Origin of the sequence: Caedibacter taeniospiralis (assembly GCF_002803295.2) — a bacterium.
In the GTDB taxonomy this organism is placed as follows: domain Bacteria; phylum Pseudomonadota; class Gammaproteobacteria; order Francisellales; family Francisellaceae; genus Caedibacter; species Caedibacter taeniospiralis.
Genome location: NZ_PGGB02000001.1, coordinates 1 through 189,643 on the forward strand (window position 1 = coordinate 1; position 189,643 = coordinate 189,643).

The following is a 189,643-nucleotide window of genomic DNA, read 5'->3' on the forward strand; positions in this document are numbered from 1 at the left end:
TCGCTGAGAATGTTCGGTGCAGGTGCCCAGGTAGTGGGTTTTTGAAGATGTTTAAAGAGATATAAGATGTAGATACTTGAATACTTTGAGCGAAGAATATTGCGGATTGTAGTCACTGTGTTAGTTTTGAATTTTAAATGTTTAATTGTGTGTTGAGTTATTTTAAATTTAACATTCATAATTAAACATTCAAAATTGATATAAGTGGTTATGATCTAAGGATTTAAACTGAAGAGTTTGATCCTGGCTCAGATTGAACGCTGGTGGTATGCTTAACACATGCAAGTCGAGCGGTCTAGGAACTAGATACTAGAAACTAGAAACTAGGGGTTGAATCGCTGCGCGATGATTTATTCTAAAGAATCACCTTGCTTGGTAAGGTTCGACTTCCACTTTCTAGTTTCTAGTCTCTAGTTTCTAGATAGCGGCGGACGGGTGAGTAACGCGTAGGAATCTGCCGTACAGAGGGGAACAACAGATGGAAACGTCTGCTAATACCGCATGAAGCCTGAGGGTGAAAGGTCGCGCAAGCGGTCGCTGTATGATGAGCCTGCGTTGGATTAGCTGGTTGGTGAGGTAAAGGCTCACCAAGGCGATGATCCATAGCTGTTCTGAGAGGAAGATCAGCCACACTGGGACTGAGACACGGCCCAGACTCCTACGGGAGGCAGCAGTGGGGAATATTGGACAATGGGGGCAACCCTGATCCAGCAATACCACGTGTGTGAAGAAGGCCTTAGGGTTGTAAAGCACTTTAGTTCGTGAGGAAGGCTATCAGGTTAAGAGCTGGATAGTTTGACGTTAGCGAAAGAATAAGCACCGGCAAACTCCGTGCCAGCAGCCGCGGTAATACGGAGGGTGCGAGCGTTAATCGGAATGACTGGGCGTAAAGGGTTCGTAGGTGGTCAGATAAGTCAGATGTGAAATACCTGGGCTCAACCTGGGAGGGTCATTTGAAACTGTTTGACTAGAGTTTACTAGAGGATTGGGGAATTTCCGGTGTAGCGGTGAAATGCGTAGAGATCGGAAGGAACATCAATGGCGAAGGCAACAATCTGGGGTTGAACTGACACTGAGGGACGAAAGCGTGGGGATCAAACAGGATTAGATACCCTGGTAGTCCACGCTGTAAACGATGAGTACTAGCTGTTGGTCCTGGTGTAAAAGGATTAGTGGCGCAGCAAACGCGATAAGTACTCCGCCTGGGGACTACGGCCGCAAGGTTAAAACTCAAAGGAATTGACGGGGACCCGCACAAGCGGTGGAGCATGTGGTTTAATTCGATGCAACGCGAAGAACCTTACCTGCCCTTGACATCCATAGAAGACGAGAGAGATTTTGTTGTGCCTTCGGGAACTATGAGACAGGTGCTGCATGGCTGTCGTCAGCTCGTGTTGTGAAATGTTGGGTTAAGTCCCGCAACGAGCGCAACCCTTATTTTTAGTTGCCATCATTAAGTTGGGCACTCTAGAGAGACTGCCGCTGATAAGGCGGAGGAAGGTGGGGACGACGTCAAGTCATCATGGCCCTTACGGGCAGGGCTACACACGTGCTACAATGGGCATTACAGAGGGAGGCGAAGGTGCGAGCTGAAGCGAAACTCAGAAAGGTGTTCGTAGTCCGGATTGCGCTCTGCAACTCGAGCGCATGAAGTCGGAATCGCTAGTAATCGCGGATCAGCATGCCGCGGTGAATACGTTCCCGGGTCTTGTACACACCGCCCGTCACACCATGGGAGTGGGTTGCAAAAGAAGTAGATAGTCTAACCGTAAGGGGGACGTTTACCACTTTGTGATTCATGACTGGGGTGAAGTCGTAACAAGGTAGCCGTAGGGGAACCTGCGGCTGGATCACCTCCTTAAAGGTACGAGTATGATGTTGAATTTTTAATGTTGAATGTTGAATTTTTGATGTTTGAAGTACGAAAGAAATTAAGAAAGAGCGAGAAGTATTTGAGTGTTTACAAATGATGTTTTTTCTAGAGACTAGAAACTAGAGACTAGAAACTAGAAACTAGAAACTAGAGACTAGAGACTAGAGACTAGAAACTAGAATACTTCTAGAAACTAGTCTCTAGTCTCTAGTATCTAGTGGGTCTGTAGCTCAGCTGGTTAGAGCGCACCCCTGATAAGGGTGAGGTCGGTAGTTCAAGTCTACTCAGACCCACCATCTAGAGACTAGTGTCAAGAGACTAGAAACTAGGGATTGAATCTTGCTGTGCGAGATGATTTTTTAAATGAATCATCGCGAAGCGATTCGAGTCTGGTTTCTAGTTTCTAGAGTAAGCGCAGCGAGCGTTCTAGTATCTAGAGGGGCCATAGCTCAGCTGGGAGAGCGCCTGCTTTGCACGCAGGAGGTCAGGAGTTCGATCCTCCTTGGCTCCACCATCTAGAGACTAGTGTCAAGAGACTAGAAACTAGGGATTGAATCTTGCTGTGCGAGATGATTTTTTAAATGAATCATCGCGAAGCGATTCGAGTCTGGTTTCTAGTTTCTAGAGTAAGCGCAGCGAGCGTTCTAGTATCTAGAGCCGAGATCTTTAACAATTTATTATAGAGTAATGACCAAGAGAATAAGCGCAAACGGCGGATGCCTTGGCAGTCAGAGGCGAGGAAAGACGTGATAGCCTGCGAAAAGCTTCGGGGAGCTGGCAAATAAGCATTGATCCGAAGATATCTGAATGGGGGAACCCACCTCACTCATAAAGTGCTCAGCACTTTATTCATTTCGAGAAACTAGAGATTGGAAACTAGAAACTAGAGTGAGTAGAGGGTGTAATTTGTGCATGAATGAGTATTTTAAGAGTGGGGTATCACTGACGTAAGTTAAGTGAGGCGAACGTGGGGAACTGAAACATCTAAGTACCCATAGGAAAAGAAATCAACCGAGATTCCCTAAGTAGCGGCGAGCGAAGGGGGAAGAGCCTGGTATACTTTAGCATGTGAGTTAGTCGAACATTCTGGGAAGGATGACCATAGCAGGTGATAGTCCTGTAGACGAAAGCTTGGATGTGGAACTAGGTATACGAATAAGTAGGGCGGGACACGAGAAATCCTGTTTGAAGAAGGGGGGACCATCCTCCAAGGCTAAATACTACTGACTGACCGATAGTGAACCAGTACCGTGAGGGAAAGGCGAAAAGAACCCCGATGAGGGGAGTGAAATAGAACCTGAAACCGTTTGCGTACAAGCAGTCAGAGCTAGAAACTAGAGACTAGAAACTAGAGACTAGAGATTAGGGGTTGAAGCGCTTCGCGATGATTAATTTACAAAAATAAATCATCTTGCAAAGCAAGATACGACTCCTGGTTTCTAGTCTCTAGTTTCTAGTTTCTAGGAGACTAGTGATGGCGTACCTTTTGTATAATGGGTCAGCGAGTTACTTTTAGTGGCGAGGATAACTGAATAAGGGATCCGTAGCGAAAGCGAGTTTTAATAGAGCGGACAGTCGCTAGGAGTAGACCCGAAACCGACGCGATCTATCCATGACCAGGTTGAAGGTTGGGTAACACCAACTGGAGGACCGAACCCGGTAATGTTGCAAAATTATGGGATGAGTTGTGGATCGGAGTGAAAGGCTAATCAAGCGCGGAGATAGCTGGTTCTCCCCGAAAACTATTTAGGTAGTGCCTTGTGAATGACTCGTTGGGGTAAAGCACTGTTTCGACTAGGGGGATTTTGCGATCTTACCGACTCGATGCAAACTTAGAATACGACGAAGTTGAATCACGGGAGACACACGGCGGGTGCTAAGGTCCGTCGTGGAGAGGGAAAGAGCCCAGACCGCCAGCTAAGGTCCCTAAGTTATCGCTAAGTGGGAAACGATGTGGGAAGGCATAGACAGCCAGGAGGTTGGCTTAGAAGCAGCCATCCTTTAAAGAAAGCGTAATAGCTCACTGGTCGAGTCGGCCTGCGCGAAAGATTTAACGGGGCTAAGCGATACACCGAAGCTGCGGGACTAGAGACTAGAGACTAGAAACTGGAGACTAGAGGAGATAAGATGCCGTATCACAATTTATCAGTATATCAGAAGGCATATCAGTTAGCGCTGGAGCTACACGTGGAGAGTATGAAGTGGCCGCGGATAGAACAGTGTGAGATTGGGAGTCAATTAAGGCGAGCGAGCAAATCCATATGTGCGAACATAGCGGAAGGGATGGGCAAGCAAGCGAGTGAAAAGGAAGTAAGAAGGTTTGTTCAGATAGCGATAGGCTCTTGCGATGAATGCCGGGTGTGGCTGGATTTTGCAAGGGACTTAGGGTATATCGATCAGGAGAGTCATAGGGGCTACGATGAGAGGTATTGCGAAGTTGGGCGAATGTTAAGAGGTATACAGAGAAGATATAGCTGATGTCTATTCTAGTATCTAGTTTCTAGTATCTAGTTTCTAGTCGGTAGGGGAGCGTTCTGTAAGCTTATGAAGGTGCATTGAGAAGTGTGCTGGAGGTATCAGAAGTGCGAATGCTGACATGAGTAACGATAAATAAGTGAGATTCTTATTGGCCGAAAACCCAAGGTTTCCTACGCAATGTTAATCAACGTAGGGTAAGTCGGCGCCTAAGGCGAATCCGAAGGGAGTAGTCGATGGGAAACAGGTTAATATTCCTGTACCGATGGTAGTTGCGATGGAGAGACGGAGAAAGCTAGGTCTGCCTGGCGGATGGTAGTCCAGGTGAAAGCGTGTAGGTAGTGCACTTAGGCAAATCCGGGTGTATGATGATCTGAGGCGTGAGAGGGAACAGGGCTCTACGGGGTTCTGCCAAGAGATTGATGCTCGGCTTCCAGGAAAAGCTTCTAAGCATAAATTACCATTGACCGTACTGTAAACCGACACTGGTGGGTGGGTAGAGAATACCAAGGCGATGAGAGAACCCAGGTGAAGGAACTAGGCAAAATGACACCGTAACTTCGGGAGAAGGTGTGCCTCATTAGGGTGAAGGACTTGCCTGACCACTAAATTCTATGATGGATGAAAGCTGTTGAGAGTTGTAGAGATAGACAATTTGTTGATAGCCTGTTGTAGGACGTGGAATTTAGTGGTCAGGTGAACGTCTGGAGCGTGAAGAGGTTGCAAATACCAGGTGGCTGCGACTGTTTACTAAAAACACAGCACTCTGCGAACTCGGAAGAGGAAGTATAGGGTGTGACGCCTGCCCGGTGCTGGAAGGTTAATTGAAGGGGTTATCCTACCACTTAATTATTTTGGAGTTTGATATGTATTGTGTATACGTGATTTATTCGAAAGAATTAGATAGTTTTTACTTGTGGGTTATAGTGAAAACCTAAGGAAAAGGATTGATTCGCATAAGTCGGGTAGAAGTAGATATACAAGCCGAACGAGAGATTGGATTCTTGTCTACTACGAAGCTTACGCAAGTGAAAAGCTTGCTAGGTTAAGAGAAGCTAAATTAAAGCGAGCGAATCGAATGAGGAGTTTGTTGTATAAAGGCTTAAGAGAAGAAATATCAGAGTAATTAAGTGGTAGGAGAAGCTCTGGATCGAAGCCCCAGTAAACGGCGGCCGTAACTATAACGGTCCTAAGGTAGCGAAATCCCTTGTCGGGTAAGTTCCGACCTGCACGAATGGCGTAACGATGGCCACACTGTCTCCAACTGCGACTCAGTGAAATTGAAATTGCTGTGAAGATGCAGCTTTCCCGCGGCTAGACGGAAAGACCCCATGAACCTTTACTGTAGCTTTGCACTGGACTTTGAGAATATTTGTGTAGGATAGGTGGGAGACTAAGAGATTCGTACGCTAGTATGGAAGGAGTCGACGTTGAAATACCACCCTGATATTTTTGGAGTTCTAACTCAGACGAGAGTCGAGGACAGTGTATGGTGGGTAGTTTGACTGGGGCGGTCTCCTCCTAAAGAGTAACGGAGGAGTACGAAGGTGCACTCGGCGCGGTCGGAAATCGCGCCAAGAGTATAAAGGCAAAAGTGCGCTTAACTGAGAGAGTGACGGCTCGATCAGGTACGAAAGCATGCTATAATGATCCGGTGTTTTTTTTTGAATAAGACATCGCTCAACGAATAAAAGGTACGCTAGGGATAACAGGCTTATAAATTCTGAGAGTTCCTATTAAAGAATTTGTTTGGCACCTCGATGTCGGCTCATCACATCCTGGTGGTGCAGAATCTGCCAAGGGTTTGGCTGTTCGCCAATTAAAGTGGTACGTGAGCTGGGTTTAAAACGTTGTGAGACAGTTTGGTCCCTATCTGTTGTAGAATTAAGAAACGAGGCTGAGATCGACGCCAGTACGAGAGGACCGACTAGAACTAGCCTCTGGTTCGGCATCTATTTCAACAAAGGCATAGCCCAGTAGCTACGTTCGGAATGGATAACCGCTGAAAGCATCTAAGCGGGAAGCCAGCCTCAAGATGAGATCTCCCGTCTAGAGACTAGAAACTAGAGACTAGAAACTAGGAGTTGAGTCTTGCTTTGCAAGATGGGTTGTTTTTTATAAATCAATTCATCGCGAAGCGATTCAAGCTCTAGTTTCTAGTCTCTAGTTTCTAGTCTCTAGCTTAAGGGTTGTTGAAGACTACGACGTTGATAGGCTGGCTGTAGAAGTGCAGTAATGTATGAAGCTAACCAGTACTAATTGCCCGAGAGACTTGGTTATTACTCTATGATAGATTGTTAGAGCTTTCTGCTCGCAGGTTACCTGATGAAAATAGCGACTGTGAACCACCTGATTCCATTCCGAACTCAGAAGTGAAAACAGTTAGCGTCGATGATAGTGTGGCATTCGCCATGTGAAAGTAGAACATCATCAGGTATTTTATTTGAAAGGCACCTCAGGGTGCCTTTTTTCGTTTCTGTAGGAATAGTGAATATTTTCGCTTTAACTCATTTGTATTTGTATCCTGGCACCTATCCCATATATGATGTTGTCGAGTAAAATACTAAGGAGGTGTGTGATGTCACAGTATATTTTAACTTTGGATCAAGGAACGACAAGTTCAAGAGCTATTATTTTTGATCGGAAAGGACAAATTGTTGAAATGGCTCAACAGGAATTCAGACAAATATATCCAAAGCCTGGCTGGGTGGAGCACGATCCTAAGGATATATGGAGCTCGCAGGCAGCAGTGGCGACAACAGCGATCACTAAAGCAGGGGTCAATGGTAAAAATATTGCGGCTATTGGCATTACTAACCAGCGTGAAACAACTATTGTATGGGAGAGGGACACAGGGAGACCCCTGTATAATGCGATCGTCTGGCAAGATCGACGCACGGCTGAGTTTTGTAATATGCTGAAATCTCAGGGGCATGCGCACATGATCCAAGAAAAAACTGGACTTGTAATTGATGCGTATTTTAGCGCATCAAAAATCAAGTGGATTTTAGATCATGTTGAAGGTGCGCGTGAAAAGGCTAAGCAAGGGAAGTTATGTTTTGGTACGGTGGATACCTGGCTTATGGCTAAATTTACAAACTTACGTTTGCATGCAACAGACGTAAGTAACGCGAGCCGCACGATGCTTTATAACATCCATACCCATCAATGGGATGATGATTTGCTCGCATTATTTGATATTCCCAAAGCGATGATGCCAGAAGTGAAGTCTTCAAGCGAGATTTATTCGCAGACAGCAACGACCCTTTTTGCCACAAAAATTCCCATTGCAGGTGTTGCAGGAGATCAGCAAGCAGCTTTATTTGGGCAGATGTGTACGAAACCTGGGATGTTAAAAACAACCTATGGTACAGGATGCTTTATGATGATGAATACAGGAGGTACGCCCGCTATTTCAAAAAACAACCTTTTAACAACCATTGCCTGGCAGCTAGATGGTAAAACAACTTATGCACTTGAAGGTAGTGTGTTTATGGGAGGAGCTGTCATTCAATGGCTGCGTGATGAACTTGGCATGCTAAATAATGCCGCTGAGAGTGAAAAACTAGCACTTTCTGTGTCAGATAATGGTGGGGTTTATCTTGTTCCTGCGATGGCAGGCTTAGGGGCTCCGCATTGGGATCAATCGGCGCGCGGTTCAATCTTTGGCTTAACGCGTGGCAGCTCCAAAGCACATATTGCTCGAGCAGCACTAGAGAGTATTGTTTATCAGGTCGGTGACCTTGTTGCGGCACAAGTCTCCGATACAGGGATTAAATTAACTGAAATGCGTGTTGACGGAGGGGCTGTAGCTAATAATTTTCTGATGCAGTTTCAGGCAGATATGCTTGGTGCTAAGGTGATTCGCCCCAAGATATTAGAGACAACCGCCTTGGGCGCTGCGTATTTAGCAGGGCTTGCTATAGGTTATTGGTCTGATATTGATGAGTTAAAAGGCTTATGGTCTGTAGAAAGAGAATTTGTTAGTAAAATGGACAGTGCTATCCGCGAAGATAATACACGCTATTGGCATAAAGCAGTTAAGCGAGCAAAAGGATGGAGCGCATAAATGGTGATCACTAAGCATCAACAAGGCATTTTAAAAAACTTACCTGATTCAGCGATCTATTTGTTTTTCACATTGGAAAATGAAAATGAAAAAGAATTAGCAATGACAATGCAAAGCTTGCGCCAACTGGTCGATGGACAATCCATCGTGCTTGGTCTGGGTGAAAAAATGATGGCAAGGACTGACATGAATCTCGCATATCACCCGTATCAACCAACGCCAAGACAGAAAAAGCTTGCAGTAAAAACAGTTTGTGATTTGGTGCTTTGGTTAAGAGATCACGATCAAGGGGTGCTTATGCACAAAGCAAGACAACTGATTGCGGTTATAAAAGATGCTTTCATTTGCCGTGATATCGTCAGAGCCTGTACCTATTTGACCCAGGAGCAAGATGGAAAAGTGGTCGATCATGATTTATCAGGGTTTGAGGATGGCACAGAAAATCCAAAGGGTGAAGACCAATTCAATACGGCGATTATTCGTTCGGGGGATAAATATCTCAATGGTTCAAGCTTTTGGGTTATTCAGAAGTGGCAGCACAACTTGGAGTGGTTAGATAAATCCAGCCAGCAGGCGAAAGAAGAGTTGATTGGTAGAAGTCTTGATGATAATAGAGAGCTCGAGGATAGTCAGGCTTTTGCGCATGTTAAACGTACAGCCCAAGAGAGTTTTGCGCCTGAAGCCTTTATGTGGCGCCGTTCAATGCCGTGGATCAATGATCAACTGGAAGGAGGTCTCATGTTTTCATGCTTTGCCACGAGCTTCTATCCATTTGAGGTGCAGTTTGCACGCATGACTGGAGAAGAAGATGGGATTGTTGATGGGCTGTTTAAGTTTTCCAAGATTTTATCAACGCAGTTTTTATGGTGCCCACCCTTTGTTAAAGGGCAATTATTGCTGCCTGAGTTTACGTAAGCAGTTTTAGCATGGGACACAATAGCTTTTTCGCCGATAATGACGATTGCGTAGGGGCGTATTGCATACGCCCTTCTAAAAGTGGGCGGTGACTTTGTCAAGACCTAACTTCTTCATGCGATAGGCGTTTTCACCATTTAGATAGTAGTTATGTAGGATCTTATAAATACTAAACCCAAGTTTCTGGTAAAGATGAATCGCGCCAATATTGCTGGTGTTGACCTCAAGTGTGAGCATGGCAATGGTGTTTGGTAACTCGTTGATAGCGTATTGGATTAAGTTGTGTGCGATTCCTTTTCCTTGATATGCTGGTAAGACTGCCAGCGAGTAAATGCGTGCACTTTTCTGGCGAACAAACAAGAGTATATAGCCAATTACCTGATGGTTATCATGCGCTAGATATAGCAGATTCCGCGGTGAGCGAATGTGATAATAAAATTGTGATTTACTGATCTGATCGGTGTTAAAAAGCGTGTATTCTAGCTCAGTTAGTGCGACCACATCACTTTTTTGAGCAACACGTACGCTAATCGTCATAATGCACTCGTTTATGCTCCATGCGATTGACAAATTCCAGCATGATACGGCTATACAGCTCATCGCCAAGATAAGCATCCTCCCAAGGGTGATCAATCGAAGGATTGTCATTGATTTCAATAATTACGGGTTTATCGTCAATCATTTTAATGTCTACCCCATATAAATCCCGACCGATTAAACGGCATGCCTTGATCGCGATTTTAATGACCTCCTTGGGCACCTGATGGATGCCGAAGGCTTCTGCAGGACCAGCGGTCACGCTTTTTTTGCCGTGATTGACGATTTGCCAGTGATTGGGTGCCATATAATATTTACAGGCATAAAGCGGCTTATTGTTCAAAATACCGATTCGCCAATCATAATCGGTATAGTGGTATTTCTGGGCAATAATGATTGAGGACTGGGTCAAAAGCGTACTAAGGAGTGTCGACAATTCTTCCTTGCTTTTGGCTTTTTTAACCCCCTGAGAAAATGAACCATCGGGTATTTTCAACACCATAGGGAGTCCAAGTTTTTCGATAAGCATGTCACAATCTGGGGCTGAATCATCACGAAAAACAAAATAAGATTCAGGCATGGCTATGTGGTTTTTTTCCAAAAGATTATGCAGATAGACTTTGTTGGTGCAGCGCATAATGGTTTGTGTGCTATCCATCACAACCAGGCTGTTTTGTTCTGACTTTTTGGCAAACGCATAGCTGTAATGACTGATTTGCGTGGTTGTACGAATGAATAAACCATCATATTCAGGCAGGCGAGCATAATCATCTTTGGTGATCAAATCGACATCTACGCCAAGCGCGCGCCCCGCTTTTATAAACTTTTTAATTGCCTGATTATTGCTTGGTGGCAGAGACTCATTGGGGTCGACTAAAATAGCCATTTCATACCGATATTGCTTTTGTAATCGAGGTTTACGCCAGACTTTGGTACTAAAATCGCTTAGTGATTGCGCAAAAAGACTTTCTTCTCTATCGTTTAAACTTTGCAATGAAACGGTGTGCAGACTTTGTATTTGCCAGCTATTGAGTGTTTTGGCAAAATTAATCTGAAGAATGGGTGCGTTATAGGCATCAAAAATTTTACGCGCAAGCTTAGAAAAACCTGAATACTCTGATGTCCCAAAATAAATTTTAATCTCAGAATGATCATCCACACAAAGGCGATCAAGAATTTCAACGCTTTGATTATTAAGACGCATGTTGAGCAAGCTAAACGATAGATCTTCCAAGTGTTGAAGATTATTAAGTGTGCTCACACTTGGAATAACTCTGTCACCATTGGCTTCAGCAAGCAAAGAAGCGTAGTATCCTTGACCAAGATAGCTAAGATCCTCAGAGAGGTTAATAAGGTAAGTATTGTGATTATGTTTAGTGGTGAGGTATTCTTTGGTCGTTATCAGGTTATCCGTTGGAAAGTAGGGGGCCCATAGATCCAAATGGTCGATTAGTATTTTAAGATCCTTCATTGATGCTTCCTTCGCGTGGTGGTGATTATCTGGTTACATCTGCTCTAGGGTTGCAATCTTAGTGACAACGGCAAGCACCTCAGTCGCTTTTTTAAGATCAGAAACACCAGGTAATGATGGCGCAATACGAATGTTACAGTCATAGGGGTCTTTTCCATAGGGAAAAGTCGCACCCGCGCTGGTGAGTTTGACGCCTGCATCTTGCGCCATTTTCACAATTTTTTTGGCTAAATTTGGCTGGCTGTTGAAGCTGATAAAATAACCGCCTTTTGGTTTTTCCCAGTTTGCAAACTTTCCATTGGCGCCAAGTTCAGCGGTAAGCACCGCATCAACGGTATTAAATTTGGGTTTCAAAATGGCAGCATGTTTTGCCATGTGACTCATGAAGGTGTTTTTGTTTGGTAAAAGCTTTAAATGATGCAATTGATTAATCTTGTCATAACCAATCGTCTGCACTTTAAGATGCTTGATAAGCCAGTCATGATTAGCTTTATTTGCAGCGATAACAGCTACTCCAGCGCCTGCGTAGGTGATTTTGGAGGTGGAAGCAAATACAAACGCTCGATCAGGGGTCCCTGCTATTTCACACTCGGTTAAAATATTGAGAATGTCGATTTGTTGATTCATATCCAAGTGGTGTAGCGCATAGGCGTTGTCCCAGAAAATCCTAAAATCGCTTGCAGCGGTTGGCATTTGCGCTAAACGCCTGGTTGTTTCGTCGCTATAGCATTCGCCTGTTGGATTACTGTATTTTGGCACGCACCACATCCCTTTGATGCTGCTGTCTTCTGCCACCAGTTTTTCCACTTGATTCATATCGGGACCATGCCCAGTCAGCGGAATGTTGATCATTTCGATACCAAATGACTCGCAGATGGCAAAATGTCTGTCATAGCCAGGAGTGGGGCACAAAAATTTAATTTTTCCCCGTTCAGACCAGCTTTTTGTTTGCCCTGGCAGTTTGTGTACCAGCGCTTTAATAATGATATCATACATCAAGTTAAGCGACGAGTTGCCACCAATGATAATTTGCTGTGGCTCGACAGCAAATACGTCTGCAAATAACTTTTTAAGTTCGGGTAAGCCCGTGAGTAACTCAGGGGGGCTGTAGTTGCGATAATCTGGTGGCAATACAACCTCGTTGTGATCGAGGTTATGCAATAGCGCATCGGATAAATCAAGTTGTTCGGCACAAGGCTTGCCGCGAGTCATATCAAGGCTTAATCCTTGATTAACAAAAGCTTGGTAGCGTAATTTTAGTGCATCTAATTCATGGCTGTTGGATACGGCAAGCATCATTTATTTTCCCCAAGCGATGACAAGATAAATATATATGCCTATGTACAACAAGAAAAATACAAAAGGCATATAGGTTTCAATGCGTTTTAGTGGCGTGAAAGAGCCTTTTTGCAGTGCAGTAACGCGTTCTGCCGAGAAAATTGGACTTGACGGCAAGCGTTTTTCCAGGGCTCCAATGACTTGCTCCTTGATGTTGACCGTATGGCGATAAAAGCGTACCACGCGCCACCAGCAGTAGCAAATGGCTAATAATCCCAATAAGGGTAGAACAAGCAAGCTCAGGGATAGTTCAGTGCTTGAGCGGCTAATGCCAAGCGCCATAATGCCGACAATGGCAATATTGGTAATTAAAAAAAACAAGTTGATGGAAACGCGGCGAAAGCTGGCGCGATCAGCCATTTCAACGTAAATTTTATATTGCTCAATTAGTAATGAATAATATTGCTCATTGCTGAAATGATCTTGCTCTTCATTCCATAAATTATCCATGTTGATGTTATCATAACGACTCATGAATGATTGACTCCAATTGGTTGACAATTTAACGCTAGCCAGAGTAGCAGATTTGAAGGCATTGGACTATGGCAAAATGGCGTATTCTGTTATAAATCTATCTGGATTGCAGCACACCTCCTGCGGGCTTTTTGATTTTTAGATTAGCCACAGCGTCAAACAACTGTAATCTTTCGCTCTTCTTTAAATCAAAAAAAATTGCCAACTCGACCTAAGCTAACACCAAATGTAGCAACATCACACATTTGTCTCGGAGCCTTTTGTGAGCACTACGCTTCGTGCCTTTAAAGCGAGCTTTTGAATGATGGTGGGATATAACTCATGCTCTAATGCTTTAACGGTTTGCTCAAGGGTTGCAGCAGTATCAAAGGGTAAAACCTTCATGCGCTTTTGGGCGATGATTTTTCCACCATCCAGACTTTCATCAACATAGTGGATGGTTGTTCCATGTTCTCGATCTTTGGCATCAATGACGCGCTGATGGGTATTTAAGCCCTTATGTTTTGGCAGTAATGAAGGATGAATGTTAATGACTTTGTGTTCATATTGATGAATGAATGTGGAAGATAAAATACGCATAAATCCGGAAAGTACAATGAGATCTGGTTGAAATGGTGCGATAAGCTCAGTAAGTCTTTGATCGTAGTTTTCGCGAGACTGTTTTTTGTGCTTCGGTAAAAACAGGCAAGGAATATTTGCCCTTAAGGCACGCTGAACGGATTCGGAAGGGGTGTCTGACACAACCGCTCTGACTTCAATGTTATGCTGCAAATGAAGTTTATCAATAATAGCCTGCAGGTTCGAGCCAAAGCCTGATGATAAAATAACGAGTTTAAATGGATTATCCGTGGACATAGTTGACAAAAGCTTGTTGTTGTTTACTCTGACTTAGGTAACCGATTTCCCACGCGCTTTCGCCCATGGCTGTTAGCGCGTTGAGCACAGCATCTTTATCTTCTTTAGCAACAGCCATCACCATCCCCGCCCCGCAGTTAAAGGTTCTTAGCATCTCATGCTGGACAATACTTCCTTTTTGCTGAAGCCATTGGAAGATTGCAGGCAATTGCCAGCTGTTTAGATTGATATTCGCACAGGTATAATCAGGAAGCACTCGGGGAATATTTTCAGTAAATCCACCACCTGTAATATGTGAGATGGCATGAATGTCAAACTTTTCAAGAAGGGTTAAAATCGTTTTAACATAAATTCTCGTTGGTGTTAATAAAGTTTTGCCCAAGGTGCTCTCGCCAAACGGCATGCTCAAATCTGCTTTAACGTGCGAGATGACCTTGCGCACCAGCGAATAGCCATTGGAGTGAACGCCCGATGAAGCGATGGCAATAAGTATATCATTAGCTTTAACTTTGCTGCTTGAGATGATTTTATCTTTTTCAACAATCCCGACACAAAAGCCTGCCAGGTCATATTCTTCAGCCTGATACATGCCTGGCATTTCAGCGGTTTCGCCACCAACCAGCGCGCAACCTGATTGTCTACACCCATCAGCAATGCCAGAGATGACCTTGGCAGTCTGATCAGCATTGAGTTTTCCTGTGGCATAATAGTCAAGAAAAAACAAAGGTTCAGCACCACCAACGATTAAATCATTGACACACATCGCCACAAGGTCTATGCCAATACTGCTGTGATCATTTAAATCAAAAGCAAGCTTTAGCTTGGTGCCGACACCATCTGTACCAGAAACAAGCACGGGTTTTTTGTAGCGATCAAGCGGGATTTCAAACAGCGCACCAAAACCGCCTAATCCCCCAAGCACCTCTTTGCGCATCGTAGATTTTGCTAAGGGTTTTATTTTTTCAACAAGCAGGTTCCCTTCATCGATGCTCACACCAGCGTCCTGATAGCTTAATGATTGATTTGCCATGATTTTACGCCACTTGACACGTTTGCAATGGGGAAAATTATAAGATACATAGAGCTAAAAGTCGCCTGGTTATCATCTATTTTTTGCGGCGCTAAATTTTTATTTTCATTTGCCATAATATTTTTTCTGTCAAGCTGTGCTACGACAGAACTAACAAAAGGTGGAAGGCTAGTTAGAGAAATAAATATTGATTGGCAAAATGAATGTAAATTTCTAGGTTACGAGACAGTTTATGAAAGCCCCTTTTCAGCCAGAGGAACTGGAAATATTAAAATGAGAAACAAGGTTTATGAGTTAGGTGGGAACGCATATATCAAAAAATCATGGATTCCAATATTTGGGAAATGGGAGCTTAATTTTGAAGCGTACAAATGCAAGGAGTATGAGGTCATTTAATAGTCATCGTTAAATCGTCTGGTGACGGTTTAGATATGCTTTTTTCTAAGCCTTTCTCTTTTCGACCATCCTGCCTCAAAGCGTAAGCAGCCATTTGCAAGTCCGTAGCAAATAGCGCTCATCCGTGCGCTACTTCGTAGCAAATTAACTTAACCGTTTTCGCCCTGTGCGGCAGTGAACGCTTCAATATTTATCTTATTAATTTCATTATTTTTCTAAGCTGCCTGTACGGCAGTGGACTAAAGAAGATATAGCTGCTAAAAAAATAGCAATTTCTAAGCTGCCTGTACGGCAGTGGACAACAACCTTCATATGTGGGGCTTCCGCAATCTTTTCTAAGCTGCCTGTACGGCAGTGGACTGCAAAATTTTAGATTAAAGCGCAGATAAAATAAAGGGTTGCTGACGCGTTGCCAATAAAAACCCTTATTTTTTAGTCATACTCTAAAGGCTTGATTTTTAAAGAACTTCCAGCAGCCCCCCAAAAAAAGGGTTCAGCCTCAATCGTTATTTTTGTGTCACCATGCGTCCTAGCTCTGTCAAACGATATTTTTGTAAACGACTGTTTGGTCGTTCTGGAATCGTCATCTCAATTACGCCTGCTCTCATGGCAGGGTCAAGATAATGTAAACGAAACGATTTTCGATCTTTTAAATTTAATTTACCTTGAATTTCTAATGCTGCCATTTCCTCTTGTGCAACCTCCAATAATTTTTTGACTTGAGGGGTGACACGTGTCAGTGACTCCATCACACGATGTAACATAAATTCAATAAATGGCGCTGAATCCGCTTTGTCTGTGCTAAGTTTAATCAATGGGTGAGTCTCTGTGTTTTTTAACCACTGGAACAGACTTCGCATCAATACTGGAACTCGTTTTGCCGAAGGTGCCATATGCACAACTCTCTTTCCTGACATCACGCCAACGCTGTGATGGCGATAGCGCCCTGGATTATCGATCAAACCTGACATCAACATGCCATGAGTCTGTAAAAGGTCCTTATCTTTTTCAGAATTCCAGTTTTGCAGGCGATCATACACGGCAATATCCGAGGCAATGTTTCAATCCATGCACCAATACGGGGTGCGACCCAAAATAGTAAATCCCAGCTTAGGATGCTGCGTGTTTCAATCCACGCACCCACACGGGGTGCGACGAACATCCTAAATCTGATTGCATACGGTATGACGCCTTCAATCCACGCACCCACACGGGGTGCGACGTGATAGCAGGTATTTTTGCAACGGGTGATTGATCCTTCAATCCACGCACCCACACGGGGTGCGACCTAAGCTTTGCCTTTGAATATGATAACACAATGTTTCCTTCAATCCACGCACCCACACGGGGTGCGACGTCATGCGAAGTGGATAATGATAACACAATGTTTCCTTCAATCCACGCACCCACACGGGGTGCGACAGCATAGAAAATGGTACTTGATTTTACATACGTTCTGTACGTAAATTCGCTAACCTACGCTTCCATTGCATCTATGCAGGTGACAAAATATCATATTGACACATAAACACAAGTAGAAATATACCCGCCAACCCCATTGGCAAGTAATGAGGACAAGTGGTTAGCGCACAAGTAGTTATACTTTTGAACTGTTAAACATCGAGCTTGCAGAATTCACGGGGAAATTTATAACAACAGCACCGACTTAAACACATCTGCAACTGCCTTAGCGCCATAGTGTTCTATTTTATTGCGACCATTTTTGCCCAATTTGTAAAAACGCAGGCTATCCATTTCTGGATCATAACTATCCAAAAGTTTCATTTTCAACACACACCATTGATCGGGGCTTATGTCACATTCAAATACTGAGTTTTGCACCCTAACCCCATAATCCTGACAGGTCTCTGCAATTTTTCTTAAACGCCGAACGCCAGTTTCTTCCTTCAGTGATACATCATAAGTGATTAAAATAAGCATCTGCTTCTCCCGAATAGCCTGTGTTTTTATTCACTTTAAAACTCACGTAAACGCACAGGCTGTTTTAACAAGACCATTAGAACCCTCTATTTAGGCATAAATGGTGGGTAAGCATCCAAGTCACCTCTTAAATGCCGCGCCAATAAAAGTGCCTGAACATGTGGCAATAACCCGATTTGCACCTCTTCACCCAAAAATGGGTGTTGGATCGTTTCCTGCTTACGGTCGCTGCGAGCCATGGAGAGCGGAACGCGAGGGCGAGTAGACCCGGGTAGCCTTGCGCTGTTGATCAGCAAGCGACGTGCCGAAGGCGCCAGAGCGAAGTCTGTGAAACAGCTTTTACCCAAGGCGTAGAGTAGAATCCCGGGCAAAATTTATACCGCCGAGGATAGCCGATTCGATTTTGTGTATGGATATACAAAATCTATCATGAGGCCCGAGGCACCCTATTTGTAAAGTTACAAGCAATAGTTTTCTGGTATCATCCTTGAGTTTTACAGAACCACCCACTTCAATTTCAAAGTCCTGAGGTTTCACTTGACGTCGATTAATTAAACTCAACACCATACGATCAACAAACCAGGCACGAAACTCCTCCAAAATATCTTGTGCCAAACTATCTCTACCGGGGCGCACTTGATGAAGAAATCCCATCTGTGGATCAAGCCCAACCCCCTGCAAAGCAGCACTGATGTCATTACCGACGACGCTATACAAAAATGATAGCATTGCATTTACAGGATCTAATGGTGGACGACGACTACGAGTATTAAATTGAAAATCTGTCCGAGCCACAGGTAGGATTAATTCATTAAAAACACCAAAGTAAGCAGATGCCGCCTCGCCTTCTAAACCTAAAATAAGCTCTAGACTTTGTGCTTTTTGCAAGCGGCGAAGTGCATAGCTTATTTTCTCAATGGCATTTTCGACTTCGCTATTTTGGTCATGATTTCGCACCCTACGATAAAGTACCGCACGAGATGAATTAAGCTTGGCAGCAATAACATTTCTGGCAATAGCCACGGGATTGAGCTCGGCTATTTTATACTGTGTTTTACGCAATATAACATTACCATTTTGTCTACCATGCAATCGTCCAAGAAAACGTCCATACTCGGTAAAGAAAGCAAGGTGAACATTGTTTTCACCGCAAAATCCCAGTAAGAAGGGGGATAGCATTACATTGCCAAAACAGTAAATTGCCTGAATAGCATGAATAGGTAACTGCATTACTTTCTGCTTTGCGACTTCAATAACAAGCGTTTCACGTTCTTTGTGCAAATAAGCGCCCTGCCTAGTAATGTAAAGGGTGTTTTGTAATTTCTTCAATCCAAATCCTCCCTGAAAAGAGCATTAACATACAGCTGACTTTTATCTTTGAACGTCAACTTTGGATTACATAAATCATATAAGGAACAGGCATTACACTTTTTTTCATATTTAACTTTCGGTGTAACACCAGCCTGCAACAAAAGACGCGTTTCATCAACAATCTGTAAAGTCTCATCACGTAAAGCCTTCGTTAATTCAACATCAATTCGGTGACGACTTTGCCAATACCACATTGCTGCGCGAGGAATGACTGTATTAAGCATCTCTTCCAGACACAACGCCTGCGCGCACAACTGCACAAGATCAATATGATCTTCCTTAGGTTTCCCACGTTTATACTCAACAGGAAAACATGAACCTGTTTTAGTATCAAGTTCAACAAGGTCAAGCTTGCCAATCAACCCAATCTTAGGCGCTGATACATGCACACCACGTTCATAACGTATACCTTTACGCGTCTCAGGCACCCCGCTATCCACTCGCTGATGCAACTGCTGTCCTTGTGCGGTCAACCAATTCTCAGCCCATGCCTGCTCATTGTGAATAAGAGCGCATTGCCTGGGGCAGAAAGCATAGTGTTGCAAAGCAGAGAGGGGGATCAGGAGAGAATCGTCCAATTTAAAATCCATCAATTATTTCAGGCTTAAGACCTTCAAGATCAGCAAGTGAGAAACTTCCATCAGGATTCACCGTTAACGATCGATGTACTTTTGCTGATGAGTGTTGCCCCGATCTGGAATTATGCAGCCACCAGATCAGTTTTTCCACCGCCATGGAGCCTTCTGGTCTTGCAGAAGAAGCATCACCCTCAAACAACTTTGGGAATATAGATTTTATGGTCTCTGCATCCGCATCGCTAAAACCAGTTTTTTCGGCTAGCTGCGGCGACATCGCGCCATAGGCAACGTAAACAGCAGTATCGACTCTGTGTTTCATACCCATGGTATCGGAACTTTTTTTACTGCCATCGCCATCACCACTAACACTTTTGGTAATTTGCGTACTGGTAATGCTTACTGGCTCAATACTGAAAGCCGTAGGGTGCCTCGGGCCTCATGATAGATTTTGTATATCCATACACAAAATCGAATCGGCTATCCTCGGCGGTTTGGATAAAGCTGTTTCACAGACTTCGCTCTGGCGCCTTCGGCACGTCGCTTGCTGATCAACAGCGCAAGGCTACCCGGGTCTACTCGCCCTCGCGTTCCGCTCTCCATGGCTCGCAGCGAATGAATACTCACCGGACCACGGATAGGAATTGATACCCCATCCTTTTCTTCACTTTTAAAAGCAAATAGTTGTCCAAAAGCACGCACATCGAACCAAGTTTCACAAGCTTTTTTTGCAGCAGTTTCTGGCTTGATTTTTTTAGCGTTTAAAACATCTTTACCTAGCACACCTTCAGCCCTGGCTCGAAGACTGTGATATTCATCCGTCTTCTTTTCATCTGACTGAACAAAAATAGCCTGGCCCGCATCTTGGAGGCGATCTCTTGCTTTTCGCTTCAAACATACATCTGTAACTTCGCCAAAACCATCATAATCTGTACGTGGCCGGTTACCATTTAAAGGATCACCGTTCGGATTAGCGTTTTTTACGGAAAAAATAATGGCGAAATCGATTTTTTTGCTCAGTGAATTCATTGTTGCTCTCCTTCATTGGTAGTTAATTCTATTTCGGATTTGGTTACCCACACACCCTTTTCCAACTTATGCTCCCTTAACCATTTTCGTTGGCAATGAAAGCCCAATAGGTACTCCCCGCTTAACTTATCTTTTGAGGAAGCGAGTAAAAGCATCACAAATATCGTCCAACAATCTGTTGTAAGCAGCCTCTAAAGGTGGCAACTTAACACGTAACCGCTGTTGATATGGAGTCAAAGCTTCGCGAATACTCTGCCAAGTTGATACCGGATGATGAGCAAAACGCTGCATTAAACGACTAGCATGTGTAGTGCGATTTTTTTCTCCCGCAATAGATATTGCCATTTCCTCAATCATTTCAGCTACTGCCAGCAGCCGCCCAAATAGATAATCCCGCCCTGTATATTTCATATCAAGTGACATAGCATATTCTCTCCTTTTATTTAAATTGGGTTGGCGTTCTGGGTGGTGAAAACCGCGATAGAGCGCACAGGCGACACCAAGGTTTCTCTCCCATTCCCAAAGTTCACTGTTGTTTCTGTTGCTGGCTCGACTGACAGCCAGGTTGACAATATCCATAGGTAAAGCTCTGCCTTCCAAAATACAGGGCATCATCCTTTCATAAAGGCTCTTTTTAAGCGCTTCATTGCTTTTCACCATATCACCATAGGTAGCTTGCAATATATTCCAAGGTGAAGGAGCACTGACAGACCAAAACACTGTTGTTTTTGGCTTTTTATTATTACCTGACTCGACTTCCTTGCTAATCCGCTGCGGCCAAGCCAAATGGCTGTGCCATTTTTCGATAGTTTGCACGTAATCCTTAGCCATAAAATCGCGATAATAAATAATCGCCATACGTCCAGGAGTGGCAGAGTCCAGCCCCATAATAACGATGCTTTCCTGATCCTTGAGTCTGGCGATGCGACCATCGAAATAACCTGCCATGTATCGATTTAACGCTTTGACAAAGTTTTGTCCAAGGTCGCTCGTTACATTAATTTCAGTAGCCAATGAATCTTTTCCATCATCAGTAACTTCCTCGAAATTGTCCAGCTCCAGACTTGGCACCAATGGAGCAGGGATAGGTTTGCCTGATACTGCCCATGCCACCACCACCTGATCTCCATTCTTGCTAGCCTGATTAGCAATCAGCCAACGCAATGTATTATGAGCTTTTTGGGTAATATCAAAACCGACGTTCGCAACCTGCTCTCCATCTGTAAATCGACCACGGAAAGTAAAGCCGGATGTATCATTGGCTGATACCAGCTTTGCTTTATCACCTGTATGTCTAAGCTTTGCGGGATGATTTGAGGCTGAGGGTTGCAATAGTCCAGATACATAACAAAGCTCATCCTTCCCTGAACCTTCGGCATCAAAAGCTATCCATGACTGTTGTATTGATTTATCTTTCCAAGTATCTGGAAATAGGTCGCCTGGAGTAATAACACTCCAGCAAACCATTGCGTTACCCTGATCCAGTTCGCCTTTTTCCTTCGGTAGGGTTTTGAATATTAAAGGCAAAGGATTTTCATCTGTTACCTCAAATGGCCAAGAGGTTAAAAGCCGATTATTTTCATCCATATAACAAACTTTAGCGTTTATTAGATCTTCTATCACAGTCTGCTTAATGATGTAATTGCATACCGCTTGAACCTTTGGATGACTCACGCCAGAGTTACACCATTCTCTGATTTGTGACCGATATCCATCGAAATAAGGTTTTTTCTTCCCACCGAACTTTTCATAGTCGGCTGCAACATATTGCAGCTTGTCCGCTAAAGGGTGTGGTGCTTCGCCACTACTTCTTCCTGCAGACTTTTCTGTAGATGGCAAAATGATCTGCGTCTTTTCTAAAACTTTTGCACCTATAAAATTTCCATCAAGATCTATTTGAATATTTATATGGGCATTCTGCATAGTATGGCTTGTCGGCATTAGCTGCTTTTCTTCCGGCAAATCCAGCGTCATAGCTTTTTCATAGGTCTCGTAAAGCTTTGCCATCCAGCTCATAACGATGCCTCCTCTGTATCCACATCCAGCAAGTTATCTCCGATAACAAATTCTTTAGCTTTCATCTCACGAATAAAACGACGAATTTCGCAACTCCCTGGTCTTGGAAATTCCACAACACCATTTTTCATAACGGCATGCCAAAAACGGCTATGAAATTCATCTTTTCCCGTCTCGTCCGGGTAATCGAAACCATGAAACATCAAACCAAACGATAGCTCATCAATGTTGTCATAGGCTCCAAGACCTTCTCCAAATTCGCAAGGCTCTACATAACCCTGGCAATCTCTTACACCAAGAAAAATATCTTGCCGCCCACCCTTTTCCAGCATGCGCTTTGCGATAGCAAAATGTTTTCCATCAATTTGATCCGCTGCCAATTCAGGACGATACTTGTTCATTTCAAAGTGTGCCTCTACCTGATACTCAACTTCGTGCAGAAAGGTATATATAGCCAAGCTATTTCCACCACCCCAAACCAGAGGTTTAGTGCCTTTGGTTTGAGTTCGAATGGACTTTATTACCCGAACCCTATCCACATGCCAAACGATAGTTGGTTTCTAATAGATTGACTTGAGAACACCCTTAATCGCCTCATAAGTAGGCACATGGTAAGAGCATTTTTCCCCACCAATCCTGGTAATTGGGTCGGTAAATAAAGCGTAACGTCCCCAAAGTCTGAAACTAATAATGTTTTTCACGTTACCTCCTATAAAATCTGAGTTGTCATCATACCTACGCACTCGGTTCCAAGACCAAAACTTTTGCTGTAATACATCTCATCCAGGTAGTAAATGCCATGCCCAGGCTGAATTTCGTGCACTGCTTTCTCCTTTTTTAGTTTGTCCCAAACGTTAGGAAAGACATTCACGCTATATTTTTGCGCTTGTCGTAACAATTGATAGTAGCGACGAGCATTAAACTCCTTTGCTACAGAGCAAAGCTCAGCTACCAGCTTTTGCCCCTTCTTACCATATTGTACAATGACTGCCTGGGTTGGAGCGTCGATAGCCTTAAACTGTTTACCCGCCTCCATAAAAGCCTGTCGCAAGAGGGGGACTTTCCCTTCACGATCAGAAAAATTTGAATTACATCCGATGCGAGAACTTAACAGGTTGAGCAAACTATCGTTCCTGTGATCTTTTCCTTTCAAGGGGTAGCTCATATCATCTGCTCGATCAAAAAAATAATAGCGAAAATACTGCTTGATCGCTGCCGGTGACAATACATCTTCCGCTGCGAGCCATGGATAGCGGAACGCGAGGGCGAGTAGACCCGGGTAGCCTTGCGCTGTTGATCAGCAAGCGACGTGCCGAAGGCGCCAGAGCGAAGTCTGTGACGTTGAGGCGGACGGCCCGGGCAAAATTTATACCGCCGAGGATAGCCGATTCGATTTTGTGTATGGATATACAAAATCTATCATGAGGCCCGAGGCACCCTTGTACCCTTCAGAAAGAACCCTCTTCGCCTTCTCTTTGCCTATTTCAATTTCCTTCAGCATTCCTGTACTTTCACTGTCCGGGTTCACAATAAAAACCTGCCCTTTGATCAAATTTCCTTGCTCATCTTTCAGATTGCCATTCCTATTACAGCGTCCTGCAGCCTGAGCAATAGAGTCCAAACCTGCCAAGAAGCGTATCACAGATGCAAAGTCCACATCAACGCCTGCTTCAATCAGTTGCGTTGAGATACAAAGCACGGGCTTTCGATGCTTCAGGTGCTTCTTAATTAGATATAGGAAAATCCTGCGATGACGCGGACATTGATTTGTACTTAAATGGAATAAAGACGATGCATTCACCTGCTCGACACAACGTTGATACAACTCCTGCGCCCATGTTTTGGTGTTGACAATTACCAAGCAACTCCCGTGTATCTGGAGCTGCTCTACCGCCAGTGTAGATATCTCTGCGACATTCCAACCACCAGGCTTTATTTGGTTATAAATACGTACCCGCCGAAGCTCAATAAAATGCCTATCAAAGTCGCCTGCCAGTTCATTTTCTTGGGGAATGACTAACTGCCCTTTATCAGGTTTTTTTAATTCGTTCAGTAAAGGCTGAGTCGCTGTACAAAGCACTACCGTAGTATCGCAACGCTGCACGAAAAAATTCATTGCGTTACAAAAAATATGCACACAATTAATTGGCAATGTCTGAATCTCATCAAAAACAAGCACACTTTTAGCTAACTGATGCAAACGCCTAACACCTTTGGTTCCACCACTAAACAAGGTTTCCAGTAACTGCACCATAGTGGTCAGAACAATGGGAGCGTCCCAGTTTTCCGATACCAGTTTGGCGTGCCAGGTTTGCTGTTCAGACTCCAAATTAGAGTGATGTTCCAATACCCACGACCTAGCATCATCTCGATGCTCTACCACTTCGCGTATCACCTTAGCATTTTGCTCAATGATAGACGTGTATGGGATAACATAGATAATACGCTCCAATCCGTGATGCTGAGCATGATGTAAAGCGTAACGTAAACTGGCGTAAGTTTTACCTCCACCTGTTGGTACAGTTAGCGTATAAAGCCCTTGGGACTTATACGCGTTACTCTTACAGTTATCGGAAATTTCCCGACGCAATTCATCTACATAGTTTCGCACTGACAGCCCCGAAAGATAATTTTCCAAGCGACCAATAGCAACGTCCCAATTAATTGATCCTGACTTTCCTAGGCGCTCTTTTAATCTGACAGGATCTTCAAACTCAGCGCTATTGAGTCTGTCAGCATCAATTAGGCAACTGAACAAAAAGCGGGTGAAAAATCCCAGGTTAAAGTAATCGATCATCGATGGCTTTTCAAAATTGACAAACTCTTTCAGTTTATCAAACAGACCTTTTACCAACTCAACATTTGCAATTTGCTCAATTTTATCAAGTATCTCTTTCTCTGCGACCTGCCGACACTCGTCAAGGTTTACTTTCTCATCAGCCTTACTCATACGATCAGAAAATACAGGCTTATCATCAATTCCAAAACAATCGATTAAACCACTGTGATGAGAGGCAATACATAAAGCCAGCATTTGACCACACAGCTCTCCTTGCCCAGCACCACCAATACGTTTCAGCTTCTGCCAAACCAAGTGAGCACCTGCTGTTGAGTGATCGACTTTCCCTTTCATCCCTTTAGCATCAACATAATCATCCTCATCAGGGTTAATTTCACCTGTAGCTGACTTTATATAGCGTTGAAACTCTTGGCTGTACTTTCCGAAATCATGCAACAAACCAAGCAACCTGCCAGCATTTTCCGCACCCATTTTACTGGAAAAGGTACTAGCAATCTCTCCAACCTCATACAAATGAGTATGAAGAAACTGACATTCTCCATCAATTTTTCTTTTGTGTGCAATAAATTTAGGCTTACTCATTGCTCCACTTTCCTTCTCAATTCCCTATAAAACCAAAGCATACCTTGCAAAATAAAGCGTCGTCAACCAGTTCCCTCAAAAACCTCAGATTTATACCTGTTCCAAATTTTGTTCATACACACCTCCGTATCGACATCTATTTTACCCTGGCACAGGTATCGCCGATTTATTCCTAATCCGCTTTCTATTTCCCTAAAACCTCTTTATTCTATAGCCTGATTTTTTAACACCGCTAACCTATGGGGGATTTATGCCCGATGGAGAGAACACCTAATCACAAAAAACCGTTGATCAGTATTCGTAATTTAGTCAAACGCTTTGACGATGGACATACTGCGGTTGATGGCATTTCTTTAGATATTTATCCAAATGAATTTTTCGCTTTGCTTGGCAGCTCCGGCAGCGGCAAGAGTACTTTACTCAGGCTTTTAGCGGGGTTTGAACAGCCAACCGATGGCAAAATTCTGATTGATGGTGTCGATATGACAAGCATCCCTCCTTACAACCGCCCCATCAATATGATGTTTCAGTCATATGCCTTGTTTCCTCATATGACGATTGAACAGAATATCATGTTCGGGCTAAAGCAGGACAAACTCCCCAAAGCTGAAATTATCACACGCACAGCGTCTGCCCTTAAAATCATCAAAATGGAACACCTGGCAAAACGCAAGCCCCATCAGTTATCTGGCGGGCAGCGCCAGCGAGCCGCACTTGCTCGCTGTCTTGCAAAACGCCCTAAGCTTATTCTTCTGGATGAGCCATTATCTGCCCTGGATAAAAATTTACGCGATCAGATGAAATTTGAACTGGTTGACATTCAGGAACAAACGGGCAGTACCTTCATTATGGTGACACATGACCAGGAAGAAGCAATGACGATGGCAACCCGCATTGGCATTATGTCTGAAGGATGGCTAGAACAGGTGAGTCCGCCCCAGGAAGTCTATGAGTTTCCAAAAACCCGCTTTGTCGCTAACTTTATCGGTAAAAGCGCCATTTTTGAGGGGGCAATCAGTCAGATCAATGATGATTCAAGCGTTATTGATTCCGATGAAGTAAAATGCGCTTTTAAACTGGATCGTCGCATCGATGGCGTCGAAGCTCAGCAGATATGGATAGGGCTAAGACCTGAGAAAATATCGATCTCAAAAACTCCACCCAGAGACTACGATTCCAGGCGCCCTGTGAATACTATTGTTGGCAGAGTTAAGGATATTGCCTACATGGGAGGGCTTTCCACTTATCACGTTGAGAGCACCAGCGGCAAGAGAGTTATAGCCACGGACTTTAATGTTGAAAGAAATGCCGATCACCCGACCTGGGAGGATATGGTTTACTTAACGTGGGAGCCTGAAAATATCATGGTGCTGTACTCATGAAGTGGCTTGTCAACCTTAATCCCAATCTTGTGCACAAATGGCAGAATCGTTTTGTCATTCTGGTACCTATGCTATGGTTTATGCTGTTTTTGCTTGTCCCTTTTCTATTTGTCCTGACCATAAGCTTTACTTTGCCTGCGGATGGCACCCCTCCATTTACTGCCATTCTGGAATATGCTGAGCATACACTGCATATTATTTTACATCTTGATAATTATCTGCAAACGCTAAGCTCTAATCTCGTTTTTATCGCGCTTTTTGATTCCCTCAGTGTGGCATTTACCACCACGCTTCTGTGCATTTTAATCGGATATCCCATGGCATTGGCACTTGCGCATATCAAACGCAAAAATGTACAACTTATTTTTCTGATCATGATTATCATCCCTTACTGGACGTCTTTTCTTTTGCGCACCTACGCCTGGGTAACACTGCTGGGAAATCATCAGTTGAATGTTTTTCTGATGGGACTGGGTTTACCAAGCATGGCTTTACTGTATAACAATTTTTCCATGTACCTTGGCATGGTCTATTGCTACTTACCTTTCTTAGTACTCCCGCTTTATGCGACTTTGATTAAGCTTGACCCCATTTTAAATGACGCTGCCGCCGATTTGGGCGCCACACCCATGCAAACTTTCTTCAAAATCACGCTACCTCTTTCCATGCCAGGGCTTATTGCAGGGAGTCTTCTTGTATTTATTCCAGCGGTTGGCGAGGTCGTTGTGCCACAAATCATGGGAGGATTAAACAGCGTTATGATTGGCAGTATCATCTGGGAGCAATTTTTTACTGCCAATAACTGGGGAATGTCGGCTGCCATGTCAGTTATTCTGCTGATCATTCTGGTGATTCCTGTGATCTGGATGCAAAAAATTCAACAGCGGCAGGCAAAAGCCTCGGGGAGTGTATAATGCGCATTTTTTCCTATAGCAAGATAATGCTCATCCTTGGACTTACTTTCTTATATATCCCACTGGTCATCTTGATTCTTTTTTCATTTAGCGAATCACAAATCATCAACTTATGGGGAGGGTTTACCCTGTATTGGTATAAGGTGCTGTTTCAGGACAGTGACATCATCGGTGCAGCGTTAATCAGCTTGCAAGTTGCCCTTATCGCCTCACTGTCCGCCACGATTTTAGGCACCATGGTCGCTTATATAATGACAAGATTTCACTACTTTAGAAGCAAAAACTTTCTTTACGGCATGGTCATTACCCCCTTAGTCCTACCTGATATTGTGCTTGGGGTATCGCTGCTTTTAATGTTTACATCACTGCAAAACCTGATCGGCTTGCCCCATGGCAGAGGAATGATGACCATTATTATCGCTCACATTACCTTTTGTACCGCCTATGTCACGATTGTGATGCAAGCGCGTATCGCCAGTGTCGATCGCTCGATCGAAGAAGCCGCCATGGATTTGGGCGCTAAACCCGCTAGAATCTTCTTCCAAATTACCCTGCCACAAATCATCCCATCCTTACTCGCCTCATTTTTACTGGCATTTACGCTATCAATGGATGACCTGGTTATCACCGAGTTTGTTGCAGGTAGCAGTGATCCAACCTTGCCTATGTATATTTATTCAACCGTTAAAAATGGTCCAACACCAGAAATCAACGCTCTGGCAACACTCATGATTGCTATTATTTCAACCTGTATCATCATTGGAGCCTATATTGCATTTAAGATGGAAGGTAACCGTAAGCGACGGAAACGAAAATAGCGTATGGCTATGTGTGTCAACCCGATAAAGCGATGCGCTCTTTAAACCTTATTTTATGTTCCTCCTTATCCTTTAAGTACAAAAATCATCCTTGACTTCTGATGAATGATCGCCAAAATAGCGGCATAATTTTTGCCAGAAAAAACTTTTAACCATGAGAAAACCGCTAAAAATCTTAATGCTATTAACCGCGCTTTTGCCCTTAAGTGTCTTCTCTAGCACAAGCATTAGTTTTGAACCTGTCAATTATCAAGCATTACCTGATTGGGATTGTGGCGATCAAATGTACGCTTATCAGGCTTTACAAATTTCATGCAAAGTAATTTTAAAAAACACTAACTACAACCGCGACTGGATTAACAGCTGTCAAAATATTCTAAGCACACCTGCGCACACAGATCGCCGCGCCAGAGAAATGCTCGAGAAAAACTTCACCCCTTATCTTGTGCGCTATGACGATAAAGCTGAGGGACTCTTTACCGGTTATTATGCCCCTGCTATCGCGGGGAGTTTATATCGCAGTGCTGAATTTTCTGTGCCTATTTACCGAACTCCTAAAGATTTAATTCAGAAAAAAACAGGTTCAGGCACACAGTTTGGTCGCATGGTTGATGGGAAGCTCATCCCCTACTACACGCGCGAAGAAATTGCCAAGAATAATTACTTGAGCAAGAAAGACGTCATCGTCTGGGTCAGATCACGCATTGAAAGAACATTTTTGCAAATCCAGGGCTCAGGGCGAATTGAGTTAGAGAATGGCGACAGCATATTGGTTGGTTATGACAGCCAGAATGGGCATCCTTACCGACCCATCGGTCGTTACTTAATAGAAAATGGACTCATGCCGCGAAATGAAATCACGATGCAGTCGATTAAAACATGGCTTTACGACCATCCTGAAGAGGCGGATAAAGTCTTAAATTATGATCCTTCCTTCGTATTTTTCCGTACGTTGAGCCACGGCAATCCAATAGGTGCACAAGGGGTACCATTGACTCCTGGATACTCCATTGCGATCGACAGTAAATTTTACCAGTATGGAACCCCTGTCTGGTTAAGCTCATCCTACCATAAGCCCAATCAAAAAATACATAAGCTTGACCGACTCTTAATCGCACAAGATACGGGGGGAGCTATCCGTGGCGCTATTCGCGGGGATGTATTTTGGGGAAGCGGTTCAGATGCCGAATTTTATGCAGGACACATGAAAAATCTTGGGAAAATGTTTGTGCTTTTACCTAAGTCCAATGCTTTGAATTTTGTTAGCAATGACTAATGCAACACTACCCACTTTCGACTCAGGATATTGTATTTATTAAGCTCTTGCTCATGAAATTTGGTTAGGAACTCACGATTATTTACTTCCATCGCAAATTCTTTTTGTGCCAGGCTTATCCCATAGCGGCGACACCAGCGCTTAACGGTCCACACCTCGTAGCCCATTAGTTCCGAGGCCTCAAGATAAGAAACACCTTGATCGTGCAAATCATTTAAAACCTTCTCGGCAGGTTTTCCATATTTCTTCAAAACATTTAATTCAAAATTATTGCTATATTGATTTGGCATTATCTGCTCCTATTGCAACTATTATTCCGTCAACGAGGTCAATTCTCACATAGAACAACTAAGCAAGCCAATAAAATAAAATAATCAACTACATAACAAAAAGCTATTGCTAAGGGGGTTTCAACTTAGATAACACTCAGTGCAGAATGGATGGGCAAACAGGTTGAGTATTGGTGGATGCGCCTTTGGCTTATCCACCCTACTACCTACCGTCAGAACGAATGGGTATCTTATGAAACTTTAGATCCCTGACCTGCTTCACTACTGTTCTGAAGCTCCTCTAGTGTTTTGGATAAGTTGGCTTTAAGCTTCTCCAGTGTCAGCATAAGGGATTTTTTTTCCTCTTGACTGACATCACTTAAAATTTCGGCATAATGCGCAGCAACCGACTTATCAAGCTCCTCTAAGACAGCTAAGCCTCGCTTGGTTACCTGAACGCATTTAGCACGCCGATCACTCTCATGTGCTACGCGTTCGATTAACCCTTGCTCGGCAAGGCGATCCAAAACTCGAATTAAATTTTGTGCCTCGATTTCCAGATGTCCTGCCAGCTCTATTTGAGTGAGTTTTGGACGAAATCTGGCATGCACTAACGCACGACGATCCAATACATTTAAACCGAGTTCTTTGGCGTGTACATTATAAATCTTACGAATCAGAAGTCCTGTGTCACAAATAGCAAACTCCAGCAACTGCGTTGTCGCATCATCTATGCTCACCTATTCACCTTTTGTCTTTGTGTCTGGAGCCTGATTATAACAATGGCGCTAGCGATTGTCAGCAGGATTCCCAACATCGTTAGACCATCATGAGACTCCGCAAAAAACAGCATCCCAATAGCAGCTGCAAAAATGACATTAGCATAGTAAAGCACAGAAAAACTTTGCGCTTGAATATGCGCTAATGCGACTACCAATAGATATTGGACAAAGAAAAAAAGAATGCCTATTAAGCACAAAACCAATAAAGCTTTAATGGAAACGACTTGCCAAAATGGGATGCTAATAACCCCCGCAATCAAGCTTGAAAACAGAAAGTAATAAAAAACTGTTGTGACACCGCTATCATGTGCTGAAATTTTTCGCACCATAATAATGGAAAGCGCCATGGATAAGCCTGCCCCCAGTGCCACAATCGCATAGGGACTCATAATGTTTGCATCTGGTTTTAAAATCATTACTACGCCTAAAAAGCCAAAACCAAGAGGTAGCCACAACGCATGCTGAAACTTTTGTCTGGCAAAAATAAATAAGATGAAGGGCACAAAAAAAGGTGACGTATTTGCCAGCAGCACACCATCCACTAGCGAGACATGTGTAATCGAAATAAACAAAAAATAACTAATGCCTAAGCTAAATACTGCTCGCGCCAGATGCTGGAGTAGCACCTGTGTTTTAAACAGGTTTCTCTGCCAGTTTCGCCGTTGATAAAACATCAACGGTAGCAATATAAGCAGAGCCACCAAACTTTGACTAAATACGATCATAGGAATACTAAGATTTAGGCTAAATACCTTAATTAACGCAGCTTGAACAGCATAAATTAACGCACTTAGCAACGTAAAACTTATCCCCAAATAACTGTTTTTCATTAAACACACCCGCCAATATTATAATTCTTGATTATAATAATTAAGAATTCTAAAAAAATCAAGATTTATTAGCAACTTTATAATCCAGAAACTCATCCTTTATGTGTCTAATGACAGCGCTAATCAAAAACGCTATGCTAGCTCACACTGAAAATAATGTTTCCTTTCTCATGTTAGCACTTATCCAACGCGTTTCTTCAGCTTCAGTTGCCATTGAACAAGAGACTGTAGCCAGCATTGCTACAGGCATTCTGGCTTTGGTTTGTGTTGAGGAGCGCGATCAAAAAAAGCACTACGAAAAGATGGCACACAAACTGCTTAACCAGCGCATATTCGAAGATGAATGTGGCAAAATGAATAATAGTCTCCTGGATATCAAGGGTGAACTGCTACTTATCCCACAATTTACCTTAGCAGCCAATACTGAACGGGGACTTAGACCCAGTTTTTCGAGCGTCTGTCCACCAATAATTGCCAAGGAGAAATTCACTGAGTTTTGCCACTATTTATCCACCTGTTACCAAAGGATTGCACAAGGATGCTTTGGGGCGAATATGCAAGTCTCATTGATAAATGATGGTCCTGTCACCTTGTGGCTTAAGGTATAAAAATTAAGAAAATTTTTACTTCTCTATTATTCCGTTTTAGTTATACTTTTGCGGCGTATGGTTGGTTTTAGTGAGATTTTTATGTATATAAGGGAGTTAAACTTATCCCTAACTCCAGGGCAAAGTGCCTTTTTAGTGATATTAAAGGACTCAAGGTGTTTAAAGATGAACATCCTGATGCTAGGACCTATGCGGTGAGTCTTGATCAAGAGGTAAGGGAATTAACTGATGGGATTTTGATTCTCCCTTGGCAAATATTTTTACAGCGACTGTGGGATCACAAGTTATAAAAACATAAAAGGGGGCTTTGCGTATGAAAAAGACAATAGCAGTTCTAGCAGGAGATGGCATTGGTTCTAAGGTAATGGCTTGTGACATCGATGTATTAAATGCAGTATATTTTTATGTATCACGTTAATTTCTGTGCGGGACCCGCACAATTGTCAGGACAGGTTTACTCATCACTAAGCCAGATGATTCAAAATTACCAGGGTACGGGAGTATCATTACTGTCAATTTCTCATCGAGACCTTTTGTTTGCCAAGGTAAATGAAAATATTAACTCCTATCTAAGGGTGCTTTTGGCGCTTAATGAGGAGTATGAAATTTTACTGATGCCAGCAGGGGCGAGTGCGCAATTTGCTGCGGTACCGATGAACCTTAAGAGCAAAGGGCACGCGCTGTATTTCAATAGTGGTTACTGGGCAAACGCCGCTATTAATGAAGCTAAAAAATTTATTGAAGTCGAGGTGAAAACGGGGATTGATCTTGAGGTTGGTACTTTAAATGATGAATATGACTATATTCACTATACCGAGAATGAAACCATCGACGGTGTGCAGTGGTCTTTTGTACCAGCGGCGCATCTACCTGTGGTGTGTGATATGTCATCAAGTTTTTTATCGAAACTAATTGATGTTAGTAAATATGATCTGATTTATGCGGGAGCGCAGAAAAATATCGGCTTGCCTGGGGTGACGGTAGTCATTATCAGAAAAACCATGCTAAATGCGATGAATGCTGGGAATATTCCAGCAATATTAAGTTATCAAACGATGCAAAAAGCAGAGTCTTTATATAACACCCCTGATGTGATTGCCTGGGTCGCCATGGAGCTTGTGTTAAAGGATTTGATACGACAGGGTGGATTGTCAGTCATTCAAGAGAAGAATAAAACCAAAGCAGAATTGCTTTATCAAGCGATTGATGAATCGAGGCTGTTTAGTAATAAAGTGGAAGCAAAAAATCGTTCACTGATGAACGTTGTATTTCAGCTGCCAAGTGTTGAACTCACCACCGCGTTTTTAGATTTTGCAGATAAGCGTGGTGTCTATGGTATTGCAGGGCACAGAAGTCTCGGCGGTATGCGTGTGAGCTTATATAACGCAATTAAGCAGCAAGAAGTTGAGTACTTGATATCGGTAATGCGGGAGTTTGAAGCTGACAGTTTTGTCGCTTAAACAAAGACAAATTGATAACTGCCAGTTCCCTGCGCAATTTCCATCTTTGTCAAATGCCTAAAGTTCAGTTATAGGTGTATTCCAATTATTTGTTAAACCTTGCCGTCGTTGGCATTCTGCGCCCAATACCAAATGGGCGGCGCTGGATAAATAAAATTTGTGGCGCCTGTTTTCTCTTAAATTCAGCCAACTCAACCATGCGATAAATCCTTTTTTGCTCACTCACCTCCACTTGATCAACGATTGTTTGCAAACCTTTAATTTCACTTTCTGCCAATAAATCTCGCTCTAGATAAAGCTTAAGCATCGCGTCTAAATAAAAGTAATCAGGCAAGCTGTCAGCGTCTTTCTGTCCCTCTGCTAACTCAGCCGATGGCGCTTTATCAATGACGCTTTGGGGGATTAACTCACCATATTTTTCATTGATATAATTTGATAGCGCGTAAACGTCATTCTTGTATAAATCCCCAATGCAATTTAAAGCTCCGCACATATCGCCATAAAGCGTTGCATATCCTACTGCCAACTCACTTTTGTTACCGGTTGTCAGCATCAATAAGCCACTATCGTTAGCATATTCCATCACAATCCGCCCACGAATACGCGCCTGCATATTCTCCTGGGTGAGTTTTTTAGGCTCGCGTCCAAAGGCTTTTGTAAAGTTCTCACACGTTAGTAAGAACTCGTCATTGATGTCACGCGTAAATAACTCTATCCCAAGATTCTGGCAAAGTACCACTGAATCATCGATTGAACCTTTGGAAGAATAAATCGATGGCATAGTGATCGCTTTAACGTTACATTTACCCAGACTCAAGGTTGCAATGGCTAACGTCAACGCACTATCAATCCCACCAGACGAACCTACGACGGCACCCCTAAACCCACATTTATGTACATAGTCTCTTAAGCCGCAGATAAGCTGCTGCAAAATAAGCTCCTGCGGTTTATTTTCATAAGGAGGACTGATCATGGTTTCGGATAAATTGTTTAAATCACTGCTTAGACTACCTTCCTTAAAGCTTTGCGCCAGGGCAATCAGCGCTCCTTCAGTATTACAGACAAAACTTGCGCCATCATAAACAAGCTCATCATATCCCCCCACTTGTGAGCTATAAATTATTGGTGCCTGGATTTGTTTGGCAATCCTTGAAACTATATCCAAACGCTGCTGAAACTTACCTAATATTGAGGGCGAGGCATTAAGTACAATCAAAGCATCAAGACTATCTGGCAGACCATCGACGGGATTTTTTAAATAACCTTGATGGTTGTTATACCAAATATCTTCACAAATCAAAATAGCCAATTTTTTACCTTTTAATACAAAGCTTAACTGAGCATTTTCACCGCTAATAAAATGTCTTGTTTCATCAAACACCCCATAGCCTGGAATCAATTGCTTATGATAGGTGTAAACAACTGCACCATGAGCAATCACCAGCGCGCTATTATAAAACTTTTTAAGCCCTGGTATGGGTGTAGCAACACCAATGACTACTGCTGTATTAAGCTCTGCGCTTAGCGCTTTGATCCTCTCAACAATCTCATGTTGTTTTTCAATGATTTCGGGATAAGTGAGTAGATCATAAGGGTAATAACCGATAATGCACAACTCGGAAAACACGATCAAATCAGCCTCTTGATGCGTTTTTATCGCCTGACTTATTTGTGTAAAGTTGTAGTCAAAATCAGCAACGATATAATTTAATTGAACAGCAGCAATTTTCATAAGGATCTCAAGACTTCAAACGTATGCCCCACGATAATAAATACCATGCCAAACCATATAAAACAATAATAAAGGCAACAATTGTGACAAAGGCAATGGTCGGATTAATCGATGAATGTCCAATAAAAGCAAATCGCACAAAATCGACGATATAAAACAGCGGATTATATTGGGCAATGTGCTGCCAAAAGGGTGGCAAGGAATTTAAACTATAAAACACGCCACCTAAATAAATAAGTGGGGTTAGCACAAAAGTTGGGAAGATTGTTGTATCATCAAACTTTTGTGAAAAAATACCATTTAATAACCCTCCTAACGAAAATAATGCACCACACAGAATAAAGGATAATATGATGAGTAATAAGGCATTTAAATGCAGCGAAATCCCACCAAATAACACTGCGACGATGCTTACCAATACGCCAACAGCTATACCGCGCACAATGCCACCTGAAATATATCCCAAGATAATCAGATGATTAGTTGCAGGTGATACCAGAATCTCTTCAATCGCACGGCTAAAGCGCGCACCATAAAAGGAGCCCACCACATTGGCATAGGCATTATTAATCACCGCCATGATCACGAGCCCCGGGGTGATAAATCGCATATAGTCAAAACCATCCATGGTGCCTATATGAGATCCCACTACCTTACCAAAAATTAAAAAATACAAACTAATCGTAATCACTGAAGGCAATAAAGTCTGTGGCCAAATACGCAAGATGCGCACAATTTCCTTTCTTAAAATGGTGTAATAAATAACCCAGTATTCTCTTAATGTCATGTTTGTTACCTATGCTTTGTTTCTTGCCACATCAATAAATAATTTCTCAAGCTTGTTGGTCTTGGTTTTTACACTCAAGACTTCAATATTCTGTTTGGTTAGTTCGACAAACAGTTGGTTAAGCGTAATCGTTTTATCGACTTCAATTTCAAGTGTTGTCGCATCCACTAACGCACAATTGCCAAACTCACACTGTATTTGCTCGTGATTTATGGCATTTTTTAAATCAAAAACATAGGTTTCTTTCTCGACAGAGCGCAAAAGTGATTTCATATCTGAGCTGGTATGCAATTGCCCCTGGTGAATCAAGGCAATGCGATTGCACATACTCTCAGCTTCTTCCAGATAATGTGTTGTCAAAATAATCGTTAAACCCGCTTCATTTAATGCACGCATTTGCGTCCATAAGGATTGACGTAGTTCAACATCCACGCCCGCCGTTGGCTCATCAAGAATCAACACTTTGGGTTTATGAATAAGTGCACGCGCAACCATGAGTCTTCGCTTCATCCCCCCCGATAAGAATCTCACTTGCGTATCTCTTTTATCCCATAACGCCATGTCTTTCAGCAATTTTTCAGCATAGGGTTTTGTGGTTGCACGATCTATGCCAAAAAAACCCGCTTGCGCGAGCAATATCTGCATGGGCGTTTCAAAGATATTCAGGTTAATCTCTTGCGGCATGACACCCAGGTGCTTGCGTGCCATAAATGGCTCTTTGACGGTGTCAAACCCACATACTTTAATGCTCCCACTGGTTTTATTCACCAAAGCAGAAATCATGCCTAAGGTCGTCGATTTCCCTGCGCCATTAGGTCCCAAAAGCGCAAAAAAATCTCCCACATAAACATCAAAGCTCACATCTTTAACGGCATGCAAGCCCCCTTTATAGATTTTATTGACATTGACCAATGACAATGCTTTTTCCATACTCATCGCTAATAACCAATCGTTATTCTTAAAGATTAAAAATGTATTGTAACAAAGTATTGGGTCGTTACCAGCCTGCACGAGCTTATTTAACGTGAGTTCGATGTATTTTCTTTTTCCTCAATCAACTGCTGCTCTAGTGCATTTTCTGTGGCAACTGAAGTCTCGGCAGATACACTTTGAAAGGCCACCTTCTCATCTTGTTTGGCAGCTTGATGCACACGTAATCGCCACAACGTATATACACCCAATAAAAAGGATACAAAACCAATAAATGTAAAAAATCCAAAAGGTCCAAAGATCGACATAAACCAGGTGGTGATGAGCGGTCCAAACATGGAGCCGACCCCATAAGATAACGCTAAAATCCCAACAACACCAACCAGCTGATCAGCCTCTAAATAGTCGCTTGAGTAACTGATCGACAAGGGATAAAAAGTAAACGTAATCCCACCTAAAATAAACGAAAGAATCGCTAATTGCCAAAAACTATTGTGTAAAATGCAAATCAATACTGCAACCAATACCGAACTTGCCAGCATGACCAATAACACAAGTCTTCTATCAGTCAAATCAGAAATTTTACCGATAGGCAATTGTAATAACATACCACCTAAAATAATCGCAAACATAAGATAAGATATGGTGTGGACTGGCATATCCACCTGTCTTAGAAATAAAGGGTAGATAGTGTAAATGCTGCCTAAGATCATTCCCGCTGCCATTGCTGTCAAGATCCCATTAAATAAAATAATCGGTGAAAGTAGCGCCGTATGTTCTTGCTTTAGTGTTGCAAAACACGTTAAACACACGGGAATAATAGAAAGCGATGCCAAAATTGAGATAACAGCAAATGCCAACAACACGCTTTCAAATGGAATATTAAGTAAAAATTGCCCTGACGCCTGTACAAAGTAATAAATAAACAAATAGATCGACAAAAAAAGCCCTTTATGTTTACTTCCCGCCCCTTCTAAACACCATGCTTCGACAACGATAAAAAGCCCAGCCAACGCGTAGCCACACATAAAACGCGCTATCGCCCAGATGTTAACATCGTAGAAGATTCCTTGCGCCATTGCCCCTGCTGCCATTAAAGTAGCAAATAGTGCATAAGCACGAATAAACCCTATGCGCAAAATAAGTCGCTGACTAAAATAAGAGCCTAATACCATCCCTGTAAAGTAAGCCGTTGAGATTAAGCCTACGATGAAATTACTCTGCCCCATCCGCGCAAGCTCAATCCTCGTATACGTTGTATAAAACGTGTTACCAATGGTTAAAATACACATGCTGAGAATGGGCGCAAATAGCATCGCAAATCTCGCAGGTCTATATTCTGACATTTTATACTTTTCTTAGCTTGCTTCTCTGGAAGAAGAGAGCTTAAAGCAGATCAAGCTTACACTCAATAAAATTCACGCTTTCTTTATCGCTATTTGTTGTACCCTTTTCATTAAAAATGGAATTCTCAGCTATGCAAAGATAATCAGTAACTCTTATAAGCCTGAAATGGATTTAACGAAATATTATGCTACTGTCTACCTAAAGAACACAATACGCTCGCAAATTAAAATTGGAGGTTTTTGCCATGGATAGTAGCGATTTAATCATTTTACGACACCTGCTGATAGAAAAGAATGTCAGCACCACTGCCAGATTGATGAATGTTTCTCAACCTGCCATCACTATGCGCTTGGGTAGACTAAGGACGATGTTTAAGGATGTTATCCTCGTACGTGATGGCAACAAAATGAAGCTAACACCAAAAGCCCGCGATATGGTCAACCCAATCATACGCATTACGGATGAAATGCTCGCTTTGATTCCAGAGCATGATTTTGATCCTCACACCACACCCACTGTGATCACAATCCAAATGACAGAAGCATTCTATGAAGCTTGTGCAAAGATGCTCATTGATGAATTGTTAAGTTATCATTCACAACATAAAATCAATATGACGATGCTTTCATGTACAACCTTGCCAAAGCATGGGCACCCCACACAAAACATAGATGTGGTTATTGGTATTCCAACACATATCGAAGGCTTTTGTGATGAAATTTACGGCAATGAAACTGGAGTGCTCATATACGATCGCTATTTTGATGAGCACAAGCAATCCATTAGCTATGAAGAATATCTGCAAGCACCTCATATTATCCTCTTAGAACAATCAGGCATCCATCAGCTGCCAAACATGTTAGGAATACCCGACCCACGCAATATAATGCTTCAAATCAGCAGCTTAAAAATGGCGACTGAGCTGTTGCAGGATCATTACGTCATGACCGCCTCAACAATCACTGCGCGAATATTTAATAAAAATTACCTTCCACTACCTTTTTCACCCGCAGAGACTCCCCTTAAGCTCTCTTACCCTCAGCATTTAAAGCATGACAAAAAAAATCGTTGGATACGCAAGGTATGCAATAAGGTCATGCAAGAACTGTTAAAAAGATATTGCTCTTGATCTCCCAACAATCCTCAATTTAAAACACCAAAAACCACCCGATCACTCATATTTTTGAGCACATTTAAGCCATTTGCATGATTTGCATTTGACATTGATGGCGAACTTTACCAATATTTATCACACTAAAATCCCAGCTACTTTAAATTGTGGATATTTTTTAAGGAACCTCCATCAATGAACGCAAAAATTGCGAACTTAGACATGCTTATTCACTGCTATCAGAAAATGTATAGCATCCGTCAAATTGATAATACTGAAGCCGAAATGGTTAATAGTGGCAAAGCCAACTTTCTAGCCTCATCCAAAGGACACGAAGGTGCCGCTATATTTGCTGAATATCTTAAACCTCAGGATTGGCTACATTGCCATTACCGTGACAAGCCTCTTATGCACGCCCGCGGCATGGAAGCTAAAACGTTTTTTTACAGCTCATTATGCAAAGCCGAAGGGGTTTCTAATGGACGCCAAATGGTTATTGGCGTAAGTGAACGTAAACTCAATATTGTCAGCATCATTACGCCCGTTGGCAATCAGGCATTGCCCGCAGTGGGGATCGCCCAAAGTATCAAAAACCAGGCTGACCATCCTGTTGTCTACTGTGGCATGGGTGACGGTACGACGCAACAGGGTGAAGTTCTAGAAGCTTTTGCTGAAGCAAAGCGCCGCCAGTTACCTGTTCTGTTTGTAGTCCAGGATAACGACTATGCTATTTCCACAAAAACGCGAGGTAAAACTTTCTTTTCACTACCTGATCAATCACAACCTGATCGGTTTTATGATATTCCAATTAGCCATATCGATGGTACTAAGCCTTTTGCAGAACATGAGAAAATTGGGAGCATCATTAGCACTATGCGCAAAGATCGCGCGCCGCACATCATCATATTTAAAGTTGAACGTTTAAATAGCCATAGCAACGCGGATGATCATCGCATTTATCGCCATCATGACGAACTGAAGTCTATCTTACAACGAGATCCTGTCACTTTAAGTCGCGAATTTTTACTGGCACATGGCGTCAAAGAAAATTTCTTACAGGAAATGGAGGCAAAAACTTTACAATGCGTTAAAGAAGCGATGGAGCTGGCGTTAAAAGGCTCCACCCCACAACCTTGCTTTGATGCTGAATCGCCACTTCCAGCACATCTCTTACCCCATGCGCACGAGTATCGTGGTGACTTTTCTCAGCTAACACGCCTTGGAATGGGGGCCGCCATGCGTGAGGTATTTCGCCAGCGCTTACTTCGTGATGATCGCGTTTGCCTTTTGGGAGAAGATATTGAAGATGAGAAAGGAGATGTCTTTGGCGTCACCAAAGGTTTATCGACACAATTTCCAGGACGCGTTGTTAATAGTCCATTAGCAGAGGCGACCATCATGGGGGTCACCATTGGAATGGCGCTTACTGGCAAACGTCCTGTTGCGTTTATCCAGTTTGCTGATTTTATGCCTCCCGCGTACAACCTGCTTTTTACAGAATTAGCCACCATGTACTGGCGCTCTAATGGTGATTGGGAATGCCCCGTAATCATCTTTGCCGCGTGTGGTGGCTACCGCCCAGGTTTAGGACCATTTCATGCACAAACCAATGAGGGGACCTTTGCGCACATTCCTGGCATTGATGTCTACATGCCTTCAAATGCCGCAGATGCTGCTGGCATGTTGAATGCTGCCTTTGAATCTAATCGCCCTAGCGTATTTTTGTACCCTAAAAAGTTACTTAACAATGCCAGCGTTGAAGACACAACTTCTACCGATGTCGATAAACAACTCGTGCCTGTGGGTAAGGCGCGAATTGTTAAAGCGGGGTCAGATTTAACTCTTATTGGCTGGGGAAATACGGTATCCTTGTGCCAAGAAGTTGCTGAAACCCTCGAAACCGTGGGCATTGACAGTGAAATCATCGATCTGCGCACGATTAAGCCTTATGATTTGCAAACGGTCTTAGCATCAGCTGAAAAAACCAGACATTTAATCGTCACGCATGAAGATAATCTTACTTGTGGCGTTGGTGGTGATTTGATTGCTTCTGTGGCTGAAAACGCCAAGCATCCGATTAAAGTCAAACGCGTTACACGTGCCGATACTTATGTACCGTGCAACTTTGACAATCAAATGGAAGTTTTGCCTTCCTATGAACGCATCCTAACTGCGGCGGCAGGGCTTTTAGACCTTTCTCTTGAATGGGAGGTGAAAAATCGCAATGATGCAGGCTTTTACAATGTTGAGGTAATTGGTGCGAGCCCATCTGATGAGAGCGTGTTAATCACTGAGCTACACGTTAAAGTAGGGGATAAGATCAAAGTTGGTGATAAATTGGTTGATCTGGAGGCAAGTAAATCAGCAGGGGAAATTTTATCTCCAAGTAATGGCACCATTGAAGAGATTTATGTGACACAATCAGAGCGTGCCAGCGTTGGTGATAACTTATTAAAACTGCGCCTACCCGAGGGCTCCCATGATGAGCAAAAAACTCAAAAGCGCCCAATATTAACGCGCAAGATTCAAGAAGAAATCGCAAGACAAAATAAGCAGCACAGCATCTACCCTGTAGGGATAAGCACACCAAGCTTTAAAACAGGATCAAGATTAGTCACTAATGATGAGCTATTAAAGCATTTCCCTGAACACAACTCCCATGACATCATTGATCGCACGGGAATTGAATCACGGTTTTGGCTTAAGGATGATGAGAATATCGTTGAGCTTGCAGCAGAAGTTGCCACAGAGGCTTTGACAAAGGGCAACTTAGGTCTTGCTGATATTGATATGGTGATTTGCGCAACGACAACCCCTGATCAATACATATCACCATCCATGGTCTGCTTGATTTTAGAAAGACTCTACCAAGCTTATGGTGAACACCATATCCCCGCCTATGATATCAATGCAGCGTGCAGCGGTTACTTGTATGCGCTGCAAAATGCACGCGATTATTTGCAAACAAGACCTAATAAGCGGGTGCTTTTAATCACTGCTGAATACATGACAAAACGCATGGATCCGACGGATTTTGATACGGCATTTTTATTTGGTGATGCTGCCACTGCTACCATTATTAACGGTGATCAGTATCAAAAAGATTCCAGAGCAGTTATTGAGGAAATCTCATTGACCGCAATTGCTGAAAGTGGAGAAGTGCTTAACATTCCAACGGCTGAATCGAAGTACACCCAATTGCAAGGCAAAAAACTGTTCACCTTTGCGGTTAAAACCATGTCGATGATCATGCACAAATGTTGTCAGCAAGCCAATATCGCGCTAAACAGTGTCGATCTAGTGATTCCTCATCAAGCCAATCAGCGTATCTCAAATGCGGTAGAAAAGCGCTTAAAAATGCACCCTGGAACTTTGTATAGCAACATCGCTCGCTTTGGAAACACCTCATCGTGTACGATTCCTATTGCACTAAGTGAAACACTCGATAAGCAATCGGCAGACAAAACAGTTGCTCTTTGTGCTTTTGGTTCAGGTTTCACTGCAGCTGCTGCACTTTTACGCACAAAGTAGTTGGCAGCGCACGGAAAACTGGTTAGATTAATTTTTGATAAATAAAGTTAAGAAAAATATTATGGCGAAAAACCTTGTTATTGTGGAATCTCCTGCAAAATCCAAGACAATACAAAAATATTTAGGTAATGATTTTGAAATTCTTGCATCTTACGGTCATGTTCGTGATCTGGAGCCCAAGGAGACATCGGTGGATGTCGATGATCATTTTAAAATGAAATATCAGCTGATTGAACGCAACAAGCGTCATATTGATGCTATCAAAAAATCAGCAAAATCGGCTCAGGAAATTTATCTGGCAACAGATCCAGATCGCGAAGGGGAGGCGATTTCCTGGCATATTTATGAGCTTTTAAACGAGGCAAACCTCCTTAAGGATAAAACGGTTCATCGCATTGCTTTTAATGAAATCACCAAGTCAGCAGTTAATGCCGCAGTAGCTAATCCACGCGAACTTGCGATGGACCTAGTCAACGCCCAACAAGCAAGGCGAGCACTCGATTTTCTTGTGGGCTTTAAGCTTTCGCCACTTTTATGGAAAAAAGTGCGCCGCGGACTTTCAGCCGGGCGTGTGCAAAGTCCTGCTCTTAGAATGATCGTTGAACGTGAGCTTGAGATAGAGGCATTTGAATCCAAAGAATATTGGAGTGTCACGGCAGAGCTTAAAAAACACAAGAAATTTATGGCTAAGCTTGTGCAGTTTAATCAGCAAAAGTGCGAACAATTTAGCTTCACCAATGAAGTGGATGCCCAAAATGCCTTGAGTCTTATTAAGAAAGATGCCAATGGCGAGCTCATCGTCAATGCCATTGAAAAGAAGCAAAAGAAACGCAATCCACTGCCTCCTTTTATCACATCAACGTTACAGCAAGATGCTGTGCGAAAGCTTGGATTTACCACCAAAAAAGCCATGATGTTAGCTCAACAGCTGTATGAAGGTATTGAGTTAGGAAGTGAGGGTGCCGTGGGTTTAATTACTTACATGCGTACTGATTCAACTAATCTATCGCAGGAAGCGCTTACTGAACTTCGCACTTTCATTGTCAAAGAATATGGTCAGGACCATCTGCCAAGCAGCGCACGCATTTATAAAACCAAAAACCAAAATGCCCAGGAAGCACACGAAGCCATTCGCCCTACCTCAGCTTGGCGCAAACCTGAAGATGTCCGGGCTTTTTTATCTAATGAGCAATTTAAGCTCTATGATCTGATCTGGAAGCGTACGATTGCCTGCCAGATGATTCACGCCTTAATGGACACCGTTGCCATTGATTTTGTCACTCAGAATGAGGCGCATATCTTCAAGGCCACAGGATCGGTTATCGCAAGTCCCGGATTTTTAGCCGTCTATCAAGAAGCAAAGGACGAAGATGATGCTGGTGATGATAGTGAAGGGCTTATTTTACCCGAGTTTAACCAGGGTGAGAGAGTGCCTGTGGTTGATATTATTGGTAAGCAGCATTTTACCGAACCCCCACCGCGTTACACCGAAGCTTCACTGGTTAAGGCACTGGAAGAATACGGCATTGGGCGTCCATCAACTTATGCCACGATTATCTCCACGCTACAGCAACGTGATTATGCGATTTTAGAGAAAAAACGCTTTAGTCCAACCGATGTTGGACGTATCGTTAATAGCTTTCTCACCGATTATTTTCACCGTTATGTTGAATATACTTTTACGGCAAAACTCGAAGATGAACTCGATAACATTGCTGAGGGTAAAATCGAATGGATCCCCGTGCTTGAAAAATTCTGGCAGCCATTTATCCAGCAGGTCACAGAGATTGATGCTACGGTGAAAAAGAGTGATGTCACGCATGAAGAAATGAATGAGGACTGCCCTGAATGCGGGCATAAGCTTTCCATTCGCCTTGGTCGCACAGGACGCTTTATCGGTTGTACCAATTACCCTGCGTGCACTTACACGCGTGCAATCGTCAAGGATAATGAGGAACCCGTTGAAAAAGAAGCACCTGAAATTGTACCAGATCGCAAATGCCCTGAGTGCGCGTCAGATCTACTCATTAAACAGGGAAGATATGGCAAGTTTATTGGTTGTTCAAGTTATCCCAAATGCAAGCATATGGAACCACTGGAGAAGCCAAAGGATTTAGGAATTCAATGTCCTAAATGCAAAAAGAATAATTTTGTCGAAAAGAAATCACGCAAAGGCAAAGTGTTCTACACCTGCGCAGGCTTCCCCAAATGCAAAAACTCATTTTGGTATCCTCCCATTGAAGAACAATGCCCTAAGTGCCACTCCCCCATTCTATTGCACAAAACAACTAAAAAAGATGGTGAACAAAAGGTCTGCCCGAATGAAGCGTGTGACTATTCTGTCAGTCTCTCACTCCCTGGCTGATGTAAAACCGTAGATTTTCCCCTCGTGACTTGCCATTCAATCCAGGGTGAATTATGCGCTAATGGCACTAAGTTAAGCAATAACTACCGCGCCTCGCAGAGGCTCGGCACCCCTTCACAAGTGAAGGGGAATTTTCTGAAAGCGCACCGCCTAATTCCCCTTCGTTAGCGAAGGGGGCGAAGCCCGTCTTGGAGAGCATAAACTGCTTTATGCTCTCAAGGCTGAGCGCTGTAAGCTCTGCGCGCAGCTGGAGGACAATGCGAAGCGGACGGGCTAGTCCTAAAAACAGCTTAACTTAGTGCCATTAAGTTATGCGCGCTTCTCTAAGAATTCCCCTTTTAAAAAGCTTGACACATCCTCAACAAAATAATCGATTTCTGGGTGAGCAATAAAGCGTGCGTGTGCGGTGTCATCGGCATTTACCAACACAGTTGTCATGCCCATTTGTTTTGCGGGGATAAGATTATGCGATGAGTCTTCAAAGAACACCGCCTGCCTTGGATCTATGCTCAAACGATCAAAACAATACTGGTAGGCTTCTGGATTGGGTTTTGGTACCAACCCAGTGCACTCTAGTGTGACGACATCGTGGATGATTTTATCCAGCGTAAGCTTAGACATGACTCGATTTGCATGATAAAGCGAGCCATTGGTAAAAATCGACAAATGCTTGCCTTTAAGCTTAAGCTCACTGAGCAAACCCAGAAGCTCATCATTAAGCTGCAAACGTTCCAAGGGCACATTATCAACCACCGCCAAAAATTCATACGGATCGACCCCATGATGATGCATTAAACCGTGCATGGTCGTGCCAAAGCTGTGATAATATTCTTCGCGTAAAAATTCCGCTTCTTTTCTTGTCACCTTGAGTTTTTCAACGATAAAGTCAGACATATTACTTAATTGCAGGTCAAAAAACGTGGAACTCGCCGAATAAAGCGTATTATCCAAATCAAAAACAAAGTGTTTAAAGTTCAAGTTCATAAAATAGCATCTTATTTGATTATGCCCCTAGATTAGAGGGTTTAGCCATTATTTAAAAGCGCTTTTATCTGTACATGCAGAAAAAATTTGCAGGATGTGCTGTTTGAAGCATCACTTTTCTTGAGATCTTGGCACGGGCTTGCTGGCTGGTGAAAGCACATTAAGACCTTATTTCAATTGTTTAAGCTCGCCCACACTTAAGCCAGTTGCTGCGGATATTTGCTCATCCGTAAGACCCAATTGTTTTAAATTCTTCGCTACCTCAAATTTGCCCTTGACAATTCCTTCCGCTCTAGCCTCTGCTTTGGCAATCTCCATATTATTCACATAAGCATAATGCTCATCCTCGATTTTCTCATATGCCAAAAGTTCTTCTTCTGTCCAGTTAAATGACTTCATTTCATCTAAGGCTTCGTGAATCGTTACCTCTTGCATAAGGTGACTGGGGAAATGCTCGCCTTCTTCGGCATGTTTGAAAAAGTAAATCCATTTATCCAGAATGCTGGTGAGCTCATCCGCGGACTTATGGAATTTGTCCAGCTCGATAAAGGTATAACTAAAATCTTTAAGATAATTCTTATGGGTGGTTTGCTCAAGCATCACATGATAGGAAATATAGTGATTATGTTCTGGCAGAATGGTTTTGTTACAGATCGCGAGGAAAACCACTTCTTTCAAATCTTTATACTCGAGCTTTTTGACACGCTGCCCAATATAGGCACGTGAGGCATAGTACTGTGCGCGCTTGAGATACTCCAGAGTCGAAACCACCTGCATTTCGATGATAAATTTGTTGCCATTTTGATCCTGGCACATCACATCGACGATGCTTATGCGCTGTTCATGCACCTCAGGCAAGTAAATGGTGGGCAGAAACTCTACGCTTTCAATGCGGCTCGCGCGAGCCAGCACGTCATTTAAAAAATGAATCAGGATGCCCTTGTTTTTCTCGGTGCCAAATAAGCGCCTAAAGGCAATATCGTTCTTAGGATCTAAATATTTCTGGATGGGCATGATCAACTACCTTGGTTAAAACTGTGCGGATTATAACATTACCCGATTGCCATGCAATTCCCCATCTTTAAGATACCTTTAGGCTGGTGGCTCTTCATAACTGTCAAACCACTCATCAAGATCAGAGTCTTTCTGTGACATGGTTTTATATTCAGCTGCAAAATCAATACTCCAAACTCAGCAAGAGCTTCCCGCAACCGTTATTGCGCTGCTTTTGCAAAGCCTGGCAGTTGTCAAACTATCAATAGTTTCGATATGCCCGCGATAAATTACTTTCGGCAGTTTCTTTTTTCCCGAAAAAAGAAACCAAAAAGCTTGTCCTACAAGCTTTTTAACGCCAGTAAAATGGAATTTTTGCAAACTCGTGCATATCACTCAAACATACAAAAATCTACTCCATTTTCCTTGGCTAAAAACTTTAATGGGCAAGTAAGCTACCCATCCCTCAGAACCTGGTGTAACCATAAGCCTCAGATGCTCTGTGCGCATGGAAAGTTTTAGGCGCTTTGGGTGCAAGAAGGTTTTTAACTGTTTGAGTGAAACGAGTTTTAACCTGACCACTTTCAAGTGGTCAGGTTAAAAACCGCGCCCAAATCACCGTTTAAAAACTTTCTGCGCTGGATTTCTCACCCCTCTGCCATACGCAGAGGTTATAGCATTAAATACCAGGCTAGGCTGCTGCAATGTCGGTATTACTTAAGGATAGCTGGACAACACAAAACGCCTTTGAGAGGCTTGAGTCGTGTGACGGGAAACTCTCGTGCACGGTTCTTAGGAAAGTGATCGCCAGCAATGACCATTGCTTATCATTTTCCAAGCACATCTCGCCCTCTTCTAGACGGCTAAAACAACCCATAAACAGGGACAATAAGAGCTACCAACAGTGTAGGGAATAGACCAAGAAGTAGAATAAGACCTGCGTTAATGCTCAGACCAAACAGCGTCACTTTGTTGGCATAGACTGGGGTTTGGTTTTTGGGCGGATCAAAGTACATCGATTTGATTACGCGCAAATAGTAGTAACAGGCAATCGCGGACATGACCAAAGCATAAATCGCCAGACCAATATTGTCTGTATCAACTAAGCCCATAATAACAAATAGTTTGGCGGTAAACCCTGATAATGGCGGGATTCCTGCCATCGAAAACATCACGATCAACATCAGAAAAGCAACCCATGGGTTGCGACGATTAAGACCTGCAAAATCCGCCAAATGTTCAACCTCATTACCCTTGACGCTTAACACGATCAGCACACCAAAAGCCGCAGCCGAGGTAAGCACATAGATCACGATGTAGAATAATGCGGTAGAAACAGCAAAAGCATCTGGCTTCAGCACCAGTGCCAATAGTACAAAACCAATATGGGAAATCGTTGAATAGCCCAGCATCCGTTTGACATTTTTCTGCGCTAACGCCAGTAAATTACCTAAGAAAATCGAAAGAACTGCCAGCACCGTCAATACTTTCGTCCACGCAAACACTTGAGCTGGCATGCCAATCATTAAAATATTTACCAACATTGCAAAGGCTGCCACTTTGGGTACTGAGGCTAAAAATGCCGTCACTGCATTTGGTGATCCCTCATACACATCAGGCACCCACATATGAAATGGTACAGCTCCTAGTTTAAAGGTGGCGGTGGCAATCATCAGCACCATTGCAATAAGCACAATTTTTGAATGCACTTCATCAGGTGTTGCTAAAAATTTACCAATCTCTGAAAGATCCAGACTGCCTGTCACCCCATAAATAAACGACATGCCATAAAGAAGGAGACCTGACGCAATCGCCCCTAATACAAAGTACTTGATCGCAGCTTCCGCACCTATGGCAAAGCCTCGACGAATTGCCAAAAGCGCATATAGAGGCAAAGATAAAAGCTCTAAGCCAATGTAGATGGTGAGTAGACTATGTGCTGAAGTCAATACTATCGCGCCTAAGATAGACAACAGGGCTAACACATAAAACTCACCTTGCGGCAACTGCCTATCCTCGATGTATTCCTTACAATATATAAAGACAAAAAATGCCACAAGAACGATAACTTCCTGCAAAACAAAGGTTAATTCATTCGATAAGGTTTGCCCTTCAAAACCGACATGGACGTGCGTGAGCAGCGATTTCAATAAGATCCAGGCAGCAATGATCAAAGAAATCTGCGTCAAGATATAGGCGATATTCTTAATTTTCTTACCCAGGAATAAATCTGCAAGCATTACAACCAATGCTGCAGCACCCAAAGTGATTTCAGGAAATATCGTTGAAATATTCATTAATATCATTTGTCGTTACCCTATTGCCACGGCATGTGCCGCCTGTATGATGTGTGTTGAGGCCGCTGAAGATAATTGTAAAATTAGTTCTGGATAAACCCCAAACCAGATCGTTGGAATCGCCAATAACACTAACACAAAAACTTCCAGTCCTGCAATGTCCTTTAAATTGGCAACCTGAGTTGTCACAATTTTACCGAAAAATACACGCTTATACATCCAAAGGGTATAGGCTGGAGCAATAATCATTGTCAGCCCGGCAATTAAGGCTACCCAAATCGAATATTTAAACACGGCTAAAATAATCAGGAACTCCCCGACAAAACCACTGGTTCCTGGTAAGCCTACATTTGCCAAGCAGAACAACATGAAAAAGCTTGCAAAGACTGGCATGGATCGTGCCACTCCTTGAAAATCCGCGATATTGCGTGTGTGCATTCTCAGATATAAATAGCCACAACCGATAAACATACCACCCGCTGAAAACGCATGAGCTATCATCTGAAACATTGCACCCTGAATCGCAAGCTGTGCATCTGCCATTCCCAACACAGGATCTGGATTATGCTCTACCAATAAAAAAATCGAAAACATTGCCAAGGTTACCAATCCCATATGTGAGATGGATGAGTAGGCAATCAGACGTTTAAAGTCAGTTTGGGCGATAGCAACAATGCCAACATAGACGATGGCAATAAGCGATATACCGATTAAAAACCAGTCTAACAACGCGGTAATGCTTGGAATCAATGGCAATACAAAGCGCAGGAAACCATAAGCACCAAGTTTAAGCATCAATGCCGCAAGAACCACCGAACCCCCAGCAGGCGCTTCAGAGTGCGCATCTGGCAACCAGGAATGCAATGGCCACATCGGGATTTTCACCGCAAAGGCTAAGAAAAATGCGCCAAATAAAAGCCACTGAGCCGTTAAGGTAACATTCACTAACTGCCCCATATTGTTGACTTGTGTCGCCCAGAAAATAAAGTTCTGAATTGAGAAAGTCCCGCTGTCAACCAAACTGCTACCAGGCAATGCCGCGACTTGCTGTTGAATATACAAAAAAGCGAGAAGCAGAAAAATTGAGCCTGAAAAAGTGTACAGGAAATATTTAATCGCCGCATAGGCTTTTTGCTTGCCTCCCCAGATACCGATACCTAAGGTTGTCGGAATCAGTAACGCTTCCCAGAAAATATAAAAGAGCATTGTATCCTGTGCCATAAATACCGCATTGGTGAGTCCTGTGGTAATCAGGAAGATCGCCATATATTGTCTTAATCTCACTGTGATACTACGCCATGCAGCAAGGATGATCACGATGTTGGTAAAACTTGTTAAGATAATGAATAAAACGGAAAAACCATCCACACCTAAGTAATAATATACGGCATCATTATTAGCAAACAAGCTAAACCAGCGCACACGTTCGACAAACTGCATGCTGGCACTGGTTGGGTCAAACCCAAGGTATAAAGGTATGCAAAGGAGCAGAGTTAAAACGGCAACGGCTAATGCGCTCCAGCGCGCAGCTTCCTTTTTGCCATCAGGAGACTTGGCAGCCAACACGATAAGACCACCAATAATCGGCACCCATATTAACAAACTCAATAAGTAGTTGGTTATAAACATAATATTAATCTTCCTTTAAACCCGCCTCAATTCACCCAAAAGATGAGCCATGTGATCAGCGCCACCACACCAATAAGCATTACCAATGCGTAATCAAATAAATAACCGCGTTGCATGCGCGTCATCTTTCTTCCTGCAAAATAAATCAAGTCCGCACTACCTTGAACTGCGGTCTTATCAATCATAAAGATATCAACCACAATCCATAAGAACTTACTCAACAAAATGACACCCTTGACAAAAATCAAATTATAAAGCCCATCGATGAAATATTTTTTCACTAGGATGTAGTGCAGAATTCCAACGCCTGAACGCACATTAGCCAACGTTTTGGGGATGCTTGGGATAAGCACATAAAAAATATAAGCCAGAATCAATGCGCCAATTGCCAACCAAAACGGCACGGTCTGTACCGAATGCGCAATGTAATCCCATGGCGTTTTTGTTGCAGCTTCTTGTGCCAGGCTTGCAACAATCGTCATATTGCCTAAAGCAGGTTGGGAATATTGCGCAATTGTGTTACCAAAGAAACCGTTAGCATTAGCCAAATTTGGCGTTAATGCTGATTCAAAAAATAACATTCCCGCAAATATTGATGGAATCGCCAATAGAATCAGCGGCAGCAAAATAGTCCATGGAGATTCTTTAGTATGCGTTTTCGTATGCGTATCCATTCTTGGTTGACCGTGAAAGGTCATAAAAATCATTCTAAAGATGTAGAATGAGGTCACAAAAGCACAGGCCAATACAAGATAATAGGCAAATTCATGCCCGGGCAGGGTAGTTTCTGCAACGGCTTCAATGATTAAATCCTTGGAGAAAAAACCTGAAAATGGGGGTATTGCCGCCAGTGCCCAACCACCAATAATCATACAGATATAGGTAATCGGCATGTATTTTCTTAAGCCACCCATCTTGCGCATATCCTGTTCATGGTGGAGGGCTACGATGACTGAGCCTGCCGCCAGAAATAGAAGCGCCTTAAACATCGCGTGCGTCATTAAATGGAACATGCCAATTGAGAATCCTGACGCCCCTTGTGCCACCATCATATAACCCAATTGCGATAGGGTACAATAAGCGATCACACGTTTAATATCCATCTGGACAATCGCGACAAGCCCCATAAACAAACAGGTGATCGCCCCAATAATCATCACAAAACTAAGTGCTGCTGCTGAATGCACAAACATCGGAGATAAGCGCGCCACCATAAACACCCCAGCAGTTACCATGGTCGCCGCGTGAATCAAGGCGGATATGGGAGTTGGACCTTCCATTGAACCTTCTAGCCAGGTATGTAATGGAAACTGTGCCGATTTACCCATCGCCCCAATAAACAATAAGACACACATCAAGGTAATCGGACTAAACTCCATACCTAAAAAGGAGATCATCCGAGTGTTATCCAGATTAGTCACCTCTGTAAATACAGTACTGTAATCCATCGAATTGCAATAATAAATTACCGCGGCAATACCCAACAAAAATCCAAGATCACCAACGCGATTCACAATAAAAGCACGTAAACTCGCCTCATTGGCAGAATCTTTGTCAAAGTAAAACCCGATCAATAAATAGGAAAAAAGTCCAACGCCCTCCCAGCCAAAGAATAACAATAGGAAGTTATTGCCCATAATGAGGCATAGCATCGCAAAAGTAAAGCCAGAAATATAGGCAAAAAAGCGCGCATAACCTGCCTCACCCTTCATGTATCCAATGGAATAGATATGCACAAGAGCCGATACAAAGGTCACGATCAACATCATAAATACAGACAACTTATCAACGGTGAAGCTCACTTTCATACCTAAGCTTGGGAATAATGCCCAGTTAAAGTAAGTCGCCGTATAAACTTCATTATTCAGATATACGCCTAGTGCCAATACCAGACTTAATACGAAGGATAAAATGACAAGACCTGTGGTAATACAACTAACACCTGTCAATTGCACTTTTTTCGAGAAAAATCCCGCTACAATCGAGCCAAGGGCAGGAGCTAGGATAAGCATCGCAATAATAAAATCAATTCCCATCGTCTTAGCCTTTTAGTGTATTAAGTTGACTGACATCGATTGTTTTACGTGTCCTAAAAAGTACGACAACAATCGCAAGCCCTATTGCCGCTTCAGCCGCAGCTACTGTTAAAATAAAGAACACAAATACATCGCCTGTGCTTTGCGCAAGCATACTCGAAAAGGCGATAAAGTTAGTATTAACTGCAAGTAGCATGAGTTCAATGGACATCAGTAAAATCAGCAAGTTACGACGATTAATGATAATACCAGCAATGCTCAATGAAAAAATAATCGCACTGAAAATTAAATAATGAGTAACAGGTATGGGAATACTAGTCATTTAGGCTCTCCCTGATCAGATTTCTGTTGTGCTTCTTTTGCGCTTTTTTCTACTTTCATTTTAACCATGCTCAAGCGATCTTTGGCTTGCGTTTTAATCTGTACGCTTGGATTAATCGATTTATTGCCTGGCTTTTTACCACGAAAGGTCAGCGTGATTGCTGCCACCATTGCTGCCAACAGAATCATGCCCGCAAGCTCAAAGGCATAAAGATATTTATTTGAAAACATCTCAGCTCCCAGACTCTCAACTGTGCCTAAGCCTCCTGTCATCGTTTTATCTGCAAACGTATGACTCACAACGATTGAAATCAATAATGCAAGGCAAGCACACAGTAAAATGACGATCGGCCAGTAAAGCACCCATTTTTTCTGTTTGATGACAATATTGATATCCAGCATCATCACCACAAACAGGAACATCACCAATACCGCACCGACATAAACCACGATCAAAAGTAGTGCCAGGTACTCCTGTTGCATCGTCAGCCATACGCCCGCGGCTGCAAAGAAAGTAAAAACTTTCGCGATAACGGCGCGCACTGGATTTTTGGCACTGATGACCAACAGCGCCCCTAAAACAGTCAGCCCTGCAAATACATAAAAGATAATATTAACACTCATCTGTTCCTACCTAAATGCCTTATCTGCTTCACGATCCTGGGCAATTTCTTTTTCATATTTATCCCCTATTGCCAGGAGTTTTGCCTTGGTCAAAATATTTTCACCACGATTTTCAAAATGATATTCAAACACGCGTGTCTCAACGATCGAATCCACAGGACATGACTCCTCACAAAAGCCACAAAAGATGCACTTAAACAAATCAATTTCATATTTTGTTGTGCGCCTTGAGCCATCTTCGCGTGGTTCAGCTTCAATGGTAATTGCGAGCGCGGGGCACACCACCTCACACAATTTGCAGGCAATGCAGCGCTCCTCACCATTTTCATAGCGTCTTAAAGCATGCAGACCGCGAAACCTGCCTGATTGCGGGGTCTTCTCATCTGGATATTGTACCGTTACTTTACGGGTAAAAAAGTGCTTCCCCGTAATCTTAAGACCCTTTAGCAGCTCCCATAGCAAAAAGGTCTGACAATAGCGTTTGATCGCTTTAAACATTAATAAATCTCCTACCACCAAGGACCTAAGCCAAGTTTAACCATGAAAGCCACAAAAATAACCCATACTAATGTCACTGGAATAAATATTTTCCAGCCCAAACGCATTAACTGATCGTAACGGTATCTTGGGAAAGTAGCGCGAATCCACAAATACATAAACATGAAGATACCCGTCTTTAAAAACAGCCAAATCATTCCAGGGACAAAACTAAAGAATTGATCTAATACGGGGATGCCATCAAATGGAGACATCCAGCCACCTAAGAAAAACACGGCTGTTAATAGACTGATCAAGATCATATTGGCATATTCCGCCAAAAAGAATAAAGCAAAGCGCGCACCTGAATACTCAACATGGTGTCCTGCGATAATCTCAGACTCGCCTTCAATCACATCAAAGGGCGCGCGTCCAGTTTCTGCAACACCCGCGATAAAATAAATAATAAACAGAGGGAATAATGGGATAAAGTACCAGTGCCAGATACCGCCTTGTTGCGTTTCAATAATTGTACTGAGATTAAGTGAGCCTGCGGCAATCAACACCCCAATAATCGCAAACCCCATCGCTAACTCATATGACACCACCTGAGCTGCTGCGCGCAACGCGCCAAACATTGCATACTTAGAGTTTGACGCCCAACCGGCAATAATCACCCCGTAAACAGCAATGGACGTCATAGCCAAAATATACAAAACACCTGCGTTTATATCAGCAAGTGCCAGTCCCTTTCCAAATGGGACTACTGCCCAGGCGGCATAAGCAGGCGCAAATGCCAGCATTGGTGCAATAAAAAATAAGTAACGGTTTGACTTCGTAGGGACGATGATTTCTTTTAGGAGCAGTTTCACCGCATCAACAATCGGTTGCAAAAGACCAAACGAGCCCACGCGATTCGGACCCACTCTATCCTGCATATAGCCAATGACTTTACGCTCCGCATAGGTATAGTACGCTACGACTAGAATCAAAGGAACGACAATCAACAAGACCTTAAGGACAATCCATATAATATCTAAAATCATGCGCTCACCACCTCTGTTTTAACTGGCGTGATTGTAACATTTGCCCACTTAGTGCGACAAGGAGACATAAGTTGAAATGGCACAATAATCGTATTTGCCGCTAAACCTTCCTCAATGAGGACACCAAGCTCAACCGATTCACCATCTATCGACACTATGGCTCTCGTCGATGATTGCAGTGACTTTTGCTGTGCAAACTTCGTTGAGATCCGCAAAGCTCGATAATAAGCAGCATCTTTGGTTGTTTGTAACGGCTTCCCACGCCTTAAGGTATCAAAGGTGCTATACATAGAAATGGCAGGTAGCACCGTATAGCCCTCCTGAAGCTCTGGCAAAGCATTGCTTAGTAAGTTATCAGGGTTAATTTGGGGCATGACTTTTTCAATTGCGGCATATTCCTGATAAATCTCATCAAGCGATTGATAGCTAAAGCCATCAAGTGCCAGCAAGTTTGCTAATACACGCAATACTTTCCATAATGGCTTACTTGCTTCATAGGGTGGAATAACCGCCTTAAAGCGTTGTGTTTGTCCCACAATATTAATAAATGAGCCATCTTCTTCAAAGTGTGTGCAAATGGGCAATATGATATCGGCATATTCGCGCATCGCATCGGTTGCGTAAGCAGAAAATACCGCAACAATGTCAATCGCCTTGAGTGCTTCCAGCGTTTTCCGTCCATCGATATAATCCAACTCGGGTTCAATCCCGAAAGTTAATAGCAGTTTTGTGTTGGCACTTAAAATTGACGAAGCAGACATTCCTGATTGCAGATTTTCAAGACCTCCAGGCAAATACTCTGAAGCTGCTCCAGTCAGTAGAGCACCCCTGGCATTGGCACCAAAGCTAAGCACCCCACCTTTTGCATGAAGCAGTTGTTTTAATTCGCTAAATAACGCACAAATTCCGGCAAAATCTTTATTCAAAATCGCATCAAATCCCAAAATAAGTACAGGATTTTCTCTGGAAATCAACTCTGCTGCCAACGCCTCAATCTCAGGCAAGCTTTCCACGCTATCGATCACTTTCTTAACTTGTGTCGATTGAATAGGCGTGGCAATTTTTTGAGATACCGCCTTTACCAGGTTTGCCAGCGCATAAATAAGCTCATTCGCTTCGATTTGCATCGTTTCAACATCATAGTTGAAATCATAGTACTGACTATTTAACGCAAATACCCTGGAACCCTTTTTGAACGCCGTATGAACGCGATGATTAATCAAGGGAATCTCTTTACGCAGGTAGCTGCCAACGAGTAAGACCGCATCAGCATTTTCAATTTCATCCAGGAGGCAATCAAAACCAACTCCAGTATGCAGTGAAGTTTTATGCGCCCCTTGTTTTAAGCGCGTATCAATATTATTTGAACCAATTTGGCGTATCAGTTTTTGCAGTAAGTAAAGCGATTCTGTCGTTGCCGACTCAGAGGCAAGGGCTGCAATGCTATTTACCCCATCCTGTGCCTTGGTCTCTTCAATCGCGACTTTAATAAAATCTAGGGCTTCTTCCCAAGACACTTCAACCCAACGATCATTCTTCTTGATCATGGGCTCAGTTAGGCGATCCTCACTATAAACGCCGGTATAATAAAAACGGTCTTTATCGGCAAGCCATGTCTCATTAACTGCTTCATTTTCTTTGGGCACAACGCGCATCAGCTGGTTACGTCTGACATGCGCATAGATATTTGCCCCCACCGCATCAGCCGCTGAAATCGTTGGATATTGCTGCAACTCCCAGGCACGAGCCTGGAATCTAAAGGGCTTCGAGGTCAGAGCCCCAACGGGACACAGATCAATAATATTACCTGAAAGCTCTGAATTAACGGTTTTTGCCACATAGGTGCTAATTTGGGTGTGGTCTCCGCGCCCCATGGCGCCAAGCTCCTTATCGCCACTGATTTCTTCACCAAAGCGGACACAACGCGTGCACTGAATACAGCGCGTCATGTCAGTGGCAATCAATGAACCTAAACTTGGATCATCAAATACGCGCTTTGTTTCGTGGTACTTGGAAACGTCATCTCCATAACCTATTGCAATATCTTGCAACTCGCACTCGCCACCTTGATCGCAAATAGGACAATCCAGTGGGTGATTAATGAGTAAGAATTCCATAACTTTCTTTTGATAAGAAATAGTTGTTGGTGATTTGGTAAAGACCTTCATGCCATCCATAATGGGGGTGGCACACGCAGGAGACGGTTTTCTTGCCCCTTCGACTTCAACCAGGCACATTCTGCAATTGGCTGCCACTGAGAGTTTTTTATGATAACAAAAGCGGGGAATATAAATGCCATGCCTATCCGCCACCTCAATGATCATCTCACCAGGACTCACCGCATATGACTGCCCATTGATTTCAATACTCAATTGTTTCGTTACTTGTTTTTCTGACACGGGAGTCACCCTTTATCAATTATGTTTGTTCAATTTACCTGCGGTGACCATATTTCCGCCCACTCTATGGTGCTGAGCACCGATGCGCTTTAAAAAACACCCCGCCTTGCAAGCCTGACCACTTTAGAGTGGTCAGGCAAGCTCGGCACCCCTCTTGAAAAGAGGGGAATATCCACCGAAGCTACCGCCTAATTCCCCTCTTTTCAAGAGGGGTGGCAGCCGCAGGCTGACGGGGTGTTTAAAATTACTAGAACTCTACTATCTTAAACACCAACGGTATGCTTATCTGCAATCATACGTTCAAACTCATGTCTGAACTTTTTAATATAACTTTGCACAGGCCATGCCGCGGCATCCCCCAAACCACAAATCGTATTTCCTTCAATATTCGAGGCGACACGCGTGAGATTATCGATATCCTTGAGATTACCTTCACCATGCAAAATACGATCCAGAGTTCTTGCCAACCATCCAGTACCCTCTCTGCAAGGTGTGCACTGTCCACAGGATTCTTCATAATAAAATTCAGCCAGGCGTGCCAACAGTTCAACCATGCACGTGTCTTCGTCTAAGACAACAACCGCACCTGAACCAAGCATTGATCCTGCCTGCCCAATCGCTTCATAGTCCATGGTGAGATTCATCATCTCATCTCCCGTGAGAATTTTACATGAACTGCCACCTGGAATCACCGCCTTGATTTTTTTGCCACCACGCACGCCTCCTGCCATCGCTAGTAAATCCTTAAACGGCGTGCCTAAACCAATTTCAAACACCCCAGGAGAATTCACATGTCCTGAGACGCAGAACAATTTAGTTCCACCACTTTTCTCGGTACCCAGTTTCTGAAACCACTCACCGCCACGCTCTAAAATCGGCGGCACAGAAGCGTAAGTTTCAGTGTTATTAATATTGGTGGGGCAATCATATAAGCCCTTACTTGCAGGAAAAGGGGGTTTAAATCTTGGCAATCCTTTTTTCCCTTCCAATGAGTTGAGTAATGCTGTTTCCTCACCACAAATATAAGCACCAGCTCCAATCGAGCAGTATAAGTTGAAATCAACCCCTGAACTACGCAAATTAAAACCAATGAGTCCCATGGCGCGCGCCTCATTGAGTGCTGCTTCAAAGCGTGCTATCGGCTCATAAAACTCGCCGCGAATATAGTTGTAACCTACTGTTGAGCCCGTCACATAGCCCGCAATCGCCATGCCTTCAATGAGTTGATGTGGGTTGTTACGTAGAATCTCACGATCCTTGCAAGTCCCTGGCTCCCCCTCATCGGAATTACACACGACATATTTTTGTCCAGGAACATTTCGTGGCATAAAGCTCCACTTAAGCCCTGTCGGAAATCCCGCTCCCCCGCGCCCACGAAGACCCGATTTTTTTAGTTCCGCAATAATGACTTCAGGCGGAATTTTCTCATCTAAAATTTTTTTCCAATACGAGTATCCACCAACAGATTCATAGGACTTTAGCGACCATGGTCGTTCAAGATGCAAGGTTCTAAAACAAACTTCATTCGCCATCTATTACTCCAAAGAATCAATAATTTGGTCAACTTTTGCAATGCTTAGATTTTCATAAAAAACCTTATCCACTTCGAGCATCGGCGCGCCACAACACGCTCCTTGGCATTCAACCGATCTTAAGGTAATGCGACCATCAGCCGTTGTTTCGCCCGCTTTAATCCGAAGTCGATTCTCGATGTGAGTCATGATTTTCTTAGCACCGTTTAACATACACGATAAATTTGTACACACGTTAAGCTTATGCCTGCCAACCTCATGCAAATCATACATGCTATAAAAAGTTGCCACCTCATAAACCGAAGCTTGCGGCACTTCTAAATACTGCGCGAGCTTTTCCATCAACTCTTCGCTCAAATACCCATTATTATAATCTTGCAATACATGCAAGCCTGGAATAATAACTGACCTCTTCTGGTTGACTGGGTAGCGCTTTTCCCAGTTCTCCAGGAGTTCTGTGATATGCGCGGGGAAAATTTCTTTTTTATTTAACATAGACAAACCCTAAACTTATCTATCTACATCGCCAAACACGATGTCTTGTGTGGCAATAATCGCTGGCACATCTGATAACATATGACCGCTTAACATTTCATTCATCGAGCTTAAATGCGTAAACCCAGGCGCTCTGATTTTCAGGCGATAGGGTTTATTGGCGCCATCTGACACCAAATAAATGCCAAACTCACCTTTTGGATGTTCAGTCCCTACATAAACCTCGCCTTCTGGGACGCAATAGCCCTCAGAAAACAGTTTAAAATGGTGGATTAACGCCTCCATGCTATTCTTCATCTCATCACGCCTGGGAGGTGTGACTTTATGATTTGGCGCCATAATCGGACCTTCATTGCTGCGTAACCACTCAACACATTGGCGAATAATCTTATTCGACTCGCGCATTTCAGCCATTCGCACCAGGTAGCGATCATAGCAATCACCCTTGCTACCCACAGGAATATCAAACTCCACCTCATCATAAACATCATAAGGCTGTTTTTTGCGCAGATCCCAGGCAACGCCCGAGGCTCTTAACATGGGACCACCAAAGCCCAGCGCCTTGGCACGCTCTTTCGTAACCACGCCAATACCGACTGTGCGCTGTTTCCAGATTCTGTTATTTGTCAATAAGTTCTCATATTCATCAATGCACTTTGGAAAGCGCTCGGTGAAATCCCATATAAAGTCCAAGAGCGAACCTTGACGGTTTTTATTAATTGCTTTTAACTTGCTTTTGGAAGTAAAACGCGATTTCTCATATTTTGGCATCTGCAAAGGCAGATCACGCGCAACACCACCTGGACGGAAATAGGTCGCGTGCATTCTAGCACCCGACACGGCTTCATAGCAGTCAAATAGATCTTCACGCTCACGAAATGCGTATAAGAACATCGTCATCGCGCCCAAATCCAGGCTATTTGCCGCGGTCCATAACAGATGATTGAGAATGCGGGTAATTTCAGCGAACATTACCCTGATATATTGCGCACGCTTTGGCACTTCAACTTGCAAAAGTTTTTCAATCGCAAGTACATACGCGTGCTCATTACACATCATCGACACATAATCCAAACGATCCATATAGCCGATGCTTTGATTAAATGGCTTAGATTCCGCAAGCTTTTCCGTACCTCTATGTAAGAGCCCAACATGCGGATCAGCGCGAACAACTACCTCACCATCTAACTCCAATACCAGACGCAATACCCCATGAGCTGCCGGGTGCACAGGTCCAAAGTTCATCGTATAGTTTTTAAATTCAGCCATAGTATTCTCAATTACTCTTCATCTAAGTAACGGTTATCTTGACGAATAACCTTTGGAGTAGTCACCCGTGGATCAATTTCTACTGGTTCGTAAACCACGCGCTTTTGTGCTTCATCATAACGCATCTCAACATATCCACTTTGCGGGAAATCTTTTCTAAACGGATGCCCCACAAAACCATAATCCGTGAGAATTCGGCGCAAATCAGGGTGACCCACAAAAATAAAGCCAAACATATCAAAGGCTTCACGCTCATTCCAATTGGCTGAAGGCCAGATATCGACAACACTTGGCAGCATTAAATCATATTCATCTAAAAAGACTTTGACGCGTAGACGAATATTAAGCGCCACACTCAGTAAGTGATAAACTACAGCAAAACGCTTCTTACCCTTGTTTGGCTCTTTATGTAACAGTTCGCCATTGACAACACCACGCGAAAACCCCGTGCTCGTCGCACTTTGTGTTTTCCACTCATCTTCGCCGTAACTCAAATAATCTATACCAGAAACATCAACAAGCTGCTCAAACTTAAATACACCTTTCAATCGAGTCATCACCCTGACTAAGTTTTGCTTATCAAGCTCAACCGTGAATTCACCGTAGGCAAAGGTAGCCGATAAGAAATAGTCCTTAAGATCATTCGTTAAATCATCAATAAATTCTTGCGTTAAGGACATCGCTATTTCCTCGCAATCGTATTAGTACGCTTGATTTTGTTTTGTAGCTGAATAATTCCATAGATAAGTGCCTCAGCCGTGGGCGGACAACCTGGAACATAGACATCCACAGGCAGAATGCGATCACACCCCCTAACCACTGAATAGGAGTAATGATAATAACCGCCACCATTGGCACAGGAGCCCATAGAGATAACCCATTTAGGATCGGGCATTTGATCATAAACTTTACGTAGTGCTGGTGCCATTTTATTGCACAAGGTTCCTGCCACAATCAATACATCTGATTGACGCGGACTGGGGCGAAAAACGATCCCAAAGCGATCCAGATCATAGCGCGCAGCGCCCGCGTGCATCATCTCAACCGCACAACATGCCAAACCGAAAGTTACTGGCCACAAAGAACCCGTGCGTACCCAGTTTACCAGGGAGTCGGCACTGGCAGTAATAAAGCCTTTATGGTTATTAATGCCTTCTTCTACTCCCATTCCAGTGCTCCCTTTTTCCACTCATAGATAAATCCAATCAAGAGAATAAATAAGAAGATCATCATTGCAACAAATGCTGCCCACGAAATACCGCTGCCGCCACTATCGCGCACGAGCACGCCCCAGGGGATCATAAAAGCCACCTCAAGATCAAAGACTAAAAACAAAATGGCGACTAGATAAAAACGCACATCAAACTTGATGCGCGCATCTTCAAACTCCGCAAAACCACATTCAAATGGCGCATTTTTCTCAGGATTCGGTTTGTTCACTCCGACGATAATCGAAAGGATTTTGCCCCCAACCGCCATGGCTAATGCGATTACAACTGCGACGATTAAAAAAACGAGAATCGGCAGAAACTGATGATACACACTATATTGCAACATGCTTAGATCCTTTATTTTTGGTGCCAAAGGCGGGACTCGAACCCGCACGAGTGATACTCACCACCCCCTCAAGATGGCGTGTCTACCAATTCCACCACTTTGGCAAAATAAACTTTTTTATTTTGTTGACGCAGGCGCCACTTCACCTTTATCAACCGCTGGCTTCTTCGTTTTATCTGCAGTAGCAGATTCTTTACCAGTTCGCTCTTTAGCCGCAGGTGCTTGCAGTAGCTGGCTCATTGGCAATGTGCTTGTGCCACTTTCTGCTTTTTTATCTGTGGCTTTTGCTTGATCAATTAAAGCTTGTTGTGCTGCTTGCTGCTTTTGATAGTCGGCTTGTGATACACCGCTTGATGCTTGAGTCCCTGCGCCCTTGTTTGCATTTTGCTTGCCAATATAGCTCAAACTTATGCTTGTAACAAAGAAAACAGCGACCAAAAAAGCGGTAAATTTAAACATAAATGGCGCAGCTCCGCGGCTGCCAAAAACCGTCTGAGAAGCCCCTGATCCAAAAGATGCGCCCATCGTCGCGCCCTTGCCCTGTTGCAATAGAACTAATCCCACGATTAGTATTGCCACAACAATATGTACAGTTATCACTAACGCTAGCATTTTACTTGTTTTGCCTATTTTACCTGTTTAACACTTTCAGAGGTACTCACTGAAAGAGAAGCACCTCTTTAACCCCCATCCACATCAGCCAGGTTTAACAGCTTATTGGCATTGGACGGTTCAAGGCTGCCACCATATATAATTTTGACGTCTTTAGCAAGTGGTTCATGGAGGTTTAACAGTAAAAAAACGCACCTTGAACTCTGCTCAGACTGCTTCATAGAAGGTTTCTTGCAAAGGAGGAATGCTCCATAGTTAGCTTCAATATAAACCAATGAAGACCAAGAGATGATTTGAGGCGTTATAAGATGATTATTTGGTGCGGACGGGGAGACTCGAACTCCCACGGTTACCCGCTGGAACCTAAATCCAGTGCGTCTACCAATTTCGCCACGTCCGCAAAGACTGGGGTGAACGATGGGACTTGAACCCACGACAACCGGAATCACAATCCGGGGCTCTACCAACTGAGCTACGCCCACCATAAATTGTAATAAACAGCTCAGTTGCCAGAGCTGCTTTTTCTAAACTCGGCTCCTGCCTCGCTAAGAAAACCGGTGCTGCGCTATCCGTGCTCCGCCCGTTCGGTCCAAAACTGTTTCACAGTTTTTAAACGACCTCACCCAACTGAGCTACGCCCACCATAAACTTAATGGTACGCCCGGCAGGATTCGAACCTGCTACCCTCGGCTTAGAAGGCCGATGCTCTATCCAGATGAGCTACGGGCGCATTTTTTCTATCCGCCATTGATGGTAACCATGGTCGGAGCAGAGGGATTCGAACCCCCGACCCTCTGGTCCCAAACCAGATGCGCTACCAAACTGCGCTATGCTCCGAATATTCCACGATGGTGGCCAGAGGCAGAATCGAACTGCCGACACGAGGATTTTCAGTCCTCTGCTCTACCGACTGAGCTATCTGGCCAATGCCGCATATTAAATCGGATTTAGCAAACTCGGTCAAGCACTTTTTCAAAGAATTTGCCGCCACCCATAAACAGGTTGCAAACTAGACAGCGCAAGGTTTTGATTGCCTACCTAAGCACCAAATTTTTACCCCTTGGCTGCAAATTTTCGCTACAATAAACACCACCCAATTCCCTCACGTGAGAAGGCAGATTTTATGTTATCCATTATTGTTGCTTATGATCAGAATCAAGGCATCGGTATTAAAAACAGCTTACCGTGGAAACTCTCCGACGATTTAAAAAATTTCAAAAAGCTTACCGAAAACAACTACATCGTAATGGGTCGCAAAACCTTTGATTCAATTGGTCGAGCACTACCTAATCGCAAAAACATTATCCTCACTCGACAAAAAAACTACAGGCAAGATCGATGTGCCATCGTGCACGATATAGATCATATTCTTACTCTGGCAAAGGACAAGCCACACTATGAAATTTTTATTATCGGTGGAGCCGAAATTTATCAGGCATTTCTGCCATTTATAGACCGTTTGTATATTACCAGAGTAAATACCACCAAAGCAGCAGATGCGTTCTTCCCAGACTGGGATAAGTGTCAATTTAAGCGCATTGGCAATCGTCACTATACTAAAGATGAAAACAACGAATGTGATTTTGATTTTGAGATTTGGGAAAAGTCTAAGCTTTAAGGTACTTTAAAAATCTATGTTCCAAAAGCTGCATCCTGCTCTGTTTGATGATGGCCTCATCGTTGTTATCTGTAATGTAGAAAGTATCTTCAACTGATGGACCTGATGTGTGTATGCGTGCACGGATGATATTCAGCTGGTTGAGTTCAAGAAAATAGCAAAGAGCCGCTAGCAATCCTGGGCGATCAGGGCATTTAACAATGATTTGAGTATAGTTTTTGTGGCGCGGGCTTAGCAGTTGAACACTATTTTTCATACGTTTAGGCATCATTTTATGATGAGCTGGCGTGGTGAATTTATGTTCCGCATCGGCTGTTTTACCCTGCATAAGTTCAGTTTGAAGATGCAGCTTTACCCAGTTCAACTTTTGCTCTGACTGCAACGCATTATGATTCACATCGGTGATGCTAAACTGATAGAGCATGATTCTTTGTGGCAAAATAAAGAAACTTGCATCGGTGATATTAATATCTGCCTTATACAAAACATAGCAAACTGATGACAGTTTGACTGTCGCTAGTGGGGCGAAAATCAAAAGCTGCGATTGCTGTAAAATGTTATCAAAATAGACATAAATCTCGGGAGAGCGGATTTTTGATAGTGAAAGCTCCTGAAGTATAGCGCTTTGCCACGCCAAAGTAGAAAACGGCTGCTCACTAAAATAGCGCGCAGGCAGAGTCTGCCATAGGCTTAGGATTTCCGCGTGATCGGCATTGTCTAAAGTATCAAGGAGTCTTGTTTGTGTTTGCATCACTTGTTCCTTGATCGTAAGCTTATGCGATTGCACTAGGTAGCCTGACGTGTGCTTGTATAAATTCTCAAACATCGTTTGTTGCCAAGGCGTCCAAAGTTTTGGATTAGTTCCTTTAATATCCGCGATCGTCAATAAAAACAAACTATCTAAATAGTACTGGCTTTGACAAAATTCGGTCAATTGGCGAACGACAGTCACATCGTAGATGTCTTCTTTTTTGATAGTACGTGAGAAAGCAAGATGATGTTTTACCAGCCAGGTTAATAGATGTATTTCATCCTGTTTTAGGCTCCAGATTTCAGCATATTTCTGCACGACACGCGCACCAAACTTACAATGATCAACACCAGAACCTTTGCCAATGTCATGGAAGAAGGCGGCAATATACAGCAATTTTTTAGCAGGATGAGCCTGCATGATAGATGCAGCAAGCGAAAATTCTGATTTAAAGGCTTCAGACTGCATGTAATAGAGGGTGTCGATGACCTTAATTGTGTGACGATCAACAGTATATTGATGATACAGGTCAAATTGCATTTGACCTTTGCTACGCGTAAATTCAGGAATGATCTTCTCAATTAATCCAAGATCCATCATGATACTAAGAGCACCCCTTATATTGTAAGCCTGGGAAAAGAGGGATAAAAACTGCAACTGTATTTCATTGTGTAACAAGAAGTTTTTTTTCCCCAGATTGCTAAGCAGTGCCGTGCTATTGCGTAGAATATTGGCACTTAAGGTGTTGGCTTTATCAGATTGGCAGAAACGGATAAATGGAGTAACCAGTTGATTAAGTTTTTGTGGATAGTTAGCTAAGCGATGATTAAGAACTCCACTGCAGATACTGAAATCAGAATCAATGCTTAGGGTGGGTTTTAGAGCGTATCGCGAGAGCAACTCATGAAAAATAATGCGGTTTATTAATTTAACGTGGCGGATGCTGTTATAGTAATTTTGCATAAACAACTCGATACTCTTATTATTTTTTTTGTGCCAAAAACCAAAAAAATGGGCAAGTGTCAGTTGTTTATCAACTAACAGGGCATTTTGTTCGCGTTGATAAAGAATATGCAGGTAAAAACGGATCGCTGATAATAGACGATGAGCTTTACCCAAACTCTCAAACTCATGTTGTGTAATATATTGGTGCTTCACGAGGTAGCTTGGGTGAACGTTGGGGTGCAGGTAAATCAAAAGCCAATGGATGCTTTGTAAGTAGCGCAGGTTACCGACGGTATTTTTTAGATCAGGCTGCTGATTGATGGGGAATCTCTCATCGCGACCTAGCTGTTCCGAATATTTAGCCAATATGAAGGTTTCAATGCTAGGCAGGGTGGTTTTGTTCTTAACAAGCTCCTTAAACTCCTCAAATAAGCTGATATTGCCACAGACTAAACGCGCATCTAAAATTGCAGTTAATAGATTTAAATCGCTTTGCGCATGCTCAAAGATGCTCAAAAGCGTGTGCGCCACGTAACCCACTTTAAGCGGTAAAGTTTGTAGTTCCTGAATGAATTTGGATAACTCTGGGTGTGTAAGCTCGCGCTCAGATCGCGCTAAAAATACCAGATCAAGATCGGAGTACAACGCGCGATCCTGGCGTCCGTACCCGCCAACGGCAACAAGGCTTATGTTCACAAGCGTTTTAGGAAAATACTGGCATAGCAGACGATCTATATATTTGCTATACATCAATAAGATCTTGTAAATAGAATGTTTCCTTTTCAGGAAAAGCGTTGAGACTTCTTCCATGATTTGTTGACATTGTTGCTTTAGCATCGCCCCCCCTAACAGATATGTCCCGCTTATGTTCTAGGTAACGTCACCCCTGTCTGCCCTTGATATTTGCCTCCACGATCTTTGTAAGAAGTCTCGCAAATCTCATCAGACTGGTAGAACAGCATTTGCGCAACACCTTCATTGGCATAAATCTTGGCTGGTAACGGCGTAGTGTTGGAAAATTCAAGCGTCACATGCCCCTCCCATTCAGGCTCAAGTGGAGTCACGTTCACAATAATGCCACAACGTGCGTAAGTTGATTTGCCTAAACACACCACTAAAGTATCTCGTGGAATCTTAAAATATTCCACCGTACGTGCCAGGGCAAAGGAGTTCGGCGGGATAATGCAAACGTCTCCGACAAAATCAACAAAGTTATTGTGATCAAAGTCCTTAGGATCAACAATCGTTGAATTAATATTGGTAAAAATTTTAAATTCATTGGCACAACGCACATCATAACCATAACTAGAAGTTCCAAATGAGACGATCTTGCCATGCTCATTACACCGTGCTTGCCCCGCCTCAAATGGTGAAATCATCTCATGTTCTTTTGCCATTCTACGAATCCACTTATCTGATTTTATTGACACGTTTTTCTCCTTAATTCTACGTTTAACTACTATTTATCGGCTTTGACCATATTTCCAGCCACAAGGGCGTATGCAATACGCCCCTACATTTATTCAAATGAAAATTGTCAGAAATTCGGTCAAATTCTATGTTGCCTTGAAGTTACGGAGGCTGACAATTTACAGCTATTCATACAATTTAACGCCTGAGAGTGTGGAGAGTTTCTTGGTATAATCCAGTAGTTTTGCAGGGATGCTCACTGAATCGCCAATAATGGTTAAATTACGTAAAATGGGGAAAACCATAATATCATCCCAAGAAAACTTGTCACTACTTGCAAACTCAAAGGTCATGAGTCGATTAAGCTCAAACAAAACGAGCTCTGTTTTTTCGATAGCCGCCTCAGGGAAACGCAGATTCGCTTTAAAGCAACCGATATATTTTTCCTTTTTATGCTCAAAGTAATCTTTGGCACTTTGAGTAGGAAAATCCTGGTGATTTTGTGGATGATCAAGAAATCGTGGATAGACCAGCGATTTGCTGGCACCACTTAGGTCATTAGCCAGAGTCAGCAGTGCTTTCGTGGTGGTTATCTCAGTACTTAGGGCTGGCTTTTGATCGAAAGTATTTAGATATTGGCAGATATCCAGGCTTTCAAGTAAGAAACTACCATCCTTTTTCTGTAAAAATGGCACTTGTTTCTTACCGATTAAATCTAAATGGGATTTCTCATCGTCATTGGCAAGGTATACAAGTTCCAGCGGGATTTTTTTTATCCCTGCAATGATCCGTGGACGAATACAAAACGGGCAGTGTTCATAGATATAGAGTTTCATTGAGGTTTTTTGTCATCGCTTAAACGGGGGTGATTTATTGTCTATAAATTTCCTTTAAATCGCAACGCTGAGCATAAGCTAAATTTTCTCTTGCCTGTTTTCGGACATGCTGCCGGTGATGATGAAACTGCCGATAAACAATCAAGAACGTTTCTTAGCAAGTGCGTTATTTGATTTTTCAAGTTGATTGCGATAATACTCCAGACTTTGTTCAGATTCACGCTTAAGCTGGCGAATTTGTCCGTTTAAGAAGGCGATCTGACCTTCAAGCGAATCGCGTAGGTCTGAAATGCGCTGCGTGGTCTGCTCTTTTAGTGTATCAGCGTAAATACGTGCTTCTTTGGCAACTTGTTCTGCTGATTCGCGGCGCGTCTGCTCTTTCACTAAAGCAGCATACAACTTACGAACCTTGAGCTCTGGATTACTCTCATTAAGGATCATGCTCCACTCGTCAGACATGCTATTTAAAATATCACTGCTTAAAGCATGTGAGCTGGCAATAAGTGCTTGAATCATTGGGTCCGCTGCCTTTACGCCAGGTTTTACTGATGCCAGCGTTTCATTTCTTGATGTTTTTGGGTCTGAATTACTGGGAGTGGATATCACTTCTATTTCTACTGTTTGAATTTGTTTTGCTGTGTCACTCGCCTTTGATGGAGGTTCATCACTGTTTTGTTCATCTCGCCATTGCTTTAGAAATCTGCTAATGGTAGTCGGACTACCCCGTCCAATGGTGTCGCGAACATTGTTAATACCCGGGGTATGTCCCTGAGATTCAAGTATAGCGATTGCGTTGATTATATCTTCGTAGCAGATGCCTGGGCGAGCCATGGTTTGTGTGTCCTTTGAGTAATTGATTTAACAGAGGTTAAAGCGGTGGATTTAAAATCCGTGGGAATTATAACAAGATATTCAATAGCGTCAAACATAGATATGCGTCAAGCACATATTTTGTTATGATGAGGCGCAAATTTACTAGCATCTATACCCATCGTAAATCATTTTGCGGTATTTATGGGAAAGCAGTTTGTGAGGATTTTGAGTGACTGGATTGCAGGTAATAGCAAGCTCTATTATCAAAATCCAGTCACTCAAAATCAGCCAAAATGCAATGTCAGAAAGTCTGTAAAATGGTTTGCGATGGGTATATCGGTTCAATTGATAATGAAGAGGACAACAAAATGAGCTCAGCCAAGCTAATTTATACCCATACAGATGAGGCGCCGATGTTGGCAACCTATTCTCTTTTACCGATCATTGAGGCGTTTACAAAAACAGGTGGCATTGAGGTTGAGACAAAAGATATTTCACTCGCGGCGCGTATTTTGGCGCAATTCCCAGAAAGCCTGTCAGAGACTCAGCGCTGCGAAGATGATCTGACCATTTTAGGCGAGCTAGCAAAAACTCCAAATGCGAATATTATTAAGCTTCCAAATATCAGCGCTTCTATTCCTCAGTTGCAAGCAGCGATTCTTGAGTTACAAAGCCAGGGCTACGCCATTCCCGATTACCCGCTAGAGGTTAAAACGAGTGCAGAAAAAGAGGTTAAATCCCGCTATGCCAAGGTGTTAGGCAGCGCGGTTAATCCTGTGCTGCGTGAAGGAAATTCTGATCGACGCGTTGCTAAAGCGGTTAAGGCTTACGCCCAAAAACATCCCCATTCAATGGGTGCGTGGAGCAAATACTCACGCTCGCATGTAGCCCATATGGAAGAGGGTGATTTTTATGGCAGTGAAAAATCGATGATAGTGCCCAAAGAGACAAAAATTAAAATCATCTTTACCTCCAAAAATGGTCATAGCGAAACCTTAAAGGCGGAATTTACACTCTTAAAAAATGAAATCATTGATACTTCTGTCATGTCAGTCAAGGTCTTACGTGCCTTCTTCAAGAGAGAAATCGCTCAAGCAAAAAATGACAATCTATTGTTATCATTACACTTGAAGGCGACGATGATGAAAGTGTCTGATCCAGTTATTTTTGGTCATGCCGTGAGCATTTACTACCAGGACGTTTTTGCTAAATACGCAGATGTATTTGCCAAGCTGAATATCAATCCCAACAATGGTATCGGGGATGTGTATGCCAAAATCCAAAAGCTGTCAATAGCACAACAGGATCAGATCAAAGAAGACTTGACTGCAGTATACGAGACGCATGCGGAGCTTGCGATGGTTGATTCAGCCAAAGGGATTACCAATCTGCATGTACCAAACGATGTGATTGTTGATGCGTCTATGCCAGCGATGATTCGCTCGTCAGGTAAAATGTGGGGCAGGGATGGCAAATTGCACGATACTAAGGCAATGATCCCAGATCGAGCATATGCGGGAATCTATCAAGAGACGATTGCTTTTTGTAAAGAACATGGTGCTTTTGATCCTAGCACTATGGGCAGTGTTGCCAACGTGGGACTCATGGCACAAAAGGCAGAAGAATATGGTTCACATGATAAGACTTTTGAAATGGCAGAAGATGGTCGCGTCGAGGTGATTGATGAACACGGGCATGTTTTATTATCACATGAAGTTGGAAAAGGTGACATCTGGCGCATGTGCCAAACCAAGGATATTGCCATTAAAGACTGGGTCAAACTTGCCGTGTCGCGAGCGCGCATTACCAATACCCCCACGGTGTTCTGGCTAGATAAAAATCGTGCTCATGATGTGAATTTGATCACCAAGGTAAACACTTATCTTAAAGACCATAATACCAGTGGGCTTGAGATTCATATTATGCCTCCAGTGGAAGCAACACGTTTTTCACTGGAAGCGATTAAAGAAGGTAAAGATGTTATCTCAGTAACAGGTAATGTGCTGCGTGATTATTTGACTGATCTATTTCCAATTTTAGAACTAGGCACGAGTGCAAAGATGTTGTCAATTGTTCCTCTTTTGGCTGGGGGTGGTTTATACGAAACGGGTGCTGGTGGCTCTGCCCCTAAACACGTACAACAGCTGATTGAGGAAAACCATTTGCGTTGGGATTCTCTAGGTGAGTTTTTGGCACTGGCTGCTTCTTTAGATGATTTGGCAAATAAAACCAAAGATGCCAGAGTGCGTGTGTTAGCGGATTGCTTAGATCAGGCAAATTCGCAATTTTTGGATAACAACAAATCCCCATCACGCAAAGTGGGTGAGCTTGATAATCGTGGCAGCCACTTTTATTTAGCCATGTATTGGGCAGAAAGTCTGGCAGGTCAAACGAAAGACGCGCAATTAGCTGAAACTTTTAAGCCTGCTGCTAAAGCATTGCATGACAGTGAAGCCAAGATCATTGCAGAGTTAAGTAATGCCCAGGGAACTACGGTGGATCTTGGTGGTTATTACCACCCAAATACACAGAAAGTTAAAAAAGTAATGCGTCCAAGCGCAACACTTAATCATGTGATCAATACCCTAGCTAAGGAAAGCGCAAACGCCTGATAGCACAAGCTATAAGTTGCAAGAAAATCACGAAATAGGCTTGTGATTTTCTTTAAACGAATTATAATCCCCGCTCGTTGGTCGCTTAGCTCAGTCTGGTTAGAGTACTACCTTGACATGGTAGGGGTCACTGGTTCGAGTCCAGTAGCGACCACCACCCTTCTTATTTTCATTGAATCTTTCCTCCGACTGTCATCAACGATAAACGCAGTTATTCTTGAGTTGCGAACATTTGCCACTAACTGTCTGGTTTGTGACGAAGATATTAGATAATATCATCACTGATGACAACACAGCGAAAAATTATGACAAACATCCTAGTAGTAGACGATGAACCTCCGATACGACAGTTATTGCGCTTGGTGTTGACGAGGCAGGGTTATCAAGTTGAAATTGCAGATTGCAGTGCTCAAGCATTCAGAATATTACAGAACAATTCATCTATTGATCTTGTGCTTCTGGATTGGATGCTGCCTGATACTAGCGGCATTAAGCTATTGACTCAATTGCGAAGTTCTGAAGAGTTTGCTGAGTTACCTGTCATTATGCTCACCGCTAAAGCAGAGGAAAGTAATGTGCTTCGGGGCTTTGGCATGGGAGCTGATGACTATATAACCAAACCTTTTTCGCCCAAAGAGCTGGTTATGCGTGTTCAGTCATTACTTAAACGTGTCAAACCCAAAGGCAAAGCAGAGAAAAAGCTGTGTTTTTATGAGCTATGTGTGAATTTAGAAAGTCATGAGCTCTGTATTAAAGACCAAGTAATTAAGTGTGGCAGACTCGAGTTTAAGCTTTTGGCATATTTGATCCAAAACATAGGAAAAACACTTTCAAGAGACCATATTTTAATGCAGGTATGGCAAGCGGATAAGGATATTACAGCACGTACCGTTGATGTTCATATCACCAGAATCAGGAAGCTGCTTGCTCCTTTTGCTTACGATCAATGTATCCGATCAGTCAGGGGGGAGGGCTATCAGTTGGTTGATAGGGAGCCAGTATGTTAGCGCCAGAAGAGCCCAATAAAATTGGTTTGTTCTGGGCGAAAACTTTTGCTGAAGGGATTACTGATGCCGTCGTTCGCTGCGAGCCATGGATAGCGGAACGCGAGGGCGAGTAGACCCGGGTAGCCTTGCGCGTTGANGGCGGCAATTTATACCGCCGAGGATAGCCGATTCGATTTTGTGTATGGATATACAAAATCTATCATGAGGCCCGAGGCACCCTGATTGTTGATCAACAAGGATTGCTGCAGTGGTTTAATCAGGCAGCGAGGAATTTTTTCAAGTTATCTCCCGCGCACATATCACAGGATATTTCCGAAGTATTTGAATTTCCGACCTTGACCGTTTACTTGCAGCAAAAGAACATGAGCGCATTTGAGCTGCCACTGCCTAAGCGACCAGATCAGATACTGTCAGTGGTTTTAATTCCGTATGATCAACATTTTCTCTTAATTACCCAGGATGCAGGTTATCGACACCATATTGAGCGTATGCGCCAGGATTTTGTTGCCAATGTCTCCCATGAAATGCGTACGCCCTTAACTGTAGTTTTTAATAGTTTGCTTAAGTATAAATTTGATTACATTATAACCTATGTAAAATTTACACGCTTAGATTAACAGACCATTTAAAGTTTAAATTTTTCTAAAACTAATATCGAGGATTAATTTGTAGCCGTTCGATTAGTCTTACTACATCTTCAATCGCTGCGAGCCATGGATAGCGGAACGCGAGGGCGAGTAGACCCGGGTAGCCTTGCGCTGTTGATCAGCAAGCGACGTGCCGAAGGCGCCAGAGCGAAGTCTGTGAAAAAGCTTTTACCCAAGGCGTAGAGTAGAATCGGAAACGTGTTGTCTGTTCGGAATGAGCGTAGCGAATTTGTGAGGACAAGCACCGTTGAGGCGGGCGGCCCGGGCAAAATTTATACCGCCGAGGATAGCCGATTCGATTTTGTGTATGGATATACAAAATCTATCATGAGGCCCGAGGCACCCTGTTTATTTTTCAGTTGTTCTACTGTAAGACTTTTTGAATTAGTAATTTCTTTAAGACGAATTTCTAATGTGGAACCGACAGTTTTATAGTGCTCAACTATATCTGCTTCTCGTTATGTAAAAAGTATTTTAGAAACAAATAAATTGCTCTTTTAGCAATCTGATTATGAATGCAGTGCGTTATTCACCTCATGGTGGCGCAATTAAAGTAGTCTGGTATCAGGACAGGCATGGCAAACATTTCTATGTTAAAGACGAAGGCGTGGGAATTGATCAACAACACATTCCTCGCCTGACCGAGCGCTTTTATCGTGTTGACAAGGGGCGATCTCCTGAAACTGGGGGGACAGGGCTTGGGCTGGCAATCGTGAAGCATGTGTTGATTGGGCACAAGGCTTCTCTGAGTATACAGAGCGAGTTGGGTAAAGGCAGTGTGTTTCGCTGCGATTTTCCAAATTAAACCCATTCAGTTGATTAATCAAAGTCAGTCTGTTAGCTATGCGCTTAGACGCTCAATTTATGGAATACTTCGTTGGCTTTGCCTGTTTAACAATTTCACCAAAGTCCTTTGCTGAAAGAGAAGCTCCCCCTATTAACCCTCCGTCCACATCAGCCAGGCTTAACAGCTCGTTGGCATTGGATGGCTTAAGACTGCCGCCATATATAATCTTGATGTCTTGAGCAAGTTCGACATGAAAGTTTGTAACGATTGAACGCAAATAGGCATGAACCTCTTGAACCTGTGACGCGGTTGCCGCAAGTCCAGTACCAATTGCCCACACAGGTTCATAGGCAATGATCGTTTTTCTCAATTGATTCAAGGTCAATTTATCCAGCACTATTTGTAATTGATGTTTTAGCACTTCCCGTAATGTGCCAGAAGTTCTCTCACTGAGCGTTTCACCAACGCATACGATAGCACTAAGTCCTGCTTCAGTTACCTTTTTTGCTTTAAGTGCGACATCTTGATTTGTTTCTGCAAACAGTGCTCGTCGCTCTGAATGCCCAACAATAACATATTCACCATTGAAGTCCTTTAACATGCTCACACTTACTTCACCCGTATAGGCACCGTTATCATATTGACTGATATTTTGCACCCCAAGACCTATGCCTTTGATATTTTCCGCAACATAGGGCAAATAGACATGGGGCACGCATACCGCCATATCTGCATGTTGATGTGCTCTTGCCACTTGATTAAGTAACTCGCACAGACTTTTAATTGATAACAAAGAGCCATTCATTTTCCAATTGCCAATAATAATTTGTTTTCTCATATTTCCTTCCTGCTTTCACCTCTAGTTACTGAGCTTCTCTTTGATTTTTTCAACTAAATAATCAACCCACTCTTTGGTTAAACTTTCTGTTTTTGCTTCCACCATCACGCGTAAAACGAGCTCCGTACCTGAAGGTCTAAGCACTACACGTCCTTCATCAGCTAAGCTTTTTTCAACAAAGCTCACATCTTCAATCAAAAGACTCATGTCATTTGCATCGAGTTTTTTATTCAATGGCACATTAACCATAAGTTGTGGCATTTTTTCAATATCTAATAACGCTGACAATGGCTTCTTGGCTTTACTTAAAATCGATAGCACTTGAAGTGCCGCCATTAGCCCATCACCCGTGGTGTTATAGCGTAGATCAATGATATGCCCTGAAGACTCGCCACCAAGCATCCAGTCATTTTCCAATAAAAGCTCCATCACATAACGATCGCCCACTTTCGCACGCTTAAAAGGCAAACCCCGTTGTACAAGTGCCTGCTCTATCGCAAGATTGGTCATCACTGTGCCAACAACACCAGAGCTGTAATCACCATGCGTTGCCAGAAGCAATAAGATATCATCACCGTCAACGATGCACCCTGTTTCATCGATAAGCATAATGCGATCACCATCCCCATCAAAAGCAATGCCTAAATCCGCTTGTCCATCTACCACCGCAGTTTTTAGGCGATTCAAATGCACTGCCCCACAATCTTTATTGATATTTAACCCATCAGGTGATGAGGCAATTTCAACAATATCAAGACCCAAACGCGATAATAACGCATTTGCGACTCTAAATAGTGCGCCATTAGCACAATCCACAATAATCTTCCTGCCATGTAAGTCAATTTTATCGGCAAAATGAGATAAACACTGCTCGATATAGGACTCAACCTGATTAATCTGGTTAAAAATCTCGCCAAATTTACCTTCTGGCTGATAATAAAACTCCTGATCGATACACCGTTCAATTTGATACTCAACCTCATCAGGTAACTTATGTCCTTCATGTGAAAAAAGCTTTATACCGTTATCGTAATAGGGGTTATGTGATGCACTTAAGACAACCCCAGCCCCTGCTTTTAACCTCTTCACCATAAAGGCAACTACTGGCGTTGGAATGATGCCCAGGTTAATGACATTGACTCCTGTAGCGGTGATCCCCGCAACAAAAGCAGATTTCAGCATATCAGAAGATCGTCTGGTATCCTGCCCAATGACAACCGTTAATGGTAAACCCTGGTCACGCAATGTACATCCCACAGCATTTCCCAGTTTCATTGCAAACTCAGGCGTAATGGGATTTACCCCGACCTTGCCACGCACCCCATCCGTGCCAAAATATTTTCTTGCCATGTTCTCTCATTATTTTAAATTTCAAACGCCTGACATTATGCACACCTTAAGAAAAATGGTTAAGTGGTTTTTAGTGAAAAACGCATACCCATTTCATATCACACTTGTTACAATACTGGCGATTTTCAACAAGCACTGAATGCTTTGCAATCGTTTTAAAAGTGTATAGACAAACTAAGGGATAGAATAATGGATCGCAATTTAGCACTAGAAACTGTTCGTGTCACCGAAGCTGCCGCTTTATCTGCCTGGCGCCAAATGGGTCGAGGCGATGAAAAAGCTGCCGACCAGGTTGCCGTCGACGCAATGCGCCGCGCCTTAAATGGTCTTAATATCGATGGCACCGTTGTTATTGGCGAAGGCGAGCGTGATGAGGCTCCCATGCTTTATATCGGTGAAAAAGTTGGCAAAGGCGGACCCAAGGTTGATATTGCCCTGGACCCACTAGAAGGCACAACCATCACTGCCAAAGGCGGACCCAATGCACTTGCTGTGATCGCCATGGCAGAGGATGGTGGATTCTTAAACGCTCCTGATGTCTACATGGAAAAAATTGCGGTTGGTGGGCATGGCATTCCTTATGATCTTATCGATATTAACGCAACTCCTCATGAGAATTTAAAGCGATTAGCTCAGTTTAAAGGAGTCCCGCTTGAGGCACTTGTGGTTTGCATTTTAGATCGCCCGCGCCACGAGGAGATTATTCGTAAAGTTCGCGAAGCGGGTGCGCGCATCGCCCTTATTGGTGATGGCGATGTCTCAGCCGTCATCGCAACGGCACACGAAGATAGCGGTATTGATATGTACATGGGGACAGGGGGGGCACCTGAGGGGGTGCTTGCTGCCGCCGCACTACGGTGTTTAGGGGGGCAAATGCAGGGGCGCCTTATTTTTAGGAATGATGACGAAAAATCACGCGCCAAGAAATGGGGAATTACCAATTTAAATAAAGTATATCATTTAACCGATTTAGCCTCGGGGAATGTGCTTTTTACCGCAACTGGTGTCACTGACGGACAAATGCTTAAAGGAGTTAAGCGCAAGGGTCTGTTTGCTAAAACACACAGCTTAGTTATGCGCTCAGTTTCAGGAACGATCCGTCACATCGAAGCCGAACATAATTTCAACTTCAAGAAAGGATTTGAATATCTAGGCTAAGGGCTAAGGTAAAGCATGCTCTCACACAAACAACTGACTGTTTTTACTGCCATTGCTGAGCATGGCAGCATCACCAAAGCATCAGAAAGCCTCAATTTGACACAACCTGCTTTAAGCTCGGCACTTTCTAGCCTTGAGAGTGAACTTGGCGTCAGGCTCTTTGATAGAATTGACCGCAAAATTGTGCTCAACCATAATGGTGAACTTCTTTATCCCAAGGTTATGCAGCTACTTGAAGACACTGCCAAAATCCAAAACTTCTTCAATCACGAGCAAACGCTAACGGGCAGCATTCACATTGCCGCAAGTAACACCATTGGTAATTATATTTTGCCGCCATTGATGGCAAGCTTCAAAGAAAAGCATCCTGACACACAGCTTGCATTATCTATCGGTAACAGCGAGCAAGTCATTGAGTCCGTTGTTGGACACCAGGCTGATATTGGCTTTATTGAGACTCCCTGCTTAAATAACCAGATCAATAGTTTTGCTTTTGCCAAAGATCAATTAGTATTATTTGTTCGTCACGGACATCCTCTGGCTAAACAAAAAATCGTCAGTGTTGGCGAGCTGAAACAGCACCCCTTTATTCTGCGTGAAAAAGGCTCTGGCAGCCGAACTGTTGTCGAACAAATACTGCTTCCGTTATTGAACTATCAATTAAATCTATTTTTAGAGCTTGGTAGTAGCGGCGCAATATGCCTTGCAACTGAGCGCAGTGACGCCATAGGCTGCGTCTTGGCTTCAGCCTTGCAAAATCAGAAAACCATTCATGTTTTGAATTGCCCAGAGATAAGACTGGAAAGGGATTTTTTCGTTGTCCAAAACAGACGCGCGCACATCTCCGAGCTTACTGAGGAATGGCTGGACTGGGTGATCAATAAATAATTTCAATCCATGACATAAATTCTACGTACTTTTATTTATTTATAAAACCCTGTAAATTATCCGAAAATAAAGCGGCAACTGAGTCTATATCAAGTTCCTTTTAGCTTAAATCAATCATTGAAGTCAGGTGTACTGTATTATGAAACAAAGATTACACGCAATACTCGAAAAAGTGCCAACGCCAATGGCAGGTTTAGCACTTGGCATTTCAGGTCTGGGTTGGTCTGCTGACAATGCGTTGCCTACAAATAACACACTACAAATAACCTCCGCTGCAATAGCTTTTGTATTACTTCTACTGGTTACCGCAAAATTCATCATTTGGCCACAAAAACTACGCGATGACCTGGCTCATCCAGTTGTTGGCAGTGTTGTCCCAACCTTTGCTATGGCGCTAATGATCATCTCAAACAGCATCAACTACTTTAATCACCTGGCAGCGGAACTTATCTGGTTATTTGCCGTTAGCATCCATCTGCTGTTTTTGGCAACTTTTATTTATCACCGCATGAAAGAATTTAAACTCCATCACATGGTGCCATCGTGGTTCGTTCCCCCTGTTGGAATTATTGTTGCTGATGTCGCCTTTCCAGGCGGTGCCCTGCAGCCACTTGCGATTGCTTTACTTTATTTCGGATTAATCAGTTATGCAATTTTACTGCCTTTAATGCTCTATCGAATCATGTTCACTCATGAGATCCCTGATGCGGCGAAACCGACTATCGCTATTTTTGCTGCTCCCGCGAGCTTGTCGCTAGCGGGCTACCTAAATGTTGTACGCGATCCATCCCCTCTTATTGTGATGCTCTTATTGGGTATTGCTATCTTAATGACTGTAATGATTTATCTTAGCTTTATTAAACTGATGAGCCTTCCTTTTAGTCCAGGATTTGCAGCATTCACCTTCCCTCTGGCGATTGGCTCCACAGCACTATTTAAGACAGCTCACTGGGCGGAAAACGCTTTACAACTTGCACCACAGACCAGCAGCCAAATTCACTACCTGGCGATTTTTGAGTTAATGATTGCTGCTTCGGTTATTGGTTATGTTGCCTGGAAATACTTTTATCACTTGGTGCTTGAGAATATTTTGCCAGATAAATGCCTACAAATTGAGAAACCCATATTCCCATTGTAAAGCTGGGGGTTGTCGATGGGTGCATTCCAAAGTCTTCACGTTTTTTGATTTACCTTACGAAATCGAAACACCTTTTTCAAAAGTCGCTTTACTTTGCATAAAAAGAGAAAGGCTGTCATCGCGACCTGTGGAAACGTCTGTTTTTGCCGACGCCTCGTCAAAAGCATTATTAAATGCTTTTGCTGTATATGCGTTTTGAGCTAAAAAGACTTTGAGATTTTGAGAGCCACTGTCAACTAAATAATGATCCCTTAAGCCTTGCATGGTCGTTGAAAATTCTTTTGGATTCGACTCCAGTGTGTCCACAAAGGCTTTAAACTGCTCAAATGTTTTGTTGCTTGCTGCCATAGGGGATAATGTAAACCACGCCACAAAAGCATCATCTTTTTGAATGCCTTTATCCACCAGGGTTTGTACAAATCCTGACTCTTTAGTTAAAAGAAATTGCTCCATGTTTTCAATTCTACTTGCAGTATTCAGCTTTTCTTTTCTTAATTCTTGTAATTTTGACTCTACTTTTTCAATATTAACGCTCATTCTTGTTATCCCTTAAATTAATTTGGCTATGTTAGCGTTATTTCGTGGAAATCTACTCTCATTTTTACAACCTGTATGGTTAGCTGCGACTATATTTCCCACCCACTCTACGCTAACAGGGTCATTAAGTTTTAATTGTTACTGTTTTTGCAAAGCATCTGTACTGATGCCTGGCACTAAAGTTACTCTTATTTACTTAGAGTTACAATATTTGGCAATTCTATCGGACAATTTGATTGGTTTAGACTACGCTACAGCGTTTTATTAGATCTCAAAACATTGTGTCATGACTTTTAACACTTCATCGCCTTCGTGTACGGTTGCCGATGAGGTGCGAGTCAATAATAAAGCTTCTTGTGCCAAGGTCAAAACTTGTGGTTCAGCTAAAGCTAAAATACTGCTTTTATCATATACAGTCGCAAGTGGAGTATTGGGCTTTTGCAAGCCACCTAACAGGTGATCGGCATAAGCCACCATCCCTCCCATCGGCGCTCTAATACGAAAAAAGTCGCGCTCAAGGCAGGCATACTGCGGCATATGAGGTTTCGCTATGTCAGTATTTTTAATATAGGCGATGATGCCTTTAAGCAAGGTTTCAGCATTTCCTAAGTCAAAACTCTCTTTATTCCCCATCTCATAGGTGAACGCATGTTTTGGTGGTACTTTGTTTTCGCCTGTGAGATTATTCCAACACTCGGTCAGCTGCCACCAGGGATAAAAAATAGCCTGGTTAAAACAGCCACTTGGCTCATTGGGGGTCAAAATAAACGCATTGCTGTTAAAATGTCTTAAGCGTTCATCTTGCAAATAGTTAGGGGCATAGATATATGGCACTGAAATGGAATCACAGTGCAAATCAAAGCTAAAATCAGCATTTAGCGCCAGATGGTGCAGGATATTGGCAAGCTTCTCATACGGTGCATTATCGTGCTGAAAGCAGGTGTTCAAACGCTCTCTTAACAAAGCTAAAAACCGCTCACACAGCACCACAAACCCCTGTTTTTGATGCGCTTTAACAAAGGCATCTAAATCAATTGCAGGCAACTTGCCATAGGGCATCAGCAGATTTTTAAATCCGCGATTCCAATTCTCACCCGTTTTGGCATCAAAGCGCCCATAGGTGTACTCACCAATTTTGATATCCATCGCAAACGGATTAGCAAACGGCACTAAGGTCACATTGTAGGGAAAATCATGCGTCTCTAAATATTGCCGCAGTAGATAAATCAAGGCAATGCCATTGCTTTCAGCAGCATGCAATGCCGCTTGCATGTAAATATTCGCCTTGGCCTTAGGGTGTCTATATTCCATGACACTGAGGCTATGGGTTAATCCTGAAATAGTTGTTCTAAAAGGAATTTCTCTAATTTGTATCATCATATTTCCCCTATATTTCCACTAAAAATCGTTTTGATTGCACCGGTTAATAAAACCTCTTCTGCCATACACTCAACAATGAGCTGGCTAACTGCATTTTCCACCGTCACCTTGGGTTTTAATCGCCCAAGATAAACTCCTGAAAAAACACAGGCAATGCTGCCACTGCCACACGATGGCGTGATTCCCGTACCACGCTCCCAATGCTCAACATAGATTCGATCGTATGCCAACTGTTTTACTGCATGAACATTTATACCACCTTGATATCTTTGCTGCAGCGACATCCCAAGTTCATCAAAGGAGCCTGCCTCATTAAGATTACGCCATAACACCAGATGGGGATTCCCCACATCCACTTCCACAGCGGCATCAAACTCCGAATCATCTGTGATGATATATTGCCCAGGCTTAATACTGGGCAATGGAAAAGCGACCTGAATCCAATCATGTGCGATCATCTGGCAACGATGCACAAAGCCTCCTACTTCAATTTCAACATGCTGAGTGTTCTTTTCCGCCAATAGCAAACTTGCCACGGCGCGTAAACCATTGCCACATTGCTTTGCCTTAGAGCCATCTTGATTATAGATGTGCATGCTGGCATCCGCTTTGCCTGATTTTCTAATCAAAAGCAGCTGATCGGCGCCCACGCCAAAGCGCCGATCACAGATTTGTTTAACTTGCTGGGGCTGCCAATTGCGTGGACGCTCTCGTTCATCGATTACGACGAAGTCATTGCCCAGCGCGCACATCTTGGTAAATATAAGTGGCTTATTCACTGAGGTAATCCTTAAAAATCAATGAGGTATTAATTCCGCCAAAGGCGAAATTATTGCTCATGACAATATTCGTTTTAATCGCTTGTGCGCTACCCATAATATAATTAAGTCCTGCACAGGCTGCATCGACTTCGACAAGATTTGCCGTGGGCATAAACAAACCATCTTTCATCATCATGATGCTAAGCCAGGATTCCAGCGCACCACAAGCTCCCAGAGTATGACCGAAATTGCCCTTCAATGAACTGATCGGAACCTGGTTACCAAAGATTGCAAAAGTTGCCTCACTTTCGGCAATATCCCCTCTATCAGTCGCGGTACCGTGCGCTGAAATATAGCCGATATCTTGAGCCTCAAGCTTTGCATCACTTAAAGCAAGTTTTAATGCTTCAACCATTTTCTCGGCGGTGGGCTGGGTGATATGCCTTGCATCACAATTGGTACCAAAACCCGCGACTTCGGCATAAATCTTAGCTCCTCGCGCCTTGGCATGCTCATATTCCTCCAGAATCAATGTACAAGCCCCTTCACCAAGCACGAGCCCATCTCTGTTTTTATCAAATGGTCTTGGCGTTAAGTGTGGGGAGTCGTTCTTTTGACTCGTTGCAAACAAAGTATCAAAAATCGTCACCTGGCTTGGACATAACTCTTCAGCACCTCCTGCTAACATGATCTTTTGATAGCCGTGCTTAATCGCTTCATACGCATAACCAATCGCCTGTGAGCTTGAGGTACATGCGCTGGATGTTGGAATTACGCGTCCTGTTAGACCAAAAATCAGTGCTATATTAACTGCACAGGTGTGACTCATTGATTTCAAATAAGTTGTTGCACTGACATTTTTCACCGTGCATTCTGTTCTTATTTTTATCAGATCACACAAGGCTTCAGTACTCCCAGAGCAAGAGCCATAGGCAATCCCAACCTGTCCACTTTCCAGTAACTCAAACTCTTCCAACAACCCTGCATCCATCAACGCATTTTCACTTGCTACGGTCGCAAGATGGGCTACACGCCCCATTGATCTTAGCTGCTTACGCGTATAGTGTTCAGGCATTTTAAAATCAAGAATTGGCGCGCCAAGATTGGTATGTAACCCTTGAATCTGTGACCACTTACTCATTCTTTTTATGGCTGTTTTACCACTAAGCAACGCCTCTTTAATAGTTTCCCAATCACTTCCTAGAGCGCTGACTCCAGCCATTCCTGTAATCACAACACGCTCTGTCATATGAGTCCACCATTGACTGAAATCACTTGGCGCGTGATGTAACTTGCAGCATCTGAGCATAGAAAGTTAATGACAGCGGCGACCTCTTCCACTGTACCCGCGCGACGCATGGGGATACGTTTTTCAATTTCGTTTTTGTACTCTAAATCCTTGGTCATATCAGTTTCTATCAAGCCAGGAGCAACGCAATTGACGGTAATTTTACGTTTAGCAAGTTCCAATGCCAGGGCTTTAGTCGCACCAATAATGCCTGATTTTGCCGCACTATAATTGACCTGTCCTTTATTGCCAGCCATTCCTGAGACTGATGCCAGCGTCACGATTCTGCCACCTGTACGCTGCTGAATCATCGGCATCACACAGGGCTTTAGCACATTGTAGAAGCCATCGAGGTTGGTATGAATGACACGATCCGACATATCTTCTTCCATTGCAGGAAACGGCACATCCAGACAAATGCCCGCATTATTAACAACCGCATAAAATGCGCCATTTTGCGCAATTTCTGCCATCAGCCTCTCTTTACAGGCTGCTCTATCTTGTATATCAAACTGGATTAAACAAGCCTTTCTGCCATTTTCCTCAATGAGGCGAGCGGTTTCTTTTGCCCCCTTATCATCACGATGGTAATGCACGACCACTTCAAACCCTGATTGTGCGAGCATAATCGCCACACTTTGACCAATGCCTTTACTGGCCCCCGTTACTAACGCTCTTCTAGTCAAAATTTTTCCCTTGAATAATTTGTTTAAACTCTATCTCACTAGGCTGATACGCACTAAATTTAGCCGATGCCACACATTTTCCCTCCTGGTGAATTTCACATAAAAAAACTCCCAAAGGATCGCTAATCATCTCTTTTTTGGCAATGACGGTCAAAGTATCCCCTTCATTAAAGCTCACTTGCTCTGTTTTAAAATTTCTCACACTAATCATAAACCCACGCCTTGGAGCATGTTGCTCTTTATCACCCTGAAAATAGGCAAGGGCAGCGGATGCCTGCGCCATCATCTCAATGCCAACCCAAGCATAAACCCCCTTGATTTCTTTGTCATAGAAAATATGCTCTGGGGTAATTTTAACCCCGCAAACAGCCTGATCTTCATTAACCTGCTCGAAGGTGTCAATCAACCGCATCGGCGGTGATTGTGGGATTATTTCACTTAAATCATACTGCATACTCAGTCCATCACATAAAACAATGACTATTGCCAATAATTAAACTGACGTTATTACCACCGAAATACTCATAAAGCAGGGCTTTTCCCAAACGCTTTTATCATTCGTTAATTGGATTGCCGATAATTTTGGGTCAAAATGATCATTGTTTACTTGTGCAGGTAACTTTCTCTCAGGGTTATATGCTTTCAAGAGTAAAAGCGCACATAATGCCATCTCCGTCGCACTTGCAGCACCCAAAGTGTGACCTGTTAGAGGCTTAGTTGAGCTGCAGCATACGCGATCCGCAAAGACTTCATAAATTGCGCAACTTTCCATCGCATCATTTTTGGGCGTTGCCGTCCCATGCGTGTTGATATAGGCAATATCCATGGGCTTAATATTGGCGTCCATGAGTGCATTAAGCATCGCTTGTTTTGCCCCTTTGCCTTCTGGGTCTGGGGAGGTGATATGATAGGCATCAGAAGTCTCACCGCCGCCTAATAACTCAAGTTCGCTTGAATGCTTACTTAAAATAAATAATGCCACACCTTCTCCAATATTAATGCCATCCCGATTTTGCTGAAACGGCTGGCAAATACCACTTGAGATAGAATCTAGCGCATCAAAGCCATTTAGTGGCAATTGCGATAAGCTATCGGCTCCACCAACAATACACAAATCACACAGTCCTGCCTTGATTAGGTGTTTTGCGGACATAAATGCTTTGCCACTGGAAGAACAGGCAGTTGAGATCACATAGGCAGGACCTCGGGCAGCTGCAAGTTTTGCAACAAACTCCGCCATTGTGCCAAATTCCTGCTGATGATAATGAAAACTCCTTGGCATTTGCCCTGTCCTGGCATAATGCTGATAAGCCATCTCTCCTTCTAAAATGCCTGAGGTACTTGTGCCTAAGATCACGCCTATTCTTTCTGGATTCATCTTGTGTGATAAATCTTCATAGGCGGACTTTATTTCCTGAAATGCTTTAAATAGCAATCGATTATTATGACAGTCAACCTGCTGATATTGCTCTGGCAAACTCGTTAGCTGAGCTGTCACTTTTCCCACATAGGTTTTCCTGCCACTAAAGAGCGCATCATATGGAATCAGCACTGCGCGATTCGCCAGTAACGCCCTGGCAACTTCTTCTTTACCATCACCTAGCGCATTGATCACAGCAAAATCATTAATATAGACATTATTTTTCATATTCAATAGTCATTTGTTTGCCCAAAGGAAGTCATGGACAAAAAGGTTGAAATTTGCCTAAAGCTCACCTCAATATCGCTATACGCGTGACCTTGCCCCGTCTTAATATCGATATTCGCACCTGCAAATACCTGTTTAGCAAATTGTATGGGTGTTGTCATATCATCCTCCTGCAGCAATACCAGGTAATTTTTCAAATCTTTCAACGTTTTTGGCATTGCATTAACCAGCATCATCGCCTCTTCATACACATGCTGATAGGCAGGAGTTTCCGCGATCAAATCAAGGCGTACGGCGGGATTAATTAAAACCACCTTATCAACATCATCACGAAGCTGCTTTTGCAAATGCGCCATATAGCCGCCCAGGGAGCTGCCGATAATTACTTTGTGCCTGGCGTTCGTTCTTGTCAGCAAGCGATCAATTAAGTCGAATGCTTCTTTGGTCGTCGCTGGCAATTGTGGTGCTTCTATGATCGCGTGAGGATACTGTTGCTTTAACCATACTTTAAGTTTTTGCGCTTTTGGGGAATCAGGGGAGCCCTGAAATCCATGTAAATATAAAAAATAAAGGCTGCTATTATCCATTTTTCCTCACAACATGTACTGCCAACAATTAATCAAATGATAGCCCGTGGTCGATTTTATCAAGTTAAAACCAGGATTACCTGAATAATCGACGTACTCAACAGGTAAATCATGATCGATAAAGGTCGCACTGAATGTATCAAACACTGAGGCTAAAGACGCAGATTGTCCGCTCATTGCCAAGTAACGCATATACTCCAGCATCGGCCAAATGCGATATGGCGAGGTTTGTTCATTTTCATGCAGATTGGGTCTCACGTATCCCTTCGCACTCAAGCCTTGCTTTAAAGTCTGCTCAAAGAGGGTTTTATCATCATCCATCACACTGATATCAACACCTAAACTCTTCGCTTCGGTCATTAAAGAGCACCACTCAAAGCTGTGTCCTGGCTCAAATATTTCAGGTTGCTCTTCAATAGAGTACTCACGTATCAGTTTTTTTTGTGGATCAAAAAACAATACCATGATCTTGCGATACAAGTCTTCGGCTTGCGCTTTAAATAAAGTTTCACGGGTATGCCGAAAAGCCATCAAATAGCCTTCAAACAAGTGCATCAGTGCATTTTGACCAATCACCCCTGTTTCACTTCTTAAGCGACTAAATTCGTTTTCGATAAATTTTTGGTGAATGCGTGTGTGAACATTTAAAATGTCCTCCAACAACGCTTCCTCCTTAAAATTGCCATACAGCTCACTTAGCGAAAACAACAAAAAGGCGTATTCATACGGATCGTTGTCATTTTTGCAGAGCTTGTCTTTGTACCAACCCTGGCTAACTGAATCAAAATATTCATTTTTGATCATCTGATATAGCTGATAGGCTTTATTAAGTCCCTCTGTTGTATTGGTTAAGCGTGCATATGTTAGTAAATAAAACATGCCGCGCGTTTGGCACAATAGTCTCGTGCAATCTGCGTCAATTTCATGGGGTTTATCCAAAAACTCTGGCACATAACCCAAGTGCTCAATATTTTTAATAAGAAGCTGGTAATAACACTCCATCCAGAGCTGAATTGCCTTTTGCCTGTTTTTCAATTCAATTGCCGATAAGATTTTATCGAATACCTCTCTGATGCCCAAGTGACCTGTATCGATAATCCACGCATCTTCTGCAGGTCTTAATGGTGCCACGACCCTATTTCTATCTTGCCTGTCCCGCGCCTCTAACTGCGCCAAAATCTCGTCATAGTCTGCCTTTTCACCTTTTACTGCAAGCTCGTCAAAACGTCTCTTTGCACGTATTCTGCTATTTGCTTCAAGAAAAAATTTATGCTTGGCATGAGGAAATACTACCGTTCCCATATCTCTGCCATCTGCCACAAGTCCATTCACACCTTCTGCAAAGTCCTTTTGACACTGCATTAGCGCATCTCTTACCACAGATATTTTTGCAATCTTAGAAGCCATCATTCCTGTTTGCTCTTCGCGAATGCGGCTACTAACATCAACTTCATCCAAATAGGCTTTTGTCTTATCTGCCTCAACCGAGAAACGAATATTCAGCTGCGCTAGCTTTTTTGCCAACATACGCTCATCATCCAATGGCAACTGGTGATCTAACACATAAAGTGCCGCCAGTCGATAAATTGCACCACTGTCTAGCAGGGCATAATTGAACTTTTGTGCCAATAATCGTGACAATGTGCCCTTACCCACACCACTGGGTCCATCAATCGTAATAATTTCTACTTTATTTGGCATATTTCTAACCTTAAACTCAAATGCCAAGGGCATTCAACAATATATCTATGAAGAATTTTGCGCCCAATTCTACTATCTATTGTTGAAGAAACCAAACTATACCCATCGCAAATCATGGTCGCCTCATTAAAATTTTGCCCATGGCACTACCTTGTAGAATCTCGTCAACTATACTTTTTGACATATGGATTATCAGGATCTGCTGAACATGAATAAAACGGGACATCGTGAACAAGGCAGTGTACTACTGATAGCACTCATCATTGTTGCTGTAGTATCAATATTATCAGGTGTTATTTTGTATATGCTGAAAGTCAGTATGGTGCAAAATCAGGCGATTGAAAACTACAATAATGCGCGCAATGCTGCGTTTTTATCTTTAAAAAATACGATGGAAACAAATGATTACCCCTACACCAATACACCTTTAAGTCCTGTTGTAAAAAATTATACTTCAAACGCTGAAAACATTACCGTGACTAGTACGGTACCTGTGGATTTAAATGATGCTATCTTTCCCGATCATGCGGCGCTTAATAACGCCTCCGCCGTGTTGCAATATGGTGTAAATATACGGGTTACTGCACAGGCACAACACCAGATCGAATACGTAGCTATTGTCAATGCGCCCAGCCAATACAGGCAATTAAATGATTTAACATCGCAAGCAATACAAAATGTGAATATCCCTGCAGTAATTTTGACTAACTTGAATGCTTTACAAAAAAACGCTAACAATACGATAGATGACGGGCAGGCAGGATTTCTAGGGACTATCAGTGTGGATAACACAGGAACCGTTGGGGCAGCTGGTTCTGGTAAACAGCTGAACTATAGTCCAACCACGGGAGGGAGCCATAGTTTAGAATTTGCAGATAATGGGAATTACAAGCTCGAACAAGGCTGGTATTTAAATGCTGGAGCTTGGCATTGGCGTTTGATCATCTATGAGGGGGCGTATGCTTACTATACGGAGATAGCTTTATCTACACTGAAAGCTCAGTCAGGGAGTTTTGCTAATTTAGCCTGGACGCGCCTTCTTGTGCAAGACATGCTAAGCTCCCCCAATCAATATGACTCAAGTAAAGAATATCCAGCAGGCAGTTATGTGAACTATGCTGGGCAGATTTTTGTGGCGTTAAGTGAGGTCAACACAGGTCAGAATAAAGACCCTTACAGTAATTGGAGCCAATGGCGATTAATCATCCCATTTGGTACCTATCCAGCATGGAATGCGGATGTCCAATACTACAAAGGTGATATTATTACGTACAATGGTGTCAAATATGTTGGTACCATGAACAATGGGGTCGGGAAGGGGGATCCTCCCAGTAATGGCTGGGCAGTGGCGCAGTTTAATCCTGCGCCTTGGCAGAATCAAGTTTATGATCCTGGTGAGTTCGTAACTTATGAGGGCTATACTTTTGTCAACGTCCATAAAAGTGTCGCGAGCAAAACACCATTTGAAGAGAGTGACCGCTGGAGGGTTGTTTTACCAGAGAATAGTCAGCCACTGGCTTATGATCCCCATATTTATTACACAGAAGGTTTTAAAATCAGCTATAAGAATAATATTTTTGTAAACACCCAAGGGACAATGGAAAGCCCTGATTCCTCTCAGGCTAATCGGTGGCTTAAGATTACGACACCGATATATACAATAAAATGGATCAATATCTTTAATCTCATTTATGGTTTTACCCTCATTCAAACTACCGATGGTACTATTAAAGGGTTCATTTTTGATAATGTGGGGAATCAGGCGAGTGCGGCAGTGGAGTTAGTGACACTCTCAGATGTGACTCATGCCTATATTTTACCTATAGATATCAGAGCGAATCAGAATGTAACCAGGTTACTGTTGTTTCTATCCGTGGCTTCGGGACTTAAGCATATTGTTGACATCACGTTAAATTCACAAGCTCAGATCACAGCAAGCACGATTATTTACACAAAAGATGATCCAGAGGAACAACTTAGCTATGTTCCACAGGTTTTGTTTAGAGATGAAAGTAGCCATTTTTTGGTCGTGCCATACCAAAGCTACATCGAGATTTATGTCTATCCCTCTTCATCAACTACACCTTCGGCTGTTTTAAATCGATCAGTTAGTTTTCCAGGGGAAACGCTGAAACAAGTCATTCCTTTTCAGGGTTTTGTAATGGTGATTACCGAGAGTAATAGCAATCCTCCTAATGGTTTTGCCCATTTTATTGCCTTGAGAGTTAATAAGGAATTTGCCACTGTCAATCTAAGCTCAACGACTGGCGTTTATATAACTTACAATCCAGTAACGCAACAAACGCGACTTAACACTTCAACAGACTCAATCGGGATCGAAATTCAAGATGCGCCTATGCCTTATGGCGTGATTGGAGTGCGGGCATTGCAATAACAGCTTAGTACCATACCCCATAAATAACACCAAAAGTACTCCTGTGTTTGCGATGGGTATATACATTCAACTTCTTATCTTTTACTATGACTGCTATTTGTTGTATCTATTTCAAAAATAATGAAAAAAATCCTCTTGTGCGTTACTGGCAGTGTGGCAGCCTACAAGGCTCTGGAATTGACCAGGCTTTTAACCAAGGAAAATTATGAGGTGAAAGTCATATTAACCAAGGCAGCCCAAGAATTTGTGACGCGTTTAAGTTTTGAAGCGCTTTGTCAGCACAGAGTTTATGATGATTTATTCCGCTATACCGACAACCCGATTGAGCATATTGAACTCGCTCGCTGGGCGGATCAGATTGTGATAGCACCAGCTTCGGCAAACACCATTGGCAAACTTGCAGCTGGACTTGCAGGTGATTTACTCGGGAATGTCGTATTGGCAACCGATAAACCTGTTTATATTGCGCCAGCCATGAATAAACTGATGTGGCAAAATAGCATTGTGCGGGAAAATTTAGCCAAACTTAAAGATAGAGGATGTGTGGTGCTTCCCCCAGACTCAGGCGAGCAAGCCTGTGGCGATGTTGGCGAAGGTCGCTTAATGGAGCCCGAAGCAATTGTAAAAAATATTTTCCATGCAATAGCAGAAATTGATAAAACAGTGCTTATAACTGCAGGACCAACGGTCGAGCGACTCGATCCTGTGCGCTATATTTCCAATCACAGCTCAGGGAAAATGGGTTATGCTTTAGCACAAAGTTTTGTACATTTGGGCTGGAGAGTGATCTTGATTTCTGGACCAACTCAGCTTCAGGCTCCCAAAGGAATAACCTTGATCAGGGTGAAAAGTGCCGATGATATGTATAAAGCGGTGCACCAATATATTGTGGATGCCGATATATTTATTGCCGCAGCGGCGGTGGCTGATTATCGCCCTGAAACTTATGTTGAGAAGAAGATTAAGAAAAAAGAGGGCGAGGAGCTTCTATCGATCAAGCTTGTCAGGAATGAAGATATTTTAAAGAGCGTATCATCGTTAACGCATCATCGTCCGTTGTGTGTTGGATTTGCCGCTGAAACCCACAATGCCAAGGAGAATGCGCTGAGTAAAATCAGTAGTAAAGCCCTTGACTTTTTGGTGCTCAATCAAATCGATAATGAAACTGGTTTTCCCTTTTATAGTGAGCAAAATCAGGTACAGGTCTATGATCACCTGCATCAGCTTGTATTGGATTTGGCGCGGATGTCAAAAAAAGAAATCGCTCAAGAGATTGCAAAACTATTGAATAGGCAAATACTGAAAAAAGAAATTCAGACGGAATTAAGCTATGAATAGACGGATAAAAATATTACCGACAGAGCTCGCCAATCAAATCGCTGCAGGTGAGGTGGTGGAGCGACCGTCGTCAATTGTCAAAGAGTTATTTGAAAATGCGCTTGATGCAGGAGCCACTGAAATCACTCTTGAACTTGAGCATGGAGGCAAAGAAAAGATTTTAATTCGCGACAATGGGATGGGCATAGCCAAAGAGGATCTGCCATTAACCCTTATGCCACATGCAACAAGTAAAATTTATTGCCTGGATGAATTAGAAGCGATTGCAAGTATGGGCTTTAGGGGAGAGGCGCTTGCCAGTATTGGCTCAATTGCTAAAGTAAAAATTACCTCAAAAACGCAAAGCGACTCGCATGCCTGGTGCTTGGACAACCAATTGGGCGATGATTTAATTCCTGCCTCTCATCCTGTTGGCACCACGATTGAAGTGTCAGAGGTTTTTTATAATACGCCAGCACGGCGTAAATTTTTAAAAGCTGAGCGCACCGAGTATGTGCACATTGATGAGTTACTGAAGAAATTCATGCTGTGTCATTTTCATATGGCTCTCACCATTTTGCATAATGGCAAAGAGGTGAAGTCCTATCCAATTGCGGATACGCCGCAAAAGCAGCAGCAACGGATTGCCGAGATTTGTGGCGAGGAGTTTATTGAAAATGCGCTGATGATCCAAGAAGAGTCTATGGGTCTACAATTGCATGGTTGGGTGGCGAAACCACAGTTTTCAAAGTCGCGTGCGGAGTTGCAGTATTTCTATGTCAATGGTCGGATCATCAAAGATAAACTCGTTGCGCACGCAATAAAGCAGGCCTATAAAGATGTACTACATCACCAGCTTTATCCAGCGTTTATTTTGTTTTTTAGTATAGAGCCCTCGGCTGTGGATGTGAATGTTCATCCAACAAAGCATGAAGTACGTTTTCGCGAGTCGCGTTTGGTACACGATTTTTTATTTGCCAAAATTCATCACGCATTGGCGCAAACTACGCCGAAAAATGTTGAAGAAAGCGGATTGGCAGATGACTCCAAGGACGTTTCAACACTTTATGAGCAAGCTTCTAAGGAGAAAAAGGAATTGACACCAGCTTTTCAAACAGCTGGTTTTACGATAAAACCGCAGCAAAATCATACAAAGAGCATGTCGTTGTATGAGCAGCTTATCGCTAAATCCAATGGCGATACAGGGAAAAACCAGGTCTTTACAGCCACCACAGGCTTATCAGGTGCTTTAAAAGAGGTAGATCAATGGCAAACGGCGACTCAGCTGGCTATGCCATTAGAAATTGACCCAGCAGATCAGCTGACTAGAGATGGCGAAAGTGCGGCTAAAGTACTTAATGAAGCACAACCCGTGACAGAGGTAAAAACTTACCCTTTAGGCTTCGCCATTGCACAGGTTCATGGAATTTTTATTCTCGCACAAACCGAAGATGGGTTGATTGTGGTTGACATGCACGCCGCTCATGAGCGCGTGTTGTATGAGAAAGTTAAACGGTTGTGGGCAAACAAAACCCCTTTCTCGCAAACGCTATTGTTGCCATTGACATTTGAATTAAGCCCACTGCTATTGGATGTGTTACTAGAGCATGAAGTGCTGTTGAATCAATTAGGGTTTGATTATTCAGCCTTGGGGGAAAAGACCTTGGTTGTGCGTGAAATCCCAGTGTATTTGAAGAATAATGATATTCAGACCCTGCTTTTAGACATTGCAAAAAGCCTTGAGCTAGGCGGCAAAACCAAACCGATGGAAGATTACTTGCATCAAATCCTTGCGACGATGTCTTGTCATAAAGCAGTGCGCGCCCATGATCAAATCACGCTTCAAGAGATGAATCAGCTATTGCGTGACATGGAAGGGACGGAACGCGCAGACCAATGTAACCATGGCAGACCCACATGGGTCAAGCTGACGATAGTGGACTTGGATAAGCTCTTTATGCGTGGAAAGTAGGGGCGAAAAATCTTTCACCCCTTAGTGTGCCATTAGGTTATACAATACGCCCCTAAACATAGGTCAGAGCATCTGATGCAACGATACCTTGAGTAATTTCGGCAAAACATTTTTTGATATGTTTCGTTACTTCACCCGTTTCACCATGCCCTGCGATCTTTTGATCATCAACACTGCGGATTGGGGTGATCTCAGCCGCAGTACCACTGAAAAATGCCTCGTCTGCCTGGAGAATATCTGCAACTTTAAAGTAGATTTCATGGACTTTATAGCCTTGCTCTTTAGCAATCTGAATGACTACTCTACGCGTGATGCCATCCAAAATAGTGCCCAGCGGGGTGGTGAAAATTTCATTAGCTTTAACATAGAAAATATTTTGTGCCGCACCCTCAGCGACATTACCATCAGCATCTAGCAGTAATGCCTCATGGTAATGCGTACCACGAATTTGCATACTAGCCAGCATACTATTGACATAATGTCCTGAGATCTTTGCATCACATACGGTCGATTTTGGATGAATTCGAATATATTGACTGACCATCACATCAACGCTTTCAGCCCCCAAATAACGTCCCATTGGCAAACACCAGATAATAACCTCAATCGGGTGTTCTGGTTTGGGTAACACCCCAACGCTTTCGGTGTTACCATAAAAAGCCAATGGTCTTATATAGCAAGAATCAAGCCCGCTTTTTTTAACAGTATCAATCACCGCTTGACACATCTCATCAACCGTATATGGAGGTTTCATCCCCAATGCTTTCATTGAGTAGTCAAAGCGCTGCATATGCTCTTTAAGCTTAAAAATGGCAGTGCCCTTAGACGTTTTATAGGCGCGAATCCCCTCAAAAACAGCTGAACCATAATGTAGCGCATGCGTCATGACACTGATTACCGCTTTTTCTTTTTCAAAAAATTGACCATTCTGCCAAATATATGTCTGTTCGCTCACTTGCGTTTATCCTCCAAAAAAATGCTACAAAACTCACTAAATGTGATCACTAAAACTTGATTGTAAATTACCAAAGAAAAAACAAATTGCCGCCTACCAGCGAGGCAGTCGCAGAGACAGAGTAAGAGGGGAAAGCGCCAAAGGCAACGAGTGCTTTTTTGCTGTTTTCGACATCACAAGCCTCCTGCGCTTTTTAATGACAACCGAAACAAGCTACCATCATCGCCAGCGAAGCGCAACCGTAAGATAAATGTTTTTACTTTTTAATGTCTTGAGAAAGATGGTTATTTACGTTTCGGCATTGACCGTATTGCTGCCCGCAAAGGCGCATTTAATACGCCCCTACGTTTATTCATAAAAATTTCAGGCATAAAAAAAGCGACTCAAGGTCGCTTTTCGCAAGAAGGCATTGTATTGCAACAATGCTCAATTTAGTCTCAGTTTAAGCTGATCTGTACATCAACCCCCGCAGCCAGATCAAGTTTCATTAGGGCATCTACTGTTTTTTCAGTTGGCTCAACGATATCGATCAAACGCTTGTGAGTTCTGATTTCATACTGGTCACGAGCATCCTTATTAACGTGTGGAGAAATCAGTATCGTGAAACGCTCTTTACGTACGGGAAGAGGGATAGGACCTCTTACCTGCGCGCCTGTTCTTTTTGCTGTTTCAACAATCTCTTTAGTTGATAGATCAATTAATTTATGGTCAAACGCTTTCAAGCGAATGCGAATGCGCTGGTTACTTATATTTGTTGCCATTTTATTTCAACCTTCTAGTTATGAGTTACGCTTTTTAATGATGTCTTCTGCAATATTATTTGGCACTTCTGCATACTTTTCAAACTCCATAGAGAATGACGCACGCCCTTGAGAGATTGAGCGTACATTCGTTGCATAACCAAACATCTCCGCCAATGGCACCAAAGCATTGACCACCTTACCACTTGGATTTTCATCCATGCCAGAGATCATGCCGCGACGACGGTTTAAGTCACCAATCACATCACCCATATACTCTTCAGGCATAACCACTTCAACTTTCATCAAAGGCTCCAGAATCACAGGCGACGCTTTTTGTGCACCCGCTTTGACAGCCATTGAACCCGCGATTTTAAATGCCATCTCAGATGAGTCCACATCGTGATATGAACCATCATAAAGCGTTGCTTTCACATCAATCATAGGATATCCCGCAATGACGCCGTTCTTCAATTGCTCTTCAATCCCCTTACCGACGGCACCGATATATTCTCTAGGCACTGTACCACCAACGATCTGGTCGACAAACTCAAAGCCTTTACCCATTTCTTGCGGTTCCAACTTGATCCATACATGACCGTATTGACCACGACCACCAGACTGGCGAACAAACTTACCTTCCGCCTCAACTTTTTGCTTAATTGTTTCGCGGTAAGCTACTTGTGGGTTACCTACATTCGCTTCTACTTTGAACTCACGCCTCATACGATCAACAATAATCTCCAGGTGAAGTTCACCCATTCCAGAGATAATCGTTTGACCTGATTCCTCGTCCGTATGTACGCGGAAAGATGGATCTTCTGCTGCTAGACGACCCAATGCTAAAGACATTTTTTCCTGGTCTGCTTTTGATTTTGGCTCAACCGCCACTGAAATTACTGGCTCTGGGAAGTCCATACGCTCCAGTGTGATAATTTTATTCTCATCACACAACGTATCCCCTGTTGTCACCTGTTTCAATCCAATACATGCCGCAATATCACCCGCACGGACTTCTTTGATTTCATCGCGCTTATTGGCGTGCATTTGAACGATACGACCGATACGCTCTTTCTTACCTTTTACTGGGTTATAAACAGAGTCACCTGATTGCAGTACACCCGAGTAAACACGGATAAACGTCAGGTTACCAATAAATGGATCTGCTGCTAATTTAAATGCAAGCGCTGCAAATGGCTCATCATCGGAAGATTTACGTGATGCTTCTGTACCATCTTCTAACTCGCCACGAATCGCAGGGACTTCATTTGGCGCAGGAAGATAACGCACCACACCATCAAGAACTGCCTGAACGCCTTTATTTTTAAACGCTGAACCACAGAATGCCAATACGATTTCGTTATTAATCACACGCTGACGTAATCCCGCATGAATCTCATCATCGGTTAGCTCTTCACCTTCAAGGTATTTATTCATCAATACTTCATTAGCCTCAGCAGCTGCTTCAACAACCCCCTGGCGAAGCTCTGCAGCGTGCTTATGAAGCCCAGCTGGAATTTCTTCTAATGTATAGGTTAAGCCTTTATCTTCCTCGTTCCACATGATTGCTTTCATGCGCACAAGGTCAATAACTCCTTTGAATTCTTCTTCAGCGCCAATATTTAGCTGCATAGGCACAACAGTCGCTTTCAAGCGCGTTCTGATTTGACCCAACACGCGCTCAAAGTTGGCTCCCGCTCTATCCATTTTGTTCACAAATACGATGCGCGGAACGCCATATTTATTTGCCTGGCGCCACACCGTTTCTGATTGTGGCTCAACACCAGAAGAACCACAGAAAACAACAACTGCACCATCTAATACGCGCAAAGAACGCTCTACTTCGATCGTGAAGTCCACGTGTCCTGGGGTGTCGATAATGTTAATGCGATGCTTGTCAAACTGTTTATCCATACCTTGCCAGAAAACAGTGGTCGCAGCAGAGGTAATCGTGATTCCACGCTCCTGTTCCTGCTCCATCCAGTCCATTGTTGCGGTACCATCATGCACCTCACCAATTTTGTGAGAAACACCTGTATAAAACAACACCCGCTCGGTGGTGGTTGTTTTTCCCGCATCAACGTGGGCACAGATGCCAATATTCCTGTATTTACTAAGTTCTGTCGCTCGTGACATGAGTTTTCTCCAATCTTACCAACGGAAATGAGCAAAAGCTTTATTCGCTTCTGCCATTTTGTGTGTCTCTTCACGCTTCTTAACAGCGGAACCACGACCTTCTACGGCTTCCATTAACTCAGCTGCAACACGATAAGCCATGCTTTTTTCTTTACGCTTACGCGAAGCATCAATAATCCAACGCATTGCCACCGTCATTTGACGCTCTGGGCGAACTTCAACAGGAACTTGATAAGTAGCACCACCGACACGGCGTGATTTTACTTCAACCATGGGAGCGACCGCTTCTAAAGCTTTCTCAAAAACTTCAGGTGCTTTTTCACCAGCTCTTTTGGCTTCGATTTGATCAAAGGCTCCGTAGACGATTCTCTCAGCTACAGATTTTTTGCCTGATAACATGATATGATTGATAAATTTTGCAACGATCTCGCTTTTAAACTTCGGATCTGGCAACACTTCGCGCTTTGGTGCTCGATTTCTTCTAGACATTTTATTTTCCTTTAAATAAAAAATTAAACTTATGCTTTAGGACGTTTGGTACCATACTTGGAACGCCCCTGCTTACGGTCTTTAACGCCTGAAGTATCAAGCGCACCGCGAATTGTGTGATAACGCACCCCTGGTAAGTCTTTTACACGACCACCGCGGATTAAGATAACGCTATGCTCTTGCAAGTTGTGACCCTCACCACCGATGTAGGTGGTTACTTCAAAACCGCTTGTCAATCTCACCCGCGCTACTTTTCTTAACGCTGAGTTTGGTTTTTTGGGGGTTGTTGTATAAACACGCGTACACACTCCACGTCTTTGAGGACATGCTTTAAGTGCTGGTACTTTGGTTTTTACAACCCTTTTTTTGCGCGGATTGCGCACCAACTGGTTAATAGTTGCCATTATTTACTCCGTAGTTTTTTAAACATCTGATCTTTGCTAAATATAAAAAGACGCGGCATTATATACAAAAGGCATGCCAATTTGCAAGAAGTGGATTTGGGTTTATTCTGATTTAACAGAGTTTCTTGCAAAATTATCTAAATTTTAATCAATTCAAACTGGAACCAATGTAATAATATTGAGGTGATGATACGAATGTTGATGCGAGTAAATTCATGGATGACTTGTTAGGTGGTGAGCTGACTATTGGTGAGGCGATTTATACCATAAGGGTAACAGAATATGCTGATTTAAAACAATCTGAGTTTGCGGACAAAATCGGAGTTTCAAAAAGCTACTTATGTGACTTAGAACACAACAGAAAGAGCATAAGCATTGCAAAGGCTATTGATGTAGCCAATAAACTAGGACAAAGCAAAAGGTTTTTTGTAACTTTAGCAGTGCAAGACTCGTTAAGAAGGAATAGCTTAAAGTATAAGGTTAATCTGGCTTAGTGGGGCTGCTGAATAGTTATCACTAAGCTGTTGATTAAAATCCGATTTTTCGATTTTTAAAGAATCAAATCCCCCTTTGCTCTTTCAATATCAGGCTTAAAAAGCCGCTTTCACCCACTGAATTTCACCCCCAGTAATACCAATAACATCAAAGCGGCATTCAGCATTCTGATATCGTGTATAACGCTGAAGGAAAATCTCCGCAGTTTTGCGAATCTTTATTTGTTTGGTTTTGCTCACCATGTCAAGTGCTGTGCCAAACTCAGCACTTCTTCTTGCCTTCACCTCAACAAATAGCACTATACCATCAAGGACGCCAATGAGATCAATCTCACCCAGGGGGGTTGAAAAATTCTGACAAATGAGGCTAAAGCCATTTTGCTGTAAAAACTGACATGCCTGCTCTTCTGCATTTTGCCCTATTTGGCGACTCATCTACATAATTCCATTGTGGCGCAATAGTGCATCGATTGTTGGTTTTTGCCCTCTAAAGGATTCAAATAATTTAGCCGCAGGCTCGGAGCCTCCCTTTTCCAGAACTTCACGCATAAACTTCAGCCCTATTGATCTGTTCAACACCGAGCTTTGAGATTCAAACACCGAAAAAGCATCACTTGACAACACTTCTGCCCACTTGTAACTGTAGTACCCTGCGGAATACCCCCCTGCAAAAATATGTGAAAAGCTATTTTCAAAACGATTATATACAGGGGGATTTATCAATGCCGTGGAATTTCTCACCTCTTCTAGTACTTGGTGAATATCCAAATGCTCAACCTCTGCCTGATGCAGTTTCATATCAAATAATGCAAACTCCAATTGCCGCAACATTGCAAGCCCTGATTGATATCGTCTTGATTGAATCAGTTTTTCAAACAAGGATCTCGGCAAAGACGCTCCCGTTTCAATGTGACAAGACAATAAACCCAAGCCCTCCTCACACCAGCAAAAGTTTTCCATAAACTGACTTGGTAACTCCACGGCATCCCATTCCACACCATTGATTCCGGATACAGGAAGATGTTCTACTTGCGTCAAAATATGGTGTAGCGCATGACCGAACTCATGAAATAACGTCAATACATCATTATGTGTTAATAGTGCCCCTTTATCCGCTTTTGGCGGCATAAAGTTGCAGGTTACATAAGCAACTGGAATCTGTATGCTTTGATCCAGACGCCTGTACCGCGTGCGACATTCATCCATCCAGGCACCATCACGCTTATGCTCTCTGGCAAATAAATCAACGATGATCGCTCCTCTTAAAGCATGACTTTCATCATAAAATTCATATAAAGCTGTCTCAGCCTGGTAACGATCCCAGCTCGCCACCTCACTTGCCCTAATTCCATAAAGTGATTCAATGACTTTTAGCAAACCGTGGGTAACATGAGCTAGCGGGAAATAAGGGCGCAACTCTTCAGCCGTAAAGCTATATTTAGCCTTCTTCATTTTTTCACTATAGTAGCTAACATCCCAGGACTTAAGCTCTTTGCCATACCCTTCACTCTCAACAAATGCTTGAAGTTCCCTAAGTTCTTTTTGCGCTTGCGGCTTTGCTTTCTCACACAGATCCTTTAAAAAATGTATGACCTCATCCACTGAACTCGCCATTTTGCTTGCCAAAGAGACTTCAGCATAGTTTCTGAATCCTAAAAGCTCAGCCTCTTTTGCCCTTAACTGCATAATTTCCTGCATGATTGGTGCATTATCGAAACGTTTATTTTCTGCCTGATCTGATGCACGTGTCACATACGCATGATAAAAGGCTTCACGCAATTGACGATTGTCAGCTTGCTGCATGACCGAAATATACGTTGGCGCATCAAGTCCCAGACAAAACCCATCCTTCCCTTGCGCCTTGGCTTTTTCTCTAGCCTGTGCTTTAGTGTTGACCGACAACCCATTAAGCTCTTTTTCATCTTCGGTCCAGTAATGCCAAGCCATCGTTGCATCAAGCACGTTGTTCTCAAAATCACTTTGGATTTTCGCAAGCCTTGTGGCAACCTCCTCAAATTGACTGCGCTTATCGTCATCAAGATCAACGCCAGAGAGCTTAAAAGCACGAATGGCATCTCCAATGGCCTTAATCTGTGCTAAATCCAGCGTTTTATCTTCCTTTAAGATGCGCTGATATGCTTCCAGCATGCGCCTATCTTGTGCGGTTTGAGTTGAATATTCTGAAATTTTCTCTACACACGCTTGAAAAACCTCGCGCAATTTGGGGGTGTTTTTGACTGCATTTAAATGCGCCAAAGGACCAAACGTCTTAGAAAGCCTGTCTTCTTCTTCCTCCATCGGATAAATGAAGTTATTCCAGGTTAATGCTTTTTGTTGCAGTAAATTTTCTTTTAATTCTCTACAGCGCCGTATACAAGTCTCTACCTCAGCTTGTGCCTGATTAATATCCAGTGTAGAGAAAACAGGCAGGTCTAAATTAATAACATTTCTCATCGTATTTTTATTCCTTTGGCATAACTTCTTCATTCTGGTTGTGCTTTATAATACACTGATTCCACTGTGAAGAAATACGAAAAAGTATCAATCAATAATGCCCGCTGACCTCACTACTTACCTTAATGCCTTTGTAATGTTTATCATCCCTATGCTATTTGCCATCACACTGCATGAGGCAGCGCATGGGTTTATTGCCAAACTTCGAGGCGACCAAACGGCTTATCTTATGGGGCGCGTGACACTTAACCCCATTAAGCACATCGATATTTTGGGAACGATTATTCTACCCACTGCCATGTTTCTATTAGGAACAGGCTTTCTTTTTGGCTGGGCAAAACCTGTTCCTGTTAATTTCAGCCATCTTAAAAAGCCGCGCCAAGACATGATTTTAGTGGCAATCGCAGGACCACTTGCCAACTTTGCTATGGCGATTATGTGGTTTTTATTATGGAAATTTGTCCCTAACTTTGGCTTCCACCAAATGGCACAATTTGGTGTTGTACTGAACTTAATGCTGATGGTGTTTAATCTACTGCCCATCCCACCTCTAGATGGCAGTCGCGTCGTTAGCGCCCTACTGCCCTATAAAGCCACTTTGCAATACAATCGCCTTGAGCGCTGGGGATTTCTAATCGTGCTGCTCTTATTGTTTATCCCCTTTGGTCAGTCAAATTTACTTGCAAGCATACTGATCCCAATCATCAACAAACTCTATCAGCTCGTTCAGTTTATCTTTTGAGGTTAAGAATGCAATTAGCACATGAAAAACCAGACACCGTGATTTACGTAAAACATTACCAGCATGGACAACTGACGCTACCACAAAAAATCCTTCATAACAGCGTTATTATTACCCCTGAAATGATCCTTCAGGAAAATTGGGGTGTGCGAGATATTGATAAGCTTGACGTTCATGAGCTTTCAGGCTTTATTGGATTTGACGCTAATATTTATCTCCTTGGCACAGGGAGGACGATCCAAATCCCCAAAGATGAGATAATAATCGCATTCGCGCGCTTAGGGAAGTCGCTGGATTTTATGGACTCAGCCGCGGCATGCCGCACATTCAACATTCTTGCCAATGAAGGACGCAATGTGGTTGCTGCAATTATTGTATAGCCTGAATTTACTCACGGTGATCCCTGCAAAAAGTCAACTTCCTTTCATTCTCCATTAATTTTTAGATAACCTAACTTGATATCCCTTTACTACCTGCCCTGATTAGGATTATAGTAATCAGGGATTTTTATATGTTCAACACAATAGAAGGAAGAAAAAATGAAAAAACTCAATCTGCTTAGCATCATTTCAGGTACCGTTTTACTATCAGCGTGCGCAACTCCGCCTAACACGTCAGCGCCTGCTTTAGCCAACGAAAAGAGTGAGGCTGGCGCTCATGCGATGATGGGAGCATCAGAATTATTTGATAGCGCAGAAGCAACAGAAACGACTCATGACACTACATTACCCACCTCAACAGTTAAACTAAGTGCTAAAGACGGTCGCTTAACTGCTAAAGTGTATACGGATTGGAATGGAGCAAAACAAGGCACTTTAAGACTTCACTGGATTGCACCAAGCGAGTCACATTGCATGAGCACTACTTTCCCAATTATGAAATACAAAGAAGCAAGCGACTACTCGTGGGCTTATAGAACACTGCAACATGAAAGTGCCGATGGTTCTATCGCTTGTCCTGGTGTGTGGAAAGCAGAAGTGCTTTACACTCCAACCAAAGTCGTTGTGGGCAAGACCGAGCTTAATGTCTCTGCTGAAAGCACACTGACGCCAACTAAAGCGGCAACTAAATAGTTTTTTGACAAGTCCTTGGTATTCTTTGCCTATCCAGAAAAATGGGCTTAGGCAAATTTTCCGCCCAAACAAAAGTCACGGTCATTCCCGCGAAGGCGGGAATCCAGCTTTTAAATGACTCCTGCAACCTCGCATAGGGTGACAGTGGGCGGGAAGATGGTCGGAGCCGAAAAATGACTGATCCAGTAAAAATTTAAGAGCGCAAGCAACCTCGCAAGGATCAGTTATGCACGCACTCAACAAAAACACAATAGACGCCTTAATAGACATCCACAGTTACTCACCACCTGAACTTGATGTCAAGAAACATTACAACTCGAGCTACCAACATGTCTTACTCACTGGTGCCAACGGCTATTTAGGCGTTCATCTAATTGATGAGCTGCTTAAACACACAGACGCTTTGGTTTATTGTGCAATTCGAGCAGAGTCAATATCAGAAGCCCAGAAGAAACTCGATCTTAACCTACATCGCTATGGCTTCTTTGAGCATACAGCCAACCCGAGGCTTTATATTGTTTTAGTTGACCTGGCTAAACCGCAACTTGGATTAGAGGGTCTAAAATGGCAGGCAATGTGTGAAACCATTGACGCCATTTATCACAACGGTGCGTACGTCCACCACCTGCAAACCTACGAGCGCATGGCTCCCACTAATGTCGGCAGCACAACGGCAATCATTGAACTGGCAAGCCAAATAAAACTTAAACGCATTCATTTCATCTCAACTAAATATGCTGCGGTTAATTGCGTGTCAACCATCGCCAAAGAAGGCATGCCTACTATTGCGCCTATTCATCCTGATATTAGCTTCGGCTATACCACCACTAAATGGACAGCTGAATGGCTATTGTGGAAAGCACAAGAAAATGGCATCCCTGTTGATATTTATCGCTTGGGTCAAATCACAGGACAATCGACAAGTGGCAAGAGTAATTATGAAAAAAACAATTTAACTCATTTTATCTTGGGCTGTATCGACATGGGTTATGCACCTGATTTACAAGCACAGCACGAGATGATTCCAGTTGACCAGGCTGCCAAGAGCATCATATCTCTGTCTTTGCTGACATACCAAAAAGCCAATGGCTGGAACCTCGTTAATAATTTACAAATTACGCATGGTGATATCTTTACGATTATCAATGAACTCGGTTATTCTATCAAAAAATTGCCACCTATCATTTGGCGCGAAAAACTCCAAAAAATTGATCAAAGTAACCCGCTTTTTCCCTTAATTTCTTACTATAACAATGACGAAACGATGCCTTTTATCACAACAGAAAATCACAAAACCATGGTCGCATTAAAAAAGCTGGGCATCAATATTACTGAAGATTATCACGCGCTTTTTAAACGCTATCTTCACTATTGGCAGAGATAGGTTTGGATTGTAGAGACGGGTTTGAAACCCATGAAACCCTGGAAAGTATCTATCAGTGCAAGATAGCAAGCTAGGGGTCAGGTCTGAAACCTGACATTTTCGAATGCGCGCCTGAGCGTAAACCCACTTCACTTGCACCAAAAAAAGTTACCTACTTCGGCTAGTGTCAAATTTCAGGTCTGACCCCCTCATTCGCTAAATTCAACTTTAACTCCGGGCATATTAATCATCATCGCCTTCGGCAACTGGGCAATATCAACTGCCAGTTTTAATGCGATGTCAGCATAGGCTTTAGCAATCCTTGAATCACTATTTATTGCACTGGGTTGACCACGATCAGCATCTTCTCTTATGGCAATGTCTAAAGGTAACGCACCCAGTACTGGAATGCTAAACTGCTGGCACAGCTTATCTGCTGCCTGTTCTCCAAAAATATGCGACTCATGCCCGCAGTTTTGGCAGGTGTGTGTACTCATATTTTCAACAACACCCGCAACATAAATATCAAGTTTATTAAACATAGCTACCGCTCTTTTGGCATCAATAAGCGATAAATCCTGTGGGGTTGTAACGATGATTGCTGCGGTCAATGGAATTTTTTTAGTCATCGTCAGCTGAATATCACCCGTGCCTGGAGGCAAATCAATAAAAAGATAATCAAGCTCACCCCAATGGGTGTCATTGAGCAATTGCATTAAGGCACCCGAAACCATGGGACCGCGCCAAATAATTGCTGAATTCTGATCGACAAGATTGCCCACAGAAATCATTTTGACCCCGTGACATACAAGCGGCTCAATTTTTTTCTTATCATTCGTCACTGGATTGTTAATATTCCCCATAATAAGCGGCTGGCTTGGACCATAAATATCGGCATCCAAAATCCCAATTTTCGCCCCCATCCGCGCAAGAGAAATGGCTAAATTAGCCGTTATCGTTGACTTACCAACGCCACCTTTTCCTGAAGCCACGGCAATAATATTCTTAATTCCTTTTATTGGCTTGATACCTTGCTGCACCTTGTGCGTTAAAATCTCATTATGAATCACAAATTCAAAGGCTTGATTCATATTTTGAGCATATAAATAATCGCTTAGCTCTGAGGTAAGCTGCTCAATCTGCACAGTAGTTAATGGAACCCCCGGTTTTATATGGACATAAGCAGCTCCATCTTTCTCAATGACTTGTATCGAGTCTAAAAACACCGATGGAGATAAGCCAAAAATAAGCTGCTGATAAGCTTGTAAACACTGCTGTAGCATAAGAAACAAATAATAATTTAATTTAGATTTGCCGTAGTCTAACGCCAAGGCGCTTATTTTGCCAGGTTAAATTCGATATGCCAGGCTTGTCATGACTTTTGATTGCGCTTTCATTACCAGCTTTGCCCATAGTGGAAATTCAGCCCCCCCAGCAAGTTTAGCTTTGTCAGCGTGCTCTTTTTCATCTTTATACATCTGCGTTAAAATAACTCGTGATTTTTCATCTTGCACTGGAAGTTCGCTTAAATGCGCCTCCAAATGTCGCATGACTTGCTTTTCAGTTTCAATCACAAAGCCATAGCTGATCTTATCACTAATAAGCCCAGCTGTAGCGCCAATGGCAAACGATCCGATATACCATAATGGATTTAATAAACTCTTCCTGGCGTCAAGATCCTCTAGTCTGCCTTCACACCAGGATAAGTGGTTATATTCTTCCTCCGCAGCATGATGTAAACGCGCTTTAGTTTCGATCGATTTAGCTACAAAAGCCTGACCACGGTACAGCGCTTGCGCGCATATCTCACCGGTATGATCGACGCGCATAAGCCCTGCAACATGCTTTGACTCTTTGGCACTCAACGTTGATTCGTCAACTTCATGAGCAGGTGTTTCCATTATTGGGTTTTTAGCAGTCAGCACAACAGATTTCACAAAATGCTGCAGCTCCCCCAAACATTGATCTAGAAAAGAATAACGGCGTAATGGCATAATTTACTTCTTATCGGATCTTCCTCAGATACCTTTCATTCAACTAAAAAAAGCTCAGGCTTTTTACCCTTGCCGTCATCCTCCGTTTTACGAAATGGCAGGGTAAAAGAGAAGTAGCGACCTTCAAATAAATGTTCATTAAGATCTTCCCCGCCACAGAGTACGTCTGCATAGTGCATGGCTAAGGATACATCATACGCAAAATCATGCTTATCAAAGGCAACACGCGTTTGCGATTTATACACCATGTGTTCCGCACGGATCTCGTCCTCCTCCACTTCTACAAAGGGCAGGGGACCTTTAAAGTCAAAGGTCACGTAAAGTATATCATGATAGCCGTCTTCAGCGGTGATGCTTAAATGAATATCGTCTTTGCGTCTTTTTTTATCAATACCTTTGGTGTAGTTAGCAAATAAAGTCCTCAAAATATGCTGGAGTTTTCTATAGTCAACATCGAGCTTTTGTTTTGACTTTTCATCCATCTCATATGACACTTTCACATCAAATTCAGCACTGATGCAGGACTCGGCAAGACCCACTTCAGTTTTAATCAGATTTTCCATGCGCAGTGGAATCTCATGTTTCTGATCAAAATACTTGATATTTTCTTCTGCACCAATAACGGTGCTATATAGCTTGTGATACATGGTGTACAGCTCAGACAGGCTTTCGTTCAGGATATAGAACTGATCATTGAGATCGTACTCAAGCTTGGCTGCAATATCGAGCCGCTTGAGTCGATGCTCAATCTCCGCGACTGCATTTGAAACTGCTTTAATAGAATCTACCCATTCGTAGCCTGCAGACTTCAGATAGCTGTGCTGAAATTGCAGTTTTTTCTCCAGCTGGTTTTTCTGGCGAATGGTTTCTTCCTGAAGTTTTTTGCGTTCGGTGATGTCAGTTGAAATACCACAAACACCAAAAATATTCTTATTTTCATCGTATAAAGGAGAAAGCACAACATCAAAGAAAACAGTTTCGCCAGTTTTTGGATTGACAACACTTTCTTCGCAGTGTATTTGCTTTCCAGTTTGAATCACGCTTTTATGGTGAGCAATAATTTCCTCTGCCATTTCCTTGGGATGATTTTCCAATGGAGTTTTTCCTAAAACATTTTCAAGTTTCACGCCTGCACTTTTGAGTATAAACGTATTTGCTCCTATCAGTTTATGATTTAAGTCGCACCAATAAAAACCGCCTGGAATCTTTTCAGCAAACTCTTCGAATAAATGTTGTTGAAAGGCCAGTTGTTTTTCCAATTGCCCTTTTTGTCTTTTACGTTCGGTAATGTCAACAGAGATTCCACACGTACCGATAATGTTTTTATTTTCATCATATAATGGTGCAATAGCTGCATCGAACACTTTGGTTTCCCCTGTTGTTCTATCCACAATTGACTCCTMTCAATTGATTTTAATYTGCCCAGTAAATGGGCTCTGGTAAAATATCAGCAAACTCTTCAAAAGGCGGCATTTTTTTGCTATTACTCATTTGTACATATCTCCATGTTATCAATGTATTTAAAATATGGATTATTTAACCATAAAACCAGTGCTTTTTGCCATGTGAACTTCAGGCTCTGTAAAATCTTCGCTGTTTTATCCTGCAATATCAATAAGTCAAACTTACGCGTAAGCTCCTGATTTTCTTGCCAGCCCATGCGTAGCAAAAAACGCCGAATTAAATCACAATCACCATTGTGTTGTAAATAACAAATTAACCGATCAATAAAATTTTCAAAGCTGACGGTCGCAATAGAATTACCTTCTGCWTCAAGCATCTGAGATAATTGCACCAGGTGCGGATTAAATACGTGATGGGTGCGATTACTTAAATCCTGTTTATCAAACATTTTAACAATAGCTGTTGCGGTTATATCAGCAGGTGAAATCTCGACCTCATTCATATTATCAGCAAGGCAGCCTAATTTGCGGATAAAGGTAATATAGGTAGCAAATGCGTTATCTTTAACATCTTCCTGTACCTTGCCATTTTGCTGCATAAACGCTAGGTTCCCAACGCGATAGATATTGCTGTTGATCCCTTTTTCACGCCACTTAATCGCATTGATCTCACCCAGGTATTTCGTTTTGGTGTAAGGTGAGTTCCACTCGCCATCTATCGTTAATTCATCATCTTCAGTAAGGATAGTTTCACTATCGTTGGTAATGCCTGTCATCACAGAGTAAGTCGAAATATAATGAAAGTCTTTTAGGTTGGTCAGCTCACAAAGCTTAAGTAAATGAATCGTTGATTTTACATTAGCATTATAAAATACCTGTTCAATACCATAGTGTTTTGCTAATGCAGCACAATGGATAATGCTATCGATATTCTGGCTTAGTTGATAATATTGATCATCTGATACGCCTATTTGTTTTTTTTCTAAATCACAGGGAATATAAACGATACGATCACCAAAATTATCTTCCAGAGATAGATCAAAATAAAACTGATATTTATGTGCCATACGCTCTAGAGCGTGTTGTTTATCTTTAGCTCTAATACAAAGATAAATCCGATAAGGTGTTGAAATTAGTAATTGGTTTAATAAATTGCAACCCAAAAATCCCGTCGCCCCTGTGAGCAATACATTGTGAATTGGTTTTGTTGTGTAAGGTATATTTGGCATGCTGGCGACCTCTGCCAGATATCGTTCCTTTTTAGCTAAAGATGCTTTATCCAATGGTTTATTAGCGTAGTTAGCATAATTGTGTTTAATTTGCTTGAGCTTATCAATCAGTAAATCATGGCTAATCTCACGATTTTCTGCCAATTTTCGCGGGGTGCGTAACTCAAATAGCTCAGATACCTGAATATTAAAGTTTGCCTGTAAAATCATCGCTAATTGAATGGCTTTAATCGAGTTACCACCGAGCTTAAAGAAGTCATCATCTATGCCTATTTTTTCAATCAACAAAACATTTGAAAAAGCCTGACAGACGATTCTCTCCTGTTCCGTCCTTGGCTCAATATAAACTTGAGCGCTTTGAAATGAAATCAAAGGCAAAGCATTAATATCTATTTTGCCGTTAAGGGTTAAAGGAATATTATCAATCTGTACAGCAGCAGCTGGCAGCATATAATGCGGCAGCTTTTGAGTAAGCTCCTCTATTACAAGCTCAGGACTTATCTGCTGGTGAGCAGTGTAATAAGCAAAAAGATACTGCTCATCATTAATCGCTCGATTAATCACAACTGCTTGTTCAATTCCTTTGACCTGGGTTAAAGCATTTTCAATTTCAGAGAGTTCAATTCTAAAGCCTCTGATTTTAACCTGAGTATCCTTGCGCCCAATATATTCTAAATTGCCATCAGGCAGCCATCTGACCAGATCACCTGTTTTATAAAGCCTATCATAGCCATTGTCTTTGTCAGTTTCAGTGGCAAAAGGATTGGTAATAAACTTTTCAGCGGTAAGTTCAGGTTGGTTTAGATAACCACGTGCGAGTCCCGCGCCACCAATATGCAATTCACCAATAACCCCAACGGGAACTGGATTATTGTGCTTGTCGATAACATAACATTTAGTGTTATTAATGGGTCTGCCAATATTTTTAGCCAAACGGTTCGAGTGATAATGGTGCATAGTAGCACATACCGTCGTTTCTGTTGGACCATAAGCATTGATAAAATTTCTCTCTTTCCCCATTCGTGTAATATTTTTATGTTTAAACTTTCTCCTGCWGAACATAAGTATTTAGGTAGATATGTTCTAGTTAAATTTTCTATAATTTTTGGTGGTAATGTARTATGAGAAATATTGTTCTTCAAAATATATTTGTGCAAACACTGAGAATCTGATCTTTTAAAATCAGGGATAATGTAGAGTCCAGCTCCACAACTTAAAGTACTAAAAATTTCCCATACCGAAGCATCAAATGAAATAGATGAAAATTGAAGGATTTTCGATTTGTAGTCGATAACCAGTTTTTCCTGTTCCGTGATGACCAAATTGATTATGCTATGGTTCTCGATACATACTCCTTTAGGCTGTCCTGTGGTCCCAGAAGTATAAATCACATAAGCCAGATGATTTGCTGTAATTTGAGGTAGTAGATTATCAGTGGGCAAGTCCTGATAACAGTTATCATTCAATGCAATCAGTTGAGCATTAGTAAGCATCTGCAGCTTTGATATATAGTGCGACTGCGTCAGTAAACACGCAGCTTTGGTATCCTCAAGGATATATTTGATTCTTTCATCAGGATAACCTGGATCAATCGGCACATAAGCCGCTCCTGATTTGAGAATCCCTAAAATACCAATAATCATCTCGAGACTCTTATCCAGGCATAAGGCAATGAAGCTATCGGGTTTACTATGAGTAAGTAACGGTTCAGAGTTAAATTGAGCTTCCTGGATTGCCGCCTTCGCGGCAATGACAAGTCTGTCACTCCCGCGAAGGCGGGAGTCTAGTTTAAAGGTGCAATTTAATCCTGATGTCTCACCAAGTGATTGTAAGTACCTTGCTAACTGGTTGGCTTTGGCATTTAATTCAGCATAGGTAAGTTGATCTTTTTCAAAAACAACAGCGACATTATCTGGTGTCTTGGCAACCTGCTCTTCAAATAACTGATGAATCGTTTTGTCTTTGGGATAAGGTTTGTCGGTGTTGTTCCAGTCGCAGAGTAGTTTTTTTTTTGATCAATAGACATTAACTCATATTCAGATAATTTTTTATTTGTATTTGTTATAACTTCATTGATCAGAAACTTAAAATATTCAATAAAATAACTCGGAATATAATTTGTGTTATAGGCGATTTCATAAATCATTTTAACTTTGTCATAGACAAGAGATAACTCCACTGCTATGCCGCCATAAAAGAAACGGTTGCTTTCTGATTTAACATTAACCAGTTGCATATCTGGAGATACCAGGTGGGTTTCTACAACGGAAGCGTTTGGCATAAAATCGACCTCTAAAGAGGATTTAAGGTGCTCAAATGGGATGCTTTGATACGGTTTGCTTGATTGATATTGATCTCTTGTGTGATCAAGCAGTTGAGTAAAGGTCATATTTGCTGATAACTTAACCCGCAGCGGAAACATACTGACAAAATAACCGACGATGTTACTAAATTCACTCGGGCGTATGTTTTTTGGATAAGACAACATAATGTCTGTCAGGTGAAAGCATCTATAGACAAAGGTACTGATTAAGGCATTAAAAAAAATAAACGGCGTTGTTTTGTGTGCCTTTAAAAACCTGCTTAAGGCTTTGGGATCAATATCAATACGTTGGCGTTCAACTTTAGCCGCAGCATCCTCAGTATATTTAGCCAAATCATTTTGCTGAGCGCCTTGAAGATAGATCTTCCAGTAATCGATGGTTTCCTGCTTTTTTTCAGCGATGATTTTTTCTTCATACTGTAAATAGTCTGCTAATGGATACGTTTTAAATTGTTGTATTGCTTCTAGACCTTCGTTATAAAGCTTTTCAAAAACCCTACTGAAAATGTCCGTGGTGAGTCCATCTGTAACAATATGATGCCAGACAAACTGAAAATAATGCGTCTGATCGTCTACGGTGATGAGCATGGCTCGAAATAGACAATCTTTTTCCAGATCAAATGGTTTGGCTCTTAGCTTCTCAAGTATTTTAAGAACTTGTTCTTTTGTTGTGTTATTAAGTACTTGCTCAATAAACTCACCGTCAAAATCATCCAGGATGATTTGACTTGCATCCCCTTCTGTTTCAACAAGCTGTGTTCTAAAAGCTTCGAAATGATTACCAATCGTTTGATATATTAATCTGAATTTTTCTTTATCGAGGTTGCCATGGGCTTGATATGACACTGCAACATTATAGTTATCGCCTTTTGGATTGAGCTGATAGGCATACCATAACTCTTGCTGCTGTTTTGTTAATCTAAAGTGCGTCATTTTTACCCCATAAAATACTATCACTGCTACGCATTCAAGCGCAACGACCCCAAGTTCGGAGAAATAGTAAAGCAAAAGAGTCGTTAAACCTAGTAAATAAAGGTTTATTGAGAACGCATTACAAAGTCATTTTTTGGATAGTGGTTAGTTCTGACAGCATGAAGTTGCTGATTGATCACGTGAAAATAAACATCCTGCGTCGCAAGCTTTACTTGTGCAAGCTTAACCGTGATGCTGTCATCAAGTTCAATAGACGCTACCAGGGTGAGCTTTTTGATCAATGACAAAGCAGGGATGAAGACGGTTACGCGATTATTCTGCTGCTTTTCAATCACGATGGCATTTCCTTGCCATTCTGGGTTCTGCAGCAGATAGACACATTTCCAGTGGTTGTTACTAAAGCTTTCTGCTTGTCGTGCGGCTTTGATACCTGATTCGCTTTCGCCAATACGTGTTAGAATTTCCTCTCCTGAGAGTAAGACCTCGTTTTTTAGGAATCTGCGAAGCTGCTGATGCACAACCAGGTCCAGATAACGTCTTAATGGGCTTGTTGCCTGCACATAAGCCGTTAAACCCATGCCTGCATGTTTATCTGATTGACTCTTATATTGTCCTTTTTGCAGACGTCTTCTTATGCCAAACATCTCCGAGAGTAAGGTTGGGGAAAGCTCATCCTCCGTTAAATCATGATCGGGCTGAGTTGAGAAGGGTAAAGGGATGTTGTGCTTATCGGCAAAGGTTGCCACGGCAACTCCCGCCATGAGCATCGCATCGCGCACAAGGTGACGGCTGCGTAAAGTTTCCAGTGCAATAAGTTCAACTTTTTTATCTTTTAATTTGATTTTTACCTCTGGAAATTGCAGCTCCACGGCGCCCTGTTGTTTGCGATAAGCACTAAACTCATCCGCAAGTCTCGCAAAATAACTAAATGGTTGTTCATTCAGTCTATTTTCAGCTTCCTTGTAGCTTAAACGTGTCACTTTAATGGTTGATAACGCAATTTCCACGTCTTCTACTTGCCCCTCAATCAACCTAAAACCAATAGAAAGTGCGGGGGAGCTTTCGTGTAGTCCCAAGGCTAAATCATGGGTTATTTGATGCGGCAGCATGGGAGAAACCCCTTCGGGTAAGTACAAGTTACTCCCTCTAACCCTGGCTTCTTTATCCATCTCGCTTTCAGGGGTAACCACGCAGGCGGGATCCGCAACATGTACCCATAGCTTTTGTGTCTGTTCATCAAAACTCAAGGCATCATCAGGATCGTGACTGTCTTCATCATCAATGGCGAAGCTTGCTAAATGAGTTAAATCAAGTCGCGTTTCTTTGGGCGTTTCAGGCACAGCAAATTGAGGTGCATGAAGGCTTACTCCCAAACGCTGTGGGTATGGATTTCTAAACTCATCCCAAAATCCTATGTCCAATAACAGCATATGGGCGTTAGGAAGGTTTTCTTCTTTATCTAAGAATTTAAAAAATCGACAGCTGGAAGACTGACCAAGCGCATAAGACTCAAGCTCTTTGATAAACGGTTCATCCGCTTGTGCATAGGTTTTTTGCCTGACACGTTGAATAAAGTCTTCTAAGGCTTGTGCTTTTTGTTGTTTCTCTCGTGCTTGAGCTTCAATGTCTTCTACTGTTTTAGGATCATTCACGCCAATGTTGCCATCTTCGGCATAAAAATGCAGCGCTTTTTGTACATGTTGCCATGTGGCATAAGCAGTGACACAGTTATATTCCCCATAAATAAGCTCGCTTAGCTCGTCATAATCTGTTTTTGTGCCCTGCAATAAATTCCATGCTTCGAGAAACTCACCCTCACCTAAATTGGATGAAAGCATCTTAAAATTTTTAAAGCCACCTTCATGGAGTAGCAACAAGTTTTTCTCTGGCAATTTAACCGTTTTTTCATCTTCTAACTCTATTTCAACTTTCTTATCAACAAAGCCAATCACCCTCGCGGGGCGACCTTTAAAAATCACTAAACTATCTACTTGCATTCTTGCCGTTAAAATACTACTTGCTCGTTGTCGCTATGGTACCAAAAAAGCGCATCAACAGGGATGATTGTTACCACTTTTTTTCGTACACTCTTGAATCTGTCATTTTCAGGATGCCTAATCATGTTACCTTTACAACACAAACCCGTCGTGCTTATCACTGGCGCAAGCTCAGGCTTTGGTGCGGAAATGGCAAAAAAATACAATGCCAACGGTCACCCTGTGATCCTCACCGCGCGCAGAGCTGAAAAACTCACGACACTTTCGCAAATGCTTAACTCTCACTTTCCAATCCATATTGCTCAATTAGATGTCACAAACAAAACTGCCATTGATCAGTTCATCACCCAGCTGCCAGAGGAGATGAAAAAAATCGCTATTTTAGTCAATAATGCGGGTCTTGCTCTAGGTTTAGCAAGCTTTCAGGATGCCGATGAGCATGATTTTGAAACGATGATCAATACCAATATTAATGGCTTGATCTATATGACTAAGCGCATACTGCCACTGATGCTTGAAAATCAAGCGGGTCATATCGTGAACATTGGCTCGGTTGCTGCCAACTGGCCTTATCCTGGAGGGCATGTTTATTGCGCAAGTAAAGCCTTTGTGCAACAGTTTTCGCGCGCGCTACGTTCTGATTTACATGGCAAAAATATTCGCGTGACTGAGATTGAGCCAGGACTCGCGCAAACGGAGTTTTCCGTGGTGCGTTTTAAAGGGGACGCACAAAAAGCCGATCAAGTTTATCAAGGAACATCGCCACTGTTAGCCCATGATATTGCCGAAATTGTGTATTTTACAACAGCACTTCCGCCACACATCAACATTAATACTTTAGAGGTTATGCCAACTTGCCAAAGTTGGGCAGCGCTTAATATTGCAAGAACACAATAGTGCCAAATTACTGGAGAGAAACTTATGTGGAGGGTTTTATCACTCATCGTTGCACAAATGGTGACAGGCATTAATATCACAGGCTCTAAATTTTTAGTGACCCAAATGCCGATTATCGCCCTACTGGAAATACGTTTTATCGTTGGCAGCCTGGTTCTCTTTGTGTGCATTCCCTTTATGCAGGGTAAAAATTCTAATGAGGTGAAAATATCATCGCTCAAGCGCCGTGATTGGTTAATTCTGGGTGTACAAGCCTTGTGTGCAGGCATGTTTTTCAATCTCTTAATGCTCTCAGGAATTCAGCTCACCAGCGCCAGCATGGCGGGGCTCATCGCAAGTACTCTGCCTGCGATCATTATTATTTTATCGTTCTTTATCTTCAAACAGCGTATTACTCGTTTTAAGGCATTGTGTATCATATTTGCCACCATTGGGCTGATTGCGATTAATGGTGCCAGCATCTCTGGCACAGGCTTCTCAGCCTTATCTATCATTGGAGATGCCATTATTCTCTTAGCAATGATCCCTGAAGCGCTTTATTATGTGATTAGCAAATTCAAAAACAGCCAGTTATCTGCGGTAAAATCAGCATTTCTGATGAACTTTATCAATGCGATCGCGATGACGCCACTGCTGTTTTTTGCCAACTGGCATGCGTTATTCACCTTAACTACTCATGCCTATTTTATCCTATTCTTAGTATCCATTTCTTCAGCACTATTTTATCTTTTCTGGTTCTTGGGTTGCAACCAGGTTAGCGCTGGTACCGCAGGGTTAGTAACGGCTGCCATGCCGATCTCAACCTTACTTCTTTCGTTTCTCTTCTTAGGTGAGCACATTACTCCAGTTCAAGGCATTGGCACTTTGCTTATATTACTTTCGATTGCTTTTGGGGCAAGGAAATCGTAATTAAACACAAATATACAAGCCATTACCAGTATTAAAACAACTAACTTTCGCAGTTCTGCTACTACTCTCGTTCCCACGCGGGAGCGTGGGAAGCAGCTGCCGCCTTCGTAAAAATGGGCGGAAAGTAGCCCTGACCCCGTCACCCCTTCTTCCAATCACATACCACGAAAAATTATAAGGCGTGTAAATACTCTGGTAATTCCCACTCAGGATCGCTACCATGTCCCAAAGTTTCTATTTTGCATAAAATCAGCCATGGCTAAGAAAATTTATATCGGTTCCTCTAATTTTGAGAAAATCATTACAGGCAATGGCTTATTTGTCGATAAGAGTCTGTTTATTAAAGAAATCATTGAGGATACTAGTGATGTGATCCTGATCACGCGCCCCAGACGCTTTGGCAAGACCCTAAACATGTCCATGCTGCATCACTTCTTTGCCGCTAAAATTGGTTTTATTGAAACCCAGGGCTTGTTTGATCATCTCGCTATTGCCAGGGAAGATAATGGTTTTTACCTTAAGGAGTATCAGGGCAAATATCCCGTGATCTTTGTGAGCTTTAAAGATATTAAGGCACGTGATTATCAGACGGTACTTGGGCAGCTAACTTATCTTGCTCGCGATGCTTTTAATGTGCATGACTATTTGCTGGAATCACACGCATTAAGTGTGACGGATAAAAAAATCTTTGAAAGCTATCTGGAGATGGAAACTTTCAACACCTACAAAATCGATGTTAGTTTACGGTTTTTAAGCCAATTGTTGTATAAACACCACCGCCAAAAAGTAGTCATTTTAATCGACGAATATGACACCCCTTTAAATGCTGCTTATGTTGAGAACTATATTGAAGACTTAACCCCTTTGATGCGTAATCTAATGAGCAATACCTTTAAGGACAATGACGCACTTCACAAAGGTGTTATGACAGGCATTTTACGCGTCTCCAAAGACAGTATGCTCTCAGGCTTAAATAACCTTGAAGTCTATACAATTTTGGATAAAGAATATCGCGAATATTTTGGCTTTAGCAACAAAGAGCTTGATGAATTATATCAGGATCAGGGTTTGATTGCGGATAGAGAAAATGCCAAAAAATGGTATAACGGTTATAACTTTGCAGGACTTCAGATTTACAACCCCTGGTCGATTTTAAATTGTCTGCATAAAGATGGAAAATTTGATGACTATTGGGTGCATACTTCCAATAACAAAATGATTGAAACCCTGCTGCTGAAATTCCGTGAAGATGTGCATCCTGCGGTGACGCAATTGATGGAATATAAGACGGCAGAAGTCATTATCGATCGCCATGTGACCTATGACACGCTGGATATTCAATCGAGCAGTTTATGGAGTTTGTTGCTGTTTGCAGGCTATCTCACTACCGAAAGCTGTGAAGCAACCGGTAAACTCCTGTATGGTTGCCAGGTTAAGCTCCCAAATATCGAAATTGTTCATTTACTTAATTATTACTTCGATATGTGGTTTAGCACACGTTTAGGCGTACAGTATCAATCGTTTTTAAATAATCTGGTTGAAGGCAAGGTGGAGAAGTTCAGTGAGCAATTAAATACTTATCTCACTGAAGCCTTAAGTGTCAGAGACACAGGCTATACCGCCGAGAAGTTTTATCATGGATTGGTGTTGGGTTTAATCGCGTCATTAAGAGCGACTCATCTTATCCACTCCAATCGTGAATCAGGGGATGGTTATCCTGATGTGCTGATTTATCCTTTGGCAAATAATCAAAAGCACGATTTAGGCATTGTGATGGAATTTAAGCATGCCAGGGAAGATGGCAGCGAAAATCAGGAAATACTGGCAGAGAAAGCSCTAAGCCAGATTGATGCAAAAAATTATGTGGCTGAACTTAAAGCCCAATCTCAGGTAAAGCGCATTTTAAAACTGGGTTTGGCGTTTAATCATAAGCAAGTTATTGTTAAACACCATTTTCAAATGAGATGAAGGCTAATGTAACTTTAAAGCTAGATGATAAGATCTTGAAACTTATCAACCATTAAGGTTGGTTTTTATTTACCATAAACTTCCTTAACATAAAACACAACGCTGAGCCTACTATAGTCAACGCGATAAACAACAATAACCCTGATGACATGCTTGCTTTTGCTAACTGCATATTGCTACTGGATATCGGTACCCATTGTGCAATCATTCCTGCAAACTTGCCACCAATCCCAAGTGTCACGAGCCAAATCCCCATATACAGCGAAACATAACCAGGAGGTGCCAGTTTGGTAACCATCGATAAACCGATGGCAGATAGTGATAAATCACTCACCGACATGACTAAGAAAGCAATAATTAAATAAATCGCCGCAACACCAGACTCAGGCTGAGTAGCCTTAATGCCTAACCACATAATGAGAAAAACGATGGTAAGCAGAATAAATCCCAGATTAAACTTGTCAATATCAGGCACTTGTTTGCCTTTTCTCTCAAAATAAAGCCACAACCTGCCCATGAAAAAGCCAAGTATTAAGACGCCAGCGGACTCAAAGCTCAAAAACTGTGAATCAAGGATCTGCCATCCTAGAAAATTTTTATTAACACCATTGGCAATAAACAACAGCACCGAAATAAATATCTGAAAATACAGTGCCCAGTATAAAATGGACAATACAAAAAAGATAAATGCCACAATCACATTACGCCAGTATTTTTTCTGGGCAGATGAAAGCATCACCATCAGACAACCAATCGCTGCTACTGCAATGGTTGCATTTGCAATAATGGGATTTTTTAGCACCAGGAAAACCACAACAAAATACACGAGCAATATGCTCAAAGTTTTAGCGATAATACCGAAATTTATTTTGACTTCTTTGATGTGTTTTGCCAAAAGGAAAAAACCAATGATTAAATTAATAAGTACAATCAGTGAGACAATCAAATTCGAATAAAAGGGTACGGCAAAGCCATAATTCTCACTCAAATAAGAGGCAATAAATAACGCCGCAAAAGCACCCAGGTTAATCCCCACATAGAAAATATTAAAGCCAAAATCACGCTGCCCTTCCGTGGCTGCTGTCTTATCATAGAAGCGACCGATGAATGAGCTGATATTCGACTTGATCAAACCCGTACTGATTGAGATAAAAGAGAGCCCTATATACAGCAGGTTTTCGGAGCTTGCCAGTGCTAAAATAGAGCTGCCTATAATCATAAATACCGCCCCTAGCATGGCTGCGCGATAGTAGTTAATCAACTTATCTGCAATGATACCGCCAACCAGGGCGGAGATGTACACCATACCTAAAACCGTACCCACCAGGGAAGCGCTTTGCGCCTGTGAAAGGTTAAATTCCTGGATCAAAAAGAAAATGAGTAAGGATTGAATAACGTAATAGCTGTAGCGTTCGCCAAACTCCGTCAGACTGGAAATGGTTAACACGCCTGCTTGTCCTTTGAGTGCTTTCATAATTTATCCTTTAAATTTATTTAACAAGGCTGACAATTCGATAACAAAATTAAGCAAAAATCAATAAATTCCGTAAACCCGACTACTCTGGAGAGTCAGCTAAAATGATTGACGAGTGCTATAGTTAATAGCAAACCCACTCTCTAAATAATTTCTCCCTTATACAACTTATCTAAAAACACCTTCCATGGCAGAATGTCAATTTCAACAGGATCAAGTATTTTGCGTGGCATTTCATCTTGTGAAACAACAATTGCTCGAGCTTCTTGATGTTCTTCGCAAAATGCAATTAAACCTTTCAGATCCGATTTTTTTACACATGAAGATATTTTAACTTCTATTGCAACTTGAGCATTTCCCAAAACAAAATCTACTTCTAAACCTGACTTGGTTCGCCAGTAGCTAATGGTAAACTGCTTTTGCACTAATCCCTTATAAGCCATAAGCTCCATCATAATGTAATGCTCGAAACTTCTTCCAGCTTGAGCACCTTTTAATGCCTGTATGCTTATGCCAGCTAAATAATTAGCAATTGCCACATCAAAGAAATAAAACTTTGGTGTTGCGGTAATAAGGTCTCGTTTTATTTTTGTTCTAAATGGATAAATAAAATACCCTAAGAGTGTGTCGATAAGTATCTGGTAAAAGTTCTGAACCGTTGAGCGATCAATACCGCAATCTCTTGCGATATTACTCATATTAATAAGCTCACCATTAGTCATACCCGCAACATCCAAAAAACGTGCAAACCCAGGTAAATTGCGCACTAAACCTTCATTTCTAATTTCATCGGTCAAATAGACGTCAATATAAGCCTGCAAATGTTGTTGTATATACTCAGGTCTAGATAAATAATGATCAGGAATCAATCCTTGCTGGAGTGCTTTAAGTAAATCAAATTGCGGAATTTCTGCAAAAGTTAATGGATAAAAATGATACACCCACGCACGTCCACCCAGCAGGTTTGTTGATTGTGTCTTTAAAGCTCTGGCACTTGAACCACATAGAATAAATTGCGTCTTTGCATTCTCAATCAACCAGTGCACCTCGTTCATCAAACCAGGAATCTTCTGCACTTCGTCTATAATGACAGGCTTTTTGCTTGATAAGGGATCAAATGCCAAAACCTCTTCCCTCAATATATGTGGTGATTTTGATAATTTTATTAAAAGATCGGTATTGAGCAAATCATAGAACTTTGCATCAGGAAATACATGCTTTAGATAAGATGACTTACCAATACGTCTTGCTCCCCATAAGAAGGTTGATTGCCGCTCTGGCAAATTTAATTTTAAAATGCGCTTGAACATAATTTTAAACCATTAGCTGATATATGCAGCAAATAGTATTGCTAATTGATGAGAAAGACAACAAAAAGAAATGCCATAAGGAATCTCCCGCTTAATAACGTGTACCTCAGTGTAGGGTGGATGCGCCTTCGGCTTATCCACCCTGCTACCGTCAAAATAAACGAGTATCTTATTAAACTTTATATCCATAAACGCTACAAAATTATTTACGATGGGTATGGATTTTATTCCCAGTTCAAAATCACCTTGCCGCATTGCCCTGACTTCATAAGCTCAAATCCCTGTAAAAAATCATCGACATGAAACTGATGCGTGATCACAGGACTCACATCCAGACCTGAGCCTACCATGCTTGCCATTTTGTACCAGGTTTCGTAGATTTCACGCCCATAAATCCCTTTTAAGTGTAAGCCTTTAAAGACAATATCATTCCATGGGACAGTCATCTGGTTACCGCCAATCCCAAGAAGGGCAATATTGCCACCATTATTCATCGTGTGGATCATGGCGTTAATTGCACTATGATGCCCTGACATCTCAAGCCCAACATCAAAGCCCTCGGTCATGCCAAGCTTGTTCATGGTTTTCTTTAACAGCTGTGTCTGTCCATCTGCCGTTTTATGCGCGCTCACATTGAGTGCCACGTCAGCTCCCATTTTCTTAGCAAGCTCCAAACGATAATCGTTAATATCGGTAATGACAATGTGTTTGGCGCCCACATGACGCGCAATCGCCGCTGCCATAATGCCAATGGGACCTGCACCGGTGATCAACACATCCTCACCGATAAGTCCAAATGAAAGTGCGGTATGCACCGCATTGCCAAATGGATCAAACATACTGGCAATATCATCGCTGACATAGTCTGGCACTTTAAAGGTGTTCTCCGCTGGAATGGCTAAATATTCCGCAAAAGCGCCTTGGCGATTCACTCCGACCCCCACGGTATTGCGACATAAATGACGTTTGCCCGCACGACAGTTGCGGCAAAAACCACAGGTAATATGTCCCTCACCTGATACGCGATCCCCAATTTTAAAACCTTTGACCTCACAACCTAAGGCGACAATCTCACCAACAAATTCATGCCCCACAGCCATGGGCACGGGAATGGTTTTTTGCGACCACTCATCCCATAGATAAATATGTAAATCGGTGCCACAAATCGCCGTTTTTTTAATCCTGATTAGAACGTCATTGTGACCTATTTCAGGAATCGGCAACTCAGCCATCCAAATGCCAGGTTCTGCTTTAAGCTTGGATAACGCTTTCATTGTTTTTTTCATCATTTTCGTCTCTTGGATTTCTTGCATTTAGATCACACCCATTTCTTTGCCAACTTCAATAAAGGCGGTTACGGTCTTGTCAATCTGCTCAGGTGTGTGTGCCGCTGACATCTGCGTGCGAATGCGCGCTAAACCTTTTGGTACCACAGGATATGAAAATGCAACAACATAAATACCTTTGTGCAAAAGCTTTTCTGCCATTTCAGCCGCCTTTTTTTCTTCATACAGCATCACTGGGATAATCGGATGCTGACCAGGAATCAAATCAAAACCCGCAGCCATCATTTTTTGTCTGAAGTGTTTCTGGTTACGTTGCAGCGTGTCGCGCCTTTCATCTGAGTTCATCGCAAGGTTTATCGCTGCTATTGACGTCGCGGCGATCATGGGTGCCAGCGAATTTGAAAACAAATAAGGTCGTGCTTTTTGTTTCAGCATTTCAGCAACTGGAGCGCGCGCGGCAATAAAACCGCCTGATGCCCCACCTAAGGCTTTGCCTAAAGTGCTGCTTATGATGTCAATGCGACCCTCAACACCGCAGAAACTCGGCGTGCCACGACCCTTCTCACCGATAAAACCTGTCGCATGTGAGTCATCGACCATGACAACCGCATTATACTTATCCGCTAAATCACATACGCCCTTTAAGTTAGCAATAATGCCATCCATAGAAAAAACGCCATCAGTAACAATAAGCTTAAATCTCGCACCCTTTTCATCTGCGGCTTTTAGCTGATCTTCCAAGTCTGCCATGTCATTATTTTTATAGCGAAAGCGCATTGCTTTGCACAAACGCACGCCATCAATAATGCTCGCATGATTGAGCTGATCACTGATGATCGCATCTTCAGCGCCCAGGATAGACTCGAACACACCACCATTAGCATCAAAACAAGAGGGGAAAACAATGGTTTCTTCCATTTTTAAATACTGGCTAATCAGCTCTTCAAGTTCTCTGTGTGGGGTTTGCGTGCCACAGATAAAGCGCACGGATGCCGCCCCATAGCCATATTGATTCAAGGCTTTTTTAGCCGCATCAATTAACTCTTGATTATCTGCCAACCCTAAATAGTTATTGGCGCAGAAGTTAATAACCTGCTCACCGTTTTTAAGTGTAATATTTGACGATTGTGGTGAGTTAATAATGCGCTCACCTTTGTAAGTCCCTGCGCCTTTAATATCATTAATCTCTTGGCGCAAATGATCATAAAATGCCTTATTCACATCGTTTCCTTTTGTCTGATTGTCGTTACTGACTGGAGTTACTGAAAAACCTCGCCACATTCTACCTGAGAATGTGTGCTGACAACAAGTCGTTCAGTAGGTTTATAAAAAAGCTGGCAGTAGTGCTATTGGTGCATGCAGTTGTCTAGCGAAGGGCGTTTGGGATTTCACAGGCAACCAGGTTACCACGCAGGAATTGCCGCATCGTCAGGGTAAAGTTTTTCAGTCAGTTTAGCTACCTGTGGCGATTGGTAGGCTTTCACAAATTTAATAAGAAGTGGGTTATTTTTATCCTTCTCCCTCGCAGCAATGATATTGGCAAAAGGCGAATCTTTGGGTTCAACAAATAACGCTTGCTTTAAGGTCAAATGCGCTTTAGGCAGGAAACTATTGTTGATGATAGCAAGTGTCACACTGCCCAGGTTGTTGGGAATTTGATCCGCCTGTAAGGGGATGATCTGCAATTTCAGTGGGTTATCAATAATATCCTCTAAGGTTGCTTTCCAGCTCACTCCTGGTTTCAGTTTAATAAGACCTGCGTCAGCTAAAATCATCAATGCGCGCCCTCGATTCGTTGGATCGTTCGGGATGGCTATTTTGGCGCCGAGAGGGATTTCGTTTAGTGAATTTAATTTGCTTGAAAAAACCCCCATAGGATAAATAAAGGTTTTGCCAATTTCCGTGATTTTGTAACCAAACTCTTTGACCTGATTCTCTAAAAACGGGATATGCTGGAAGACATTGGCATCGACATCCCCATCGTTTAAGGCCCGATTGGGAAGGTTATAATCACCAAAGGACACAAGTTTTACATCAAGTCCATATTCATCTTTGGCGACTTGTTGTGCCATTTGCATGACTTTTTGCTCTTCAGGCGATGATTGCACATAGCCAACGGTTACGATGTTGATGTTTTGGCTTGTTTGATAGACATTATAGGCAACCTGGGCAATGGAGCCTGCCACCAGAACCGCCATAAGCGCCCACACGCTGGTGAGCTTTTTGTTACTACTGAGATATTTACCATAGGATTGGCATAGTTGAACAAGAATAATGAGTAAAATCACGCCGCCATAGAGTAGGAAATAGTTACCGTTGTTATAACCCTGGAAGTAGGTCAGATCCCCTAAGCCCCCGCCGCCAACGATACCTGCCATTGCCGAGTAACCAATAAGACCAATCGTTGTTAAGGTGGCTGCATCAACCAGGAGTGTTTTGGCTTCAGGCAGTAGCACTTTAAAGATAATCTGCAGTTTGCTCGCTCCCATGGCATTAGCGGCTTCTATTAATCCTTTATCGACTTCTGAGATAGCAGATTCGGCAAGGCGCGCATAGAAAGGTAATGCAGCAATCGCCAGTGGCACAATCGATGCGGTTGTGCCAATAGTGGTGCCCACAAGGAGTTTGGTCACAGGATAAAGCAAAATCAGCAGGATAATATAAGGAATAGAGCGCGTGACGTTGACAATAAAACCCACGATTTGATTGAATAATTGTACAGCCAGATTTTTCCTGTTGTGTGACAGGTGCAACAAAACACCCAGTATCAGTCCGCCAACGATGGCAATGAGTGTTGCGATAAAAACCATGTAAATTGTTTGCCAGGTGGCAAGAGCCAAACTAGAAAGCATCGATTGCAGCATATCCGATTACCTCAATTTTAATGTGTTGTTGATGTAAGAAACTAAGGGCTTTTTCCCATTGCTCTTTTTCCCCGAGCATATGGCAAATAGTGACGCCCACAGACTGCGCCTGAATACGTTCAATATTGCCTTGGATAAGGTTGCACGCTACTTTGAATTTACTATTGAGTTCGGCAATGACTGGAGTGCTTATACTGTCACCTAAAAAGGTCATTTTAACAACAGGTGTCAGATGTGCCTCCGCATAAGGATCTTTATGTAGTTTACGTTCAATCTCATCAGGAAGCTTTAAGTGCATGCTTTTTTCGGTAAAGCTTTTGGCAATCGCCGTCTTGGGATTTAAGAATAGCTCAGTTACCGAACCTGTTTCCTGAATCAACCCATCTTCAATAATCGCCACCTGATCGCATATTTTACGAATGACATCCATTTCATGTGTGATTAAGACAATCGTAAGATGAAGCTGTTCATTGAGTTTTTTCAAAAGCTGCAAAATCTGATCGGTTGTTTCAGGATCCAAAGAGGAGGTTGCTTCATCGCATAAAAGAGCAACGGGGTCACAAGCAAGTGCTCGGGCAATGGCTACACGCTGCTTTTGTCCGCCACTTAACTCATCAGGATAAGCGTGGGCTTTTTGATCCAGACCTACAAGACTAAGTAGCTCGTTGACTTTAGCATTGATTTTAGCGCGACTGGCGTGTTGCAGCTCAAGCGGGAAGGCGACATTGTCAAATACTGTGCGTGAGGATAAGAGATTGAAATGTTGAAAAATCATGCCAATCTTTTGCCGTGCTTTTCTGAGCTTTTCCGCAGAAAGCTTGGTTATATCCTGGTTATTAATGAGGACATGACCTTCAGTTGGCTGCTCAAGCAAGTTGATACAGCGGATCAGCGTGCTTTTCCCTGCGCCACTCTTACCAATAATGCCAAAAATTTCACCGCTTTTAACGCTAAGGTTAATTCCCCTTAAGGCAATATGGTGACTGTGTTTGCTTAGATATTCTTTTTTGAGGTTCTGAATCTCGATCATTTTTTGTTTCCACTCCTTTTGCACAGCGCATCAGAAGAATCATATTAGCAATATTCTAAAGCATGAGGAATCACAAGGTATAAAAAAAATAGATGTCATTGAAAAGTCTGATTATCCCATTTGATTTTACAAGATTTATGCTAAGCTGTTTCCTCCTAATAACTTCACCAACAAAGAGATATGGGCTGGCGTATAAAATGTTAATAGCTGCATTGTTAAGTTTATTGTTGCTGCAAATGCTGGGACTCATGTTACCAGGTCCTGATTTTTTTATGGTCCTTAGAGCATCCATTCGATATGGACGAAACCCCGCGGCACTTGTGGCTCTTGGCATTGCCAGTGGCGTTCTGGTTTATGCAACCCTTGTTGTACTTCTCCTGGATTATTTGAGTGACAACTTTTTAGTGGTGGTGCACTGGATTGCGCTGTTTGGTGGTTGCTATCTGCTTTATATTGCCTATCACTGCTTTCGTGCATCAAAGGGGAAACATTCGTTAGAGGAAGCTCAAGGTGGCGAAGTAAAGATTTCAAAGCGTCATCTGTGGAGCTTGGGTCTTTTTTGTAATTTATCCAATCCCAAAGTCATCGTCTTCTTTGTCAGTCTGTTGCCACTATTTGTGTTAAAGTCATCGGCACTTTGGTATCACCTGACCATTTTAGCTGTGATGTTTTTAAGCACGCTTATATGGTTTAGTTTCGTAGCTTATGTAATGGGTTCAGGGCGTGTGCGTGCTGTTTTTGTTAAGCATATGGCACAACTTGAGATCGTTTTTGCCGTAATTTTGACTRTCTTAGCATTGTTTCCAATTTATGCCTTGGTTGAGTTAGCCCTAATTTAACGTGAGTTCGACATAAAAAACCTTGTCAAAGCGTCGTCTTTTCAAGCATTTCTGCGTTAGTATGCACTTAAAAATGCTCGAATTAGCGCAGCTAGTCCTGTGCTTTTTAAGTGCAAAAGCCTTGAACTGCTTAAAAATACTTGCTTTGAGCATGTGATTCAATGTTTCTTACGTCGAACTCACGTTATATTGAGAAACAGAATGGAAAGCACACTTCTAGAATTTTCAAGCTATCTTGGGGRGTAATATCYTCATGTTCCCCAAGAGTGGTTAGACCATTGTCTTTTAAGCTATTGATGATGGTAGCAAACTTGTCACGACTTAATTGATAGGCGCTTATTTTGGTGGGGTTGCCCATGGTTTCAAAAAATGCGCGGGTTTTATCGATAGCAAGTTTGATTTTTACATCATCACTTACGTTTTTATCCACCTGCCAGACACGTTCAGCGTACTGAATAAGTTTGGCTTTTTTCTTGTCTTTTTTGTATTCCATAATGCTTGGCAGGATAATGGCTAGTGTTTGTGCGTGATCTAAACCGTAAAATGCCGTAAGCTCATGTCCAATCATGTGTGTCGCCCAATCACTTTGAACACCTTGGCTAATGAGTGTATTCAATGCCAGGGTTGCTGCCCACATAATATTGGCGCGGACATCATAATTATTCGGATCAGTCAGGACTTTTTGTCCTTCTTCGATTAGTGTGCTCAAAATCCCTTCAGCAAAGCGATCTTGCAAAGGTGCATTTTGTGGGAAGGTCAAGTATTTTTCCATTACATGGACAAACGCGTCAACGATGCCATTTGCCACTTGTCTAGCTGGAAGCGTATAAGTGGTTTCAGGGTCAAGTACTGAAAAAACGGGGTAAACCTTCTCATGCAAGAAGGCAAGTTTCTTATTTAAAGCGCGGCGAGATATTACCGAACCTGAATTCATTTCAGAACCTGTGGCAGGGAGCGTGAGTACACAACCAAAGGGTAAAGCTTCGGTAATGTCGGCACGTTTTGCCAAAATATCCCAGGGATCGCCCTTAAATTTTGCTGCAGCGACAATAAATTTAGTGGCGTCAATAACTGAGCCGCCACCCACCGCTAACACAAAGTCAATTTTTTCTTGTTGAATCAGTTTTGCCGCTTTAAGGCAAGTCTCATATTCAGGGTTAGGTTCAATCCCCGAAAATTCGATAATCTGATGTTGAGACAAAGCTTTTGTAACCTGAGCATAAACCCCGTTTTGCTTGATGCTGCCACCACCATAAATTAATAACACCTTTCGATTTTTGGCAATCGCATCGCTTAATTGTGTAATTTGACCCTTGCCAAAATAAATACGCGTTGGGTTATGATAAATAAAATTTTCCATGAAGTACTCCATTTTTAGATCAATGTCATCAGAGACGAAAGAGATGTTTGATGACGATAGCAAGGCGGGATTTTAACATATGTAGACATGGTTTTGTATTGGTTTATTCAATTATTGGTTGTCGTTGACTTGCTGAGTTTGCCTGATTTTTAACAAGCGTAAACTATTAAAGACAACCAAAAGAGACGCCCCCATATCGGCAGCAATTGCCATCCAGATATTGGCAAGCTCTAGAATGGCCAGTGTCATAAATACGATCTTAAGTCCCAGTGCAAAAGTAATGTTTTGTTGGATAATGGCTTTAACTCGCTTAGCGTGTTGAATAAGCCATGGTAATTTTGCCAAATCATCAGACATTAAAGCAATATCGGCTGTTTCAATAGCAACATCACTGCCTGCATCTCCCATCGCAAGACTCAAATCCGCAGTGGCCAAGGCTGGCGCATCATTAATACCGTCACCTACCATGGCAACGGTGTGGTATTGCTGTTTTAAAGCGTTGATTTTTTCTACTTTATGCTCAGGTAATAGCTCAGAGTAAACCTCATCAAGCCCCGCTTGATCGGCAATAAATCGTGCCGCGCCCTTGTTATCTCCCGTTAATAACACAGTTTTTATCCCAAGAGCCTTTAATTGTGTCAAGGTTTCTTTGGCATTTTCCTTGATGCTGTCAGCAACCGCGAATAACCCTAAAATATGATTGCTATTAGCGAAAATAAGCAATGAATGCCAGGTTTTTTCTAACGCCAGAATCTGATCATGAAAATCGCTTAAGTCATCGGTAATTTTCGTTTTTTCATGCAGATACTGGTGGCTTCCAATCCAGTAACCATGTTCGTCAATATCGCCTGTAATTGCTTTGCCTTTAATAACCTGGATGTTGTTTGCGACAAACGCTCTAGCCAATTTCAATTCAGCCATTTTAGCAAAGATAGCCTTGGCTAAAGGATGATTATTTCCTGTTTCTAATGCCGCAGCTAATTGAAGCAATTGTTCATTACTGTATTCCTTGGAGATATTGATAATAGATTGGATAACGGGTTTCCCCTTAGTGATAGTGCCTGTTTTGTCAAAAGCAATGGCTTTAAGTTTGGCGGGTATTTCTAAAAAGCTCCCGCCTTTGATTAATATGCCATGATTTGCGGCGGCACTTAAACCTGAGACGATACTCACAGGGGTGGAAATCACAAGTGCACAAGGGCAAGCAATGACAAGAATAACCAGTGCTTCATAAATCCAGTTATGCCAGCTGCCACCAAATAAAAGCGGGGGCATGAGGGCGATTAAAAGTGCCAACAGCATCATCAATGGAGTGTAGTATTTGGCAAATTGCTCAACCCACATCTCCGATTTGGCTTTGTTTGCCTGTGCCATTTCAACCTGACGAATAATGTTGGATAAAGTTGAGTCTGTGGCAAGTTTAGTGACGCAAACATACAAAAGACCATCTTCATTTAAACTGCCAGCAAATACCACATCCCCTTCTTTTTTCTCGATAGGGAGCGACTCCCCTGTAATGGGGGATTGATTAATAAAACTCGTACCCTCCTTCACCACACCATCCAAAGGGATACGTTCACCAGGTTTGATGATAATCGTAGCACCAATGTTTACCTCTTCGACTTTTTTAACATCGATATCTTTATGATGTGCGCAGTACACATTGGCAGTTTCGGGGGTAATTTCCAACAGGGCTTGAATGGCTTTGCGCGCTTTACCTACGCTCCAGGATTCAAGCAATATCGCAATTGAAAATAAAAATACAATCATTGCCGCCTCTAACCACTGCCCTAATAACATGGCGCCGATGACTGCAATTGTCATTAAGAGATTGATATCAGGACGTAAGCGCTTTAATGCACTCCAGGCTTTGGGATAAATATAAATGCCACCAACAAGAAGTGACAAGGCATAGAAGATAAGCGAACTAACTGGCTGACTGCTCAGAGAGCTGTGTTCCCCAATAAGAGCATGCAAAAAACCATGATAGCTGCCATGAATGGCGTAGCCGATCAATAAAAATACTGCGCAGATAAGTGTTAAAATGCCGCGTATATGCTTGCGCCAAAAACCATCGTTATTCGTCTTCTGTTTTAGTTCATATTGCTGCCAGGTAACAAATCGATAACCTGTTGCCTTTAACCTTTTCTCAATCTCAGATGAATTAAACACTTTTTCTCGATCATGGACTATCAGCTTGCCTTTGAGGAGGTTAAATTGTAAAAATGCCTCATCTTTGACATAAGGCAAAAGCTCGCGCTTAACTACGGAGACCTCATCTAAGCAATCCATGCCATAAATTTTATATTCAAACATTTAATTCACCTCTTGTTGATTTAATGATTTAATGGCACTCCCTTAAGCGCTCACTACCCCGCCTCGCAAGCTCGGCACCCCTTCACGAGTGAAGGGGAATTGTGGTGCATGTGTTAATTCCCCTTCGTTAGCGAAGGGGGTGAAAAGCGCCCGAAAGAAGCAAACAGTTTTGCTTCTTTAGCTTTGAACGCCACAAGCTCTGCGCGTGAGGCTGACGGGGTAGTTTTTTATAAAACTGCTTAAGGTAGTGTCATTAATTTAATGATTTTCATCGACCCAATGCTGGTACATATCCTGCAACATATGACGCACGTGCTCATCATATAGTGCATAGAATATCTGCTTGCCTTGGCGTTCGCCTTTTATTAGGCGTTGCTGCCTCATAAGCTTTAAGTGGTGACTCACTAAAGGTTGTGATAGCTCTAGTGACTCCACAAAACAATTGACTGGGGTGGGTGACTGACTGCACATAAACAGGATGCGCATGCGATTAGCATCTCCCATGACATGACAGACATCCGCCATTTTCTTTAAGACTGGTTCATTGATATCTAACATATATAAAAATAAATTCATATAAAATTATTTTTATGCAATATAAGCTAGAAGATGGAAAATGTAAAGCGTTAAAGATTTGGGCGATGACAATATTTTTTCCCATGATGGCGCATTACGTAGGGGTGTATTGCATACGCCTTTGTAAAAATGGGTGAAAATTCTGTCAAGCCCGAAATTTGATATATACCCATCGTAACTCATTTTATTTTACGATGGGTAATACTAAAACAAAAAATTACAGGGCTTTTAACTTTACCAAGTTGGGTTAATACGATTTGAGGGGCTTGTCTTTTCAAGGGAGGACTCAAAATTATTTTAGATTTCCTTATGGCTCCATAGCTTAACATGAAATCATGGAAAATTTAAGGGATGTACCATTAGGTTCTGTGGACCAAAAAAACTACATGATTAGATTAGATTAGATTAATTTAACGCCATGTTCAACTTTTTTAGGTCGAAGCTGTGTGGTAGATATTGCATAGCATAAGGAAAAGCTTTAGTTTTTAATTTGCACAAAAAAACAGGAAGCCGCGCCTTATGCTATTAGAAGACTTTATCATTTCTGTGTATTGTTTGGTAGATGATGAATTAAAAAATCTGATAAAAAAGCGACCCTTAAGAGCTCGAGGCTTTGCACCAAAGCTTTCAGATGCAGAAGTGATTACAATGGATATTGTAGGAGAATTTATGGGCAAAGACACAGACAAGGGTATATGGCAATACTTTAGAACGCACTGGCAACTCTGGTTTCCTGAGCTTGGTAGTCGTAGTAACTATGTGAAGCAATCTGCAAATTTATGGCAGGTTCATCAACAAATACAACGTGTTCTGGCAAGCAAGCTAAGTGCTTTTGCAGATTCTATCCATTTGGCAGATGGCTTTCCAATCCCCGTGTGTCATTTTAAGCGGGCACGTTCAAGTAAAGTTTTTAGGGGGACAGCCACTTATGGGTATTGTGCTTCAAAGGAGGAAACATATTACGGCTTCAAGGGTAATATATGTGTCAGCTCAGAAGGCATTATTACCGGGATTACGGTGACACCTGCACATATTGACGAAAGGGAATCGCTCTATGAAGTTGTGTCTGACATTCAAGGCTTATTACTTGCTGATAAAGGTTTGATTGGTCAGGATTATCAAAAAGACTTCATGCTGGAGACTGGCATTGATTTGCAGACCCCTGCGAGGAGAAATATGACAGATAGCCGAGGAAAAGATGCCAATCGCTGGATTATATCTACTCGTAGGCTGGTGGAAACTGTTATTGGTCAATTCACTGAACGTTTTAATATGGAGAAAGTTCGTGCTCGTGATTGCTGGCATTTAACAAAGCGAATTGCCAGAAAGGTACTTGCGCATACTGTTGGTGCTGTCATATGCAAGAGTCAAGGTTATTCAGCCATACAGTTTGAGAAGTTGGGAATTTAAAAAGTTGAACATGGCGTTTCAGTAACTAATTCGCATTTTTAAAACTTAATGACCCGTGTTACGACTGCAGAAGACCACTGAATTAGTCACCGTGTTTAGTCTGGTAATTAAATCCCAAAAAAATCACAGTACAGCAAATCAAATCACCTATTTTCATAGGCAAAACGAGTAAAAAAAGTAAAAAAAGTAAAACGAGGTAAAACATCATGATGTCAATTGGTTCTGATCGCAGTAATGCAAAGTACTTTCTGGCAACGGGTCTATTTATTTCTGGCGTTATCAATTTGGCTTTTCCTACCTTCTTAGGGGCAGGGGTGGCGATTATGTTTGTCCTCATGTTCATCAACGGTTGGGTGCAGGGCATGGGGTGGCCTGCTTGTGCACGCATTATGACTCACTGGTTTAGTGACAAGGAACGTGGAACTAAAATGGGGATTTGGAATACTGCCCATAATGTTGGTGCAGGATGCTTAGCTATTGCCGTTGTCCCTTTGGGAATTTTTTTATTTGGAAATAACTGGCATGGTCTATTTTACCTTGCAGGGATGCTTTGTATTTTAGTGAGCGTCTTGATTATTTTGTTGGGCGCGGATACCCCACAGTCTGTGGGGCTTCCTCCCATTGAGGAATACAGTCATTGTACGCCTCCTTCTGAAACAAGCGAAATGGCCAAAAATCGTGAGAAAGAGTTAGGAGCCAGAGAGATTTTCTTCCACTATGTGCTTAATAACCCATGGATATGGACGATCGCCATTGCCAATGCCTTTGTTTATTGCGCACGTTACGGACTTCTTAGCTGGTCAGGCTATTATCTTGTGCAGGTGAAGCATATGTCTTTGACGACCGGGCTTCTTGGCTTTGCCTTATTTGAGCTTCCTGCCATTCCAGGAACCATCCTGATTGGTTGGTTGACAGACCGTGTGTTTGGTGGCAGAAGGGCGCCGATGAATGTCATTTGTATGATTTTGTTTATTGCGGTGCTGTTTGTTTATTGGCAAAGCAACACAGCATGGGTATTGCTTACTTCGCTATCGCTAATGGGCGTACTCATTTATGGTCCTGTTGCCCTTATTGGTATTATGGCTTTGGATCTTGCGCCCAAAAAAGCGGCAGGCACTGCAGCTGGGTTCACTGGACTCTTCGGATATTTTGTCGGTACCGTTGGTGCTCAAGCGGTGATTGGATTTATCGCTGCCTGCTATGGCTGGAACCAGGTGTTTATTTTCTTAATTAGCGCCAGTGTTATTGCCCTTATCCTGCTTGCAGCTTGTTGGAATGTACATGAACGAAATCATGGCCATCATGGACATTTAAGGAGGACTCGGTCATGAAAGGGATTCTAAGCACATTATCCTTTAAGTTCTGCACGCTCTTACAGCTACTGGGAGGTGCGCACAGTACAACTTAGACATTCTTCTGGAAATTTGATTCACTCAGTATTCATTGCCACAGGATGGGTATTATGATTCAAGCTGAGAAAGTACCTCCCATAGCTTATATTTTTGTTCAAGCTGAAGTTTTAGGCTTTCAAGGGTTTGCTGCATTTTTTGCATCGACTCTTTAGCCTGTTGGTAAAATGTAGGCTCCGCCATTTGCTGTTGCAATTGCTCAATGTCAACTTCCAGGCGTTCAATTTCATTAGGGAGTTCGACCAATTGCTTTTTTTCGGCAAAGCTAAGTTTCTGTTTTTTCGTTTTTGCTTTCTCGCTGGTGATTTTACTAGCTTTCTCGCTGGGCTGTTTCCCATAAGATACCTGCTTTTGGCGCAACCAGTCATCATAGCCACCAACATATTCGCAAAGCTTAGCATCCTCTTCAAAAACTATTGTGCTCGTGGCGACATTGTTAATAAAACTTCGATCATGACTGACAATCAACACAGTGCCTTGATAATCTAAGATAAGCTCTTCCAAGACTTCTAAGGTTTCGACATCCAGATCATTGGTTGGCTCATCAAGAATCAATAGATTGCTGGGCTTGGCAAAAAGCTTAGCCAATAACAATCGATTACGTTCACCACCCGAGAGCGATGAAGCAGGGCTTTGCATGCGTTTTGGATCGAATAAAAAGTTCTGTAAGTAACCAATAACATGGACCTTTTGACCGTTGATATCCAAATAATCAGAACCTTCAGTGACATTTTCAACCAGTGAAGCTTCTGGATTAATTTGATCTCTTAGCTGATCAAAATACGCAATGTGCAAATTCTCACCATGCTCAATCGAACCCTCTTTTGGTTGAAGCTGCTTTAACAATACCTGAAGCAAAGTACTTTTGCCTGAGCCGTTTTTACCCAAAATGGCAATCTTATCACCGCGCTGAATTTCACAGGAAAAGTGGGTAAAAACGGCGTGTTTATCGTAGTTAAAACTGATGTTTTTTGCTTTGATCACCACCTTGCTTGATTTGCTGCCTTGGGAGACGTTTAGCAGGACAGTGCCTTGTTTCTCGCGGCGCTCTTTACGCTCTTCACGCAGGGCTTTTAATGCACGTACCCGACCTTCATTTCGCGTACGTCTGGCTTTGATGCCCTGGCGAATCCAAGCCTCCTCCTGCTCAAGCTTTTTATCAAAGTGTGCATTTTGAGTTTCCTCTGCCTGCAAATAAGCTTCTTTTTGTTTAAGAAATTTCTCATAATTTCCAGGAAAACTGAGCACCTTCCCGCGATCTAGCTCCATAATGTCTGTGGCAATATTCTGCAAAAACGTGCGATCATGAGTAATAAATAAGATGCTTCCTCTAAATTGTGGTAAAAGGCGCTCTAAAAATTCAATCGATTCAATATCCAGGTGGTTAGTCGGCTCGTCAAGCAAGAGCAGATCAGGAGATTTCGCCAGTGCCTTAGCGAGTAACACACGGCGCTTAAGTCCCCCAGATAACTCGTCAAATAAGGTGCTGCCATCCAGCGATAATTGAGATAACACCTTATCTACCTGTGCTTGAAGATCCCAGGCATGCAGATCGTCAATCTGCCTTTGCAATTGATCCAGCTTGTGTAGATTTTCCTCATTGGCAAGATCGCTTAAGAGCAGTTTTTGATAGTCGATTAACAAAAAGCCCGCGGTGTCAAATCCGGATAAGACAATCTCAAAAACAGAGCCTTTGGTATTTTGCGGCACTTCCTGCTCAAGCCAGGCGATTTTGGCGTTGTCATGCACAATACGCTCGCCATGATCAGGCAATATTTGACCTTGAAGCACTTTAAAAAGGGAAGATTTCCCAGCACCATTGCGACCGATTAAGCAAATACGTTTATTGGCCTCGATATCTAAAGAGACGTTATCAAGCAGCTTATGATGCCCAAAGGCAAGATCAGCATTACGTAAAGAAATGATAGGCATAATAGAGGGGTACTTAACAGGTTACATAATTTTGTTGAGCTCGGCTAAATTGCGCGAGCCTAAGTCGTGTCCAATTTGTGCACCAAGGCGTTTCGCGATAAAGCTTGCTGAAATAATACCGCGTATCATGACTTGCCCTTGTTTGTCGTGCTCCTGCACCAGTAAATGATCAATGTATTTATCGTGCATCAAACGCGCAAGGTGCCCAACCAGAGTATCTTTTAGTACGACATAATCAATGACGGGAAGGTCATTAATTTTGGTCATTAGCATGCCTGAGGTAACCTCTTTAGGATGAACGCCTTCCTTTTGCGCAACTTGCGTGCGATGGATGCCTTGCAGTCTCTTCGCACTAATCAGTCCAGCCACTTCATCATCATTATTGACAACCAACAGCGACCTTACTTCAACCTTTTTCATGAGCTGTAAAGCATCATCTGCCAATGCTTTAAGGTGAACGATATAAGGTTTTGCTGTATGAAAGTCGGTGAAGACATGTAAGGCGGGCGTTTCTAGTGAAATTACATCGATAGTTTCAGGATGATAATAGGGAATACTTGTTTGTGTGCGATGGGTAACGGTTTCAAGCAATTTATATTCTTTAAATGGCATAAATCAGTCCTTGTTGAGTTTGCTGTTGCCAAGTCTAATCGTACTTGTGCCGCTTTGCAAACCGAATAAAGGGATGAGTTTAATAATCCTGGGGCGTATGCAATACATCCCTACGCAATCGGTCACTATGGGCGGGTAGCTGGTGTCTACATACTAACATTGCTTTCTAAGCAGCGCTTCCAATACCACAGGGTGCACATATTCAGAAACTCTCAATGGATCAATTTTAGCAACCTGACGGATCATCGTTGAAGAAAGGCAGGTATATTTTTCATCTGGGGTTAAAAATATGGTTTCAAAGTCTTTATTCAGATGGCGATTGATATTTGCCATCTGGAACTCATAATCAAAATCGGATACAGCACGCAGACCACGAATCACAGCCTGTGCTCCAACTTGTGTAATAAAATCGGCAATCAATCCATCTAAACGTACTACGCTGACATTGTCCATATCCGCTAATACTTCACGCGTAATCTGCACGCGCTCATCTTCACTAAGCAGGGTTGATTTACCACTGGCTGTTGAAATGGCAACGATCACTTCTGAAAACATCCGTCTGGCACGCTTAATCAAATCAATATGACCAAAACTAATGGGATCAAACGTCCCTGGATATACCACCTTGATCACTATATCTCCTTAAAACAGACCTAGTTCCAACTTTGCTTCTTCTGTCATCATGTCAGAATTCCATGGCGGATCAAACACCAACACCACATCTGCTTTATCAACATTAGCAAACTGCTTTAACTTATCTTCAACGTCCTGGACAAGCACGGGACCCATGCCACAGCCTGGAGCTGTCAAGGTCATTTGCACGCCGATGTGATAATTGCCATTCTCTAAACGTGTGGTTGAAATGTCGTAGATTAATCCTAAATCGACGATATTCACAGGAATTTCAGGATCATATACCGTGCGTAGCTGATCCCATACAAGATCAAGATTAACCTCATCCCCTGCTTTTATCCCACTTTTATCACTGGGTAACAAGATGACTTCACGATTGATTGCATCAGCATCCTTGCCATCCAGATATACCAGGTTCCCCATAACATTTAAGGTAAAGCTTGCTCCCATGGCTTGAGTCACCAAGACCTCTTGACCAGGCATTAACGTCATTTTCTCGCCATAAGGGACAGTGGTCACCTCAACCTCACGGCGCAAAATGGCAACATCAGATAGCTTCATTCTTCTAGCCCTTCTTTTTGCACCGTGAAGCTTTCACCGCAACCGCAACGTGCGGACTCATTCGGGTTAGTATAAATAAGTTGAGACAGTCCAAGCTCTTTCCTGACATGGTCGATTTGTAATCCATTGACATACTGGAGAGCCTTAGGATCCACATAAAATAGCAAACCATTCTCATCGATTTTAATAAACCCTTGTGGAATTTCATGCACGGGTTCAACGACATAAGCCAGGCCTGAGCATCCTGTTGTCTTAACACCGATTTTAATCGCAACCCCGCCTGTTTTTTGCAAATGATGTTTAAAGTGTGTGAGAGCCGCTTCGGTAAAAGTCACAGGCTGCTCTGACCATGGATCAAATTTTTCTATCATTTCTATATCCCATTAACCAATAAAACAGCACCAATATAGTATCATTTAAGTCTGCTTTTTTCTAAACTTTCTTAATTCATCAGTACTGATTGGAGCTACCGAGAAAAATCCACTCCCATGACTTCAAGCACTGCCACATGGATAACCCGCAATTGCTTTGGTGTTAATTGAGCCAAAGGCCCATCAATTAGTCGTTTATTGTCAATTGCTCTGATTTGATCAATCAATAAATCTGAGTCTCTTTCTAGCCTATCTTGCTTCTGTAGTCTGATACGTAACGGGTTTGCATCATCAATTAGATTGGTGGTTAAGGGGATAATTAAAGTTGAAGGGTGTTGGACATTCAGCAGTATCTGGCTTTGCAAAATAAGTACTGGTCTTGTTTTAGCTGCTTCTGTCCCTTCAGATGTAGATGGATTTAAATTTGCTAACCAGATTTCACCTGTTTTCATTGTATCATTCAGGGTCACGTTCAATCTCACCAAACTCTGCATTAATTTTCATGCTTTCTCGTCTAACCTTCAGACTTGCTTTTTTTAGTTTTGCTTCATTGATTTGACGCTGCATCTCAACATTCATATATTCTATCGCCTTACGGATATATTCCGTTTGCGATACGTGCAGAAAGTTTGCATTTGACTTAACTGCTTGTAAAAGATGTTCATTCAATCGAACAGATACAACTGATCTCATTATAACCTCCGCAAATGAAGTATATTTTGTAATACGCAACTGAAGTATATAGGTTTATTCAGGTCTGTCAATATACCCATCACAAACCATTTTACACATCAATATTCACAACATTCAGCGCATTGCTTTCAATAAATTCACGCCTTGGTTCAACGTCATCTCCCATCAAGGTCGAAAATAATTCATCTGCTGCAACCGCATCGGCAATGGTTACCTGTAACATCCTGCGTTCCTGTTGATCCATCGTGGTTTCCCACAACTGCTCGGGGTTCATTTCACCCAGACCTTTGTAACGCTGTACATTCTGCCCGCGTTTGGCTTCGGCAATTAACCACTCCATTGCAGGCTCAAAAGCATCGACATATTCTTTTTTGTTTCCGCGCTCAACATACGCATCTTTTGTCAGTAATCCGTTTAACTGTGTGCCAAGCGCAACAAGACCCTGATAATCTTTGCTTTCAAAGAAGCTAAGGTTAAATGTATAGTCGGTGCTAACACCATGCAATAGCCTTGACAGCTTAAGTTTTACCACTTTTTCATCCTCATGAATCGCCGTATGAACTGCAGTCGTATAAAACTCATAACCTGCTGTTTTTTTGTTAAGGTGCTCGGCAAAGCTTTGCCACCACGGCGTAAGTGCTTCTTCACCTGTGGCAACAGGATAAGGAGTGTAGCTGACCAGTGCCTTTAGCGCATTGACAGGATAACGGCGAGAAAGGCTGATCATCTTGGCATTGGTTTTTTGGTATTGCTGATATAAGTTTTCCAATCCCACGCCTGAGATGGGCGGAATGCTCTCACCAGGGTAAAGTGATGCCCCTTCAATACCAATACTTCCAAGATATTCAGCTAAAGCCGCATCATCTTTTAAATACGTCTCCTGTTTACCGCGCTTTACCTTATATAAGGGCGGTTGAGCGATATAGATATAACCACGCTCAATAAGCTCAGGCATCTGGCGATAAAAAAATGTCAAAAGCAAAGTACGAATATGTGAGCCGTCAACATCGGCATCCGTCATAATGATGATATGATGATACCTTGTTTTATTGGGATCATATTCATCGCGACCAATACCGCAACCTAGTGCCTTAATCAAGGTCCCGACTTCCTGGGAGCTTAACATTTTATCAAAGCGCGCCTTTTCCACGTTTAAAATCTTACCCTTTAATGGCAAAATCGCCTGAGTTCTACGATCACGCGCCTGTTTGGCTGAACCACCTGCGGAGTCTCCCTCAACGATGTAGAGCTCTGATAGCGCTGGATCTTTTTCCTGACAATCGGCAAGCTTCCCAGGTAGCCCCGCAATATCCAATGCCCCCTTTCTTCTGGTCATCTCACGGGCCTTTCTTGCGGCCTCTCTGGCACGTGCTGAATCAATGATTTTGCCTGCGATTAACTTTGCTTCATTGGGGTTTTCAAGCAAAAACTCCTGTAACTTCTCGTTCACCAAAGCCTCAACCGCTGCTTTGACTTCAGAAGATACCAGCTTGTCCTTGGTCTGTGATGAAAATTTAGGATCGGGGACTTTAACCGACAGTACTGCAGTCAAGCCCTCACGCGCATCATCGCCTGAGGTGCTGATTTTATGTTTTTTAGCCAGTCCTTCTGATTCTATATAACCGTTTACCGTACGCGTTAATGCTGCTCTAAATCCTGATAAATGCGTACCGCCATCACGCTGTGGAATATTATTGGTAAAACAATAAATGCTTTCCTGATAAGATTCATTCCACTGCATCGCAAGCTCAACGACAACACCATTACGTTCACCGTAAATGTTAATGATATTCTGGTTGAGTGGTGTTTTACTCTTATTCAGATGCTCAACGAAGGCGCTAATCCCGCCTTGATACTGAAAGGTAGCATGCTGATCGTTAATTTTATCAATCAGTTGAATTTTGACCCCGGAATTTAAAAACGACAGCTCACGAATACGCTTTGCTAAAATATCGTAGCTAAACTCAAGAGTGGTAAAAGTTTTAGGTGATGGCTTAAAGCGAATCGTGGTGCCTTGCTTCGCGGTATTACCAACCTCTTTTAACGGTGCTAATGGATCGCCATGTGCGTAAAACTGCTCATATTCCTTACCGTCTTTGTATACGCGCAGCTCCAGGCTTTCGGATAAGGCATTAACCACAGACACCCCAACGCCATGTAAGCCACCTGATACTTTATAGGAATTATCATCAAATTTACCCCCAGCGTGTAACACTGTCATGATTACCTCAGCAGCCGAACGACCTTCCTCAGGGTGAATGTCTACGGGAATCCCTCGCCCATTATCACTGACTGAAACGGAGCCATCGGTGTGCATGGTGACAATAATATCGTCACAATAACCTGCTAACGCCTCATCGATTGAGTTATCAACCACCTCAAACACCATGTGGTGAAGACCTGAGCCATCATCGGTATCCCCAATATACATCCCAGGGCGCTTACGTACCGCCTCAAGCCCTTTTAATACCTTAATATTTGATGAGTCGTAGGTTTTGCTATCGGACATTCAGTCCCTCCACTTTTATTCAAAATAAATCGCCAGGGAGTATAACAAAATTTAGTGCCAAACACCTTAACTTATTGCCAGGTTCCTCGATGAATCATATGTGTCGAAAGAGGTAGCCGTCATGTCCCGATATCATTTAAGAAGTTTATGACTGCAGCCTTAGAACATACCTGGCAATTCGCTGCCCAAATAATTCAGCTGTTCTCTTATCACCAACAGGAGGGGTTACCTCAGGGGAGTCATTTTCCGATTGCGTCATCAACCCTAAAGAGCCACCCATGCGATTTAACGCCTCTAAATGTCCACTGCTATGCTCATGCTGTCCTGAGGTGTTGTCGATACCTAATGACAACCACAGCATTCCATGCTGACAGGCAAATGTACATAACTGCATTAAGACGTTAAATTTATCGCCACTTAATGCCCCTGAATTGGTAAACCCCGCAGCTAATTTATCTTTCCAGCCTTTTTTAAGCCAGACCTTTGAAGCATCATCCATAAATTTTTTAAATTGGTATGGCACAGATCCCATATAAGTTGGGGCACCAAAAACAAGCGCCTCATAATCACTTAGTGCATCCACGTCCTGCAACTCATCCACACTGATTAAACTTGCATACACCTCCGATGATTGATCTATACCCAGTTTGATATGCTCAGCGATTTTTTTCGTATGTCCATAACCGCTGTAATAAACAATTGCCACATTCTTCATGCCTGAAATGAGACTCATTACTTAAGTAAAGTTTCGCCATTGTAGCATGGTGCAAGTCCGATTCAATCACATAAGTCTTAAGATGCCAGGAATACTAAATCTGTTTGCTTTTTCGTGTGGATGCGCCTTTGGCTTAGCCATCCTCTGCTTTGCAGGGTTTACGCTAGATTTTCTTGAAGTATTTGCGACTTAAATCCACACCAAACCATTTTTCCAGCTTCATTTTAAATCGTTGGCGTTTCTCTTTTTTTGTGAGTGTATGATTTGGATTGGCTTTAAACAACCCTTCTTCTTCTGCGAAAAACCCAGCAATAATCTCAGGATGTTCACCTGTGAATCTGGTTAGAATCTGACTGTCAATGTCGCTGTATTTAGAATCAAAGCCTTCTGATTTTCCCCAGTGTTTATTAACCTGACTGATCTTTTTACTCATTGCCGCTTCAGGGCGAACCCAGCCATAATGATAGATATAACTATCAAGAAGTTTTGCCTTTGGATAACGCGCGATGCGATTAGATTTTTCAGGATCAAGTACAAGCCAGTAAAGTCCATCTGGCGCATAACTTCTGACACTGGCTTTGATAATTCTCGGAGCGTAGCGATACCACGTGGGGGATGACAGATAGGTATTGGTGTTGCCATAAAAATGATAATAATGAAAAGCCAAAGCTTCAACTTCTTTATCATCTTGGTAACGATATAAGGCATCCTGTATGACAGACAGATCTTTTTCATGCACAATCTCATCACCCTCGAGATAGAACAGCCAATCTCCCGTGCAGGCGAACTGTGCAATCATTTTTTGCTGAGCGTAGGTATAACCCTTGACCTGCATGTGCTCATTCCACACGGTTTCAATGATCTTAATTTTTGGATTTTCTTTGACTAATTGGTGCAGGAGCGCGGGGCTGTTGTCATGCGACTTACCCAAGGCAATAATAAATTCATCACAAATCGGTAAAATAGATTGAATCGATTGAATATAAGGAAAGCAAAGCTCTTCAGCGTTGCGTAAAAAAGTAAATCCTGATAACTTCATAACACACGACAATTTCTAAGTTTGCTTTAGTCTATACGTAAATTAACAAGGAAATAACGTGATTCTGCAAAAAATTATTCAATCTAAAAAAGATGAACTTAAAAATTTACCCATCATTGATACGCCACTTATGGTGGCGTATTGGCGGGTACCGTGCTTATGCGCAGCAGATAAAGCTGCCTTTTTGCAACAGGCACTGCGGTGAAATGATGTGTATCCCTGTTTGTTCTTTCTCACTAAATGCGCTATAGTGCGCGACAGTAAATTCAATACCGTTTAAGTCTTAAAATTATGGTTCCTGTCATTGCAATTGTTGGTCGACCAAATGTGGGCAAGTCGACACTTTTTAATGCCTTAACGCACACGCGTGATGCGCTTGTATATGATATGCCAGGGGTTACACGTGATCGGCAATATGGTCAGGCGATTTTCGAGGAGCACCCCTATATTGTGATTGATACAGGAGGTCTGTCGGATAATGACACAGGTGTTGATGGCTCCATGGCAAGTCAATCGGTGCTTGCCATTGAAGAAGCTGATTTGGTGTATTTTATGGTTGACGCTAAAGCAGGACTCACCTCGGGAGATCAGTATATTGCTGAGTTACTTAGAACTCGTGGCAAACCCTCGGTGCTCGTTGTCAATAAAACAGATGGCTTACAGGAAGAAGTTGCTGCAGCAGAGTTTTATAGCCTGGGTTTTGATCAGCTGTTTGCCATTGCGGCAAGTCACAGGCGTGGAGTGAGTCACCTGTTATCACAGACGCTGCTGCCATTGTGTGAGCGGGCTTTAAACGACTCAGCTCATGCCGAAGGTGAAGCCAATAAACGTGGTATTCGCTTTGCCTTAATTGGTCGACCCAATGTTGGCAAATCCACCCTCACTAATCGTATGTTAGGTGAGGATCGTGTTGTGGTATATGATCTGCCAGGAACCACGATTGATAGCGTCTACATTCCCTTCTCGCGCAATGATGAAGATTATACCATCATTGATACAGCAGGCATCCGTCGCAAAGGCAAAGTCAGAGAAACACTTGAGAAGTTCTCTGTGGTTAAGACCTTGCAAGCGATTAAAGATGCGAATGTTGTGATTGTTCTTATCGATGCCAAAGAAGGTTTGACCGATCAGGACATGCACCTGATGGGGTTTGCCTTAAATGCAGGGCGTGCCATGGTGATTGCGGTGAACAAATGGGATGGCATGACTCAGAACGATAAGGACAGGCTTAAAGAGGAAATCAACCGTCGTTTAATATTTTTAACAGATTATGTTGATATTCACTTTATTTCCGCCTTACACGGCACCAATGTGGGACATTTGTTTGCCTCACTTAAAAATGCCTACAAAAGTGCGACGAAAAAAATTGCAACTCCAGAGCTTACACAAGTCTTAAAGATGGCGACACAAGATCATGTGCCACCAATGTCAGGTAAATCGCGCATTAAACTGAAATATGCACATATGGGAGGGCACAACCCGCCGATTATTGTGATTCATGGGAATCAGGTCAACAATCTCCCAGGATCGTATAAGCGTTACCTGGAGAAGTTTTTCCGTGAGGCTTTCAAGCTTGTGGGAACGCCGATTAGCTTCGAGTTTAAGCAGTCAGAGAACCGGTATGAGCCAATCAAGCAGAGAAAACTAACACCGCTGCAGCGCTATAAAGACAAGCAGACACAAAAAGAGAAAATGCAGCACAAGCGCTCAGGCAGCAGTAAGAATAATTCAATAAAAAAATAAAATCATGCAGATAAAAGTCAGTAAACGACACCATCTACAAGAAGTAAATATTCAGCTCTCTGGTGCAAAAAATGCCCTGTTACATCTGCTTTTTGCGAGTCTACTAACAGAAGACACAACAACGCTGACTAATGTTCCCTCAAGTTTACGAGATTATCATGCGGTTTGTGATATTTTGCTGGCAATTGGCGCAAGGGTCGACAGCATGGATGGCATCGTGGCGATTACCGCGCCACAAAAAATCAGTCAGATTGATGTTTCCAGTAGTTATACAAGACGAACACGAACCTCATTAATGCTTTTGGGGGCGTTGGCAAAAAAAGTGGGTATATTGAGTATCGGTCATCCAGGAGGTTGTTCTTTCAGTGAGCAAAGACCTTTTGATATCCATCTTCATGGTTTTGAGGCATTGGGTGCCAGAGTGACTTATGATGACTATCACATTACGATTGAGCATATTGTCGATAAAGAGGTTGAGCATACCTTACGCTATCCTTCAGTCGGGGCAAGCATTAACTTAATGCTGTATGCGGTTTTAGGCAGCACAGAAGTAACGCTGCATAATATCGCTCTAGAGCCAGAAGTGATTGAGGTGGCAAGCTTCTTAAACTATGCAGGAGCACAGATTAAAATTGACCACCATCAGCGTATCATGTCCATCAAAGGGGTTGAAAGACTATCAGGTGTTAATTTTCGTGTTATGTATGATCGAATTCAAACGATGACGTATGCTGCGTTAGCCTATTTGCATCAGCTGGATGTATGCGTTGAAGGGGTGAATACTAAAGAATATATTGCCAAGCCGTTACAAGTATTAAAAGAAATGGGGGCAAAGTGGCGTTTTGAACCTGATAAAAACAGGATTTATTTTCAAGGTAGAAAAAGTGTGCTTAAACCTACCCGTATTACTGCCATGCCTTACCCTGAGTTTGCAACAGATTTACAGCCTGTTTTTGCCGTCATGTGTGTTAAAGCGCCAGGGGTTTCTGAAATCACAGATACGGTATATCCTGAGCGCATCAAATATGTGGATGAACTGAGAAAGCTGAATTTTCCGATTGAGTACCATCAAGGAAAAATCCGTATTTTTGGCGGTGAACCCCATACACTGCACGCAGCGACCATGAAGAGTTATGACTTGCGCGCGGGGATGGCGGTTGTCATGGGCGCATCATTATCGGATCAGGTATGTACCATCAGCTCAGCAGAGCAGATTTTCCGTGGCTATGAGAATTTACTTGAGAATATGACCCATTTCATGCACATCAGTATCGACACAGGGGAATGAAAATGTTCTCTTTAAAGTCTTATAATACCTATCAGTTGGAGAGTTTTGCGCGCGATGTTTATTTTCCAACATCCGTTGAGGAAATATTTACCATTTACAAAACACATCCTCGCGTAGCGGTTTTAGGTAATGGGAGTAATATTATCCTTTCTAAGCCTGTTTATGATGAAATTGCATTTATTATTATTAGAGATAATTTTAATAAACTCTACACAACCGATGAAGGGATTTATGCTGAGGCAGGCTGCCTGCTAAAGCCTCTGTCTCTTTACGCCTATGAGTGTGGCTTAAGTGGTGTTGAGACTTTTTTTGATGTGCCCGCAAGCGTTGGTGGAGCGATGGTGATGAATACGGGTGCCTATGGTGATGAAATTTATGATCATGTGCTCTATGTTGATGTGTTGAATCAAAGCACAGGTGAGAAGGTGACATTAGCAAAGAAGCAGATTGATTTTGGTTATCGCTATTCCATGTTCAAAAACTCATGCTTTATCGTTTTAGGCGCATGTTTTCAGTTTCAGCCCAAAGAGAAAACTCAGATAAAAGCTAAAATGGAAGCCATTTTGGCACAACGCCAGGCAAAACTGCCACAAGAACCGAGTGCTGGAAGCGTATTTAAACGTCCGAATTATCCTATTACTGTCGGTGAAATGGTGGAGAAAATAGGTTTAAAAGGCTATCAGATTGGGGGGGCACAGATTTCGCCAAAGCATGGCGGTGTTATTGTCAATGCAGGGAATGCAAGGGGAGAAGATGTGTTAAGCCTGATTGAGCATATTAAGACAGAAGTTCTAGCACATTATCAGGTTGAGCTTGAACTTGAACAAATCATTATTTAGCGTAGATCTTTGCAAACTATTACAAATTTGGAATGCGCCCGTTACACACTCTTGCTGCATGAGTTTTCTAATGCTGGCGAAGTTTCCAGTACGTTTCTACTCACTTTTAAGCGATCTCGCTAATAGTGCATGCGCCGTCGTACGCATGTCTTTGCCTTCATGCAAGATGCCATAGACTGCCTCAATTATGGGCATGGAAACCCGATGCTTTTGTGCGAGCTTATACACGACACGGGTAGAAGCGATGCCTTCAACGACCTGTTGAACCTCCATACAGGCTTCGGTAATACTTCTCCCTTGACCAATCAGCACACCAAAACGGCGATTGCGCGATTGATTGTCGGTACAGGTGAGAAGCAGGTCACCAAGCCCGCTTAGACCATAGAAGGTTTCCAGTTTACCGCCAAGGGTTACCCCAAATTGCGTAAGCTCATTGAGTCCACGTGTTATAAGACCCGCTCTGGCATTGGCGCCAAAGCCTAAACCATCGGATATCCCACAGGCAATTGCTAACGCATTTTTAACGGCACCGCCAATTTCAGCACCAGTTATGTCGGTTGAGGTATAGCAGCGAAAGTTGTCGCTATTAAATAGACTTTGAATGTGCTTGGCATACGTATGGTTTTTGGAGGCAGCAAGTATCGCAGTAGGTAATCCCTTGGCGACCTCTTTGGCAAAACTGGGTCCTGTGATTAAGCCAAAATGGTGTGATTCAAGAATGGCTTCAGCCATTTGATCTAACAGCTGATAGCTGTGGTGACAAAAGCCTTTAGTTGCCGAAATAACGCCTTGCGTGTCATTTAGGTAAGGTTTGAGTGTGTTTAATGTGTCAATAAATCCGCTACTTGGTGTGGCAACGAGTATATCATCGCACTGCTTGATGACGTTTTTCCAGTCTTCAATAGCCGTTAAGTTGGTGAGGAAATCAATCTCAGGTAAATAAGCGTGATTATGTTTATCCTCAATCATTTGCTTATTATGTGCTTGTTTCCATGAATGAAGATAAACCCTGTGCCCCGCGCGCGCGAGCTGCAGTGCCAACGCAGTTCCCCAGGAGCCAGCTCCCATTACCAGAATTTTATTGCTCATCGCACGGGCTTTCCATTTTTTTACAAAGCATGTTAGGCGATTATGCTTGAAATGAAAATAGAAGAGAGTGGCAGAAGCAGGGGAATCTCAGCTATATGCGAGTACTATTGCTTGTACTGGGTTTAGAAAGGTCAATTAAGGGAAAATAAGGGCAATTTGAGCCAACTTCATTGGTTATTCTAACAATCAGAAACCTCGTGGATAGTGCTATTTTTTTTCACAAAGTTTTTGCATTTTTGCTTAAAACAGGTAGGCTTTGCCTTTTGTGACGATAATGTATTTTTTACGTTAAATTTCGCTATGACCATCTTTCTGCCCACTTGCATTAAATTCCCCTCTTTCCAAGAGGGGTGGACGCTTGCCTGACCACTTTGAAGTGGTCAGGCAAGCGGACGGGGTGTTTAAAGTAAAATAGGCGGGAAGATGGTTATAGCCTTAAATTTTGAGGAAAAATGATGTCTGAGTTCTTACAGGCGCTGAATAAACGTCGAACTTTTGCAATTATTTCGCATCCAGATGCGGGGAAAACAACCTTGACGGAAAAAATGCTGCTATTTGGCAATCTGATTCAATTAGCAGGAACGGTTAAGGGCAAAAAATCAGGGCGCCATGCTACCTCCGACTGGATGGAGCTAGAGAAGCAACGCGGCATTTCAGTGACGACTTCGGTGATGCAGTTCCCCTATAATAACTGCATTGTGAATTTATTGGATACCCCAGGGCATGAGGATTTTTCGGAAGACACTTATCGCACTTTAACCGCAGTGGATTCTGCGCTGATGGTCATCGATGGGGTAAAAGGTGTGGAGGATCGTACGATTAAGTTGATGGAGGTCTGCCGTTTAAGAACTACGCCGATCGTCACCTTCATTAATAAATTTGATCGTGATACGCGAGATCCCATGGAGCTTATGGATGAAGTTGAAAATGTGCTGAATATCCAGTGTGCACCGATGACTTGGCCCATTTGCTCAGGAAAGGAGTTTAAAGGGGTTTACCATTTGTATAAAGATGAAATTATCCTGTTTGAAACAGGGCATGGTCACCATATTCATGATTACAAAATTATCAAAGATCTGGGTAATCCTGAGTTAGATCAAAAAATTGGGTATTTGGCTGATGAGCTAAGAGAGCAGATTGAATTGGTCAAAGGAGCAAGTCATACATTTGATCTCGCCAAATATCGACAAGGTGAATTAACCCCAGTATTTTTCGGAACAGCGTTAGCTAATTTCGGGATTAAAGAAATGCTGGATACATTTACTGAATGCGCGCCATCCCCAACACCAAGAGTGACTGATGTGCGCGAGGTGCATGCAGAAGAAGAACTGCTAACTGGCTTTGTATTTAAGATTCAGGCGAACATGGACCCTCAGCACAGAGATCGCATGGCATTTTTTAGGATCTGTTCAGGTAAATATGTCAAGGGGATGAAGCTTCAGCATGTGCGCATCAATAAGCAAGTGCAGATTTCAAATGCCCTAACGTTTATAGCAGGTGAGCGTGAGTCTTTAGAGGAAGCGTATCCTGGAGATATTATTGGCTTGCACAATCACGGTACGATTCAAATTGGTGATACATTTACCCAGGGTGAGGTGCTCAAATTTACCGGGATTCCCAATTTCGCACCTGAGTTGTTTAGGCGTGTGCGTTTAAATGACCCCTTAAAAATGAAGGCGCTACTAAAAGGCTTGATTCAGCTATCAGAAGAGGGCGCAACCCAGGTTTTCAGACCCTTAAACAATAATGATTTGATCCTGGGAGCGATTGGAGTGCTTCAGTTTGATGTGGTTGCCCATAGACTGGAAAATGAATATGGTGTGAAATGCGGCTATGAGCAGGTAAATGTGGTTGCCTCTCGATGGATTGAGTGTAATGACAAAAAGAAGCTCGAGCAATTTAAGCATAAATACGCAGACAACCTGGCGCTTGATGGGAGCGAGCACTTAACCTATTTGGCGACTACACGAGTTAATTTGCAAATGGCAGAGGAGCGCAATGCCGATATTCAATTCTTAGCAACCAGAGAGCATTAAATCAGAAAATCGACGGACCACCAGTTCTATTCAAGGAGGGAGGGAGGAATTTGAGCTGGCAACCCGTCGAAAGGCAACCAAACTATAACTGCCTTTTGGCAAGATAGAAAGATTTTTTTATCAATTGTTATAAAAATTTTAAGCCTTGACCCTATTTCTGCCCGCAAGGGCGTGTTCACGCCCATACGTTTATTCAAATAAAAAGGTGTAGACAAAACTTATAAATTAATGCCACTAATTTATAATTATGTTTGCTCTGGAGCAGGGTGAAATCAAAAGAAGCTGAGTGTATCAATACTTAGATTGATACCATTGGTGCGCGCTTGACGCAGCCAATAATTCGATTTAAAAATATCCGTAGGGACCCCAATTCCTTTCTTATACATATAAGCCAGGTAAATTTGCGCTTCTGGGTAGTCATTTTTCGCTGCCTTTTCTATCCAGTAAAATCCTACAGCAGGATTTGATTGGACGCCAAGACCTTGAAAATACATAAGCCCAAGCTTAAATTGCGCCTCAGCGTATCCTGTAGCGGCGGAGTATTGGATATAGTCAACGGCTGTATTGATATTATAAGTCTTAAGATTGTTAGCCTGTTTCGTGTATTCCACGCCCTTGTTGTAGGCAGCTTCTGGGCTTAAGTCAGTGTAGTTTGTTTTGTTATTTTCATGAGCTTCATGCACTATCCCTTTTGGATTCTTTTGCGAAGCGTCCGTAATGGCAGCATGAGTAGGTGGATAATGAAAAAACACAAACAATAGACCGATGGCAAATAAAATGACAATAAAGATCACCCAGAGTGACCAGTACTTCCTAACAAAATTCATTCGCGCTATCTCCAGACTTCTCACCAAACATTATGCCTTGTTGTGTAAATGCTCACAAGCAAATAGCGTATTTTCAAGCAAGGTTGCGATGGTCATGGGACCAACCCCCCCTGGGACGGGCGTGATATAAGAGGCTTTGGTAAGCGCAGTATCAAAATCAACGTCACCAACGATTCTGCCATCTTCAAGACGGTTAATGCCAACATCGATGACGATGGCGCCTTGTTTAAGCCAGTTGCCTTTGATAAAGTATGGCTTACCGACGGCAGCAACGACAATATCAGCACGGGCTACGTGATCAGAAAGATCCTTCGTGAAACGGTGGCAGGTCGTGACAGTTGAGCCTGCAAGCAGTAACTCCATGAGCATCGGACGCCCAACGATATTTGAGGCGCCAACGATGACTGCGTGCTTTCCTTTAAAAGTGTCAACGACAGACTGAAGGAGCGTCATGATGCCCTTGGGTGTGCAAGGGCGCAGCAATGGATTGCGCTGCATGAGTTTTCCAATGTTATAAGGGTGAAAGCCATCAACGTCCTTATCGGGGCGAATTGCTTCAAGCACTTTTTCCGCATTGATATGCGATGGCAGAGGTAGTTGCACCAGGATTCCATCAATATTTGGATCGTTATTTAATTTAGCAATTAGCATCAATAAATCCTCGTTGCTGGTATCCCTTGTAAGGTCATGGTTTACGGAGAAAAAACCAACATCCTCACAGGCTTTGCGCTTGTTACTCACATAAATTCGTGACGCAGGGTCATCGCCTACGATGATAACAGCAAGTCCTGGAATACGTTTGCCTTGATGTTTAAGCTCATCTACTTGAGCTTTGATTGTTGCTCTAATTTCCTGAGCTTTTTTTTTGCCATCAATGATGTGAGCCATATAGAATATCCCGTTTTCTTTATTTGCGATGCCGCTATCTTAGGTGGTCTATGATAGACAATTGAGGCTTTATTTAAAACAAGATTTATTAAGTTCTTGTATACTGCCAAAAGATCATCTAGTTTAGGCGGTAACGCTGTTAAGCCTTGGTCTCGAATAAATGAAAAAACATATTATTTTTGCTGTTATTACGGTACTACTTACGCTCGTGGTAATTTATTTTTTGTTTCTTGCTTCACGTAAAAAGGAGGTTAGTTTCACCGTTGAGCCTACAGAGGTGAGCGTTGCTAAGGTTGAGCAAAGAAATATTCCCCTGACAGTTAAAGCAACGGGGTTATTGGTTGCACCAAACACCGTCACCTTGCGCGCGCAAATCGCGGGCATTGTCGATAAAATTAATTTTGATAGCGGTCAATATATCAAAGAGGGTGCGCTGCTAATGACGTTGGATGACACTAAACAAATGGCGGATGTAAACTCAAGCCTGGCCAGTTATACAAAAGCCGAAGCACAATATAAACGTACCAATACGCTCTATAAAGACAATCATGCGGTATCGCAAAGTGAGCTCGATAATGCAAAGGCGGACTATATGCAAACAAAGGCGCAGCATGATGCAGCCTTGTATCAGCTGTCAAACACGAAGATAGTTGCGCCCTTTAGTGGCTTTCTAACACTGACGACCCTGGCGAAAGGAAGTTATGTTTCTGCAGGTGATGTTTTTGTTACCTTAGTGGATAAACAGAATCTGCAATTGCAATATGCTTTACCTGAGTCGTATGCAAAGAGTATCAGCCTTGGGCAGGTGGTCAACTTTAGCGTTGATGCTTTTCCAGGGGAGACTTTCCATGCCAAAGTTGATTATATTTCGCCTGACGTCTCAGATGACAATTTGACGTTTACCGTAAGGGCAGCCTATAAAAACGACAAAAACCTGTTGAGCCCAGGAATGAGTCTTTATGTGTCTCAAGTATTAAAGGCAGATAATAAGGTATTAGCTGTGCCAGAAAGCGCCCTAAGTGCGCACAGTGGAGGATTTATTGTTTATACGATTGTTGAAGGAAAAGCAAAGATGGTGCCTGTGCAGATTGGACAAGTCAGCACAGGATACATCAGTATTCTTAGTGGACTATCTGTGGGACAAGAGGTGATTATTTCATCCAAAGGCAATATTTCTGATGGTATTGCCGTCAAAGTGGAGAAGTAAATGAAGCTGCCTGAAATTTGCATTAAACGCCCTGTTTTATCTTTTGTCTTAAATGCCATCCTGGTGCTTTGTGGTCTGCTTAGTTTTAGCTATGTAAAACTGCAATTTGAACCGACGATTTTTAAACCTGTTTTAATGATTCAAACCAACTACCCAGGAGCCAGTGCGGATGTCGTGCAAAAAGATGTCACCCAGCAACTAGTGGCAGCGATTTCTGGGACTGAGAATTTAAGCTATATTGAAGCGACCTCTATGCAAGGTCAAAGTCAAATCAAACTTAATTTTGGTAATATCGATCAGGAGAAATTCATTACCGCGCAATCCGAAGTGATGCGCGATATTGCAGGTATAAATTTGCCCCAAAGTGTGCAAACGCCACAGATTAAACAAAGAGGAAATGGTTCTCAGGTGATGCTCATCGGTTTTCAAGATGCAAATCGATCTACCGAAAGCCTTACCTCATATATCAACGACACGATTACCAAACAGCTGGCACAGATTCCTGGTGTGGGAGATGTTCAGGTATACTCAGAAGGCTCTGCCTTACGCATTGAGCTTGATCCTAAGGCGATGGCAATTTTAAAGATCTCAGCCATTGATGTTGTGAATAAGCTTGAACAACTGAATCGTAACGTCTCAGCAGGTCAGCTTATCACCAATGACAACACCTATACCATCAATGTTGATAGCGCCTTGGACAGCATCAGCAAGTTCAACAATCTGATTATCGCAAAACAGAATGGTAAGCTTATTTATTTGAGGCAAATTGCTAAGATTTATCTTGGTAATTTGTCCTTAGCCAATGGTTCTGTGAGTATTATCGATGGTAAACCAGGTGTGGTGGTCAACGTATCGCAAACCAGTGATGCTAATCCGATTGACGTCGCTGCCGCTGTGTCAAAGGCGGTTACTCAGATGCAAAGATCACTGCCTCCTGGAATGAAGGTCGATGTACTATTTAATATTTCCACATCACTCAAGGCCTCTTTATATGAAGTCATCAAGACAATTATTGAGGCAATCATTTTAGTTTCACTGATTTCCCTATTATTCTTAGGGCGTTTTAGAGCGGCATTGATCCCTATTGTTACCCTGCCTGTGTGTTTAATCGGTGTGTTTGTGATCATCTGGCCGCTTGGGTTTAGTATAAATATGATGACACTTCTTGCCATTGTGCTTGCCGTAGGTTTAGTGGTTGATGATGCGATCGTGGTGCTTGAGAATTGCTATCGCTATATGCAAAAAGGGCATAATGCTTTTAATGCCGCCATTTTAGGCAGTAAAGAAATTGGCTTTGCGATTATTGGGATGACCATCACCCTGGTGGCGGTATATATCCCGATTGCCTTTATGAATGATAAGTCTGCGATTTTCTTTAGAGAGTTTGCTTTTACTCTGGCAGCCAGTGTGCTGATTTCAGGTTTTGTCGCTTTGACCTTATCACCCACCATGTGTGCGCATATGTTAGGAAGCACCAAAGAAAATCGCTATGAGAAATTGATTGCACAAATATTTAATGCTGCCGAGCACACGTATAGAAAATCGCTAGAGTTTATCCTGCAAGTAAGATATTGGGTGGTTGCTATCTTTGCTATTGTGATCATTGCAGGTGTTAGCTTATTTCGCTCAATGCCAACAGCTTTGCAGCCTAATGATACCATTGGTGTGGTAGGGGTGAATATTACAGGGCAAAGCAATGCCAGTTCGGATTTTATTATGCAAAAGCTTGATGAAATTCAAAATAAGATTCCAGGCAAAGTGTTTGCGCATTCTTTTGGTTTTGTGGACACTCAAAGTGGTCAGACATCGGGATATTCAATGAATATTTTAAATGAGAGCGAGGTAACAAATGCTTATAAAATCGCACGTCAGTTAAATGCGATTATTAAGAATACTCAAGGGGTAGAAGGCAGTAGCTGGGTTTTTCCATTGTCTGGACATAACCAGTCAGGAAGTGGCGATGTTCAGCTGTATCTGTTGAGCATGGATGATTATCAAACACTATATAAAAAGGCGGAAAGTTTAGTCAGTGTCATAGAGAAGCTGCCAAGCATATCTTATGCCAGTATTGCAAGTAGCGCTGATAGTGGTCAGTTTGATATGAATATTAACTACACGAATGCAGCTTTATTGGATGTTGATCCTGCGAATATTCAGACGATTTTGAATATTATGTTTGGCGGCTGGCAGCTTAGTCGCGATTATGAAACTGGTGGTGAGAGCTTCCCGATCTTTATTCAGCTTCCTAAAAAAGATCTCAAAAGCTTTGATGTGCTCAATCGCCTATATATCAAAACAGACCCTGGTGGCTGGTTACAGCTTGGGCGACTCGTGCATATTGAGCCTGTGGTTAAAATCCCCTATTTAACGACGTATAACCAGATGCACGCGATGGAGATAGACGTCAATTTGCAACCCAATGGATCATTGGGACAAGTCGTTCAAGAAATTCAGTCAATCAGTCAGCAGCTATTGCCAGGCACCAGTTTGGCGTTTAAGGGGGATGCAAAAGATATGATGGAAGGCAATAACAGTATGGTCATGATCTTTATTGCTGGATTACTGTTTATTTATCTTGTTTTAGCCGCCTTGTTTGAGAGTTTTATTGATCCATTTATCATCTTGCTCACCGTGCCGCTATGTGTGATTGGTGCGCTCTTGGGTTTAAAAATGATCGGAGGAACGCTAAATATTTACACAGATATTGGCTTAATTACTTTAATTGGACTCGTATCTAAGCATGGCGTTTTAATCGTTCAGTTTTCAAATGAGCTGTTGGCAAAAGGGGAGAGTTTAAAGAATGCGGTGATCAAAGGAGCAGCAACGCGCCTAAGACCGATTTTAATGACCTCTGCCACGATGATTCTAGGTGCGATTCCACTACTACTGAGCACGGGAGTGGGGGAGCATGCACGCCAGCAGATTGGAATGGTCATGGTTGCAGGATTGTTGTTAGGTTCACTTTTTTCGTTGTTTATTGTGCCTGTGGCATATCAGCTATTAAAATCAATACGCCAAGGCGGAGCTTGATAGAATTTCCGCCCATTTTTGCAAAGGCGTATGCAATACGCCCCTACGCAATGAGCCATCATGGGCAAAGATATTGAGCGGTGACTGTATTTCCGCCCACCGCCACTCTTGGGCGAATTATTTGCACAAGCCAGATATTGTCATCACACCAAGACGTAAATATTAAGTCCCTTTGGTGCTTCTCAGCACTAATAACTAGCCAACGATCAATGTTTTAAGCTAAACTTTTGCCAGGAAGTCCATCCACTTGCTATATCAATTTAAAAAAGGAGTTTATTCAAATGACTAGACGTATAAGACCAAAAAGAGTATATGCCGCAATATGGATGTTGTACGGAGCAAGCATTTTAGGGCTGTTGGATTTGTTAACCTCATCTACTTTGGTCATGCAGCCGATGCAACATATCTGGCTTGATGTCGTTGCCTATACCGTTCTGATTGTGGTGGCATTTATCATGAGCCTGGGTGTTAAGGTTGCAAAATGGTTGTACGTCCTGTTAGCTGTCATCTGGTATGCGTTATTGATATTCTACTTGCCAGAGCACACAGGGCATCCGCTTAACTTCTGGTTGGTTTTTATTGAAATTATTTTAATCATCGCAGCATTTTATATTTTATATCAGTCAAAGTCAGTGCGGTGGTTTAATAAAGAGCAAAAGACTCAAAAAGCATAAGATAAACACAGTTCAATATAGTACTTCACTCCGTGGGTCATAGCCTCAATGGATAGGTCAAAGTTTGGTTCATGTACCATTGAAGTAAAGCCGCATGCTTCGTTGCGCACACCTAAAAATGCGTAGCATGCAGGAATTTCGTTGGCAAAATATGAGAAATCCTCTGATGCCATCCATGGGATATTGGAACTTAAAGTATTTTTCTGACCGACAGCACGCTGTGCTGCAGCGATTGATTTTTGCGCGCAAAGTGGATTGTTCCTGGTTTCAGGGTAACCTTCAAGGTAATTAATTGCCACTTTCCCTGCATAAGTCCAGGCAACTCCTTGAGCAATTTCATACAGACGTTTTTTTACAAGCATGCGTGCATCCTGGCTTAGATAACGCATGCAGCCTTTAAGATGTGCCTTATCCGCAATAACATTATATGTGCTGCCAACATTAAGGGCAGTAATTGAAACAACGGCAGGATCAAAACTTGAGATATCTATTAATTCAATCTTGCGTTTTCAGTTWTTCTCTTGTCTGAATTTAAACAATTTTTTATGGCTTCTGCCTTTTCTACCTGTTTTCTAATGTAAACTTATTAAGATTTATTCACTCGCTGCGAGCCATGGAGAGCGGAACGCGAGGGCGAGTAGACCCGGGTAGCCTTGCGCTGTTGATCAGCAAGCGACGTGCCGAAGGCGCCAGAGCGAAGTCTGTGAAACAGCTTTTACCCAAGGCGTAGAGTAGAATCGGAGGAGTGTTGTCCGTTCGGAATGAGCGTAGCGAATTTGTGAGGACATGCCGAGGAGGCGGACGGCCCGGGCAAAATTTATAATCAGCAAGCGACGTGCCGAAGGCGCCAGAGCGAAGTCTGTGAAACAGCTTTTACCCAAGGCGTAGAGTAGAATCGGAGGAGTGTTGTCCGTTCGGAATGAGCGTAGCGAATTTGTGAGGACATGCCGAGGAGGCGGACGGCCCGGGCAAAATTTATACCGCCGAGGATAGCCGATTCGATTTTGTGTATGGATATACAAAATCTATCATGAGGCCCGAGGCACCCTATTGAGTTTATTCTCAAAGGACACTCTGTTTGATGCACTTCTTGATAACACTCAACCATTTCCAGGGTCAGCGATCCTCTTGAGTGTTTCTCTTTTAAATATTCAATATCTGACCACCGTGCTTTACGGATGTTCCTGGCAAGGCTTCTTCAGACGGTTGAAATAAAAAGCGAATATTGATTCTAAGCTTATCTTTCATTTGAATCAGTGCGTGCGCAGAGGTTAACACCATCGCACAATGAGCATCATGACCACACATATGCGCTTTGCCATCAATGATTGATTTGTAATCGCAGGTATTCTGCTCATGAATAGGTAGAGCATCCATGTCAGCGCGCAGTGCAATCATTGGGTAATTAGAATCGATGATTAAATCAGCAATCAACCCAGTTCTACCAATATTGCGTTTGACCTCTAGCTTAAGAGCATTAAGTTTGTCGGCGATAAAGTTGGCGGTATTGCCAACATCAAACCCAAGCTCGGGATGGCGATGAATATGTTCGCGAGCTTCACGCAAATATTGCTGATCAATGGTGATTTTTTCTTGTGACTCAAACATTTACGCACTCCTGTTTTTTTAATTGATTCAGCGTTCTGGCAGTGACGATAGAAGCTGTAAGACAGCTAACCAGAATTAATAAAATGGTACTGTTTAAAATTGGCAAGTCGAGTATTCCTGCTTTATAGCCGACCAAAATAATAGCAAGTGTGGCAGCTGCGTGCGAGCTACTTAAGCCAAAAATCAAACAGCCATCCAGTGGGGTGAGCTTGAGTATGCTTTGAGTCAGTTTGGCTGCCAGCCATTTACTTAATAGGGCAACGAAAATTAAGGTGGTTGTAATCATTAAGACGTTATGTAAGTCAAGTAACACATTTAAATCCACAATCATGCCGACGCTGATCAAAAAGACGGGAATAAATAGCGTCTCACCAATAAAGTGAATTTCAGCTTTGAGTCTTTTTTTCTTGGCAACGAAGCGATTAAGGGCAAGACCCGCAAAAAAGGCACCAATAATGCCATCAACGCCAATGATTTCAGCCAGAACGGCTAACAGGAAAACCACCATGAGTACAAAGGTGTAATGAAAACTTTTTTTGCGTGCCAGAAGATAAAAGAAGGTCTTAGCTATGTATGGGACGAGGAGAAATGCAACTAAACTAAAACCGATAAAGCCAAGCAGTAAAGTTGCCAATATTAGCACGCCACTTCCTTCCTGATGAAGACCTGTAACCAGTGCCAGAATTAATAGAACGACGGTATCAGTAATAATTGTCCCACCTATGGCAATAGCTACGGCTTGGCGCTTGGCGTAGCCTTTTTTACTCACCATAGGATAGGCGATTAGCGTATGCGTTGAGAACATGATGGCAATTAAAATCGATGCGCTCATCTCGTAATTAAACAGGTAGTAAAAAACAGGAAAGCCCATGCCAAAAGGAATTAAGAAAGTTAAAGCACCAAAGAGGATGCTTTTTCGCTTTTGCAGCTTAAACTCTTTCATTTCAAGCTCAAGCCCCGCTGAAAACATGATGTACAATAAGCCTGTGGTAGCAAAAATGGTAACTGCCAGATTCTGATTGAGAATATTTAACGCATGCGGTCCGACAATAATACCCGCTACAATTAGTCCAATAATCTTTGGTATTTTACTGTAATGGCAAATCACTTTGGCAGTAAGAATCAGTAAGAGCACAACCAAAAATATGCTAACTGGACTCGTCAATGGTCGCGCAAAAATATGGTTTAAATTAGCTAAGATGTGCATTTTTTCTCCTTTAAGAGCCAAGTACATCAACACCATCTGGAGGGGTGAATTGATATGTATCTGCAGGAATTGGTTTAGTCGAGGTATTGTAAAATTCAATCTGAGTTGATTGCCCGACTTCTGTTTGAATGAGCATCGCGCTTGGTGTGTCATTAACAAAGTCCATATCGATATATTTTATGAGCGACTGGTCTTCCACTTTTGGCGTTAAGCGATAGCGATGACTAGAAAGCTCATCAATGCTAAAAAGCTGACTCAAAACTTTGCTATCCCCCGTTAGCAGCAAAAGATAAGGTGCTTGAGAGATATTTTTAGGCACATCACTGACGGTAACCTGCTCCAGCTCTTCGTCATAGTTCCAAAGCTTTTGCCCGTTGGAAAGCAGCATTTGTTTTTGTGGAACAAGAATTTGCCACTTAAAGAAACTTGGTTTACTCATCCAAAGCTCTCCCGTGCTTATCTCTCTAAACTCCTGCTCAGGATTGACTAAGGTCTGACGAAATTTAGCGTACATGTTTTTAAGCTTGGCAAGTCTGGTGAATAAGGTTTTTTCTGCAGTGGAAAGTCCACGATGGCTGTCGCTTGAAGGTGATTGTGACGTGTCGGCTACTATTGTTTGTTTCACTTCTTTTGCGGCTGCAAAAACTGCACACGGTAAGTTAATACTGATGCACCCAGCGAGCATGAAGGTGTAATTTTTGAGCTTTTTTATCACGATTTTACCTTTTGATTAATACGTCACGCATGCCATTACTTTGCATTTCACTCACAATGCCAGCACTTTCCATTTCTTCGATTAAACGCGCTGAGCGGTTATAGCCAATGCGTAAGCGTCGTTGAATACTGGAGATTGATGCGCGCTGCGTTTCCACGACAATTTTAACGGCCTCATCATATAATGGATCGTTATCTTCACTCTCTGTATCACCTCCTTCACTATCTTCATCACTGGCGGTAATGCTGTCAATATACTCGGGCTCGCCCATTTCTTTCCAGGCGGCGACCACACGGTGTACTTCATCGTCATCGACAAAGGCTCCGTGTACACGCATGGGGACCCCTGTTCCTGGGGGCAAGTAAAGCATATCACCGTGCCCTAAGAGCTGTTCGGCTCCTTGCTGATCCAAAATAGTGCGTGAGTCTATTTTAGAAGAAACCTGAAAAGCGATACGCGTTGGAATATTTGCTTTGATGAGTCCTGTGACAACATCGACAGAGGGACGTTGTGTAGCAAGAATCAAATGGACACCTGCCGCACGCGCTTTTTGTGCTAAGCGCGCAATCAGTTCTTCGACTTTTTTCCCAACGACCATCATCATATCGGCAAACTCATCAGCGATGACGACGATATAGGGTAGTTTTTCTAAAAGAGGGGTTTGTTCCTCATGTCCAGGTCGAAGTTTAAGCCATAGCGGATCTTTCATGGGGTCGCCTGCTTTTTCAGCGGCAAGGATTTTTTCATTTAAGCCTGCAATGTTTCTAACACCTGCAGCCGCCATAAGCTCGTAGCGCCTATCCATTTCTTTGACACACCAGCGAAGTGCGTTCGCTGCCTCATTCATATCGGTAACAACGGGAGTTAATAAATGCGGAATACCTTCATAAATCGATAACTCAAGCATTTTTGGGTCGATCATAATGAGTCTAAGATCATCAGGGGCAGACTTGTAAAGCATGCTGATAATCATGGCATTTACGCCAACGGATTTACCTGAACCTGTGGTTCCTGCGACCAGTAAATGTGGCATTTTAGCAAGGTTTGCTGTTTCTGGAATGCCTGCAATATCAACGCCAAGCCCCATGGTTAAAGGAGAGCTTGAATCAATGAATTTTTTGTGTGAGAGTACTTCTTTTAAGCGTACCATTTCGCGCTTTTGATTCGGTAGTTCAATACCGACATAAGGTTTGCCAGGAATTACCTCGACAACGCGCACACGAGCAGTAGAAAGTGAGCGGGCGAGATCTTGAGCTAAACCGCTTAATTTACTGACTTTGACCCCAGGGGCAAGCTCAAGTTCAAAGCGGGTGATCACAGGACCTGGAAAACTGCCAACGACTTTAACTTGAATGCCAAAATCAGCAAGCTTCTCCTCAACAAGCAGGGCCATTTTCTGTAAAAATTCTTTGGGAACCTGCTCTTTGACCGCATTAGGATCATCAAGGAGTTCAAGGGATGGTAAACCCGTGATTTTGTCTGTTTTATTTTTAATTTTTTTGGTCTTAAGATCTTTGTGAAACTCGGATCTTGATAGTTCAAGCTCTTGTGCTTGTCCTGGTAACTTTCTGGTAGGCGTAAGGATAAGCTCATCATCATAGGGTTCAGATGAGCGTGTTGTATCCTCCCAAGGGCGATTAATCCCAAGGTCGCTACTCTCAAAAAGTGTGCGCTTGTTGTCATCCGCAAGGTCTTGTGCCTGCTTTTTCTCAAGGGCTAATGCTTTTTTTTCTTCTTTAGCAAGGAGTTTTTGTTCTTTGCGTAGCTGTCTTTGTGCTTCTTGTTCTGCCTGATCTATTTTACGTTGAGCGGCTTTTCTTTCTTTTTCTTCTGGAGATGAGGCGAAAAAATCTTTTAGGTTGATCACGATAAAACGGATTAAAGCAGCAAGTAATCTGATCCAAAAACCACCAGAAAACAGTGTAAGCCCTAGTGCAAAAGCGACCGTAAGCATGAGAACGCTCCCTGCGGTACTGAGATAGAATACGGCATACTTCGCCACTTCTTGCCCTAAAATGCCTCCAGCACCTTCAGGCATATAGATAGCGAAAATAGAAAAAGCAATTTGCGCTAAGCCGCTACCAGCGAAAATAAGCAAAATGGCGCCAGCAAAACGCATAAGCATCAGCAATGTGCTGCTTTCGGCAAAGTTCTTCCGCTCAAGAAACAACTGCCATACGCCATAAATGAGTAGAAATGGGATGAGAAAACCAAATACCCCGCAGATCGCCAAAATAATATTGGCAGTATAAGCGCCGACAATTCCTGCATAATTACGGATTTGCGGTTGTGATTGTGCAATGGTCCAACCTGGGTCGTTACTATCATAAGAGAACAGCGACAATAATAAAAACAAGGCGATTGCCCCCATTAATACAAGCCAGGTAACACGCAGGCGATCGACCAGCAGGTGATCGATCTCTTTTTTTGGTTTCGCTTGATTTGCTGTCTGTTTGGCTTTTTTACGGTCATGTTTGGCGTTTGATTTATCTTTACGCATAAGCGCCACAATGATTTCCTCATATTCTTTTGAGAGTAATAACGCTGTCATGATACCAAGGGTGAAACATTGCAGGCAACTCGTTTTGCCAGATTATTGAATCCCTCACTTCGCAGTGCCATCAGGGTAGAGGAGATTTTCAGTAAGTGGGCGGGAATTTCTTTAAGCGGCTAGATCTTATTTTTTGCTTTTTTGCTGCGTAAAAATCAGGTACTGTTATATGTTAGAATAACACAAACCCTGGAAACGCCTCTTATGACATGCAGTTCATTTACAAAACAGCTAGGCTGTATAATGATTGTTACGGGCACTGAAATTGGTGCTGGTATTTTAGCTTTACCCATTATCACCGCAAAATTGGGCTTTTTAGTCAGTAGTGTTGTGATGCTGGTCGCTTGGTGTATCATGACTTATACCGCGTTATTGCTGGCAGATATCGCACTGTCAATGCCAAAAGGATCAAGCTTTGCTTCTATTGCAAAACGTACCTTAGGATTGCCTGGAGTCGTGATCACCTGGGTTTCGTTTTTGCTTTTGATGTATTGCATCAGTGTCGCTTATATTTCGGGTGCTTCTTCCGCATTTAACTCATTGTTGCCAAATATCTCGCAAGGTGCGTGGTCACTTATTTTTGTCCTCGTATTAGGAGCAATCGTTGTTGTTGGAACCTCGGCTGTTGATCTGATCAATCGTGTTCTACTGAGTGTTAAACTGATCTTTTTGGTGCTGGTTTGTCTGGTTTTCCTGAATTATGTTGATGTGGGAAATCTGTTGGTATTGCCTGTGGATCTAATGCCAACTTTGCTTGTCGCAATCCCTGTTATCGTTACCTCATTTACTTCACACATCATTGTCCCCTCCTTAAGCGATTATCTAAACCAGGATGCCAAGAGCTTATTTAGGGTGATTTTTATTGGCAGTATTATTCCCCTTGTCTTGTATTTTTTATGGTTGATTGCAGTACTTGGAGTGTTACCACTTCATGGTTCCATAAGCTTTATGAGCTCCATCTTTGACCATGTAAATATTGAACAGGCCAATGTTGGTAATATCCTGCACGCGCTTAGAGAAAAAATCACCACTTCAACCGCTAACCTCAGCATGAATATTTTTACCGATATTTCCGTCATGACCTCCTACTTGGGCGTAAGTTTAGCGCTCTATCATTTCAACGTAGACAGCTATCGCCTAAATCGCCTACCGACACAGTTCAGGATCCTTGCCGCTATTATTTTAACTTTTATCATTCCTCTCCTGGTTAATCTTATGAATCCTAATTTATTTATCAGTGCCATTGGATATGTCGGTGTTTGTATTGCCGTGCTGCTTCTCATGATGCCTGCTGTGATTGCTTATAAACTCAATAAATCAGGACACAAGTTTCACTATAAAATCAGTCAAATATCACTCTTATGGATGATCTCATTCTTAATCGGCATCGCCATTATTGTGATTCATTTTTCTTCTTGATGTTATTGCATTTGGAATGGACTCCCTTAATATAGGCGGCAATAATAATATTCCCTCCCCATGATTATGCGAATTTCTCGTATCTTTTTCCCTCACATCCTAAACACGCACAAAAGTATTACACTTCCTCCTGAGGCAAGTCATTACTTAATTCGTGTGCTTCGACACAAGCTTAAGCACAAGGTGGTTTTATTCAATAATAGCGATGGTTATGAATACCTAACCACCATAATAGATGCCAACCCTAAGGCAGCATGCCTGGCAATTGATACTTTGACACAAAAACAAAATGAATCACCCATCAATATTCACTTGTTTCAAGCACTCTCCAAAGGGGATAAGCTAGAAACGGTTATTCAAAAGGCTACTGAACTTGGCGTTAATAGCATTACCCCCATCTTCACTCAATATGTTGATTACAAACTTCCAACAGAACGCCTGGAGAATAAATTGGATCATTGGCAAAAAATCGCCATTAGTGCCAGCGAGCAATCAGGTCGCGTGTTTGTACCACAAATCAACCCACCTTTAGAGTTAATAGAAGCGTTAAAGATGGAGGCAGACGTGAAGTTATTTTTAATTCCTCACAGCACAAGCAGTATCAGTCAGTTGCATCAACAATTTCCAGGCGCTCATCACTTTGTGATTTATATTGGACCTGAAGGCGGTTTTAGTGAAGCGGAGGAAAAACTTGCTTTAGACAATCATTGCCACAACATTTGCCTGGGCACAAGAGTCCTAAGAACTGAAACCGCACCTTTAGCGATACTATCTGTTTTGCAAGCATTTTGGGGTGACTATTGAACCTGCTTGAGTATCGGCTTATCCCAGCTTCCTGTCACATCAAAGCTTATTAAACCGATGTTTCTAAATAGGGTATTACCCAAAATTTTTCCTCCAAAATAGGCAGCAACCGCCACCACAGGACCACCAAAAGCGCCAGCAACTGCAGCAGTTGTCCCTGAAAAATGGGGCTGATACTTAATGCGTTGATTGAGTTGTTTGTTGCGTAAGTCGATACGGCCATTAATAACCAAAGCAAAACTTGGAGTGTCAATAATAATCGAAGGCGTACTCGTTGCGATTGCATTCTCAAGCTTGTAAGTTCCTGTCACGCTATTAAACGTCATGCCTCTATACGAAAAATCATCATAGGGCATAAACAAACGCTTAAAGTAAGAGTCTAGGCTCAAAAGCCCGATATATTTTGCGATACCAGAATCAACAGACAACACAACCCCATTGACCATATTTACTGTTGCAATACCTGAAATGTGGCTGCATTGCGGTACAAGCACGGGCCAACTCAATCCCATTTCCACATGACCTGAGCCACCCTTGAGTAAATTGTTATAACCAAAGTTATGTAACATTGCTCCCCAATCTGATGAGAACACATTCGCTTCCACATGACTTCCTGTAGGCGATAGCGTAAGTGCTCCAAACAGCTTGGAATTTTGATCATAAGCCGATAATGCTGGAATCGATAAAACACCTGCTCTAAGCTTCATGGTCATTACAAAGTTAGGGATAGAATACCCACCCAATTGCACGTGTGTCAGTTTTACATTCATATCAGGCACTTTGCGTAAGATATCTGTTTGCAGCAGGTTATTCAACCTCATAGATACATTGTCACTGCCCGCTGTTTCTTGACTTGAACTTAAGGGGAAAAACAGATTTGTACCATCCACTTCCATCGTCTGATTTAAGGAATGGGGTACTTTGATTGTGAGCGACTGGTTTTGATCTGTCTGTACCATTAGTTTTGTATAGCCGTCGGCTATTTCAGTTTTTAAACCAAGCTTATGATATGAGGCTCCAAAAATATCCAGTTCATGAATTGTCACCGCTATTTTGGGCTTAAGCAGGCGATTAAGACGCCTATAAACGCAGCCATAATAATTGGCAGCGACAAGGCACCCATCCGTGTTTTGGATTTCATGTGCAGATGGCATATCTAACTGCACAAATTGTTGCGATTCTTTACCTGGAGCCATAAGGAAGTTTTTTGTATTAACAACGTTCACCAAATTAAGTACAAACTGGCTACTTAGTTTTTGAATATTTCCGTAAACGCTTAATGAACTAATCACTCCATCGCCATCTATGTTAAGCCCTGCAGTTATTTTTGTTTCATGGTTAAAGTCTAACTTACTGTCAATGTGCCAAAGTGATGTGGCTCTTGGTTGTTTATCTTCTTGTGTTTGCTGTAAAGCCCGCTGCCAGGTACTTTTGAAAGACAATGGCATAAGTTCAAACATGGTCTTATTTAGAGGTGCTCCAAGTGTGCTTGAAGCACCTAAAAAATTTGAACTTATCTCAATAGCGCCTTCATTCAGTCCCCCTTTAACAGCAAAACGTACAGGTAATATCCCGCGCACAAGCTGATCAGCGGAAACATCTAGCAAAGAAGTTACGAAGTAAGGTTTAAGTGGCAGAACAATGCCGCCTTGTAGGTCAGTCCGTGGATTATCAAGATTCCCCGCATCAACACTTCCTTTCCCCCAAATCGGTGTGTCAACATCCCACATGGCTGAGAATTGCTTAAGCGTAAAGAGCTGGTTGTTAAAGATAATCTCAGCGTTTACATCATACAAACTCTTGGCTTGCGGTTTTTTGAGGTTAATAACGCCATTTTGGACCGAGACTCTGCCAGACACCTGGTCTTTTTTATCATAATCCCCAAGTGGAATCTGAATATCGAGCTGCACACCGAGAGCTCCCTGATATGTGGCGAAGCGATTTAGCTGGTCAACAAAGTCTTTATAGTTCGTTTGCGCTAAATATTCATAGATATTTTGGCTACTTGTTTGAGCATTTGCCAGGATATTAAGAGCTGAGGGGATATGTGGAGCAATATTATCAATGCTTAAATCGACTCCTGAAATTGGGATGTTGGCTAGCAATCCCTGGGTTACCTTTGCCCTGAGTTGCTCATTATTGAAATGTAAGCTGCCACTGACTTTCTGAGCAATCCCCAAGCCAAAATAAGGTGAAAGACTTGCGTTGTTAATGTTCGCGTCTATTTTAAACGTCCCATTATGAGCTGGATAAGGAATTTCACGTGCCATCCCCTGGATTTGAAAAGTTGCATCGAGGTCTTGTGCTTGATATAAACACTTCATAAGCCACTCATACAACGAGGTTGGAATGCCTTTTTTAGGTAAAAAAGACTGATACTCTGTCGTTAGCTTATGCCCCTGTAGTTTGCCTAAAATATCAAGCGTAAAATCCATGGGGTTTGAAAGTGGAACACTCACTTTGCCCATCGCAGAAAAGTTGATGTTGTCACTTTTTAGTTGTAGATTTGTAACCGAAAAACCAAGACTTGTCGTATCTTTAGTTATATCGATTTCACCCTTGAGTGAGAATTCTGGCCACGCTTGACTAAAAATTTGATTTTTAGCCATTTTAAAAGAGGGTGAATTCAGGTCAAGTTTCACATGATTTTTCTGCCACCAGAGTTCGCCACTTAAACCCTTGAAATCAAAACTTTGATCGCTTTGAGCAATCCCAAGCTCATTAAAATTAGCCATCAGTTGCACACCTTCTAAATCGGGTTCCTGCAGATCAAAGACAAAATGCACATCGCTAAGCACGCCTGCTAGAGTAATATTTTTGCGCCAACTGCTTGATTCAAGCTGTATTAGATCTGAAAAATCTGCGAGATTCAAATAAGGAAGATTCATAATCAGGCGGTGCTGGTCTAAGGAGAATAACGCCGATCTAAAAGTATAACGCTTATGCTGAGCAACAAATGATAATGGATTTGCACCTAAGACAAATTTGTCCTGATAGCGAAATAAATGCAAATTAAACACGACATTATTAAATGTAGACTCATTGAGTAAGCTCGTTTTGAGCTCTGCTTGCGATAGCTCCCCCGTAATCGTAATAGAATCCAATCTGTTGATGTCGCTTTCTATCGAGAAGGATAACTGTTGATCCATCAGTGGTTTGAGATTGACATAACCTGTCAGCTCATTGATTAAATTCACCAACACATTTTCGTTATCATGCAGGGTTCCATCAAAGTAATATTGATTTTCTCTCTTCTCAATTGTTGATTCGAGATTAATTTTGCCGTTTTCACCGTGCCTCATCTTCAGTTCTTGCGGCTGAATGGCTAGGCTTAGTATGCCTTTGGCACCATTGCTTTGATGATACTTAGCATTAACACTGGCACGCCATGAAGTTGTGTTATCCTCAGAGCATATGAGCACTTGCATGTTATCCAAAACTAACTGATTCTGCTGCAATAGATATTCTAAAACCTTAGACCATCTGCCACCAACTTCATCTATTTCCTTCACTGAAAGCGATTGTAAAAATTGATAATCTAATTTACCTTCTTTAGGATATACGGTTAAAACAGGTTGCTCTACTACTACAGACTGGGTAACAAACTTCCACTCATTCAACGATGCCCAAGCATTGACGTGAATAACCATCTTGGGAATATTTAATGAAAACCCCTGATCCTTAACTTTGATTTGACTAACCTCTATCACAGGGTTAACTCCACGCCAACTGGCATATTCAATTTGCAGAGAAACTTTGGAACCCGTGGCTGAGGATAGCACATCTTCGATTGAGCTTTGATAAGCTGGTAACAGCCTCAATAACGCGTAGCCAAGCAAACAGACAGTGATAAGAAAAGTAACAAAAACCGAACCAAACCATAAAATAAATACTCTTCTTTTCATAAATCGCTGCTCTTTAAAATGACATTTATATCAAGACAATATCATATATTTCTTGAGCATAACTTAACTCAAGCTGGAGTTTAATAGGTTTACTGATAATAATCTCTAGTTCACCCAAACCAAAAGACTCATCATTCTGCAATGCCTCAATGATCGCGCTTGATGCAACGATTAAAAAACCATTGCTTTGATAAGCATTAGCCTCTCGAGTGATTTCTCTAAAAATTTCATAACAAATCGTTTGCACTGATTTAATACGCCCCTTACCCTGACACATGGGGCACGGTTCACACAAAAACTGTGCCAGACTCTCTTGAGTGCGCTTACGCGTCATTTCAACAAGACCAAGCTCAGAGAGTTGGGAAAAAGTAGTGCGAGCATAATCGAGCTCTAAGACTTTTTCTAAAGCTTCAAGCACTTGTGCCTTGTGTTCCTCGTCCGACATATCGATGAAGTCTATGATGATGATCCCGCCAAGATTTCGTAATCTCAGGTGTCTGGCAATAACTCGCACGGCTTCCAGGTTGGTTTTAAAGATTGTTTCCTCTAAGTTCACCATGCCAACATAACCACCAGTGTTGACATCAATTGTTGTCATCGCCTCTGTTTGATCAATAATAATATAACCGCCAGACTTCAATGACACTTTTCTTTCCAAAGCGCGTGATAGCTCTTCCTCAACACCATACATGTCAAAAATAGGCGTATCCGAACGATAAAGTTCCAGTTTCTCACGCACGCCAGGAACAAATTTGTCACTGAATCGGCACAACTCACTATACATATCAATATTATCAACGCGAATGCGTTCAACTTTGTCGTTTGCAAAGTCTCTTAAAGCGCGCATGACGAGACTCAAATCTTGATATACAACCCCTGGTTTAGTGACGGTACTTGCAGAATCAAGTACGTCTTGCCAGAGGTTTTGCAGGAAATTAATGTCTTTTCTTAATTTTTCCGCGGACAATCCTTCTGCAACGGTTCTGATAATAAATCCTCGTGGATGCTCAGCCCCAATCGCTTCTTTCATGACTTGCTGCAAACGATTTCGCTCCTCTTCTGACTCAATGCGCAAAGAAATACCGATGTGATCCAAGTCAGGCATATGTACCAAATAGCGTGATGCGAGGGACAGATGTGCACTTAAACGCGCACCCTTACTCCCTAACGGATCCTTTAATACCTGAACCAGAATGCTTTGTCCTTCTCTGAGCCAATGGCGAACATCAGCTTCTTTACTGTTAAGATCAATTCCTGCACTTTCATCTGATGCAATCGGCATCACGTCTGATACATGGAGAAAGCCAGAGCGCTCCAATCCTATATCAACAAATGCCGCTTGCATACCAGGCAGCACTCGAATGATTTTTCCCTTGTAGATGTTACCGACAATTCCCCGTTGGTTCTCTCGCTCAATATGCACTTCCTGCAAGACGCCGTTCTCAATCACGGCAACCCGCTTTTCATGTGCGGCTATATTCATTAAAATTTCTGCTTTTACCATTTTAGGCAACTACCATGACCCAAATCTTTTATTCCAGCTTATTCTACTGAATTTCATTTGTAGCAGTAGTTTTTTTTAGGTTTTTCTCACTCATAGATGGCAACCATACATAAACACACACAATATATATCCTATTGACCATACTCGTACTGTGTTAAATGCCAGCAATGTTATGCAACCCTTAATAATTTAAACTACGCGCCACCCTCTGCTGATACCGCTCCTGGCGCTTTGTCTTATCCTGCACTTTGCCAGCAAGCTGACCGCATGCGGCATCGATATCATCACCTCTGGTTTTTCTTATCGTTGCAACAAACCCAGCCTCGATCAAATATTGCTGAAAGCGGTGGATGCGATTATTGCTCGGTTTCTTGTATGGCGTGCCAGGATAAGGGTTAAACGGAATAAGGTTGATCTTAGCGGGAACCTGTTTTGACTTTAATAGCGTTACTAGCTCTTTTGCATGCTCTAGCTCATCATTGACATGCTCCATGAGCGTATATTCAAAGGTGATTTCCTTGTGCGGACCTCTTTGCGCATATAATTTGCAGGCATCCATCAACTGATCAATATTATATTTCCTATTAATTGGAACCAATACATTTCTAAGCTCATTATTGGCAGCATGCAATGATACTGCCAATGACACATCTGATTGTTCCAATAAATCATAGATGCGCGGCACGACTCCTGAGGTACTTAAGGTTACTCGACGTTTGGATAATCCATAAGCCAGGTCATCCATCATGATATCCATCGCTTTCACTACCGCATCAAAGTTCATTAAGGGCTCACCCATCCCCATCATTACGACATTAGTAATTTGTCGATCATGCTCACTGCCTTGTTTTGAAAGTGCACGCACTGCTGTCCATAGTTGTCCAATGATTTCGGCAACACTCAAATTGCGATTAAAGCCCTGCTTGCCTGTTGAGCAAAAACTACAGTTTAAGCTACAACCAACCTGAGAAGATACACATAATGTCCCGCGAGAATCTTCAGGGATATAAACGGTCTCAACCAGGTTCCCTCCGACATCAATAAGCCATTTGTGTGTACCATCGCTGGATGGCTTGTCAAGTACCACTTTGGGGGTAACTACTTCCGCAAGCGCTATGAGTTTTTGGCGCAAATTCTTGCTCAGATCACTCATTTGTTCAAAAGAGGTCACTCCTTTTTGATGTATCCATTTAAACACCTGCTTTGCATGAAATGACTTCTCGCTGATGCTGGTAAAGTAGTCTTGCATATCTTGTTGACAAAAATTCATTAAATTCGTTTTTATTTGATCTTCAATCACTGGCTGCTGCATTATCGATTACTCTATCTGGCTAACGGTAAAATCAGGGTGGACGCTCTACAACTTGGGCATTATACACGTGATTACTTTGCGTTCAATTGTTTTTATTAACTGGAGTTACCTACTTTTACTGGACTACCCCAGTTATTAATTTCACTCCCGCTAAGCGCAGCTAGGCTATGCAGACCCTCCTATAAAGGCGTAGGTAGAAGATGGTGCAACTTAATTCTTCATTTGTACGGATAGGCTTTGCTTCTAGACTACTCTAAACGGTGATTTTTATTGATTTGCGCGATAATTTTGTCTTCTTCTTTCCAGCGGGCGATAAGCGCACGGCGATCTTTAGCCAAATAGCTATACACCACGGGCACAACAAATAGAGTAAACATGGTGCCAATCGTCATCCCAGAAGCAATAACAATACCGATAGATTGGCGACTCACGGCTCCAGCTCCAGTTGCGATTACCAAAGGAATCACCCCGACAACCATGGCGGCGGTGGTCATCAAAATGGGACGCAAACGCAACGCGGCTGATTTTAATATGGCGTCAACTTTGCTGTAACCTTCTTCTTGCAATTTATTGGCAAATTCGGTCAGTAAAATACCATGCTTACTAATCAAACCAATAAGCGTAATTAGACCCACTTGGGTATAGATATTAATGGAAGCATAACCTAAGTTAAATAACTGACCAATATAAAGTGGAATCAGGGCACCACAAATTGACATTGGCACACTGATAAGAATAATCAGTGGATCTCTAAAGCTTTCAAATTGTGCCGCTAACATTAAGAAAATGACAATCAAAGCAAATGCAAAGGCAATGCCCATTTGATTTGTATTTTCCAGGTATTGGCGCGCGGAACCCGAGTAATCATGGATGTAGCCTTGCGGTAACTCAGTTTTTGCTAAGCTTTCCATGTAGTCAATTGCCTGACCTTGACTCACGCCTGGAGTTGTCACACCACTGATTGTTGCTGAGTTTAACTGTTGAAATCTATTTAAACTCAGTGGCACGCTTTGGGTTTCAAAATTCACAATCGCTGATAATGGAATCAGTTTACCGCTTGCAGTAGTGATGCGAATTTGTCCTAATTGTTCTTTAGTCAGTTTCATGCTGTCTAGAAGCTCAGGAATCACCTGATAGCTATAGCCTAGCATGCTAAAGTAGTTCACATATCCGCCTGAATAAGCATATCCTAAGGCTTGAGCAGTTTGCTGCATGTTGATGCCTAAGGAGGCAGCTTTTTCACGATCGATTTGGACGATCATTTGTGGATTATCGAATTGTAAATCGCTCTGGGCAAAGACGAACAAACCGCTAGACATCATTTTCTGAATGACATCATTTGCAAGCGCATAAATGCCAGGATAGCTATTAACCGATTGAATCACAAATTGCATGGCTGGACCAAAGGAAATTCCTGGAAGGGAAGGCATTTCAAAGGTGTAAATTTGTGAGCCTGCTACATTATTAACCAGATTTTGCAGTATTGGCTTGATTTGCATTTGTGTTTCTTTGCGCTCACTCCATGGCTTTAATACCACCCCACCAAAGCTGCTATTGCTTTGTGGGTAACCATTCACCACAAAAGTAGAGTCAACCCCTGGCAGGCTTTGCATGTCTTTGTAAAGTGCTGGCGCAAAAGTATTAAGATAATGGATGTTAGCAGGAGAAGGGGCTGTGCCTTGAATTCCAATAAATGCCTGATCTTCCGTTGGTGCTAACTCAGATTTTGTACCCGCAAACAAGAAGTAACAGCTGATAAGCACTACTGCGCCAAATAGGATGACAACAATACGGACACTTATGACTAAGCGTAGTGCGCGCTCATAGGCATTTTTCAGTTTCTCAAAAATTGAGTCAATAAACTTAACGGTTTTTGCCTCAGTAATCGATTTAGACAGCACTTTGGAGCACAGCATGGGTGAGAACGTATAAGCGACAATCCCTGAGATGACAACGGCGCCTGCTAAAGAGTAGGCAAATTCAGTAAATAAGATCCCCGTGAGTCCACCCATCATGCCGATCGGTAAGTACACCGCAACAAGGGTTAAGGTCATCAAAATCACGGGATTGGCAATCTCTCTGGCGCCTTGGATAGCTGCTTCAAGAGGTGTTGCCCCTTCTTCGACATGGCGATAAATATTTTCTAAAACGACAATAGCATCATCGACCACCAGCCCAATTGCCAGCACCATAGATAATAGGGTTAAGAGGTTAATCGAAAAGCCCATTAAAAACATCAGTAAAAACGAGCCAATCATCGATAGCGGGATGGCGACAACAGGGATGATGACCGATCTAAACGAGCCAATAAATAGGAATAAGACAATCGTTACAATAATAACGGCTTCAATAAGTGTTTTGACCACATCTTCAATCGAAGCTTTAATGTAGGTCGTGTTGTTGTAGACAATATTCATATTCAGACCCGTTGGAAGCGTTAGCTGAATATTAGGCAACTCTTTCATGATGTGATCAACCACGGTCAGGACATTGGCGTCAGAAGCGGTAACAACGCCCGCAAAGACTCCATATTTTCCGTTAAAGCTGACATTAGCAGTATAGCTTTGCGCGCCTAATTCTACGGTGGCAACATCACCTAGCCGAACGAGATTCCCGCTTTCATTTTTAACAACCAGTTGCTTATAAGTTTGTGCATCTTCTAAATTGGTGGAGGGGTTTAGGGTGATATTAAAATAAGGACCTTTGATCTGACCGCCTGCGGCGATTAAACTATTGGCTTGAAGGGCGCTCGCGATGTCTTGCGGCGTGACGTTAAAGCGTGCCATTTTGTCATAATTCAACCAAATGCGCATGGCATAGTCTTTCTCACCCCAGATAATAATATTGGAGATTCCTCCTAAGGATTGTAACTTTGGTGTGAGCTGATTCTTAATATAAGCGGTGATTTCCTGCTCGTTAAGCACATCACTGGTAAACCCAAGGATAAGTGAAGGGAAAGAGTTGCCCGATTGCATATTAATGGCTGGCGATTGCGCGCCAGAGGGCATCTGGTTTTGTACGGCATTAACTTTTTGTACAACCTGACTTAATACATTATTGGGATCAGCGCCCAGTTTGACATTGATCGTCAGAGTACTCAATCCAAGCACGCTTTGAGATGTCATATAGTCAATACCATCTGCGGCCCCCACAGACTGCTCCAAAGGAGTAGTGATGAAGCCTTGAATAACCTCAGGATTAGCACCTGGGTAGGCAGTAGTAACAGTGATTGTGGCGTTATTCATATAAGGATATTGACGCACCTGTAAGGTGAATGCCGTGCCAATGCCCGCAACCAGAATGAGTAAACTGATGACCGTAGACAGAACAGGTCTTTTTATAAAGATATCAATAAAGTGCATATGCCTGTTCCCTATGGGTTATTCTTGAAATTAAAGTCGTTATTGATAGTCACACTGCCACCATTATGCAGCTTGTTCTGACCTGAAGTTACTACGATATCATTCGCTTTAATGCCCTCAACAATCACCTTGTTATCGTTTGTCATCGTTGTTTTAACCGGCATTTGTTTGGCTGTATATTGTTGCTTGCCCGTTGAAATCATCTCAGCATGACCATCTTTCATTTCACTATATTCAGCTATTACAGGCTTTCCCTCTTGATAGTCTGGTTGAAGAACATAGACTGTTTCGCCATAAAGTGTGTAGCTTACCGCATTTCTGGGAATAATGATGGTATTCTCTATAGGCGGTAAAATAAGGCTGACATCGAGGAACATTCCAGGATAAATCATGTGTGCCTGGTCTTTGTTGTCATAGGTTGCCTGGACGTTAATCGCGCGATTATTGCTGGTAATTTCTGAATTTATCGCTGTGATTTTAGCTTTAAAAGTAACTCCAGGGTAAGTGTCGCTGGTAAATTCAATTTCACCGCTAACTTTCACATCGCTTAAGTTATTTTGGGTAATAGTGAAGTTAATATAGATAGGGGAAATTTCAGTTAAAGTTGCGGCATTACTCCCTGCGCTAAAGTATTGTCCCAGACTAATATTTCTTAATCCAATTTTGCCATCAAAGGGTGCTTTGACAATGTGATAATTAATGTTTGCCTGGATAGATTCAACATTGGCAAGATTAGCCTCGTATTGCGCTTTTGATTGATCGGCTGTTTGTTGAGATACGGCTTGTTGCTTTAAGAGATCAAGATCGCGCTGATAGGTGATCTTGGCAAGTGATAGATTAGCTTCTGCCTGTTTTAATTGAGCTTGGAGCTGTTGTGTGTCTAATGTGAATAAAACTTCGCCTTTTTTCACCATCTGTCCTGCTTCAAAAGAAATTGACGAAACCAAACCCGTAGCTTGTGCCGTAACGCTGACATTTTGAATTGCAACGGCCTCACCGATGGTTTTGACACTTGGATACCACGTTTCAGCACTTGCTTTACTCGCGGTGACTTCAGGGGGTTGCATTTTCCATGTTGCCATCGCCGCAGCTTTTTTACCGTTGACAAAACCAGTAAAGCCAAAGATGCCGCCAAAAATAACAATGAGTATGGCAACGACGATGATAAAAGCTTTGACCAGCTTTTTCTTGGGTGCTTTTAGAGAGAGTTCTGTCATGATGGATCCTTTAATTTTCGTTTTTTCTAAGATGATTGGAGGCGTTATAAAATAAAAATTGCCAAAAATGTAGCACACAAAGGGTGGTAAAGACAATAAAACTATAGGCGGCCATACTTAAACCAAAGAGCTGCCAGTCAACCTGTGAACAATCAGGACCGCTCATAAAAAGCGATTTAAGGAAATCAAGAAAGGGCAGATTTTGAAATAAGCTGTCAATACCTGCCTTGCAGCTGCCTGCATATTGGCTGGCATGGATTTGCATCCAAACTTGTTTTAAGGCGATCAGGGCTCCCAGTATAGCAACAACGCCGATAACAAAACTATAAATTCGCACGCCAGTGGTGTGAGGTTTATGGATAAGCGCGATCAAAGCAAAAACCGTGATAAGTAAAATGGCAAATTGCTGCAATAAACACATGGGGCATGGCTTTAAGCCTGTCAGTTCAAAGTAAATGATTCCACCAATCACCAGAAGACCAATGATAAAGGTCTTAATATATAATTGTGGGCTTTTAAATCCGTGCATTGAGCGTCCCTTAGTGTTGAATTGTTTTTGCTGCCATTATAAATAAAAAAGCTGTGAAGTCATTAGCTTCCACCGCAGATGCTATATATACCCATCGCAAATCATTCCACCCGACCACGCTCTCTGGAGTGTGCAGGTATGGGTGCTAGTGACTAGCCTTAGTGAACAGGGATAGTATTATTATCGGCAGGGCTTGGGATGGTTTGCATTTTAAATGATAATGCCAGGCAAACACAAAATAAGGCAATAATAAGAATGAAAATCTTCTGGTAAATATCGGCTGGATATTGGTGAGCATGTTGCATCTCTGGTGTACTGGTGATGTGAATAAGTATCCCAACGATTTGAATGCTAATGGCGCCAAGCAGTACTGAGAACATATTAGTAATTCCAAGAGAGATGCCTGAGAAATGCCGTGGCACAAGCAAAGCCGAACGGTTATACGATGGGATAATGCCTGCGTTACAAATTCCATAGCAAAAATAAACCATTTGCAACTCAAACGTTGATAAACCAGGAACATATATGATGATAATCATAAAAATAAGGCAAAAAAGCGCCGATAAACGCATGAGATAAAGTGCATTACAAAGGCTGTTTAGAAAACCAAATAACGGGCAACCAAATACCATACCAATAAAAATTAGGCTTGTAGTAAAAGCCGCATCAGCGTGTGTCAAGCCGCGAAAGCTCTCCGTAAATGACGCTCCCCACATTTCAGCAAATACCGTTGTCGGACCATACAGGCAACCAATGAAAATGCAATTTGCCCATAACCCTTTGTTGCGTAGAATTTCTTTGACTCCGTGTAAAATTAAAGAGGGGGTTTGCTGGGCGCTGTGCAAGTGATGTGCTTTGATATATCGACTAAGCCATAGCATCAAAAAACCAATGACAAAAAACAGCCCTGCAAAACTTAACATGGCAAAACTCACGCCAACCTGGTCAACATAAAGACTCATCGGAGCCTCTCCTACAGCAGCCCCAAGCATACCCATCGCTTGGGTAATCCCCGTTAGCATGGCAAAAATATTTGGAGTAAAAAAATTGATGGCAAGGCGCAGGGTTCCCACAAACGCAAACGCGCCACAAAATCCCATCAGCATGCGGGCGACAATGGCAAGTGTCAAGCTATGCGCTAAGGCAAATATGATGCAGGCAATCCCAGTTAAGAAGGCGGCAAACATCATCACTTTTTTGGGTCCAAACTTATCAGTGATCATCCCAACCGGAATTTGCATCAGGATATAAGGGTAATAAAAAAAGGCGGATAAAGCCCCAAGACCTACAGCAGTGATAGAAAATCTATCGGAAAGTTCGGGTAGCATAACGCTCGGGGAGACGCGCAAAAAATATTCACAGAAGAAGAAAAATGCGCCTAAAAACCAGATAAAGAGTGCCAGATGTGTTTTATTAGTCGTTTTCAAAATCATAGCCATTTTCATTGAGCGAAGGCGTATTATGGGGTTAGTATAAATGGATTGCAAAGAAAAATTGGCTTAGACAAAATTTTGCCGCAGTCTTCCTGCCTTCGTGGGAATGACAGCGTATCGGTGTGAGTGATAGGTGTCCGTCACACTGACGACTCACACTTGGTGATCGGAGGAAACATAGTCACCGCTCTTGTTTTATATAAGTTGCCCAACGTCGCTCGTGTTTTAATGAGGTGACCCTAGGTGGGTTAGTGCTTTCAAACCGTAAATAATTTAAACGAGCTGTTTTTCAAGCTTATCCAGCGTCATTTTCAGATCATACAGTATGGTCATTGCCTCAATTGGGGTGAGCTGATTTGGATCAAGTGCTTTAAGTTTTTCAATCAGAGACTGATAATGACCTGTGTCATTATGATCATCACTTACGGCAGTAAAATCCAGGCTTTGTTGAATCGGCGCATAAGGATCACTATCACGTGCCTCTAAACGTTTTAAAATCTTTTTAGCATTGCTTAAGACATCTTGTGGCACGCCTGCAAGTTTTGCTACCTGGATGCCATAACTTTTTGCAGCAGCGCCTGGTTTGGCATGATGCAAGAAGATGATATTATCTTTATGTTCAGTGGCTTCAAAGTGGATGTTTTCAAGATTTGAATATTGCGCAGCAAGATGTGTCAGCTCAAAATAATGCGTCGCAAATAAGGTATAGGCTTCAATCTTCAAAAGCTTTTCCGCGCACGCCATAGCAAGGGCTAAGCCATCAAAGGTGCTCGTTCCTCTGCCGATTTCATCCATAAGCACCAGGCTCTTAGCGGTGGCATGTCGCAAAATATGCGCGCACTCGGTCATTTCCACCATAAAGGTTGAGCGACCTGAGCTTATATCATCAGAGGCGCCGATGCGCGTATAAATGGCGTCAACCTCGCCGATTAGGGCTTCTTTGGCAGGAACAAATGAACCGATATGGGTGAGAAAAACAATGTGGGCAATTTGACGCATATACGTTGATTTTCCGCCCATATTGGGACCGGTAATAATTTGTAGATGCTTGCTATCATTAAGTACGCTATCGTTGGCGATAAAGGGTTGTTTGGACAGCGCTTCAATCACTAAATGGCGACCTTGATCAATATGGATGACTTTATCTTTGGTAAGTCTGGGGCAATGTAGTTTCAAGGTGATGGCGCGTTCAGCCAAATTAGTCAGCACGTCGATTTCGGCGATCGCTTTCGCGGTTTGTTGCAGTTGGGTATAAAAGCTTAAAATCTTTTCCAGAATTTTTTGATATAGATCTTTTTCATAGGCTAATGCCTTTTCGGCACTGCTTAGGATTTTATCTTCAAAGGATTTTAACTCTGGCGTGATATAACGTTCGGCATTTTTAAGTGTCTGGCGACGCGCGTAATCCACAGGCAGCTCAAACGTATGAGCTTTCGAGATTTCAATATAAAATCCATGGACTTTGTTGTAGTTCACTTTAAGGCTGTTAATGCCTGTTCTTTGGCGCTCCTGCTGTTCAAGTCTGATCAGATAATCTCCCGCGTTTTGGCTAATGTTTCTAAGCTCATCAAGTGCTTGATCAAAGCCTTCCTTGATCACCCCGCCATCTCGAATGGTAATCGGAGGTTCATCAACTATTGCAACGGATAATAAATCGACAATTTCAGGCAAGAGACTCAAGTGATGTGCATGTTGTCGAAGTTGTTCATTTTGCTGTCTTGTTTCAACAACGTTTTTCAAGTGAGGTAAGAGCTGTAACGTCTGACGTAATGCGATCAGATCCTTAGGCTTAGCGCTATTAAGCGCAATGCGTGAGGCAATGCGCTCAATATCCTGAGTTTGTTTTAAATGATGCTGGATCTCAGTGATGGCAGATTGTGCCATTAAATCGCGTATTGCATCCTGGCGCATGCGCAATAAAGCATGATCCTTAATCGGTGATTTAAACCACTGTTTCAATAAGCGGTGCCCTAGTGCACTTTGACATTGATTCAGTATGGCAAAAAGCGTATGGTTTTGTTTGCCTGCAAGGCTTGTCTCAATCTCAAGGTTTTTTCGACTGGCTGCATCGATACTTAGTAGAGATTCAACTGCTTCAATGGAAATATTATGTAAGTGCCTGAGTGTTGCTTTTTGTGTATTCTCCAAATAGGTTAATAAGGCACCTGCGGCAGATAATGCCAATGGTTTTTTGTTCAGCTCATCATTTAGTACGCCACAGCCAAAGTAGTGCTGGATTAATTTTTTGGCACTCATCAGCTGAAATTCCCATTCAGGACGCTGTTGAATTGTAATACTTTCATGGCTTAGGCTTGATTTAATATCGCTGTCCTTTGTGTCACAAACGATCAATTCTTTGGCTTTCAAACGATGGATCTGATCGATAAGTGTATTGTCTTGTCGGTTCAGTTCCAGTACGCGAAGCTCACCTTGGGTAAACTCCAGGTAGGCAATGCCAACGCGTGTTTTACTTTCAAAGACGGACATTAAAATGTTGCTGTCATGACTGTCAGTAAAGTTCTCTTCGGTGACGGTTGCAGGGGTGATGACTCTCACGACTTCGCGCGCCACCGGACCTTTATTATCCACATCACCTACTTGCTCACAGATCGCGACACTTAATCCTTGCCTGACTAAGCGTGATAAATAGTTCTCCGCAGCGTGATAGGGAACCCCTGCCATGGCAATGGGTTCTCCATTAGATTTCCCCCGACTTGTCAGACTGATATCCAGGAGTTTTGCCGCTTGGTGTGCGTCGTCATAAAAGAGTTCATAAAAATCCCCCATGCGATAAAACAAAAGCGTATCAGGATAGTCAGCTTTAATGTTTAAATATTGTTGCATCATTGGGGTGTGGGAGACAGCTGTAGACATGTGAGCATTCAGATTGGCAATTGTAAGTGCTCACCATTGTACACGATCAATGAACAAGTTTTAAGAGGAGTTCTTGAGCTTTGAGAGCCGTGGGCTTTGCGTGCAGCAGGGGGCATGTGAAGCGGACGGGGTGATCTTCACAATAATAGAGTGTGTAACTCCAGTAAATTAAGGAAGACTTCTTTTCGCTTCGCCAGTATACAACTGGCGTGGACGACCAATTTTCATTTGAGGATCATTGTACATTTCAAGATATTGAGTGATCCAGCCTGAAGTACGGGCTAGAGCGAAGATAGGTGTGTACATGTAGGTTGGAACGTTTAGCGCCTTTAAGACAATTCCAGAGTAGAAGTCAACATTAGGGAAAAGCTTTCTCTCAATAAAATACTGATCGTTCAAAGCGATTTGTTCAAGTTTTTTGGCGATGTGAAGCAGTGGATTATTGCTGTCGCCCATTTGATTCAAAATACTTTCACAAGCTTTTTTCATCGCGGTAGCACGTGGATCGGTGTTTTTGTACACGCGATGCCCAAAGCCCATGAGTCTAAATGGATCATCTTTGTCTTTGGCGCGGGAGATGAACGTATCGATATTGCGAACATCACCAATTTGCTCAAGCATTTTCACAACTGCTTCATTGGCGCCCCCGTGTGCAGCCCCCCATAGAGCTGCAATGCCTGCAACCATAGCCGCATAGGGATCTGTGCCAGTGGACCCGGCTAATCGCACGGTAGATGTGGAGGCATTTTGCTCGTGATCAGCATGCAGGATGAAAATGGTATCCATGGCGCGTGCAGCAAGTGGATCAGGTTGATAATTTTCACTGTCTGCAAACATCATGTACAAGAAGTTTTCAGCATAGGATAACGACTTTTTAGGTGCTACAAATGGTAGACCGTTGTGGTGGCGGTAGGTCATGGCAACCAAAGTCGGGATGCGTGCAATAATCTTCTCTGCCATCCTGATTTGTTGGACAGAATCTTTCTTATTCTTCATTGTTTTGTGATTTTCACCAGACATGACGCTTACTGCTGCCATCAATGGCGCCATTGGGTGTGTCTCCTGTGGGAAGGCCTGGATCACTTCCTCAATATGAGGACAAGCAGGCATCAGCCCAAGAATGGTATTGTTAAAACTTTCGATTTCCTCACTGTCAGGAAGTTTGTCATTTAACAATGCGTAGCACAGATTCATATAATCGGATTTCCCCACCCACTCTTCAATCGGATAACCACGGTGCAATAGCACGCCTTGCTCACCATCGATGTAGGTGATTTTTGACCAGCAGGCCGCGGTTGATAGAAACCCGGGGTCATATGTGAATAGACCTTCTTTAACTAAAGACGATACATCAACGGTTTGTTGACCAAGTACTGGGGTGTGGATGGGGAGTTCCAGGGATAAATTTTTATGTGGAATGCTTAAAATTGCGGCTTTTGGCATATGAATCTCCATGTTTTGTGAGTCCCTGCTTAACTTGGTGCCATTAAGGCTTAAAGCGTATTTGGTCTATGCAGGTAAGTGAATTTATGGGCATATTTAAGCTTATATACCCAGGGTTGTCAAACAAAGACAGCCGAAGAGTTATGAAGTGTTAGATGACTTTTTAATGTGTTGATTTAAGTAGTGCAATAGTGTCAATAAAGCGGTTGCACGGATATAACTCATTAATAAAAGCGTATGATTCCAGAATAAAAGCGTATGATTCCAGTAAATAACTGGGTAAAGTATTTTGGGGTTAGCTATACAGCGCATGTAAGGGTGGGTAAGCGCTGCTATTTCGAAAATAAATTGGCGTCGATGTCATTCGCTGCAGCGATGACCTTAAGGCGGCGCAGAGCGTCAACCTGGATCTGACGAACACGTTCGCGAGTTAAACCAATTTGGACCCCTGTTTCCTCTAAGGTCAGAATGTCATGACCCCGTAATCCAAAACGCATAGATAGCACTGAGCGTTGGTTATCACTTAACTCATCAAGCCAGCGATCAATAAACTGAGCAGCCTTTTGATGCAAGTGAATCTCCTCGGGGTCGCCTGTTTGCTCATCAGCAATGGTTTCTATCATACTGCGGTTAGAATCATCATAAGCATCATCCAAAGAGTCCATGGGAACCGTGGCATTTAAAATTTTACGAATATCTTCAACAGGGCGGTCGATAAACTCAGCAATTTCTTCAGGTGACGGTTCATGATTGAGCAGTTTTGTTAGCTCTGTTGCCGCGCGTAGATAAACATTTAGTTCTTTCAATATATGCACGGGGACACGGATAGTGCGCTGATGATTTAATAATGCGCGCTCAATGTTTTGTCGTATCCACCAGGTGGCATAAGTTGAGAATCGCCAGCCAAGCTCAGGATCAAACTTTTCGACTGCGCGGATAAGTCCAAGGTTACCTTCAGCTATTAAATCCAGAAAGCTTAAGCTGTTACCTCGAGGTTTATAGCGTTTGGCAATTTTGACAACCAGGCGGAGGTTGCTTTCTATCATGATATTTTTAGCCTTAGCATCACCTTTTTGCACAAGTTTTGCATAGTAGATCTCTTCATCTTTTGTCAATAAGGGTCTAAAGCCAATGTCAAAAAGATACATCCGGGTGGCATCATTATCAACAAGTGAGAAATCCTGGCTATCAGCATCCTGAGTGATAAAAGCAGTGCTGTCATCCTCTGTGGTGGCATCCAGGTTATTTTCGTCATCACAAACGAAGTCATTGTCCTCTTCAGCTTCGGTATACTTATCTTCAAGTGTTTCTGCAATGATGTGTGGCTTTTTTTCGGGCTTGCCATGGCTGATTGGTTGTAACATGTCTTGTCTCCTTGTGTTTGCTCCTAAAGCATTTAAGTTTAAAGGGCAATGTGAGTGGCTTGCGCTGATATGATTGTTTTGGCGCTACCGTTATTCACATTGTGCTTGTCCTGTATTATTGCAGTAACCGTTAACAACCGAAATAGCTAAAGTGATGATTTTGCTGTGGGTGATGTCACTGATTATTATCAGATGTTCTTGTAGCTGGTTTGGGGAATTATCCTAGCTTAAGTGGAGGTATGATGACAAGCATGATAGTCAAATTCCGTATTTCCAGGATTAACCATAGTCGCCATGGTTAATTTGTATTCATGTGTGATTTGCAATAGACTATGCGAGATTTACTATAACCCGAAATTAGCCCTTAGCGTGAAATTATGGAAACGACGAATTACTTTAGCTTTCTTAATAACAGGCTGTCGATTCAAAAATTTTTGAGTATTTGTCTTATTTTGTTGATTAGCTGCTCAATTTTCATTTTAGGTGTTTTTAACTATTACCAGATGCGCCAACAGAATGAGGATCTGTTCAGAATGCAGATGATCAATAGCGCCAATGCGATCGATGCTTTATTGTCTGCAGCACTAAAAGATAACTCAAAACGTCAGCTTGGCGATCTTTTAGAGTCAAACTCATTGGCGATGCTAGAGAATATCGCGGGAAATTTAAAGCCAAAGGTAGCACAGTTTGACAATGTTTATAAAGATTCGTTCGCGTTTCAAGTCTATGACCGACGCAGTGGTGATTTGATTTTACATTCGACAGGATCTCCGAATGTATCGACTTTCCAAAAAGGTGAATCAGACAGTTTTCAAACGGCGAAACTGAAAACCTCACAGGGTACGCAGCTATGGAATATGTTTGGCACCAATAGTCGTTACCAGCCCTATCGCATTGTTGTTTTGGTGAGCTCGGACTTTAAGCATCAAATGTTTTTAAATCTTTTTCGTAGTGCGTTATGGGATTTGGTCACTCTGTACATATTCCTGCTGTTTTCAGTTTTTATTGTTGTGCGCCTGGCCCTAAGACCACTATCAGACTATTAGGCGCGCGATTGCGGTTAAGGACCCAAGAAAGTTGGAGCCGATCGCAATTAAAACTGCGCCACCTGAGGTAATTCCGTTATTAAATCAGTTGAATATTTTATTTCAGAAATTCAGCAAAGTGCTTGAGCGTGAAAAACGTTTCGCAGGGGATGCTGCGCATGAGTTGAAAACGCCGCTTGCGGCATTAAAAATGCAGGCTGAAGTTGCGTTGAATCTCAATGACATGGATGAGATTAAAAAGAGGATCTCAAATATTATTGCTGGTGCTGATCGGTATTTCTATATCATTGATCAGTTGTTAATATTAAGTCGCTTGGAGCCTGAGCAGAGTTTACAAGATAAAACGTGTGTCAATTTAAACTTGATTGCAGAAAACCAATTGGCTGATTTGCGCTTTTGGCTCTGGCAAAAGGAATTGATCTGCAATTTATGCCAAGTAAGCTCATGGCAAAGGTTTATGCCAGTGAGACTTTAATGAATATATTGTTTAGAAATCTTATTGATAATGCCATACGTTACACACGCGAAAATGGTCAGGTGATTTTATATAGTTATGTCACTAAAACAGATGTGCTATTTGAAGTGGTTGATAATGGAATTGGAATTGAAGTTGATAAGCAGAAAAGGATTTTTGATCGTTTTTATCGCGAGGCAGGTACTGGGCAGGTGGGTAGTGGACTTGGGCTTTCCATTGTGAAAGAAATTGTCAGGTTGCACGATGGCTTTGTTGATGCCAGAACCTCGGAGGGTGGGCAGGGATTGACCATCGATCTTAGGTTTCCGCTAATGAAGTCCTAATTTTTAAAATCGGGGTTGAGCTCAGTGTCAGTAGGATTAAGCTCAGGAACTATTTCCTTCTTACGTGACTATTATGGATATATATCGTAATGGTATTTGAGGAGAAGGGTTCATCGCTTGCAGTGGTTCCATGCAGGCTTATTTTGTTTTCCCCAGGAGGCGGGCGGGGAATGTTCCATGTATCGTTTTGATAAACGGCATTGGCTGCTTTATCATTTGCAAAGACCATAACCTTTGCTTTCGGGGATAAGGCAGGTGACGTTGTAATAGGAATTAGGGGGTTAAACGTATGAATGTGCGTATTGTTCGCTGGTGAGGTGATTGTATTTGCAAGTGTTTTGGGCGGGACTTGAGTTTTTTTTGCTGTATCTGATGTGTTGGTATGCTTGATTAGGGTTTGAGCTTTCGGTGAGCTCTCAACCTTCTTACTGGGTGTTTGGGTGATGACGTTCATGGTTTCTGTGGAGGTGATTGTCTCATGCCTACCATCCGCTGGGGGGATGTTAGAGATGATGATGTTCCCTTCCTGAGTGCACTGAAAGCTGTGCGAAACTAGTGGGTTAAAATCCCACCGATGCAATTTCAGATTCGGCATCGTAGCTATGGCAAGAATGTGTGAGGTGACTCTAGCATTGAAACGTTGCCGACTAACGTGGCTCTTGACCTAGACAATGGGCGCGAGCAATTAACCAGACCGTAACGAAAGTGAATCCTCGTTAAGTGTCGTCAATGTCAGCCAGTCAAGTATGCTAGGAGAGACTGGTGTAGGGTGGTTCCGTCGAGCTTTTAGAACGGGAGCGAAGACTGATATTTAAATACGGATTAATCTGAATATGAAGTATTTAAGGGAACTCGGCATATAGGGAGTGGTATGGTTAAGAATAGCTTTGCATGGAACAGTGGAGACCTTACCTTGTGATTGACTAACTCACTTTCTAATCTGCTATATAAGGTGTGCACCGAAGTTAGCGGAAAAGCAAGGATAAGGAGTCGGAGGGGAGCATAGTACCATCGACTGCAAAGACAACAAAACTCTGCATAGGGAAGGCTCCCTACTTAAGACATGTTTAATAAGTAAGAGGTATTAAGTGATTGCGAAAGCTATAAACACTCCTGAAAAGATACGAGTATTACAGATTAAACTATACCGATCAGCCAAGCCCTAACAAAGGCAGTGCAGGTGTTGATAGACAGACTATTCAATACATAGAGGAAGAGTTAGGTATTTTCAATCTACTTGAAAATATTCATTTGCAGTTGAAGTCTAAGAAATATAGACCTCAGCCAGTAAAAAGGGTATTTATACCGAAAACTGATGGCAAAATGAGACCTTTAGGAATCCCCACAGTAAGGGATAGAATCGTACAAGCGGCTATGAAAATAGTTATTGAGCCAATATTTGAAGCCAAATTCAAAGACTTCTCATATGGGTTTAGACCAAGACGTAGTTGCAAAGATGCGATATTGGAGATCAGAAAGTATATTAACTTTGGGTGCCGTCATGTTGTTGATGCTGATATTAAAGGTTACTTCGACAATATTGATCACGATAAATTGATTAAATCAGTTAAAACCTCAATATCAGATAGATCGATTATTAAGTTAATAGAGCTATGGCTTAAGTGTGGAGTTATGGAAGACCTAAACTTCAAAAAGCAAATAACTGGAACGCCACAAGGTGGTGTTATATCACCATTATTAGCTAACATATACCTACACTGGCTAGATAATCACTGGGAGAAAGCTGAATTAAATAAGCGCCGGTCAAGTGATGCGCATCTAATAAGATATGCCGATGATTTTGTAATTTTATGCAAAAGGAATCCAGAAATATATTTGGAGAAGGCTAAGCGAGTTTTAACTAAGCTTGGTTTACAATTGCATGAAGATAAAACAAAGATAGTAAATTTAAACAATGACGAGAGCTTTGATTTTCTAGGCTTCACGTTTAGATATGAATTCAATCGTCAAGTTAAGGTCAACCCTAAAAAGACCGTATTTTACTATCCATCCAAAAAGTCTATGAAATCCATAAGAGCAAAGTTAAAAGAGGTGATTTCCAAATCACAACACTGTGACTTAACGTGGTTATGCAAGGAGAAACTTAACCCTATTCTCAGAGGATGGTGCAATTATTTTATACATGGAAATTCGAGAAAGGAAATCATGAAAGTAGATCGATATTGTACTAAAACATTATGTATTATGCTTAAGAAAAAGCACGCTAAACATAGCAAGGGATGGAGAGACCATCCACCC

156 protein-coding genes, 9 tRNA genes, 3 rRNA genes and 4 pseudogenes are annotated in these 189,643 nt (G+C 42.5%); 55 read left to right on the plus strand and 117 right to left on the minus strand.

The features are described from left to right. The first annotated feature begins 225 nt into the window (after positions 1-225). The 7 genes from CU053_RS00005 to CU053_RS00035 all read left to right on the plus strand — a co-directional run bounded on the left by CU053_RS00005 (position 226) and on the right by CU053_RS00035 (position 9,332). Positions 226-1,861: ribosomal RNA gene (locus CU053_RS00005) — 16S ribosomal RNA — on the plus strand. Between the two features lie 231 nt (positions 1,862-2,092). Next, a tRNA-Ile gene (locus CU053_RS00010) sits at positions 2,093-2,169 on the plus strand. A 142-nt stretch (positions 2,170-2,311) separates the two neighbouring features. Next, positions 2,312-2,387 (plus strand) — tRNA-Ala (locus CU053_RS00015). A 175-nt stretch (positions 2,388-2,562) separates the two neighbouring features. Beyond that, positions 2,563-6,628, plus strand: a 23S ribosomal RNA gene (locus tag CU053_RS00020). 41 nt (positions 6,629-6,669) lie between these two features. Continuing rightward, positions 6,670-6,784 (plus strand): 5S ribosomal RNA (gene rrf / locus CU053_RS00025). The 16S, 23S and 5S rRNA genes sit together here with 2 tRNA genes alongside, the layout of an rRNA operon. Before the next feature lie 139 nt (positions 6,785-6,923). Beyond that, positions 6,924-8,417 (plus strand): glycerol kinase GlpK, encoded by a 1,494-nt coding sequence (gene glpK, locus CU053_RS00030; protein ID WP_199244156.1) that lies wholly within the window; start codon positions 6,924-6,926, stop codon positions 8,415-8,417. Then, positions 8,418-9,332, plus strand: a complete 915-nt coding sequence (locus CU053_RS00035) for a Dyp-type peroxidase (protein WP_100551449.1) — start codon at positions 8,418-8,420, stop codon at positions 9,330-9,332. A gap of 75 nt (positions 9,333-9,407) precedes the next feature. On the opposite strand, the gene rimI is transcribed toward CU053_RS00035, so the two are convergent. The 6 genes from rimI to purM all read right to left on the minus strand — a co-directional run bounded on the left by rimI (position 9,408) and on the right by purM (position 15,037). Continuing rightward, a complete protein-coding gene (gene rimI / locus CU053_RS00040; protein WP_158106871.1) occupies positions 9,408-9,869 on the minus strand; it encodes a ribosomal protein S18-alanine N-acetyltransferase in 462 nt (153 codons plus the stop codon). After that, complete coding sequence (locus CU053_RS00045) at positions 9,859-11,340, minus strand: RimK family protein (RefSeq protein WP_100551447.1); 1,482 nt, start codon at positions 11,338-11,340, stop codon at positions 9,859-9,861. The genes rimI and CU053_RS00045 overlap by 11 nt, the downstream gene beginning before the upstream one ends. A 33-nt stretch (positions 11,341-11,373) precedes the next feature. Further along, the gene (locus tag CU053_RS00050; RefSeq protein ID WP_100551446.1) at positions 11,374-12,639 is read right to left on the minus strand and encodes an aminotransferase class I/II-fold pyridoxal phosphate-dependent enzyme; all 1,266 of its coding nucleotides are present in this window, start codon (positions 12,637-12,639) and stop codon (positions 11,374-11,376) included. Next, positions 12,640-13,152 carry a RipA family octameric membrane protein gene (locus tag CU053_RS00055; protein WP_100551445.1) on the minus strand — a complete coding sequence of 171 codons (513 nt, stop codon included), beginning with the start codon at positions 13,150-13,152 and terminating at the stop codon, positions 12,640-12,642. 237 nt (positions 13,153-13,389) lie between these two features. Beyond that, positions 13,390-14,007 (minus strand): phosphoribosylglycinamide formyltransferase, encoded by a 618-nt coding sequence (purN, locus tag CU053_RS00060; RefSeq protein ID WP_100551444.1) that lies wholly within the window; start codon positions 14,005-14,007, stop codon positions 13,390-13,392. After that, positions 13,994-15,037 carry a phosphoribosylformylglycinamidine cyclo-ligase gene (purM, locus tag CU053_RS00065; protein WP_100551443.1) on the minus strand — a complete coding sequence of 348 codons (1,044 nt, stop codon included), beginning with the start codon at positions 15,035-15,037 and terminating at the stop codon, positions 13,994-13,996. The genes purN and purM overlap by 14 nt, the downstream gene beginning before the upstream one ends. Before the next feature lie 27 nt (positions 15,038-15,064). Here purM and CU053_RS00070 point away from each other — a divergent pair, with 27 nt between their 5' ends. Continuing rightward, on the plus strand, positions 15,065-15,433 hold the full coding sequence (locus CU053_RS00070) for a hypothetical protein (RefSeq protein WP_100551442.1): 369 nt from the start codon (positions 15,065-15,067) through the stop codon (positions 15,431-15,433). Positions 15,434-15,939: 506 nt separating this feature from the next. Here the strand turns inward: CU053_RS00070 and CU053_RS00075 are convergent. The 11 genes and pseudogenes from CU053_RS00075 to cas3 form a co-directional block, all read right to left on the minus strand. Continuing rightward, positions 15,940-16,473 carry a Fic family protein gene (locus CU053_RS00075; RefSeq protein ID WP_158106872.1) on the minus strand — a complete coding sequence of 178 codons (534 nt, stop codon included), beginning with the start codon at positions 16,471-16,473 and terminating at the stop codon, positions 15,940-15,942. 607 nt (positions 16,474-17,080) lie between these two features. After that, on the minus strand, positions 17,081-17,374 hold the full coding sequence (cas2, locus tag CU053_RS00080) for a CRISPR-associated endonuclease Cas2 (RefSeq protein ID WP_100551441.1): 294 nt from the start codon (positions 17,372-17,374) through the stop codon (positions 17,081-17,083). An 86-nt stretch (positions 17,375-17,460) separates the two neighbouring features. Next, positions 17,461-17,613, minus strand: coding sequence for a hypothetical protein (locus tag CU053_RS00085; protein ID WP_199244157.1), 153 nt, complete (start codon positions 17,611-17,613; stop codon positions 17,461-17,463). 100 nt (positions 17,614-17,713) lie between these two features. Continuing rightward, on the minus strand, positions 17,714-18,703 hold the full coding sequence (gene cas1c / locus CU053_RS00090) for a type I-C CRISPR-associated endonuclease Cas1c (RefSeq protein WP_158106873.1): 990 nt from the start codon (positions 18,701-18,703) through the stop codon (positions 17,714-17,716). Further along, on the minus strand, positions 18,700-19,335 hold the full coding sequence (gene cas4 / locus CU053_RS00095) for a CRISPR-associated protein Cas4 (protein ID WP_100551439.1): 636 nt from the start codon (positions 19,333-19,335) through the stop codon (positions 18,700-18,702). Before cas4 ends, cas1c begins: the two co-directional genes overlap by 4 nt. Beyond that, entirely contained in the window at positions 19,325-19,702 is a 378-nt protein-coding gene (locus tag CU053_RS00100; RefSeq protein ID WP_233263298.1) for a type I CRISPR-associated protein Cas7, read from the minus strand. The genes cas4 and CU053_RS00100 overlap by 11 nt, the downstream gene beginning before the upstream one ends. Before the next feature lie 98 nt (positions 19,703-19,800). Beyond that, the gene (locus CU053_RS00105) at positions 19,801-20,349 is read right to left on the minus strand and encodes a CRISPR-associated protein (protein WP_199244158.1); all 549 of its coding nucleotides are present in this window, start codon (positions 20,347-20,349) and stop codon (positions 19,801-19,803) included. A 126-nt stretch (positions 20,350-20,475) separates the two neighbouring features. Then, a complete protein-coding gene (gene cas8c, locus CU053_RS00110) occupies positions 20,476-22,365 on the minus strand; it encodes a type I-C CRISPR-associated protein Cas8c/Csd1 (RefSeq protein WP_199244159.1) in 1,890 nt (629 codons plus the stop codon). Beyond that, positions 22,362-23,108, minus strand: a pseudogene (gene cas5c, locus CU053_RS00115) (type I-C CRISPR-associated protein Cas5c). Before cas5c ends, cas8c begins: the two are co-directional and overlap by 4 nt. Then, a complete protein-coding gene (locus CU053_RS00120) occupies positions 23,075-23,590 on the minus strand; it encodes a hypothetical protein (protein WP_199244162.1) in 516 nt (171 codons plus the stop codon). The pseudogene cas5c and the gene CU053_RS00120 overlap by 34 nt, the downstream one beginning before the upstream one ends. A 141-nt stretch (positions 23,591-23,731) precedes the next feature. Further along, entirely contained in the window at positions 23,732-25,747 is a 2,016-nt protein-coding gene (cas3, locus tag CU053_RS00125) for a CRISPR-associated helicase Cas3' (RefSeq protein ID WP_199244163.1), read from the minus strand. A gap of 239 nt (positions 25,748-25,986) precedes the next feature. Here cas3 and CU053_RS00130 point away from each other — a divergent pair, with 239 nt between their 5' ends. The 4 genes from CU053_RS00130 to mltA all read left to right on the plus strand — a co-directional run bounded on the left by CU053_RS00130 (position 25,987) and on the right by mltA (position 30,137). Continuing rightward, the gene (locus CU053_RS00130; RefSeq protein ID WP_233263288.1) at positions 25,987-27,129 is read left to right on the plus strand and encodes an ABC transporter ATP-binding protein; all 1,143 of its coding nucleotides are present in this window, start codon (positions 25,987-25,989) and stop codon (positions 27,127-27,129) included. Then, positions 27,126-28,043 (plus strand): ABC transporter permease subunit, encoded by a 918-nt coding sequence (locus CU053_RS00135; RefSeq protein WP_100551437.1) that lies wholly within the window; start codon positions 27,126-27,128, stop codon positions 28,041-28,043. The genes CU053_RS00130 and CU053_RS00135 overlap by 4 nt, the downstream gene beginning before the upstream one ends. Beyond that, positions 28,043-28,861: an ABC transporter permease gene (locus tag CU053_RS00140; protein WP_100551436.1), complete on the plus strand. Its 819-nt coding sequence runs from the start codon at positions 28,043-28,045 to the stop codon at positions 28,859-28,861. The genes CU053_RS00135 and CU053_RS00140 overlap by 1 nt, the downstream gene beginning before the upstream one ends. Positions 28,862-29,015: 154 nt before the next feature. After that, positions 29,016-30,137 (plus strand): murein transglycosylase A, encoded by a 1,122-nt coding sequence (gene mltA / locus CU053_RS00145; protein ID WP_100551435.1) that lies wholly within the window; start codon positions 29,016-29,018, stop codon positions 30,135-30,137. Here the strand turns inward: mltA and CU053_RS00150 are convergent. The 3 genes from CU053_RS00150 to CU053_RS00160 all read right to left on the minus strand — a co-directional run bounded on the left by CU053_RS00150 (position 30,134) and on the right by CU053_RS00160 (position 32,018). Next, positions 30,134-30,427, minus strand: coding sequence for a helix-turn-helix domain containing protein (locus CU053_RS00150; RefSeq protein WP_100551434.1), 294 nt, complete (start codon positions 30,425-30,427; stop codon positions 30,134-30,136). The two genes, mltA and CU053_RS00150, sit on opposite strands and share 4 nt — an antisense overlap. Before the next feature lie 230 nt (positions 30,428-30,657). Beyond that, positions 30,658-31,146 carry a MarR family winged helix-turn-helix transcriptional regulator gene (locus CU053_RS00155; protein ID WP_100551433.1) on the minus strand — a complete coding sequence of 163 codons (489 nt, stop codon included), beginning with the start codon at positions 31,144-31,146 and terminating at the stop codon, positions 30,658-30,660. Continuing rightward, on the minus strand, positions 31,143-32,018 hold the full coding sequence (locus tag CU053_RS00160) for a DMT family transporter (protein ID WP_100551432.1): 876 nt from the start codon (positions 32,016-32,018) through the stop codon (positions 31,143-31,145). The genes CU053_RS00155 and CU053_RS00160 overlap by 4 nt, the downstream gene beginning before the upstream one ends. A gap of 170 nt (positions 32,019-32,188) precedes the next feature. On the opposite strand from CU053_RS00160, the gene dtd reads away from it, so the two are divergent. From dtd to serC, 3 genes are all read left to right on the plus strand, one after another. Continuing rightward, positions 32,189-32,626, plus strand: a complete 438-nt coding sequence (dtd, locus tag CU053_RS00165) for a D-aminoacyl-tRNA deacylase (protein WP_100551454.1) — start codon at positions 32,189-32,191, stop codon at positions 32,624-32,626. Positions 32,627-32,781: 155 nt separating this feature from the next. Then, on the plus strand, positions 32,782-32,916 hold the full coding sequence (locus CU053_RS06530; RefSeq protein WP_267901786.1) for a hypothetical protein: 135 nt from the start codon (positions 32,782-32,784) through the stop codon (positions 32,914-32,916). A 114-nt stretch (positions 32,917-33,030) separates the two neighbouring features. Further along, a complete protein-coding gene (serC, locus tag CU053_RS00170; RefSeq protein ID WP_158106874.1) occupies positions 33,031-34,086 on the plus strand; it encodes a 3-phosphoserine/phosphohydroxythreonine transaminase in 1,056 nt (351 codons plus the stop codon). An 85-nt stretch (positions 34,087-34,171) separates the two neighbouring features. Here serC and CU053_RS00175 read toward each other — a convergent pair whose 3' ends face one another. The 4 genes from CU053_RS00175 to CU053_RS00190 all read right to left on the minus strand — a co-directional run bounded on the left by CU053_RS00175 (position 34,172) and on the right by CU053_RS00190 (position 38,881). Continuing rightward, a complete protein-coding gene (locus CU053_RS00175) occupies positions 34,172-35,818 on the minus strand; it encodes an NAD+ synthase (protein ID WP_100551430.1) in 1,647 nt (548 codons plus the stop codon). 7 nt (positions 35,819-35,825) lie between these two features. Beyond that, positions 35,826-36,605: an ABC transporter permease gene (locus tag CU053_RS00180; protein ID WP_100551429.1), complete on the minus strand. Its 780-nt coding sequence runs from the start codon at positions 36,603-36,605 to the stop codon at positions 35,826-35,828. Positions 36,606-36,614: 9 nt separating this feature from the next. After that, a complete protein-coding gene (locus tag CU053_RS00185) occupies positions 36,615-37,541 on the minus strand; it encodes an ABC transporter ATP-binding protein (protein WP_100551428.1) in 927 nt (308 codons plus the stop codon). A gap of 83 nt (positions 37,542-37,624) precedes the next feature. Beyond that, positions 37,625-38,881, minus strand: coding sequence for an MFS transporter (locus CU053_RS00190; protein ID WP_100551427.1), 1,257 nt, complete (start codon positions 38,879-38,881; stop codon positions 37,625-37,627). Positions 38,882-39,126: 245 nt separating this feature from the next. Here CU053_RS00190 and CU053_RS00195 point away from each other — a divergent pair, with 245 nt between their 5' ends. The 3 genes from CU053_RS00195 to topA all read left to right on the plus strand — a co-directional run bounded on the left by CU053_RS00195 (position 39,127) and on the right by topA (position 45,889). Next, positions 39,127-40,011, plus strand: a complete 885-nt coding sequence (locus tag CU053_RS00195; RefSeq protein WP_100551426.1) for a LysR family transcriptional regulator — start codon at positions 39,127-39,129, stop codon at positions 40,009-40,011. A 177-nt stretch (positions 40,012-40,188) separates the two neighbouring features. Then, positions 40,189-43,524 (plus strand): beta-ketoacyl-ACP synthase 3, encoded by a 3,336-nt coding sequence (locus CU053_RS00200; protein WP_100551425.1) that lies wholly within the window; start codon positions 40,189-40,191, stop codon positions 43,522-43,524. A gap of 61 nt (positions 43,525-43,585) precedes the next feature. Beyond that, positions 43,586-45,889 carry a type I DNA topoisomerase gene (topA, locus tag CU053_RS00205; RefSeq protein ID WP_100551424.1) on the plus strand — a complete coding sequence of 768 codons (2,304 nt, stop codon included), beginning with the start codon at positions 43,586-43,588 and terminating at the stop codon, positions 45,887-45,889. 309 nt (positions 45,890-46,198) lie between these two features. On the opposite strand, the gene CU053_RS00210 is transcribed toward topA, so the two are convergent. The 25 genes from CU053_RS00210 to CU053_RS00330 all read right to left on the minus strand — a co-directional run bounded on the left by CU053_RS00210 (position 46,199) and on the right by CU053_RS00330 (position 65,085). Then, positions 46,199-46,873 (minus strand): pyrimidine 5'-nucleotidase, encoded by a 675-nt coding sequence (locus tag CU053_RS00210; RefSeq protein ID WP_100551423.1) that lies wholly within the window; start codon positions 46,871-46,873, stop codon positions 46,199-46,201. 168 nt (positions 46,874-47,041) lie between these two features. Further along, complete coding sequence (locus CU053_RS00215) at positions 47,042-47,887, minus strand: Rpn family recombination-promoting nuclease/putative transposase (protein WP_158106875.1); 846 nt, start codon at positions 47,885-47,887, stop codon at positions 47,042-47,044. A gap of 670 nt (positions 47,888-48,557) precedes the next feature. Next, positions 48,558-48,704 carry a hypothetical protein gene (locus tag CU053_RS00220; protein ID WP_158106876.1) on the minus strand — a complete coding sequence of 49 codons (147 nt, stop codon included), beginning with the start codon at positions 48,702-48,704 and terminating at the stop codon, positions 48,558-48,560. Between the two features lie 25 nt (positions 48,705-48,729). Next, a complete protein-coding gene (gene nuoN / locus CU053_RS00225) occupies positions 48,730-50,172 on the minus strand; it encodes an NADH-quinone oxidoreductase subunit NuoN (protein WP_233263289.1) in 1,443 nt (480 codons plus the stop codon). A gap of 6 nt (positions 50,173-50,178) precedes the next feature. Next, positions 50,179-51,792, minus strand: a complete 1,614-nt coding sequence (locus CU053_RS00230; protein ID WP_100551421.1) for a complex I subunit 4 family protein — start codon at positions 51,790-51,792, stop codon at positions 50,179-50,181. A 26-nt stretch (positions 51,793-51,818) separates the two neighbouring features. Then, entirely contained in the window at positions 51,819-53,828 is a 2,010-nt protein-coding gene (gene nuoL, locus CU053_RS00235) for an NADH-quinone oxidoreductase subunit L (protein WP_100551420.1), read from the minus strand. A gap of 4 nt (positions 53,829-53,832) precedes the next feature. Further along, positions 53,833-54,150, minus strand: coding sequence for an NADH-quinone oxidoreductase subunit NuoK (gene nuoK, locus CU053_RS00240; protein WP_100551419.1), 318 nt, complete (start codon positions 54,148-54,150; stop codon positions 53,833-53,835). Then, complete coding sequence (locus CU053_RS00245; protein ID WP_100551418.1) at positions 54,147-54,773, minus strand: NADH-quinone oxidoreductase subunit J; 627 nt, start codon at positions 54,771-54,773, stop codon at positions 54,147-54,149. Before CU053_RS00245 ends, nuoK begins: the two co-directional genes overlap by 4 nt. A gap of 6 nt (positions 54,774-54,779) precedes the next feature. Beyond that, complete coding sequence (gene nuoI, locus CU053_RS00250; RefSeq protein ID WP_100551417.1) at positions 54,780-55,271, minus strand: NADH-quinone oxidoreductase subunit NuoI; 492 nt, start codon at positions 55,269-55,271, stop codon at positions 54,780-54,782. An 11-nt stretch (positions 55,272-55,282) separates the two neighbouring features. Further along, a complete protein-coding gene (nuoH, locus tag CU053_RS00255) occupies positions 55,283-56,296 on the minus strand; it encodes an NADH-quinone oxidoreductase subunit NuoH (RefSeq protein ID WP_100551416.1) in 1,014 nt (337 codons plus the stop codon). Next, positions 56,293-58,695 carry an NADH-quinone oxidoreductase subunit NuoG gene (gene nuoG / locus CU053_RS00260; RefSeq protein WP_158106877.1) on the minus strand — a complete coding sequence of 801 codons (2,403 nt, stop codon included), beginning with the start codon at positions 58,693-58,695 and terminating at the stop codon, positions 56,293-56,295. The genes nuoH and nuoG overlap by 4 nt, the downstream gene beginning before the upstream one ends. 263 nt (positions 58,696-58,958) lie before the next feature. After that, on the minus strand, positions 58,959-60,227 hold the full coding sequence (gene nuoF, locus CU053_RS00265; protein WP_100551414.1) for an NADH-quinone oxidoreductase subunit NuoF: 1,269 nt from the start codon (positions 60,225-60,227) through the stop codon (positions 58,959-58,961). A 3-nt stretch (positions 60,228-60,230) separates the two neighbouring features. Further along, entirely contained in the window at positions 60,231-60,722 is a 492-nt protein-coding gene (locus CU053_RS00270) for an NADH-quinone oxidoreductase subunit NuoE family protein (RefSeq protein WP_100551413.1), read from the minus strand. A 15-nt stretch (positions 60,723-60,737) separates the two neighbouring features. Further along, positions 60,738-61,991 (minus strand): NADH-quinone oxidoreductase subunit D, encoded by a 1,254-nt coding sequence (locus CU053_RS00275; protein WP_100551412.1) that lies wholly within the window; start codon positions 61,989-61,991, stop codon positions 60,738-60,740. Positions 61,992-62,002: 11 nt separating this feature from the next. Beyond that, on the minus strand, positions 62,003-62,671 hold the full coding sequence (locus CU053_RS00280) for an NADH-quinone oxidoreductase subunit C (RefSeq protein WP_100551411.1): 669 nt from the start codon (positions 62,669-62,671) through the stop codon (positions 62,003-62,005). Between the two features lie 2 nt (positions 62,672-62,673). Beyond that, on the minus strand, positions 62,674-63,159 hold the full coding sequence (locus CU053_RS00285; RefSeq protein ID WP_100551410.1) for a NuoB/complex I 20 kDa subunit family protein: 486 nt from the start codon (positions 63,157-63,159) through the stop codon (positions 62,674-62,676). Next, complete coding sequence (ndhC, locus tag CU053_RS00290) at positions 63,150-63,545, minus strand: NADH-quinone oxidoreductase subunit A (protein ID WP_199244167.1); 396 nt, start codon at positions 63,543-63,545, stop codon at positions 63,150-63,152. Before ndhC ends, CU053_RS00285 begins: the two co-directional genes overlap by 10 nt. 21 nt (positions 63,546-63,566) lie before the next feature. Beyond that, positions 63,567-63,652, minus strand: a tRNA-Leu gene (locus CU053_RS00295). A 13-nt stretch (positions 63,653-63,665) separates the two neighbouring features. Continuing rightward, complete coding sequence (gene secG, locus CU053_RS00300) at positions 63,666-64,148, minus strand: preprotein translocase subunit SecG (RefSeq protein WP_233263290.1); 483 nt, start codon at positions 64,146-64,148, stop codon at positions 63,666-63,668. Between the two features lie 80 nt (positions 64,149-64,228). Next, positions 64,229-64,381, minus strand: a complete 153-nt coding sequence (locus CU053_RS00305) for a triose-phosphate isomerase (protein WP_158106878.1) — start codon at positions 64,379-64,381, stop codon at positions 64,229-64,231. Positions 64,382-64,477: 96 nt separating this feature from the next. After that, positions 64,478-64,560 (minus strand) — tRNA-Leu (locus tag CU053_RS00310). Between the two features lie 6 nt (positions 64,561-64,566). Further along, positions 64,567-64,642: transfer RNA gene (locus CU053_RS00315), tRNA-His, on the minus strand. A gap of 171 nt (positions 64,643-64,813) precedes the next feature. After that, positions 64,814-64,890: transfer RNA gene (locus CU053_RS00320), tRNA-Arg, on the minus strand. 30 nt (positions 64,891-64,920) lie between these two features. After that, a tRNA-Pro gene (locus tag CU053_RS00325) sits at positions 64,921-64,997 on the minus strand. A gap of 12 nt (positions 64,998-65,009) precedes the next feature. Next, a tRNA-Phe gene (locus CU053_RS00330) sits at positions 65,010-65,085 on the minus strand. Between the two features lie 198 nt (positions 65,086-65,283). On the opposite strand from CU053_RS00330, the gene CU053_RS00335 reads away from it, so the two are divergent. Next, positions 65,284-65,778: a dihydrofolate reductase gene (locus CU053_RS00335; protein ID WP_100551407.1), complete on the plus strand. Its 495-nt coding sequence runs from the start codon at positions 65,284-65,286 to the stop codon at positions 65,776-65,778. Here the strand turns inward: CU053_RS00335 and CU053_RS00340 are convergent. The 4 genes from CU053_RS00340 to CU053_RS00355 form a co-directional block, all read right to left on the minus strand. Then, on the minus strand, positions 65,768-68,311 hold the full coding sequence (locus CU053_RS00340) for a [protein-PII] uridylyltransferase family protein (RefSeq protein ID WP_100551406.1): 2,544 nt from the start codon (positions 68,309-68,311) through the stop codon (positions 65,768-65,770). The genes CU053_RS00335 and CU053_RS00340 overlap by 11 nt on opposite strands. 26 nt (positions 68,312-68,337) lie before the next feature. Beyond that, a complete protein-coding gene (gene dcd, locus CU053_RS00345; RefSeq protein ID WP_100551405.1) occupies positions 68,338-68,904 on the minus strand; it encodes a dCTP deaminase in 567 nt (188 codons plus the stop codon). A gap of 165 nt (positions 68,905-69,069) precedes the next feature. Further along, positions 69,070-69,720 carry a glutaredoxin 2 gene (grxB, locus tag CU053_RS00350; RefSeq protein WP_100551404.1) on the minus strand — a complete coding sequence of 217 codons (651 nt, stop codon included), beginning with the start codon at positions 69,718-69,720 and terminating at the stop codon, positions 69,070-69,072. A gap of 141 nt (positions 69,721-69,861) precedes the next feature. After that, complete coding sequence (locus tag CU053_RS00355; RefSeq protein ID WP_100551403.1) at positions 69,862-70,551, minus strand: DNA-binding protein; 690 nt, start codon at positions 70,549-70,551, stop codon at positions 69,862-69,864. A gap of 350 nt (positions 70,552-70,901) precedes the next feature. Between CU053_RS00355 and CU053_RS00360 the strand changes: the two genes are divergently transcribed. The 5 genes from CU053_RS00360 to CU053_RS00380 all read left to right on the plus strand — a co-directional run bounded on the left by CU053_RS00360 (position 70,902) and on the right by CU053_RS00380 (position 75,604). Further along, entirely contained in the window at positions 70,902-73,145 is a 2,244-nt protein-coding gene (locus CU053_RS00360) for an NADP-dependent isocitrate dehydrogenase (protein ID WP_100551452.1), read from the plus strand. Between the two features lie 79 nt (positions 73,146-73,224). Continuing rightward, positions 73,225-73,302 (plus strand) — tRNA-Val (locus tag CU053_RS00365). Positions 73,303-73,450: 148 nt separating this feature from the next. Continuing rightward, positions 73,451-74,152, plus strand: a complete 702-nt coding sequence (locus tag CU053_RS00370) for a response regulator (protein ID WP_158106879.1) — start codon at positions 73,451-73,453, stop codon at positions 74,150-74,152. 362 nt (positions 74,153-74,514) lie between these two features. Beyond that, a complete protein-coding gene (locus CU053_RS00375; RefSeq protein ID WP_158106880.1) occupies positions 74,515-74,769 on the plus strand; it encodes a histidine kinase dimerization/phospho-acceptor domain-containing protein in 255 nt (84 codons plus the stop codon). Positions 74,770-75,307: 538 nt separating this feature from the next. Then, positions 75,308-75,604 (plus strand): ATP-binding protein, encoded by a 297-nt coding sequence (locus CU053_RS00380; RefSeq protein ID WP_267901788.1) that lies wholly within the window; start codon positions 75,308-75,310, stop codon positions 75,602-75,604. 52 nt (positions 75,605-75,656) lie between these two features. On the opposite strand, the gene tpiA is transcribed toward CU053_RS00380, so the two are convergent. Both tpiA and glmM read right to left on the minus strand, forming a co-directional pair. After that, entirely contained in the window at positions 75,657-76,424 is a 768-nt protein-coding gene (tpiA, locus tag CU053_RS00385) for a triose-phosphate isomerase (RefSeq protein ID WP_100551399.1), read from the minus strand. Positions 76,425-76,445: 21 nt separating this feature from the next. Beyond that, on the minus strand, positions 76,446-77,774 hold the full coding sequence (gene glmM, locus CU053_RS00390; RefSeq protein WP_100551398.1) for a phosphoglucosamine mutase: 1,329 nt from the start codon (positions 77,772-77,774) through the stop codon (positions 76,446-76,448). Between the two features lie 189 nt (positions 77,775-77,963). Between glmM and glpX the strand changes: the two genes are divergently transcribed. The 3 genes from glpX to CU053_RS00405 all read left to right on the plus strand — a co-directional run bounded on the left by glpX (position 77,964) and on the right by CU053_RS00405 (position 80,958). Further along, positions 77,964-78,932, plus strand: a complete 969-nt coding sequence (gene glpX, locus CU053_RS00395; protein WP_100551397.1) for a class II fructose-bisphosphatase — start codon at positions 77,964-77,966, stop codon at positions 78,930-78,932. A gap of 15 nt (positions 78,933-78,947) precedes the next feature. Beyond that, the gene (locus CU053_RS00400) at positions 78,948-79,820 is read left to right on the plus strand and encodes a LysR substrate-binding domain-containing protein (RefSeq protein WP_100551396.1); all 873 of its coding nucleotides are present in this window, start codon (positions 78,948-78,950) and stop codon (positions 79,818-79,820) included. Positions 79,821-79,959: 139 nt separating this feature from the next. Next, complete coding sequence (locus tag CU053_RS00405) at positions 79,960-80,958, plus strand: TDT family transporter (protein WP_100551395.1); 999 nt, start codon at positions 79,960-79,962, stop codon at positions 80,956-80,958. Between the two features lie 54 nt (positions 80,959-81,012). On the opposite strand, the gene CU053_RS00410 is transcribed toward CU053_RS00405, so the two are convergent. From CU053_RS00410 to cmk, 10 genes and pseudogenes are all read right to left on the minus strand, one after another. After that, positions 81,013-81,495, minus strand: a complete 483-nt coding sequence (locus CU053_RS00410) for a hypothetical protein (protein WP_100551394.1) — start codon at positions 81,493-81,495, stop codon at positions 81,013-81,015. Positions 81,496-81,759: 264 nt separating this feature from the next. Next, a complete protein-coding gene (locus CU053_RS00415) occupies positions 81,760-82,875 on the minus strand; it encodes a M14 family metallopeptidase (protein ID WP_100551393.1) in 1,116 nt (371 codons plus the stop codon). Then, positions 82,872-83,654 carry a diaminopimelate epimerase gene (dapF, locus tag CU053_RS00420; protein WP_100551392.1) on the minus strand — a complete coding sequence of 261 codons (783 nt, stop codon included), beginning with the start codon at positions 83,652-83,654 and terminating at the stop codon, positions 82,872-82,874. The genes CU053_RS00415 and dapF overlap by 4 nt, the downstream gene beginning before the upstream one ends. Further along, the gene (locus CU053_RS00425; protein WP_100551391.1) at positions 83,647-84,885 is read right to left on the minus strand and encodes a beta-ketoacyl-ACP synthase; all 1,239 of its coding nucleotides are present in this window, start codon (positions 84,883-84,885) and stop codon (positions 83,647-83,649) included. The genes dapF and CU053_RS00425 overlap by 8 nt, the downstream gene beginning before the upstream one ends. Continuing rightward, positions 84,882-85,610 (minus strand): 3-oxoacyl-ACP reductase FabG, encoded by a 729-nt coding sequence (gene fabG, locus CU053_RS00430; protein WP_100551390.1) that lies wholly within the window; start codon positions 85,608-85,610, stop codon positions 84,882-84,884. Before fabG ends, CU053_RS00425 begins: the two co-directional genes overlap by 4 nt. Continuing rightward, positions 85,603-86,064 (minus strand): ApeP family dehydratase, encoded by a 462-nt coding sequence (locus CU053_RS00435; RefSeq protein WP_100551389.1) that lies wholly within the window; start codon positions 86,062-86,064, stop codon positions 85,603-85,605. Before CU053_RS00435 ends, fabG begins: the two co-directional genes overlap by 8 nt. A gap of 39 nt (positions 86,065-86,103) precedes the next feature. Then, positions 86,104-87,258 carry a beta-ketoacyl-ACP synthase gene (locus tag CU053_RS00440; protein ID WP_233263291.1) on the minus strand — a complete coding sequence of 385 codons (1,155 nt, stop codon included), beginning with the start codon at positions 87,256-87,258 and terminating at the stop codon, positions 86,104-86,106. Between the two features lie 2 nt (positions 87,259-87,260). Then, on the minus strand, positions 87,261-87,845 hold the full coding sequence (locus CU053_RS00445) for a YqiA/YcfP family alpha/beta fold hydrolase (protein WP_100551388.1): 585 nt from the start codon (positions 87,843-87,845) through the stop codon (positions 87,261-87,263). 6 nt (positions 87,846-87,851) lie between these two features. After that, a complete protein-coding gene (locus CU053_RS06580) occupies positions 87,852-88,847 on the minus strand; it encodes an AGE family epimerase/isomerase (RefSeq protein ID WP_325063822.1) in 996 nt (331 codons plus the stop codon). A 30-nt stretch (positions 88,848-88,877) separates the two neighbouring features. Continuing rightward, positions 88,878-89,546: pseudogene (cmk, locus tag CU053_RS06585) on the minus strand ((d)CMP kinase); the annotation flags it as partial. A gap of 208 nt (positions 89,547-89,754) precedes the next feature. Between cmk and CU053_RS00455 the strand changes: the two are divergent. The 3 genes from CU053_RS00455 (at position 89,755) to mutL (ending at position 95,230) form a co-directional block, all read left to right on the plus strand. Beyond that, positions 89,755-91,941, plus strand: coding sequence for a hypothetical protein (locus CU053_RS00455; protein ID WP_100551386.1), 2,187 nt, complete (start codon positions 89,755-89,757; stop codon positions 91,939-91,941). Between the two features lie 120 nt (positions 91,942-92,061). Further along, positions 92,062-93,279 carry a bifunctional phosphopantothenoylcysteine decarboxylase/phosphopantothenate--cysteine ligase CoaBC gene (coaBC, locus tag CU053_RS00460; protein ID WP_100551385.1) on the plus strand — a complete coding sequence of 406 codons (1,218 nt, stop codon included), beginning with the start codon at positions 92,062-92,064 and terminating at the stop codon, positions 93,277-93,279. After that, positions 93,272-95,230 (plus strand): DNA mismatch repair endonuclease MutL, encoded by a 1,959-nt coding sequence (mutL, locus tag CU053_RS00465; RefSeq protein WP_100551384.1) that lies wholly within the window; start codon positions 93,272-93,274, stop codon positions 95,228-95,230. The genes coaBC and mutL overlap by 8 nt, the downstream gene beginning before the upstream one ends. Positions 95,231-95,282: 52 nt before the next feature. Here the strand turns inward: mutL and CU053_RS00470 are convergent, their stop codons facing one another. The 5 genes from CU053_RS00470 to rpsL form a co-directional block, all read right to left on the minus strand. Further along, positions 95,283-96,185, minus strand: a complete 903-nt coding sequence (locus tag CU053_RS00470; protein WP_100551383.1) for a branched-chain amino acid transaminase — start codon at positions 96,183-96,185, stop codon at positions 95,283-95,285. A 437-nt stretch (positions 96,186-96,622) separates the two neighbouring features. Then, complete coding sequence (rpsJ, locus tag CU053_RS00475; protein ID WP_456061811.1) at positions 96,623-96,946, minus strand: 30S ribosomal protein S10; 324 nt, start codon at positions 96,944-96,946, stop codon at positions 96,623-96,625. Between the two features lie 18 nt (positions 96,947-96,964). Next, positions 96,965-99,061 (minus strand): elongation factor G, encoded by a 2,097-nt coding sequence (fusA, locus tag CU053_RS00480; RefSeq protein WP_100551382.1) that lies wholly within the window; start codon positions 99,059-99,061, stop codon positions 96,965-96,967. Positions 99,062-99,076: 15 nt separating this feature from the next. Next, positions 99,077-99,550, minus strand: coding sequence for a 30S ribosomal protein S7 (gene rpsG, locus CU053_RS00485; protein WP_100551381.1), 474 nt, complete (start codon positions 99,548-99,550; stop codon positions 99,077-99,079). Positions 99,551-99,579: 29 nt separating this feature from the next. Beyond that, positions 99,580-99,954, minus strand: coding sequence for a 30S ribosomal protein S12 (gene rpsL / locus CU053_RS00490; RefSeq protein ID WP_100551380.1), 375 nt, complete (start codon positions 99,952-99,954; stop codon positions 99,580-99,582). A gap of 215 nt (positions 99,955-100,169) precedes the next feature. On the opposite strand from rpsL, the gene CU053_RS00495 reads away from it, so the two are divergent. Further along, positions 100,170-100,448: a helix-turn-helix domain-containing protein gene (locus CU053_RS00495; RefSeq protein ID WP_100551379.1), complete on the plus strand. Its 279-nt coding sequence runs from the start codon at positions 100,170-100,172 to the stop codon at positions 100,446-100,448. A 96-nt stretch (positions 100,449-100,544) separates the two neighbouring features. Here CU053_RS00495 and CU053_RS00500 read toward each other — a convergent pair whose 3' ends face one another. Next, positions 100,545-100,883 carry a YraN family protein gene (locus CU053_RS00500; protein ID WP_100551378.1) on the minus strand — a complete coding sequence of 113 codons (339 nt, stop codon included), beginning with the start codon at positions 100,881-100,883 and terminating at the stop codon, positions 100,545-100,547. After that, complete coding sequence (locus CU053_RS00505; RefSeq protein WP_158106882.1) at positions 100,884-102,902, minus strand: M3 family metallopeptidase; 2,019 nt, start codon at positions 102,900-102,902, stop codon at positions 100,884-100,886. A gap of 97 nt (positions 102,903-102,999) precedes the next feature. Here CU053_RS00505 and CU053_RS00510 point away from each other — a divergent pair, with 97 nt between their 5' ends. The 4 genes from CU053_RS00510 to CU053_RS00525 all read left to right on the plus strand — a co-directional run bounded on the left by CU053_RS00510 (position 103,000) and on the right by CU053_RS00525 (position 106,101). Next, positions 103,000-103,644: a site-2 protease family protein gene (locus tag CU053_RS00510; RefSeq protein ID WP_100551376.1), complete on the plus strand. Its 645-nt coding sequence runs from the start codon at positions 103,000-103,002 to the stop codon at positions 103,642-103,644. An 8-nt stretch (positions 103,645-103,652) separates the two neighbouring features. Next, positions 103,653-104,024 carry an Mth938-like domain-containing protein gene (locus tag CU053_RS00515; RefSeq protein ID WP_100551375.1) on the plus strand — a complete coding sequence of 124 codons (372 nt, stop codon included), beginning with the start codon at positions 103,653-103,655 and terminating at the stop codon, positions 104,022-104,024. A 159-nt stretch (positions 104,025-104,183) separates the two neighbouring features. Next, on the plus strand, positions 104,184-104,717 hold the full coding sequence (locus CU053_RS00520) for a TUL4 family lipoprotein (protein WP_100551374.1): 534 nt from the start codon (positions 104,184-104,186) through the stop codon (positions 104,715-104,717). A gap of 226 nt (positions 104,718-104,943) precedes the next feature. Next, positions 104,944-106,101, plus strand: coding sequence for a thioester reductase domain-containing protein (locus tag CU053_RS00525; protein ID WP_100551373.1), 1,158 nt, complete (start codon positions 104,944-104,946; stop codon positions 106,099-106,101). Positions 106,102-106,289: 188 nt separating this feature from the next. Here the strand turns inward: CU053_RS00525 and apbC are convergent, their stop codons facing one another. The 7 genes and pseudogenes from apbC to CU053_RS00560 form a co-directional block, all read right to left on the minus strand. Further along, positions 106,290-107,363, minus strand: a complete 1,074-nt coding sequence (apbC, locus tag CU053_RS00530) for an iron-sulfur cluster carrier protein ApbC (RefSeq protein ID WP_100551372.1) — start codon at positions 107,361-107,363, stop codon at positions 106,290-106,292. 66 nt (positions 107,364-107,429) lie between these two features. Beyond that, a complete protein-coding gene (gene coq7, locus CU053_RS00535) occupies positions 107,430-108,074 on the minus strand; it encodes a 2-polyprenyl-3-methyl-6-methoxy-1,4-benzoquinone monooxygenase (RefSeq protein ID WP_100551371.1) in 645 nt (214 codons plus the stop codon). Positions 108,075-108,109: 35 nt separating this feature from the next. Continuing rightward, positions 108,110-109,465, minus strand: coding sequence for a PAS domain-containing protein (locus CU053_RS00540; protein WP_158106883.1), 1,356 nt, complete (start codon positions 109,463-109,465; stop codon positions 108,110-108,112). 92 nt (positions 109,466-109,557) lie between these two features. Further along, positions 109,558-111,726, minus strand: coding sequence for an SDR family oxidoreductase (locus tag CU053_RS00545; RefSeq protein ID WP_158106884.1), 2,169 nt, complete (start codon positions 111,724-111,726; stop codon positions 109,558-109,560). A 65-nt stretch (positions 111,727-111,791) separates the two neighbouring features. Beyond that, positions 111,792-112,658, minus strand: a pseudogene (locus CU053_RS06615) (AMP-binding protein); the annotation flags it as partial. After that, entirely contained in the window at positions 112,568-113,962 is a 1,395-nt protein-coding gene (locus tag CU053_RS06485) for a condensation domain-containing protein (protein ID WP_325063821.1), read from the minus strand. The pseudogene CU053_RS06615 and the gene CU053_RS06485, both read right to left, overlap by 91 nt. A 104-nt stretch (positions 113,963-114,066) precedes the next feature. Further along, positions 114,067-115,959, minus strand: a complete 1,893-nt coding sequence (locus CU053_RS00560; protein ID WP_158106885.1) for an RNB domain-containing ribonuclease — start codon at positions 115,957-115,959, stop codon at positions 114,067-114,069. 123 nt (positions 115,960-116,082) lie between these two features. Between CU053_RS00560 and CU053_RS00565 the strand changes: the two genes are divergently transcribed. From CU053_RS00565 to CU053_RS00575, 3 genes are all read left to right on the plus strand, one after another. After that, the gene (locus CU053_RS00565; RefSeq protein WP_158106886.1) at positions 116,083-116,856 is read left to right on the plus strand and encodes an SDR family NAD(P)-dependent oxidoreductase; all 774 of its coding nucleotides are present in this window, start codon (positions 116,083-116,085) and stop codon (positions 116,854-116,856) included. Between the two features lie 24 nt (positions 116,857-116,880). After that, positions 116,881-117,765: a DMT family transporter gene (locus CU053_RS00570; protein WP_158106887.1), complete on the plus strand. Its 885-nt coding sequence runs from the start codon at positions 116,881-116,883 to the stop codon at positions 117,763-117,765. A gap of 255 nt (positions 117,766-118,020) precedes the next feature. Further along, entirely contained in the window at positions 118,021-119,733 is a 1,713-nt protein-coding gene (locus CU053_RS00575; RefSeq protein WP_158106888.1) for an AAA family ATPase, read from the plus strand. Positions 119,734-119,785: 52 nt separating this feature from the next. On the opposite strand, the gene CU053_RS00580 is transcribed toward CU053_RS00575, so the two are convergent. The 6 genes from CU053_RS00580 to CU053_RS00605 all read right to left on the minus strand — a co-directional run bounded on the left by CU053_RS00580 (position 119,786) and on the right by CU053_RS00605 (position 127,697). Next, positions 119,786-121,207 (minus strand): peptide MFS transporter, encoded by a 1,422-nt coding sequence (locus CU053_RS00580; protein WP_158106889.1) that lies wholly within the window; start codon positions 121,205-121,207, stop codon positions 119,786-119,788. Between the two features lie 143 nt (positions 121,208-121,350). Further along, the gene (locus CU053_RS00585; protein WP_158106890.1) at positions 121,351-122,517 is read right to left on the minus strand and encodes an ATP-binding protein; all 1,167 of its coding nucleotides are present in this window, start codon (positions 122,515-122,517) and stop codon (positions 121,351-121,353) included. A gap of 224 nt (positions 122,518-122,741) precedes the next feature. Continuing rightward, complete coding sequence (gene tdh, locus CU053_RS00590; protein ID WP_158106906.1) at positions 122,742-123,791, minus strand: L-threonine 3-dehydrogenase; 1,050 nt, start codon at positions 123,789-123,791, stop codon at positions 122,742-122,744. A gap of 39 nt (positions 123,792-123,830) precedes the next feature. After that, positions 123,831-125,024 (minus strand): glycine C-acetyltransferase, encoded by a 1,194-nt coding sequence (locus CU053_RS00595; RefSeq protein WP_158106891.1) that lies wholly within the window; start codon positions 125,022-125,024, stop codon positions 123,831-123,833. A gap of 182 nt (positions 125,025-125,206) precedes the next feature. Then, on the minus strand, positions 125,207-126,655 hold the full coding sequence (locus CU053_RS00600; RefSeq protein WP_233263293.1) for a MetQ/NlpA family ABC transporter substrate-binding protein: 1,449 nt from the start codon (positions 126,653-126,655) through the stop codon (positions 125,207-125,209). After that, positions 126,645-127,697 carry a methionine ABC transporter ATP-binding protein gene (locus CU053_RS00605; RefSeq protein ID WP_158106893.1) on the minus strand — a complete coding sequence of 351 codons (1,053 nt, stop codon included), beginning with the start codon at positions 127,695-127,697 and terminating at the stop codon, positions 126,645-126,647. Before CU053_RS00605 ends, CU053_RS00600 begins: the two co-directional genes overlap by 11 nt. A gap of 197 nt (positions 127,698-127,894) precedes the next feature. Between CU053_RS00605 and CU053_RS00610 the strand changes: the two genes are divergently transcribed. Next, entirely contained in the window at positions 127,895-128,536 is a 642-nt protein-coding gene (locus tag CU053_RS00610; RefSeq protein WP_158106894.1) for a LysE family translocator, read from the plus strand. Positions 128,537-128,720: 184 nt separating this feature from the next. On the opposite strand, the gene CU053_RS00615 is transcribed toward CU053_RS00610, so the two are convergent. The 3 genes from CU053_RS00615 to CU053_RS00625 all read right to left on the minus strand — a co-directional run bounded on the left by CU053_RS00615 (position 128,721) and on the right by CU053_RS00625 (position 132,788). Further along, a complete protein-coding gene (locus CU053_RS00615) occupies positions 128,721-129,896 on the minus strand; it encodes an iron-containing alcohol dehydrogenase (protein WP_158106895.1) in 1,176 nt (391 codons plus the stop codon). Between the two features lie 111 nt (positions 129,897-130,007). Next, complete coding sequence (locus CU053_RS00620) at positions 130,008-132,212, minus strand: heavy metal translocating P-type ATPase (RefSeq protein ID WP_199244164.1); 2,205 nt, start codon at positions 132,210-132,212, stop codon at positions 130,008-130,010. 258 nt (positions 132,213-132,470) lie between these two features. Beyond that, positions 132,471-132,788, minus strand: coding sequence for an ArsR/SmtB family transcription factor (locus CU053_RS00625; RefSeq protein WP_233263294.1), 318 nt, complete (start codon positions 132,786-132,788; stop codon positions 132,471-132,473). A 519-nt stretch (positions 132,789-133,307) separates the two neighbouring features. On the opposite strand from CU053_RS00625, the gene CU053_RS00630 reads away from it, so the two are divergent. Together CU053_RS00630 and CU053_RS00635 are read left to right on the plus strand one after the other, a co-directional pair. Beyond that, on the plus strand, positions 133,308-134,198 hold the full coding sequence (locus tag CU053_RS00630) for an IS982 family transposase (RefSeq protein WP_158106896.1): 891 nt from the start codon (positions 133,308-133,310) through the stop codon (positions 134,196-134,198). A 221-nt stretch (positions 134,199-134,419) separates the two neighbouring features. Then, positions 134,420-135,529, plus strand: a pseudogene (locus CU053_RS00635) (MFS transporter); the annotation flags it as partial. A gap of 129 nt (positions 135,530-135,658) precedes the next feature. Here the strand turns inward: CU053_RS00635 and CU053_RS00640 are convergent. The 10 genes from CU053_RS00640 to CU053_RS00685 all read right to left on the minus strand — a co-directional run bounded on the left by CU053_RS00640 (position 135,659) and on the right by CU053_RS00685 (position 144,672). Next, entirely contained in the window at positions 135,659-137,539 is a 1,881-nt protein-coding gene (locus tag CU053_RS00640; RefSeq protein WP_100551253.1) for an ATP-binding cassette domain-containing protein, read from the minus strand. 21 nt (positions 137,540-137,560) lie between these two features. Continuing rightward, positions 137,561-138,151: a CBS domain-containing protein gene (locus tag CU053_RS00645; RefSeq protein ID WP_100551254.1), complete on the minus strand. Its 591-nt coding sequence runs from the start codon at positions 138,149-138,151 to the stop codon at positions 137,561-137,563. A 153-nt stretch (positions 138,152-138,304) separates the two neighbouring features. Further along, positions 138,305-138,784 (minus strand): pantetheine-phosphate adenylyltransferase, encoded by a 480-nt coding sequence (gene coaD / locus CU053_RS00650; protein ID WP_100551255.1) that lies wholly within the window; start codon positions 138,782-138,784, stop codon positions 138,305-138,307. A 9-nt stretch (positions 138,785-138,793) separates the two neighbouring features. Further along, a complete protein-coding gene (sufT, locus tag CU053_RS00655; protein WP_100551256.1) occupies positions 138,794-139,345 on the minus strand; it encodes a putative Fe-S cluster assembly protein SufT in 552 nt (183 codons plus the stop codon). Beyond that, positions 139,342-139,716 carry a HesB/IscA family protein gene (locus CU053_RS00660; RefSeq protein ID WP_100551257.1) on the minus strand — a complete coding sequence of 125 codons (375 nt, stop codon included), beginning with the start codon at positions 139,714-139,716 and terminating at the stop codon, positions 139,342-139,344. The genes sufT and CU053_RS00660 overlap by 4 nt, the downstream gene beginning before the upstream one ends. A gap of 95 nt (positions 139,717-139,811) precedes the next feature. Beyond that, positions 139,812-140,168, minus strand: coding sequence for a type II toxin-antitoxin system PemK/MazF family toxin (locus CU053_RS00665; protein ID WP_100551258.1), 357 nt, complete (start codon positions 140,166-140,168; stop codon positions 139,812-139,814). Positions 140,169-140,172: 4 nt separating this feature from the next. Then, positions 140,173-140,409, minus strand: coding sequence for a CopG family transcriptional regulator (locus CU053_RS00670; protein WP_158106898.1), 237 nt, complete (start codon positions 140,407-140,409; stop codon positions 140,173-140,175). 91 nt (positions 140,410-140,500) lie between these two features. Next, positions 140,501-142,918: a DNA topoisomerase (ATP-hydrolyzing) subunit B gene (gene gyrB / locus CU053_RS00675; RefSeq protein ID WP_100551259.1), complete on the minus strand. Its 2,418-nt coding sequence runs from the start codon at positions 142,916-142,918 to the stop codon at positions 140,501-140,503. A gap of 145 nt (positions 142,919-143,063) precedes the next feature. Then, positions 143,064-143,651 (minus strand): flavodoxin family protein, encoded by a 588-nt coding sequence (locus CU053_RS00680; RefSeq protein WP_233263295.1) that lies wholly within the window; start codon positions 143,649-143,651, stop codon positions 143,064-143,066. 145 nt (positions 143,652-143,796) lie between these two features. Then, positions 143,797-144,672 carry a glycosyltransferase family 2 protein gene (locus CU053_RS00685; protein WP_100551260.1) on the minus strand — a complete coding sequence of 292 codons (876 nt, stop codon included), beginning with the start codon at positions 144,670-144,672 and terminating at the stop codon, positions 143,797-143,799. Positions 144,673-144,730: 58 nt separating this feature from the next. On the opposite strand from CU053_RS00685, the gene CU053_RS00690 reads away from it, so the two are divergent. The 4 genes from CU053_RS00690 to murB all read left to right on the plus strand — a co-directional run bounded on the left by CU053_RS00690 (position 144,731) and on the right by murB (position 148,542). Beyond that, positions 144,731-144,877, plus strand: coding sequence for a hypothetical protein (locus tag CU053_RS00690; RefSeq protein WP_158106899.1), 147 nt, complete (start codon positions 144,731-144,733; stop codon positions 144,875-144,877). A gap of 86 nt (positions 144,878-144,963) precedes the next feature. Then, complete coding sequence (gene der, locus CU053_RS00695) at positions 144,964-146,415, plus strand: ribosome biogenesis GTPase Der (RefSeq protein WP_100551261.1); 1,452 nt, start codon at positions 144,964-144,966, stop codon at positions 146,413-146,415. 4 nt (positions 146,416-146,419) lie between these two features. Continuing rightward, positions 146,420-147,703: a UDP-N-acetylglucosamine 1-carboxyvinyltransferase gene (locus CU053_RS00700; protein WP_100551262.1), complete on the plus strand. Its 1,284-nt coding sequence runs from the start codon at positions 146,420-146,422 to the stop codon at positions 147,701-147,703. A 2-nt stretch (positions 147,704-147,705) separates the two neighbouring features. Further along, positions 147,706-148,542 carry a UDP-N-acetylmuramate dehydrogenase gene (gene murB, locus CU053_RS00705; RefSeq protein WP_100551263.1) on the plus strand — a complete coding sequence of 279 codons (837 nt, stop codon included), beginning with the start codon at positions 147,706-147,708 and terminating at the stop codon, positions 148,540-148,542. A gap of 96 nt (positions 148,543-148,638) precedes the next feature. Here murB and CU053_RS00710 read toward each other — a convergent pair whose 3' ends face one another. Next, a complete protein-coding gene (locus CU053_RS00710) occupies positions 148,639-149,631 on the minus strand; it encodes an NAD(P)H-dependent glycerol-3-phosphate dehydrogenase (protein ID WP_100551264.1) in 993 nt (330 codons plus the stop codon). 455 nt (positions 149,632-150,086) lie between these two features. Here CU053_RS00710 and CU053_RS00715 point away from each other — a divergent pair, with 455 nt between their 5' ends. Continuing rightward, entirely contained in the window at positions 150,087-151,667 is a 1,581-nt protein-coding gene (locus tag CU053_RS00715) for a peptide chain release factor 3 (protein WP_100551265.1), read from the plus strand. A gap of 272 nt (positions 151,668-151,939) precedes the next feature. Here CU053_RS00715 and CU053_RS00720 read toward each other — a convergent pair whose 3' ends face one another. Further along, complete coding sequence (locus CU053_RS00720; protein WP_100551266.1) at positions 151,940-152,494, minus strand: tetratricopeptide repeat protein; 555 nt, start codon at positions 152,492-152,494, stop codon at positions 151,940-151,942. Between the two features lie 30 nt (positions 152,495-152,524). Then, positions 152,525-153,382 carry a bifunctional methylenetetrahydrofolate dehydrogenase/methenyltetrahydrofolate cyclohydrolase FolD gene (gene folD, locus CU053_RS00725; RefSeq protein ID WP_100551267.1) on the minus strand — a complete coding sequence of 286 codons (858 nt, stop codon included), beginning with the start codon at positions 153,380-153,382 and terminating at the stop codon, positions 152,525-152,527. Positions 153,383-153,542: 160 nt separating this feature from the next. On the opposite strand from folD, the gene CU053_RS00730 reads away from it, so the two are divergent. The 3 genes from CU053_RS00730 (at position 153,543) to CU053_RS00740 (ending at position 158,293) form a co-directional block, all read left to right on the plus strand. After that, positions 153,543-154,589 carry an efflux RND transporter periplasmic adaptor subunit gene (locus CU053_RS00730; protein WP_100551268.1) on the plus strand — a complete coding sequence of 349 codons (1,047 nt, stop codon included), beginning with the start codon at positions 153,543-153,545 and terminating at the stop codon, positions 154,587-154,589. Further along, the gene (locus CU053_RS00735) at positions 154,590-157,619 is read left to right on the plus strand and encodes an efflux RND transporter permease subunit (RefSeq protein ID WP_100551269.1); all 3,030 of its coding nucleotides are present in this window, start codon (positions 154,590-154,592) and stop codon (positions 157,617-157,619) included. 281 nt (positions 157,620-157,900) lie between these two features. Beyond that, complete coding sequence (locus CU053_RS00740; protein WP_158106900.1) at positions 157,901-158,293, plus strand: hypothetical protein; 393 nt, start codon at positions 157,901-157,903, stop codon at positions 158,291-158,293. On the opposite strand, the gene CU053_RS00745 is transcribed toward CU053_RS00740, so the two are convergent. The 5 genes from CU053_RS00745 to CU053_RS00765 form a co-directional block, all read right to left on the minus strand. Then, positions 158,281-158,793 carry a M20/M25/M40 family metallo-hydrolase gene (locus CU053_RS00745; RefSeq protein WP_158106908.1) on the minus strand — a complete coding sequence of 171 codons (513 nt, stop codon included), beginning with the start codon at positions 158,791-158,793 and terminating at the stop codon, positions 158,281-158,283. The two genes, CU053_RS00740 and CU053_RS00745, sit on opposite strands and share 13 nt — an antisense overlap. 643 nt (positions 158,794-159,436) lie before the next feature. Then, a complete protein-coding gene (locus CU053_RS00750; protein ID WP_158106901.1) occupies positions 159,437-159,901 on the minus strand; it encodes a M20/M25/M40 family metallo-hydrolase in 465 nt (154 codons plus the stop codon). After that, complete coding sequence (locus CU053_RS00755) at positions 159,894-161,108, minus strand: cation:proton antiporter (protein ID WP_100551290.1); 1,215 nt, start codon at positions 161,106-161,108, stop codon at positions 159,894-159,896. Before CU053_RS00755 ends, CU053_RS00750 begins: the two co-directional genes overlap by 8 nt. A 10-nt stretch (positions 161,109-161,118) precedes the next feature. Beyond that, positions 161,119-161,823 (minus strand): outer membrane lipoprotein chaperone LolA, encoded by a 705-nt coding sequence (gene lolA, locus CU053_RS00760; RefSeq protein ID WP_100551273.1) that lies wholly within the window; start codon positions 161,821-161,823, stop codon positions 161,119-161,121. A gap of 4 nt (positions 161,824-161,827) precedes the next feature. Next, positions 161,828-164,374 carry a DNA translocase FtsK gene (locus CU053_RS00765; RefSeq protein WP_158106902.1) on the minus strand — a complete coding sequence of 849 codons (2,547 nt, stop codon included), beginning with the start codon at positions 164,372-164,374 and terminating at the stop codon, positions 161,828-161,830. A gap of 204 nt (positions 164,375-164,578) precedes the next feature. Between CU053_RS00765 and CU053_RS00770 the strand changes: the two genes are divergently transcribed. Continuing rightward, positions 164,579-165,793: an amino acid permease gene (locus CU053_RS00770; protein WP_100551274.1), complete on the plus strand. Its 1,215-nt coding sequence runs from the start codon at positions 164,579-164,581 to the stop codon at positions 165,791-165,793. 60 nt (positions 165,794-165,853) lie between these two features. Then, the gene (locus CU053_RS00775; RefSeq protein ID WP_100551275.1) at positions 165,854-166,597 is read left to right on the plus strand and encodes a 16S rRNA (uracil(1498)-N(3))-methyltransferase; all 744 of its coding nucleotides are present in this window, start codon (positions 165,854-165,856) and stop codon (positions 166,595-166,597) included. Here the strand turns inward: CU053_RS00775 and CU053_RS00780 are convergent. The 10 genes from CU053_RS00780 to CU053_RS00825 all read right to left on the minus strand — a co-directional run bounded on the left by CU053_RS00780 (position 166,591) and on the right by CU053_RS00825 (position 185,540). After that, positions 166,591-170,502, minus strand: a complete 3,912-nt coding sequence (locus tag CU053_RS00780) for a YhdP family phospholipid transporter (RefSeq protein WP_100551276.1) — start codon at positions 170,500-170,502, stop codon at positions 166,591-166,593. The two genes, CU053_RS00775 and CU053_RS00780, sit on opposite strands and share 7 nt — an antisense overlap. 25 nt (positions 170,503-170,527) lie before the next feature. Then, positions 170,528-172,006, minus strand: a complete 1,479-nt coding sequence (gene rng / locus CU053_RS00785) for a ribonuclease G (RefSeq protein ID WP_267901787.1) — start codon at positions 172,004-172,006, stop codon at positions 170,528-170,530. Positions 172,007-172,187: 181 nt separating this feature from the next. Continuing rightward, positions 172,188-173,318 carry a 23S rRNA (adenine(2503)-C(2))-methyltransferase RlmN gene (rlmN, locus tag CU053_RS00790; protein WP_100551277.1) on the minus strand — a complete coding sequence of 377 codons (1,131 nt, stop codon included), beginning with the start codon at positions 173,316-173,318 and terminating at the stop codon, positions 172,188-172,190. 248 nt (positions 173,319-173,566) lie between these two features. Next, complete coding sequence (locus CU053_RS00795) at positions 173,567-176,680, minus strand: efflux RND transporter permease subunit (RefSeq protein ID WP_100551278.1); 3,114 nt, start codon at positions 176,678-176,680, stop codon at positions 173,567-173,569. An 11-nt stretch (positions 176,681-176,691) separates the two neighbouring features. Beyond that, on the minus strand, positions 176,692-177,897 hold the full coding sequence (locus CU053_RS00800) for an efflux RND transporter periplasmic adaptor subunit (protein ID WP_100551279.1): 1,206 nt from the start codon (positions 177,895-177,897) through the stop codon (positions 176,692-176,694). A 10-nt stretch (positions 177,898-177,907) separates the two neighbouring features. After that, positions 177,908-178,426, minus strand: a complete 519-nt coding sequence (locus CU053_RS00805) for a disulfide bond formation protein B (RefSeq protein WP_100551280.1) — start codon at positions 178,424-178,426, stop codon at positions 177,908-177,910. Between the two features lie 158 nt (positions 178,427-178,584). Next, complete coding sequence (locus CU053_RS00810; protein ID WP_100551281.1) at positions 178,585-179,871, minus strand: MFS transporter; 1,287 nt, start codon at positions 179,869-179,871, stop codon at positions 178,585-178,587. A 261-nt stretch (positions 179,872-180,132) separates the two neighbouring features. After that, positions 180,133-182,733: a DNA mismatch repair protein MutS gene (mutS, locus tag CU053_RS00815; RefSeq protein ID WP_100551282.1), complete on the minus strand. Its 2,601-nt coding sequence runs from the start codon at positions 182,731-182,733 to the stop codon at positions 180,133-180,135. Between the two features lie 168 nt (positions 182,734-182,901). Continuing rightward, positions 182,902-184,176 carry a citrate synthase gene (locus CU053_RS00820; protein WP_100551283.1) on the minus strand — a complete coding sequence of 425 codons (1,275 nt, stop codon included), beginning with the start codon at positions 184,174-184,176 and terminating at the stop codon, positions 182,902-182,904. A 332-nt stretch (positions 184,177-184,508) separates the two neighbouring features. Further along, complete coding sequence (locus tag CU053_RS00825) at positions 184,509-185,540, minus strand: sigma-70 family RNA polymerase sigma factor (RefSeq protein WP_199244165.1); 1,032 nt, start codon at positions 185,538-185,540, stop codon at positions 184,509-184,511. Positions 185,541-185,917: 377 nt separating this feature from the next. Between CU053_RS00825 and CU053_RS00830 the strand changes: the two genes are divergently transcribed. The 3 genes from CU053_RS00830 (at position 185,918) to CU053_RS00840 (ending at position 187,384) form a co-directional block, all read left to right on the plus strand. Continuing rightward, the gene (locus CU053_RS00830) at positions 185,918-186,586 is read left to right on the plus strand and encodes a sensor histidine kinase family protein (RefSeq protein WP_100551284.1); all 669 of its coding nucleotides are present in this window, start codon (positions 185,918-185,920) and stop codon (positions 186,584-186,586) included. An 88-nt stretch (positions 186,587-186,674) separates the two neighbouring features. Beyond that, entirely contained in the window at positions 186,675-187,061 is a 387-nt protein-coding gene (locus CU053_RS00835; protein WP_158106904.1) for a histidine kinase dimerization/phospho-acceptor domain-containing protein, read from the plus strand. After that, positions 186,983-187,384, plus strand: a complete 402-nt coding sequence (locus tag CU053_RS00840; protein WP_158106905.1) for a sensor histidine kinase — start codon at positions 186,983-186,985, stop codon at positions 187,382-187,384. Before CU053_RS00835 ends, CU053_RS00840 begins: the two co-directional genes overlap by 79 nt. Before the next feature lie 49 nt (positions 187,385-187,433). Here the strand turns inward: CU053_RS00840 and CU053_RS00845 are convergent, their stop codons facing one another. Further along, entirely contained in the window at positions 187,434-187,838 is a 405-nt protein-coding gene (locus tag CU053_RS00845) for a hypothetical protein (RefSeq protein ID WP_100551287.1), read from the minus strand. A 659-nt stretch (positions 187,839-188,497) separates the two neighbouring features. Here CU053_RS00845 and ltrA point away from each other — a divergent pair. Next, positions 188,498-189,643, plus strand: a 1,146-nt coding sequence (ltrA, locus tag CU053_RS00850; RefSeq protein ID WP_158106909.1) for a group II intron reverse transcriptase/maturase, incomplete at its 3' end; no start/stop codon positions are given.

Bases quoted from the DNA above. Each gene is read 5' to 3' on its own strand.
- CU053_RS00340 (WP_100551406.1), bottom strand. From the start codon at position 68,311: ATGCTAAAGCAACAATGTCAACAAATCATGGAAGAAGTCTCAACGCTT.
- mltA (WP_100551435.1), top strand. From the start codon at position 29,016: ATGAGAAAACCGCTAAAAATCTTAATGCTATTAACCGCGCTTTTGCCC.
- rimI (WP_158106871.1), bottom strand. From the start codon at position 9,869: ATGACGATTAGCGTACGTGTTGCTCAAAAAAGTGATGTGGTCGCACTA.
- CU053_RS00565 (WP_158106886.1), top strand. From the start codon at position 116,083: ATGTTACCTTTACAACACAAACCCGTCGTGCTTATCACTGGCGCAAGC.
- CU053_RS00720 (WP_100551266.1), bottom strand. From the start codon at position 152,494: ATGAATTTTGTTAGGAAGTACTGGTCACTCTGGGTGATCTTTATTGTC.
- CU053_RS00800 (WP_100551279.1), bottom strand. From the start codon at position 177,897: ATGACAGAACTCTCTCTAAAAGCACCCAAGAAAAAGCTGGTCAAAGCT.
- CU053_RS00715 (WP_100551265.1), top strand. From the start codon at position 150,087: ATGTCTGAGTTCTTACAGGCGCTGAATAAACGTCGAACTTTTGCAATT.
- CU053_RS00405 (WP_100551395.1), top strand. From the start codon at position 79,960: ATGAAACAAAGATTACACGCAATACTCGAAAAAGTGCCAACGCCAATG.
- CU053_RS00285 (WP_100551410.1), bottom strand. From the start codon at position 63,159: ATGGGAGTAGAAGAAGGCATTAATAACCATAAAGGCTTTATTACTGCC.
- CU053_RS00355 (WP_100551403.1), bottom strand. From the start codon at position 70,551: ATGGCTCGCCCAGGCATCTGCTACGAAGATATAATCAACGCAATCGCT.
- CU053_RS00825 (WP_199244165.1), bottom strand. From the start codon at position 185,540: ATGTTACAACCAATCAGCCATGGCAAGCCCGAAAAAAAGCCACACATC.
- CU053_RS00770 (WP_100551274.1), top strand. From the start codon at position 164,579: ATGACATGCAGTTCATTTACAAAACAGCTAGGCTGTATAATGATTGTT.
- CU053_RS00810 (WP_100551281.1), bottom strand. From the start codon at position 179,871: ATGAAAATGGCTATGATTTTGAAAACGACTAATAAAACACATCTGGCA.
- tpiA (WP_100551399.1), bottom strand. From the start codon at position 76,424: ATGAGAAAACAAATTATTATTGGCAATTGGAAAATGAATGGCTCTTTG.
- CU053_RS00525 (WP_100551373.1), top strand. From the start codon at position 104,944: ATGCACGCACTCAACAAAAACACAATAGACGCCTTAATAGACATCCAC.
- CU053_RS06580 (WP_325063822.1), bottom strand. From the start codon at position 88,847: ATGGAGTGTTATTACCAGCTTCTTATTAAAAATATTGAGCACTTGGGT.
- CU053_RS00500 (WP_100551378.1), bottom strand. From the start codon at position 100,883: ATGAGTCGCCAAATAGGGCAAAATGCAGAAGAGCAGGCATGTCAGTTT.
- CU053_RS00215 (WP_158106875.1), bottom strand. From the start codon at position 47,887: ATGCCCATCCAGAAATATTTAGATCCTAAGAACGATATTGCCTTTAGG.
- CU053_RS00375 (WP_158106880.1), top strand. From the start codon at position 74,515: ATGAGCGCATTTGAGCTGCCACTGCCTAAGCGACCAGATCAGATACTG.
- CU053_RS00775 (WP_100551275.1), top strand. From the start codon at position 165,854: ATGATTATGCGAATTTCTCGTATCTTTTTCCCTCACATCCTAAACACG.
- nuoK (WP_100551419.1), bottom strand. From the start codon at position 54,150: ATGACTAGTATTCCCATACCTGTTACTCATTATTTAATTTTCAGTGCG.
- CU053_RS00105 (WP_199244158.1), bottom strand. From the start codon at position 20,349: ATGAATTCACTGAGCAAAAAAATCGATTTCGCCATTATTTTTTCCGTA.
- CU053_RS00805 (WP_100551280.1), bottom strand. From the start codon at position 178,426: ATGCACGGATTTAAAAGCCCACAATTATATATTAAGACCTTTATCATT.
- nuoL (WP_100551420.1), bottom strand. From the start codon at position 53,828: ATGGGAATTGATTTTATTATTGCGATGCTTATCCTAGCTCCTGCCCTT.
- CU053_RS00730 (WP_100551268.1), top strand. From the start codon at position 153,543: ATGAAAAAACATATTATTTTTGCTGTTATTACGGTACTACTTACGCTC.
- CU053_RS00755 (WP_100551290.1), bottom strand. From the start codon at position 161,108: ATGCACATCTTAGCTAATTTAAACCATATTTTTGCGCGACCATTGACG.
- mutS (WP_100551282.1), bottom strand. From the start codon at position 182,733: ATGTCTACAGCTGTCTCCCACACCCCAATGATGCAACAATATTTAAAC.
- CU053_RS00495 (WP_100551379.1), top strand. From the start codon at position 100,170: ATGGATGACTTGTTAGGTGGTGAGCTGACTATTGGTGAGGCGATTTAT.
- CU053_RS00580 (WP_158106889.1), bottom strand. From the start codon at position 121,207: ATGAAAGCACTCAAAGGACAAGCAGGCGTGTTAACCATTTCCAGTCTG.
- nuoF (WP_100551414.1), bottom strand. From the start codon at position 60,227: ATGGCGAATGAAGTTTGTTTTAGAACCTTGCATCTTGAACGACCATGG.
- rpsJ (WP_456061811.1), bottom strand. From the start codon at position 96,946: ATGGCAACAAATATAAGTAACCAGCGCATTCGCATTCGCTTGAAAGCG.
- CU053_RS00710 (WP_100551264.1), bottom strand. From the start codon at position 149,631: ATGAGCAATAAAATTCTGGTAATGGGAGCTGGCTCCTGGGGAACTGCG.
- nuoH (WP_100551416.1), bottom strand. From the start codon at position 56,296: ATGATTTTAGATATTATATGGATTGTCCTTAAGGTCTTGTTGATTGTC.
- nuoI (WP_100551417.1), bottom strand. From the start codon at position 55,271: ATGTTTAAAGCGATCAAACGCTATTGTCAGACCTTTTTGCTATGGGAG.
- CU053_RS00795 (WP_100551278.1), bottom strand. From the start codon at position 176,680: ATGCACTTTATTGATATCTTTATAAAAAGACCTGTTCTGTCTACGGTC.
- CU053_RS00050 (WP_100551446.1), bottom strand. From the start codon at position 12,639: ATGATGCTTGCCGTATCCAACAGCCATGAATTAGATGCACTAAAATTA.
- CU053_RS06485 (WP_325063821.1), bottom strand. From the start codon at position 113,962: ATGACGCACTTTAGATTAACAAAACAGCAGCAAGAGTTATGGTATGCC.
- fusA (WP_100551382.1), bottom strand. From the start codon at position 99,061: ATGTCACGAGCGACAGAACTTAGTAAATACAGGAATATTGGCATCTGT.
- CU053_RS00055 (WP_100551445.1), bottom strand. From the start codon at position 13,152: ATGAGTCGTTATGATAACATCAACATGGATAATTTATGGAATGAAGAG.
- CU053_RS00305 (WP_158106878.1), bottom strand. From the start codon at position 64,381: ATGAAGCAGTCTGAGCAGAGTTCAAGGTGCGTTTTTTTACTGTTAAAC.
- CU053_RS00625 (WP_233263294.1), bottom strand. From the start codon at position 132,788: ATGAATTTATTTTTATATATGTTAGATATCAATGAACCAGTCTTAAAG.
- serC (WP_158106874.1), top strand. From the start codon at position 33,031: ATGTATCACGTTAATTTCTGTGCGGGACCCGCACAATTGTCAGGACAG.
- CU053_RS00670 (WP_158106898.1), bottom strand. From the start codon at position 140,409: ATGAGATCAGTTGTATCTGTTCGATTGAATGAACATCTTTTACAAGCA.
- der (WP_100551261.1), top strand. From the start codon at position 144,964: ATGGTTCCTGTCATTGCAATTGTTGGTCGACCAAATGTGGGCAAGTCG.
- CU053_RS00070 (WP_100551442.1), top strand. From the start codon at position 15,065: ATGGGGAAAATTATAAGATACATAGAGCTAAAAGTCGCCTGGTTATCA.
- CU053_RS00630 (WP_158106896.1), top strand. From the start codon at position 133,308: ATGCTATTAGAAGACTTTATCATTTCTGTGTATTGTTTGGTAGATGAT.
- CU053_RS00425 (WP_100551391.1), bottom strand. From the start codon at position 84,885: ATGACAGAGCGTGTTGTGATTACAGGAATGGCTGGAGTCAGCGCTCTA.
- purM (WP_100551443.1), bottom strand. From the start codon at position 15,037: ATGGCAAATCAATCATTAAGCTATCAGGACGCTGGTGTGAGCATCGAT.
- CU053_RS00445 (WP_100551388.1), bottom strand. From the start codon at position 87,845: ATGGATAATAGCAGCCTTTATTTTTTATATTTACATGGATTTCAGGGC.
- CU053_RS00400 (WP_100551396.1), top strand. From the start codon at position 78,948: ATGCTCTCACACAAACAACTGACTGTTTTTACTGCCATTGCTGAGCAT.
- CU053_RS00780 (WP_100551276.1), bottom strand. From the start codon at position 170,502: ATGAAAAGAAGAGTATTTATTTTATGGTTTGGTTCGGTTTTTGTTACT.
- folD (WP_100551267.1), bottom strand. From the start codon at position 153,382: ATGGCTCACATCATTGATGGCAAAAAAAAAGCTCAGGAAATTAGAGCA.
- CU053_RS00335 (WP_100551407.1), top strand. From the start codon at position 65,284: ATGTTATCCATTATTGTTGCTTATGATCAGAATCAAGGCATCGGTATT.
- CU053_RS00045 (WP_100551447.1), bottom strand. From the start codon at position 11,340: ATGAAGGATCTTAAAATACTAATCGACCATTTGGATCTATGGGCCCCC.
- CU053_RS00135 (WP_100551437.1), top strand. From the start codon at position 27,126: ATGAAGTGGCTTGTCAACCTTAATCCCAATCTTGTGCACAAATGGCAG.
- CU053_RS00740 (WP_158106900.1), top strand. From the start codon at position 157,901: ATGACTAGACGTATAAGACCAAAAAGAGTATATGCCGCAATATGGATG.
- CU053_RS00085 (WP_199244157.1), bottom strand. From the start codon at position 17,613: ATGGCTCGCAGCGACCGTAAGCAGGAAACGATCCAACACCCATTTTTG.
- cas8c (WP_199244159.1), bottom strand. From the start codon at position 22,365: ATGAGCTGGATGGCAAAGCTTTACGAGACCTATGAAAAAGCTATGACG.
- CU053_RS00685 (WP_100551260.1), bottom strand. From the start codon at position 144,672: ATGAAGTTATCAGGATTTACTTTTTTACGCAACGCTGAAGAGCTTTGC.
- CU053_RS00035 (WP_100551449.1), top strand. From the start codon at position 8,418: ATGGTGATCACTAAGCATCAACAAGGCATTTTAAAAAACTTACCTGAT.
- purN (WP_100551444.1), bottom strand. From the start codon at position 14,007: ATGTCCACGGATAATCCATTTAAACTCGTTATTTTATCATCAGGCTTT.
- CU053_RS00765 (WP_158106902.1), bottom strand. From the start codon at position 164,374: ATGACAGCGTTATTACTCTCAAAAGAATATGAGGAAATCATTGTGGCG.
- CU053_RS00280 (WP_100551411.1), bottom strand. From the start codon at position 62,671: ATGTCCTTAACGCAAGAATTTATTGATGATTTAACGAATGATCTTAAG.
- glmM (WP_100551398.1), bottom strand. From the start codon at position 77,774: ATGGCAAGAAAATATTTTGGCACGGATGGGGTGCGTGGCAAGGTCGGG.
- CU053_RS00820 (WP_100551283.1), bottom strand. From the start codon at position 184,176: ATGCCAAAAGCCGCAATTTTAAGCATTCCACATAAAAATTTATCCCTG.
- CU053_RS00845 (WP_100551287.1), bottom strand. From the start codon at position 187,838: ATGAACGTCATCACCCAAACACCCAGTAAGAAGGTTGAGAGCTCACCG.
- dtd (WP_100551454.1), top strand. From the start codon at position 32,189: ATGTTAGCACTTATCCAACGCGTTTCTTCAGCTTCAGTTGCCATTGAA.
- CU053_RS00505 (WP_158106882.1), bottom strand. From the start codon at position 102,902: ATGAGAAATGTTATTAATTTAGACCTGCCTGTTTTCTCTACACTGGAT.
- glpX (WP_100551397.1), top strand. From the start codon at position 77,964: ATGGATCGCAATTTAGCACTAGAAACTGTTCGTGTCACCGAAGCTGCC.
- CU053_RS00160 (WP_100551432.1), bottom strand. From the start codon at position 32,018: ATGAAAAACAGTTATTTGGGGATAAGTTTTACGTTGCTAAGTGCGTTA.
- CU053_RS00370 (WP_158106879.1), top strand. From the start codon at position 73,451: ATGACAAACATCCTAGTAGTAGACGATGAACCTCCGATACGACAGTTA.
- nuoN (WP_233263289.1), bottom strand. From the start codon at position 50,172: ATGATATTAATGAATATTTCAACGATATTTCCTGAAATCACTTTGGGT.
- CU053_RS00275 (WP_100551412.1), bottom strand. From the start codon at position 61,991: ATGGCTGAATTTAAAAACTATACGATGAACTTTGGACCTGTGCACCCG.
- CU053_RS00640 (WP_100551253.1), bottom strand. From the start codon at position 137,539: ATGCCTATCATTTCTTTACGTAATGCTGATCTTGCCTTTGGGCATCAT.
- CU053_RS00360 (WP_100551452.1), top strand. From the start codon at position 70,902: ATGAGCTCAGCCAAGCTAATTTATACCCATACAGATGAGGCGCCGATG.
- CU053_RS00735 (WP_100551269.1), top strand. From the start codon at position 154,590: ATGAAGCTGCCTGAAATTTGCATTAAACGCCCTGTTTTATCTTTTGTC.
- CU053_RS00605 (WP_158106893.1), bottom strand. From the start codon at position 127,697: ATGATCGAGATTCAGAACCTCAAAAAAGAATATCTAAGCAAACACAGT.
- CU053_RS00560 (WP_158106885.1), bottom strand. From the start codon at position 115,959: ATGCAAGTAGATAGTTTAGTGATTTTTAAAGGTCGCCCCGCGAGGGTG.
- mutL (WP_100551384.1), top strand. From the start codon at position 93,272: ATGAATAGACGGATAAAAATATTACCGACAGAGCTCGCCAATCAAATC.
- CU053_RS00245 (WP_100551418.1), bottom strand. From the start codon at position 54,773: ATGAGTGTTAATATTATCTTTTATGTATTTGCAGGGCTGACTGTTTTA.
- CU053_RS00140 (WP_100551436.1), top strand. From the start codon at position 28,043: ATGCGCATTTTTTCCTATAGCAAGATAATGCTCATCCTTGGACTTACT.
- CU053_RS00520 (WP_100551374.1), top strand. From the start codon at position 104,184: ATGAAAAAACTCAATCTGCTTAGCATCATTTCAGGTACCGTTTTACTA.
- CU053_RS00180 (WP_100551429.1), bottom strand. From the start codon at position 36,605: ATGACATTAAGAGAATACTGGGTTATTTATTACACCATTTTAAGAAAG.
- rpsG (WP_100551381.1), bottom strand. From the start codon at position 99,550: ATGTCTAGAAGAAATCGAGCACCAAAGCGCGAAGTGTTGCCAGATCCG.
- rng (WP_267901787.1), bottom strand. From the start codon at position 172,006: ATGGTAAAAGCAGAAATTTTAATGAATATAGCCGCACATGAAAAGCGG.
- CU053_RS00200 (WP_100551425.1), top strand. From the start codon at position 40,189: ATGAACGCAAAAATTGCGAACTTAGACATGCTTATTCACTGCTATCAG.
- murB (WP_100551263.1), top strand. From the start codon at position 147,706: ATGTTCTCTTTAAAGTCTTATAATACCTATCAGTTGGAGAGTTTTGCG.
- CU053_RS00750 (WP_158106901.1), bottom strand. From the start codon at position 159,901: ATGTTTGAGTCACAAGAAAAAATCACCATTGATCAGCAATATTTGCGT.
- CU053_RS00150 (WP_100551434.1), bottom strand. From the start codon at position 30,427: ATGCCAAATCAATATAGCAATAATTTTGAATTAAATGTTTTGAAGAAA.
- CU053_RS00190 (WP_100551427.1), bottom strand. From the start codon at position 38,881: ATGTCAGAATATAGACCTGCGAGATTTGCGATGCTATTTGCGCCCATT.
- CU053_RS00660 (WP_100551257.1), bottom strand. From the start codon at position 139,716: ATGATAGAAAAATTTGATCCATGGTCAGAGCAGCCTGTGACTTTTACC.
- CU053_RS00830 (WP_100551284.1), top strand. From the start codon at position 185,918: ATGGAAACGACGAATTACTTTAGCTTTCTTAATAACAGGCTGTCGATT.
- CU053_RS00210 (WP_100551423.1), bottom strand. From the start codon at position 46,873: ATGAACTTGAACTTTAAACACTTTGTTTTTGATTTGGATAATACGCTT.
- cas4 (WP_100551439.1), bottom strand. From the start codon at position 19,335: ATGGATTTTAAATTGGACGATTCTCTCCTGATCCCCCTCTCTGCTTTG.
- CU053_RS00130 (WP_233263288.1), top strand. From the start codon at position 25,987: ATGGGGGATTTATGCCCGATGGAGAGAACACCTAATCACAAAAAACCG.
- CU053_RS00440 (WP_233263291.1), bottom strand. From the start codon at position 87,258: ATGAAAAATAATGTCTATATTAATGATTTTGCTGTGATCAATGCGCTA.
- coaBC (WP_100551385.1), top strand. From the start codon at position 92,062: ATGAAAAAAATCCTCTTGTGCGTTACTGGCAGTGTGGCAGCCTACAAG.
- CU053_RS00510 (WP_100551376.1), top strand. From the start codon at position 103,000: ATGCCCGCTGACCTCACTACTTACCTTAATGCCTTTGTAATGTTTATC.
- CU053_RS00270 (WP_100551413.1), bottom strand. From the start codon at position 60,722: ATGTTAAATAAAAAAGAAATTTTCCCCGCGCATATCACAGAACTCCTG.
- CU053_RS00185 (WP_100551428.1), bottom strand. From the start codon at position 37,541: ATGAGTATGGAAAAAGCATTGTCATTGGTCAATGTCAATAAAATCTAT.
- CU053_RS00665 (WP_100551258.1), bottom strand. From the start codon at position 140,168: ATGAAAACAGGTGAAATCTGGTTAGCAAATTTAAATCCATCTACATCT.
- CU053_RS00600 (WP_233263293.1), bottom strand. From the start codon at position 126,655: ATGCTTTCTAGTTTGGCTCTTGCCACCTGGCAAACAATTTACATGGTT.
- grxB (WP_100551404.1), bottom strand. From the start codon at position 69,720: ATGAAACTCTATATCTATGAACACTGCCCGTTTTGTATTCGTCCACGG.
- CU053_RS00680 (WP_233263295.1), bottom strand. From the start codon at position 143,651: ATGAGTCTCATTTCAGGCATGAAGAATGTGGCAATTGTTTATTACAGC.
- CU053_RS00410 (WP_100551394.1), bottom strand. From the start codon at position 81,495: ATGAGCGTTAATATTGAAAAAGTAGAGTCAAAATTACAAGAATTAAGA.
- coq7 (WP_100551371.1), bottom strand. From the start codon at position 108,074: ATGCCATTACGCCGTTATTCTTTTCTAGATCAATGTTTGGGGGAGCTG.
- CU053_RS00230 (WP_100551421.1), bottom strand. From the start codon at position 51,792: ATGTTTATAACCAACTACTTATTGAGTTTGTTAATATGGGTGCCGATT.
- apbC (WP_100551372.1), bottom strand. From the start codon at position 107,363: ATGCTACAGCAGTGTTTACAAGCTTATCAGCAGCTTATTTTTGGCTTA.
- CU053_RS00175 (WP_100551430.1), bottom strand. From the start codon at position 35,818: ATGAAAATTGCTGCTGTTCAATTAAATTATATCGTTGCTGATTTTGAC.
- sufT (WP_100551256.1), bottom strand. From the start codon at position 139,345: ATGAAGCTATCTGATGTTGCCATTTTGCGCCGTGAGGTTGAGGTGACC.
- rpsL (WP_100551380.1), bottom strand. From the start codon at position 99,954: ATGGCAACTATTAACCAGTTGGTGCGCAATCCGCGCAAAAAAAGGGTT.
- CU053_RS00620 (WP_199244164.1), bottom strand. From the start codon at position 132,212: ATGTTTGAATATAAAATTTATGGCATGGATTGCTTAGATGAGGTCTCC.
- cas2 (WP_100551441.1), bottom strand. From the start codon at position 17,374: ATGCTTATTTTAATCACTTATGATGTATCACTGAAGGAAGAAACTGGC.
- gyrB (WP_100551259.1), bottom strand. From the start codon at position 142,918: ATGTCCGATAGCAAAACCTACGACTCATCAAATATTAAGGTATTAAAA.
- CU053_RS00570 (WP_158106887.1), top strand. From the start codon at position 116,881: ATGTGGAGGGTTTTATCACTCATCGTTGCACAAATGGTGACAGGCATT.
- CU053_RS00435 (WP_100551389.1), bottom strand. From the start codon at position 86,064: ATGCAGTATGATTTAAGTGAAATAATCCCACAATCACCGCCGATGCGG.
- rlmN (WP_100551277.1), bottom strand. From the start codon at position 173,318: ATGCAGCAGCCAGTGATTGAAGATCAAATAAAAACGAATTTAATGAAT.
- CU053_RS00585 (WP_158106890.1), bottom strand. From the start codon at position 122,517: ATGTTCAAGCGCATTTTAAAATTAAATTTGCCAGAGCGGCAATCAACC.
- CU053_RS00455 (WP_100551386.1), top strand. From the start codon at position 89,755: ATGAATAAAACGGGACATCGTGAACAAGGCAGTGTACTACTGATAGCA.
- topA (WP_100551424.1), top strand. From the start codon at position 43,586: ATGGCGAAAAACCTTGTTATTGTGGAATCTCCTGCAAAATCCAAGACA.
- CU053_RS00645 (WP_100551254.1), bottom strand. From the start codon at position 138,151: ATGCCATTTAAAGAATATAAATTGCTTGAAACCGTTACCCATCGCACA.
- CU053_RS00195 (WP_100551426.1), top strand. From the start codon at position 39,127: ATGGATAGTAGCGATTTAATCATTTTACGACACCTGCTGATAGAAAAG.
- CU053_RS00415 (WP_100551393.1), bottom strand. From the start codon at position 82,875: ATGATGATACAAATTAGAGAAATTCCTTTTAGAACAACTATTTCAGGA.
- cas3 (WP_199244163.1), bottom strand. From the start codon at position 25,747: ATGAGTAAGCCTAAATTTATTGCACACAAAAGAAAAATTGATGGAGAA.
- tdh (WP_158106906.1), bottom strand. From the start codon at position 123,791: ATGAAAGCGTTATCCAAGCTTAAAGCAGAACCTGGCATTTGGATGGCT.
- CU053_RS00515 (WP_100551375.1), top strand. From the start codon at position 103,653: ATGCAATTAGCACATGAAAAACCAGACACCGTGATTTACGTAAAACAT.
- CU053_RS00700 (WP_100551262.1), top strand. From the start codon at position 146,420: ATGCAGATAAAAGTCAGTAAACGACACCATCTACAAGAAGTAAATATT.